This window comes from Arthrobacter sp. 92, from assembly GCF_050260325.1.
Classification (GTDB): Bacteria; Actinomycetota; Actinomycetes; order Actinomycetales; family Micrococcaceae; genus Arthrobacter.
The window spans coordinates 621,396-848,060 of the sequence record NZ_CP189863.1 but is presented as its reverse complement, the minus strand read 5'-3'; the positions used below and the strand labels follow the sequence as shown (position 1 = coordinate 848,060).

Here is a 226,665-nt window from a genome sequence, read left to right as displayed (position 1 = left end):
CCAGGTGCCAGGCGATGACAACCTGGGCGGGGCTGGCGTTGTGCTTGGCTGCGATGTCGGCGATGGTGGCGTGCTCAAGGAGCTCGCCACCCTGGCCCAGCGGGGACCAGGCCTGGGTCAGGATGCCCTTGGACGCATTGAACGCCCGCAGCTCGGCCTGGTTAAAGAACGGGTGCAGTTCCACCTGGTTGATGGCCGGAACAACGCCGGTCTCGTCGATAATCCGCTGCAGGCCTTCCGTGGTGAAGTTGGAGACACCAATGGACCTGACCCGGCCACGCTTCTGCAGCTCGATCAGCGCTTTCCACGTGTCCACATATTTGTCCTGCTTGGGCTGCTGCCAGTGAATCAGGTAGAGGTCCAAGGTCTCGATCCCCAGGCGTTCCATCGACGCCTCGAAGGCCTCAAGCGTGGACTCGTAGCCCTGGTCGGCGTTCCACAACTTGGTGGTAATGAAAATTTCATCGGCGGTGAGGCCGGAGCGCTGGATCGCACGGCCCACGCCTGCCTCGTTGCCATAGATCTTTGCGGTGTCGATGTGGCGGAACCCCGCTTCGAACGCCTGGACCACTACTTTTTCGGCTACATCGTCTTCAACCTGCCACACCCCGTAGCCGAGCTGGGGGATGGTGTTGCCGTCATTGAAAGTCAGTTCCGGAGAAAAAGTCATTGCTTCATCCTGCCAAGAAGCCCGCCTGCCCGCTACTGCAATGGCAGGGCTAAGCTAGGCGCGTAACCGGGAATAGCGCCCGTGCGCCAACCACGCTGCACGAGGCCATCGGGGCGGCGGGACGGGACGGCCGCTATTCCCGGGGCGGCTCAGCGAGGCGCCTTTCGGCGTCGGCCACCTGCTCAAAGACCGACTCGGCGCGGCGGCGCACGGAGGCAGCGCCCACCGGCACGGGTCCGACGGCGAGGCGCAACATCGCTGCAGCTTCGGCCGTTGTCGCGAGAGAGTTCCCGGCCTTGGACAAGGAGCGGTGGACGCCCGCCAGCGCCCCGGGGATGTCGAGGCCGTCGCTGGGCGAACGCCGCTGGGCCTCCACGCAGACGCTCCGGACCCTGGCGGACAGCCCGGCGAGCTCGTTGGCGATGTCCACGAGCTCTGCATAGAGCTGCTCGTCCTCCACGCCCTCCAGCACCTGATGGAAGCGGTCCAGTCCGCGGTGGAAGCGGTCGTGCGCCCGGCGCCACAGGCCTCTTCCGAGTTCAGCGTCGTCTTTTCGCCCTTGCCGGGCTGCTGCAAAAAATGCCACTTATCCCTAGAGGTACTGGCCTGGACCGTGGTCCGCCACGTCGGCCCCCTCGGATTCACCGCCGCGCCTGGGTGCATGGGCCCGCTGGGGCTCGCCGTTCTCCCCGATTACGACGCCGGGAGCGATCACCGTCCCGGGCGGAAGCTGGCGCAGCTGCAGCTGGGCCACCGCGTGGTCCCGCGCCGCGTGTTGGGCCGCAATAGCGGTCTGTATCCCGTGGAAGAGACCTTCAAGCCATCCAACCAGCTGGGCCTGGGCGATGCGTAGTTCCGCGTCCGAAGGCGTGGTGTTGTCCGGGAACGGAAGGCTGAGCCTCTCCAGCTCCGCCACCAGTTCGGGCGCCAGGCCGTCCTCGAGTTCCTTGATGGAACGATCGTGGATGGCAGCCAGACGCCCGCGCGCCGCGTCATCCAAGGGGGCGGTCTTCACTTCGTCCAGCAACTGCTTGATCATGGTGCCGATCCGCATCACCTTGGCCGGCTCGTCCACGAGGTCTTGGAGCTGCCCGCCCTTTGGCCGCGCGCCAGCTTCGGTGGCCTTGCTGGCCTCGGGTGTCGCGAAGGGTGTGTCGGGGCGGAGCGTAGTGCCCTCCATCGGGGTCTCGCCTGCGGGCTGAGTGTCGTTGGGATCGCTCATGGGTTCATACTCTCACGTGCCAGCCGCCGCGGCGCCAGTCCATTAAGGCCCTTGACGCCGAACGGGGGTACGGCGGATTGCTGGACGAGGCCGCCACAAAACCGAAGGCGCCACCGAACGTGTGAAACGTCCCATGGCGCCCTCGGCGATGCGGTCGAGTCAGCAGCACCGGCCCTGCGGGTTGCTGTCCTGCCGGTCTGTCCGGTCGCGCCAGAACTCCCGCTCGGTCATGTGCTCGCCCTGATGGCCGGAGTCCCGGTGGTGCTCCACGTACTTCCGGTAGGCATCAGCCCCCATGACGCCGCTGAGGTACAGGTTCACGTGACGGGCAAACCGGCGGATTCCCAACAGCACGGCGTTCAAGAGCCGCACCGCATTAATGGTGACCGGCCTTCTCGAAGCGCTTGTCAGCCGGAAGCTTGTTCCACTCGGCCAGCAGTTGGCGTTCAGCCTGGGTGGGAAGCAGTCCGGCCGGAGCGAACACACGGGACTCCCGGCGCGGATCCTCGTTGTCCAGGTTCGGAATACCCCGTGACGCGTTTCGGAAGGCCTTCACCGTGGCCACCACCGCAGTGATGATCACGATGATGCTGAGGACCACGAAGATCACCGACAGCCATCCTTGAATCATGGTGTTTCGGACCACGGCCTCCATTGCCGCAACGGTCTTGGCGGTGCCGAAGGAGGTCTTGCCATCGGCGAGGGCCTTGGAGAACGCGGCATTGTTGGCGAAATACCCCACGGCGGGGGTGGCGGAGAAGATCTTCTGGAAGCTGGCCGTGATGGTGACCACGGCGGCGAACACCAGCGGCAACGCAACAATCCAGAGGTATTTGAAGGATGCCCGCTTGGCCGCAATGGCCATGCAGACGGCCAGGGCGATCGCCGCCAGCAGCTGGTTGGCGATGCCGAACAGCGGGAACAAGGTGTTGATGCCACCCAGCGGATCGGTTACGCCCATCAGCAGCACCGCGCCCCAGGCGGCCACCATCACCGCCGTGCAGATCCATGCGCCAGGCCGCCAAGAGGCCTCCTTGAATTTCGGCACGAAGTTGCCGATGGAATCCTGCAGCATAAAGCGCGCGACGCGCGTTCCGGCGTCGACCGCGGTCAGGATGAACAGTGCCTCGAACATGATGGCGAAGTGGTACCAGAACGCCATCATGGCCGTGCCGCCGATGAACTGCTGCATGATGTGTGCCAGGCCCACCGCCAGGGTGGGTGCGCCGCCTGAGCGGGAGATAATGCTCTGCTCCCCCACGTCCTTGGCTGTCTGTGCCAGGTCCCCGGGGGTGATGTTCACGTTGGCCAGGCCCAGGCCGTTGACCCATTGGGCGGCCGTTTCGACAGTTCCGCCGGTGAGGGCAACAGGGGCGTTCATGGCGAAGTAGATGCCGCGGTCGATGGAGATTGCGGCCACCAGCGCCATGATCGCCACGAAGGACTCCATGAGCATGCCCCCGTACCCGATGAAGCGGGTTTGGCGTTCCTTCTCAATGAGCTTGGGGGTGGTGCCGGAAGAAATCAGTGCATGGAACCCCGAGAGGGCGCCGCACGCGATGGTGACGAACAGGAACGGGAAGAGCGCGCCCGAGAAGACCGGGCCGTTGTCCTTGCCGGCGAACTCACTGAATGCCGGGACCGTGATTTCGGGACGGACCACGATGATGGCAAGTGCCAGCATGACAATCACGCCGATCTTCATAAACGTGGAGAGGTAGTCACGCGGGGCCAGCAGCAGCCAGACGGGCAGTATCGCGGCGATGAAGCCGTAGATGATCAGGCCCCACGCGATGGTGACCTTGTCCAGGTGGAAGAACGCCGCGCCCCACTCGGTACCGGCCACAGCCCCGCCGCCGATGATTGCCGCCATCAGCAGCACAAATCCGATGACGGAGACTTCCATAACCTTGCCAGGCCGGAGGAAACGCAGGTAGACACCCATAAACAGCGCGATTGGGATGGTCATACCCACGGAGAACACGCCCCAGGGGCTTTCGCCCAGGGCGTTCACCACCACGAGGGCCAGGATGGCAACGATGATTACCATGATCAGGAGGGTTGCCACCAGCGCTGCCGTTCCGCCAATGACGCCGAGTTCCTCGCGCGCCATTTGACCCAATGAGCGGCCGCCGCGGCGCATGGAGAAGAACATCACCAGATAATCCTGGACAGCTCCGGCAAGGACGACGCCGATGATGATCCAGATAGTGCCGGGAAGGTAACCCATCTGGGCCGCGATGACCGGTCCCACGAGCGGACCAGCCCCGGCGATGGCGGCAAAGTGGTGGCCGAAGAGGACGTTGCGGTCCGTGCGGACGTAGTCCTTGCCGTCGGCCTTGTACTCCGCAGGGGTAGCCCGCCGGTCATCGGGCTTGAGGAGATACCGTTCAATGACCTTGGAGTAGAAGCGGTAGCCGATCAGGTAGGTGCAGACGGAGGCGAAAACGAACCAGATGGCATTGACGGTCTCCCCCCGCACGAGGGCGATCATGAACCACGCGACGCCGCCCAGGACTGCGATGGCAGCCCAGAGGGCGATCCTCGCCGGGGTCCACTTGCGCTCCTCGGCCTCCCGTACGGTTTCGTCCACCGCAGTGGGTGGAAGGGCGGGATCCGTTTCGGACCCTTCTTCCCTTATTCCGGCGCCTGCTGTTCCATCCGGCATTTTGCCCATGTCTCCTCCTCGAGAACCCCAACTGATTGTGAACCACCCCATGGCACCCTACCAATCGAGGGTGCGCAGGGACATGGGTTTGGGACTCGGAGCGCGGGCGCCTCGGCGAGCGGTCGGAGACCAGCGCCGAATGGCGGCGGGGGCGGCTAAGGGCCGGTGTTCGCCAACTGCGCCATCCGCGCTTCGCAAAGATCCAGCCAGCGGACCTCAGCCTCGGTCTGGAAGATCAGCGAGTCGAGCACCAGCAGCCATGCGGTGTCTGCCCTACGCGGGTTGGAGGAGGCGTCACGCCTGGACTTGGTGTAATCCTGAAGGGCTCTCATGGACGCCGCCCGCTGGGCTTGGATAATGGCACCAACATCCACGCCCGGCAGGGTGACAGCCAGGGCGAGCTTGATTGCGAGTTCATTCCTGGGAGGATTGGTGCGCGCCACGGGAACCTCGAACCACCGCTGAACCTCAGCGCGGCCGGCTTCGGTGATGCTGTAAACCACGTGGCCTTCGCCGTCACCGCCGTTATTCCTGATCAGCCCGTCACGTTCGAGCCTGTCGAGGGTGGTGTATACCTGCCCGATGTTCAGCGGCCACGCAGAGCCGGTGCGGTCTTCGAACTCCACCCTGAGCTGGTAGCCATAGCGCGGCTGGTCATGGAGCAGGGCGAGGAGACTATGGCGAATGGACATCTTGCCCCCTGGTGTCGTCAGACGACGGCATACACGCGCCCCCAAGACGCGTGCATACCGCGTATGGAATTACAGTAGCGTGATTTGCTGGAATCGGCAATACTCGGTATCCATCGTGTCCTCGGCCTCATCGGCATCCCGAGTTACATCACCAGCAGGACCTTGCCCACATGGTCGCCCGAGTCGAAGTACTCGTGGGCCGCCTGCACCTGGTCCAGCGGAAAGGACTTTGCGACCAAGGGCCGGATACGCCCGTCTGTCACCAGCGGCCACACGGCCTCCCGCACGGCGTTCATGATCACGCCCTTCTCTGCCACCGGCCTGGGGCGCAGCGCCGTGCCGATGATTGCGGCCCGCTTGCGGAGCAACAGCCCCAGGTCCAGTTCCGCCTTGGTCCCGCCCTGCAGCCCGATCACGATGAGGCGCCCGTAGTCGGCGAGCGCGTCCATGTTCTGCTGCAGGTACTTGGCGCCCACGACGTCGAGGATCACGTCAGCGCCGTGGCCGCCGTTTTGGGCGCGCAGGCTTTCCGGGAAGTCCTCTGCCGTGTAGTTGATGGCGATGTCCGCCCCGAGGAAGGCTTTGGCGGTGCCTACCTTTTCATCCGTTCCCGCGGTGGCGGCAACCGTTGCTCCGAACGCCTTGGCCAGCTGAATGGCCATGGTGCCGATTCCCCCGGTGGCACCATGGATCAGCACCGTTTCGCCCGGTTGCAGTTGGGCTGTCATGATGAGGTTCGAATAGACAGTGGCTGCCACTTCGGGCAAGGAGGCCGCGGTCACCACGTCCACGCCGTCGGGAATCCGCAACACCTGTTCCGCCGGCACGGCCACCTGTTGGGCGTACCCTCCCCCCGCCAGCAGCGCCACAACCTTGTCGCCCACCGTAAAAGGTTTGGAGACCCCGGGACCGAATCCCGCGATCCGGCCGGACACCTCCAGGCCCAGAATGTCCGAGGCTCCGGGTGGCGGCGGGTAGAAGCCCCTCCGCTGCTGGACGTCCGCCCGGTTGAGGCCGGCGGCGACCACGTCGATCAGTACCTCCCCGGGACCGGGAACCGGAGCCGGGACCTCACGGATTTCCAGTGCCTCCGGCCCGCCGGCCTTGTTAACGTAGACGGCCTTCATCGCGAACTCCCGTTTCCTCACTGATTACTGCCTCAAAAAAATAGTGTGCAGCAGCGCATGCCGTCCGCAAACACGGGCCGGTTTTTGTCGCAGCCAACTGCCTATGAAACACTACTCGGTAAGGAAGGTTGTCCGAGCGGCCGAAGGAGCTGGTCTTGAAAACCAGTGTGCGGTAACCCCGTACCAAGAGTTCGAATCTCTTACCTTCCGCGAGAACGCGGAATTTGCGCGGCTTTGAGGCCGGTTGAACCAATGAAAAAGTTGGTTTGGCCGGCCTCACTCGTTTCGCCCGTCTTCAGGTGTGGCCGATCGTCCCACTGGCCCGACCCTCCGGCCCCATCACGCCGCGGGTACTTCGGGTACTGCGTCAACGACGAGTCCGCGGCCAGTGTGTGCTGCGTTGCGGTGAGGGTGCTCTCCAGCGAACCTCCGGGGTGGTGCGGCGAGCACGGAGCACACATATGGGACTCCGCCCCCAATGTTCATGGCGATATTCACCGCGCGGCTCTACAATCGCGTTTGCGCGCCCAGTTCCCGACTTCGATAGACATGGCGCAGGCGGCCCGCGAAGACGAAGATCCAGGCCATGAACGTGACCAGGAGGACGCGCTGCACCAGGCCTTTCCACTCGAACAGCCCGCTCGCGGGCTGCTGGCTGAACTTGAGCAGGCCGATCCCGAGGCTAAGGACCACACCCGCGGCCAACGTCCAGCCAGCCAGAGGCCGCCAGAGCCGGTCAGTGCGGAAGCGCCGGTAGAAGACGAAGCAGCTTAGGGGGGCGAACGTGAAGAAGAGTGCCCCGAAGATGCCATGCACCACACCGTGCAAACTCGTCTGGTCGAACATCGACGACGGATCGGTGGTAAACGGTCCGGATACCATCAGGCTTACCCCCATGCACTGCACAAGGAGCGGTCCGGTCCGGGAAGCCGCGCCGGCATGGAAGTGGAGACGGAGTCCGCGACCGAACACCAGCATCAAGGCTCCGGTCAGCATGAAGTTGAGGATCTGGATCCAGCCGTGGGAGCCAAGTGACAATTCGCTGACGAACATGCCGGTCCAGGAATAGCCGGGGTGCAACCACGTCTGGGCGATGAAGAGGGTCACGAAAAGAACAGCCCCCATCATGCCCGCAACGCCGGCAAGCCCAACGCGCCGACTGCCGGTGCCCTGGTCCGGGACAGAGCTCGAGATCACAAGGTGAAGCCTAGTACGGAACCGCCCCCTGCCCTTCTCAAGAACCCCCTCCCCCCTGCTTCGTGCAGTGGTTCCCGGCGTTGCGCGGCGCCAGGAGTTGAACACGGACTGGATCAGCGGTAGTGGCATTGGTGCGGGCGCCGGCGTCAGAACCCCGCGACCGTGGGCCCATTGAAAACTGTCAGCGCCCGGGCATAGGGTCGGCCTTGTCTTTATTACCCACAGGACCAGCCGGCCCGGAGTCACCATCATGGGGGCGGCACCCAGACCCAGGAGCCAACCATGCCCACTCCCCACATCGCCCCCGGCGCGCCCTGCTGGATCGATTTGATGACCTCGGACCCGGAAAAGGCCAAGACCTTCTATGGGGATCTTTTCGGCTGGACGTTCGAAACCGGCGACCAGGAAAAATATGGCGGATATATCACGGCCTCCAAGAACGGCAAATCGGTGGCGGGGATTATGCAGAAGCAACAGGCTCAGGCAGCGACGCCTGACATGTGGTCCACGTATCTTCGCTCCGATGACGCCGCGGCAACCATCGCCGCCGCCGCGGAGCACGGCGGCCAGGTGTACATGGAACCGATGGACGTTCCCGAACAAGGTCACATGGCCTACATCGCGGATGCGACCGGCGCCGCGGTGGGGATCTGGCAGCCGCGGGAGCACAGGGGCTACGAAATTGTGGCCGAGCCGGGCGCACCGGTGTGGCACGAACTGCACGCCAAGAACTACGGCGCCGCGGTGACGTTCTACCGGGAGGTCTTCGGCTGGGAGACGACCGTCATGAGCGACACGCCGGAATTCAAGTACACCACCCTGGGCGCCGGACACGATGCCAAAGCCGGCATCCTGGATGCCTCCGCATTCCTGCCGGCGGAGGTCCCCTCCAACTGGGTGATCTACTTCGGTGCCGAGAACACCGACGCCGTGGTCGACAAAGCCGTCAAGCTGGGCGCCACAGTGGTCCACCCTGCCGAAGACAGCCCGTTTGGCCGCGTGGCCACCATGGCGGACCCCACGGGAGCAGTCTTCAAGGTGATCCAGGCACCTGGCGCGAACCAGGGCAACGCGGCAGAAGAGGCCTAAGGGCTGCTTACCTAGTCCGCATTTCCCAGCCCACCACCACCGGACATGCCCTCCGCTGGCCGGCACCACCGGACATGCCCTCCCCTGGCTGGCACCAATGGACATACACATCAAGTGTCCACCGCACGGCTCCAAGGTAGGGCATGTCCATTTTTCAGGGGTCCTCGTGGCCGGGCAAGTGACTGGACATGTCCTCCCCCACACTGCAGCAGTGGACATCTACCCAATATGCCCAATGCTCAGCCCGAACGCGGGGCATGTCCACTCGTGGGTGCGTGCAGCCGAAGGGGAGACATGCGCACCCGCACGCCCTGCCAAGGGGCATGCTCACTGCTGGTGCGGCCGCCTATAGGCCCAGGATGCCGCGGGCGATCTCGTCGGCGTCCCGGAGGGTCCGCTGGCCACTGCGATACACCGGGCCGCTCTGTTGGCGCGCTTCGGCGGCAATCGCCGTGCCCCACTGGGCGGCTGACAGCTGCAGCCCCAGGACATACATCCCCTCGGTCACGGATCCGTTGGCGCCCACCGGACGGTAAGGGTGCGGCCGCACATCGAGCCCCGTTGTTTCCACGGGGACGCCCTCCGCGGTCATCATCAGCCGCGCCCTGACCAGTCCATCCGCCAGAAGCTGTTCCAGCAACGGGGACACGTTGACGCCCACCCGGTTGGCCGGGGCCAGCGCCTCGATCATGCTCCGGGCCTGGACGGCTTCCCCTCGGACCCACGGCGATGCGGCGCTGAACAGGCCAGTCTTACGGTCAAGCCAAAACTTCGGGTCGGGCCCCACAAAACTGACCACGCCGGCACGAGCCAAAGCGGCAAGCTGCTCAGCCCGCAGCGCCGGCGGCCCGCTGGCCAGCCCTTCGACGAACGATTCGAACCAGCCGCGGAGCCCGGCCACCCATGATTCATCGGTGATGCCGCCATCGGCCACCACCGACTTCAGCACAGCCCTGCCGTGGTGCAGTGCTCCGATGGCCATCTTTACGGGATCGGATTCGCCCAGCGCGGATCGCCTGGCGTCATCCAAAAGGTAATCGACGACGGCGGCATCGAGGTCCTCACGTGAGGCAAAGGAGCATCCGGCCAAAGGGGCGGCCAGGCCGAGCAGGTCCAGGCGACAGTCCGGCCGGACGTGCGCGGCGATCAGCGTCCTGGCCTCATCTTCCCAGTTGGCGGCACTGTGGGCGTGCGGATGCAGCGCGTCCTGGAGCGACGCCAGGAAGCCGTCCGAGTCGGTGACCGAGCCTGGCTCAGTTCCGGCGAGGGTGGAGTAGTACGCCCAGAGGGTATCCCGGTGCAGCAGCGGCCACAGGTCGTGGTCGAAACCCGGCACGATCCCCGTGGCAGCAAAACGTTCGACGGCGGACTCGGTCAAGTACCGCAGGGTGATGGCCGAGGCGTAGTAGCCGGACAGGTTGGCCTTGGCACGGTACGGGGTGCCCCGCCGTGATGCCGCGATAATCAGCGGCTCGTCGCCGGAGGGCACGTATTCTAGTTCGGACTTGCGTCCGGCGGCCGTGCGGGCGCTTCCCCCGGGCGGAAGGGCAGCGACGGCGGCAGCTGCATCGCGGCCGCCGGTGCCCGCTTCCACGAACTTGCCGCCGCGGCCTTCGGTGAGCTGACCCATGACGTCAAAGAAGTTCAGTCCCATTCCGCGCACCAGAACCGGTTGCCCGGCCGGCACCGCCGACCAGTCGACGTCGGCCGGGGCTGCCGGAGGCAGGTAGAGGAGCTTGAGGCGCCCGGCGCCGGACTGCAGTTCCCGCTGTTCGGCGTTGAGCCTCGACTCAAGGTGACCGAGCGCCAGGACCACGGAATCGACGGTGAGCCTGCCGCCGTCCGCGAGGTCGACGTCGAACGTCCCCTCCCCCGCCGCCCCCTTCCCTGCCCTGCGGGCAGCGGTGGCGGTGGTGCGGTGGAAGTCCACGGTTACGCCATCAGGGCTGGCCGCGAGCAAGTCCTGGAGCGTGGAGCTGAGGTAGCGGCCGTAAAGGGCGCGGCTGGGAAAATCGCGTGACCCGAGGGCGGCCAGTTCCGCCCGCTCATCGGCGGTCAGACCGGCGAGGGGCTGTTCCTGCTGCCGCGTGCGCCAGTGGTCGAAGGTGCGGCCGGCCACCGGCGGTACCAGCTCCGGGTCTTCGGGGATCACGGTCGGGTAGAACGACTGCGTGTTCATCAGGTATAGCCGTGATTGTCCGGGCTGCCATACATGGCCCGGGCCAGGCGGGTAAGGATCGATGACGTGGATGTGGAGCGTGGCCGAAGGGTGGAAACCCGAGGCCGAGCCGCCCTGCGTCTTTAGGCGCGACCAGTGAGCCAGCAGGCGTTCCAGGACACTGGTGCCGCGGGGTCCGGCCCCTATAAGTGCCGTCCGGATGCTTTGCGTTGTGCCCACGTCCTCCAGAGTATCCGCATGTGACTTGCTAGCCGCGCGAAGATGTTGTTTGGATGAGTCATGACCACCACAGCAGCTGATCACCACCCCACCGCGTCCGGCGACGAATCCCGGGACGGGACCGCGCCCGAACCGACCGACGAAAACATCTGGCTTGAGGAAATTCACGGCGAGGAGCAGCTGGCCTGGGTCCGCGAACAGAACGCCCGCACCGAGGACCTGCTCGAAGACGCCGACTATGCCCGGCTGGAGGGACAAATCCTCGAGGTGCTGGACTCCACCGACAAGATCGCCATGGTTAGTAAGCACGGGGACTGGTATTACAACTTCTGGCGGGACCGGGAGAACCCTAAGGGCCTGTGGCGGCGGACGTCCTGGGACAGTTACCGGAGCGGATCCCCCGAGTGGGACGTGCTGCTCGATGTGGACGCGCTGGCCGCGGCCGAGGGCGAGGAATGGGTGTTCCACGGCGCGAACTTCCTCCGGCCGCCAGCGGGCGAGCCCTACCGCCGTGCGCTCGTGGCCCTCTCCCCGGACGGAGGCGACGCCAACCGGTACCGCGAGTTCGACGTCGCAGCCCGTTCTTTTGTGGACCCGGCGGCTGGAGGCTTTGATCTTCCGACGGCGAAAGGCAACACCTCGTGGCTGGATGCGGACACGTTGCTGGTGTCAACCACGGCCGGCGAGCTGCCGCGGACGGCGTCCTCGTATGCCCGCACAGCCGTGAAACTCCCCCGCGGCTTGTCCCTGGCCGAGGCGGAGCGGATTTTCGAAATCCCGGAAGACCACATGATGGCCATGGTGGCCCATGACTCCACACCAGGCTTCGAGCGAACGTTTGCCATGGACTGGATCAGCTTCTTCAACAAGAGCACTTCCGTGCTGCGGGACGGCAGCTGGGCCACCATTGATGTCCCCACCGACGTCAACCTGAGCGTGCACCGCGAATGGCTCCTGTTCAGGCCGCAGGGCGAGTGGACGGTGGGCGGCAGCACGTACGCCGCGGGATCGTTGCTGGCGGCGAAGTTCGAGGACTACATGGGCGGCTCGCGCGAGTTCGCCATCTTGTTCAGCCCGGACGCCCACACCTCGCTTCAGTCGTGGAGCTGGACGCGGAATTTCCTCCTCCTTAACCTGCTCCGGGACGTGTCCTCGGAGATCCGCGTGCTCGATCCGGAGACGCCCGGCACGGATGCCGCCTGGGCCTCCACCCTGCTGGACGCCTGCCCGCCCCTGCACGACGTCACCGCCTATGCCGTCGATGACGAGGACGACATCGCTACTGAGGACACTACTGACGATAAGGATACGGCCGCCGACGGGGTTGTGGACGCGGCCGATGCTGCCGGCGATGACTTTTGGCTGGTAGCCACCGGTTTCACCACCCCCAGCACCCTCACCCGGGGCACCCTGCGGCGCGCTTCGCCCGGAACGGGCGTCGAAAGCACGCACGAGGTGATCCGCTCGTCGCCGTCGTACTTCAATGACTCGGCCTACGAAGTGCAGCAGCATTTTGCCGTTTCCGACGACGGCACCCGGGTCCCGTACTTTCAGGTCGCTTCCAAGGACCTGGTGCTGGACGGACAGAACCCCACCCAGTTGTCCGGTTACGGGGGTTTTGAGGTTTCCCGCACGCCCGCCTACAGCGGCACAATCGGGCGGGCCTGGCTGGAACGCCGCACCGAGGAGTCTCCGGCGTTGGCCGGCGGGCCGGCACACACGCGCGGTGGCGTGTTCGTGGTGGCCAACATCCGCGGCGGCGGCGAGTACGGCCCATCGTGGCACCGGGCCGCGCTGCGGGAGAAGCGCCACCGCGCCTACGAGGACTTCGCCGCCGTGGCCAGGGACCTCATTTCCCGCGGCGTGACGTCCAGGCAGCGGCTCGGCTGCGTGGGCGGATCCAATGGCGGGCTGCTCGTGGGCAACATGCTGACCACGTACCCGGAACTGTTCGGCGCCGTATCCTGCGGCGTGCCCCTGCTGGACATGCGCCGCTACACCAAGCTGTCAGCCGGACACTCATGGATTGGGGAATACGGCGATCCCGATGTCCCCGGGGATTGGGAATTCATCCGGACCTTCTCGCCCTACCACCTGCTCCACGACGGCGTGGACTACCCGGAAACGTTCATCTGGACGGCGACGTCGGATGACCGGGTTGGCCCCGTGCAGGCGCGCAAGATGGCCGCACGCATGCAGGCCATGGGGATTCCCAATGTGTGGTTTCACGAGGCGCTCGAAGGCGGTCATGCCGGAGCCTCCGACAATCGGCAGGCAGCGGCCCTGCAGTCCCGGAGCCAGCATTTCCTCTGGCGCTCCCTGGCCGGAGGGGCCGAGCTGTAACTCGCGGGTGGCCCCGGTTGGCCGCGTTTCACACCGTTTTGCACTGCATGCCCGCTTCTGCGTATCCTTGGTGGGCTAGGAATAGCAATTGGAGACGTGCCAGAGCGGCCGAATGGGCTTCACTGCTAATGAAGTGTGGGGCACAACTCCACCGGGGGTTCAAATCCCCCCGTCTCCGCGTTTGGCCCCGGTTCTCGAACCGGGGCCTTTTGCGTATCCGAACCGCTCCGGCATCTGCCGGTTCTTGTTTGTGCCGCCGCGGGTCCTGCTGGCCACCGCTTAGCTGGTTGCTGACTCACTGGAAGCCGGCCGGGCCCGGCTGACCTCGGCGCCAGCCTGCCGGTGCAACGTGAGGCTGTCCGCGGTGCTGAGCAGCATCAGGACCGCAATCGCCACGAACGCTCCCCGGTAGGGCGCGGTGGGGCCGGCGCCAAAGAGTCCGCTGGCCGAGAATGTCCGCAGGAGCAGTGCGCCGACAGCGATCCCGGCTCCGGCCGCCAGCTGCACCAACGTGGCTGAAATAGCGTTCGCTGAGGGCAACTGCCCCGGGACGACATCCGCGTACTGGATCGATGCATAAGCGGAAAACCCGATGGAGCGGAAAGCCCCGCTGCAGATCAGGAGCCCGAAGATCAGCGGCTCGGGCGTAGCCTGATCGAGCAATGCGCACATGCCGAATGTGGCGGCCGAGGCGAGCGACGCAAAAACGAGTACCGGTTTGAACCCGAATCTGCGGATGAGGGGTGTGGTGGCGGGCTTGATCCCGATGTTACCCACGAACACGGCGGCCACCATGACCCCCGCATGCAGCGGATCCCAGCCGAAGCCGCCTTGGAACATCAGCGGCAGCAGGAAGGGTACGGCGCTGATGGTTAGCCGGTAGATGAAGCCACCCGTAGAGGTGGCCCGGAAGGTGCGGGTGGAAAAAACGTTTAGCTGAAAAAGCGGATTGCTGGTTCGGCGCAGCCACAGCACTGCCCCGCCGATTGCGGCCACCCCTCCGGCGAAGGCAGCCGCGGCCAGGGGCGCGGCTGAGTGGCCGCTCGCCAGTTCCAGGCCCACCACCAGCGCGCCCACCCCGGCGGTGGTCAGGATCAGCCCTACCCAGTCGAGGCGGCGCCCTTGGTCGCCGGCACCTTTCGGCACCAGACGCAGGGCGGCGATGAACGCGGCAACGCCCAGCGGGACGTTGATCAGGAAGATCCAGTGCCACGACAGGAACGTGGTCAGCGCCCCGCCCACCAGTGGGGCAAGCACGGGTGCCAGAAGGCCGGGCCACACGAGGTAGGCGGTTGCCCTCAGCAGGTCTTCCTTGGGGGTCCTGCGGAGCACCACGAGGGTTCCGACGGGCACCATCATCGCGCCGCCCGCTCCTTGCAGGACACGGCTGACAGTCAGCAATGTCAGGTCCTGGCTCAGGGCGCATAGAAGCGAGGCCATGGTGAAAATGGCCACCGCGCTGCAGAACACCCGCCTGGCGCCCAGGCGTTCGGCCAGCCATCCACTGACCGGAATGCCCATGGCGACGGTCATAAGATATGCGGTCATGGTGATGTTGACGTCGGCAGGAGCCACTGAAAAATCGGCGGCAATGCTGGGGATCGCGGTGGTAAGGACCGTGCCGTCCAGGAATTCCATGAAAAAGGTGGCCGCGACCAGCAGCGCCAGCCTGGGTTGCCACTGCTGCAACCCCGCCGTTCCCGCTAGGTTGTTGGATGTTTCGCTCATGGCTCCTGGCCTGTGACTGTGAATTGGGTGGCGTTCGACGGGTGGCGCCGCCCAGACGGCGCCGTTCTGGGCGATCCTATAGGCCCCCTGGACCGGGTGCCAGAATAAGTCGGGCCCTTACGCAACACCCGGCGCCTGGCCGTACTAGCCTGCTTGCCCCAGCACCAAAGGGAGGACGGCGCCGGCCCCGGCCCGCCGCAGAGCCCGACCTGCCACGGTGAGCGTCCAGCGACTGTCGGTGAGATCGTCCACCAGCATGACGCTCTGACCCTGGACACCGGCCATGGCGGCTTCCAGTTCCGGGCCTACCACCAGCCGGTCCCAGACCCCTGCCAGCCGGTAGGCGCTGTTGCCCCCGCGCCCTCCAGTGGGGCCGCCATGCTCCAACTGCAACTGCCCCAGGTAGGGAATGCGGCCGATGTCCGAGATGCCCCGGGCCAGGGAATCCACCAGGGCGGGCTTGCTGCGCGACGGGATGCTGATGATCGCTGCCGGGCGGCCCGCGCCGCTCCAACCAGGGGTACGGCCGTTGCCTGCACCCCAGTCCCGGAGAACCTGGACACAGGCCTGCAGCATCGCCGGGTCCACCTCGCGGTCAGCCGCACCGGCGGCAAAGATTTCCCGCAGGGCGCCACCCCAACCGAGATCGGTGAGCCTGGCCAGAACGCGGCCTTCCCCCAGGCTCTCATCCGGCTTGATCTTCCCCTTGACGGTCACGCCCAGCCGGTCCATGCCGCTGGGCCACTGCAGCCGCGCTTCCAGGGCCACGCCTGCGCGGCTCAGCGTCTGCCCGGCAGCCTGCGTCGCAGTGGCGGAGACATCTACCGGGAACCACCGGCCGGCGCAGTTGTCGCACCTTCCACAGGCGTGCGCTGTTTCGTCGTCGAGGACGGAGGTGATGTACTCCATCCTGCAACCGGCGGTGTCCTGGTAGACAACCATGGAATCCTGCTCGTCCACCCGGGCCTCGGCGATCCGTGTGTAGCGCTCCGCATCGTAGGTCCACGGACGCCCGGTGGAGCGCCATCCTCCGCCGACCCGTTCCACGGCTCCGTCAACTGAAAGCACCTTCAGCAGCAGTTCCAGCGGAGTTCTGCGAAGATCAACACGCGCCTCAAGTGCCACGGTGGAGACCGCCGAGCCTGCCTCGGCCAACGCCGTCAGGACGCCGGCGGCCTTCTCTTCGGAGGGCATCGAGGCGGTGGCGAAGTATTGCCAGATATCGCGGTCCTCAGAACCAGGCAGGAGCAGTACGTCGGCGTTCGCCGCGCCGCGCCCGGCCCGGCCCACCTGTTGGTAATAGGCCACGGGCGAGGACGGGGCCCCGAGGTGGACCACGAAGCCGAGATCGGGCTTATCGAATCCCATGCCCAGGGCCGATGTGGCCACCAGCGCTTTGACCTGGTTGTCCTTGAGTAATTGCTCCGCCCGTTCCCGGTCCGCCGGGTCGGTCCGGCCCGTATAGGCGAGGACCTCATGCCCGGCTTCGGCGAGCAGCCGCGCCGTGTCTTCAGCGGCCGACACGGTGAGCGTATAGATTATGCCGCTCCCCGGCAGGTCTGACAGATGCGTCAGGAGCCAGCCGAGCCGGTCCCGCGAGTCCGGGAGGTTCAGCACCCCGAGCCGCAGCGACTCCCGGCCAAGGGCGCCGCGGATGGTCAGCACTCCGTCACCCAGCTGTTCCTCGATATCGTGAACCACCCGGGAGTTGGCCGTGGCCGTGGTGGCGAGCACCGGAACGCTGTCGGGGAGCTGGTTGATGAGGTCCGCGATACGCCGGTAATCCGGCCGGAAATCATGTCCCCAGTCGGAGATGCAGTGGGCCTCGTCAATGACCAGGAGCCCGGTCCGGCGAATGAGTTCAGGCAATTGGGTTTCCCGGAAGGCCGGATTGGTGAGGCGTTCCGGAGACACGAGCAGAACATCGACCTCGTCCGCCGCCAACTGTTCCCGGACGGTATCCCATTCGAGCTGGTTGGCCGAGTTGATGGCGACGGCACGGACTCCTGCCCGGGCTGCGGCCGCCACCTGGTCTCGCATCAGTGCCAGCAGCGGCGAAACAATCAGCGTGGGACCGGCGCCGCGGCGCCGCAGCAGCAGGGAGGCCACAAAGTAGACAGCAGATTTTCCCCAGCCGGTGCGCTGCACCACCAGGGCGCGGCGTCCGCCGTCGACCAGTGCCTCGATGGCTTCAAACTGGCCATCATGGAAGCTGGCGTCCGGGTGGCCCACCAGCTCGCGCAGCACCTCAAGGGCCTGGCCGCGGGTGTCGGATCCAACGGACGCGCCACCGCTTGTTCCGGCGTTCCCGGCGCCGGGCACAGGTGCGGGCTCGATGGATGCGGGTTCGATGGGTGCGGTGAGGATTGCAGCATTCTGGTTATTGGCCATTGCTTCAGTATCCCAGCCACCTCCGACACCCAGGAAGCTCCGGAGCCTCCGCTGTGGACGGGCGGGTGGACTGCTGTAACGCGGGCAGGTGCCGGGCCGCGTCATCCGGCGGCACGGCACGCCTGACCGAGTCCGATGACTGCTCCTCCACAGGCCCGTGGGGCTTCCCCGTAAGATGGGACGCGTGACTAGCGACCAGACAAAGAATTTTGACCTTTCGGCATCGTTCAAGGCGTACGACGTCCGCGGGATTGTGGGGGAAAGCATAACCGCCGAAATCGTCGAGGCAGTCGGCGCAGCTTTCGTCGACGTCCTTGGCCTTGAAGGGCAGACGGTCCTGGTCGGCGGCGACATGCGCCCGTCCTCCCCCGAATTCAGCAAGGCATTTGCCAATGGAGCGGCCACTCGCGGGGCCAACGTTCAGCTGCTTGACCTGATCTCTACAGATGAGCTCTACTACGCCTGCGGCGCGCTCAACGCTGCCGGTGCCACGTTCACGGCAAGCCACAACCCGGCGGAATACAACGGCATCAAGATGGCCAAGGCCGGCGCCGAGCCGATCTCTTCGGAGTCCGGCCTCAAGGAAATCCAGGCCCGCGCGGAGGAATACCTGAACGCCGGCTCCATCCCCGCCGCTGCCACGCGCGGGCTCATCGGCGTCCACGATGTCCTGAAGGACTATGCCGAGTACCTTCGCAAGCTGGTGGACCTCCGCGGCTCACGCCCGCTCAAGGTGGTTGTCGACGCCGGCAACGGCATGGCCGGTCTCACCACCCCCGCGGTGCTGGGCGATGCCCTGCTGCCCAAGCTTCCCCTCGAGATCGTTGAGCTCTACTTCGAGCTCGACGGGTCGTTCCCGAACCACCCCGCCAACCCGCTGGAGCCGGAGAACCTGCGCGACCTGCAGGCCGCCGTCGTCGAGCACGGGGCGGACATCGGGCTGGCGTTCGACGGCGACGCCGACCGCTGCTTCGTCATCGATGAGAAGGGCGATCCCGTCTCCCCGTCCGCCATCACCGGGATGGTGGCCCGGCGCGAGATCGCGCGCGCCCAGGGCCTCGGCGAGACGAACCCCACCGTCATCCACAACCTCCTGACGTCCCGGGCCGTCCCGGAACTGGTGGAACGCCATGGCGGCAGGGCGGTCCGCACCCGCGTGGGCCACTCCTTCATCAAGGCCGTTATGGCTGCCGAGGGTGCCATCTTCGGCGGCGAGCACTCAGCCCACTTTTACTTCCGGGACTTCTGGAACGCGGACACCGGCATGCTGGCGGCAATGCATGTCCTGGCAGCCCTTGGCGAGCAGGACGGCCCCCTTTCCGAACTCGGCCGCGAATACGAACCCTACGTGTCCTCCGGCGAAATCAACTCGGAAATTGAGGACAAGGCCGCAGCCGTTGAACGCGTCCGCCATGACTTCCACACCGAGGACGTCGAAGTGGACTACCTCGACGGCAGCACCTTCATTGCAACGGACGGCAGCTACTGGTTCAACCTGCGCCCCTCCAACACCGAGCCGTTCCTCCGGCTAAACGCAGAGGCCACGGACGCGGCCACCATGGAACGCATCCGCGACCGGGTTCTCGCACTGGTCCGGGGCTAGGCTGCAGCCATGACTGAAATGCCCCAATCGGAGCCGGCCGCAGCCGACGCGGCAGCGGCCGGCTCCGGGTCGTCCTCGTGGCGCGATTCTGTATCCGAGGCCACGGCCACCGATCTGGAGAACCTGCTCGGCACCGGCGTCGGCGCGGCGCAGGAGCAGCTGGGCCGCAACGGCGGTTTCCTGCCCTTCGCCCTGGTGGTGGAAAACGATGGCGAAGTCCGGCTGGTTGCCGTCACTCCGGCCGACGCCGAACGCGGCTCTGACGGCGACTTTGACGCCGACACGATGATCCGGGATCTTACGGAACTGCTCCGCCAGAACCGGGATGACTTCCGAGCCGCCGCCGTCGTTTGTGACATCACTCTGCTGGAGGAGGACACCGACGCAATCCATGTGGCTGCCGAACACCGCGACGGCTCCGTATTCGCCGCGGTCCTCCCCTATCAACCGAATGCAGCGACCCATGAATGGGAGTTTGGGCAGCTTGCCGCTGATACCAATGAGCCTGCCATCTGGGTGGACTAGACCGGCCGTAAGCTGGTGACATGAAAATCAACGCCTTCGCGGATGTCAGCCTGCGCGCCATGATGGTGCTGGCCGCTGCTCCCGACGGCCTCCTCCTGACGACCCAGAGCATCGCCAACGCGGTCGGCACGCCCTACAACCACGTGAGCAAGGCGATGGCCAGGCTGCGTGAGCTGGGCGTGATCGATGTCGAACGTGGCAGGAACGGCGGATCCCGGCTGAATGAGGCCGGCCGGCGGGCCACCGTGGGCCAGCTCCTGCGGCAGCTCAACACCAGGGTTGACCCCGCCGACTGCCAGTCCCCCAACGGAAATTGCCCGCTCATCAACGAGTGCCGGCTCCGGTATGCGCTGTCTCAGGCCCGCGAGGCCTTCTACCGCGAACTGGATGACATCGTGATCTCCACCCTTCCCAATTCCCGGCAGATGGATCCGGTCTTCAGTGTGATCGGCCTGCGCCCCGGGCTCTGATCCCGAAGGTTACCGCCGCGGGAAGGCCGGATTTGCATCGATTTTCTACGTCATGTAGAACTGAGGCATAAATACTCGTATTTCAAATACAGGTATTGATCGTGGTCCGGACGAAGGCACCGGTCCCCTACCTCAGGAGTTAGCATGCTCTCGGACAAATCCCGCCCCGTCATCGAGGCCACCCTCCCGCTGGTCGGTTCCCGGATCGGCGACATCACCCCCAAGTTCTACGCCCGGCTCTTCGCCGCTCACCCCGAACTGCTGGACGGACTGTTCAGCCGCTCGAACCAGCGCAACGGCAATCAGCAGCAGGCCCTGGCCGGAAGCATTGCAGCCTTCGCCACACACCTGGTCAACAATCCCGGCACCCTGCCCGAGACCGTGCTTTCCCGGATCGCGCACCGCCACGCCTCCCTCGGCATCAGCGAACCCCAATACCAGGTGGTCTACGAGCACCTGTTCGCCGCCATCGCCGAGGACCTGGCCGAGGTCATCACCCCGGAGATCGCCGAGGCCTGGACCGAGGTCTACTGGCTCATGGCGGATGCGCTGATCAAGCTGGAGAAGGGCCTCTACGCCGCCCAGGCCAACGGCAAGATGTGGACCCCGTGGAAGGTCGCCGCCAAGACCCCCGCCGGCACCGGCTCCATGACCTTCACACTGGAACCGGCCGATGAGACCCCCATCACCCCCGCCCTGCCGGGCCAGTACGTCAGCGTCAAGGTCACCCTTCCGGACGGCCTGCGCCAAGTCCGCCAGTACTCGCTCTCCGGCGACGCCGGCACCAGCCGCAGCTTCACCACCAAGCGGGACGACGGCGGCGAGGTCTCCCCCGTGCTGCACAACAACGTGCAGGTGGGCGACATCATCGAGATCTCCAACCCCTACGGCGAAATCACGCTCAAGGAAGGCGACGGCCCGGTGGTTCTGGCCTCGGCCGGCATCGGCTGCACACCCACCGCATCGATCCTGCGCTCCCTCGCGGACTCCGGTTCCGACCGCCAGGTGCTGGTCCTGCACGCGGAAAGCGACCTGGACAGCTGGGCACTGCGCGGACAGATGACGGACGACGTCGAACGGCTGGACGGTGCCGACCTCCAGCTGTGGCTGGAACAGCCGCAGCCAGGCACGAATGCGGGATTCATGTCCTTGCGTGAGGTGGACCTGCCCGCCGACGCGTCGCTGTACCTGTGCGGCCCGCTGCCGTTCATGAAGCACATCCGCAATGAGGCCATCAACGCGGGAATCCCGGCCACAAAGATCCACTACGAGGTCTTCGGCCCGGACATCTGGCTGGCCAGCTGATCCCCTGCCGACGGCGGACTGCGCACGGCGGGCCCACCCTCGACTCCGCAGCAGCGCGAACGGACACTTAAGCCCCGGGGCTTAAGTGTCCGTTCGCGCTTGTCTGACGACGACGGCGGGGCTTAAGTGTCCGTTCGCGCTTGTCTGACGACGACGGCGGCCCCGCACCTTTCGCAAGGTGCGGGGCCGCCGTCTGCTGGTCGGGAGGTGTTACTGCTGGGCCGCCAGGCGGGCCTTCAGGGCTGCCAGCTCCGACTTCAGCGCCTCGGGCAGGGAGTCCCCGAACTTGGCGTACCACTCTTCGATGGATGCCAGTTCAGCGGCCCACTCGTCGGGGTCGACGCGGACGGCGTCTTCGACGTGGGCGTGGGTCAGGTCCAGGCCGGTGAGATCAAGCGAGTCGCCGGTCGGCACAAAACCGATCGGGGTCTCCACAGCGGAAGCCTTGCCTTCGATGCGCTCGATGGCCCATTTGAGGACACGGGCGTTGTCGCCGAAACCGGGCCAGGCGAATCCGCCGTCGGCCGTGCGGCGGAACCAGTTGACCAGGAAGATCTTGGGCAGTCGCTCGGGGTTCGCCTTGGACGAGACGCTGATCCAGTGCTTCAGGTAATCACCCGCGTCGTAGCCGATGAACGGCAGCATGGCCATCGGATCGCGGCGGAGCACGCCCACCTGACCGGCGGCAGCGGCGGTGGTCTCCGAGGAGAGCGTCGAGCCCATGAAGATGCCATTGGTCCAGTCGCGGGCCTGGGTCACGAGGGGCACCGTGGTCTTGCGGCGGCCGCCGAAGAGGATGGCAGAGAGCTCCACGCCGTCGGGGCTGTAGTACTCCTCGGCCAGCATGTCGATCTGGGAGATGGGCGTGCAGAAGCGGGAGTTCGGGTGGGCGGCGGGCTGGTCCGAGTCCGGGGTCCAAGAGTTGCCCTGCCAGTCGGTCAGGTGGGCGGGGACCTCCTCGGTCATGCCCTCCCACCACACCCCGCCGTCGTCCGTGAGGGCGACGTTGGTGAAGATGCTGTGACCCTTGGCGATGGCGCGCATGGCGTTGGGGTTGGTGCCCCAACCGGTTCCCGGAGCGACGCCGAACAGGCCGGCTTCCGGGTTGGTGGCGCGCAGCTCGCCTTCCTTGCCGATCCGCATCCAGGTGATGTCGTCACCGAGGGTTTCGACTTCCCAGCCTTCGATGGTGGGGTCGAGCAGGGCGAGGTTGGTCTTGCCGCAGGCCGACGGGAAGGCCGCGGACATGTAGTAGGACTTCTTCTCGGGCGAGGTCAGCTTGAGGATGAGCATGTGCTCTGCCAGCCAGCCTTCGTCACGGGCCATCACGGATGCAATGCGTAGCGCGTAGCATTTCTTGCCCAGCAGTGCATTGCCGCCGTAACCGGAGCCGAAGGACCAGATGGAGCGCTCCTCCGGGAAGTGCACGATCCACTTGTCGGGGTTGCACGGCCAGGCAACGTCCTGCTGGCCCGGGGCCAGCGGAGCGCCCAGGGAGTGCAGTGCGGGCACGAAGAAGGCGTTGGTCTCCGTGATCCTGTTCAACACCTCAGTGCCGATGTTGGCCATGATCCGCATGGAGGCCACAACGTAGGCGCTGTCGGTGATTTCCACGCCAAACTTGGGATCCTCGGCATCCAGGTGGCCCATAACGAACGGGATCACGTACATGGTGCGGCCGCGCATGGAACCGGCGAACAGACCGCGAAGCTTCTGCTTCATCTCGGCCGGCGCCATCCAGTTGTTGGTGAAGCCTGCGTCACGCTCGTTCTCGGAGCAGATGTAGGTCTGCTCCTCTACCCGGGCCACGTCGGCGGGATCCGAAAACGCTGCGAAGGAGTTGGGGAACAGCTCCGGGTTGAGCCGGGTCAGCGTGCCCGCGGCAACGAGTTCATCAGTGAGCCTGGTGTATTCCGCTTCGGTACCGTCAACCCAGTGGATCCGGTCCGGCTGGGTAAGTTCTGCAACCTCTTCGACCCATGCCAGCAGACCGGCATGTGTGGTGGGTGCTTTCTCAAGCAGCGGCAGTCGTGCGAGATCGCCCATTGCGGTTCCCTTCCTCGGGTTCAGTGGTGTGTCCTAAATGCTAGGGCTCAACGACGATGCGTATTCTGGCCCGGAGATGGGATGTCGGGCGCCGCAAAAAGCAAAAACCCCGGAAATTCAAGGAACTGCATGGTTGACATTCCCGATTTCTGTGACGAAGGTCACGTAGACCGGTCTAGTCGCGCAGATTACAGGCGCCTCGATTTGTAACTGCGCGCCTCCTCGCGTAAAGTAATTCGAGGTTCGGGGAGCGAGAAGTTCCCGAAGAGCCAAGAATGCGCCCATAGCTCAGCTGGATAGAGCGTCTGTCTACGGAACAGAAGGTCAGGGGTTCGAATCCCTTTGGGCGCACAGAGTGAAAGATCCGCACCGGCTTGCCGGTGCGGATCTTTCGTTTAACCACTTTCGTTTAATCACCGGTCCAACAGCGCTTGCGTTACGCCGCGCGACACGAATGACGAACCGCCAGGCGCCGCATGACGAACCGCGTTACCCCGCGTTACGATTCCCAGCTAGTCCACGGCTAATCCGTGACAGTGGCCAGGATCCGGCCGCGGACGTGGTCAAAGTGCCGGCTGATCCGCTCGGCGGCCAGCACCTTGTCCCCCTCAGCAACGGCGGCATAGATGGTGCGGTGCAGCGCCGCCGTCTCGAGCAGATCATCATCCCAGGCGCCGGTCTCCAGATGAATCTGCCGATACACCTTCCAGAACACGTCCAGAAGGCTGATCAGCAGCTCATTGCCAAGGGGTTCGAACAGCCTGCGGTGGAACTCGGCGTCCAGCTCCACGAAGGCTTCGCCAGCCAACGCCGATTCCTCCATGCGTATCACCGATTCCTCGATGGCGGCCAGCTGCCGCGACGTCATGGCGTCCATAGCGCCCCCGATCAGTCCGGATTCCAAGGCCTGCCGCACCTCGACGAGCTGGAGCGCCTCCTGCCCGTGATGGCGAAGCGAGAGCCGGCCCCGGAACGTGAGGCCGTCCGTCAGCGCGTCGAAGTTGTTGGAGGCAACAAACATGCCAAAGCCGTGGCGGATTTCGATGACTCCCAGGGCCTGCAGCACCTTGAGCGATTCACGCAGGGTGTTGCGTCCCACGCCCACGGCGGCAGAGAGCTCATTCTCGGTGGGCAACGGGTCCCCTGCCTCAAGGTCCCGCTCCAGGATCAGCTCCATGATGTCGGACTGCAGAGCCCGGAGCCTGGTTTGCGCACTGAACCGCGCCTGTGGAGCGACACTTGGATTTGGCATGGTTCCCCTAACCGTTGCTGCCCCACACGGGCCGAGTGATTCACACCCTACAATATTGGACGTCCCACCTTCAGATACCCGCGGGCGTAGGCTGTTGCCATGACGGCGCAAGTTGAACGCGAATTTGATGTCATTGTGATCGGCGCGGGGGCGGTGGGCGAAAACGTCGCGGACCGCGTGGTCCAGGGCGGCCTGACCGCCGTGCTGATCGAGGCCGAGCTGGTGGGAGGCGAATGTTCCTACTGGGCGTGCATGCCCTCGAAGGCACTTCTGCGCCCTGGCACCGCGCTCCACGGCGCGCAGACCGTGCCGGGGGCGGCAAACGCGGTGACCCGCACTCTCGATGCGGCGGCGGTGCTCAAACGCCGGGATTACTTCACGTCCAACTGGCAGGACGACAGCCAGGTCAAGTGGGTACGGGACACGGGCATTGAGCTGATCCGCGGCCGGGCCCATCTCACCGGCCAGCGCAAGGTGGAAGTGGCAGGGAGGGACGGCGTCACCTACCTGCTGGCAGCGAGGCAGGCCGTGGTCCTGGCAAGCGGATCCACGCCCACCACGCCACCGGTTGAGGGGCTCTCGGGACTCGGGTTCTGGACCACCCGGGAGGCCACGTCCGCCCGGACAGTTCCGGAGAGCCTTGCCGTCATGGGTGGGGGCGTGGCAGGAACCGAGTTGGCACAGGCCTTCGCGCGCCTCGGGTCTGCAGTGACGGTGGTGGCCCGGGGGAGGTTGCTGAGCAACTATCCGGGCGAGGCATCCGCACTGGTGGCCGCCGGCCTTCGCGCCGACGGCGTGGACCTTCGGCTCAATACCGGAACGGAGCGAGTCAGCCGGAACGCCGATGGGTCCTTCAAGCTCGTCCTCGCCGGCGGCCATGCCGTTACTGCCCAAAGGCTCCTGGTGACGACCGGGCGGCACCCCGCGCTGGAGGGGCTGGGCCTGGAGAGCGTGGGCCTGATCTCAAACGGGAAGGGACTGAAACTGCGCACGGACACCACGGGGCTCGTCACGGACGCCGCGGGCAACGCGGAGGGCACGGAATGGCTCTACGCCGTGGGTGATGCGGCCGGAAAGGTGATGCTGACGCACCAGGGCAAATACGCGGCACGGGCAACCGGAGATGCCATCGCGGCGCGGGCCAAGGGGGAGCTGCACGGAACTCCGCCTCCATGGAGCCGTTATGCACAGACGGCAAACGATCACGCCGTCCCGAACGTGGTATTTACGGACCCGGAGCTTGCCAGCGTGGGCCGTTCCGTGGAGCAGGCCCGTAAGGACGGCTATAACGTCGGCTCGGTGGAGCTTCCCATCAATGTTTCCGGCTCCGCGCTGCACTCGGAGAAATACGAGGGCTGGGCCCAACTGGTTATCGATGAGGACAGGAACGTGCTGCTCGGAGCCACCTTCGCTGGTCCGGACGTAGCCGAACTCCTTCACGCCGCCACCATCGGGGTGGTGGGCGAAGTGCCACTTGACCGGCTGTGGCACGCGGTGCCCTCCTATCCCACGATCAGCGAGGTGTGGCTGCGGTTGCTGGAGGCATACGGCCTCTGAAGCGTCTCGCTCCCGTGGAACTTATTTGAACTGACCGGTCAGTTCAGTTAGCCTTAGTGCAGACAACTTTCTGCGAAAGGCTTCCATGCTCTCGGTTCAACAACTCCATGTGAAAGGCCGGCGCGACGACCTGCTCCCGTCCACGTCGCTTCACGCCGCGCGCGGGGAACTCCTGCTGGTGTGCGGCACGGCCCAGGACCAGCGGACAGCGCTTGCGCTCACCCTCAGCGGACGGATGAAGCCAAGCTCCGGCGAGCTGCGGTGGGACGGCAGGGGCGGCGCCAGGGCTGTGCGCCGCGCCAGCGCCCTGATGGATTCCCCCGGAGTCAACGAACCCGAACAGCATTTGAGCGTCCGGGACCTGGTCACCGAGGACCTGGCCCTCATCCCGCGCCGCTACCGGGGCGCCCTCCTCAGCAAGCCCTGGCTTAAGGTCAACCGCTTCGAGGACATAGCCGGACTGTGGACCGAGCAGCTCAAGCCGGGCCGTCGCACCGAACTCCTCACTGCACTGGCGCTCGCCAACCCGGAGACGGACCTCCTCGTGGTCGACTCCCCCGACCGCCACAGCGCGGACCCCACGGACTGGCTCCCCCGGCTTGAGCGGTTGGCGTACGACGACGGCCGGCCGCTCGCCGTCGTCGTCACCGTTTCCGCGTTCCCCGAGGACTGGACCGGTCCAGCCGCGATGATCGGCAATTCGGTCCATCTCTCCGCCCCGCAAGAATCCCGGATTCTCGAAACAGAGGACGCAAAGTGACTGTGCTGCGACTGGCCCGCTCCGAACTCAAGCGCATGACCGGCGGCCTGCTGCCCAAGCTGACCATCCTTGCCTTGACGATGGTGCCCCTGCTCTACGGCGCCGTGTACCTGTACGCCAACTGGGATCCTTACGGCAACCTGGACCAGATAGACGCCGCACTGGTGGTGGAAGACACCGGCGCCGCCGCCAGCAACGGCTCGCAACTGCATGCCGGCCAAAAAGTGGCGGACGCCCTCGTGGAGGGCCACGTGTTCAACTGGCAGGCGGTTTCCTCGGCAGAGCAGGCGGATCAGGGGGTCAGCAGCGGAAAATATGCGTTCGCGCTCAAGATCCCTCAGGACTTTTCCGCGAATCTGGTGTCGCCGGGCAGTTTCGACGCAGCCAATCAGGCCATGCTGAACGTCACCACCAATGACGCCAACAACGCGCTCCTGAGCACCATCGTGGATAAGCTCACCGCGGCCGTCCACGCCAGTGTTGCCAAGGAAGTGGGCGAGGAAACAGCAAACCAGTTGCTCACCGGCTTCAGCACCATCCACGCGCAGATCGGCAAGGCCGCAGACGGAGCAGGGCAGTTGGCGGACGGCGTGAACCGGCTCCACGAGGGCACGGTCACGCTTCACCAGGGGACATCGCAGCTCAGCACCGGTGCCGCCGGACTCTACGCCGGGCAGCTAAAACTGCGCGACGGCGCCAACCAGCTGAGTGCGGGCGCGGCAGGACTGAGCGGCGGACTCACCCAACTCAAGGATAAGACGGCCAGCCTGCCGGCCGATTCCCGCAGGCTCGCCGATGGGGCCGCCCAAGTGGCTGCCGGAAACGCGGCGTTGAACACCAAGGTCCAGGACGTTGTGGGGCAGCTCAACGCCGCGGACCAAGGGCTGAGGGACCGGGTGATCCAGTCCAACAGCCGCCTGATGTCCGCGGGGATCATCACGCAGGCGCAGGCCGACAGCATCCTGGCGGATTTCGATGCCGCCGCCGTGTCCAGTCCCGTGGCGGACGCAAAAGCCAGGATCCAGACAGACGCGGCCCAGCTACAGCTGCTCGCGGACGGCTCCGCTGCCGTGAGCGCCGGGGCCGGCAAGCTGGCTGCGGCCACTCCGGCCCTGACGGACGCCGTCTCCCAGGCGTCCGGAGGCGCTGACAAGCTCTACGCTGGCGCCTCCACCCTGGCGGCGGGCCAGCAGAACGCTCTGGACGGAGCCGCCCGGCTCTCCGAAGGTGCCCGCAAGCTCGACGAGGGTGCGGCGCAACTAGAGCAGGGCGCTGCAAACGCCGCAGACGGCGCGGGCACACTGGCACGTGAGCTGTCCAAGGGTGCCGGCCAGATCCCCAACCCGAACAGTGCGCAGAAGAGCAGCATCTCAAAGGTGATCGCCGATCCGGTCGCAGTCAGCAACGTCTCCCAGGCGAAGGCCAGTTCCTACGGAGCCGGCCTGGCCCCGTTCTTCCTGACGTTGGCCCTCTGGATCGGTATTTTCATGCTCGTCCAGGCCATGCGGCCCATCACCCAGCGCGCCCTCGCGTCGAACGCGCCCTCATGGAAAATCGCCGTCGGCGGCTGGCTTCCGTTCCTGGCCGTGTCGGTTGTGCAGGCAAGCCTGCTCACGCTGGTGGTGGACGTATCACTGGGGCTCAATCCCGTCCACCCGGTCCTGATGTGGCTGTTTATGCTCGCGGCCGCCATGGCATTCAGCGCCATCATCCAAGGGGTCGTGGCCCTGTTGGGATCGCCGGGCAAGCTGGTGGTCCTCATTCTCCTGGTCCTGCAGCTCGTTTCCTCGGGCGGCACGTTCCCTTGGCAGACCACTCCCCCGCCGCTGCACGCGGTCCATGAGCTCCTGCCCATGGGTTACGTGGTAACCGGAATGCGGCACCTGATTTACGGCGCTGACCTGTCCATGATCCTGCCAACTGTGGCGGGGCTGGTTGGCTACACTGTGCTGGGGGCTGCGCTCTCAACGCTGGCCGTCCACAAGCACAAGTTCTGGACCCTCAAGTCCCTGAAACCGGAGATCGCCGTATGAGTATGCCGGAAAGCGGCGAAAAGAAGCTCCGCCCGGGACGCACCAATGCCACCAGGCAGAAGCTGTTCGAGGCCTCAATGGAGCTGATCGGCGAACGCGGGGCGGCAGGTGTCACCGTGGATGAGATAGCGGCGGCAGCCGGGGTATCCAAGGGAACGGTGTATTACAACTTCGGCAGCAAGTCGGATCTGATTGCGCAGCTGCTGCGCCACGGCGTCGACATCCTTCTGGCCCGGCTCCTGAGTGTGCGGGACGGCTCAGCCGATCCCCTCGCCGCAATGGACGAGATGATCGGCCAGGCCATGGACTTCATGGCCGAATACCCGTCCTTCGCCAGGCTGTGGGTCAGCGAGAACTGGCGCACTCCGAGCGAATGGCAGGACACCTTCACGGAACTCAGGGGTCGCTTGCTGGAGGTGATCCGGGCCGCGATCGAGGCCGTTGCCGCCAAGTATCCCGTGGACGAATCCATCTCACGAGGCAGCCTGGAAACGGCCATCTTTGGCGCCTGCTTCGTGGTGGGCCTGGACCGTCAGACGTACAACCCGGAGCGGACCCGCGAACAAAGTGTTGCCGCCATCATGGCAAGCATGCGTGGCTATGTGGTGAAGTAGGTTTCCGTCAGGGAAGATTAGTCACATGCGCCACATGGGTAACAGCGGGAGGATCGCCGTCGCGGCGGCCTTTGCTGCCGCAGGCCTGCTGGTGCTCACGGCCATAACTCTTGAAGAGACCGTCCTGTTCGCGTGCCTGGGGGTTCTTGCCGCCGTCTACCTGGCCTCGGTCGTCCAAGTGGTGGCCCGTGGACGCAACCTGGCATTGCTGGCCGGTGGCGTGGGGACGAGCCTGTTTATCGGTTTCACCATCGCCTTCCTGCGCATGTGGGGACTCGCGTTCAACCAGGATCCGGCTGCCCTGGGGACGGCCGTGACCAGCCAGGATTCCGACATCTACTTCTATCTGGCTGCTCTCTTCGGAGCTGGGACCATGCTCGTCCTTTTCGCCGGAGCGGTCTGGCCGGCAGGCAAGCGGCTCCGTGCGCAGTCCCGCAGACAGGCCGCTGTCCGCAGCCCCGCACGGGCGGCGTCACGTCCCACAGCGCAGGCCACCTATGGACGGCCCGGCTCGCGGTCCGGTGCCACCCGCGCGCCGTCCGCCAAACCGCGGGTTCCCCCGGCCTCCTCGGCCAAACCCGCCGGCAAGTCAACACCCAGGCCCGCCGCGAAACCTCCGCCGGCGTCACCAGCAAAGGCCGCATCGCGGCGCTGAGCGTACCAGCGGCGCTGACCGGCGGTGGCGCCAAGTCCCACCGGCCCGCGGGAGCCAAACACGGCCGTCGCAACCCCGCCCAGCAGCAGGATTCCGCCGCCAATCTCCGCCGGAGACGGGACTTCGCTCAAGGCGAGCCACGCCGTCGTCATGCCCACCACGGGAACCAGCAAGGTGAAGGGGACAACCGCGGACGACGGATACAGGCCGAGCAGGCGGTTCCAGATCCCGTAGCCCACCAGGGACCCGAAAACTGCGGTATAGACGGCGCTCACGACCGTGACCGGCTGCAGGTCCGCCAACACTCCACCCACGGCGTCGGGACCGTCGACCAGCAGGGACAGTGCCGCCAGCGGAAGCGGAACCACCGCGCCGGACCACACCACCAGCCCGAGCCCCGACGTCGCTTTGGCTTGCCGGGCGACGATGTTTCCGGCGGCCCACGACAACGCGGCCGCCAGCACGATGATGAGGGGAAGGACGGGCGCCACCAAGCTGCGTCCCACTCCCACCACAGCCAGGCCGGCCACACCGAGCACGACGCCGGCCAACTGGGCGCGTTTAGGGCGTTCGCCTAAAAGGCCGGCAGCCAGCAGGACCGTGAGGAGCACCTGGGCCTGCAGGACCAGCGAGGCAAGGCCGGCCGGCATCCCCAGGCCCATGGCGAGATAGAGGAGGCCAAACTGACCGGCACTCATAAAGAGCCCGACGCCGAGGATCGCCCGCCAGCCGACGTCGGGCTTTCGAATGAAAAAAATCCAGGGGAACACCACCAGGACAAAGCGCATGGCCACGAAAAGCAGTGGCGGCACTTCCGTGCCATTAGCATGCAACCCCATGTCTATGGCCACGAAGTTGACGCCCCACAGTACGGCGACAAGCACCGCCAAGGAGGAATGACGCAGGTTCATGCTCCCACTGCGCCACTCCCGCATAGAATGGGCGGCACCTGGCGCGGACCGGCGGTTCTCCCGATGAGAAGCTCTGGCATTGTCCGTTGGCCGCGCGGGGTCACAAGTTCCGGGGGCGTTCTTCGGGGGTCCCGCCCGCATTGCCGCGGCTGCTGGTCCCGCCGCGGTTTACGGAAGTGTCCGCGGCCGTTCCCTCACGCTGCTCGGCAACAGCCTCCTCGTGGGCCGAAACCGCTCCCTCACGCTGCTCGGCAACAGCCTCCTCGTGGGCGGGAACCGCTCCCTCACGCTGCTCGGCAACAGGCGCGTTGGGGGTCTCCTCGGTATCGGACACGTTCCGCTCATGTTCGGCGCCGCGCTGGTCGGCGGTGATCACGTCCGGATCCAACTCGTCGGCCTTGCGCAGCTGCTCCTGCGAGGAGGTGCGCACGTTCGCCGCTTCCTGCTGCTTGTCGCGAGCTTCCCGGCGAAGCCGTTCTGCCTCGACCTCGGCTTGTTTCGCGTCAGCCTCGGCACGGGCCGCCTTCGCCTCGTGCTCCCTGGCGCCCAGCTCAGCGGCCTTGGCTTCCTCACGCATTTCAAATGCGCGGTTGCGGTCCGCCGCCACCTTGCGTTTACGGTTGAGGTAGACCACCGCCGCGATAATAGCCAGCACTACGACGACGCCGATGATAATCCCCACGATTTGCCCCGAATTCACGATCTTCGCCCTTCCCCTGGCCCGTCCCCGTATGCCTCAAGTAAACATCACAAACAATCGCCTGACCATGAGCCTGCGCCGCAGGCGGACGGTGTGAGCGTCCCTAGTGGGCGCGGGGCACTTTGAAATGAGTGAGCCGGGCGTCCTGGCCGTCGAGTTCGGCCCAGGTCTTCTCGGTCTCCAGCACCGTCAGCCCACTGGTGGGGAACCGGGTGGCCACGTCCATGTAGGCGTCGTGGTTGGAATCCCGCGACGCCAGATGCATGGCAAGATCCTGCACGCCGGGCATGTGCGAGATGACCATCAGGGTGGTGACCGTGTCTGGAACATGGTTGATGACGGTCAGCATACGCAGGGCGGAAGCTCCGTACAGGCCGTCCTCAAGCTTGGGCGTCGGCGCCTTGTCCCCCAGGGCGCTGCACACCCACGTGCAGGTCTGCCGGGTGCGAAGCGCGCTTGAGCAAAGGATGAAGTCCGGAACCACACCGTGTTTGAGGAGCCACTTGCCGGCCAAGGGGGCCTCCAGGTGCCCCCGTTCCTCCAGCGGGCGTTCATGGTCCGCGACTCCGCCGGGCCAGTCGGCCTTCGAGTGCCGCATGAGGATCAGCCGTCTCTTGTGATGCTCGCTCTTGTGATGCTGGCCGTCGTGATGGTCGCTTTTGTGATGCCCGCTCATGCACCAATCCTAGTGCGGCAACCAGCCTGAACCCGGAGTGGCTGCCGCCCGGTGCATTCCGACCGAGTCAGTCCTCGAGCACAAACGTCACTTCCAGCACAACGTGCCAGGCCACGATGCCGCCGTCCTTGATCTCGACTTTCTGTTCCTTGACCCAGGCGCCCGTGACGCCCCTCAAGGTCTTGTGGGCACGATCGACGCCTTCCTTGATGGCGGCTTCGAAAGAAGTAGGCGAGTTGGCGCTCAGGGTGGTGATGCGGGCAACAGACATGATTTCCTCCCAATAGTCGGATGAACGGTCCGAGACTACGCCGGGGCACCCTGCGCCAACAGGGTCAAAGGGCCGCACCTCCGCCGCGGACGCACAAACGCCTCTGGCACGGATGCACGAAGGCGGCACTGTGCAAAGTCAGGGCGCTGCTGCGCAGCGGCAGATACCGAAAGCGCCCGCCCCCAGTATGGGAACGGGCGCTTTTCGCGCGTCGCTTGGGTCTAGATGGAGTATTCCGGAGCGGCCCAGACAACAACCTCCGGGTGCTCATAGAAACGGTAGCCCTGGCCGCGGACGGTGCGGACGGTATTGGCAAGGCGGCCCAGCTTGGAGCGCAGCCGACGGATGTGGACGTCGATGGTGCGCTCATTCGGGACTTCCTCGGCGTTGCGCCACAGCCCTTCGAGCAGCTCGTCGCGGCCCACCGTCCGCGTGCCGTTCTCCACGAGGTAGTTCAGAAGCTCGAATTCCTTGAAAGTAAGGTTCAGGGATTCCCCGTCAAGGTGGACTTCGCGGCGGGCGAGGTCGATGAGCACGCCGGATGGGCGCGGATCCTGCGGCTGCTGCAGGCGGGCGGCCTCGGTCCGCTGGCGGGAGTTGACGGTGGGGTCACCAAAGGTGGAACGGACGACGTCGAGCGCCGAACCCGGGGCGCTGGCAGGGGCCACCGCAACAGCGGCGTAGCTTTCAGCGCCTGCCACCAGCGACTGGGCGTAGGCACGGATTTCCTGGGCAAGCTTGGCAATGGAGGTTCCCGCTGCGGCTGCGGTTTCCTCATCGATGCCCATGTAGAGCACAAATCCGCGGGCCACGTTGTCGTTCGCAACGGGACGAACTCCGCTGGCGCCGGCCCCTGAGATCACCGGGGTGGGAGCAGTCTGCGGGGCGGGCTCCGCGGGAGAGACAGCACGGAGCTGGCCGTAGGAGTTCGGGTTGTAGCCCTGCGGTGCGTAGCCGGGGGCGGGGAAGCTGTTGCCGGGGGCTGCCGGCGGGAACGACGGGCGCGCCCCGAAACCCTGGCGAAGGCCAGAGGCCTGGCCGCCCTTGTTGGCGTTACGGACGGAGATGTGGACGTATCCGGATGCAACTGACATGGAATGCTTACCTCAATGTGAATGGCCGTCATCGCGGCTCGAATGCTGGCTTTCCCCGCAATGAGATCTGGGGAGGGGCGCCCGACGCTGGGCTGGGGGCGAATGCCTAAAAACTTCTCGGGGTGGGAAGTTAGGCGTGCATTCGACAACAGCGCTTCTCGACGCCAGCGGGTGGGCTGGACCGGAGTTCTGCGGCTGCAGGTGCTGTTGAGTTCTTGTTCACAATTGAAGTGTGCAACGTAACAATGAAAACTTGCAAGTAACAATGGACATCAAAGTCCGCATAGTGAGACAGGATCCCGCTTTGTGGCCCAAATCACGATTCTGCAAGGCAAATAAAAGCCGGTGATTCTCGGTTGAAATCGAGCAGAATAGGCATTCTAGCGAATATTATTCTCCCTCATCCCAATTCCTGGACTTGATATTCATCGCATGCTCATATGCCCAAATGCTGCCCGCCCTGCTGGCGATGTCCAGGAACCAAGCGGTTCCGGAACCCCTCGGGCTCCGGAACCGGCCGGTTTGGTTCACCGGGCGCGGTCCAGAGTCAGTTGTTCTGCCCGGTCGACCCGGTGGACGCAGTGCTCATGAGCTGCACTGTTTCGGCCGGGAAGCCGGTGGACTCCTTGGCGGCGACGATCCTTACCATGGCACCCGAGACGATATCCGCTACGGTCAGCTGGCTGGTGCTCCCGCCTGCCGCCTGTTGACGCCTCTGTTGCTGGTTGCTCACCACTACGTCGGAACCCAGCGAATATGTCCGGCTGAACCCGTCAGCGCTCTTGACGGTGACCGAATCCGCACTGACCTGACTCACCGTTCCGGTCTGTTCGACCTTTGTGACGTAGGCGTTGTCCTGGAGGACGACGAACTCGGAGTGGACGGCGGCAGACAAACCGCCCATCCCGCTCAACCCGTCCGGGGCAAAGTTTCCGGGACCGCCCTTGCCGGACATTCCCCCGCCTGGAAAGCCTCCTTGAGTGCCGCCGGCCTGTGCGCCCCCAGCTCCGGGCATCCCGCCTTGCAGGGCATTGCCGCCGGCCGCATTGGCTGAAGCGGAACTGGATAATGCGTACACGCCCACGCCGGCACCGCCGGCCAGAACCACCGCGGCTCCGGCCACTGCCAGGCCCCGCTTCAGGGTCCAGGGCTTGCCGCTCCCTGCGACGCCGCCCTTCGGGAATGTGCCTGCCGCGGGCGGAGCTCCCCAGCCTGCGGACTGCTGCGCGGCCCCCCAGCCTGTTTCCGGGCGCGCCTCCGGAGCTGGAGCCCCTGGTGCCGGCGGAGCTGCCCACCCGGGTGCAGGCTGGTCTGCCTGTGGGTGGGTCCGGTACTGCGGAGCAGGCTGAGAAAGCGGCGCCTGCTGCCCGGCTGCGGCGGGATTCCGTTCGGATCCGTGTGTGGCTTCCGGAACAGGTGCGTCGTGCTGACCATTCATGGTGTTCTCCTTCGGGTGCGAACTTTGTCCCTCCCAGAGTGGAAAGGCATCCTGTGCACCGGCTGTGCGGCACAACAGGGTGGCCTGTGACCTTCCCGACCCCTGGCGTGTCCCGACCAGGGGTGAAACGGCACATCAGGGGGACCGGCAGTTTCCAGCTCGCTAGGCTGGGATTCACAGCCGGCGCACAGTATCCCCAAAGCGGCGGCTAACCAGCAGATCGGAGAGTTGTCATATGGCCACTTCGCACTCCACCACCAACAACCTTCCCCAGCTCACCCACCCGGACGGCTCACCCATCCGTGCCCTGGTGGTTGACGACGAGCCCAGCCTGTCCGAACTCATGAGCATGGGTTTGCGGATGGCGGGATGGTCCGTGGCGGTGGCTGGCGACGGGCCGGAGGCCGTGAAGCTGGCCAAGGAGTTCCGCCCGGACGTCCTGGTGCTGGACGTTATGCTGCCAGGTTTCGACGGCGTTGAGCTGCTGAGCAGGATCCGCGCCTTTGCGCCCGAGGTTCCGGCTTTGTTCCTGACCGCGAAAGACGCCGTCCAGGACCGCATCACCGGCCTGGCCGCAGGCGGTGACGACTATGTAACCAAACCGTTCAGCATGGAGGAAGTGCTGTTGCGCCTGCACCGGCTGGTCCAGCGCTCGGGTGTCGCCGCCATGGATACGGCCGAGTTGGTAGTGGGCGATCTTGTCCTCAACGTGGATACCCGGGAGGTGACCCGCGCCGGGCAGGAACTGCAGCTCACCGCTACTCAGTTCGAGCTGCTCCGGTATCTCATGGAGAACCCAAAGCGCGTTGTCAGCAAGGCCCAGATCCTGGATCGGGTGTGGGACTACGACTTCGGCGGCCAAGCTAACATCGTTGAACTCTACATCTCGTACCTGCGCAAGAAGGTGGATGCGATCCACCCGCCCATGATCCACACGGTGCGCGGCGCCGGCTACGTCATCAAACCGGCGGATTGAGCGTGCCCACACTTTCCGGTGAAACCCGCAAGGACGGCCGCAGCTGGCTGAACCCGTCCACGTGGCACCTGCGCACCCGGCTGGTCCTTGTGGCCATGGCCTTGCTGGTGGCCATCTGCGGCGCCGTGGGGCTGTTCAGCTATGCCTCCATGGACTCGTTCCTCACGCAGCAGCTTGACAAGCAGCTGGGCCAGGCGTCCCACCTGTCCAATGAAGCCGGGCGGCCACAGCTGGGCAACCCTTCCGGACGGCCCGATCCACTGGAAGGCAGGGGCCAGGGCGTGGGCACCCTCATCGCGCGGATCTCCAACGGACAGGTCAGCAGCGCAGGCCTCCTGGCCTCCGACGCAACCAGGGATTCCCTGTCGCCGGGAGACGAGAAGGCGTTGGCAGACCTCCGCCACGACGGAAACCCGGTGGACCGCACGCTGTCCACCGGCTCCTACCGGCTTGTGGCTGTCGAGGCGCCCTACGGCGACGTGATCGTCACCGGCCTGCCCCTGGCCGCGAAGCAGAATACGCTCACTTCGCTGGTGTGGACCATGGTGGTTGTCTCGCTGGCAGGACTGGTGCTGATCGGCCTGGCCGGAACCGTCCTGATCCGGCGCACCATGAAGCCGCTGGAGCAGCTCTCCGAAGTGGCCACACAGGTTTCGCGCCTCCCACTGGACGCCGGCGAGGTGGCACTCGCGGTTCGCGTACCGCCGTCGAACGCCCATCCCGGAACCGAAGTGGGCAGCGTTGGTCATGCCCTCAACCTCATGCTGGACAACGTTTCGAAAGCCTTGGAAGCCCGGCAGGAAAGCGAAACAAAGGTACGGCAGTTCGTCGCGGACGCCTCCCATGAGCTGCGCACGCCGCTCACCGCGATCCGCGGCTACACGGAGCTGATGCGGATGACCGAGAATTTCACGCCGGACGGCAGGAAGTCCCTGGCCCGGGTGCAAAGCCAGTCCGAGCGGATGACGACCCTGGTGGAGGACCTCCTGCTGCTTGCCCGTCTGGATGAGGGTCAGCCCCTCAAGCTCGCCGATGTGGACCTCACCCAGCTGGTGGTGGAAACCGTCAGCGACGAAAAGGTGATGGCACCGGACCGCGTCTGGCAGTTGGAACTGCCAGAAGAGCCGGTGGTTGTCCGGGGCGACGCCTCACAGCTGCACCAGGTACTGGCAAACCTGCTCTCCAACGCCCGCAAGCACACGGTGCCCGGCACCAAGGTTGTTACCGCGGTGATGAGGTCAGCCGACGGCAGCGCCGTAGTGACGGTGACGGACAACGGAGCCGGCATCCCGCCGGAATTTGTGGACCGGGTTTTTGCCCGTTTTGCCCGGGCGGATGCCGCCCGCACCAGCCCGGTGGGGTCCGGTTCGAGCGTGGCCGCGGCCGGCGCTGCGGCCACCGAGGGGACAAGCGGCCTGGGTCTGTCGATCGTTCAATCGATCGTGGAAGCCCACGGCGGCAGCGTGGAAGTTACATCACGGCCGGGCCGCACGGAGTTCGCTTTCCGCCTGCCAGCGGGAGGGCCGTCGTCCTAGCGGGAGGGCGGTGATCCCAGCAAACCGGAGGTCTGTGTGTAACGAATCGATGCACACCACAGCGCAAGCCGACCCACCGTCGTCGTGATCTCTGTTACCGAAACGTGACTTAACCGCGATACTCCTGTACCGTTTTTATGGTGCGGCCATCGATCTGGCCGCATATCCGGATGGACGCCAAACTCTGCCGCTTCCCGGATTCCTCATGATCAGGCAGAGGCGGGGGACCCAGGTCTCCGGGCATTCTGCATCAGACGCCCTTGGGGTGAAGCCGACACGTGAATTTCCGTGCGGCCGGATGACCTCATCCGAACCCGACAGCTAACTCCGCCGGCATCGAGAGGCAACCATGACTGAATCCCTGCATAAAACACGCCCCGAGCGCGTTTCGCGCAAGTCCCTGCTGCGTGCCAAGCCCTCGCGTCACCGCGCCGAATCGGCCAAGCCCGCGTCCCCCCTGTCCCGGTTCGCCGCCAGCCTGGAGGGTTCCGGCCGCCGGGCAGCGGTCATCACCACGGCCTGCGCTGTGCTGATTGGAGCCGGAGCGGCGGGCCAGGCCTCCGAGCCCGCCAAGCCCGGAATCACCGCGGCCAGTGCCGGCAGCGCCGCCACAACAGCCGACGCACAGTCCACGCTGGCGTTTGAGAAAATCCTGGTTTCGGCCATGCCCGCGCCGGCATCGGTCAGTCTCGAGCCCCAATCCGCCGGAAGCCCTGCCCCGGAGAAGGCCCCGGAAGCCCCCGCACCGGCAACGGCACCGGCACCAACTGCGGCACCCGCCCCTGCGGCCGCACCGGCGCCGGCGCCCCCGGTCGCGGTTGATGACCCCGCCGCCGCGCAGGCCTACGCGGTTGCGCAGCTCCCCACCTACGGCTGGGCCCCTGACCAGATGCAGTGCCTCATGAAACTGTGGACCAGGGAATCCGACTGGAAAACCACAGCCACGAACTCCAGCAGCGGCGCCTACGGCATCGTCCAGTCGCTGCCCGCGGAAAAGATGGCGAGCGCCGGCGCGGATTACCTGACCAACTTCCGCACGCAGATCAACTGGGGCCTGGGCTACGTCAAAGACCGCTACGGTTCACCCTGCGGCGCGCTGGACTTCCACTACGCCAACAACTGGTACTAAGCCAGGCGCCCGCTCCACAACTAACTCACCGGATCTACCATCGGGCAGCTCAACAGCTCGAGGGTCTTCCGCCACTCAGATCCTCGAGGGCCCCGCATCCACGCGATCCGGGGCCCTCGGCGTGCTCCGCGGCCCTCCGCGGGTACGAACGGTGCGCCGCCCAAGTCCGTCCGCGCCACGCCGGACTTGCACAGGCCCTGCACAGCTTCGCCCTAAAGCCCTCATAAGAGCCGGCGTCACAGTTGATCCATGACGCTCACCGACCAGGCCCCAGGAACCCTGCCGCATCCACCCGCCGGCGCGGCCACCACCGCAGGAACGGGCGGCCTTCCCCCCTTCCTTCCCACGGGACGCACCCGCCGCTCCCCGGTAAATACCGGAACCATGGTTCCCGTCCTGGACGTGACCGTCCCGGTGTACAACGAGGAACGGGATTTGGAGCAGTGCCTGCGGCGGCTCCATGCCTATCTGCACGGCACGTTCCCGCACACCTTCCGCATTACGGTGGCCGACAACGCCAGCACCGATGGCACCCTCAAGACCGCTGAGCGGATTTCCCGGGAACTGCGCGAAGTGACGGTGGTCCATCTTGAGGAGAAGGGCAGGGGCAATGCGCTGCGCAAAGTCTGGCTCGCCTCGCCGTCGCCCGTTCTGGCCTACATGGATGTGGACCTGTCCACGGACCTCGCCGCCTTGGGCCCCCTCCTCGCGCCCCTGATCTCGGGCCATTCGGACCTGGCCATCGGCACCCGGCTGACCCGCAATTCACGGGTCATCCGCGGACCGAAGCGCGAATTCATCTCCCGCAGCTACAACTTCCTGCTGCATTCGCTGATGGGGGCGCATTTCAGCGACGCCCAGTGTGGGTTCAAAGCCATCCGCGCCGACATTGCCCAGCAGCTGCTCCCCCACACCCTGGACAACGCCTGGTTTTTCGATACGGAACTGCTGGTCCTGGCCGAAAAGTGCGGGCTCCGCGTGCATGAGGTCCCGGTGGACTGGACGGACGATCCCGACTCCAGCGTGGACATTGTGCAGACAGCAGTGGCGGATCTGCGCGGAATGGCCCGGCTCAGCAAGGATCTGGTGTCCGGACGCATTCCGGTCCCCGAACTGCGCGCCGCACTGGCGCGCGGCCCGGTTCCCGCGATGTCCCGGGGCCAGGAGCAAAGCCAGGGCGGCAGCCTCTTCGGCCAACTGGTCCGTTTCGGCGCCATCGGCGTGGTTTCCACGTTGGCGTACTTGCTCATCTTCCTCATGTGCCGGGGCGTGATGGACCCGCAGTTGGCCAATTTCCTGGCCCTCCTGGTCACCGCCGTCGCCAACACCGCCGCCAACCGCAGGTTCACCTTTGGGATCCAGGGCAGCGGCTATGCCGCACGCCATCACTTTGAAGGGCTGCTTGTCTTCGGCATCGGGCTCGCCCTCACCTCGGGCGCGCTGGCCCTCGTACACAGTGCGACGACGCCGGAACGCTGGGTCGAGATTCTCACCGTGACGGCCGCGAACCTCGCCGCCACAGCCGTGAAATTCCTGCTGTTCCGGCTGTGGGTCTTCCGCCACCGACGGATGACCGCACCGGCCGCCGTCGGGACGCCAGCCGGCGCTGGGCTCTCCCGCCCGGACCCCTCCCACGCTACCCCTGCCGACGGGAACGCCGTCCCCTCCCAAGCGGATGCCGCCGACATGGATGAATCAATCACCAGACTTCCCAGCACAGAAACGGCCGACTAAATGACCACGACCCTGACCACGCCCGCTCCCGTGCCGGATGGCTTGCCAGATTATTCACCGGCGGCAGCCGGCCGCCGGCCCGCGGACTCCATCCCTGCCGTGTCCCGCCGTGAACGGCTGCTCTTCGGGCGCCAGCCCCGGTGGATCCGGCCCTCCGCCGCGCTGCTGCTGGCAGTGACCGCGGCGCTCTACCTTTGGAATCTCGAAGCCACCGGCTATGCCAACTCGTTCTATGCCGCCGCCATCCAAGCCGGCACCAAGGACTGGACCGCTTTGCTGTTCGGCTCCCTGGATGCGGGCAACGCCATCACCGTGGACAAGCCGCCCGCGGCCCTGTGGATTCCCGCTCTCGCCGGCCGGATCTTCGGCTTCTCGGCACTGAGCATGCTCATTCCTCAGGCGTTGATGGGGGTGGCCGCCGTCGGGCTCCTCTACCTAACGGTGAAACGCGTCTCCGGGCCGGCGGCCGGACTGCTCGCCGGCGGCGCCCTGGCACTGACCCCGGTGGCGGCGCTGATGTTCCGTTTCAATAATCCAGATGCCATGCTCACCCTGTGCCTGGTGCTGGCGGCCTATTTGACCACCCGCGCCATTGAGAAAGCCGGCTGGAAATGGCTGGTAGCGGCGGGTGCAGTGATCGGTCTGGCATTCCTCACCAAGATGCTCCAGGGCTTCCTCATTGTGCCGGGCCTTGCCCTGGCCTATTTCTGGGCTGCACCCACAACCCTGGGCCGGCGCGTGCTTCACCTGCTCGGGGCGGCCGCGGGAATCGCACTGGTGGCGGGCAGCTACATCGCCCTGTTCCAGCTGACCCCGTTCTCCGCCCGGCCCTACATGGCGGGGTCCGCGACCAACAGCTTCCTCGAACTCACCTTCGGCTACAACGGCCTGGGCCGGATCACGGGTTCCGGGGCCGGCATGCCGGGCGGCGGCGCCGGTGGCGGCATGGGCGGCAACGTGGGCTTCGGCGGAACACCTGGCATCACACGGATGTTCGGAACCAGCTTCGGCGGCGAAGTGTCCTGGCTGCTCCCGGCAGCCCTGATCCTGCTGGGCGCCGGGCTCTGGTTTACCCGGCGGGAAGCCCGCACTTCCGGCACCCGCGCCGCCCTGATGCTCTGGGGTGGGTGGCTCCTGGTCACCGCAGGGATCCTTAGCTTCATGGGCGGCACAGTGCATCCGTACTACGCCGTGGCCCTGGCTCCGGCCATCGCCGCGATCGTGGGAATCGGTTCCGTGGAACTCTGGCGCGGACGGGCGTACTGGCCGGCACGGATTGTCTTGGCCGTAACCGTCCTTGACGGCTCAGCCTGGTCCGCCGTGCTTCTGGGCCGGGACGCCTCCTGGCTGCCGTGGGTGCGGATCCTGGTGGTTGCGCTGGGCGTCCTCGCGGCCCTGGCGTTTATCCTGAGGCTCGATAACCTGGCTTCCGTCCCCGCGCAGGTCCGGAAAGCCGCCGCCGCGGGCGTTGTGGTAGTTTCCCTCCTTGCCGGCGGGCTGGGCAGCGCGGCGTGGACCATGGCAACGGTGTCCCAGCCTCATTCCGGATCAATCCCCACCTCCGGCCCCACGGCTTCGGCCATGGGCGGCATGGGCGGCATGGGCGGCGGAATCCGGACAACGGACAGGACCGACGGATCCGGCGCCACTGATGATGGCACCGCTGGCGCACCCGGCGGGGGCGCCCCGGGCGGGGAGGGCACCGCGAGCTCCGAGCTGACCGCCTTGCTGAAGTCTGCCGGAACCAAGTGGTCCGCCATTGTTTCCGGGGCCTCCCAGGCCGCCAGCCTTGAGCTGGCAACCGACACCAATGTGATCGCCCTCGGCGGCTGGAACGGCGGCGACCCGTACCCCACGCTGGCAGAGTTTCAGGCCATGGTGGGCCGCGGCGACATCGGGTACTTCATCTCGGGCGGCGGCATGGGCGGCATGGGCGGCGGCCGCGGAGGCAACTCCGAGGTAGCCACCTGGGTGGCCGCCAACTTCCAGGCTCAGACTGTGGGCAACTCAACCGTGTACAAGCTGAGCAAGTAGGAAACCATGACCGATACCCTCCGACGCCCTGCGGTCTCAGGCCGGCGTCCATCACGCCAGCGTCCTCCCGGAGCGGGTGCGGCTCCGAACCGGAACCGGTTCCTGGGGCGCCGCCTGGAGCTTGCCGCTCTCCTGCTGGCCACCGGGATACTTTATCTTTGGAATCTCGGGGCGTCGGGGTGGGCCAACGCCTTCTATTCGGCGGCTTCCCAAGCCGGCTCCCAGGACTGGACCGCGTGGTTCTTCGGCTCCTCCGACGCCGCGAACTCCATCACCGTGGACAAGCCCCCCGCGGCACTGTGGATCACCGGATTGTCCGTACGCTTGTTCGGGCTCAATTCGTGGAGCATCCTGGTTCCGCAGGCACTGATGGGTGTGGCCACGGTATGGCTGGTCTATCTGGCTGTCCGACGGGCCGCGGCTCCGGCCACGGCGGATGCCGTGTTAGCCCACCGGGCAGGACTCTTTGCCGGAGCTGTAATGGCCCTCACCCCTGTGGCAGTGCTCATGTTCCGTTTCAACAACCCCGATGCTCTCCTGGTTCTGCTCATGACGGCGGCCGCGTACGCTGTGCTGCGTTCCATCCAGGACGCCCGCCTTCGCTGGCTCCTCCTCGCTGGGGTCTTCCTTGGGTTTGGTTTCCTCACCAAGCAACTGCAGGTCTTGCTGGTGGTTCCCGGCTTCGCTGTTGCGTACCTCCTGGCGGCCCCGGCCGGCCTCGGCAAACGTATCCTGCACCTGCTCGGTGCCGGCGCCGCCCTGGCGGTCTCGGCAGGGTGGTGGCTCGCCGCCGTCGAACTCATCCCCCAAGACGCCCGGCCGTACATCGGCGGGTCCCAGTCGAACTCAATCCTTGAACTGACCCTGGGCTACAACGGCCTGGGCCGGCTGAGCGGAGATGAGACCGGTAGCGTGGGCGGCACCAACGGCTGGGGCACGCCCGGACTGTTCCGGCTGTTCAACAGTGAATTCGGCGGTCAGATTGCCTGGCTGCTTCCCTCCGTGCTGGTGCTGGGCGCGGCGTTGCTTTGGCTGGGACGGCGGGCGCCGCGCACCGACGCGGTGCGCGCCTCGGTGGTCTTTTGGGGCAGCTGGGTGCTGGTCACTGGCCTGACCTTCAGCTTTATGGCCGGCATCATCCACCCGTATTACATGGTGGCGCTGGCACCTGGAATCGCTGGCCTCGCCGGGCTGGGGGGTGTGATTCTGTGGCAGCGGCGCGCTCAGCTGATCGCCGCGGTGCCCCTGGCCGCCGCCATCGTGGTGGCCGGTCTCATGGCCTTCGAGCTTCTGGGCCGCTCCGCCAGCTATGTGCCATGGCTCCGTTGGGCCACCCTGTTGGGTGCGCTCGCCTCGGCCGTGGTGGTGTTGTCAGTCGCCGCCGTTCCCGGCTTCCGGTTCTCCGGTCCGCTGCAGCGCACGACGGCGGCGCTCGCCGTGGCCGCCTCCCTCGCGGGGCCGTTGGCCTCCTCGCTCACCACCGCCGCCACAGCCCACACCGGATCGATTGTCAGCGCCGGACCGGCAACGGGCATGGGCCGTTTCGGTGCCGGGGGCGTGGGCATGCTCCGCGGGCAGAACACCGCCAACGGATCTGTTCCACTCCGGCAACAGGGCGCAGGCGGCCCAGGGGGTGCCGGCGGAATGGGCGGAATGGGCGGCCTTCTGGGCGCCACCACGCCGTCGGACGCCTTGGTTAGCGCGCTGAAATCCGGGGCGGACCGCTACACCTGGGCCGCCGCCGTGGTGGGTTCAAACAACGCCGCAGGCTACCAGCTGGCCACCGGTCTGCCGGTCATGCCGGTGGGCGGTTTCAACGGTACCGATCCGTCGCCCACGCTGGCGCAGTTCCAGAAGCTGGTCTCCGAGGGAAAGATCCACTACTTCATCGCAGGAAGCATGATGCAGGGCCAAAGCGGATCGGATGCGGCCGCCCAGATCGCCACCTGGGTGCACGCTAATTTCGAGGCCCAGACCCTCGGCGGCACCACCGTGTACCTGCTGGGGGCCTAGCCGCCGGGCCTCACAACCGGGACGACTTCACAACAGGAAGGATATGGTCCTGACGCCGTCGGCGCTGACGTCCGTGGTTACGGAAACGGCTGAGTAGTCCGGAATGTGGAAGACGCCCTCCGGGAGCAACCCGGTGTTCGGGCCCACGGCGACCGTGCGTATTCCAGCGGCGAGTCCGGCGGCAATACCTGCCGGCGCGTCTTCGAAGACCAGGGCGTCCTCCGGGGCCACCCCGAGCAGCGAGGCGGCCCGGAGGTAGCCTTCCGGGTGCGGCTTGCCCCGGGTCACGTCCTCGGCCGTCACTGAAGCTGCAGGAAGGTCGATGCCCGCAGCGGCCATCCGGACCTCGGCCAGCGAGCGGGACGCGGACGTTACCAGTGCCACCGCGTTCGCGGGTAGTCGCTCCAGAAGCTGCAGCGCACCCGGTATGGGCACGATCCCCCGGGTTTCCGCCAGTTCCATGCGGCCAAGCTCAGAGGTGAGGGCATGGACATCGGCACCGGCGGGAGCAAATCGCCGCACGGTGTCGATGGCCTGGACCCCGTGCGAGGTGCGGAGGATTTCAGCGATGTCGAGGCCAAAGCGGCCTGCGAAATCACCCCAGACCTGTTCCACGATCCGGGTGGAATCAACCAGTGTTCCGTCCATGTCGAACAGTACGGCTCGGGCGGTGACGGTCCGGTTCTGCAGGCTCATCCCTCCATCCTGCCCCAGCGGCCGGTGGCCGGCGACTCGTCGCGCTGGCGCGGCCCGATGTGAAGAGGATGGCCTCAGACGAAATCCTCCGGAATGGGCTGGACTTCGGGAACGTCCGCGTCACGGGGAATGAACTGCACGGTCCAGGTGTTTCCGTCCGGATCCGCGAAGTAAATGAAATGTCCCCAGGGCTGTACGTCGATCTCGCTGACGTCCACCCCATTGGCCTTGAGCTGATCGCGGGCCGCGTGGATGTCGCTCACCACCAACTGCAGGCCCTTCTGGGAGCCGGGTGGCATCTCGGTGATGCCTGTCCCCAGCACCAGCGAACAGGCTGATCCCGGCGGCGTCAGCTGTACGAAACGGAGGTTCTCGTTGACCTGGTGGTCGTGGTCCGCGTGGAAGCCCACCTTGTTTACGTAAAAATCCTTCGCCCGGTCCACATCCGTGACCGGCAGGGGCACCAGCTCAAGTTTCCAGTCCATGCGGCACACAGTAGCCGGGAGGCCGCCGATGCGGAAGGGCCCGCCGCCTGCGGCGGGCCCGCGCGGCGATGCGGGGTTCCTTAACCGGCGATGCCGTAGAGGCGGTCTCCGGCGTCGCCGAGTCCCGGCACGATGTAGGACTTTTCGTTGAGCTTTTCGTCGATGGAGGCCAGAACAATGGTCACGTTGGCGTCGGAGAGCTCCTCCTCCAGCTTGGCCAGCCCTTCAGGCGCGGCAAGGAGGCAGATGCAGGTGACGTCGGATGCGCCGCGCTTGAAGAGGAACTTGATGGCCTCGCGCAGGGTGCCGCCGGTGGCAAGCATGGGGTCCAGGACGAAGATCTGGCGGTCGGTGAGGTTCTCGGGCAGGCGCTCCGCGTAGGTGATGATGTCCAGCGTCTCCTCATCCCGTGCCATTCCCAGGAACCCGACTTCAGCGGTGGGCACCAGCTTGGTCATGCCTTCCAGCATGCCAAGCCCCGCGCGGAGGATGGGAACCACCAGCGGGGTGGGCTTGGTGAACGCGGTGCCGATGGTGGTGCTGACCGGGGTTTCGATAGTGACCGGCTCGGTGCGGACATCGCGGGTGGCCTCATAGGCGAGGAGCGTCACGAGCTCCTCGGTGAGCTGGCGGAAAACCGGGGAGGGAGTGTTCTTGTCCCGCAGAACGGTGAGCTTGTGGGCGACCAGCGGGTGGTCCACTACGAGTGTGCGCATGGGTCAAAACTATCACCCGGACTGGGAGCGCCCTCCCGAGGATTCAGCGGCCCCGGCGTTGTCCGGACCGTGCCCATGATCCAGGATGGGATGGTCGAAGGTAGGTGCGGGACCGGCATGCTTGCGGTGCCGCATCACGTGGAAAAGCCTGTGGGCAAGGATCACGATGCCCAGCCACGCCAGGCCCAGCAGCCACGCGGCGATGACGTCGGTCATCCAGTGGTGACCCAGGAAAACCCTGCTCAGGCCCATGGCCACGATGAACACCGCGCCTGCGGTGATCAAGCCAACACGGGCGATGGTCCTCCGCAGCTCCAGGCATGTCAGGTAGACCACCACACCGATCACAACCGTGGTGTTCAGCGTGTGGCCGCTGGGAAACGACGGCGAGGTCTCATACGGGGGAACCGCATCGGCGTGGTCAGGGCGCGTCCGTCCGAACAGCTTCTTGCCCACCGACGTGGCCGTGATGGAAACTGCTGCCGCTCCGCCCACAAGGATGATGGGCCGCCAGGTCCGGCTGTGGATGGTCAGCCAAGCTGTCAGGATGCTGGCAAGAATCGGCATGCCGATCCCGCCACCGATGTTGGTGAAACCGGTGACAAAGGAGTTAAGGGCCGGAGTCCGCCACCCCTCCACGAGCGCCAGCGCGGGTTTGTCCAGATTAGCCAGGCCGGCATCATCCACCACGTTGTCATAGACTTCTGCCCCCATAAGGGCTAGGGCCACTACGATCACCCCGCCCACGAGCAACGTGATCCAGAGGGCAGCGTAAGGAACCACCCACCGCCCCCAACGGTCAGTCAAGGATTTCATTGTTGCCTCCCGGTTTCCTGCTTACCACGGCTGCCTCCGCTTCGAAACTATCATTGAGCCATGACGTCCCCGGAGCCCCGCCACGCAGAATGGATGGGCCTGGCCCTTACGGAGGCACGGCGAGCCCTGGCCACCGAGGACGTGCCAATCGGCGCCGTCGTTATTGGTCCCGACGGTCAAGTGCTGGGTGCCGGCCGGAACGAACGTGAGGCCCTCGGGGACCCCACAGCGCATGCCGAAATGGTGGCGATCCGCGAAGCCGCCGCCCGGCTGCAGTCCTTGCGGTTGCAGCATGGCGAGCGCAACGACGGCTGGCGGCTGGAGGACTGCACCCTGGTGGTGACCCTCGAGCCGTGCGCCATGTGCGCCGGGGCGGTGGTGCTGGCCCGGATCCCACGGGTGGTCTTCGGCGCATGGGATGAAAAAGCGGGCGCCGCTGGCTCTGTGTTCGACATCCTCCGGGAGCGGCGGCTCAACCACTGGGTGGAGGTCTATGCCGGGGTCCGCGAACAGGAGTGCGCCACGCTACTGAGGGATTTCTTCGCCAGCCACCGCCGGCCGTAGCGGGCGTGCTAGGACAAGGTGTATTAGGACAACTCTGCCGCGTTCAGCGCCTCGATCCGCTCCTGCCGGGACGCGGGCGAGTCGAGGCTGAAGGAGCGGAAGTCACCCAGGTCCTCCCGGATCCAGGCTTCCACCTCGGCGATCCGCTGCTTCACAGCCTGCGTGGGAGCACGGAACAGCCAGCGGGCGATCCTCTCCTTGACCGGATCGTACTGCCACAACCCAATGATCCTTCCCCGGTCCGTGATGATGTGGTCTGTCAGATCGCCCTGCAGCCCCAGGGCGGAACCCAGCACCTTTTTCCCCAGGTCCTCCCCGGCCAGCAGGTCCTGGGGATTGCGGCGCAGCAGCACCAGCGAATCCGTACTCGCCAGCAGCTGGATTTGTTCCTCGGCCGGCACCTCAAAAGACTCGAGGCGTTCGACGTCGTCGGGCAGCATCCACAGCACCTCGCCACTGGCGGTGGTGACCTCAACGGCTCCGACGGCGGCCAGCGCGGCCCTGCTTTGGGCCACGGTGAAGCCGGTGAACCACTGGGACTGCTTAAGCGTCGCTCCGCCGGTCCAGCCCAAATAGCGGTCGACCAAGCGGGCGCGGACTTCGTCGTCGTCCAGGGGGCTGGGCGGCAGGCCCCAGAGCTCGTAGGCGTAGCGTTGTTGGTCCAGACGGCCGTTGGCCGGGATCCGGCGGATCCGGCCGTCCGACTGCAGGAGCCCCAGCGCGGTGGGCAGTGTGGTGCTGACGCCCTTCTTCCTGCCCTCTTCGCCGAGGTTGCGGACAGAATCGCCCAGCTCGTCCTTGAGCTGCCGCGGGTCCAGCGGGCCGGGTGCCTCAGCCAGAATGTGCTGCACCTGTTCCTCCAGCAGCGCGATTTCACTGCGTTCCACACCCAGCCTGCCGAGGATTTTGAACCCGGATTCGGCAGCGTCCCGGCCCAGCTGGAGCGCCCAGTCGAAGTCCTCGCGGCCCAGGACGTAGGTGCAGCCGCGGGCCGCGGGGAGTTCCAGGATCTTCAGTGCCAGCACGTCGGCATCCACCTCGGTCCGGCGGATTCCAGCCCGGGCGAAAAGTGTGAGGTAGGGATTGGCGCCCCCTACGGACCGCGCCCAGCCGGCACGCGCCAAGACCTCCTCCGCGGTGAGCCCGGCAGCGGTGCCGTCCAGTCCCTGCCGGTGCCATGCCCACGCCCGGAGCACCTCTGCGGTTAGGGTTGCTGCCGGCGGTGCGCCGGTGGTGGTGGACTCGGTTGTCATGGGGTCATTGTCCATCAGCTGAACGGCGAGCGGAATCAATTCCGATGATTTCCATAACGGACCGGGCGGTGGTGTCCCAGCCGGAGAGGTGACCCCTTGCGTCAAGGGCCGCCGTCCGCCAGCGCTCACGGCGCTCGGGTTCGGTCAGCCAGCGACGCAGTTCCCCGGCCAATGGGCCCGGATCACTGTCGAGCGCCACGGCCCTTCCCGGGAGCATGCGTCTGCCGGCACCTCCGGCACCGTCCTCATCGCCCAGGTCAGTGAGGGTTTCGCCGGCCGCCAGTGCCTCAACGGCGCCCGTGCCGGCACGGACCACCACTGGTATGGCGCGGGCGAGAGACTCGGTCACCACCATCCCATAGGTCTCGGCCTGCGAAATGAGCAGGCTCAGGTTGGCCTGGCGCCATTGCGCCTCAAGCGCGCTGCCGCTCAGCTCGCCCGGGACGCTTACCCTCCGGCCCAGGCCGAGGCGTTCAACGAGCGACCGGACCTGTGCTGCGTATCCGGGATCCGCGGAGTCCGAGCCCACCAAGGCCGCCGTCCAGGGCAGGTCCGTAATCCGGGCGAGGGCCCGCAGCAGCAGGAGCTGGTTCTTGTTCGGCAGCAGGGCGGCGATGGCCACCAAATGGGGCGGGTCCGACCCCTCGGCCGCCGGGGCCGGGTCCGTACCGGGGAGTGCCACACGGACAGCGTCCATGGAGATTCGATCCATGGCGTGGCGCGTCCGCAGCTGCGCCGCGGCCGACCTACTGGTGCAGATCACGCCGGCGGCGGCCGCGAGGGCGCGCCCTTCGAGGCCCTCGTGGCCAACCAGCGGCATGTGGACCAGAAGCCAGACCGGGCACCCGGCGGCAGCAGCCGCTTCGAGCTCGTCCGGGGCGCCACAGCCCAGGAGCCCGTCCACAATCGTCACGGCGGCGCCAGGAGTAGGGGGTTCCCCGGCACCTGAACCGGCGTCATCGAGCAGCACGCGGGCCAGCCGCCGTCGTTCGTCCGCGGTGCCCACCGGCCAGTCCCCGTCCACAGCGCGGACTTCCACGTCCGCCCCCGATCCTTTGAGCCCGCGGACCAGCGCGGCGTTGTAGACGTTCCCGCCGGAGTTGTGGCGCACGTTGCCGGGGACGATCAGCCGGATGGCCGGGCCGGGCATGCCTGACCGCTACTGGGATTCGAGGTCGAGTGAGTATCCGGCCCAGGCGTCCGGGTTTTCGTGCAGGGTGACGTCCAGCGCCGCCAGCTCGCGGCCGTCTTCCCCGTCGCGGATCTTCGCGGCGACGGCCTCGGCGATGTACTGGGCCAGGGCTTCGGTGGTGCTCAGCTTTCCGGCGAAATCGGGGTGCTCGTCCAGGTTCTTGTAATTCAGCCCGGCCAGGACGTCCTCAATGACGGTCCCGGCCTCGCCGATGTCCAGGACAATCGCGTTGTGGTTGAGCGCCCGACGCCGAAAGGTCACCTCCGCCACGAACGTGGCCCCATGCAGCCCCTGCGCGGGCCCGAAGACCTCCCGGGGAAGGCTGTGGGCGATCATGAAATGGCGGCGGACGGTCAGGCTGAACAATGGTTACCTCTTGTCTCGGGGTTGTTCCGGGTTGGGACGGCCGTGCTGGCTATGTGTTGTTTTGCGGGTATTCGATCACGTGGCAAAGGGCGTCGAGCCGTCCGTCCGCAAGCTGCTGGACGACGTCGGGAAGTTCGGCAAAGGGCGACGTTCCGGTCAGGAACGTATCAAAGACGGGATCCCGAAGAAGGGAGACTGCAAGCTCAAGCCGGTCCGCGCTGGTCCGGCGATGGCGCCGCGCGCGTGCCACCGCGCCCACCTGGCTGGCGCGGATGGAGAGCCGGCGGGCGTGAAAGTCCTCCCCCAGGGGAATGGTGACCTTGCGGTCGGCGTACCAGGACATCTCGATAATGTCCCCTTCATCTCCCACCAGCTGAAGGCTCCGCTCAAGGCCCTCCTGCGAGGCCGAACAGTGGATCACGATGTCGCAGTCCTTCGCGGCGTCGTCGGGATGGCTGAATTCAACGCCGAGCGCTTCGGCGAAAGCGCGCTTCGCCGGATCGACGTCGATCAGCTGCAGGCGCTGCAGCGGAAAGGTCCGCAGGAGTGTGGCCACCATGCCTCCCACCATCCCGGCACCGATGACAGCCACCCGGTCCCCGAGCCTGGGGCCAGCCTCCCAGAGCGCGTTGACGGCCGTCTCCACTGTGCCGGTGAGGACGGCGCGCGCTGCCGGGACATCCCCCGGGACCAGGGTGAGCGAGTCCACGGGCACAATGTAGCGGTCCTGATGGGGGTAGAGGCAGAAAACGGTGCGGCCCTTCCACTCCGCCGGGCCGTCCTCCACTACGCCCACCGAGAGGTAGCCGAACTTCACCGGTGACGGGAAGGACCCCTCCTGATGGGGGGCCGCCATCCGCTCGGCGACGCATTCGGGAACCCGGGCCTTATGGACCACCATTTCGGTGCCCTTGCTGATGCCCGAGAAAAGGGTGCGGACCAGCGCCTCACCGGGTCCCGGCACGGCCAGGTCCACGCTGCGTAATTCGCCCTTTTCCTGGCCAACGGTCCAATATGCGGTCGCTTGGGGATGCTGCTGAAAATTGGTCATCTTGCTGACGAATCTAGTCTCCGCGGAGCCAAGAGGGAAAGACCGGACGCCGGGGCGCGCCGCTGCCCGATGCCCCGGGGGCGGTGTTGGATGCCATCCATGGAGGGTTCGCCGCGCCTTTGGGCTGCCGAGGTTGTCTCTGTCTTGGATGCCGTCCGGATGCCGTTTTGGGGAAGGGCGCCTTGCTCCGGTACCCTATACAGGTTGGTGACGTGTCCGAGCGGCCGAAGGTGCAACACTCGAAATGTTGTTTGGTGTCAAAGCCAACGTGGGTTCAAATCCCACCGTCACCGCCAATGAGAAAGGCCCTGCTTCCCTTGCAAACAAAGGGAAGCAGGGCCTTTTACTTTGCCCCGAAAGGTGCTGCGGTAACGCAGCAGTGACAAATTTCCCGCGGCGCTCTGTGTTCAGCTACGCCGGGGCAACGCGTGGTCTGCGAACCACACGCATCAGGCCGGCCGGATCGCCGTGGCGAAGAAGTTCTGCTGGATGCTGTCATCCCCAGCCGGTGGCATGGAATACAGCGAAAGAATGCCAACAAACCTCGCCGCGCATAACCCCGGCCACACACCGTATTGCGTCAGCAGCTCCGCCGGACCAACGCTCTCTTCTCATTGGTTGCCTCAGCAGCCGCCCATCACCGCTGCCCGGACACAGCGCAAGCTTGAGGACACCGCAATGTCGAGGAGGATGACCGGCTTTATCAGCCCGCGCGCCTGGGACGCCGATCAGGACGCCGGTCAGGGAGATTGCCGGGAAGAGACCCCGGAACACGGCGATGAGGCAACCCACCGCGTGGGAGCTCGCGCCAAGCCCGATCCCGCGGCGTCTTCCCGGATGAGGCATCTTGATCGGCACGGTGGTTGTTTTGAATTGCGGGCTTGCCCACTATGGAATTGTGGGAAGGAAGGGCAGGGAGCACCGGCGTGTGGTTGTCCTGTGCCTGCTGATCGCTTTTGGCGGAACGGCGGGGTGTGCCTATGAATACTCAGAACCCATTCGCACGCCATCAGTGGCAACCGAGCCCGTGAACACGCCAGCCTTTGACCCGACTCCGGTGACGGCATCCCCGCAGGCATACATTGACCCCCTGATCCTGGAGCGCGAGGTTAGAAACTACGCTGAGCTGGACCGGCTCCTTAAGGCAGTGCCGGGGCCTGCCCTCCTTTTCGAAGAGGGGCCACTGGATGGTCCCGTCAGGGGCTTTGGCACGATGGCGGAGGTGCCGGCAGCCGGGCAGTACACCGTCACTGCAGCCTGTGTTGGTGCAACAGGTGCGAAGGTCTCTGTTGGACAGGAGCACCCCGGTGCCCCATTCCAGCCAGTGGAACTCGCCCTAAATTGTGCTGGAGCCACTTCCCAGGACATCACGCTTGAGCAGGGATACATTTTCGCGCATCTAGTGCTGCCCGGCCCGGGCGATACGCCGTGGACAGGGGCAGTGGGCGGAGTACGTGTTACCGAATGAGCACAACCGCGGTCGAGAGCACTCACCGGCTGGCCGCTTGGCGCGTCGTCCTCCCGGAAGACGACGACAAGCGATCAAGGAACGCCGCCAAAGAGAGCCAAAACTCCACAACTCCTGTGGTGGCCCGTGGGAGCCATCCGTTCCCCTGTATTTCGGGGGCGTCTGGAGAGACACGTGCCAATGCCCGGTGTCACCGTTGTGCCGGGCATTGGCACCGCTACCGCCGAGAGCAGTCTCCAAGGAAAGCGACCTCTCACAAATACTTTAGGCCGGATGTCCGGTCCGGTCTCGAGTGTCAGCTACCTGTCTTCCTGCGTGGCTTCCCCACGTAACAGGAGGTTTGTTAGCACCCTTGCGGGCGAAGTGGACAGGACTGTCCGCCGTGAAGCGCCGCGCCCTGATCCCCGCAGAGGGCTACTACGAATGGCAGAAAACCGAAGACAGAAAGGAAGACAGAAAGAAGGTCCCAAACTACCTACACTCCGGGTAGGACGACGTGCTCGCGTTCGCCGGCCTTTACGGGTTCTGGCCAGACCCGTCGCTGCCCGAAGATGATCACCGCCGCTGGCTCCCCAGCTGCACAGTCCTCCCATCGACAGCCCACGACGCCCTCTGCCATGTCCACGACCGTTCGCCGGTCATCATCCCGCCGGTCATGTACGCTAACTGGCTGGACCCCGCAACGATCGACAAGGCCCTGCCGTGGCGACCCGTCGGCTGACCGATCCTTGGTGGACAGGGCGGACCTGCGGGCCTACGGTGTGCAGGTGAGTGAGATTCCAAAAAACGGCCCCCCGGATCCCGACGAGGGCCCTGAGGGAAACGAAGTTCCCGCCGATGCCTTCTCCCCTGTTGTTGACCCGGATCTGGTGCCCGACGCCACGCCGGAGGAGAAAAGGGCACGCAAGGATCCTGAAGAAACAGGCAGCTAAGACGGCCGCACGCCTTCCCTGCAACGCCCCGCCAGCCCAGGGCGCAGGGAGGGCGGGGCCGTGCTCGGCTCCCATCCCGATTCTGAGGTTTTTCATGTTCTGCTCCATTGCCAGTTGTTGGTGCATCCGGAACTGCGGCTGGCCTCCGATCCGGGACAACACTCCCCACGGCAAGCTGGATCTGGCAGGCCATGCTGACGACGCTAAACCCCGGGCCACGGAACCTAACAGCGTGACGGCTACTCGAAAGGGACCCGCGAAAACCGGGTAGCGCCCGCCCCAACACCCGGAGTTACTGCACGGGCCCACTCAGAGGTGTCAAGGACGTTCCGGGCGGCAGTTTGGGCAAGCTGCCGCCCGGAACAGGACCTGTCCTATCTACCCACACCTGAGACCAAGCTGCGGACGCCCGGACGTCTCCGACCGTGCGCGAGGCCAGTATTAACCCCCACGCGGGTCTGAGCGACTCAAGCGCAGGGCTCTTGGCTGCCCCGGAAATGGGTAAATGGAGGCGCCGGAACAACCGTAAGCCCCACCGCGGCACTCAACAATGGCGTTAACGCACCGCGGTCGTCCAAGTCACGCCGTCGTCAGCTCTGAAGGTGGGTCAAGGGCGCTTGCCGGGCATATTGCTGCGTCCGTGTAGTGGCAAGGCTCAGGCGCGGTCGATCAGCCCCTGTTCGCCAGAGCGACGGGCGCAGTTGGCGCAGCAGTAGATGCTTCCCTCGCTTTCAACCCCGTGCCCGAGGATGCGGCAGCCGCAGTGCCTACAGGCGGGAGCCATGGCATGGACCGCGCATTCAAAGCTGTCGAAGGTGCCTGTCTTTCCTTCCCTGGTGACTGTGAAAGTCTTGTCGTAGTCGTTGCCGCAGGTATCGCAGGTTGCCATGAAAATCTCCCATAAGTTAGCCAGGCCCGGCAGTTGAAACTTCCTGCCGCCCCTTCGGGACGGGGATCGTCTCCTGTCGGTGACGTGCACGAATTTTTCCCTCATCTGTCGATAAGTTTGCAGGTGCTGGGTTCCCACTGTTTCTCCCTCTAATAAAGGAAGCCCTGCCTGTTTTTTCTCGAATTTCTTAGACCAGTCCTTCCAGCTGATCTGTTCCAGGTTTCCTGGTGTGTCCCGCCGGGGAGTCGATCCGGAGCGGGGGTTCTGGGAAGAAACTCCGAGACGTGTGGACTCGGGGCTGAGCTACTCCTGGTTGAGGCCAACACCGTTATGAAGGGACGGCGACGACTGGGGGGCGCGCCTCGGTCTCAGAAGGCGCATCGCCGCCGGCCCCGTTCAGACGGTCGCGCTGGCACGGACCGAAACCTGGAGAAATTAACGCCAATGCCCAATATGCATCACTTGCTCCGGGCATTGGCACAGATACCGTCGAGAGTCGTCCCCAAGGAGACAAGCTTTCACAAAGAACCGTATGCCGAAGACCCGTTTGTGGCTTGAGTGTCAGCTACCCGTTTTCCGGCACGAGGGCCTCGAAGTCCCCGTTGGCAGGGTGGCCGGAAGATCCGGCAAGGCCGCACGCCCGATCCCCGGCGGTCCATTGGTTGGCTGCCGAAGGCCCTCCCGCCCAGTGGCTACGGCAAAGGTTGTCACTGGCACGTTGGTATGCAACGGGATGGCCACCGCGGTGGAGCGTCATCCACCGGGGCTGACGACGGTTCAGTTGTCACATGAGCCAGAACGCCGACAACAGCGCATGTGTCCCCCGGACGGGTTCTTACTCGAAATGCACGGCGTTCCACTCCAGGATTCGCGGGTCCGCGAGCCCTTCGGTGGTGAAAGGATCGCCGGCAATGAAGCGCTCGGCATCCTCGCGCGAGGTGAAGATCCCCATCGATCCGGCGCCCGGATCCGGAGTCTGGAACGGGCCAAGAGCGACAAGGCCGCCGCCGGCGGCGCGGAACGCCTCGTAATATTCTTTGTGGCGGGGGTACGTCTGGAGAACACGGGAGCGGTCAACACCCTCGCGCAGGCTGTACAACACGACGAAGTCCATACGGCCGATCCTACCGACCATCGGTGGAAGAGTTCACCAACGCGTACCGTCCCAGGAGGCTCATCCCGGGACCAATCTGAGGACGGGCGCGTTCCGCGCGGGCCGTCCTAGTGCGCCTGGCGGGCATGGCACCACCGGTTGCGCGAGGCTGACATCGCCGGCACGCCCGGCAAGCGGTCCCCCACCGCGGCCTGGCGCCCTTTCCCGCGGCGAAATTAGCTGCTCAGGTTGACGGTGAGCGCCGGGTGCTCTCGCTGTTGCTCGACATCCGATTGCTCGCGCAAGGGCTACCGGGCAGGCATCGCGGAAGAGGCGGCGAGCCCGCGGAGCTTGAGTCCAGAGGCGATCAAAAGCAAACCCACGACGACGGCAAACGTCGCCAGGAGCGCCACCACGCTCAGGAATCCGGCGCCGGGATTAACGAGGACAAACAGCCCAAACAACGTGGTGACAAACCCCGTCACCAACCAGATCCACCACGCCCTGATCGTTGTTCTGGCATCCATGGCCAAGATGATCTGCGAAATCCCCAGGAGCAGGGCCCATGCCCCAATGAGGAAGGCCAGCGCAGCCGCGGTGATGCCCGGCCACGCAACGGCCACCAGGCCAGCCGCTACGGAGATGATGCCGCCAATCATGCTCCAACGGGAGTGACGCGAAGGGTCATAGAAGTAATGCGCCACATCGCTGAGTCCATCGGCGATGGCGTACACACCGAACACATAGACGAGGCCAAATACAGTGGCGACCGGCAACGAAGCGACCACGAAGCCTAAAAGAATGGCCAACGCTCCCCGGAACAGGAGCGCCGTTCCGGAATGTTGAAACAATTTACGTCCCGCGGTGTTGGACATAGCGCCAGTTTAGTGGAACGCGAACCAGTACAACATAAGAACGGCGTGATGATTTGGATTGCAAGTCCTCGCGGTTCTGGCCGCAGTGTCAGGGCCGCCAGTTTCAGTGCACTGCGGCGTTAGTGCTCGGTGCCTGCCGCAGCAGCCTTCTTGGCGCTCTTCTCGGCGTCCTTCTCGGCGCGCAGAGCCTCTGTTTCGTGCTGTTCCTCGGCTTTTTCCTGGTGGATAACCGCTGCAAAGAGCTTCTCCATCTCCTTGGCCACGCCGGCGGCTGAGGCCGGGTTCTGGCCGGTCACCAGCCGGTCGTCAACCACGACCTTCTCCTCAAAGACATCAGCGAAGACATGGGTGGCGCCCTGTTCTTCAAGTCGGTCTGCCAAAAAGAACGGGATGACCTTGTCCTTCCCTGCGGCAACCTCCTCGTCGTTGGTGAAGGCGGCCACCTTCCGGCCCTCGACGAGGCGAAGCCCGTTCTCCAATTCCACGTTCAGCAGGCCGGCCGGTCCGTGGCAGACCGCCCCCACCAAGCCGCCGGCGTTGTAGACGCTGGCCACCAGATTCTGCAAGCCCTCGCTGTCCGGGAAGTCCCACATGGTGCCGTGGCCGCCCACGAGGAAGACGGCGTCGTACTGGTCGGGATCAACGACGTCGACGCGGGCGGTGTTGTAGAGACCGGCGCGCGTGGTCTCGTCCTCCGTGAAGGCGACCTGGATGGGGTCTGCTGTATCCACCTCGTCGCGCGGGGGCTGGCCGCCCTGGATGGACGCAAAGTCGACGAAATGCCCGGAATCCTTGAAGACCTTCCACGGATGTGCAGCTTCGGCCACGTTGTAGCCGGTCTTCTCTCCGGTATCGCCGATCTCGGAAACGCTGGTCAGTACCATGAGGATTTTCTTCATGAAGTGTTCCTTTCGTCTAACTTCCACCCTACGCCCAGCCAAATTCGGGCCCTCCCTTCCCCGCTGGGGCTGCTCGCGGCCGGGCTCTCCAACCGGGCCATCGCAACAGATCTTTATTTCCGAGGCCACCGTAATGACCCGTCTCGTGCACATCTACGGCAAACTCGGTGTGGACAACCGCACGGCAGCCACCAGGGTTACGATTCCTCGGGCCGCTCGCAGGCGGACATCGACGGCGCCCGTTGCCATGGCGAGGGGCCGCGGGCTCTTCACGAAAGAGTCAACCCGCATCAGGCCAAGCTCGCATGCGACGCCGGCGGCCGGCCGATGTCGCCACCCGCGAAGAACGCGGCCATTGGAAATGGTGACCTCATCATGGAAGGCGAACAATTCCGCAATGCGTCAGGACGGGCGTCGTTCTCGCAAATACCGGCCCCCGCATTCCTTTCTTTACAAGGAATGCGGGGGCTCTTTACAAGGAACGCGGGGTCTTTGCTTTGAGCGGACAGCGTGTGGCTGCTGGGGAGCGTCAGTGCTTGGAAGTGGGATGCCAGACGACGTTTTCCTTGTCCACAGCCGTTTCCGGCAACGCTGACCCGTGCACAGTCTCGGCGCTGTGCGCGAATCCGGACAAGCGGTATTCACCGCCCGGGTGAACCTCCGGAAAGTCGATCTCGTCCGCTTGAACTGATTCCTTGTCCTTCGGACCACCCACGTACGTGAATAATTTGCTCATGCCCTCACGGTAGACCAGCGGGTCCTCTTCTGAACAGAAATTTGGACAGCTGGCCTAAGGCGCATCGGGCTTCTGGTCGCCCTTGTGGCCCCGCAAGTTGTCCTGGACCTTCCCGAACAGGTCCTTGATGGTGGACTCGGTGTTCGTCAGGATGTCCGGCTGGACATAAACGTCCTGGGCCGCGGGCAGGCTATAGCTCGATTGCAGTCCGCCGGAGCCTTCCACCCCTTCAAGGGCGATGGTCACGCCTCCTTCCTTGCGGGCGATCGCTCCAATGCGCCCGAACACCACGGTGAACTCGTCCGGCTGGAAGCTGACGGTCTGTCCGATGTGCACGCGGTTGAGGTCGGCTGCCGCGACGGCCTTTTCATTGCCAGTCCCTGAGTAGTCCACGATGTTCTCCCTGAATCGGATGGCCAGATACGCGAGCAGTCTATTGCCGCCTTCCGTGGACGGAAACCCACCCTGGGCTCCTGCACAACCAGCGGGAGCACAGCTGGTCATTCCTCCATTGAACGCGTCGTTCCCTTGGCGGTTAGATGGATCACGTCGGCGCCGACCACCGGTCGCCGTCGGGATTCAAGGAACAGGCGACAAGGAACACCGTGACTTCGCAGAAGCAAAATGCCAGTAGCCCCCCGGGTTGGGACGACGTCCAAGTCGGCGACGCCGTCCAGCTCAGCCGGAACGGCCGGATTGAATATACGGGCAAAGTGGACGACCGCACCGCCGCGGGAGACATTGTGTGGGTCAAAACCAATCTGGGACGCCGCCGCCTCTTTCACGTCGCCGACGGATTCCACCTCTCGTGGAGCGTCAGGTGAAGACACGGACAGCCTTCGACTCCACGGCGATTTCACGGCGGCCCGGCCCCGCTGACGACCGTCCCGGGGCGCGGCTCAAGCCAGAGCGTGACAGTGGCGCCGACGCCTGCCCTGACGACTGCCATTACTGCTCGGGACCGGAGACGGACTAGCGATACCGGCCCGGACTCCGAAATTACAATCCGGGCATCAATCCAGCGCCACCGTCGTGGCTTCGTTGACTAAGGCATTCGCGGGCGTAATGGTTGAGCCATGAGGTCTCACCGAATCAAACATGGACTGGTCATGACGGCGGCAGTTGCTGGGGCAACGCTGCTGCTCACCGCATGCGGAGCCAGTCAGCCGCAATCCCAGGGAACACCGACGGGCTCAACGCCCTCCGCCAGCAGCCAGTCCAGCACCCCGACGCCGTCTGCCACACCAACGGCCAGCCAGCCACCGTCATCGGCGTCCTCGCCTTCATCTCCGGCTGCCGGGCCGGCGCTGTGCAAGGCCGCCAACCTCACCGCCTCCTCGGATTCCACCGGGGGCGGGGCTGCCGGTAGCGTGTACGCGAAGCTTTTGCTCACCAATTCAGGCTCCGAACCGTGCATCCTGAGGGGCTTTGCGGGAGTGTCCCTGACCACGGATGCCAACGGTGCCCCGATCGGGGCGCCGGCGAAACGTGACGAGTCCACCCCCATCACCGACGTGCTCCTGGCGCCGGGCCAGGCGGGAAGCGCCGTTCTGCGGTACACCCAGGCCGGCAACTACCCCGACTGCAACAAGACGCCGGCCGCGGGCTACCGCATCTACCCGCCGGAGGACACGGCCTCGCTTTTCCTCCCCGAGCCGCGGGACGCGTGCAGCAATGCCAATATCGAGCTGCTCACCATCGGGGCATTCCAGGCAAAGTAGGGGTCAGTTGGTCGGCTCGGGTGTCGCCGATTCCCGCACCTGAGCCGGCGCATCCCGCGAAAACGCCACTCCGAGGGCGATCAGGCCCATGCCCAGGGTCAGGTGGAGCCAGTTGTCGGCAATGTTCAGCGGGACGATGTTCACGGGCGAATCCTGCGCCAGGATCAAGCCCGCGACCCACAACATCAGGCACGCAACGCCCGCACCGATGAGGAAATTGCGTGCCGGCAACGGTCGGCGCGCCATCGTCAGCCCTGCGATGCCGAACAGCAGGTGGACGAGGTTATGCAGTACCGAAACCTGGAAGACACCAAAGAGCATGGCCTGCGATTCGTTGCCGGCGAAGTCCAGGGACTGGTATTCCGTTGTGATGCCGGGAATGAAACCCAGGACCCCCACCAGCGCGAAGGCAGCGCCCGCAACAAGGGATGCCCTCTGGACGTTCTTGCGCACACCCGCACGGACGCCGGAGTGGTAAGTCGTTTTCATGATGCCGCTCCTGTTCCCCCGCCATGTGGATCATGACTTACTAAGTCTACTTACCACCTTCGCATTGTCCCAGTGGCTCGTTGCTGACCGGGCAGTCAAAACAGTCGGTGCCGTAAGGCATGATGGAGGAATGCAGGGGCAGGAGTCCGCCGGCGGCCCGCGGCCGGGCGACACACCATCAAGGGGTGCACCAGACAGTGCAGCCCTCAGCGGAGCACTGCCGGCCGGTTCCATGGAAAAGTTCAGCCGGCCCACCCGCGAATGGTTTCTGGGCGCCTTTTCCACGCCCACCCCGGCCCAGAACGGCGCCTGGAATGCCATCTCCTCGGGTTCCCATGCGCTTGTTGTGGCCCCCACCGGGTCCGGTAAGACCCTGGCCGCGTTCCTCTGGGCCCTGGACCGCCTGCTTGCCGCTGCCCCGGCGGAGCCGGAGGCCCTGCCGGGGCAGGACGCCGCTCCCGGCAAACGCCGCAAACCCAAAGCGCCCCAGCGGAAAACCCGCGTCCTGTACATTTCGCCGCTCAAGGCGCTTGGCGTCGACGTCGAACGCAACCTCAGGGCGCCGTTGATCGGCATCACCCAGACGGCTAAGCGCCTCGGGCTGCCCGCCCCTCTGATCACGGTGGGGGTCCGCTCCGGGGACACCACGACGGCGGACCGCCGCTCGCTGCTCAGCCATCCGCCGGACATCCTCATCACCACCCCCGAGTCCCTCTTCCTGATGCTGACGTCCAAGGCGCGGGAGACACTGGCAGAGGTGGACACCATCATCGTGGACGAGGTGCACGCCGTCGCTGGCACAAAGCGCGGCGCCCATCTGGCGGTTTCGCTTGAACGCCTCGACGCGCTCCTGCCCAAGCCGGCCCAGCGGATCGGCCTGTCAGCCACGGTGGAGCCGAAGGAACTCGTGGCGCAGTTCCTTGCGGGCTCGGCGCCGGTGGAAATCGTGGCCCCGCCGTCGCGCAAGAACTGGGACCTGACCGTCTCCGTTCCAGTGGAGGACATGTCCGACCTCCAGGCCGCAGCCGGCGCCTTCGACTCCGGCCCCGCATCCGGGCTCCAGCCGCACGCGTCCATCTGGCCGCATGTGGAGGAGAAGATCGTTGACCTGGTGCTGGCCAACCAATCCACCATCGTGTTCGCCAACTCCCGCCGGCTCGCGGAACGGCTTACGGCCCGCCTCAATGAGATCTACGCCGAACGGCAACTGCTGGTGGTGGGCGGCGGCTGGGAGGACCATGGGGCGATGGAGGGGGCGGTGGCTTCGGCCATGAGTGGGACGAGCCCCGCCTCCACGGCGACACCGGCCCATATGATGGCCCAGGCCGGAAGCACGTCCGGCGCCGACCCCGTGCTCGCCAGGGCGCACCACGGCTCCGTTTCGAAGGACCAGCGCGCACTGATCGAAGACGATCTGAAGTCGGGGCGCCTGCGCTGCGTTGTGGCGACGTCCTCGCTCGAGCTCGGCATTGACATGGGCGCGGTGGACCTTGTGGTGCAGGTGGAGTCGCCGCCCTCCGTGGCCAGCGGACTGCAACGCGTCGGCCGCGCCGGGCACCAGGTGGGCGAGATATCCCAGGGTGTCCTGTTTCCCAAACACCGCGCGGACCTTGTCCACACCGCAATCACCGTGGAGCGGATGCTCGACGGGAAGATCGAGCGGCTGAGCGTGCCCGCAAACCCGCTGGATATCCTGGCCCAGCAGACGGTTGCCGCCACGGCTCTGGGCAGCATCGACGTCGAGGAATGGTTCAGCACCGTCCGGCGGTCCGCGCCCTTCGCCTCGCTCCCGCGTTCCGCCTTCGAAGCCACGCTGGATCTACTGGCAGGCCGCTACCCCTCCGATGAATTCGCCGAGCTGCGGCCCCGGATCATCTGGGACCGCAATGCCGGCACCATCGAAGGGCGTCCCGGCGCGCAGCGACTGGCGGTGACCTCCGGGGGAACCATTCCGGACCGCGGGCTCTTCGGCGTCTACATCATTGGCACAGAAGTGGAAGGAACCGGCTCTGCCGCGGCCGATGGCAAAGCCGCCAGCCCTTCCGCGGCCGCGGCCAAGGGCGGCCGCCGCGTCGGCGAACTCGACGAGGAGATGGTCTACGAATCCCGGGTGGGCGATATCTTCGCCCTCGGGGCCACAAGTTGGAAGATTGAGGACATCACCCACGACCGGGTCCTGGTGTCGCCCGCCTTCGGCCAGCCGGGGAAGCTCCCGTTCTGGAAAGGCGATTCCCTCGGTCGGCCCGTGGATCTGGGCCGGGCCCTGGGTGCATTCGTTCGCGAACTGTCCGCCTCGGATCTTGGTCCCGCCATGGAACGCTGCAAGGCCAGCGGCCTGGATGATTTCGCCGCGAACAACCTGATCCAGTACCTCGCCGAGCAGAAGCTGGCCACCGAGGTGGTCCCCAGCGACACGACCCTGGTGGTGGAGCGCTTCCACGACGAACTTGGCGACTGGCGGGTGGTGCTGCACAGCCCCTTCGGCATGCCGGTGCACGCACCGTGGGCCCTCGCCGTCGGGCAGCGGCTGCACCAGCGCTACGGCATGGACGGCTCCGCGATGGCCGCCGATGACGGGATCGTGCTGCGGGTCCCCATGATGGAGGATGAGCCTCCAGGCGCCGAGCTCTTCCTGTTCGATCCCGAGGAGCTGGAGCAGCTGGTGACGGCGGAAGTGGGCGGCAGCGCCCTCTTCGCCTCCCGTTTCCGCGAGTGCGCCGCCCGGGCGCTGCTGCTGCCCCGGCAAAACCCGGGCAAGCGCCAGCCGCTGTGGCAACAGCGCCAGCGCTCCGCGCAGCTGCTGGACGTCGCCAGGAAATACCCCACGTTCCCCATCGTGCTGGAAACTGTGCGCGAATGCCTGCAGGACGTTTACGATCTCCCCGCGCTGAAGGATATTGCCGCCTCGATTGAGCGCCGCGAACTGCGGATCCTGCAAACCACCACCCAGCAGCCCTCCCCCTTCGCCAAGTCCCTGCTGTTCGGCTACGTGGCCCAGTTCCTCTACGAGGGTGATTCACCGCTGGCTGAGCGCCGGGCGGCCGCCCTTGCCTTGGATTCAACCCTGCTCAACGAACTCCTGGGCCGGGTGGAACTGCGTGAGCTGCTCGATGCCAAGGTCATCGAGGCCACGGAGCGGGAACTTCAGCGCCTCGCACCGGACCGCAAGGTGCGCGGGATGGAGGGTGTTGCGGACCTGCTGCGGCTGCTGGGTCCGCTGACGCCCGGCGAGGTCGCGGCCCGGCTGGTTCCAGTGTCCGAGCCGGGCACGGAGCAGGGCACGGAGCCGGAGCCGGCGGCCACCCTCGACGCCGACGCCGCCACGCACCTCGCCGCCCTTCAACGCGCCAACCGCGCACTCCGGGTCAACATAGGCGGCGTCGAGCGTTTCGCGGCGGTGGAGGATGCGGCGCGTCTGCGCGACGCCATCGGTGTGCCGTTGCCCATGGGAGTTCCGCTGGCGTTCATCGAGCCGGTGACCGATCCGCTGGGCGATCTGGTATCCCGGTACGCCCGAACGCACGGACCGTTCACCGCAGGCGAAGCCGCAGCGCGGCTGGGACTCGGGGTCGCCGTCGTCGGCACGGCACTGAAAAGGCTTGCCGCGGACGGACGCGTGGTGGAAGGGGAGTTCCGTCCCCATGTCACGCAGCAGGAGGCCGTTCCAGCCACCGCGGCGGAACCGGCGGCGGCCACCGTGGTCCCGCCGCTGGCCGGCACCAGCGAATGGTGCGATGCCGAGGTGCTGCGCAAACTGCGCCGGCGTTCGCTCGCCGCATTGCGTGCCGAGGTGGAGCCCGTGGACGCCGCGGCCTACGGGCGGTTCCTTCCGGCATGGCAAAACGTTCGGACGCCCGGAAAGACGCGGGGGCAGTCCGGCCTGCGTGGCTTGGACGGGATCATCACAGCGGTCGACCAACTGTCCGGGGTGCCGGTTCCCGCATCGGCCTGGGAACCCCTGATCCTCGCTGGCAGGGTGGCGGATTACCAGCCTGCCATGCTGGACGAGCTCATGGCGGCCGGGGAAGTCCTGTGGTCCGGCGCCGGTGCCCTGCCCGGCAACGACGGCTGGATCAGCCTGCACCTTGCCGATTCCGCCGAACTGACCCTGAACCCTTCCGTGGACTACCAGCCCGGCGATGCCCAGCAAAGGCTGCTGGATCACCTTCAAAATAATGGGGGCGGCTACTTTTTCCGCCAGCTGACCGACATTGCCGGCGGAATGGACGCCGTGCTGAGCGATCAGGACGTGGTGGCTGCCCTCTGGGACCTGGCGTGGGCGGGCCGTATCACGGGCGACACGTTCGCCCCGGTCCGCGCCCTGATCGCCGGCGGGCACACCGCGCACCGGCAGGTAGCCCGGGCGCCCCGGGCCAGGGCGCCGCGGCTGAGCAGGCTGGGCAGGGCGCACGGGACGGGACTGCTCGGCTCCCCGGGCCTGACCGGCGGCCGCTACGGCTCAGTGACCGGGGCTGCTCCCACTCCCCCTCTGGCGGCGGGGCGCTGGTCGGCCCTGCCCGCTCCTGAACTCGACCCCACCATCCATGCCCGGGCAACCGCGGAACTCCTCCTGGACCGCTATGGGGTGGTCACCCGCGGATCGGTCATGGCGGAGAACATCCTGGGCGGCTTCGGTCTGATGTACAAAGTGCTGGCCCGGCTGGAAGAGGCCGGGCGATGCCGCCGCGGCTACTTCATCGAGCACCTGGGCGCCGCCCAGTTTGCCGTGCCGGCAACGGTGGATCGGCTGCGGTCCTTCACGGAGGATACCCAGTTGGCCAAACAGGATCCGGTGGCCCTGGCCCTCGCCGCCACAGACCCCGCGAATCCCTATGGGGCGGCCCTGCCCTGGCCCGCCCTCAACGTCGAGGCGGGCAGCGGGCACCGGCCGGGCCGGAAGGCCGGAGCCCTGGTGGTCCTGGTTGACGGCGCCCTGGTCCTCTATGTGGAGCGGGGCGGCAAGACCCTGCTGGCCTTCAACGAGGATCCCGAGGTCCTGGCCGCGGCCGGCGCAGCCCTGGTGGGCGTGGTGAAACGCGGCGCCGTGGACAAACTCATCATGGAGAAAGTCAACGGCCACGGCATCCTGGACACTCCGGCCGCGGCTGCCCTGACCCATGCCGGAGCCTACTCCACGCCAAAGGGGCTGAGGATCCGTGCCTGAGGGCGATTCCGTCTGGCGTGCCGCAGCGCAACTGCACGCCGCGCTGGCCGGCCACCAGTTGACCGACACCGACTTCCGCGTACCCAGGTTCGCCACACTCAATCTGGCGGGCTGGAAGGTGAACGAGGTGGTTGCACGCGGAAAGCACCTGCTGATCCGGCTGCAGGGCCCGGCGGAGGAACGGCTCACCATCCACTCCCATCTGAAGATGGAAGGTGCCTGGCAGATCTATCCACCTGGAGGGCGGTGGCGGAAGCCGGGTTTCACCGCACGCTGCGTGCTTCGAACTGCGGCCGCGGACGCTGTCGGCTTCTCGCTGGGGATCCTGGAGGTAGTCCGCACGGCTGACGAGAGCACCGTGGTGGGACATCTCGGGCCCGACCTCCTGGGCCCCGACTGGGACGTGGTCGAAGCCGAGCGCCGGCTGTTGGCCGAGCCGGAGGTCCCCATCGGCGTGGCCCTGCTGGACCAGCGCAAGCTCGCCGGCATAGGCAACATCTACCGTTGCGAGGCGTGCTTCCTCGCCGGCGTCCACCCCGCCTGGCCCGTCTCGGCTGTGGCGGACCTGTCGGCCTTAATGGCGGACGCCAAGCAGCTCCTCGAGGCCAACCTCGGCCCAGGGCGGCGGACCACGGTGCTCAATGCACGCGGCGTTCCCGTGGGCCGTGCTGCCGGCCGCCCTGGATACTGGGTATACCGCCGGGACAAGCAGCCGTGCCTGAAGTGCGGCACCCCCATCCGGCGGGGTGTCTTGGCGAAAGCGGCGGGCACCGAAGAGCGCGATATCTACTTCTGCCCCACGTGCCAGCCGCTCACCCCTCCGGCTTAGGAAACGGCGGCCGGGGCAGCCTGCCGCTTCGCACCCCGCACCTCCGGCACGGTGAACCGCGGCAGCAGGATCTGCACCAGCGGCCCGATTGCGAGCGCATAAATCACGGTTCCCACACCCACCGAGCCACCCAGCAGCCAGCCCGCGCCAAGCACTGCGACTTCAATACCCGTCCGGGACGCCCGCACCGACCACCCCGTGCGGCGGGCCAGCCCCGTCATCAGCCCGTCACGGGCGCCGGGGCCAAAACGCGCCCCGATGTAGCAGGCGGAGGCGATGCCGTTCAGCATCACGGCACCCGCGAGCATGCCGATCTGTCCGCCGAGGTGGGAAAAGGCCGGAATCAGGGCCAGGCCCACATCCGCAAACACTCCTACCAGGATCGCGTTGCACAGGGTGCCGAAACCAGGCCACTGCCGCAGCGGGATCCAGAGCAGCAGCACCAGGAAACTGACGATGACCACCACGGCGCCGATGCTCATGCCAGCCTTGCCGGCCACACCCTGATGAAAGACATCCCACGGATCGAGGCCGAGCCCGGCCCGGATAAACAGGGCGAGGGAGATCCCGTACATGGCCAGGCCGGCGAACAACTGAAGGAGTCTGCGAGTCATCATGCACCCATCCTCGCGAAGAACTGGCCTTGTTTTCCATAGCCAGTCTGAGATACTGGCTACATGTCCGGCTCCCTGAACCCCAGCTCCCTGACCCGGCTCCTCGGGGAATGGAACCGCGGGGGCGCCCCCGCCTACCGCGAGCTGGCCGACGTCGTACGTCTGCTGGTCCTGGACGGCCGGGTGCCCCTGGACATGGCACTGCCCAGTGAGCGCGCCCTCGCCACGACGCTCGGCGTCAGCCGGACCACGGTGACGGCCGCGTACGCGAGCCTGCGTGAGCAAGGATTTCTCAGCAGCGGCCAGGGCAGCCGCGGCAGGACCCGCATCCCCCGCCAGCCGCCCCTGGGGACACCCGGGACGAACGATGCCGGGCGCACCGCCACAAACGTCCCCAGCGGCGCCCCCGGCCTTGCCGCTCCGGAAGGCGTCATCGATCTTGCCTTTGCCTCCCTGCCCGCCTGCGGCGAGGTGGTGCACCGGGCATTCGCCGCCGCACTGACGGAGCTGCCCGCCCTGCTCCCGGGGTTCGGGTACGACGCCGTCGGGGTGAAACCGCTGCGCGAAGCGATAGCCGCCCGCTACACGGCGGCCGGAGTGCCCACCACGGAGGAGCAGATCCTGGTGACGTCGGGCGCCCAGCACGCGCTCAGTATCATCCTGCGCACCTTGGGCGGCAAGCAGGACAAGGTCCTAGTGGACCACCCCAGCTATCCCCACGCGATCGACGCCATTCGCGCGTCGGGCTGCAGACCGATTCCTGTCGCCCTTCCCCACAGGTCCTTTCAGCACGCGGCCGGCTGGGACCTGGACGCGGTGCAGTCCACCATGATGCAGCAACGGCCCACGATGGCTTATGTTGTGCCCGACTTCCACAACCCCACCGGCCGGCTGATGCTGGACCCCCAGCGCCGCCAACTGGTCCGGGCGGCCGCGGCATCGGGAACTGTCCTGGTGGTGGATGAGACACTGCGGGAATTGAACCTCGACGGCGTCAGCACGTCTCCGCTGGCCGCCTTCAGCCCGGCCGTGGTCACCATCGGCTCGCTGAGCAAATCGCATTGGGCCGGACTGCGCACCGGCTGGATCCGCGCCAGCCCGCCGCTCATTCAGCGGTTCGCCGCCGCCAGGACCACGATGGATCTGGGCGGCGCGGTTGTGGAGCAGCTCGCGGCGGCCCATCTGGTCCGGTCCCTCTCGGAACCGCTGCCGGCACGGCTCGAGGCCCTCCGCGGCAACCGGGACACACTCCTGGAGCTGATCCGGACGCATCTGCCGCAGTGGCAAGCGGAGCGCCCCGACGGCGGCCTGAGCATCTGGTGCCGGCTCCCGGCACCGATCAGCACGGCATTGACGGTGATTGCGCCTGATTTCGGCATCCGCCTCGCCGCAGGGCCAAGGTTTGGCGTGGGCGGCGCATTCGAACACTATCTGCGGGTGCCGTTCACCCGGCCCCCGAAACAGCTGGAGACGGCGGTGCTTGCCCTCCGCTCGGCGCAGGAGCGGCTCAACGCCGCCCCGCAACTGCGGCGCAGCCGCCAGCAGAGGCCTGCCGCGGCCATCGCCTGAGCGAAACTCCCGGCCCGACCCGCCTCCGCGCCGTCCGGATGAGCGGGCGCATCCCTCCCCTTCACCACGAACGCATGCGCGCTTTTGAACAACAAATGTTCTTTTTTTGGCTATTGACGTTCGTAGTTGAGCGATTATGATTGGATCCTATGTGAGGTGCCTCACACGGGGTCGGTCTTTTCCAGAGGAGAAACAAATGACAAGTCACAAGGACGTGCTCGGATCCGGTCAAGGCGGATGGGACCGCCGAACCCTGCTCAAGTCGTTCGGTGTGGGCGCCGCCGCCATGGCTGGCGTTCCGCTGCTGGCCGCCTGCACGGGCGGCAGCGCGCCGTCGGGCAGCGCGGGCGCCAAGACCGTAACGTTCGGCTCCGGCTCCTCCGACGAGGTGCCCAAGGCGGCCTATAAGGCCGTCACGGACGCCTTCGAGAAGAAATCCGGCATCAAGATCAGCACCAACGTAGTGCCTCACAACGACTTCCAGAACAAGATCAACACCTATCTTCAGGGCAGCCCGGACGACACCTTCACCTGGTTCGCCGGCTACCGGATGCAGTACTACGCGGGCAAGGGCCTCCTGGCGCCCATCGATGACGTGTGGGAAAAGGTCGGAGCCAACTACTCCGATGCCCTGAAGAAGGCATCCACCGGAGCAGACGGCAAGATGTACCTCATCCCGAACTACAACTACCCCTGGGGATTCTTCTACCGGAAGAGCTTCTGGGCCGAAAAGGGCTACGCCGTCCCCAAGACGTTCGACGAGTTGAAAACCCTGTGCGCCAAGATGAAGGCCGACGGGCTGATCCCGATCGAGTTCGCCGACAAGGACGGCTGGCCCGCGATGGGGACGTTCGACTACCTGAACATGCGCCTGAACGGCTACCAGTTCCACATGGACCTCACCTCGCACAAGGAATCCTGGGACCAGAAGAAGGTCAGTGACGTCTTCGACACCTGGAAGGCCCTGCTGCCCTACCAGAACCCCAACGCCCTGGGCATGACCTGGCAGGACTCGGCCAAATCGCTGGGCGATAAGAAGTCCGGCATGTACCTGCTCGGGTCCTTCCTGACGCAGCAATACACCGACAAGACCGTGCTGAACGACATCGACTTCTTCCCGTTCCCCGAGGTCGCCGTGGAAGGCCAGGACGCTGTCGAGGCACCCATCGACGGCCTGCTGCTCTCCAAGAAGGGCGGCCAGAACCCCGCCGCCAAGGATTTCCTCGCCTATCTCGGTACCCCTGAGGGCCAGGATGTCTATGCCTCGGTGGACTCCTCCAACATCGCCACAGCCAAGGGCGCGGACACCTCAAAGTTCTCACCGCTGAGCAAGAAAATGGCCGAAACCATCAGCAGCGCCAAGAGCATCAGCCAGTTCTTCGACCGCGACGCACTCCCGGCCATGGCCAACAACGTGATGATCCCGGCCCTGCAGTCCTTCATCAAGGACGGCAACATCGACGTCAAGAACCTGGAAGCCCAGGCCAAGTCGCTGTACGCCTCCCAGTAGCTGGAACTGCCGAAGAGCTAGGAATATCAGATGAGCGCGTCAATCCACACGCCGCCGGTCCGGGAGGCGAGCACCGCTCCCGCCCGGAAGGTGCGGCGGCTGTCCACCCGGGACAAGATCGTCCTCAGCATCATGGTGGGCATCCCCACCTTGATTCAGCTGGTCCTGGTCTGGATCCCCACCCTGATGTCAGTTGCCCTGTCCTTCACCCGATGGAACGGCCTGGAACTGACGGACCTCAAGTCCGCGGGCACCGAGAACTATCAATTCGTGTCCCAGGACTACCCGCCCTTCTGGCCGGCGGTCCAGCACAACGTCCTGTGGCTGGCGTTCCTTGCGCTGGTCGCCACCCCCCTTGGGCTGCTCCTGGCAGTCCTGCTGGACCAGAACATCCGCGGCAGCAGAATCTACCAAAGCATTTTCTTCACCCCGGTGATGCTCTCGCTCGCCCTCATCGGTGTTATTTGGCAATTGTTCTACAACCGCGACAGCGGGCTGCTGAACTTCCTGCTGGGCACCGCGGGAACACCCCAGGCCGTGGACTGGTTCGGCGACTCCGGGGTCAACATCTGGGCCGCCCTGATCGCGGCCACCTGGCGGCATGCCGGCTACGTGATGATCCTGTATCTGGCCGGCCTCAAAGGCGTGGACCCCACCCTGCGGGAGGCGGCCCAGATTGACGGCGCCAACGCCGTCCAGACGTTCTTCCGGGTCATCTTTCCCGCCATGCGTCCGGTCAACGTGGTCATCATCGTGATCACGGTCATTGAATCACTCCGCGCCTTCGACATCGTCTACGTGATCAACCGTGGCACCAACGGTCTTGAGCTCATCAGCGCCCTGGTCATCCAGAACCTGGTGGGCGAGGGCCAGGTGATCGGCGTCGGGTCCGCCCTGGCGGTCATCCTGCTGGTGATTTCCCTGGTCCCCATCACCTTCTACCTGTCCCGTGCGTTCGGAAAGGACAAAGAGGCATGAGCATCGCAAATCCCGCAAGTGCCGCGGCGGCCGCACAGGAACCCACTTCCCGCCGTACGGAAATGTCCGGTCCCGCCACGGGTCCCGCCCGGAACAGGAGACCCGGCAAGCGGCATTACGGCACGCACATCTTCCTGAGCGTCGTGGCGGTGATGTGGCTCATTCCGCTGGCATGGACGATCTTCACCGCGCTGCGGCCGAAGGCGGACACCGATAAATACGGGTATTTCAGCTTCGACGGTGCCTTCAACTTCGACAACTTCATCCAGGCCTGGACACAGGGCGGCTTTGCCCAGTACATCTGGAACTCGGTCCTGATCACCGTTCCCTCAGTGATCCTGATCCTCCTTTTCGCCTCCATGATGGCGTTCGCGGTCAGCCGGGTGAACTGGAAATTCAACATCACCCTGCTGATCATGTTCACTGCGGGAAACCTGCTCCCGCCCCAGGTCCTGGCGGCCCCGCTTTTCGAAATGTTCAAGCATCTCGAGCTCCCCTACGCCTTCAGCGATTCCGGGAACCTGCTCAACACCTACATCAGCGTGATCGCCGTCGACACCGCCTTCCAGATCGGCTTTGTGACTTTTGTCCTCTCCAACTATATGAAGGCCCTCTCCTCTGAACTGACCGAAGCGGCCCTCGTGGACGGAGCCGGCATCTGGCGCCAGTACTGGGAAATCATCCTGCCGCTGTGCCGGCCGGCCCTGGCCGCCATGGGCACCCTTGAAGTGATCTTCATTTACAACGACTTCTTCTGGCCGCTGCTCTTCATCCAGAGCGGCGACCGGCTCCCGGTGACCACCGCCATCAACAACCTCCAGGGTCAGTTCCTCTCGAACTACAACCTGATCGCCGCCGGCGCCATGATCACGGCCATTCCGGCGCTGATCATCTACCTGCTCCTGCAGCGCCACTTCGTCGCCGGCTTGACCCTCGGCTCCAGCAAAGGATAAATGTGCACACCAACAACACCGCCGCCATGGACTACATCACGGCACGCCTCGGCTCCGAGGGCTCCCCGATGCTGGCCTTCGGGGGAGACTACAACCCGGAGCAGTGGCCCGAGGAGACGTGGGACGAGGACGTCCGGCTGATGCGCGAGGCCGGGGTCAACCTGGTCAGCGTGGGCATCTTCAGCTGGGCGCTGCTGGAACCGTCCGAGGGAGTCTACGAATTCGGCTGGCTGGACCGGGTGCTGGACCTGCTGCACGCCAACGGCATCCGGGTGGACCTGGCCAACGCCACCGCGTCGCCGCCGCCGTGGTTCAGCCACAAATACCCGCAGTCCCTCCCGGTAACGGCCGACGGCGTGCGGCACAGCTACGGTTCCCGGCAGGCCTTCGCCGCCTCAAGCCCCGAGTACCGCCGGGCCGCAGCAGCCCTGACGGAGCAGATCGCCGGCCGGTACCGTGACCACCCCGCCGTGGTGATGTGGCATGTGCACAACGAGTACGGCTGCCATAACCAGCCCGATTATTCCGACGGCGCGGCAGCCGGCTTCCGCACGTGGCTCGAACGCCGGTACGGCACCCTCGACGGGCTCAACTCGGCCTGGGGCACCGCGTTCTGGTCCCAGCGGTACTCGGCGTGGGAGGAGATCCTGCCCCCACGGACCTCCGGAACCTGGGTCAACCCCACCCAGCAACTGGACTTTGCCCGCTACTCCTCGGATGAACTGCTCGAATGCTACAAGGCCGAAGCCGCAATCATCCGCTCCCACTCCCCGCACCCCGTCACCACCAACTTCATGGGTTTCAACATGGGCCTGCACCAGCCGGTGGATTACTGGCGGTGGGCGGAACATATGGACGTGGTGTCCAACGACCACTACCTGATCGCCGAAGATCCCAGAAACTACCAGGACCTGGCGGCCACCGCGGATCTCACGCGCGGCTGGGCCCAGGGCAAACCCTGGCTGCTGATGGAGCACTCCACCTCGGCCGTCAACTGGCAGCCACGCAATATCGCCAAAGCACCCGGTGAGATGCTGCGCAACGCAATGCAGCATGTGGCCCGCGGCGCGGACGGCACGCTCTTCTTCCAATGGCGGGCATCACGTGCGGGAGCGGAGAAGTTCCACTCCGGCATGCTGCCCCATGCCGGGACGGACACCAAGGTCTGGCGCGAGGTGGTCCAGCTGGGCCAGGCCTTGCGCAACCTGGCGGAGCTCAGCGGCTCGGTGGTCACGGGCGCCTCCGGCGGCGTCGACGTCGCCATCCTCCATGACACCGATGCACGCTGGGGCTCTGAACTGGATTCACACCCGAGTGTGGACGCGTCGAACATCGCGGAAACCCGCCGCTGGCACGATGCCTTCTACCGCGCCGGGACCACCACCGACTTCCGCCAGAGCACAGACGATCTCGCCGGCTACCGGCTGGTGGTGGCGCCCATGCAGTACCTCCTGACCGATGAGGGCGTCAAGAACCTGGACGCGTACGTCCGCTCCGGCGGGCATCTGGTGGTCACGTACTTTTCCGGCATCGCGGACGAGAACGACCACATCAGGCCGGGAAGCTACCCCGGCGCCTTCAGCGAGCTCCTGGGTGTCCATATGGAGGAATTCTTCCCGCTGCGCTCCGGCGAGGAGCTGGAGCTCAGCCGGTTCGGCGGCGGATCGTTCTGGAGCGAACTCGGAAGGCCCACGACGGCGGAGGTCCTCGCCGAAGTGGTCCGCGGACCGGTTGCTGGCTCCCCAGTGGTGACCCGCAACGCGGCCGGGGACGGCCGGGCCTATTACGTGGCCACCAGTCTGGCCTCCGTGGGCATGGCCGAACTGCTCGGAGTTCTCTGCGGGGACGCCGGGGTGGAGCCGCTATTCCGGGATCTTCCGGAAGGCCTCGAAGTGGGCCGGCGCAGCAAGGACGGCACGGACTGGACTTTCTTCATCAACCACGGCTCCGCCGACGTGCAGCTGGCAGTCTCCGGCCTGGAGCTCATCAGCGGCCGGGAAACCGGCGGTGCGCTGGCGTTGGGTGCCGGTGCCGTGGCCGTGGTCCGGTCAAATGGCTCCTCGTCCGCAACTTCCTAAGGACTGAACAGACAGCATGCTTGCCCCCGCCCGCCATTCCGCCATTCTTGCCGAAGTTCAGCGCGAGAGGATTGTGCGCGTCTCGGAGCTGGCGCAGATCCTGGGCGTCTCGCTCATGACTGTCCGCCGGGACATCGACACGCTCGATGATGCGGGGCTGGTGGAAAAAATCCACGGCGGGGCCCGCCTCCCAGGCGGCGTGAGCACCCACGAGCCGGGATTTGAGGTCAAATCCACCCTGATGGAGGCGGAGAAGGCGGCCATCGCCCGCGAGGCCGCCACCCTGGTCCAGCAGGGGATGGCTGTGGGGTTGAGCGCCGGCACCACCACGTGGGCGCTGGCCAAGATCCTCTCCACGGGTCCGCGGATCACCGTGGTGACAAATTCGCTGCGGATTGCCGAGGTGTTCCACGCCGGCAATACGCCGTCCACGGTGATCATTACGGGCGGAGAGCGAACGCCGTCGGATGCCTTGGTGGGACCGTTGGCCACGTCCTCGCTGGAGCGGCTGCATCTGGACATGCTCTTCCTCGGCGTCCACGGTGTTGACGCCGAGGCAGGTTTCTCCACGCCAAACCTGCTGGAGGCCGAAACCGACCGGGCGTTCGTGGCTGCCGCCCGCAAGGTGGTGGTCCTGGCGGACCACACCAAGTGGGGCACGCTGGGCCTGACCACCATCGCCAAACTGGAGGACGCCGACGAACTCATCAGCGACGACCAGTTGGGGCCGGAGGCCCAGCGCATCCTGCGCGAGCACGTGGGCAGGCTCCGTATGGCGGGTACGGCAAAGTAGAATGGACCGGTGATGCAATCCCCCCTCCCCGTGCGCGACGGCGTGAACGCCACCCGCCTCCGCCTCCCGGACGAGGGGCCCTGGAACACCGCCATGGACTACATGATGCACCGCTGGGGACACATCGATCCGCAGGGCATCGAGGACAGGTTCGACGCCGGCGAGATCGTGGGCGAAGGCGGCGCCCCGCTGGACCGGGCCACCCGGCTCGAAGACCACACCTTCATCTGGTACTACCGCACCCTGCCACCGGAATCCCGGATCCCGGTGGAACTGAACATCCTGCACCAGGACGAGCATCTCCTGGTGGTGGACAAGCCGCACTTCCTGCCCACCACCCCCGGCGGGACGTATATCCAGGAATCAGCCCTGGTCCGGCTCAGGAACCAGCTGGAGCTGCCGGACCTTATTCCCATGCACCGGCTGGACCGGATGACGGCCGGGGTCCTGCTCCTCTCCACCAACCCGGAGACCCGCGGCAAATACCAGGTGCTGTTCGAAAAGCGCCAGGTACAAAAAGAATATGAATGTGTGTCCGCCGCCCAGCCGGCGGCCGGGCATCCCGCCGTCGACTTCCCCGTGGTGGTCCGCAACCGGATGACCAAGTCGCGCAGCTACCTGCTGGCGGAAGTGATCGACGGCGAGCCCAATGCGGAAACCCGCATCGACCTGCTGGAAACGTTCGACGCCGGCACCCACCGCCGCGGCCTGTACCGCCTTGAACCCCACTCCGGGAAGACCCATCAGCTGCGCGTCCATATGGCCTCGCTTGGGCTGGGCATCGTGAACGACGCGTTCTACCCGGACCTTCTGGACAAGGCCCCGGACGACTACGCCAGGCCCCTCCAACTGCTGGCCCGTGGCATCCGCTTCGTGGATCCCATCAGCAAGGAGCCTGTGTCATACCGCAGCCGACTGACGTTGAGCGAAGCCCCCGCCGCCCAGCCGTAACGCTGTCCGCTGCAGGCCGGGCCGCGTCATGCCGCCGGAATGCGATACCTTGTGCGCATGGACTTGGCCAATGCGGACAGTTGGGGCGCCGCGATCTATTTCTGGATCATCCCCACAGTCTTTGGCGACGCCCTGTTCCCGCCCATCCCCTCGGAAATGCTCGTCATTACCGGAGGAGCGCTCTCCGCCGACGGCCGCGCCAACGCCTTCCTCATCGGAGTACTGGCCGCGATCGCCTCCTGGCTGGGCGACCTGGTGGTCTTCCAGCTGTTCAAACGCCGGCTCAGCCACGTGCTGGACCGCTGGGGCTGGGGCCGGAAGTTCCACCGCGGCATCCATGCCGCCATCGCCAAGGCCGGCCGCTCCTCAACCTATGGCGGCATCATCGGCATCCGCTTTGTCCCCGGAGGGCGGCTCGCCATGTCCGCGGCAGCGGGCATCGCGAATGTCGCCACGCCTGCGTTCAGCTTCTGCGCGGCGTTGGGCGGCGTTCTCTGGGCCACCTGGCTGGTGGGACTCGGCTATTTCACCGGCTCCGCCACCAAGCTTCCGTTCTGGGCAAGCTCGCTGATCGGCGTTGGCGTCGGCCTGGTGATCGGCGCCGTGCTGGGCATGATTGTCACGCGCCGCCGCGGCAACCGCTCCCCCGTGGTGGAGGACGAGGAACTGGACTACTAGGTGGTGCGGACCGGAGTGGCTAGACGGGCATCCACCGGCCGCGGTTTCGGCGCAGCACTGTGAGTGCACCGGTGACGGCAACGCGTTCGACGGCGTCGCGCATCATTGCCGCGGACTCCAGCGCCTGCTGGTTCTCGCTGCTGTGAGCTGTGGGTTCCACGAGGAAACGCAGATTCAGTTGCGGCACCCCGGCGGCCAGTTCCAGCTGGTTCGCTTCGACGTGGTGCCTTGTTCCCAGCGCCTCAACGGCCGCCGCCATCACGGCTTCAGGCGGGTTCCCCGGCTTTAGCCCGGTGATCTTGAGTCTGGTCTGGAACGAAGGCATCCAATAACCCTAACGGGGTAGAGGGCTGCACGGACAGCGGCCCACCCCGCGGGCGGCCTATCCGGTGTTGCGCAGGCCGGCTGCCACTCCGTTGACCGTGATGAGCATGGCGCGCTGGAGCCGTTCGTCGATCTCAGCACCCGAGATTCCCTCGCCCTCGGCACCTTCGGCCCTGATCCGGCGCAACAGCTCCACCTGCAGGTAGCTGATCGGGTCAAGGTACTGGTCACGCACCTCGAGCGAGCGCTTGAGTGTGGGCTGCGCGTCGAGCAGAACATGCTCGCCGGTGAGGGTCTGGATCTCCCTGACGGTGAGTTCATATTCGGCCCGGATGGTCCGGAACAGGTGGTGCAGCTCCTCCGGGACCAGAGTGGAGACGTAGTAGCCGGCAATGTCCATGTCCGTCTTGGCCAGTGTCATTTCGACGTTGGACAAAACCGACCGGAAGAAGTGCCAGCTGTCCATCATTTCCACCAGCTGGGCAGAGTGTCCGGCTTCGCGGGCAGCTTTGAGCCCGGAGCCCACGCCGAACCAGCCGGGCACGATCTGCCGGGACTGGGTCCAGCCGAACACCCACGGAATGGCGCGCAGCCCGCCGAGCCCCGCTCCGGAGTCGGGCCGCTTGGACGGCCGGGAGCCGATGTTCAGCGACCCGAGCTGTTCCACCGGTGTGGACGCCAGGAAGTAGGCGGGCAGGTCCGGATGGTCAATGAGCGTGCGGTACCGGCCGAACGCGGCGTCGGAGATTGTCTCCATCACGTGGCCGTAGCGTTCGCGCTGGTCATCGGAGGTGCGCGGGGTCCTGTGCAGCGCCGAGCCTTGCATCACCGCTGCCAGCGACAACTCCAGGTTCTCCCTTGCGAGTTCAGGAAGCGAATATTTGTCGGAGATGACCTCGCCCTGTTCGGTGAACTTGATTTCACCCTCGAGCACGCCGTTCGGCTGGGCCATGATGGCGTCGTATGTGGGGCCGCCGCCACGGCCAACGGAGCCGCCGCGGCCGTGGAAGAGCCGGACGCGGACGCCGTGCTTGGCCGCGATGTCCCGCAGTTTCCGCTGGGTCTTGTGGATTTCCCACTGGCTGGTCATCACGCCGGATTCCTTGTTGGAGTCCGAATAGCCCAACATGATTTCCTGCACGTCCCCGCGCAGCCGCACCAGTTCCCGGTAGGACGGATCAGACAGCAGCTGGTCCACGATTTCGGCAGAGGCGCGAAGCTCCTCCACGGTTTCCAGCAGCGGGGCGAAACCGATCTTGGCGTAGGGCGCCTCACCGAAGAGGTTCACCAGGCCGGCCTCGCGCCCCAGCACGGCGGCGGCCAGAACGTCGTCGGCTCCGCGGGTCATGGAGATGATGTAGGTCTCCACCACGTCCGGGCCGTAGGTCTTCAGGGCCCGGCGGATCTCACGGAAGACGTCGTACGTGGCGTCAGCGACGCCGTCGAGCTTTATCGGGTGGCCGGACAGCGGACGGCGGGAGGCCAGTTCCGCGCCGAGCACTTCCAGCCGTTCAGGACGGCTGAGCTCTGCGTACCGGATGCCCGGGCCGCCCAGCCGGTCCATCAACTGGCCGACGGCGTCGTGGTGGTGGTCCGCGTGTTCGCGGATGTCCATGGTGGCGAGGTGCAGTCCGAAGGAGGCGATGGCGCGGCTGACGCGGGCCAGGGAGCCGTCTGCGGCCAGGGCGGCATGGTGGCTGCGCAGCGAGGACTCCAGCAGGCCCAGCTCGGCGATCAGTTCGGCGGTAGCGGTGTAGTCGCGGCCGGGCTCGTGGCCGGCGCCCGCCGCCACGCGCTTGCCGGTGTTGATCAGCTTTGCCTTGATGCAGGTCAGCTTGAGGCGGTAGGGCTCCTGGGCGTTGAGTTCCAGGACCCGGCGGTCCAGTCCGGGCAGGTTCTTGAGGTCGGTGTTGATGGAGTCAAGAAGCTCCTGGTCGACGCCGCTCAGGGCCGTGGAGTTGGAGAGGATGGAGATAAGGCCATCGATCATGGCGATGCTGATGCGGACGGCGTGCTGGTTCTGGATCTGGAGAATCTCCCGGGTGACGGCGGGGGTGACGTTCGGGTTGCCGTCGCGGTCACCGCCAATCCACGAACCGAAGCGGATGGGCGCCGTCTGTGAGGGCAGAGTGACCCCGTGCTCGCCCAGCAGGTCGGACAGGTCCGACAGCATCTCCGGCATCGCGTCGGTGAGGATGCTGTTGAGGTAGTAGATGGCGTTACGGGCCTCGTCCACCGGGGTGGGGCGGACCTGGCGGAGCTCATCCGTCTGCCACATCTGGTCGATCACCTCGGAGAGCTGGCGGTCCTGGCGGCGCCGGGCCGAGCTGCCCTCCTCGGTGGACACGGCCAGCACGTCCGAAAGCCGGCGGATCTTATCCAGCACCGAGCGGCGGGAGGCCTCGGTGGGGTGGGCAGTGAAGATGGGACGGACATCCAGCTCGTCCACCACTTCCTGCAGGACCGAGGTGCCTGCCTTGTCCGCGATCTCGCTGACCGCCTTGGCCAGCCAGCCGTCCTTTTCCTGGCGGGTGCGCAGGGTGCGGACCCGGTGGACCTGCTCGGCGGCGTTGGCCAGGTGGAAATAGAACGCGAAGGCGCGGACCAGGTCCGTGGCCTGCTCGATCGGCAGGGAGCCGAGCAGCTCACGGACCTGGGCAACGACGTCGTACGAACTCCACGGCCCGGTGGAGTTGGCACCGCCGCGGGCAGCTTCCTTCGATTCCTTGGTCAGGAGCCGGACCTGCTCCACAAGGTCAAGGAGCTCGGGGCCGTGCTGGCGGACCAGCGACTCGCCCAGCAGGGTGGAGACCCGCCGGACGTCCGCCCGCAGCTCCGACGCGAGGTCGGTGCTGGCGAGGCCGGTGCCCGCGAGTTCGGTGCCTGCGAGTTCGGTGCCTGGATTCATTGCAGTGTCAGCCATGGAAACTATCTTTCGAGGGTTCGGACTTGGCTCGTACACTGCGCTGGATACTGTGAGCCGGGTTACTTGTTCCTATGGGATGTTACCCGGCTCAGTTGCGGCGTGGGAATTTGTCTCAGATAGTGTCCGGCGGCTCAGCGGGCGATCTTGAAGTTAAAGTTCGCGGTTCCCAGCGCACCCCAAAGCCGCAGCCAGATGGGCAGGAGCATCTCGGACCCGCGTGCCGTGGAAATGTCGCCCAGGTCAATGACGTCCTGGTGGCCCAGGCTCTTGAGGAGGCCGGTCACCTCCCGCTTGGCGTCGGAGTCGTTGCCGGAGACGAACACGGAGTGGTCGCCGCCTGCCGCACGTCCGGGATCGACCATCAGGCTCGCGTTCATGGTGTTCAAGGTCTTGACCACCTTTGCGTCCGGGAATGTCCGCTGGATCTGCTCCCCCAGGCTGTCCGTGTTGACCGGGTTGAGCGTCGGCGGCATGCCGTGCGAGAAGTCGAGTGGATTGGCAATATCCATCAGGATCTTGCCTGCGAGATTTTCCGCACCCGCGGCGGAAAGCGCCGCGATGGAGCCCGCACCGCTCGTGGCGTTGATCACCAGCTCGGCGTCTGTGGCGACGTCGGCGTACCTGGCCAGGTGGACGTGGCCGTGTTCCTCAAGCCACTGTGCGAAGGGAGCGGCACCCATGGCGTCGGGTTCCGTTCGGGCCAGCGTCGCCTCCGGGTCGCGGGTTCCGATGACCACGTCGTGGCCGAGGCCCGCGAGGGCTCCAGCGATGGTCCGGCCAACGGTGCCGGTTCCAAGTACAGCAATCTTCATGGCGTCCTCATTCTTCTGTGATTCGTCAAAGTCAGTGGGTAGACAGGTTCGTCTACTGGTGAGCAAGACGGTATCAGACAGACCTGTCTACGGCAAGGCTCCCGCTGCGGAATCATGGGAACTGCAGTGCGGTCCCAGACAGACTTGTCTGTGTACCATGGACTCATGACGACGCCAGCAGCCTCCGCAGCGCAGGCGGCCCGGGTTCCGGCCGGGCCGGCCAGGGAGAAGATCCTGGCAACTGCCTTCAGGCTGTTCTATGCACAGGGCCTGCGCGCGGCCGGCATTGACACCATCATCGCCGAATCCGGGATCTCCAAGGCCACTTTCTACAAGTACTTTCCGGCGAAGGACGAACTGATCCTCGCCTACCTCGACAGGGTCGATGCCATCTGGACGGGACAGCTCCATGCTGCCGCGGAGGCCGCGGGCCCGGACCCGGCGGCGCAGCTCGTGGGGCTGTTCGATGCCCTCGCCTCCGCTTGCCGCCGCGACGGCTACCGGGGCTGCGCTTTTATTAACGCGGCGGCCGAGTCAGCCTCGGGGACCCGGGTGCATGAGCGGACCGTTGCGCACAAGCAAGCAGTGCTGGCGTGGATGCAGCGGCTCGCCACCGAGGCGGGCGCCGCGCGTCCGGACCGGCTCGCGCGAAGCCTCGCACTGATCCTGGACGGCGGCCTTGCCAGCGGCGTCCTCGACGGGGATCCGGAGGCCGCAACAACAGCCCGGGATGCAGCATCCCAGCTGATAGCTGCAAGCTTAGGCGTTCCGGAGTAGGGTTGCCGCGACGCCGGCGCCCGTTCCGGCGAACAATGAACGAGGATACCGTGAACACTGCCCGTGACGCCCAGCTGGAACGCTGGAACCGCTTCCGTGCCAACCGCAACAAGGCGCTGGCCGGGGAATATGGCTGGTTGACGCTCACGTCGTTCCAGTGGCTGGAAGGCCGGCCCGCCGCCGTCGACCTCGTCCCGGGGCTTTGGTCAACCGACGGCGTGACGGCGTACCTCACCGCCGCCGCCGCTGACGGGCTGACCCTGGTGGAAACGGGCGAAGTCGTGGACGGTACGATTTCGGCCGCGCTGTTGGACGAGGAGTCGCTGATGTGGGTGCAGTTCGGCGGCGGGGACGGCAAACAGGTGCGGGTCGAATTGGCCATGCGCGCCAACAAGTACGCCATCCGCACCCGGGATTCCCGTTCGCCGGTGTTTACGGAGTTCGACGGCGTGCCCACCTTTGATTACCGGCCCGACCTCGTGGTCGAGGCCACGTTCCACCGCTACACCGAGCCTGTGGATGTCCCCATCGGCACCGCGAATCCGCTGGTGGAGGGAGTACACCGCTCCGTGGGCGAGCTGGTGTTTCACTTGCCCGGGAAGGACCATGAGTGCCATTTGCAGGCCGAGGAGGACGAGCTGGGCGCCTTGACCGTCACGTTCCACGACGAGACCAACGGCGATTCCACCGACGAGTGGCGCAAAGTGTCAACAACCCGGCCGCGCCCCGACCAAACGGTGACTCTGGACTTCAACCGGGCCATCAACTATCCCAGCGCCTTTACCCCGTACGGCACCTGCCCCATGCCGGTGAAGAACAACAGCCTGGACTACCGGATCGAGGCCGGCGAGAAGCAGCCCACCCTCGCCGATTAGCGCGAACGGACAGATAAGCCCCGCTCCCCAAGCGCGAACGGACAGATAAGCCCCGCTCCCCAAGCGCGAACGGGCAGATAAGCCCCGCTCCCCAAGCGCGAACGGACAGATAAGCCCCGCTCCCCAAGCGCGAACGGACAGATAAGCCCCGCTCCCCAAGCGCGAACGGGCAGATAAGCCCCGCTCCGGGCGTGCTCAAGTGTCCGTTCGCGCTTCCAAGGGTGCTCAAGTGTCCGTTCGCGCTCTAAGTGCGCGTGGCACAGGGGTTCAGACGATCGCGGATATCCCAGTCACGGCGCGCCCCACGATCAGCGTGTTGACCTCGTAGGAGCCCTCGTAGGTATAAATGGCCTCGGCGTCGGAAAAGATCTTCGCCATCCGGTAGTCCGTGACGATCCCGTTGCCGCCCAGGATCGAGCGGCCCATTGCCACCGTCTCCCGCATCCGGGCGCTGGTGTAGGCCTTGGCCAGAGCCACCTGGGCCATGTCGGCGGCCCCTTCCTGCTGCAGTTGCGCGATTCGGACCATCATGCCCATGCTGGCCACGGCGTTGCCGAGCATGCTCACCAGCTGTTGCTGAATGAGCTGGAACTTCGCCAGCGGGCGGCCGAACTGCTGGCGTTCGACGGCGTATTGCCGGGCGACGTCGAACGCCGCCAACTGCTGCCCCACGGCCTGCCAGGCCACCATGATCCGCGACCCGCGCAGCAACTCGTTGGTGTCTTCAAAACTGCTGATGCCGGCGAAGCGGTCCGCCTCGGCCACCCGGACATCCGCAAACACAATGTCCGCGTTCTGCACGGTGCGCAGGGCGATCTTGTTTTCGATCCGGCTCCGGCTGACCCCCGGCAGGGTTGCGTCCACGATGAAACCGCGGACGGCCCCGTCGGACTCATCCCTGGCCCAGACCAGCATGTAGTCGCAGAACGTCCCGTTGCCGATCCAACGCTTGGCGCCGTTGAGGACCCAGCTGTCTCCGCCGCCGTCCGCTCCCCCGGGAATCCGGCGCGCCCGGGTTTCCATCCCGCCCGCAACGTCTGAACCATGCTCCGGCTCCGTGAGCGCGAAGGCGCCGGTGGTGCGCAGGCTCGCGGCATCCTCGAGCAGCCGCGATTTCTGGTCCTCGGAACCGAAGCCGTACAGAGACTCCACAAAAAGATCGTGATGGACAAGGAAGAAGGTGGCGATGGAGGTGTCCACCCGGGTCATCTCGGCGATCACCAGGCCCGCGAAGAGATGGCTGTAGCCGCGCTGCGCCGGGGCGCTGAGCTCAAGGGAGGCGAGTTTGGGCAGGATATGGGCTGGAAATTCCGCGTTATTCCACCACTCCGTGGCATGGGGGGCGATCTCGGCGGCCAGGAAAGCCCGCAACTGCTCCAGCTTGCGTTGTTCCCGCCCGCTGAGCATGGATTCGAAGCCGAAGAAGTCAGCCACCGGAAGTTCCGCCGGGGGGCCGGAAGCCGCGCTTGAGGCGGGACCGGAGGGCCCGGGGGCCGGTTGCCTCACTTCGGTCCCATCCGGATGGCGCCGTCGAGGCGGATGGTCTCGCCGTTGAGCATGGCGTTGTCCACGATGTGCGCGGCGAGGTTGGCGTACTCGGCGGGGCGCCCCAGGCGGGACGGGTGCGGCACCTGGCGGGCCAGGGAGTCCTGCGCTTCCTGTGGCAGGCCGGACATCATGGGGGTCTCGAAGATGCCGGGGGCAATGGTGACCACGCGGACCAGCGAGCGCGCCAGCTCGCGGGCCAACGGCAGGGTCATGGCGGCAACGGCTCCCTTCGAGGCGGCGTACGCGGGCTGGCCGATCTGGCCGTCGAAAGCGGCAACGGAGGCGGTGTTGATGATAACGCCGCGTTCCGGGCCGCCAAGTTCGGTGCCGACCGGTTCGGTGGCCACCATGGCGGCGGCGGCCAAACGGATCACGTTGAAAGTGCCGACAAGGTTGATCTGGATCACCCGGTTGAACGCTTCCAGCGGCAGCACACCCTCACGGCCCAGCACCTTGCCCGGAGTGCCGATACCCGCGCAGTTCACCACGATCCGCAGCGGGCCGAGGCCTACGGCGGCGTCCACGGCGGCCTGAACCTGCTGTTCGTCGGAGACATCGGCCGCCACGAAGATGGCCCTGTTCGGCGCGTCCGGCCCGGTGAGTTCGTTTAGCTCAGCGGCATAAGCTGCCCCGGAGGATGACGGCAGGTCCAGCAGTACCACGGACGCGCCGGCGCCGAACAGACGCCGCGCTGTTGCTGCCCCCAAACCCGAAGCTCCGCCCGTGATCAGCGCGACAGTACCTTTGATGTCCATACATCCTCCTTGATGTGAACCGGAGCCCGGCGTAAGACTAGTTAATGAATGTTAACTGGATTACGTTCCAAGCGCACCTTTGGGCGGCGGTTGGTTCAGCGGACGCCGCCCGTGCGCCGCGACTAGGCTGGCATCATGACTTCCCCAGCCGCCTCCTCCGGCCCCGAGGATTCACTCCCTGCGGGTCCCGGCCCTGCGAATTCCCCCACGGACCCAACCCCGGAGGACTGGGCGGCCCGCGCCGATGAAGCCGCCCGCTCCGTGACGAGGATGTTCGGGCACCGGCTGTTTTTCCTGCCCGGGACCCACATTGGGGCGATCGTGCGGCCGTCGAGCGGGTGGAAGGATCTGCTCCGGCCGTGGCACTACTGGTGGCAGGCGCACTACGTCGACTGCCTCGTCGATGCCGGCCGCCGGGAGCTGGCCAGCGGCCGGAAGTTCGACGGCGGGACGCGCCCCAGCGCGGGGCGGCTGGCCTCCCGGCTCGTCACCGGCATCCGGTTGCGTAACTTCCTGACCTTCGTCAACAACTACTACGACGACATGGCGTGGCTGGCACTCGCGACGCTGCGGCTGGAGAAACTCGCCGAGGACTCCCGCAGCCGCGGCCGGCGGCGCAATGCCGGAGCGCTGAAGAGCCTGACGCTGCAGTTTGATTCCGCCTCCACGGACGATCTCGGAGGGGGGACCTTCTGGAGCAAAAAACGGGACTTCAAAAACACCCCGGCGACGGCCCCTGTGGCGCTTTACTACGCCCGCACCGGGAATCAAGCCAGGGCGCAGGGCCTCCTGGACTGGTTGCACGCCAAGCTCTACGACCCCGCCCGCGGCATGTACCAGGACGGCCTCAGGATCGGCCGTGACGGCCAGGTGGTGCTCGAAAGCGCCATCTACACCTACAACCAGGGTCCCGTCCTGGCCGCCCTGCTGGAAGTCGGCGGAAGGGACAACCTGGGGCGGGCAGCGGCCCTGGTTGATGCCGTGGCGGCCGGGCTTACCAGGCCGGTCACCCTGGCCGCCGGCGGGACGGCAGCAGCGCTTCGCTGCGATGGAACCGGCGACGGCGGCCTGTTCACGGGAATCCTGGCGAGATACCTTGCGCTGGCCGCAGTCGACGGACGGTTGCCGGCCAGAACCAGGGCTGCCGCAGCCGCCCTCGTCATGGCCACTGCGGAGGGCCTCTGGGAGGGTCGCCGCCGCGTGGCGCAGGAGGATCCCGTGGGCCGCCGCGGCGCGGGGCTGGTCTTCGCGGCACTGCCGGAGACGCCGGCGGTCCGGAGCTACCCGCCCGGGACCGCCGTCGAACTTTCCACCCAGCTGCAGGCATGGATGGTGCTGGAGGCCGCTGCGGTGGTGTCGGCCGGGCGGCCAGGACGGCCAGCCTAGATGTATTGTCCACGGACGTTAGGGACGCCCGGCGTGGATAGGTGACAAAAAGAAGACCTCCGAGTGGAGTGGGGCTTGTCTAGAGTCCGATCCACAAGGAGGTCTTCAATGTCCCATGCTAACGCGCTCCTGACGCCGAAGGGCAGGCTCCGGCTGGCTAGGTGCGTTGTCGAGGACGGGTGGTCCCTGCGCCGTGCTGCTGAGCGGTTCCAGGTGTCGGTGGCAACCGCGGCGAGGTGGGCGGCCCGTTACCGGGAGCACGGTGAGCGCGGGATGGGTGATCGTTCCAGCCGGCCCGTCAGCTCCCCGCAGCGGACGTCCGTGCGGCGGGAGCGGCGGATCATCGCGCTTAGGGTCAACCGCCGGTGGGGTCCGGCACGGATCGGCTTTCTGCTGGGGATCCATCCGTCCACAGTGCACCGGGTTCTGTCGAGGTTCGGGTTGGCGAGGCTGTCGTGGATGGACCGGGCCACAGGCCGGGTGATCCGCCGGTACGAGCACCACAGCCCCGGGGAGCTGGTCCACGTGGACATCAAGAAGCTCGGACGGATCCCGGACGGCGGCGGCCACCGCGTCACCGGCCGGGCCGCGGGTAATAAAAACAAGACCGGCACGACGGCGAACCGGCGACCGGGCTACGCCTTCTTGCACAATGCCGTTGATGACCACTCTCGGCTTGCCTATACCGAGATCCTGGCCGATGAGAAGAAGGACACCGCAGCGGGGTTCTGGGAACGCGCCAACGCCTATTTCGAATCGTGCGGAATCGTAGTCAAAAGGGTGTTGACGGACAACGGCTCCTGCTACCGCGCCCACGCCTTCAAGGACGCGCTGGGCCCGGACATCAGCCACAAACGCACCCGCCCCTACAGGCCCCAAACCAATGGCAAAGTCGAACGCTACAACCGCACCATGCTCGACGAATGGGCCTACGCCAAACCCTATGGATCAGAAACCGAGCGTGCTGCCGCTTTCGCTGACTGGCTCCATCATTACAATCATCACCGAGGCCACACTTCACTCAAAGGTCAGCCACCGGCCAGCCGTGTTACCAACCTCTCAGGTCAATACACCTAGACACAGCCGAATTAGGTCACGTAAGAGTTACGTAATTGATGTGATCCTGATCACTTAAGGCGGTTCCAGCTTGGTGGCTTAGGTTTGGCTAACCTACAGTTTTTCCTAGTGAGCATGCCCTAACTTCCCCGCTCACGGGGGCTAGGGTCCCCTGACCTTTTCCTTGCAGAAAGTAGCCCCATGAAGATCCGCACCAACGCGCTGGCTGGAATCGCACTCGCCGCCACCGCCGCACTTGGCCTGGCCGCCTGCGGCTCCGGAACCTCCACCGGCACGGGCCCCACCGGCTCGGACGGCAAAGTGTCCGGCGAGATCACGGTCTACAACGCCCAGCACGAAAGCCTGACGAAGGAATGGATCGACGCCTTCACCGCCGAGACCGGCGTCAAGGTCACCGTCCGCCAGGGCGACGACACCGAGATGTCCAACCAGATTGTCCAGGAAGGCGCCGCCTCCCCCGCCGACGTGTTCCTGACCGAGAATTCGCCCGCAATGGCGCAGGTGGAAAATGCCGGACTGTTCGCCGACGTGGACAAGGCGACGGTGGACCAGGTGCCCGCCGCGTTCCGCCCCTCCACCAACAAGTGGACCGGTATCGCCGCCCGCTCCACCGTCCTGGTCTATGACAAGTCGAAGCTGAGCGAGGACAAGCTCCCCAAGTCGATGCTGGACCTGGCCAAGCCCGAGTGGAAGGGCAAGTGGGCCGCGTCCCCGTCCGGGGCCGACTTCCAGGCGATCGTCTCGGCGCTGCTTGAGCTCAAGGGCGAAGCGGCCACCGAGGAATGGCTCAAGGGCATGAAGGAGAACTTCAAGGCCTACAAGGGCAACAGCACAGCAATGAAGGCCGTCAACGCCGGAGAAGTGGACGCAGCCCTTATCTACCACTATTACTACTACGGGGATCAGGCGAAGACCGGGGAGAACTCCAAGAACGTCACCCCGTACTACTTCAAGAACCAGGACCCGGGGGCATTCCTGTCCGTCTCCGGCGGCGGTGTGCTGAAGTCCGCGAAGAACGCTGCGGCCGCCCAGGCGTTCCTGAAGTTCATCACCGGCAAGAAGGGACAGGAAGTCCTGCAGAAGGGAACGTCCTTCGAATACGCGGTCGCTTCCGACGTCCCGTCCAACGACAAGCTCGTCCCCGTCAAGGAACTTCAGGCCCCCACCGTGGATCCGGCCAAGCTGAATTCCCAGAAGGTCTCCGAGCTGATGACCAAGGCAGGACTGCTCTAACTCAGTGACTACTGACCTAGCGGCTCCGGAAATTTTCGGAAGCACGACGACGGCGGGCCGGGGCAAGCGTCCCCGCCCGCCTTTCGGCGTTTCCATAGTTGCCATCCTGGCGGTGCTGATCGCGCTGTTCTCCCTGATCCCGCTGGGCTACGTCATCTTCATGACGGGCGCCACGGGTTGGGAGACCGCGACCGGTCTGATCTTCCGGCCGCGGGTGGGTGAGCTGCTGCTGAACACCATCCTCCTGATAGTAATTACCGTGCCGCTGTGCCTGGTGCTGGGTGTGGGGGGCGCCTGGCTGGTGGAACGGACCCAACTCCGCGGCCATAAGTGGTGGGCCGTGGTTCTGGCCGCACCACTGGCCATTCCCGCCTTCGTCAACAGCTACGCCTGGGTCTCCGCCGTGCCGTCACTGGCGGGGCTGTGGTCCGGCGTGCTGATCGCCACGTTGTCCTATTTCCCGCTCGTGTATATCCCGGCGGCGGCCACGCTGAGCCGCCTCGATCCCGCGATCGAGCAGTCCGCCGCCTCATTGGGGCTGGGTGCCTGGCGGACGTTCTTCAGGGTGGTTCTGCCCCAGTTGCGCATTGCGATGACCGGCGGGGGCTTGCTGGTTTCGCTGCACCTGCTGGCCGAATACGGCGCGTTCGCCATGATCCGCTTTGACACTTTCACCACCGCCATCATGGTGCAGTTCCAGTCCACGTTCAACGGCACCGCCGGGAACATGCTGGCCAGCGTTCTGGTGTTCCTCTGCCTGATACTGCTGCTGGTGGAGGTCCGCAGCCGTGGAAGTGCCAGGTACGCCCGGGTGGGGTCCGGCGCCCAGGCCAGGGCGCTCCGGCTGCCGCTTCACGCCTACCAGGTCCCGGCCCAGCTGTCCCTGCTGGCACTTGCCGGGCTGGCCTTCGGCCTCCCTGTCTGGTTCGTCCTGCGCTGGATCATCGCGGGCGGTCCGGGAATCTGGTCCACCGCCGAATTCCTCCCGGCCCTCGTCCAGACCCTCGGCTACGGCATGATCGGAGCCGTGGCCACCACCGTCGTCGCCTTCCCCATGGCGTACCTGGCAGTGCGGCACCCCAGCTGGTTCAGCAAACTGCTGGAACTTTCCAACTACGTCACCAGCTCCATGCCCGGCATCGTGGTGGGCCTGGCGTTTGTCACTGTAAGCATCCGGCTGGTTCCCGGCTTCTACCAGAGCACCGGGCTCCTGGTCGCCGCGTATGTTCTCCTCTTCGTGCCGCGTGCGCTTGTCAACATCCGCGCCGGCCTTGCCCAGGCACCCAAGGAACTGGACGAAGCCGCGCAGGCGCTGGGCACACCGCCCCTGCTGTCCTTCATCCGCGTGACTTTGCGATTGAGCGCGCCGGCCGCGGCCGGCGGCGCCGCGCTGGTCTTCCTGGGCATCGTCAACGAGCTGACGGCAACCCTGCTGCTCTCCCCCAACGGCACGCGCACGCTCGCCACCGAATTCTGGAGCAAGAGCAGCGAGATCGACTACGCCGGGGCCGCACCGTACGCACTCCTGATGATCCTGATCTCCGCCCCCATGACCTATCTCCTCTTCCAGCAGTCCAAGAAAGTGGCAGGACAGTGACCGAACAATCCCCCTCCAGGCTCCCGGAACCACGGATTGCTCCGTCTGTGGCGCCCAGCACCAACAACCACCTGGAGATCGAGGCCGTCACCAAAAACTTCGGCCCCCAGGCTGTGCTCAAGGGCGTCAACCTGTCCGTGTCCAAGGGCGGAACCACGGCCATAGTGGGTCCTTCAGGGTCAGGCAAGACCACCCTCCTGCGGCTGATTGCGGGCTTCGAACACCCCGATACCGGCAGCATCTCGCTTAACGGAACCAAGGTGGCGGGTGACGGGTTCTGGGTGCCCGCCCATAAACGCCACGTGGGCTACGTCGCCCAGGACGGCGCCCTCTTTCCGCACCTCACGGTGGGCCAGAACGTCTCCTTCGGGCTGAGCGCCTCCAGGCTCTCCGGCGGCCGCCGGGCGGTGGCCGAGCGCGTCAGCGAACTGCTGGACATGGTCTCCCTCGATGCCTCCATGGCGAAGCGGCGGCCGCACCAGCTCTCCGGCGGCCAGCAGCAGCGGGTTGCCCTGGCACGCGCATTGGCCCGTGAGCCCGAACTCATGCTGCTGGACGAGCCTTTCTCGGCATTGGACGCGGGCCTGCGCGTTGCCACCCGCCGCGCCGTCGCGAAGGTGCTGAGCGACGCCGGCGTCACAACCATCCTGGTGACTCACGACCAGGCAGAGGCATTGTCCTTCGCAGACCAGGTTGCCGTGATGCGCGGCGGACGGCTGGCCCAGATCGGCAACCCCTTCGTGGTGTACACGCGGCCGGCAGACCGGGCCACGGCCGAATTCCTTGGCGACGCCGTCATCCTGGACGCCTGGATGGAGGGCTCCCTGGCCACCTGCTCCCTCGGCGGCATCCCCGTCCGCAGGCCTCCCGCCCAAGGTCGGGTGCAGCTGATGCTGCGGCCCGAACAGATCCGCATTGCCGAGGATGGCCCCATCCGTGGGGTGGTGGTGGACACCGACTACTTCGGCCCCGAGACCACCGTCCGGCTTAAACTGGCCGTGCCCCCGGAACTGGCTGCCGGCGCGGTGCCGGACCACCGCTTCCCCGGCGGCGGCGAAGTGATCACCATCCGGCACTGGAATGCCTCCATTGCACGGCCCGGCATGGAACTGTGCCTTCGCGTGGTGGGCGAAGCCGTGGCGTTCCCCATGGACGAAGACGTCCAGGCCGTCAGCAACTGACCCTAGTCCGGCGTGCCGGAACCCGCAGGGCGTTTCTTTTGCGGATAGGGAGCTTCCTGCCGCGCCAGCATCTCCACGAACATGGCGATCTTCCGCTCCCGGGTGGCTGCCTGCTTGACGGAGTTCGTGCGGTATATCAAGGCGTAGCGATTAACGGACGTCAAGACCTCGAACATGGCCTGGGCACGCGGGTCGGCGGCAATCGCGGCCGCAAGGTCTTCCGGCACGTCCGCGGAGGCCTGCCCTGAATACGCCGCTTCCCATCGTCCATCAGCCTTTGCCGCATCGACGGCGGCGCGGCCGGCGGCGGTCATCCTCCCAGCGGCCTCCAGCTTCTCCACCCGCTCCACATTCCGGGCGGACCAGACGCTTTTCGGCCCGCGGCGCGTCATCCGCTGGAAGGAACTGTCGTCGTCGCGCCTTCTGCCCTGACCGTCGATCCAGCCGAAGCACAGAGCCTCATTCAGTGCCGCTTCGTAGTCCAGTTCCGTGGTGTTGCCGCCCTTCTTGTGCAACACCAGCCATACGCCTGGACTCGTGCCGTGATGCTGCTCCAGCCATCTGCGCCATTCTTCGGCGTCCTTCACCAGCAGTTCCTCAAGCTCAGCGACCATTTATTCATTCTGTACCCGGCGGCCCAGAAGCGCTGCTTTGGTGGCACGATATTCCTACGAGTCCGAACCTACGCCGAGGAGCAACGATGCTGCGTGTCCGACCGATCCATTTCACCTCCCGCATGGACGAATGGGAGCGGCTTCTCACCGACCTCGGCATGGTCAAGACTGCCGATGAGGCCACGTGGCGGGAGTTCGACGCCGGCTCCGGCCGCCTCGCGCTGCACTTCACCGGCGAGGGATCCGCCGAGGACGGCACCACGTCCTTCGGCGTCGAGGTGGGCGATCCGGCGGAATTCGCCCGCCGGACCAATGAGGACGCAGCCCTCAGCGGGAGCACCCGGGTGGAGCTCATCGAGGCCGACCACGGCAATTCCTGCCGGGTCACCTCCAAAGACGGCTTCAGCTTCCTGGCCGATCCGGCTGTGCGCGCGGCCGACGGGAGTTGGACGAGATCGTCGGAGGCGGATCCGGACCTCACAGTCGTCGGGGTCTGGTTCGCGGAAGATTCAACGGCCGCGGCGGAGACGCTGCGCAATATTGGCGCCCGTCCCCGGCCGGTTCCGGGCACCGGCGAGGCCGGCAGCGGCGTCACGGAGGCGTTCTCGGCGAAGAACGGAGGGGTGCTGATGGTCGGCGCGGGCGCCGGGCCGGGGCAGGCCGGGTTTGGTTTCGAATACGACGGCGACTTGGAGACGCTGCGTGCGCGCCTTGACGAAGCGGGCCACGACGTCGCTGCCCTTGAGGACTCCGCCGTGCCCACCCTTCACGTGGCAAGCCCTGACAACGATGGCACCGCCGTCCACCCGCCGCTCTGGATTTCGGCGACGCCACCTGCAGAGTGAACGTCCGGCACGGGGGTTCGGGCGGGGATGGGGTAGAACTTAAGCATGAACGTGCGCACTCCTGACCCGAACCCTGGCTGGCTCTCCCCCGAAGACCTCTTCGAAGCGCGTGGCCGGCTTCCGATGGTCTACGTGGAGGCTGTACCTGTCCGCCTTGATCCGCTTGGGTACGTCAATGAGGTGGGCACGCTATTGCAGGCCGACGAGGACGGCACGATGGTCCGCTCCCTCGTCTCCGGCCGCGTGCTGTACCGCGAAACGATCCGGGCCGCGCTGTTGCGCCACATGGAGAAGGACCTCGGTCCCCTGGCCTTTCCCCAGCTACCCATCAGTCCGGTGCCCTTCACGGTGGCCGAGTACTTCCCCGCGCCGTCCCAGACGGGTTTTACGGATGAGCGCCAGCATGCCGTGGCCCTGGCGTACATCATCCCTGTGACGGGTGAGTGCGAGCCCCGCCAGGACGCCCTGGAACTGACCTGGATGACCCCGGAGGAAGTCCTCAGTCCGGACGTGCAACTTGAATTCAGCGGCGGACGCGGTGCCTTGGTCCGGCAGGCACTGGCCTTCGCGGGCGTCGGCAACTGATGACCTGTTAACCGTTGGCAGCACGGCCGTGGGGAGCCCCGGTCCAGACCGGGGACGCTTCGAAGATGCCGGGCGTCCCCGACTTCAGGCAGGCTCCTTTGTAGACTGTAGGGCGGACCGCAAGAGAACTTAAGGACTCCCGATGACCCACCCCCCAGCCGCCCAGCACTACAGCGAACTCCAGGCTGGATCTCTGCAGACCGGCCACCATTTGCTGCTCCCCGACGGGGAGAGAACCGCCGAGATCCAGAGCGTGCTGGTCGAAAGCGACGATTTCGGCACACCGGCCGTGGTCCTGGCGACCCTCACCGGTGGAGGCGTGCTCCGCATTGCCGCAGGCTCCACCGTGCGTGCGGCCGGCGATAACGCCCGGCACCTCGTTCTTCCAGAGGATAACCACACCGCAGAGCACGACGCGGCCGCTCCCCTTCAACTGGTTGAGCAGCCCGACGCTTCGGCGGACCCCGCTGCGCCGGCTGGCGCCGTCGTCGTGCCTCCGCTGCCGGCCACAACCCCCGGCGCCGTGTCCGCCGCCGGCTTCGCTGCGGCGGCCGGCCCCAGCGAAGCGGAACTTGCCCTGATCCCCGTGCCCGAGGGCACCCCGGAGTCCGTGGTGGCGGAAGCCGCGGCTGCACACCCGGATGCCGAGGGCGTGCTGCTCCTCAGCGACCGGCTGGCCAAGGGAATCAACACCAAATCCGGCAGTTGCCTGAAGGATCTCAGCGACCTGGCGCATGAGCTCTTCGTCATCCTCAAGGATCCCGAGAACGCCCTGGCGGTGGCGGACCTGCTGAACGTCCTTCCGTTCGACGGCAATCCGGGCCGCTGGTCTTCGGTCGAGGCCGCTCTGGCCTTGTCCAGCTACATCTGCCGCCAGACCGGCCGCGAAGACCGGGCCGACGTTTACGAGAAACTACTCCGCGCACCTGATGCCCAGGAAACGGACCCCTTCAAGGCCCGCATCAATGCCAAGGTCCGCCAGCGCTCCCTGAACGAACCGAATCTGTACGACAAAGAAATCTTCCGCTCCATCGACAACTCCAACCATGACGCAGAGCGTGAATGGCGGCTCCTGCGGCTCGAGGCCCTCCTGTTCCTGCGTGCCCACGGAGGCTCGGAAACCATCGGCATCAAGGAATTGGAGCGCCGCATCGGCAACGAGCTCGAGTCCGTCCGAGCCTAAACCGGCCTCCGCCAAAAGCAAGCCGTAAGCCTCTGTTCGGCCGGGGGAAGGCGTTGTAGATTCGCCCCATGACGAACAAACTGAGCGTTGTGATCAATTCCGATGCGCAGCAGGTTTGGACAATGCTGCGCGAACCGGCCCTGGTGGCCCAGTGGCACGGCTGGGAGGCTGATGACCTCGCCGCCGAAATCAATGAAATCTATTTCAAGGACACGGTGGTGGAAAGCCCCGACCACACCAGTTTGACCGTGGACGGCGGGGACATCATTGCCCTGAAACCAGTTGCAGCAGGAACCGAGGTCAGCATCACCCGCGCGGCCCTGGACCACGACTCGGAGTGGGCTGCGTGGTACGAGGACATCACTCAAAGCTGGCTGACGTTCCTCCAGCAGCTGCGGTTCGCCTTGGAACACCATCCTCATGGCAAGCGCAAAACCATTTACTTCTCCGTTCCCGGCAAGGACCAGTCGGCCATCGAGAAACTCGGACTCAGCAACGTCCCGAAGCCCGGCGAGCCCTATGAATTGACCCTGGCCACCGGGGAGGCAATCTCGGGAAAGGTCTGGTTCCGCACCGATCACCAGGCAGGGCTGACGGTCCATAGCTATGCCGAGCACGGCGACGGACTGCTGATCGTCGCCGACCAGCCGCCAATCGCCGAGGTGCGGCCGGACGGCGGGTCCATGGTGATCGTGTCCACTTACGATCTGGGCGCGCACCGCTTGGAGGAAATCCGTTCGGCTTGGGAGAAGTGGCGGGCTGAGAACTACCCCACATCGGACCCCGTCCACTGAAGGATCCCGTAGCGAAGCTGGCACACTTGAACCGTGCCAGCCAATACTGAACCAGCCGCGGGCGGGGCGGCAGCCCTGCAGTCCGAGTTCTCCTTCCGCGTGGGCAAACGCCTGAGTGAAACATGTCCTCCCACTGCCGAGCAGGTGACCGCCAACGGCGGGGAGTTCCTGGGCCGCACCGGCACCATCACCACCCCCCACGGCGAGATCAAGACCCCGGCGTTCATCGCCGTCGGCACCAAGGCCACGGTGAAATCGGTGCTGCCCGAGGCGATCGCCGAGCTGGGCGCCCAGGCCGTGCTGGCCAACGCGTACCACCTGTACCTGCAGCCCGGCGCCGGGATCCTTGACGAGGCCGGCGGCCTGGGCGCATTTATGAACTGGGCCGGACCCACCTTCACGGACTCCGGCGGATTCCAGGTGATGAGCCTGGGCTCGGGCTTCAAGAAGGTCATCGACATGAAAACTGTGGCGGCTGCGGAACACGCTGGCCCCGATGACGCCGTGGCGCCCGGCAAGGAACGGCTGGCCCATGTGGACGAGGAGGGGGTGTGGTTCAAAAGCCACCTCAACGGCGACCGCCACCGCTTCAGCCCCGAGATCTCCATGAACGTCCAGCACCAGATCGGCGCGGACATCATGTTCGCCTTCGATGAGCTGACAACGCTGTTGAACTCGCGCGGGTACCAGGAGGAGTCGCTGGAGCGCACGCGCCGCTGGGCCGAGCGCTGCATCACCGAGCATGTCAGACTGACCAACGAGCGGGTGGGCAAGCCCTACCAGGCGCTGTTCGGCGTGATCCAGGGCGCCCAGTACGAGGACCTGCGCCGCAAGGCCTGCCGTGACCTTGGTGCCATGAACTTCGACGGCTTCGGGATCGGCGGGGCGCTGGAGAAGGAAAACCTGGGGACGATCGTGCGCTGGTGCAACGAGGAGCTCCCGGAGAACAAACCCCGGCACCTGCTGGGAATTTCCGAGCCCGACGACATCTTCACCGCGATCGAAAACGGCGCCGACACCTTCGACTGTGTCTCTCCCACGCGGGTGGCCCGCAATTCGGCGTTCTACACCCCGACCGGCCGCTACAATCTCTCCGGCGCCAAGTACAAGCGCGACTTTGGCCCCCTGCAGGAAGGCTGCGACTGCTACGCCTGCGCCAACTACTCGCGGGCCTACATCCACCATCTTTTCAAGGCCAAGGAGATGGTCTCGGCCACGCTGATTTCCATCCACAACGAGCGCTTTGTGGTCAAGCTGGTGGACGACGCCCGGCTCGCCATTGACGCGGGCAACTTCTTCGAGTTCAAGGCCGAGACGTTGGGCCGATACTACTCCTAGGCGCCTGGGTGAGCCCCGCCGTCGGGCCGTCCGGTCGAAATCGCCGGAAGCGTGCGGGTTCGCCGGAACGCTACGGCGAACCCGCAGGTTACCCGCGACGTCGCGTTTTCCACATAACGACGGCGAGACCCCCGGAGCCGCCACAGGTAGCGGAGGCTGGACCCATGACTTCATTGCCGCTGAATCTCCCCGCGGAGGGCAACCTCTGGCGCACCGGGCAGCTCCTGGAACTGGGTTACGGTTCCCGGGCCATCAAAGCGCTGGTGGGCTCCGGCGAGCTGGTCCGCTTGCGCCACGGCTGTTACCTCCGAGCAAGCCTGTGGAGCCGGCAGACACCGGCTGTGCGGAGCAGGCAAGTCATCTTTGCGCACGCTCACGGAACACGCACGACGTCGACCGGCAGTTTTGTCTACAGCCACACCTCCGCCGCGCGGATGCACCGTCTCTTTCTCTGGGGTGCGGACGATCTCATCCATGTTCTTCAGCGCGTGCGGCCGTCCAATGAGCGCCACGGCAGGGATGTGCGGTGTCATACGAGGGCCTTCGCTGAGCACGAGGTGGTCACCGTAGACGGACTGAGAACCACATCCTTGGAGCGGACAGCTGCTGACTGCGCCATGCTGCTCAGCTACCGCAAAGCGCTGATCGTGATGGATCAAGCCCTTCGAAATGGAGCCGACCTCGCCGAATTGCGGTCCATGGCAGCGGCACTTGGCGGTCGACGTGGCATCCGAACGTTCCGCAAGACGCTCGAGAACGCGGATCCGCGCTCCGAATCCGCAGGAGAAACCCTTACCCGGGAGCTAATCCTGCGGCTTAAGATCAAGGCGCCCCAGCCGCAACTCGAGGTGGCAAGTAAGGCGGGGCGCCACAGGTTGGACTTTGGCTGGAAGGAAGAACGGGTGGCGCTTGAGTTCGACGGCAAGACCAAGTACTTCGACTTCAAACCCACAGCCGAGGTGCTCTTCCAGGAACGACGCCGCGAAAAAGCCCTCATGGAAGAGGGATGGCGCTTTCTCCGGATCGAGTGGCGGGATCTCTTCCGTGAGCAGATATTCAAGGAGCGCTTACTCCAAGCCTTGGCCCGGGGTCCCTGTCCGTAGCCGCTCTGGGAGACCCGGGATCGCCGCAAGCGTGCGAGTTCGCCGTAAGGTCACGGCGAACTCGCACGCTAACGGCGAGCCGACGGCAGGGGTGGCCGCCGTCCGTCCGATGACGTCCTATCGGCCGGCGTCGACGAGGTCCTCGTTGTCGTCCTTGCGGCCGGTGCCGGCGGTGACTCCGGAGCCTGCCCCGGGGACGGAAGCGGCCGGCTCCCAGGCGTGGCCCTGCTCGTGGTCCAGGTGAGTGGACTTCTTGTTTTTCAGGGCGAAGATGTAGACAAGCAGCGAGATGGCGATGGCCACTGTGACGTAGGTGAAGAACAGCTCCTCCTGGCCGACTTTTTGCAGCGCGGCGCCGATCAGCGGAACAGTGCCCCCGAACAGCGAGTTGGCGATAGCGTAGCCCAGCCCGACGCCCAGTGCGCGGATCGAAGCCGGGAACAATTCGGCCTTCACCAGAGCGTTGATGGAGGTGTAGCCGCCCACGATCAACAGGCCGCCCATCATAAGCAGGAACGCGGTGAACGGATCCTTGGTGCCGGCCAGCATGGAAAGCAGCGGCCAGGTGAAGAGCACACCCGTGATGCCGAACCACAGCAGAAGCGGTTTGCGGCCCACCTTGTCCGAAATGATGCCGTAGACCGGCTGTAGCAGCATAAAGATGAACAGCGCCCAGAAGTTGATCACCGAGGTGTCGGTCTTGGCGATGCCGGAAGTATCGTTCATGAACTTCAGAATGAAGTTGGTGTACGTGTAGAACGCGACCGTGCCGCCGAGGGTGATGCCGATGCAGATCAGCAGCGGCTTCCAGTACTGAGTGAAGAGCAGCTTCATGGTGCCCGGCTGGGCCTGGCCCGCAACAGCGGGAGCCTTGGCGGCCTCGACCTGTTCGGCAGAGACGGTCTCCTCCATCGAACGCCGCAGCCACAGGACCACAAGCGCCGCGACGCCGCCGATCGCGAACGGGATACGCCAGCCCCACTCCCCCAGATCGGCTTTGGGCATGAAATTCTGCAGGATCACCAGGACCAGCAGGGCCAGCATCTGGCCGCCGATCAGCGTGACGTACTGGAAGCTGGAGAAGAAACCCCGGCGTTTCGTGGTGGCGGCCTCGGACATGTAGGTGGCGCTGGTGCCGTATTCACCACCGACGGAGAAGCCCTGCAGGATGCGGACGATCACCAGCAGGATCATGGCCCAGACGCCGATCACATCCTGCGTCGGCAGCACCGCGATAGCGAAAGAACCGGCGGACATCATGGTCACGCTTAATGTCAGCGCGGCCTTGCGCCCCTTGCGGTCGGCGTAACGGCCGAAGAACCAGGCTCCGATGGGGCGCATCAGGAACGACGTCGAGAAGACGGCCATCGCCTCAAGGCCTGCCTGCAGCTCGTCCTTGGAGTTGAAGAAGTGCGACTGGAAATAGGCAGCGAAAACCGTGTAGACGTAGAGGTCGTACCACTCCACGAGGTTGCCGGCGGAGCCTTTGAGGATGTTGCCTACGGCTTTCCTCGTTTGGGCCGCCTCGGTCAGATGGGTGCTCATCAATGAACCTTCCTGGATCCGGCGCCGCCGTCGGCAACCGTTTGGTGCTTGCTTGAGTGCTGTCCGTGCCGTCAGGACCTGGGCTTCCCCCGATGTCAACAGGCCCCCGGCAGCAAAGGACTCCTGCCAAACTATTCGTGATCCATGGCACAACCTAAGGAAGTGGTGATTTCCTAACACTTCCTTAGGTTTCGGGTGCCGGCGGAACAACCGGGGCGCCGGGTCACAGGTACCGCCGGAAGGCCAAAATCCCGTCGAAGGGGTAGTCTTCAAGACGGGCTGCGGACGCCCGACCAGTGAAAAGGAACCCTCCATGGAAGTGCTCATCGTCGAAGACGACGACGCCATGGCCTCCGCCCTTGAGGCGGCCGTGCGCTCTGCCGGCCACCGGGCCACCAGGGTCTCCCGTGGAGCCGACGCCCTCCTGATTCACCGAAGGTTCGAAGTGATCCTGCTGGATCTGGGGCTTCCCGATCTCGACGGCATCGACGTGCTGCGGAAGCTTCGGCAGGTTACCTCCTGCCCCATCCTGATCCTTACCGCCAGGGATGATGAGCGCAGCGTGGTCCTTGGCCTGCGCTCCGGGGCAGACGACTACCTCGTGAAGCCGGTGAAACTTGTCGAACTGCTGGCCAGGATCGAGGCCGTTACCAGACGCACCGTCCGCACCGGCGAGAGCCAGCACCACAGCATTGTCCTGGGGGAGCTCGACGTCGACCTGGACCGGAGGGTGGCGGCTGTCGGACCCAGGGTGCTGTCGTTGACTCCGACCGAGTTCGAGCTGCTCGCGCTGTTGATCCGGCACGCGGGTTCAGTTGTCACGCGGGAACAAATACTGGACGCACTCTGGGGGGACGCCTTCCTTGCGTCCTCGCGGTCCCTTGACGTCCACCTCACGGGGCTGAGGGCCAAACTCCAGCTGCCGGGATTTATCATCAACGTCCGCGGGGTCGGCTACCGGGTCGAGGCTGATCTTGCGTGAGGCTGCGCGTACTGGGCATTCTGAGCCTGCTTTCCCTCCTGATGGTGGTCGCCGTCTCCGGTGTCATCCTGGCGTCCGCGAGCCGGGAGCTCACCCAGGAAGTGCAGATCAACCGCATTGCAGCCCTCAACCGGTTTGCCCAGGTGGCGTACGACGCAGCCCTTGAAGGTGACTCAACCCAGCTCGAACGGGAAATGGATGGGTACTCACGGCTGTATGGCGAGGGAATCCTCATCCGGCTACAACAGGGCACGCTCAGGTCCGGTGGGCTGGACGCGGACAGGCCGGCGGTCAGGGACGCGGTTTCCGGTGCGAGTCTCAATGTCAGCAACACTGTCCTGCCCACCCTTGAGCCGTTTGGAAGCGGCTCGGAGGTCATATCGAGGTCCTTCGGCACCGGAAGCCAGGTGCTCGGCGAAGCCGTTCTCGAAGTCAATCTCGATGCGGCCCGCCAGAAACTACGGGAACGCTGGCTTGTGGTTGGGCTCGCTGCGGCGGCCCTGGAGGGTCTGCTCCTCCTGGCCGCCGCCCGCCTGACCGGATGGGTGCTGCGTCCTGTTCATCGCCTGAACTCGGCCGTGACGGAACTGGAGGAGACAGGCAGGAGCAGCCAGCTTCCAGCAGACGGACCGCCGGAATTGAGGGAGCTGAGCAGGTCGTTCACCGCCATGGCACAAACCGTCAGTGAAGCCATCGACTCCCAGCGGCAGCTGATCGCGGACACGTCCCACGAACTGCGCAACCCCGTGGGAGCCCTGCGGCTGAGGATCGACCTGCTGGAGCTGGAACTGCAAACGGACCGCGAGCGGGCCGCAGCGGCCGGGGTGGTGGCCGAGCTGGAACGCGTGGAAGGGATTTTGGACGGAGTGCTCAAGCTGGCGGCGGCGGAGCACCGGGCGTTCGAGGGCTCTTCCCACAGCGCTGCTGCCCTTGCATCCCACTCGAAGCCGGACGTCATCGACCCCTACCCGGTGCTGCAGGAGGAAGTGGAGCGTGCCGGGCCGGCCGTCCGGCGTGCCGGGGCATCCCTGCTGCTTGACTCACCGCCCGATCCCCCGGTTCAGCTTGCGTGCAACCCCGACGAGTTGGCCCATATGGTGGGTGAAATGCTCGCCAACTCCACCAAGTACGCCCCTGGTGCCCGCATTTCCGTCGCGCTTCGCCAGCGGCCCGGAGGGGTTTCCATCGAGGTGTCCGACGACGGGCCCGGACTCCCCGCCGACCAGCGGGCCGCCTCCACAGGCAGGTTCTGGCGGGCGCCGCAGCACCGGAAGATCCGGGGCAACGGCTTGGGCTTGACCATCGTGGACCGGCTCGCCGAGGCCAACGGTGCCCGGTTCCTGCTCGAACAACGGTCCCCGAACGGACTCATCGCCCGCATCGATTTTTCCCGGCAGCCGTCCGGGCAGGACAGGGAGCGAACGGATGGCTGACCCCGGCATCAGTAGAGCCCGCCTTTCCCCGCGCCTTCCCTCTCGGCGGACCGCGCTTAAGACGGGGCTGGCCATGGGCCTGTCCGCCTTCCTGTTTCCCACGCTCAGTGCCTGCACCACGGAGGACCGTCCACGCACGGCGACGGTGGCCGGCGGTGAGCCGGGGGGCTTCTACCTGGAGTTTTCCACCCTGTTTGCGGAGTCACTGCAGCGTCACGGCGTGGTGGGCACTGCCGTGCCGCAGGTGACCGGTGGCAGCCTCGAGAACATGCAGCGCCTGATCGCCGGAGACGCAACATTCGCGGTCGCACTGGCCGACGCGGCAGCCCAGCAGGCGGGAGTCTCCCCGCCCCAGGCGGGGGCCTCGAAGGCCGCGCAGCCGGGAGCGGGCGGGATTGTCGCGCTGGGAAAGGTCTACGAGAACTACGTCCACTGTCTGGTGCGGAAGGATAGCTCACTCCGGTCCTTTGCGGATCTGGCAGGGAAGACCGCGGCCATCGGGGAGGTGGGATCGGGAACGTCGCTGACCGCGCACCGCGTCATCGCGGCCGCCGGTCTTTCAGCGGCTGGAACCACGCCGCCGCATAATCCGGTCAAGGAGCTGAACCTCGGCTTGAACAGCGGGCTCGCGGCCCTTAAGGAGCGGTCCGTGGATGCCCTGTTCTGGTCCGGCGGCGTGCCGACAGCCGCAATTACTGCCACCAACAAAGAGGTGGGGCTTGCCATGATCGATCTCTCCGCCGTTATCCGGCAGATGCGGGCGGAATACGGCGCCTTCTATGACAGGGTCCTGATCCCGGAGAACAGCTACGAGGGCATTCCCGGGGTGTGGACGGTTGGCGTTGCCAACCTGCTCCTATGCCGCGGGGATCTGGACGACCGCATAGTGAAGCGGACGGTGGAACTACTGGTGGACGAGGCCCAGGAACTCATCCCCCGCTCCAGCCTCGGCGTGCAGTTCCTGAGCCCGGAAACCCTGATCAACACCGCCGGCGTGCCGCTGCACCCCGCCGCTGCCGCCGCCTATCGTGAGTTGCATGGCTAAACCCATCGCAGGGTGCCGGTGCTCGGCATGGCGGGGTGGCCGACTCTCACCGGGGATCGGTCACCGTCCCCATGAAAAGCGGTAATCCCGTTTCCGCGTGCACCACCTGATAGTGGAACGGGCGGTCGAAGCGGATGGTCTGCTCAGGCTGCACGACGCCGGAGACGGCTCCATTGATCTGGGTGACCGCCGCGGCAACGGTGCCCTTCTCCGCGACAGTGATGTTGGCGGCCTGCGCGGCCTGGGTGATGGCCAGCTTCGGCTGGATCGCGTTGAAGTCCTCGGTGGTATTCAGGGTCTTCTGCAGGCCCAAGGCGCCCATGACCTTGCGCAGGTCAAAACTGCATTTGTTCTCCCAACGGGGCAGTTGGATCTGCACCGATTCGTGCGGTGCGGCGTCGAAGGCTTCTGCGATTTCCCGGAGTTTGTCCGCGCCGAGGACGGCCGTCGCGGGACGGGAACCCTCGATGGCGTCGGGCAGAACCAGCCGCATCACAAAGCCCTCGGCATATGGAAGGTCAACGCCTCGCCATCCATGGCCCTCGGCGTATTTCATGACGAACTGATTGTTCATGGCCGGAGCGTTGACTGCACTTCCGTCGGCGGTGGTGAAGGGACGGTCCGAGGTATCGTTCGGATCGAACGGAGCCTCCCAGGCCGCGGCGAAGTAGGCCGCATTGAGCAGACTGAAGGTATTGCTGGGATCGTATGTGGCCGGGGCCTGCTTGACCCGGCCACCCGTGTGCTTGTTCACCCAGGCATCTATGGCGGCCTTGGTGGTGCCCGGGTCACGGAAGTCCACAGGGTAGACGCCCGTTCCGTAGTGCCTGGCCAGGGTGTCCAGATAGGCCTTGCCCGTGGTGACGTCCCGGTCCACAAACAGCCCGTTCGCCACGTGCATGACCGGTGTCCGCGGCGGGTCCTTCTCGTCAACCCTGCCGGGGTCGCCGTCGAACTGATCAAGGGAGGCGAGCACGGCATTCATGGCCTCGTCACGGTGTTCCGTGGGGAGTCCCAGAACCTTGTCCATTTCAGTCGCTGTTTCCCCGGACGCTCCTGCCCGCAACATGGCGAGCGTAATCAGCAGGCTTCCCGGCGAGGAGATGACGTTGCCGTTGCGGCCATCCCCGCCGTCCGCCAGGAGCGCGCCACCGAGCTCCAGCGCGGAATCGCGGAACGCCCTGATTTCGGCGGCGTAGGCTGCGCGGTCCACCACAACCCGCTCCACGCCGTCGGCCCTTAGCATCGCGGGCGGGGCCGGCATGCACGCGGTGAGCACGACGGCACCTGCGGCCACGATTCCTGCCACCGGCCTTGTGGATCGCTTGGTCTTCATCTTTGCCCCTTGGACGAGCCTTCGGGAATGCGGCGGCATCCGCCTGTTCTCCCAGTCAAACAGCGCGCGGCCGGCAATGCGATGCCGGCAGGGTCACGGTTTGCGGTCGGTTTGGTGACGGCGCGGGGAAGGCGGCCCGGGCTCAGCGGCCCCGGCTCAGCCGCCCGGGCTCAGCGGCGCGGGATGTTGCGCAGGTTGCTGCGGGCCATGCTCACGGCCTCGCCGGCACCCCGGTTGAGCACCACCTTGGACATCGCGGTGGCGAATCCCAAAATCTGGGCTCCCTTGATCTTGGGCGGGATGGACAGTGCCTTGGGGTCCGTGATGAGTTCCACCAGCGACGGTCCGGGGTGCGCGAAGGCCTCCCGGTAGGCGTCCTCGATCCTGGCCGGGTCCGTGACGCGGACGGCGTGGAAGCCCAGGGCCCGTGCTACCTCCGCGTAGTTGGCGTCCGGCACGTCCACGCCGAAATCCGGAAGCCCGTCCACCAGCATTTCGAGCTTGACCATTCCCAGGGTGGAATTGTTGAACACCACCACGTTGACCGGGAGGCGGTGCGCCGCGACGGTGATCAGTTCTCCCAACAACATCGACAGGCCGCCGTCGCCGGAGACGGAGACCACCTGGCGCCCGGGATAAGCCAACTGGGCGCCGATGGCATGGGGCAGGGCGTTGGCCATGGAGCCGTGCAGGTACGAACCGATCAGCCGGCGCGTGCCCAGCGGATTGATGTAGCGGGCGGTCCAAACGTTGCACATGCCGGTGTCCGCGGTAAAAATCGCGTCCTCCGCCGCTATCTGGTCCAGGAGCGAGGCCGCGTATTCCGGGTGGATCGGTTGCTTCTTTTCCACGTTGCGGGTGTAGGCCCCCACGGCCTTATTCATCAGCCGGTCGTGCTTCTTAAGCATCGCATCAAGGAACCGGCGGCTCTTTTTTGCCTTCACCAGAGGCATCAAGGCGGCGAGTGTGGGGAGGATGTCACCATGGACGGCGATGTCGACGTCGGTCCTCCTGCCCAGTTTGTGGGCGGCACGGTCCACCTGGGCGGTGCGTGTCTTGGGGAGGAACTGGTCGTAGGGGAAGTCCGTCCCCAGCAGGATGAGCAGGTCCGCGTCCTCAATCCCCTCGGCCGCGGCGCCGTAGCCCAGGAGCCCGGTCATGCCGATGTCATAGGGGTTGTCGTACTGCATGAAGTCTTTGCCGCGCAGCGAGTGGCCAATCGGCGCAGCAATCAGTCCGGCCAGGGCAATAACCTCGTCATGGGCGCCCTCCACCCCGGCCCCGGCAAAGATGGCCACTTTCGCGGCCGCGTTGACCGCATCGGCCAGGTCCTGCACACTGGCCCGGTCCGGCATCAAGGTTGCCGGCCGGAACGTTGCCGGAACCGGACTCTCAGCCGTGGCCTCCAGCCCCGCAATATCACCGGGAAGCGTCACGACGGCGACTCCCCTGAGCCCGAGGGCGTGCTGGATGGCACTGTGCATCACACGGGGAGCCTGTTCCGCCGTGCTGACGAGCTCGGAGTACACCGAGCATTCGTTGAAGAGCCTGTCAGGATGGGTTTCCTGGAAGAAACTGCTGCCGATCTGCTTGCTCGGGATGTGCGAGGCGATGGCCAGCACCGGCGCGCCGGAGCGGTTGGCGTCGTAAAGGCCGTTGATCAAGTGCAGGTTGCCTGGCCCGCAGGACCCGGCGCACACGGCGAGCCGGCCGGTCAGTTGTGCCTCGGCCGCGGCAGCAAAAGCGGCGGCCTCTTCGTGACGGACGTGGATCCAGTCAATTCCGCCGTTCGTGGAGCCACCGGTTTTGCGGACAGCGTCCACGATCGGGTTGAGGCTGTCCCCCACGATTCCGTAGATGCGCTGCACTCCGGCAGCCTGGAGTTGTTCGACGAGCTGAGTTGCAAGTTCCTTAGCCATGGGTGGACGCTCCTGCCATCGGATCAATGAGCTGACAGGGCCAATATAGTCCGAGCACCTACGGCACTTCCCAGCTGTCGCGGCCGCGCTCCCTCGCTTCCCCGATCGGGGAGGGAGCCTCCGGCCGCGAACAGCCCGGTCAGCTACCTGAGTGGGCCTGCAGGAATGAATAGACCTCGGTCTCGTCCACCCCGGGGAAGGCGCCCGGCGGCATGGCCGCGAGCAGGTGCGAATGGGCACGCGCCGACGGCCAGGCATTCCCGGCCCACTCCGAGGCGAGGGACGCCGGCGGACGCTTGCAGCAGCTTTCATCCGGGCATGTGGACTTGGATCTCTCGGTGGTATCGCGGCCCCGGAACCACTTCACCTGGGCATACGGCACCCCGACGGAGAGTGAGAACTCGCCGTTGGCCGATCGCTCCGTCCTGGCCGTGCACCAGTACGTCCCCGCCGGAGTGTCGGTGTACTGGTTGTAGGCGCTGAACTTGTCCGGCACGTCGAACACCACCCGCGAGGTCCAGTTCTTGCACGAGGGCTGGCCCTCGATGGCGCCGGTGTGGTCCTGAGGGAACGTCACGCCGTCGTTCTCGTAGGCCTTGTAGATGATGCCGCTCTTGTGCGTCTTCTGGAAGTGCGTGCGGATATCCAGGTGCTGGGTGGCCAGGTTGGTGAAACGGTGGGCGGCGGTTTCGTAGGACACGGCGAAGGCGTCGCGGATATCCTCCACCGCGATTTCCTTGGCCTGCTTCGCGTTCTGCAGGAATTGCACGGTGGCCTGTTCGGGCAGCAGCAGCGCGGCGGCGAAGTAATTGGTTGCCACGCGTTGCATCAGGAAATCGCCGTAGTTGGTGGGGGTCTGGTGGCCCAGGACGTAGTGGCCCAGGGCCTGCAGGAGGACTGAGCGGGGGTCGTGGTCGCTGCGGACATTCTGCGTGAGATAAATTCGCCGGTTTTTAAGATCCGTCACTGAGCGCGTGGAATGCGGCAGATCGCCCACGTGGTGCAGGCTGAACCCGAGGTGCGCGGCGATGTCCGCGATCACGTGGTGCGACAACGGGCCGCTGGTGTGCCCCACCGAGGCGAGGACCTTCTGGGCCTCCGCTTCGTACTCGGGGAAGTAGTTGTTCCGCTCCCGCATCATCGCTCGAAGCTCACCGTTCGCACGGCGGGCCTCTTCCGGCGTCGCGATCTGCTCGTTCAACCTGCGTTCAAGCTCGTGCTGCAGCCCCACCATGGACTCCAGCACATCCATCGGAAGGCGCGAGCTGATGCGGATTTTAGGCAGGTTCAACGACTCATAGAGAGGGCTGCGCTGATACCGTTCCAGCTCGATCTCCAGCGCCGCGCGCCGGTTGGGCGGCTCCGCCCCCAGCAGCTGATCAATGCTGACGCCCAGGGCGGCAGCCAACTGCTGCAGCAGCCCCAGCTTGGGTTCGCGCTTGCCGTTCTCAATCAGGCTCAGCTGACTCGGCGCGGTTCCGACGGCGGCACTCAGGCCGTCGAGCGTGAGCCCTGCTGCTTTGCGCAGGTGGCGGACGCGGCGGCCCAGGCTGATGACGTCCAGTTCCGGCGCGGCGGGAGACGACGACGGCGTAACTGCTTGGCGGTTCCAGCTGGCGGGATGCATTTCTTGAGAATACGCGAAGAAGTGCATTTCTTTCCAGTCTTTTCATCTAGTAACCCTCTTGAAAGTAAAGAAAAGTAGGTCTTACGGAAAGAAACACCGATCCGGATCCGCCGTCCTGGCACTGCAAAGGCGCAACCCAGGGCGGCACCGGGCCCCATGAAGGAGACAAAGATGACTGCAGCATTTGAGCCCACCCAGCAGACGCCCGAAGAGCAGGCCGCCGCACTGGAGCTCGAGTGGGCCGCCAACCCGCGCTGGGAAGGTGTGACCCGGGACTACAAGGCGACCGATGTTATCCGCCTCCGCGGCCGGGTCTCCGAAGAACACACGCTCGCCCGCCGCGGCTCCGAGAAGCTGTGGAAGCAGCTCACCGAGGAACACGGCACCGGCGGCTACACCAACGCCCTGGGTGCCCTGACCGGGAACCAGGCCGTGCAGCAGGTCAAGGCCGGGCTCCGCGCCATCTACCTCTCCGGCTGGCAGGTCGCCGCCGACGCCAACAATTCCGGCCACACCTACCCGGACCAGTCGCTCTACCCGGCGAACTCGGTGCCCACCGTGGTCCGCCGGATCAACAACGCCCTGCTCCGGGCCGACCAGATCGAGTTCTCCGAGGGCATCCAGACGGTCCAGGACTGGATGGTCCCGATCGTCGCCGATGCCGAGGCCGGCTTCGGCGGACCGCTGAACGCCTACGAGCTGATGAAATCCATGATCCAGGCCGGCGCCGCGGGCGTTCACTGGGAGGACCAGCTCGCCTCGGAGAAGAAGTGCGGCCACCTCGGCGGCAAGGTGCTGATCCCCATGCAGCAGCACGTCCGTACGCTGAACGCGGCACGCCTGGCCGCCGACGTCGCCGGGACCCCGTCCGTCATCATCGCCCGCACCGACGCCGAGGCAGCCACCCTGATCACCTCCGACGTCGATCCGCGCGACCAGGAATTCATCCTCCGCGAAGGCGGAGCGCCGGTCCGGACCCCGGAGGGCTTCTACAAGGTCCGCAACGGGATCGAACCCTGCATCGCCCGCGCCAAGGCCTACGCCCCGTACTCGGACCTGATCTGGATGGAAACCGGCACCCCGGACCTGGAGCTGGCCCGCAAGTTCGCCGAGGCCGTCAAGGCCGAGTTCCCGGACCAGATGCTCTCCTACAACTGCTCGCCGTCGTTCAACTGGCGCAAGCACCTCGACGACGCCACGATCGCGAAGTTCCAGCGCGAACTCGGCGCCATGGGCTTCACGTTCCAGTTCATCACCCTGGCCGGCTTCCACGCCCTGAACTACTCGATGTTCGACCTCGCCCACGGCTACGCCCGGGAAGGCATGAGCGCCTACGTCGAGCTGCAGGAGAAGGAATTCGCCTCCGAGTCCCGCGGCTACACCGCGACCAAGCACCAGCGCGAAGTCGGCACCGGCTACTTCGATGACATCGCAACCGCGCTCAACCCGAACGCGTCAACCCTGGCCCTGGTGGGATCCACCGAAGAAGGCCAGTTCCACTAAGCCCCGCCCCACTTTCCCGCCCGTTGCCCTATCACTTACGGTCCCCATCGAACGCCTGTGGGGACTGGAAGTGATAGGGCAACGGGGGATCTTCAAGGAGCAACTGCCATGAACAGCTTCACTGACAACTTCACCATCAACGGGATCACGTTGACCGCCCAGCCCATTTGCCGCCAGAGCGAGGTGCTGACTCCGGACGCTTTGACCTTCGTCGCCACGCTGCACCGCGCCACGGCCGACCGCCGGCAGGGGCTGCTCGAGGCGCGCCGCGCACGGCGGGCCGAGATCGCCAAGGGCCAGGACCCGCGGTTCCTGCCCGAGACCGAATCCGTCCGGAACGACCCGAACTGGCGCGTCGCTCCCCCGGCACCGGGCCTGGCGGACCGCCGGGTCGAGATCACCGGTCCGGTGGACAAGAAGATGACCATCAACGCGCTGAACTCCGGCGCCAAGGTGTGGCTTGCGGACATGGAGGACTCCTCCACCCCGTCCTGGCGCAACGTCATCCAGGGCCAGCTGAACCTCACGGACGCGCTGGAACGCCGGATCGACTTCACCACGCCCGAGGGCAAGGAATACAGGCTCCGCCCGGCCGGCGAACTGCCCACCATCGTGGTCCGCCCCCGCGGCTGGCACCTGCCCGAAAAGCACATGCTCATTGACGGCACCCCGGTCGCCGGCGGCCTCGTGGACTTCGGCCTGTACTTCTTCCACAACGCCCGGCGCCTGATCGCCCAGGGCAAGGGCCCGTACTTCTACCTGCCCAAGATCGAGAACCACCTCGAGGCCCGGCTGTGGAACGACATCTTCATCCTGGCCCAGGACCTGCTCGGCATCCCGCAGGGCACCATCCGCGCCACCGTGCTGATCGAGACCATCACCGCCTCCTTCGAGATGGAGGAGATCCTCTACGAGCTGCGCGAGCACGCCGCCGGCCTGAATGCCGGGCGCTGGGACTACATCTTCTCCCTGATCAAGAACTTCCGCACCCGCGGCCCGCGCTTCGTCCTGCCGGACCGCGGCCAGGTGACCATGACGGCCCCGTTCATGCGCGCCTATACCGAACAGCTGGTCCGGGCCTGCCACAAGCGCGGCGCCATGGCCATCGGCGGGATGGCGGCGGCCGTGCCCAACCGCAAGGACGAGGCAACGAACGCCATCGCCTTCGAGAAGGTCCGCGCCGACAAGACCCGCGAGGCGGCCGACGGATTCGACGGCTCCTGGGTGGCGCACCCGGACCTGGTTCCGGTTTGCCGCGAGGTGTTCGACGGCGTCCTCGGGGAACGTCCGAACCAGCTGGACCGGCTCCGCGAGGATGTCACCCCGGATGACCGTGCCCTGATCGACATCGCCTCCACCACCGGCACCATCACCGAACAGGGCATCCGGAACAACATCGAAGTGGGCATCCGCTACATCGAGTCCTGGCTGCGCGGCAACGGCGCGGTGGCCATCCACAACCTCATGGAGGACGCCGCCACCGCGGAGATCTCCCGCTCCCAGCTGTGGCAGTGGATCTACTCCCGGGCCATCACCGACCGCGGCGAGATCATCAGCCGCGACTGGGTGGAGGAGATGCTGGACGAGGAGTTCGCCAGGCTCGAACGCTTCGAGGGTGACCGCTTTGCCGACGCCCGGGACATCTTCGAGGAAGTCACCCTCGGCGAGGAGTTCCCGAGTTTCCTGACCCTCCCGGCCTACGCCCGCTTCCTGCACGAGGCCCGGGACGGCACCGACGGCACCATCGAGGACGCGGACCTCGTGGCCGCCTGAGCCTCCCCCAACCCAGGACCGGAGATTCCGCGTGGATCTCCGGTCCTGCCGAGATTTCCGTCCGCTGGGTGGCCACGCCCTTCGCAACAGGCACCCCGAAATCCGGGCGGCGGCCCAGCGGCGGAAGACCGTTTCAGTTAAGCGCGAACGGACACTTGAGGCCCACGATCCGCGGGCCTCAAGTGTCCGTTCGCGCTGTTCGAAGAGGGTCAGTGAGCCTTCGGCACGTGGCGCAGGGACAGCGAGGTCCCAAGGATGAACGCGGCCACGGAGCACAGGATGAGCAGCAAAGGGCCGGTCCAGGCGCCGGATACTCCGTGGACGTACCCCAGCAGGGTTGGGGCGGCGGCCCCGAAACAGTAGCCTGCACCCTGCACGACGGCGGACATCCGGCCCGCGGAAGCCTGGTCACGGGCCAGCCGGATGATGGCGATAAAGATCAGCGTGATGCCGCCGCCCTGGGCGATGCCGCCAAACGAGGACCACAGCCACCACAGTTGGGGGGCCAGCAGCAGGCCCACGGGCACAGTCAGCCACAACAATCCCAGCGTGAGGCCCACCCTGGTTGTATTGGCAAAGCGTGCGGCGAACGGCACCCCCAGTCCGCCCGCAATGGCGAGGATCTGAAAAAGGGAGGACCCTGCTCCGGCAGCGGACGGCGCCATGCCCAGCTCGTCCGCCAGCAGGCTGGGCAGCCACGCCGTCACGCCGTAGTAGGAGAACGCCTGCCCGGCGAACCCGGCTGTCAGCCCCACGGTGATCCAGCGGGACGCCGGTTTGCCCGCCACGCGCTGTGGATCCGCGTCCGGGACGGCCTCGGGTACGAAGGCCCGGCGGCGCACAGCGAGCGCCCATACCGCGGCGGCCGCCAGCGCGAAGACCCCGCACGCGGCGATCGCCGGGCGCCAGCCCAGCAGCTCGGCCAGTGGAGCCGAGACCATGGATGTCACGAAGGAACCGATGTTCAACGCCGCGGTGTAGATCCCCATGGCCGTACCCTGCCGGGCGGGGCTGAAGTCCCGCCGGATAATCAACGGGACCACGATGTTGCCGATGGTAATGGCGATGCCGAGGATCACCGTGCCCAGCATGACCAGGGCACCGCCGTCGGTCGAACGGACCACCACGCCCAGGAGCACCCCGAGCAGGGTCAGCGTGATGGCGAACTCCGGGCCCAGCTTGCGTCCGGTCAGGGAAGCCAGCGGCGCGGCCAGGGCGAAGCACAGCACGGGTATACCGGTCAGGTAGCCCAGTTCCACGGGCGAGAAACCCAGGTCGCGCTGCATCTCCCCCACCACCGGCGCCACGGCCACAAAAGGGCCGCGCATGTTCAGGGCGATGAGTCCGATGGCGGCAAGCAGGATCCAGCCGCGCGGGATCCGTCCATTGGTATACGCCGTCATGCGGCGGGCTGCTGGCTGGCTGGGGTGCTGGAAAAAGCATTCATCAGTTCCATTGCTATCACGCAGCCCGGAACATGACGCGGGTTAACCCGTCGCCTGCAGCGTGGCTTCGATCACCGCGGGCGACAGGACGTGCTGGGTGACCATCTGGCTGGCCCCCAGGATCGCGGCCTGGTCGCCGGTCATCGAGAGCCCTATCCGCAGATGGGTGGTGGCAAGCGGCAGCGAGCGCCGGTACACCACCTCGCGGACACCGGCCATCAAGTGCTCACCGGCCTGGCCCAGGCTTCCGCCGATGACGATGACCGAGGGGTTCAGCAGGTTCACCACCGTGGCCAGGACGTCCCCCACATCCCGGCCGGCCTGCCGCAAGGCCTGGATGGCCTGCAGGTTTCCTTCCGCCACGAGCCGGAGGACGTCGGCGCCGTTGGCGGCCTTGAGTCCTTTCGCACTGAGTTCACGGGCGACTGCCGGGCCCGAGGCGAGGGCCTCGAGGCAACCGTAGTTTCCGCACCGGCACAGGACATCGTCCCCGCGCGGCACGCGGACGTGCCCCAGGTCGCCGGCGGTGCCGTTCGCGCCACGCTGCAGCTCGCCGCTGCTGATGATGCCGGCTCCGATTCCTGTTGCCACTTTGATGAAAAGGAAGTTCTCGACGTCGGGCCAGGCGGCAGTCCGCTCCCCCAACGCCATGATGTTGACGTCGTTGTCCACAAGCACGGGGACGGGCAGGGACTGCTGGACGTAGCGGACCACATCGAAGCCGTCCCAGCCGGGCATGATGGGCGGCTTGATGGGCCTGCCGCTGCTGTGTTCCACGGGGCCGGGCAGCCCGATGCCGATACCGGCCAGGTCCGCGGGAGTGCGGCCGGATTCGGCCAACACGGAAATCGACTCCTCCACCACGCGCCGCAGGACAGCCTCGGGCCCGGCAGCGACGTCCTGGGACAGCCTGCGTTCGGCAAGGATGTTCCCGCCCAGGTCGGTGACGGCGACGATCACATGGGTGGCGCCGACGTCGACCGCCAGCACTGCCCGCGCGGACGGCTTGAAGGCAAAGCGCGACGGCGGCCGCCCGCCGCTGGAGGTGGCCTCGCCGGCGGGGCCCACCAGTCCCGAGGAGATGAGGGCGTCAATCCGGGATGCCACGGTGGATCGTGCAAGCCCGGTGGTAATCGCCAGCTCCGCGCGGGTTCGTGCCCTTCCATCACGGAGCAGTTGAAACAAGTCCCCGGCTCGGGAAAGGCTGCCCGCACCCTCGGGGGCGGCACTGTCTTTGGCCAGCTCCCTGGCTTGACCTGCGGTTGGACTCATGAATCAGTGATAGCACGAACGCTTTTGTATGTCACTCCGCAGAATCTCGTCGAAATGTTCTCGACTTTTGCTTGACGCTCGGCAAAAGTAGTTCTAGCTTTGGTGTGAGCCGCATCACCCAAGAGTCCGGGTACAGCGGGCCGCCCGTTCCAGTGAATACAAAGAGGTATTGCTCGTGTCCAGCCACCCACAGGCAGTGCCGGCGCCCCTCGGCGTCGGGATCCTGGGCGCAGGGCCCGTCACCCAGGCAATCCACCTGCCGTCCCTCGCGAGGCTCCGCGACATCCTTGAAGTACGCCACATCATGGACGTTGATCACGCGGTGGCCGAATCGGTGGCCGGCAGGGTGGGCGCCCGCTTCAGCACCACCGTGGAGGAACTCCTGGCCGACCCGCAGGTGGACATCGTGGCCATCTGCAGCCCCCATCAGTTCCACGCCGCGCAAGTCATCGCCGCGTGCCGGGCAGGCAAGAAGGCGGTCCTCTGCGAGAAGCCCTTCGCCATGAGCGGCCAGGAAGCGGCCGGCATCTCCGCCGTCTCGGCCGAAACCGGCGTCCCGATCATCGTCGGGGCCATGCATACGTTTGACCCGGGCTGGCTTGCTGCCGCGGCGGCCTGGGGAGATCTTCCGCAGCAGGTGCACACCATCAGGTCCTCGATAGTCCTCCCGCCCAACCCCCGCTTTGAGGATTTCGCCACCGAGATCGTGGGCCGCGCCGAGGTACCCCCACGCGACAATGCCGATCCGGACGTCGTCAGGGCCATGCTGACCGGCGGCGTTATGGGCCTGGCAATTCACGACCTGCCCCTCATCCGGCGGTTTGCCCCGGAGTTCCGGGACGTCGAAGTCCTGCACGCCGAAACCGTCCGGCCCTTCGGCTATGTCATCTCCATGCGGGCCGGAGCCGTGGATATTGAACTCCGGGCAGCCATGAACGGCACCTGGGAACCGTCCTGGACCCTGGAGGCGATCGGCGATGACAGCTCCCTGCACCTCGATTTCACACCTTCCTATGTCCACGCGGGTTCGGCAACTGCCCGGATCAACAAGGCAGGCAGCACCACGGTGCTGGGCCCGTTCGCCCACAACGGCTACGAGGGCGAATGGCGGAAACTCGCCGAGCTGGCCCGCGGCACCGGCGCGGCGCCCAGCGCGGACACGCTGATCCACGACCTTGAGTTTGCGCTCTCGATCGCCGACGCCGCTGCCGCCCGCTTCGGTGCCGGGACGTCCGCTTATGAGGAGACGAGAGCATGACGGCGGCACCGCTTTATGTCCAGTCAAGCCCGGAGGCTGAAGCGGCCGGCGCCGTGGCCGCCGTCGTGGCGTCCCTGCCCGTGTCCTTTGCTCCCGCAACAGGCCGCCCCGACGTGGTGGCCGTCGCCGGTCACGCCGCCTGGACGGAACGGGCAGCCGGCGCGGTTCGCAACGGCGCCCGCGGCGTCGTCGTCGCCAATCCTGTGGTGGAGGATCCCGCCCGCCTCGCCGAGGCAGCCGCTGAACACCGGGCAAGCGTGGTCCTTGACCAGCAATGGGCCGGAAACCCGGCCATAGCCGATTCCCGGGACTCAGCCCGAAAGGTCATCACCGAGGCCCTGGCCGACGCCGTCCTGGTGGATTCGGTGGCCTACTCCGCGCCGGGAAACGATCCCAGGGGGCTGCTGACCGACCATCTCGCCGCAGCACTCCAGTGCGGACTGGAGCTTGACGGGCTCAAAGTGGTCCAGCACGGACCCAGTGGCTACACGCTTGTGGGCAGGCTCCCGAACGGCGCGCCCGCGGCACTGCACGGCATCACCACCGCGTCCGTGCCAGCCACCGCCACGATCTCCATTCTGACGTCGATGGGACGGGCGGACATCACCCTCCCGGACGCCTCGGCGGCCTGGCCCGCCGAGGTCCGCGTCGTCACAACGGCAGGGGCCGCCCTGCTTCCCACCCTCTACGAATCAGCTCACCGCCACAGCTGGACACGCCTCCGGGAGTCGCTCGGGTCCGGTCGGCCGGCCGCCGACCTGGAGCGCTTCACCCTCCTCAACGCCCTCGTCAACCAGCTCGCCCTCTGACCATTCAACGCCCACCCGCATCCCGGCCCACCAGTAGTAACCGCACCATCAGCAACAGGTTTCACTGCAACTTAATGTCGAGATGGACCGGCCCGAACGCGTGCCGGATCCTGAAAGGAAACAAATCGTGACGAACAAGTCCTCCGCCTCTTCCTCATCCTTCTCCCGCCGGGGCTTCCTGGGCATTGCCGCCGCCGCGGCGTCCGTGCCGCTCCTCGCCGCTTGCGGCGGCGGTTCAGCCTCGCAGGGCGGTGGCGGAGGAGCCGGGGGCGACATTAAGTTCTGGGACATGCCCTGGGGTACTCCGGCGTACAACGAGGCTGCCAAAAAGCTCGCCGACGCCTACGCTCCAACCTCGGGCCACGGCAAGGCCAACTACCAGATCATCCAGTGGAACAACTTCTACCAAACGTTCTCCTCGGCCATCGCGTCCAAGACGGGCCCCGCGGTATCCACCGGTGGCGGTTTCCAGGCGTTCCAGTTCGAGCAGCAGGGCCAGATCGCGTACGCGGACAAGGTCATCGACGAACTGAAGAAGAACGGCATGTTCAGCGACTTCCTCCCGGGTGTCCTGGACCCGTTCAAGACGGACAAGGGCTACGTGGCAGTGCCGTGGCAGCTGGACATGCGCGTGTTCTGGTACCGCAAGTCGCTCTTCGACCAGGCCGGCGTCGGGCTGCCCTCCGACTGGCCTTCCCTGCTTGAGGCCGGCAAGGCCCTCAAGAAGATCGGTGCCTTCGGCTTCACCACCGGGGCCGGGGCGGGCAACAACTACGGCAACCACTCCATGATCATGATGATGGTCAACAACGGCGGCGGCGTGTTCAACAAGGCCGGCGAGCTGGACGTTATGAACGACCGCAACGTCGAGGCTATCGAATTCGTTCTTGAGCTCGTGTCCAACGGCATCGTAGATCCGGCCGCGGTCAGCTACACCACGGACAACATGTCCGCCCAGTGGAAAGACAAGAAGGCTGGCTTTGGCCTGTTCCAGGTGGGTGTCCCGCAGCGTGTCGGAGACACTTCCGGTGACCTTATGGTGGCGAACCCCCTTACGGGCCCGCACGGAGACAAGGCGACGATTGTTTTCCCGAACAACATCATGATGTACAAGAACACCCCGTCGCAGGAATCCTCCGAGGCATTCCTGGTGTACTACCTGGGCCAGCTGAAGGAACTGTGGCGTCAGAAGCTGATGAACTCGCTTCCGGTCTTCAAGTCCATCACCGAGATGCCCGAGTTCCAGCAGGACGCCAACAACGTCAAGATCGTGAAGGACTGGCAGCCCATCGCCAAGACCTTTGCCTCCCAGGGCAGCACACTCAACGCCAACCTCGCGGCCCTGGACGGCGGCCAGGCCCTCAACCAGTTCAGCCAGACGGTGCTGACGGGCAAGGCCGACGCCAAGACCGCCCTGCAGAACTTCAAGACCGGCCTCGAATCAGTCCTCAAGAAATAGGAAGACCGAGCCATGTCAGCCACCACCACTCAGTCCGGCCTGGCCCGGGCCCGCCGCGGACTCGCTCCCGGCGGGCCCGGGGGCGGGTCCCGCAACGGAGCCGTGAACCGCAAGAGCAAGCTCTCCGCCCAGGCCACCAAGACCTTCTTTTGGCTCCTCCTGCCCTCCGTTGTGCTGCTCGTCCTAATCCACGGCTACCCGCTCGTATACGCCGGCGTCCAGGCAACCCACGACGGCGATCTGCTCCAGACCGGGAACTTCGTCGGCATCGAGAACTTCGGAAAGGTCCTCTCGTCCGGGGCGTTTTGGACCGCGGCCCGGTTTACCCTGATGTTCACCATCGTGGGCGTCTTCGGTTCCTGGCTTGTGGGCCTGGGCCTGGCCCTGCTGCTCCGGACCAAGATTCCCGCCGGCGGCACCTTCAAGGTTCTGCTCCTGCTGCCTTGGGTGGTGCCGATCGTGGTGTCCTCCACCGCCTGGAACTGGCTCGTGGCCACCCCCGGAAGCCTGATCCCCTCGCTGTTCCGCAACCTGGGGCTCGGCACGCCGCTGTTCCTGGCGGACCCGACCCTCGCCGCCATCACCGTCATGGTGTTCAAGGTGTGGGTCAGCTTCCCCTTCATGATGATGATGATCTCGGCGGCGCTTGCCTCCGTGGACACCACCGTGTACGAGGCGGCCAGCATGGATGGGGCCACGCGCTGGCAGCAGTTCAGCCAGATCACCCTCCCACTGATCGCCAGGTCCACCTACATCAGCTGGATCCTCATGACCATCTTCTGCGTCAATGACTTCCCCACGATCTACCTGCTTACCGGCGGCGGTCCCGTAAACGCCACCACCTCCCTGGTGGTCCTGGCCTACCGCAGCGTCTTCCAGGATTTCCAGACCGGACCCGGCGTCGCCATCGCCTTCCTGATGACCATGACCCTGGTGGTCGTCTCCGTTATCCTGTACCGCCAGATCCGAAAGTCGAGCGTCGAATAATGAGCGCAGTCGTTCACGCCCATCCCCAGTCCGGCCCCGCCCTCGGAGTAACCGACGCCGGCAAGCCCCGCCGCGCCCTGTCCGAAGCGGGCCTGCGCGGACGCTGGTGGCGGTTCGTCGCCATCCTGGCCATCACAGCGATTGTGCTGGTCCCCATCATGGTCACGGTGGTCCTGGCCTTCACCCCGGGACCGACCAGCACGGCCACCGGCTTCACCCTGGAAAACTTCGGCTCCGTCTTCTCCAAGACCCTCGCCTCGACCTGGCTGCAGAACAGCCTCATCACCACGCTCAGCACGGTGCTCGTCTCTGTTGCGGTGGCCGCACCCGCCGGGTACGTCCTCTCCCGCGGACGCAGCAAGGCGGTCTCCGGCTACTCCCTGCTCCTGTTCGTCATGCAGTCCCTGCCCATCATCACCTCCGTGGTGCCGCTGTTCATCCTGTTCGCCGGCATGGGCCTGGTGGACAACCTCATGGGCCTGACCATCATCTACGTGGGTTCCACCATGACCGTGGCCACCTGGATGATGGCCGCCTACTTCGATTCCATCCCCATGAGCCTCGAGGAGGCCTCCTGGATCGATGGCTGCTCGGTCTTCGGCTCGTTCACCAAAGTGGTGCTCCGCAACAGCCTCCCCGGCGTTCTCTCCACCGCGATCTTCGCCTTCCTCCTCGCCTGGAACGACTACCTCGTCGCCATCGTGTTCCTGCGCTCCAACGAGATCTTCACCCTGCCCATGGGCGTGCAGTCCTTCTTCCAGCAGAACGCCACCGACTGGACCTCCGTCATGGCGCTCGCCGTGGTCATGATGCTCCCGCCCATCATCGTCTTCGCCACCCTCAACCGATACTTCAGCGTCGGCGGCATCGGCGGTTCCCTCGCCGGCCGCTAAGCTTTCAGCCCAGACGGCGGCTGGCTGACAGCCGGGCCGCCCACCCACTTGAGAACAAACCGACTCCCGTAAAGGAACGCAATGTCGTATTCACTTCAGCTGTACACCCTCCGCAACGCGATGCAGGAGGACCTCCCCGGCACCATCAAGAAAGTTGCCGAGATCGGCTTCACGCAGGTCGAGCCGTACAACTTCGTGGCCACGGCCCCGGAGCTTGGTGCGGCCCTGAAGGAGAACGGCCTTAGCGCCCCCTCGGGCCACGCCCCGCTGCTGAGCCAGGACCAGGACCAGATCTTCGCGGCCGCCAAGGAATTGGGCATCAGCACCGTCATTGATCCCTACCTGCCGGCCGAGCACTGGCAGAAGGCCGAGGACATCCAGGCCACCGCCGCCAAGCTCAACGACGCAGCCAGGAAGGGCGCCGAATACGGCATCCGCGTCGGTTACCACAACCATGCGTGGGAACTGGAGTCCATCATCGACGGCCAGACGGCACTGGAGTACTTCGCCGGCCTGCTCGATCCTGAGCTGGTGCTTGAAGTGGACACCTACTGGGTAGCCGTGGGCGGCCAGGACCCCGTGGACATCCTCACCAAGCTTGGTGACCGGGTGAAGTTCATCCACATCAAGGACGGCCCGCTCACCGCCGACACCAAGGCCCAGCAGCCGGCCGGCCAGGGAAAGATCGCCGTGTGGGACGTCATCAACGCGGCCCGGTCCCTGGAAGTGGGCGTGGTGGAGTTCGACGACTATTCCGGCGACATCTTCGATGGCATCGCCCAGAGCCTGGCCTTCCTGAACACCGAAGCAAGCGAAGGAGCCCGGGCATGAGCGCCGCAGCGAACCAGGCAACAGGTCGCGGCTCGGTGGGCGTCGCCGTCATCGGCGCAGGCAACATCAGCAAGCAGTACCTGGACAACCTGACAACCTTCCCGGACCTCAAGGTCCACGTGATCGCCGACCTCTTCGAGGACGCCGCCGCGGCCCGGGCCAAGGAATACGGCATCGCCGAATGGGGCGGCGTGGACGCGGCGCTGAACCACCCCGACGTCGAGATCATCGTCAACCTCACCATCCCCGCCGCCCACGTTGAGGTGGCCACCGTCGCCGTCAATGCGGGCAAGCACGTCTGGACGGAAAAGCCCTTCTCCCTGGACCGCGAATCCGGGCTGGGGCTGCTCAAGGCCGCAGATGCCGCCGGCATGCGCCTTGGCTGTGCCCCGGACACCTTCCTGGGGGCCGGCCTGCAGACCGCGCGGCGGCTGATTGAGCGCGGCGACATCGGCACACCGCTGACGGCCATGACCACATTCCAGACCCCGGGCCCGGAATCGTGGCACCCCAACCCCGCTTTCCTCTTCCAGCACGGAGCAGGCCCGCTGTTCGACATGGGTCCGTACTACCTCACCGCGCTGGTGCAGACCTTCGGCTCGGTCCGCAAGGTTGCCGCCGTCGGGTCGAAATCCAAGGAAGTCCGTGTCATCGGCTCCGGCCCCAAAGCCGGCGAGGAGTTCACGGTGGAGGTGCCCACGCACGTGTCCGCCATGGCACAGTTCGAAGGCGGCCAGTCATCGCACAGCGTGTTCAGCTTCGAGTCCCCGCGCCAGCGGATGGGGTTCATGGAGATCACCGGAACTGAAGCCACCATCTCCCTGCCGGACCCCAACTACTTCGACGGCGACGTGAAAATCTGGCGCGCCGGCGACGAGAACTGGACCGTCATCCCGGCCACTGGCCCGGCCAACGGCCGCGGCATGGGCGTCCTGGACTTGGCGCGCTCCATCCGGGCAGGAGTGCCGCACCGGGCCACGGGAAACCTCGCCTACCACGTACTGGACACCATGGTCTCGATTTCCGAGTCCGTGGACTCAGGCACCTTCATTGACGTAGAGAGTTCCGCCCCCGCCTCCGCAGCCCTCCCCGAGGACTGGGACCCCACCGCATCCACCCTTTAGGAACCACGCATGAACTCCCAAGATTCCCCGGACGGCAGGCGCCCGCTTGGCGTGGCCATGATCGGCTACGCGTTTATGGGCAAGGCCCACTCGAACGCGTGGCGGAACGTGGCCAGCTACTTTGACGTGCCCGCGTTCGAACAACGCGTCCTGGTGGGCCGGGACAGTGCAGGAGTGGCGGCCGCGGCGGAGAAGTACGGCTGGGCCGAGTCCGCCACGGACTGGCGCGAGGTGATCGCCCGCGATGACGTGGACATCGTGGACATCTGCGCCCCGGGCTGGATGCATGCCGAGATCGCCATCGCGGCCCTGGAAGCAGGCAAGCACGTTCTGGTCGAAAAGCCGCTGGCGAACACCCTGGCGGAGGCCGAGGCCATGGCCGAAGCCGCCCGCGCCGCCCGGGAACACGGCGTGCAGTCCATGGTCGGCTTCAATTACCGCCGCGTCCCGGCCCTGGCCCTCGCCCGGGAACTGATCGCGGAGGGCCGGCTCGGCACCGTCCGGCACGTCCGCGCCGCCTACCTGCAGGACTGGCTCGTGGACCCGGACTCGCCCATGACCTGGCGGCTGAACAAGGACACCGCCGGGTCAGGGGCTCTCGGGGACATCGCCAGCCACGCGATCGACCAGGTGCTGTTCCTCCTCGGCGGCCAGGTCACCGAGGTCTCCGGGCGGACGCACACGTTCACCACGCACCGCCCGGGGGCGCAGGGCCTGGAGGAGGTGACGGTCGACGACGCCGCCTGGGCCACGCTGACCCTCGCCTCCGGGGCCATCGCGTCCGTTGAGGTCTCCCGGGTAGCCGCGGGCCGGAAAAACTCGCTCAAGCTGGAGATCTACGGGGAGAAGGGCTCCATCCTGTTCGACCTGGAGGATTTGAACGAACTCGGCTTCCTGGACGCCACACTCCCCGCGCGGGAGCAGGGGTTCCGCCGGATCCTCGTCAACGAGCCCGAGCACCCGTACCTTGCGGCGTGGTGGCCGCAGGGACACATCATCGGCTGGGAACACACGTTCACGCACGAGATGCGTGATTTCCTGGTGGCGATTGCCGCCGGAACCGAACCCACACCCTCGTTCGAGGACGGACTGACCGTCCAGCGGATCCTGGCCGCGGTGGAGGAAAGCTCAGCCGCGAAAAGCACCCTCATTCAACTTTCCACCCAAGCTGCCGTCCTGGTTCCTGCCACGGCGGCCGAAGGAGCCTGACATGCCCCGCCCCTACACCCTGTTCACCGGCCAGTGGGCCGACCTGCCGTTCGAGGAAGTTGCCCGCCTGGCCTCCGGCTGGGGCTACGACGGCCTGGAAATCGCCGTTTCCGGGGACCATCTCGATGCCTGGCGCTGGGATGAACCCGGCTACGTCGAATCCAAGCTCGCCGTCCTGGAGAAGTACAACCTGAAGGTCTGGGCCATCTCCAACCACCTCAAGGGCCAGGCCGTGTGCGATGACCCGATCGATTTCCGCCACGAGGCCATCGTCGGAGCCAAGGTCTGGGGCGACGGGGACCCCGAGGGCGTCCGCACCCGCGCCGCCGAGGAAATGAAGCACACCGCCCGGCTCGCGCGAGCGTTGGGCGTGGACACCGTAGTCGGGTTCACCGGGTCCTCCATCTGGCAGTACGTGGCGATGTTCCCGCCCGTCCCGGAGAAAGTCATCGAGGCCGGCTACCAGGACTTCGCGGACCGCTGGAACCCCATCCTGGACGTCTTCGACGAATGCGGGGTCCGGTTCGCCCACGAGGTCCACCCCTCCGAGATCGCCTACGACTACTGGACCACCGTCCGGACCCTCGAGGCGATCGGGCACCGCGAGGCCTTCGGCCTGAACTGGGACCCGTCCCACTTCATGTGGCAGGGCATCGATCCGGTTTCCTTCATCTGGGACTTCAAGGACCGGATCTACCACGTGGACTGCAAGGACACCAAGCTGCGCCCCACCGGCCGCAACACCGTGATGGGCTCGCACCTGCCCTGGGGCGACCCGCGCCGGGGCTGGGACTTCGTCTCCGCCGGCCGGGGCGATGTGCCCTGGGAGTCGTCCTTCCGGGCCCTGACCGCGATCGGCTATGACGGCCCCATCTCCGTCGAATGGGAGGACGCCGGCATGGACCGGCTCCACGGCGCCCCCGAAGCCCTCGCCGCGCTGAAGAAGTTCGACTTCCCGGCCTCGAACACCTCCTTCGACGCCGCGTTCAAACAGTAGTTCCCCGAGCCCCCACGTCCTGCCAACCCCGCCAGGGAGTTTCTTCATGCCACAACAGCGGATACCGCCTTCGTGCCCCGCACACTAGCGCCCGGCCAACGCTGCGAAGTATGGGTCGCGTCCGTCCCGACGGGCGGACCTCGCCGGCGGACCGGCGACCCGGATCACCGCGGAGGACGGATGCTTCCACTTACTGCACGGAGTGAGCCCCGACGGGCAGGAGCTCGCCTACGTGGGGATCGACGCCGGTGACTTCACCACACCCGGCCGCCTTCTCACCGTGCGACGGAGCCCGCACAACCCAGGAATGAACCGCCGCCTTCATCGCTCCGGCATGGGACACCCTCGGATTGGCGGTGGCATAGTTGGTTGATGTGAGCCCGACACCCCCAGCCCCCGGTCCGTGACAATGGAGGACATTGCCCGCGAGGCAGGCGTCAGCAGGGCGCCGGTGTCGCTGGTCATGCGCGAATCTCCGAAGGTCTCCCCGGAGCGCCGCCGGGCCGTCCTGGAGAGCGCCGCGGCGCTGGGCTACTCTCCCAACCGGCTTGCCAGCAGGCTCGCCAGCCGGCGGACCCGAACGTTCGGCGTGCTCCTGCTGGACCTGCATAACCCGGTTTTCGCGGACGTTTACGACGGCATCGCGGAGGGAGTTGCCGGGACAGGGAACCAGCTGATGGTGGCCGTCGGCTCGGCCGATCCGGCAGCGGAAACAGAAGCCATCCGTTCCTTCGTGGACCTCCGCGCGGACGCTGTGCTGCTGGCCGGCTACACGGGCACGCCCGAACAGCTGGCCGCGGTATTGCGCGGCACGCCCGCCGTCGTCATTACCCGGGAAGTCCCGGTCGACGGCGTCGATTGCGTCCTGTCCGACGACCTTCGCGGCGGGGAACTCGCCGTCGAGCACCTGCACGAACTGGGCCACCGGCGCATCGCCCATTTGGACAAGCCGGAGTGGCTCCCCTACCCGAGCCGCCGGCAGGGCTACCTCAATGCCATGCGCCGCTTCGGTCTGGAGCCCATCCTGCTGGAGGGCGACATGAGCGAACGGGGCGGTTTCCGTGCGATGAATGAATATCTCGACGCCGGTGCGCCGGTTCCCAGCGCGATCGTGGCCTACAACGATGTCACGGCCCTTGGTGTCCTCGACTCGCTGGTCAGCCGCGGCCTGCGGGTTCCCGATGACGTCTCCGTGATCGGCTATGACAACACCGAACTGGCCGCTTCACCGCTGCTGGGCCTCACGTCGGTGGACCTGCACGCGCGCGAGATCGGAAAAATCGCGGCCGGTGTGGCCCTTGAGCGGCTGGCCGGGGCCACCGGACCGCGCATCATCCGCAGGCTCAAACCCACTCTGGTGCGCCGCAGGACCACCGCGGCGCCGTCCGGGAACTAGAGTCTTGGGCATGACTCACACAATCCGGGAAGCGACCGCGGACGACGCCGGCAGGCTGGCTGATTTGGCGTCCGTCACCTTCCCGCTGGCGTGCCCGCCCGGCTCGTCCCCCGCTGACATCGCGGCGCACCTCGCCAATACCCTCAGTGAGGAGAACTTCCGCGCCTACGTCGCGGACCCGGAAGTGACGGTGCTGGTGATCGACGCCGACGCCGGCCTGCGCGGCTACAGCATGCTCGTGGACCGGGAAACGCGGGATCCTGATGTCGCGGCCGCATTGACGCTGCTGCCCTCCGTCGAGCTCAGCAAATGCTATGTCCATCCGGAGCACCACGGGCTCGGCGCAGCGGCCGAACTGATCCACGCCACGCTCGGATCCGCCGCCGCCACCGGAGCCGGGGGGATCTGGCTGGGGGTCAACAGCCAGAACGCCAAAGCCATCCGCTTCTATGAGAAGTCCGGCTTCCGGAAGGTGGGGACAAAATCCTTCAAGCTGGGCACCACCGTGGAGCACGACTTCGTGATGGAGCGCCCTCTCCCCTAAGCCCGAACGGACACTTAAGCCCACCCCGCTAAGCCCGAACGGACACTTAAGCCCACCCCGCGGCGGGGCCCAAGTGTACGTTCGCGCTTTCTACCGGCTTCGCGCTCAGCCCTGCCGGTGCCAGCCAGTGACCAAGCCGACACCCCGGCGGGGAATGGATGGGCGCACCCCCGAGTTGTTGGCAACATGAGGATTGAGATTTGGTCAGACATCGCGTGCCCGTGGTGCTACATCGGCAAGCGCCGCTTCGAAACAGCCCTGGCGGACTTCGCCCACCGGGACTCCGTTGAGGTGCAGTGGCGCAGTTACCAGCTGGACCCCGGCCTGCCCGAGCACTACGAGGGCACCGAGCTGGACTACCTCAGCACCCGGAAGGGAATGGCCCGGGCCCAGGTCTCGGAAATGTTTGAGCATGTGGCCGAACAGGCACGGGGCGAGGGGCTCGCCTACCGCTTTGACGACGTGGTGGTGGCCAACAGTTTCACCGCGCACAGGCTCATCCACCTGGCCGCGGCGCACGGAAAACAGGACGCCGCGAAGGAGCGCCTCCTCAGCGACCATTTTGAACACGGCAAGGACATCGGCAGCCGGGAGTACCTTACGTCCCTGGCACGTGAGCTGGGGATCGACGCCGACGAAGCGGCCGAACTCTTCACCTCCGACAAGTACGCCGCCGAGGTGCGGCACGACTTCGCCGAGGGCCGGGCACTGGGCGTCAGCGGCGTGCCGTTCTTCGTGATCGACCGCAAGTTCGGGCTCTCCGGGGCCCAGCCCGCCGCCACGTTCGCGCGGGCCCTTGACCAGGCCTGGCAGGAGTCGCACCCGCTTCAGATGGCCGGTGCGGCCACGTCGGGTGATGGACAGGCCTGCGGCCCCGAAGGGTGCAGCGTCTGACATCGCACGCGCCAACGCGAGTTTACTGACAGATAACTGTAAAGTGTCTGTATGCCCAGGATTTCGGCCGCCACGAATGCCGCCCAACGAGCCGAGACCCAACGCCGTATCCTTACTGCCTTCGGGGAACTGCTGTTTACGCACGGACTGCCCGGGCTGACCATGACCGATGTGGCGCGGCATGCCGGGATCGGCCGCACAGCCGTCTACAACTACTACGCGGACATCGAAGAGCTTCTGATCGCGTACGCCCTGGACGAGACCGAACGTTTCCTGGTGGGTCTGCGGGAATCGCTGCAGGCTTTGGAAAATCCGATCGAACGCCTGGCGCTGTACGTGCGCGCCCAGGTGGAGGACCTGAGCCGCCGTCACCTGCCCCCCGGTCCGGCCATGGCAGCCGTGCTCTCGCCTGCGTCCTTTTCCAAGCTCGCGGACCACGTGGGTGAGCTCAGCGTGCTCCTGCAGGATATCCTCCGCGACGCAATGGCCCACGATTACCTTCCCGCCGCGGACATCGTGCAGCTTGCCCAACTCATCCACGGAACGCTCTCATCCAGCGCCGCCCGCGGCGATGGGACCGCGGACGCGGTGGCCCGCACCGTGCGCTTCATCCAATTGGGGGCAGGGGCCCGGTTCGACGAGGATGGCCATCCCGTCCGGCTGAGCCAGGGCTAGCCGGACGTCGCCCGGCGCCTGCCCCAGGCTGCCCGGCGAAGCCTGATTCGGGAGCCTAGCGGGTCTTGGGGACCACAGGTAATTTGGCGTTGTCCACAATGCGCCGGCTCTCACGCGGGCAGCTGAGCTGGCCTGGGGTCTGGTCCACGAGATCCGGACTGGTCAGCGCCTTGAACTCAGAGGTGAGGATGACATCCACGCTGCCGTCAGTACGTCCGTCCTGAAAATAGTCCGACTCAGGTAGGTTCCGCTGGACGCTGAAGGCCGCGGACTGTCCAGCGGCGCCGGAAATCACGGCCGCCACGCCCCGGTAGCCGGACTGGGTGTTATTGACGGTCCCCACCACGAATTTCCGTGCCACGAATTCATCAGCCACAGAGCGGGCAAGGCCGGGACGGTCCGTGGCGTTGTACACGTTGAGGTTAACCTTGTCATTGGGCGTGTAGTCGTAGGTGGCCGTCGGACAAAGGGACACCGCTGCCCTGCTGTGCTCCGCCGTCGGGATCTTGATCTGCCCGTTCATGATGGCCAGTGCGGTCATGATGGCAGCGACGATCAGCCCTATCAGCAACACCAGGACCGCGCCATGGAGCATCCAGCGGCGCAGGCGGACGGGGTCGTCCACGGTTTCGTCCCGTTCGGCAAAGGCGGCCCGCAGTTCTTGGCCCGAGACTACGTGGTGGCCGTGCAGGATTGTGACGTCTTTGGGCTTCCTAGCCATCTATCACCAACACACGGGCGTGGATGGCGGTGCGCTGATGCAAGGCGGTACGGACGGCGCGGTGGAGGCCGTCCTCAAGGTAAAGGGTTCCCCGATACTGCACAACGTGCGGGAAGAGATCACCGAAGAACGTGGAGTCTTCCGCAAGCAACGCTTCAAGGTCGAGCGTGCGTTTGGTGGTCACGAGCTCGTCGAGCCGGACCGGGCGGGGCGGCAGCGCCGCCCACTCCTTTGGCGTGTTGTAACCATGGTCGGGGTACGGGCGGCCCTCGCCCACAGCTTTGAATATCACCCTGCAAGCCTAAGGAAGTTGCCGGGCCATGGGAACGAATGACCCCATGACGGTCAAGGTTGTAGCCAAACAGTGATCATTGGCTGCTCCGGGAACCCCCAAGACGGCGTGTAGGGAATCGTGCGGGAGGCCCTCCGGCTGAGAGAATAGAGGCATGACTTCATCCGAAAACCCGGCCGCCGTTTCGGCGTCGGCTCCCCCGCTGGCCCTCCTGCTCGACGTCGACGGCCCGGTGGCGAGTCCTGTCACCCGCACGGTGAAGCCGGAGATCATCGCGGACCTCGTGGCGCTGGCCGGAGCCGGAATCCCGGTCATCTTCAACACCGGCCGGTCGGATGCCTTCATCCGAGAGCAGGTAATGGAGCCCATGATCGCGGCAGGCATACCGTCCGGGACCATCATCCATGCCATCTGTGAAAAGGGTGCCGTCTGGTTCAGCTACACGGGCGCCGGTCCGGGACCCGTGCACGTGGACCACGAGCTCGCCGTCCCCCAGGCGTATGGCGACGACGTCCGGCGTCTTGTGGCCGAGGACTACGCCGCCCACATGTTCTACGACGAGACCAAGCGGGCCATGGTGTCCGTGGAACAGCACCTCGAGGTGGCCAGCGCCGACTATCTGGAGGAACAGAAGCTCTTCGACGCCGACGCGATGGAACTGATGGCCCGCCATGGCCTTGGCGTGGTGCGCCTGGACCACCACGCACCCGATTCCGATGACCAGATCGACTACCGAGTGGACCCCACCATCATCTCCACCGACATCGAATCCGTGCGGCTCGGCAAGGATCTCGGGGCGAGCAGGGCGGTCGAGCTCCTCGCCGCCCAGGGCATCAGGCCGCAGGCGTGGCGCACCGTGGGTGACTCCCGCACGGACTATGCCATGGCCGACTGGCTCCACCACAACGACCATGAAGTGAAGCACCTGGACGTCCGGCCGGCGGACGGCGTTCCCGTGAAGCCCTACACGGTCCTCACCGCAGCTGATCTGGGGCTGGGTGCCGAGGTGATTCACGACGACGCCGGGGCGGCGTTCCTGCGCAACTGGCGCGACGCGCTGGCCGGCTGAGGGCCGCCCGCCCGCCGTCGCGAGCCCTACGCGGACGGCTCCCCAGCGTGGGAGTCATCCAGTTTTTTTGGCGGGGTTATTATGCAAGTAGAACCCCTTACTACCTAGCAGTTCGGAGAAACACCATTACAGACGCACTCGTCCAGGATGAGATCTACTACGGCAGCCAGGCCTCCGACGACGGCCGGGTCCACGCCGAAGTAACATCGCCGGCCGCTGTGGCGCGACTTAAGCACCGCCCGGATGTGGTGCGCCACCGTGGACGCTATGCACTGATCAACACCAACCGCACCCCGTACCAGGCCATGGTGGAAGACCTGCTGTTCGTGCGCACGGTCCTGGCCAACGCCGGGCTGGATTATCTGCTGGTCCGCGGCAACAATGACCGCCCGGTCATCGCCTTGGACTGGAAGGACCGCAAGAAGCTCCGCGCCGCCCTGGTGGAAGCGTGCCGGGACGAACCGGTGTACTCCATGACGGTGGACGCCAAGAAGAAGACATCGGTGCTGGTTGCGGACGGGGAGCTTTCCATCAACCGCCAGGCGCGGATTTTCCGGCTGTACCGGCCGCGGGTGGAGCCCAATGGCGGTTTCGAATTCGGATCCTCCGCAGGCGTGCAGATCGAACTGTGGAGCTTCGAGGGCGACCAGCTCATCCTGCCGATCGAGAATTCCTTGACCCGCCGGACCATGCTCACCTCCGACGCCGTGCGCGGCACGGTGGAGCGCTACGGACACACGTGGCCCACCATCGAGAACATGTTCGCGGACCACGCAAGCGATATCAGCTTCGACATCGACATGGTGTTCTCGTGGGTGGACGGCAGCTCCCCGGAGTACATTGCCGCCCGCCGCGCACGGATGGCCGGGGTGGTGGTGGGCGAGGGCGATGACCACGAGGCCCGCTTCCGGCAGATCGACGAACTCAAGTATGCGCTGCGCTCGGTGTACATGTTTGCCCCTTGGGTGCGGCGGATCTTCATCGCCACGGACTCCCCCGCGCCGGCGTGGCTGGCCGAGCACCCCACCGTGACCATTGTCCGCAGTGAGGAGTTCTTCGCCGATCCCTCGGTGCTGCCCACGCACAACTCTCAGGCCGTGGAGTGCCAGCTGCACCACATCGAAGGACTTTCGGAGCATTTCCTCTACTCCAACGACGACATGTTCTTCGGCCGCCCGGTGGGACCGGACATGTTCTTCACTCCGGGCGGGATCACCAAATTCATCGAGGCGGAAACCCGCATTGGCCTGGGCGAAAACGACATCCAGCGCAGCGGGTTCGAGAACGCGGCACGCGTGAACCGGAAGCTGCTCTGGGACCGCTTTGGCCGGATCACCACCCGCCACCTCGAGCACACTGCCGCTCCCCTGCGGCGCAGTGTTGTGGAAACCATGGAGCAGGAGTTCCCCGGCGAGTTCGCCAAAACCGCAGCAAGCCGGTTCCGGGCCGCGGACAACATTTCCGTGACCAATTCCTTCTACCACTACTACGCGCTCTTGACCGGCCGAGCGGTGACACAGACCGCGGCGAAGGTGAAGTATGTGGACACCACCGCCCGGGCCGGTCTCAATTACCTGCCCAAGCTGCTGTCCAAGCGCAACATGGACTTCTTCTGCCTCAACGACGGAAGCTTCCCCGAGGTGCCGGCGGAAGAACGCGCGAAGTTGGTCACCGGGTTCCTGGAGAATTACTTCCCCATCAAGGCGCCCTGGGAAAAGTAGGCATGGAACACCCGGGTCACGGGTACTCCTGTTACCGATGCTGCGGATTACTTCCTGGTGATCAGCGGGTCCCGGGGTTTGCCCTTGTGGACCCGCTCCGTCTTGGCCTGGCTGGGAATCCGGATTCCGGCAGCGGCGAGCCGTCGCTGTGTCTCCGCCGCTGAGACGAACTCGCCCACCAGGGGCGCGCCGCCAATGGGCACCACCGAATGCACGATGGTGTGCTCATACACGTGCACCAGGTTGAATGCCTGTCCGCCGTCACGGGGCCGGGTGCCGCCCACAGGAACATTGAGGTCCTGCGTGTAGCAGGTGGCGGACGCCACGGAGACGGGGATGCCGGCGAAGCTGGCCGTGGTGGAGTAGTGCAGGTGCCCGGCCAGGATGGTCCTGACGTCCGAGTTGCGCAGGACGGCTGCCAGCGCGGTCTGGCCGCGCAATTCCACGAGGACGGCGAGGTCCAGCACCGACGGCACCGGAGGATGGTGCAGCGCCAGGATGGTGCCGTCCGGGGCGGGCGTGGACAGTTCCTCGGCGAGCCATTCCAGCTGCGTGTCGCTGAGTTCGCCGTGGTGGAACCCGGGGACCGAGGTGTCCAGGGTGATGACCCGGAGGCCGTTGATAAAGTAGCTGTGATCCACCGGCGAGTCGTCGGCAGGCTGATCCAGCAGCCCGCTGCGGAAATTTCCGCGGTCGTCGTGGTTTCCCATGGCCCAGATGACCTTGGCGCCCATCGCCTCGCAGGCGGGGTCAACAATCGCACGGAGTTTTACGTATGCCTCGGGTTCACCCTGGTCGGCCAGGTCGCCGGTGAAAATCACGGCTTCCGGCCGGGCCCCTGAGGCCTTGACTTCTTCAAAGAGTTGTTTCAGACGGGCTTCGCTGTCCACCGCACCATAGAGTCGGTCCGTGCCTCCCAACAGGTGGGGATCGCTCAGGTGGAGTAGAAAATGCCGCGGCCGGGGGTGTTCGGCCTCGATGAGCTCCATTACTGCCTTCGTGGTTGGTTGGAAGCGGCGCCTCCAGTGTCCCTCTCAGTAGGATCTATCCAACCAGACATTCGGCGAACTTTGTACAAACTTCAGCTGGCATGTTGAAAAAGGATCCACTAACGGGCCTGGAGCCGCAGACGCCCGGGCCTGCTTCTGGCATGCCCGGGCGCCACTCTACCTTTGTGCTGATCTGCGGCTAGCTCAGGTAGCCATTGGGGTTGAGAACGTACTTGGTGGCCGCGCCGGCGTCGAACTCGGCGTAGCCCTTCGGCGCATCCTCCAGCGTGATCGCCTTGGCGTTGACGTTCTTGGCAATATGCACCTTGTCGTGAAGGATCGCCATCATCAGTTGGCGGTTGTACTTCATGACCGGACACTGGCCCGTTGTGAAGCTCAGCGACTTGGCCCAGCCCGTTCCCAGGCTGATAGAGAGTGAACCCTTCTTGGCCGCCTCGTCAATGCCGCCCGGATCGCCCGTGACGTAAAGCCCGGGAATGCCCAGGGCGCCACCCGCCGCCGTGATGTCCATCAGCGAATTGAGCACAGTTGCCGGAGCTTCCTTGGCGTCCTTGCCGTGGCCCCTGGCTTCGAAGCCGACAGCGTCGACGCCGCAGTCGACTTCCGGGACACCCAGGATCTGCTCGATCTGCTCGGCTGGGCCGCCCTGGGTCAGGTCAATGGTTTCGCAGCCAAAGCTGCGCGCCTGCGCCAGCCGTTGTTCGTTCAGGTCGCCCACGATCACAACAGCGGCGCCCAACAGGTGGGCGCTGGTTGCCGCAGCCAGGCCAACGGGACCTGCACCTGCTATGTACACGGTGGACCCGGTTCCAACCCCGGCACTGACTGCGCCATGGTATCCCGTGGGGAAAATGTCCGAAAGCATGGCCAGATCGAGGATTTTCTCCATGGCCCGGTCCTTATCCGGGAACTTCAGCAGGTTCCAGTCCGCGTAGGGTACCAGGACATAGTTGGCCTGGCCGCCGACCCAACCGCCCATGTCCACGTAGCCGTAGGCGCTGCCCGGCCGGTCCGGGTTCACGTTGAGGCAGATGCCGGTCTTGCGTTCCTTACAGTTCCGGCAGCGGCCGCACGCGATATTGAACGGAACGGAACAGAGGTCCCCCACCTTGATGAATTCGACGTCAGGACCTACTTCCACCACCTCGCCGGTGATTTCGTGCCCGAGCACCAGGTCCGAAGGTGCAGTGGTACGGCCTCGGACCATGTGCTGGTCGGATCCGCAGATGTTGGTGGCGACCGTCTTGAGGATTACGCCATGTCGCACAGAACGGCCCACGTTGGCCGGGTTCACCCCTGGTCCGTCCTTAAGTTCGAAGCTGGGATAGTCAATGTCGATCAATTCGACCTTGCCTGGGCCCTTGTAGGCAACGGCTTTGTTCCCTGTCATCTCATTCCTCCTGCTTTCACGGACCCCACGCTGGGTGCCCACTTGTGATTCACGAAGTTCTGATGCGCCCTCTCCTGACTGGCAAGGTTCTGCCATTCCTCCGTGGGGCCGAGGGCAGGCGGCGCTGCAATGCGGCTGCTCGGAAGGTTGGAGGGTCCGGCCAGTCTAGGCTTGCAGGATGTCCGGAAACAGGGACCAAGGTCCCGGTTAGAGTCCCGGGCGTTCTATGCCAGCGCCTGTTCGATCGCGGCTATGATTTCGGGCGAGTCCGGCTCGACGGTGGGCGCAAAACGGGCGACCACTTCGCCGTCCCGGCTGACCAGGAACTTTTCGAAGTTCCACTTCACCAGGCCCGGCAGCAGCCCGGCCTTGAAGCGGGTCAGCTCGGTGTACAGCGGGTGCTGGTCCTTTCCCCTCACATTAGCCTTGGCAGCCAGCGGGAAGGTCACGCCGAAATTGCGCTGGCAGAACTCCGCGATTTCCTCGTCATTGCCGGGTTCCTGGCCGGCGAACTGGTTGCACGGGACACCAAGGATCTCAAAGCCCTGATGACGGAATTTGTTGTACAGCAGTTCAGGTCCGCCATATTGCGGAGTGAATCCACACTGGGAGGCCACGTTGACCACCATCACCACGCTTCCCTTGAAGCGGCCGAAATCCGTTTCAGTGCCGTCGTTGAGGGTTAGCGGAATGGAGTACAGGGAGTTCACGGAGGGCTTCCTTACAAACGGTGTCATGGCTTTTATTCGCTGCCAATGGACAAGCGTATGGGTTTAGGCCTCCCGCATCCCAGAGAGGGACGTTACGGTGTGGGCCTGGCCGTGGGAGTGGGAGCGGCCGCGGGCTCCGTCGACGACGTTGCGGCCGGTGTTGGCGTCGGTGTTGGCGCTGGGGTTGGGGCTGGCGCTGGCGCTGGCGCCTGCGTTGGTATCGGTGTGGCCGACGCTGTGGGAGCGGCCGTTACCACCGCCGTCGGGGTCGGTGTGGCCGACGCCGTGGGGGCGGCCGTTACCACCGCCGTCGGGGTCGGTGTGGGCGTCGCCGTCGGGGTCGGGGTCGGTGTGGCCGACGCCGTGGGGGTCGACGTTCCCGAATGCGAGGAAGTGGTCGACGGCGTCGCCGTGGGCGTAGGCGTGGGGGTCGGCGTCGCAGTTGGCGTAGGCGTGGGGGTCGGCGTCGCAGTTGGCGTAGGCGTGGGGGTCGGCGTCGCAGTTGGCGTAGGCGTGGGGGTCGGCGTCGCCGTGGCGGAGGGCGTGGGGGCGGCCGAACCTGTGGAGGTCGTGGCTGGAACCGGGCCCTCGGATTCCCCTCCCGTCACCGGCTGCGGGATGTTCGCGGTGACCGGGATGGCCCACGTGGGCGAGCCCTCCGGCGCGTTCGGGCCGGGGGCGTAGCTGATCATTTCGATGGTTCCAAGCTCGTCGATCTGCTTGGTGGGCAGGAACGTCCAATCGAGCGGATTGACGTGGGCGCCATTGAGAATTGTCTCGAAATGCAGGTGGCACCCGGTGGACGAGCCAGTGGTTCCCACCTTCGCAATGACTTGTCCCACCTGAACGGAGTCTCCCATCTTGACGGCAATTCCCTCCAGGTGGTTGTACGTGGTGATGAGCCCGTTCCCGTGGTCGATCTCCACCCGGTTGCCTCCTCCCCAGGGGTGCCATCCGACAGCCCGGACCACTCCGGCGTCGACCGCGTAAACACGGGTACCGCAGGCGGCCGCGAAATCCTGGCCCCAGTGGAATTCTCCGACCGTGCCGGTGATCGGACTGGTGCGGAGGCCAAAGGGCGACGTCTCGGTTAGTGTCTCAAGGGGCGCCATAAGGAATCCGGCGGCGGGGCGCCGCAACTCCTCGGAGGCGACGTTGAGTTCGTGCTTCCCGTCCTTGCTCTTCGTCCTCACCTCGGTGTGGTTGAAGGAGACGATTGCCCGGAGGTCTGCGGCGATGTTTGCCGGGGCCGCCGTCGAGGGGCTAGGAGCCGGCGGAACCGGCGCGGCAGCAAGGGAAGGCGCAACAATGGCTGGTCCGGCAATGGCTGACGTGTTCTTCGAAGGTGCAGCGGGAGGCCCTTCAACGCCAAACGCAAACACGGTGAGCGTCGAAACAGCACACACGCCCAAAATCCGCGCAGCAATCAAGCAAGGTCCGCCAGTCCGCTTTTCGGGTCCGTTTCCCAGGTGATTTCCCACGTAGTGACTCCTGCGATAGGCCCGTCAGACCCCAATCTCGACGGACTTACGTTCCTATGGGAACACAGGCGGCCTTAGTCTGTGAACCCCCAACAGTCCCCTGTTTTGGACTTCCGCCGGGGCCTCTGGATGTTCACTGTGGGGTTCCTGTGAAAACAGGGACGGAGGGGGCAGCGCCCCTGGCCTACGGGCTTCCCCTGATCAGGTCAGGGCCTAACCTGCGGGAGAATGGATCATGCGCAATTTCCTCAGGGAATGGCAGGCCGAGCTGAAGCAGACCTTCACCGGGACCCGGGATGAGGTGCCCGCCTGGGTGCTCCGTCTCGCAGAGGGCGACGACGCCGGTTATCACCTCCCGGGATCCGCCGTCTGGGCAGTGCACGGGTCCATGGCCACCATCGTTGCCGGGATCCGCGCGCTGCTTATGCAGGCCCTCCACCCCGGCGCGCTTGCCGGCGTCTACGACCACTCCCGCTTCCGGGAGGACCCACTGGGCCGCCTGGCCCGCACCATCCGCTGGATTTTCACCGTCTCCTACGGGTCCACCGCCGCAGCGCGGGAGGCCACCGATTGGGTCCTCCGACTGCATGAATCGGTCCTCGGCGACTTCGTCGATGCCCATGGTGTTTCCCGGGGCTACGCGGCAAACGATCCCGAACTTCTTCGCTGGGTGCACATCGCATTCACGGACGCGTTCCTGTCCGCCCACAAGATCTGGGGCGGCCCCATCCCGGGTGGTCCGGATGCCTATGTCCGTGAGTGGGCCCATGCCGGCCACTTGATGGGGGTGTCCGCTCCCCCGCTCAGCGAGTCGGAAATGCGGCAGCAGTTGGATGACTGGTACGACGCCGGCGACCTCCGGTGCGATGACAGGGTCCGGGAGACGGTGGAGTTTATCCGCAACCCGCCGCTTCATCCGGCCCTCCGCCCCGGGTACCGCGTGTTGTTTGCGGCCGCTGTTTCCAGTCTGGAACCGAAATACCGCGACATGTTGGGGTTGAGGACCGCACGGCTGGGTCCCCTCCCGCTTCCGGTGAGATCGGCCACCAAGGTAACGCTCGGCGTCGTTCATGTGGCGCTGGGAAAGGTTGGGCCCAGCGAACAGGCCGCACGGCGGCGGCTGAGGCGGCTCGGGCTCAGCGCCTGACCACCCTAGGCAGGCTCGGGGTTCACTGAGGCACGTGACCCGCAGTGGAAGCGGGAACAGTGAATGTGCGCCGGTGGAGGCAGAGGGCACGCAAAAGGCCCCGGTCCGAGGACCGGGGCCAAACGCGGAGAATGGGGGATTTGAACCCCCGAGGGCGTTAACCCAACACGCGTTCCAGGCGTGCGCCATAGGCCGCTAGGCGAATTCTCCAGTAGCTTCTGAATCAAAAGCAGATACTAGACTACCTGAACATTTCGGCATCGCCCAATTGGGTGCGCCACACGCCGCCGTGAATACAGTCACAATACAAGCCGCCATTGCCGCGGGGGCGCGCGCAGGTGGGCCTCACCCGCGTTAACGTCAAAATGGGCGCCCCCAATGCGCCCATCCCTCCGGAACACCGTTGAGCTGCCGGGTCCGGCCATCCCGCCAGGCCCTGCAGCTCACAACCTTGAGATTGCCCCAATCGGTGTACATATCAATCGTCCGCCCTGCGGCGTTGATAAGCAAGCGTTCCATGGGGAACAAGTGCACAACATTGCTGGCACCATAGGAACATGTCGCAATTACATGCTCTGGTGACATACGTTCCTGCGCCGTTTGCCGAGAAGGTGCTGGCCATCATCGGGGACGCCGGTGCCGGGCGCGTGGCCAACTATTCACACTGCGCGTTCACGGTGCCCGGCACGGGCCGTTTCACTCCGCTTCCGGGGGCAAAACCCTTCATCGGAGTGCAGGGCGAAGCAGAACAGGTCCCCGAAATCCGGATCGAATGCGTGGTGGCGGAAGAGCACCTGGACGCCGTGATCGCGGCCTTGCGGTCCGCCCATCCATATGAGGAACCTGCGCTGATGAGCTGGCCCGTAGAGGGCCACCGAAAATAACATCACCCCCGCATCCCGCATCCCGCCCCGGCCCACGGGGCTCCCAGGGCCGATTCGGGACACGGTCAATCGTCAGGTAAACTTGCTGACGGCCCCTCATGTGGCGTCATCCTGTTGAACTCCCCCAGGACCGGAAGGTAGCAAGGGTAAATGGGCTCTGGCGGGTGCATGAGGGGTCTTTTATGTCTGTGCCGATTGGTAGGGTTTATCTGTGACTGTTACTACCGCCCTTTACCGTAGATACCGCCCCGACTCGTTCGCGGACGTCATCGGGCAGGAACACGTAACGGCTCCCCTCATGACTGCGTTGCGGAAGAACCGCGTCAATCACGCGTACCTCTTTTCCGGCCCCAGAGGCTGCGGCAAAACCACCTCCGCCCGCATCCTGGCACGCTGCCTCAACTGCGCCGAAGGGCCCACGGACACCCCCTGCGGCAAATGCCCCAGCTGCATTGAGCTGGCCCGCGGCGGCTCGGGCTCCCTTGACGTGATCGAGATCGACGCCGCCAGCCACGGTGGTGTGGACGACGCCCGCGACCTGCGCGAACGCGCCACCTACGCCCCCGTCCGGGACCGCTACAAGATCTTCATCATCGACGAGGCCCACATGGTCACCTCCGCGGGCTTCAACGCGCTGCTCAAGATCGTCGAGGAGCCGCCGGAGCACATCAAGTTCATCTTCGCCACCACGGAGCCGGACAAGGTGATCGGCACCATTCGTTCCCGCACCCATCACTACCCGTTCAGGTTGGTGCCGCCGGAGCCACTCATGGCCTATCTGGAGCTCCTTTGCAGCCAGGAGAAGGTGCCCGTGGCGCCCGGCGTGCTCTCGCTGGTGATTCGCGCCGGCGGCGGTTCCGTCCGCGACTCCCTCTCCGTGCTGGACCAGCTCATGGCCGGCGCCGGGCCAAACGGCTTGGACTACGAACTCGCGGTGGCCCTGCTGGGCTACACCCATGCCTCCCTGCTGGACGACGTGGTGGAAGCAGTCGCCGCGTCGGACGCCGCAACGGTGTTCCGCGCCGTGGACCGCGTGATCCAGACCGGCCATGATCCCCGCCGTTTCGTGGAAGATCTCCTGGAACGTTTCCGCGACCTCATTATTGTCCAGGCCATGCCCGAGAGCGCCCAGTCAATCCTTCGGGGCATGCCCTCGGACCAGATCGCACGCTTGCAGAACCAAGCACACAATCTTGGGGCAGCCGAGCTTTCACGGGCCGCGGATGTCACCAACACGGCCCTGACCGAGATGACCGGGGCAACGTCTCCGCGGCTTCATCTTGAGCTCCTCTGCGCACGCATCCTGCTGCCCAGTTCCGAACAGACCGAGCGCGGCATCGCAGCCCGGATCGACCGCGTGGAACGGCGGCTGAACTACGCCGGGAACGACGTCGGCTCGCCGGCTTCCCCTGATGCGGCCGTGGAGGCGCCGCGGATTGCCCGGCCGGAGGCGGTTTCCCAGCGTCCGGTGCAGGTGCCCCAGCGCGAGCCCGCACCCGCACCCGCACCCGCACCCGCACCGAGCGTTCCGGAGGCCCGCCAACCGCTCACCGCGCCCCGGGTCAGCACCACGGACTGGCCGGTGGACGAGACCAAGGCAAGCCGGCAACCTGCGCAGCCATCCGCACCGGAGCAAGCGCAGGCTCCCGCCGCTGAGCGGGAAACGGCGCCCGCGGCATCAAACCCCGCGGCATCAAATCCTGCCGTATCAAGCCCTGCGGTATCCGGCCCCCCGGCGCCCGCGCCGCCCGCTTCCCCTCAAGCACAATCCGTGACGGCGCCTGCACCTGCTCCCGCATCTGCGCCTGCCCCCGCGCCACAAGCAGCTGCCGCCGCGCCGGGACATGCCGGCGCAGACGTAGAGGTCCTGCGCCGCGCGTGGCCCGAAGTCCTCCAGACGCTCGCCAAGATCAAGCGCAGCACCTGGGCCCTTGTTGAGCCGAATGCCCAGGTGGGCCAGTTTGACGGCCAGGTCCTTACCCTGGCATTCAGCACCACCGGGCTGGCGGGCGCTTTCGGTCGGGCAGACCACTCCGAGAACCTTCGGCAGGCAATCCACAAGACCGTGGGTATCGACTGCCAGATCAATGCCGTGGCTGGCGGGTCCCGCGCTTCGGCGAGCTCAGTGAGCTCTGAGCCAAACCCAAAAGCACCCGCTAGCCGGGACGTCCCGGCCACGTCGGCGGACGCCGCCTGGGGCCTTGCTCCCGCCGCGGCCGGTCCTGTCACCCCCCCGGCCCCGGTCCCAGCTTCGGGCGCGGCTTCGGCAGGCCGGGGTTCCGGGCCGGACGGAGCATTGCCGGCAAGCCGGTCGGCGTCCGCCGAGCCAGCCGCACCGGAGAAACCGTCAACGGAGTCCCCCGGTATTCCATCAGCCCATTCGCTGGGGCCGGTCGCAACGCCGCCTCCAGTTCCGACCGCGGGCCGGCAGCCCACTCCTGATGCCGTGGCGCCTGCTGGACCGGAGATCCCGGAGCCTCCCGCAGATCCCGAGCCTGCAACGGATCATTCCGGGTCCTACGATTACCCCGACGACGACTGGGGTCCCCCTCGAGACGAGGACGCACCGCCCTTGGACGAGGAGCCGCCGATCGACTGGGCCCCATCGGTCCCGGCTTCAACCCTGCCGGCGCAACGGGTCCCCGCCGCGCCTGTCAGCCAAAAGGCCTCCGCACCGACCGCGCCCGGCGTGGCGGCCCGGGCCGGGCAACCGGGCGCTCCGGTATCCCGGACACCGGGCACCGCGAACGATCCGTGGGCCCGCGCCGTCGAACAGTCCCCGGGGATCTGGACGGTGGGGTCCGACTCGAACGTGGGGCGGCACACTCCGGCGGCAGCGCCGGAACCCGTCGCCGAGCCGGAACCGGTGCAATACGAGCCCGCGGCCGCTCAGATCCCGCAGTATGCCGGCGCCATGGCGTCTGTTTCCTCGGCGCCTGACTCCTCGGCAGCGTGGGGTTCGCCGGCACCGGCCTCCGCAGCGCCCTCGACCAGCCCAGTGACGTCGGCGCCAGTAGCCTCCGCCGCCGACAGCCTAACTGTCGCTGCCGCGGCAATTGCTCCCATCGCGGCGCCGTCGACGCGCGTCGCAGCACCAGCCACTGCGCCGGATTCGGGCGCCGCGGCGAGGCAAAGCCTCTACCAGCGGCTCTCGAACAGCCCGGAGGCAGAGGCCGGCCGCGCCAAGGCCCCTGCCCGCGCCGCCGCTGCCGCCACGTATGTCCAGGACATTCCCAGCGCCGACGACGAAACCATCGAGGAATCCGGCGTGTTCGGACGTGCCGCGGTCGAGCGTATTCTGGGCGGAAAGCTGGTTGAGGAGCGCTCCCTGGACGGAAGCCCGCTCGCGCCGCGCTTCTAGGCGGCTCGCCCCGCCGCCAGCCCAACACCACTGCAAACGAACGAGGACATTGTGTACGAAGGTGCGGTTCAAGAGCTGATCGACGAGCTCGGACGCCTTCCCGGCGTGGGTCCCAAATCGGCCCAGCGGCTGGCGTTCCACATCCTCGAGGCCGATCCCCAGGACATGAAGCGCCTGGTCGATGCGATCACCAACGTGAAGGAACGGGTGAAGTTCTGCACGGTCTGTGGAAACGTCACTGAACAGGACTTGTGCAACATCTGCCGGGACCCGCGCCGGGACCCGTCGGTCATTTGTGTGGTGGAGGAATCCAAGGACGTGCTGGCGGTTGAACGCACCCGGTCCTTCCGCGGCCGGTACCACGTACTGGGTGGCGCCATTAACCCCATCGCCGGTGTCGGGCCGGAACAACTCCGCATCCGCGAACTCCTCACCCGGCTCAACGACGGCGCCATCCAGGAAATCATTATCGCCACCGACCCCAACCTCGAGGGCGAGGCAACGGCCACCTACTTGGCCCGGATGCTCAAGTCGATCGGCATCGCAGTTACCCGGCTCGCCTCCGGACTTCCCGTTGGTGGCGACCTCGAATACGCCGACGAGGTCACACTGGGCCGGGCCTTCGAAGGCCGCCGCAACGCCCTGAGCTGACCACGCGGAGCTGATCGTCCCGAACCATCGGTTGGGACATGTCCGCGGGGCCACGGCCCCACCGGGTCTGCTCCACATCCCGCGCCGGAGGCCAGGTGGCTGTCTGGCATGCGGTCACAATTCAACGCCGGACCGCCGCCGGCGATAAACTGGGCTCATCAGTTACGCCGTCGCGCCTATTTGGTTGCTTGGCCCAGGAAACCCGATTTGATCCAGTGAGGGTGCGCGCATGAGTATGCCCACTACCGAAGTGAAAACCGAAACGCAGGCGCGTGAGCTGCCCGATGCTGCCGTCCGGACCAAACAGCTCATCGTGCAGAAGTTCGGCGGATCCTCGGTGGCGGACGCTGAGGGCATCAAGCGCGTTGCCAAACGCGTGGTGGACGCTCAGAGGGAAGGCAACGAGGTGGTGGTGGTGGTCTCCGCCATGGGAGACACCACCGATGAGCTCCTCGATCTGGCGTCCCAGGTGACAGATTCGGCCCCCGCCCGCGAAATGGACATGCTCCTCTCCGCCGGCGAACGCATCTCCATGGCGCTGGTGGCCATGGCCATCAACAAGCTGGGCGCCTCGGCGCAGTCCTTCACCGGCTCCCAGGCCGGCATGATCACCGACGGCATCCACGGCAAAGCCCGCATCATCGACGTCGATCCCCACCGGATCCGCACCGCCCTGGACAAGGGCCACATCGCCATCGTTGCCGGATTCCAGGGTATGAGCCACACAACCCACGAGATCACCACCCTCGGCCGCGGCGGCTCGGACACCACTGCCGTGGCCCTGGCGGCGGCCTTGGACGCCGATGTGTGCGAGATCTACACCGACGTGGACGGCATCTACACCGCCGACCCGAGGGTTGTGCCGTCAGCCCGCAAGATCGACCGCATCTCCAGCGAGGAGATGCTGGAGCTCGCCGCCTCCGGCGCCAAGATCCTCCACCTTCGCTGCGTGGAGTACGCCCGGCGATTTGGCGTGCCTTTGCACGTGCGTTCCTCATTCAGCCAAAACGAAGGCACCTGGGTCATGCCCGGCGCCCACGACAAGATCAAGACTCAAGAGGGAGTTGCCTTGGAGCAGCCAATCATCTCCGGCGTTGCACACGACCGTTCCGAAGCCAAGGTCACCGTGGTGGGAGTTCCGGATATCCCAGGCAAGGCCGCCGCCATCTTCCAGGTAATCGCCGATGCCCACTCAAATATCGACATGATCGTCCAGAACGTCTCAACCCACGGGACAGGCAAGACGGACATCTCCTTCACCCTGCCCATCGTCGAAGGCGCCGACGCCCTCGAAGCCCTCCGCGCGGCGCAGCCGGAAATCGGCTTCGAGAACATCGAATACAACGAGAAAATCGGCAAGCTCTCGCTGATAGGCGCAGGCATGCGTTCGCACCCGGGCGTTTCCGCCAGGTTCTTCGCCGCGCTCTCGGCCGCAGGGATCAACATCAACATGATCTCGACGTCGGAGATCCGCATCTCGGTGGTAACCCACGCGGACCTGCTGGACGACGCCGTCAGGGCAATCCATAAGGCGTTTGACCTGGACAGCGAAGACGAAGCGACGGTATACGGCGGAACGGGCCGCTAGGCCCGCTCCCTGCCGTTGGAGCGGCTAGGCCCGCTCCTTTGGAAGGTCTTCCTTCCGCACCGCATAGTGGTGGCCTTCGGAGTCAGATTCGACTTCGAATTGGGAGAGGTCCTCTTCGGAAGCGGCCTCGAAGTCGTCATGTGTATGGATGACCGGCGCAGCCACATCGCCACGCGTGGCGGGGCCGAAGAGGAACCGTAGCCTGTCGGTCAGGCTCATAAACCGGGTCACTAAACGTGCCACAATTCCCATCCCCTTTCCCTGGGTGCGGGTCAAGCAGAACTTGGCCAAGGATTACCTGTGCCCATATTTTACGCCAGGAAAGGCCAAAAGGCCCCTCCACGCCCGTCTCCTCGATAGGAAGAGCGCCTGCCCGGGAAGGGGCCTGGAGCCTGCCGGGGAGCTAGCGCAGGGACTGGTCCCCGGGGTTCTTCGGCACCACGTAGGTGCTGCCGTCCGCCCGGCGGATGGTCTCCCACTGCTGGGATTCCGCTTCGCGCTGGGCGAGCAGATTCTTGTTCTCCTGGGTCATCTCATGCCCCAGGGAGCTGCGGTTGGCTGGGCCGAAAATAGCCCTGAGCCTTCCGGTCGCGCGCATGAACTTTTGTGCCGCGTTTTCCTTTTCCACCACAGGCTCCCTCTCGAAACGTCCGATTCACACAGTGTACGCTAATGATTAGTGCACTAACGATCAATGAGGAAGGCCTTCATGAATCGCCCCGGGCCCGTGGCCACCGAACAACCGGCAGCCCCCGAAGAATACGACGAGGATCTCCTGCTGGAGCACCAGCTGTGCTTCGCGCTGACGGTGGCGTCCCGGAGCGTTGTGGGCGCTTACAAACCCGTGTTGGACAAGTTGGGACTGACCCACCCGCAGTACCTCGTGATGCTGTGCCTCTGGGAATCCAGCCCGCGCACTGTTCGGGAGATCAGCGACGCCCTGGCACAGGAGCCGGCCACCATCTCTCCTCTGCTGCGCCGCCTCGAAGCAGCGGGATACATCACCCGTGGCCGCGCGGCCGGCAACGAGCGCGCACTGGCGGTTGAGCTCACACCCAGTGGAGTCGCTTTGCGCCGAAGGGCCACGGCGGTTCCCGGGACGATGATGGAACGCCTGGGTCTGAGCCGGGAGCAGGTGGCCCAACTTCACGGGTCAATGATGGAGCTGATCGCGGCCACGGCTGCCGCCGCAGATCGTGGGGACTAAGGCGCCGTCACTGTAAGGTTCAACTGCGTTGACGGGCCGGTTCCGAACTGGAGGCGGCCAACCCAGTTGCCGGCCGCGAGGCCTGTCCACGTTGCCGTGAGATCACCGCTGGCGCCATTCTCGAGCTCCAGCGGATTGGGACTGACGCTGAGGTTCCCCGCGTCTCCGGCCAGGATCACCGACTCCACCGAGGCAGCGGTGGGCGCATTACCCGGGCTGGCAAAGAGGTTGGTGACCACCGTCCAGTTTCCTGCCACGGGGTCGGGCACTGACACCGATTCGCTTGCCGAGGGCGTGGCTGACGCATAAAGAATGCCTGCGGGCGAGAACACGAACAAGTCGAAGTCTGCGGCCGCGTTCGAGGAGTTGACGGCGAATTTGGCCAGCGAGGCGCCCGCCGGAACCGCCACTGTTTGGACATCGTTCGACGCGTCCTTGACGCCCGTGGAGGGCCCGGGAACCAGGCTGATCTGCTTGGAGTTGGATTTGGCGAGCCCCTGCACGGTCACCTCGATGGGCTCCGGGCTGCCCGAGGTCACGGGAATGGTGACGCTTCCAGCGCCGCCTTTCGACGTGGCGTCCACGGAGGCTGGCGCGACGGCGGTAACGGGGCGGACGGCCACCGGCGAACGCACCGCGCCGGCGTCGGAGGTCCATGTCAGCGATCCCGTGGCGAAAGCGTCCAAGGCCGCACCCGAATTGGTGAACTTCACCGTGAACGTGGCCGTCTCGCCCTTGGCCAGAGTCAGGACGTCCGGAGTCACTTCGGCGCTGATCCCCGGGACGTCAACCTCAGCCCGGTATCTTCCGTCCTGCACCGCGGTCACCGTCCGCTTCACCGTTTGCGTTCCCGTGAGGCTGCCGAGGGCGAAGGACGGCAGGTTGACGTCCTTCGCCGCCACGGGGGCAACACCGAGCTGGTATCCCAGGCCCTGCAGGAACCCGAGCCAGTCGGCGGGCCCTGCGTCGTACACCAGGCCCGGGGTCGCGATCCGTGAGGGATCAATCTGACCGGCGCCCTGGGCGAAGACGTCATGAGTGGCAGCGCCGTTGGCGTCCACCAGATCGTACGCGGTGGTCATCATGGCCGACTTGACGGCGGCCGGAGACCACTTGGGGTTCCTGCCCAGGAGCAGCGCACCGAACCCTGCGATATGGGGCGACGCCATGGACGTTCCGGAGAGGAATCCGAAGTTCTGGCCATGGCCTCCGATCGGCGAAACAGCTGCCAGAACGGCGACGCCGGGCGCCGTGATATCCGGTTTCAGCAGGTCGCTGTTGGCTGCCAGGGTGGGTCCGCGGGAGGAGAACCCGGCGATCTGCGGCACGGGCGGCAGTTCCCCTCCGGTGGTATCCGTGGAGACCAAACTCGCCGTCAGGGCAGGATCGGCTTTCACCACGTCCTTGATGGCCGGGTCCTCAAGGTGAACCGTCGGGACGCTATGCAGGTCCACATCCAGTGAACTGGGGGTGAGGTTGACCAGGACCATGCCCACGCCGCCCGCCTGAGCCACTGTGGCGCTCTTGGCGGTCCGGTCCACAATGCCGCGGTCGCAGACCACGATCTTTCCCGCGGTCTTGGCCGGATCAAGGGTTCCCGGAGCGCACAACGCGGCGTTTGCATCGGTGGCCGTTGCGGCCTTCACGTCCACGGCGAGGGCAATGGGCTTGTCCTTCACCTCCGAGCTCATGATGCTCGCGCCCGCGAATTTGTCCCCGTTGGACAGCTCAACGGTCCCGCGCAGGCTGTTGTTGTGGGTTGACGCGGCAACGCTGGTCACCCAGGGCCCGGCATGGTTGACCGTGCTTGCCTGAGGGCCGGAGTTTCCGGCGGATGCCGCCACAAAAACACCCGCCGCCGCGGCATTCAGGAAAGCCATGGACACCGGGTCCACGGTGGAGTTGTTGTTACCCGAGATGGAGTAATTGAGAACGTCCACGCCGTCCTTGATGGCGTCTTCGATAGCCTGGACCGCGCTGGAACCGAAGCAACCGGTGGTTGCCGGGCTAATGCCCTCCCAGCAGATCTTATACACGGCAAGTTTCGCCGCCGGGGCCACACCTGAGCCCTTACCGAAGTCGCGTCCGCCCACGATCTGGGTGACATTGCTGTTGCCCGCCGCCGTGCTGGCGGTGTGCGATCCGTGACTGTCGACGTCGAGCGGTGAGTAGGATTCCTGCGGCGAGCGCTGCGCGGGCGGAACGGCGGCCTTGAACGCCTCGTCATAGTAACGGGCGCTGATGACCTTGCTGTTGCACTCGTTGCCCGCGAAATGATCGCCGTTCTGACAGGTTCCGGCGAACGTGCTGCCGTCCGCTTTCAGCATGGTGATTTTATTTCCCGGCGCGAGGTAAGGTTCCCCCACCTTGGGTGTCCCGGAGACCGGTTTGACTTTGTCGCCGGCGAAGAACGGATTAGCCGGTGTGTAGCCGGTATCCAACACCCCCACCACCACTCCCTTGCCCGCGTTCGCCTCGCCGCCAAACTGCTCCGCCCACACACCCTTGCTGCCAGGCAGCCCAAGGAAGTCGGTGCTGGAGTAGTCAACTTTGTACAGGGAGTCCTTGACGAGCGAGAGCACGCTGCCGTCCTTGGCCAGTGCCTTGGCCTGGCTTGCCGACAGGTTTGCGCTGAAGCCGTTCACGGCCAGGGTGTAGCTCTCCCCAATGGATACGCCTTCCTCCGCTGCCACCTTGGTTTGCTGGGACTGCAGGTGCGCCGAGTAGCGCCGCGAATTGGCACTGTCGGCGTCGAGCTTCCCGCCGCTGGCCACGGCGGTGGCCGGAATGCCCGCGACGCCGCCGGTATACGCAGCCAACGGCCGGTCCTTCAGCATCACAATGTAGCGCCCGGCGTCCAGCGGCTCGCCGTTTCCGTCCCGCTCAAAGCCGTCGGCGCCGGGCCGCCCGGAGGCGTCTTTCTGGACCGGGACCAGGCTGGCCGGGACCGTCCGGGCCTGGGCTATCCCGGCAGGGGAAGCGACGGGGCCGGACGCGAATGCCGGTACGGCAAAACCCTGGCCAAGAATCGTGGCTAAACCCGCGATCACAGCCAACGTCAGGCGCCTGGTGTGCGAGCCAACATGCGGGTTAGTCATGGCCAACTGCCTCCTAGCTTGCCGGACCGCTGAAGCTGGCGGTCTGGACACCCCGGACGCTTCCCCCTCGGCGCACTTTGGGCGTGACTTGCCGCACATCCAGTGATGGGAGAAACATACCGGAGAGCGGCCACGTAATCGAGAGGTTCGGGTCAGGTTTATTTGTTCCCCGTGCCCGGCGGGTGGAACCGGCTCCGCCGGGACAGAGCAGCCGGGACGAAGCCGCCGGGCCCAGGGCAGTGCCCCGGCGATAGAATGTACGGAAATAAGGAGGACCGCTCATGCGTAGGCTGTGGGTTCATGCGCTCGTTCTGGTGTCCGTCGTGGGCCTCTCCGCCTGTTCACCGGGCGGGGGCCCGTCGCCATCCCCGTCGGCGTCGTCGCCCGGGGCATCGTCACCGGCAAGCAGCGGCCAGCCATCTGGCACGCCCTCTCCGGACACGGAAACAACAGTGCCCGCACCCTCTCCGCCCGAGTCCCCCGCGCCCACCGCTTCCGGGCCCGGATCCGGCAACGCTGAACTGTCCATCATGATCAAGCCGTCCGCGAATGAGGCGGCCATCAACTACACGCTCGTATGCAAGGACGGTGTCCCCGCGAAAGAAAGCAGCCATCCTTCGGCGGCCGCAGCGTGCACAGCCCTTAAAAACAACCCCGCCCTGCTGCACCCGGCGCCGCGCAGCAAGGATCAGGCGTGCACCCAGCAGTACGGCGGCCCACAACAGGCCACAGTCACCGGGATGGTGGACGATTCACCGGTGGATGCCACCTTCGCCCGGCGTGACGGCTGCGAAATCAGCCTCTGGAATGCAGCGAAGGACGTCCTCGGCTCGCCCGGCGGGGCGTTCTAGGCCGATGCACTCCATCAAACCAGGGCAGCTGCAGATCCTGCCGCCGGACACGTGGCTGTCACGCGAGAACCGGCACCATGAGCGGGTGCGGCGCTACGCCGACCCGTATCTGGCGCGGCGGTCCGCCGGACAGAAGCATCCCGTGGAAGACTTCCTCTTCACCTACTACACCCAGAAGCCGGGGCAGCTTCTGCGCTGGCATCCCGGCCACGGCGTTGTGCTCACCGGGCCCGAGGCAGCGGCTCGGGCTGACTGGAAGTACTACCGCATGCTCGACGACGGCGAGCTCACCGCCGCCGGTCTGGCGCCCGGTTCGGCGGCGGTCGCCTTGGACCTGGGCGCCTTCCAGGCCGAGCGGAAGGAGGCCCTTCAGTTCGCCGCCATCATCCTCCGCGGCACTGCCCTGAGGCCGGCACAATTCGGCTGCTTCGGACTGCACGAATGGGCGATGGTGTATCGCCAGGACAAGTTCGAGCTCCGGCACGAGTATCTGCAGCTGCGGCTCGGGGGCTCCGGCACGGACCGCGTGGTGGAGGAGAACCGGATCAGGTGTTCCCACTTTGACGCCTTCCGCTTCTACACCCCCGATGCTGTTGGGCTCAATGAGCTGGCCCCAAGCCGCGAAAACCAGCGCTCCATGGAACAGCCCGGTTGCCTGCACGCAAACATGGACCTGTACAAATGGGCCTACAAGCTGGCGCCCGCGATCCCCAGCGAGCTGGTGATGGACTGCTTCGAGCTGTCGTGGCGCGTGCGGGCCATGGACATGCAAGCCTCCCCCTACGACTTGGAAGCCTGGGGATACCCTGCGATCCCTATCGAAAGCGCGGCGGGCAAGGCGGAGTATGTGGAGCGCCAACGTGCGTTCTCGGCCGAAGCGCAGTCACTTCGGGGACGACTGCTTGATGCTGTGACGCCCATGCTGGACGCAACGCCGTGAGAGCCGAAATGCTGTGAGAGACGCAGTGAACGAGCAGGTTTCCGGCGGGGATGACGCTTCGGAGGTCGACCTGACCATCAGGCTGACGGAATCCCCCGGGGCACCGGAGCACGAGTTCCGGCTGATAGCCCGCAGCGGCGAAACCTCACAGGCCCTCCGGTTCGAGGGGTCGACGGTGCCTGATCCCCGGTCGGCGCTCGCCGCCGTCGAACGCTTTGGCGAAGAGACTTTCTTCGCCCCGAGGCGGAGGGATCTGCTGTGCACCCAGCAATATGGCGGGCCCCAGGTGGCAGTGGTCACGGGCTCCCTCCGCGGGCGGCCTGTCCATAGCCGCTTCAGCCTGACCGACGGTTGCGAAATAGCCCGCTGGCGGGCCATGGCTCCGCTCTTTGGCGGCACGCCGGGGTCTCAAGGCCAAGTCTGAAGTCCGGCCCTGAACCCCGAAGACCTGAACCTTTGACACCAACGCCGGTTAACCCAGCGGGCACGGGAACGCCCCGGGGTTGGCGCTCCGCCCGGGGCGTTCCTCAGTCAGCATTCCGTAGGGCTAACTGCGGGATTATTCAGTTGTGGGCCCCATCTGGCGACTATTCGCCGCAGGCCGGCGCGGCCTAGACCCCGGGGACGGAATCCACGGACGTGAGCGCCGGAGCCCCGGCAGGCGCCGGAGCCGCGGCAGCGCCCACCGTGACATTGACCCAGGTCTTGATGCCGTTCCCGCCCAGGCTGAGGCGCCCAAGGTAGGAGCCCTCGGCGAGTCCGGACCAGTTGGCCGTGGCGGTGGTGGCCGTCCCGTTGGGTGCAACGATCGGGTTCGGGTTGACCGTGAGGTTTCCGGCATCTCCCGTGAATGTGACCGCCTGGATCCGCGCGCTGGCGGGCCCGTTGTCCGGGGTGGCATACAGGTTGGCAATGACGTAGTACGTCCCCGCCCGGGGCGACTCGAGATCGAGGAACTCGCTGGCGGACGATGTTGCCACCTGGGTGGCGACGAGGCCGCCGCTGCCGTTCGGACCGTACACCACCATGTCCCAATCGACGTCGTTCGTTGCAGCCTGGACTCCAAGCCGGACGAACTTCGCGCCGTCCGGCACGTCCACCTTGACCAGTGCGTTGTGCTCGTCATTCGTGGGGGCGTAGGCTCCCGGGGTCTTGGTCACGGCCGTCTCGGACAGGGGTGCAAGCCCCTCAACACCGACCGGAATGGGGGCATCGGAACCCGAAACCAGGTTCATCGTGCCGCTGCCCGTTCCGGTGGCGGAGCTGAAGGAGAAGGACGGAGCAACCTGGGCATCCACCGGCCGCACCGCGATGGGGGAGCTCACGGACCGCGGACCCTTCCACGTCAGCGCACCCGTGGTGAACTTGCCCATCGGCGCATTGACGTTCTTGACGGTGATGGTGACGTCCCGGGTCTCGCCGGACTTGGAGAAGTTCAGCACCTGGGGTTCCACCCGGACGTCGAAGCCTGGCAGGCTGACCTCTGAGTTATACGCCCCCGGCACCAGGGCCGTGAGTTGCCGCTTCACCGAGATCTCGCCAACAAGGCTGCCCAGTGCCACCGAAGGAAGGTTGAGATCCCGGGCGGCGATGGTTCCGGCCTTGGGCGAACCCGTGTCCAGGCCCTGACCGTTGAGGAAAGCCTTCCAGTCCTTGATGCCTGAGTTGTAGACCAGGCCCGGATCCAACACCCGGGTGGCGTCGATCTGGCCCGCACCGCCTTGGAAGGGATCCCTGTTGGGTGTTCCGTCAGCATTGACCAAGGGGTACGCCGTGGTCATCATGGCGGACTTGACCATGGCCGGTGTCCACTGGGGCTGCTTGCCGAGGACCAGTGCGCCGAAGCCCGCAATGTGCGGGGCGGCCATGGACGTGCCGGACATGAAGCCGAACTGCGCGCCGTGGTTGCCGATGGTGGACACCCCCGCCAGGACGTTGACGCCCGGTGCCGAGATGTCCGGCTTTAGGAGGTCGCCGCCCGAGGCGAGGCTGGGGCCGCGGGAAGAGAAGCCCGCAATCTGCGGAGCCGGAGACTGCGGTTCACCTGTGAGGTCGCCCTTGAGGAGGCTGACGGTGAGCCCGGGGTTTGCGGCAAGCTTGGACTTCAGCTCCAGGCTCTTGGGGGCGTTGACGTGGACAGTTGGCACCACGTGATTATCGGCATCTTCGGAACTTGATGTCAGGTTGACGAGGATCATGCCCACGCCGCCCTTGTTCTGGACCTCCAGGCTCTTTGCCGTTCGATCCACCACGCCGCGATCACAAACCACCACCTTGCCGGTGACTTTACCGGCGTCGAGCGTGCCCGGGCCGCAGAGGTTCGGCGCTGACGCCCCGGCCGCCGCGGCGTCAGCGGCAATAACCACGGAGGCGTCTTTGACCTCGGTCTTCATGATCGAGGCGCCGCGGAACAAGCTTCCATCGGAGACCTTCACCGTTCCCAGCAGGTCGCTGGGGAAGGTGGACGCCGCCACGGTGGTCAGCCACGGCGAGGCGTGGTTGACCGTCGAAGCGGCGGGCCCGGAGTTCCCGGCGGAGGCTGAAACGAAGACACCGGCGGCCGCCGCGTTAAGGAAGGCGAGGGCAACAGGGTCCGTGGTGCTGTCAGTGTTGCCGGAGATGGAATAGTTCAGGACATCCACACCGTCCTTGAGTGCGGCGTCCACCGCTTCGACGGCCGCCGAGGAGTAGCAGCCGCCGGTGTTGGGGTTGTTGTCTTCCCAGCAAATCTTGTAGACGGCCACCTTGGCGGCCGGTGCCACACCGGAACTTTTGCCGAAGCTCGCGCCGTCGATGACCTGTTCCACATTTGCGTTACCAGCGGCGGTGGTGGCGGTATGGGTGCCATGGCTGCCCACGTCCACAGGAGAGATAAGTTCCTGGGGCGCGCGGTTTTCCGGCGTCACGTATTGAAGGAAGGAATCGGCGAAGTAACGGGCGCTGATGACCTTGGAGTTGCAGAGGGTCCCGTCAAACGCCGCTCCGGAGTCGACGCCCTTCTGGCATTCCCCCTCGAAGGTGGTGCCGTCGGCCTTGAGCATGGCGATGTTGCCGTCCTTGGCACGGTAGGGAACGCCCATCTCGGCTTGGCCCAGGGCCTTACCACCGCCCTGGTCATTGAGCGGCTTGACGGCCGCGCCCTGAAGGAAGGGGTTGTCCGGGGCGTAGCCGGAGTCGATCACGCCCACGACCACGCCCTTGCCGGCGTTGTCCTGGCCTCCGAACTGCGTGGCCCAGGCGCCGTCCTTACCCGTGAGCTTCAGGAAATCCGTGGCGGTGTAATCCGGTGCGTTCTCAACATCCGGCGACACCGTCAACACTCGGGAGTCCTTGGCCAGCTCCGCGGCCTGCCGGGCGGTCAACCGGGCCGAGAACCCGTTGAGTGCCGCGGTGAACTGCTTGGCAGGGGTGGCTCCCTGTTTGGAAGCGACGTCGCGCTGCACCTGGCGGAGGTGGGCGTCATATGCGGTGAAGTCCGCGCTGCCGGCGTCGAGCTTGCGTCCCTGCTGAGGTTTGGTGCCCGAAAATCCCGCCGTGCCGCCTTCATAGGCGGCCGCGGCTGCTTCTGCCAGAACCACAATGTAGCGGCCGTCCTTGTAATCCGCGGGGTTCACGTTCTTCACCTGCACGGCCCTTGGCGGCGCCAAGGCCGCCGCGGTCGCGGGCCCTGCTGCCGCGGAGGTTAGAAACAACGGTAGAACAACAGCTAGGGCCGCCTTCTTCCGGAGCCCCCAGCCCCGGCCAAGGCATATTCCTTTTGATTTCACGAGTGACTGAGACCTTTCATCAGGTACTTATCCGGCGGGATGGCCGGTGCCGCCAGCTGGGATTGGCATCCGGAATAACAGTTCCCGTCACTCCGGCGAGACCAGCCGATTCAAACAGTACCGACTGATAGCTGGTTATGACATAGGTTTCAAAATTCGATTTAGATTCGTCAAAGGATTGCATTGCAGCCACGCAAAAAAGAGGATGGCTCCCTTAGTGGAAGCCATCCTCTGCTCGTGAATGGGTTCGGTACCTGCCCGCAAGCTGCTGGAGTCGGACCGGTCGATGCCCGCGTGCCGGGCCGGTCACAACGGAAAAGTCCCTACTGCCGGGGTGTCCTAACAACCTCACTGATCCAGGCCCGGGTCTTCTCGTCCAGTGGTCCTGCCACGTTCGTTTCCCTGGCCGCCCTGTCCGCTTTGATCTTCTGGAAGACCATCCTTCCCAGGCCGGCGAACACCGCCGCGGCCATGAACGGAAGCAACACGGATTTAGAGTTCTCAGCCATGCCGCAATCCTACTGAGACTGACCGCGCAGGGCCAGAGCCGGCGTCGTCCCCATGCCCCCGGGCAGTGCTCTGATTCACAGTCAATCCCGCGAATACGGGTTGACGCACTGCGCCCGGTAGAATGGGCAAGCAAGCTCGCGGAGCGCTCTTTCCCGCTGTCTTATGTTTGGAGTCCGCAGGACCCCCGAATGCAACAGCAGATCAGCGTGAGACGGCACCACTCCGCTGCGCCCTTACCCAATGCTCACGCACAGGAGTTGCCGGATGCCCCGGATCGTTGTCGACGTCATGCCCAAGCCCGAGATTCTGGACCCGCAGGGGAAGGCCATCGTGGGTGCTCTCCCCCGGCTGGGCTTCACCAGCTTCAGCGCTGTCCGCCAGGGCAAGCGATTTGAACTGACCGTTGACGGCGAGGTGACCGAGGAAATCCTGGCGCAGGCCCGTAATGCTGCGGAGACCCTCCTGTCCAACCCGGTGATCGAGGACGTCGTCAACGTCGAGGTCGTCGAGGCCTGAGATGACTGAACTTCCCCTGATTGGCGAGGCTGTCGCCGTCGCGGCCAGCCCCCGTTTGGCTGGCGCCCGCATCGGCGTCGTCACCTTCCCCGGCACCTTGGACGACCGCGACGCCGCCCGCGCGGTCCGTCTGGCCGGGGCCACCCCCGTGGCGCTCTGGCACGCGGACACCACGCTCGGTGACGTGGACGCCGTGGTGATCCCGGGCGGGTTTTCCTACGGAGATTACCTGCGCGCCGGTGCGATCGCGCGCTTCGCGCCGCTGATGTCCAAGATTATCGACGCCGCCAATTCGGACGCCAAACTCCCGGTCCTGGGCATCTGCAACGGCTTCCAGATCCTCACCGAGTCGCACCTTCTGCCGGGCTCGATGATCAAGAATGACCACCTGAAGTTCATGTGCCGCGACCAGGTCCTCCGGGTGGAGAACAACACCACCGCCTGGACCCTGGACTACCAGGCAGGCCAGGAAATCACGGTGCCGCTGAAAAACCAGGACGGCCAGTACATCGCCGACGAGAAAACCCTGGACGCGCTCGAGGCCGAGGGCCGCGTGGTGTTCCGTTACGTCGGCTTCAACCCCAATGGCTCGCGCCGGGACATCGCCGGCATCTCCAACGCCGCCGGCAACGTGGTGGGCCTCATGCCGCACCCGGAGCATGCGGTGGAAGTGGGATTCGGCCCGGAGTCCCTGGACGGCATCGGTGGTTCCGACACTGACGGCCTCGGGTTCTTCACCTCCGTTTTGAACAAGATTGTGGGAGGCAAGTAATGACTGAGACCTCGGCAGGCTCCATCACCGAAGCCAAGAAGTTCAACATCGACACCGTCGAGAACGCGGCCAAGACGCCGGACACCGAACTCCCCTGGGCGGAACTCGGCCTGAAGCAGAACGAGTTCGACGAGATCGTGAAGGTTCTGGGCCGACGCCCAACCGGCGCCGAGCTCGCCATGTACTCCGTGATGTGGAGCGAGCACTGTTCCTACAAGTCCTCGAAGAACCACCTGCGCCAGTTCGGCGAAAAGGTGACGGACGAGATGAAGAAGGACATGCTGGTGGGCATCGGCGAAAACGCCGGCGTCACCAACTTGGGCGACGGCTGGGCCGTGACGTTCAAGATCGAGTCCCACAATTCGCCGTCGTTCGTGGAGCCCTACCAAGGGGCTGCCACCGGCATTGGCGGCATTGTCCGTGACATCATCTCGATGGGTGCCCGCCCGGTGGCCGTGATGGATCCGCTGCGGTTCGGCGCGATCGACCACCCGGACACGGCCCGCGTCATGCACGGCGCAGTTGCCGGGATCGGCGGCTACGGCAACTGCCTGGGCCTGCCGAACATCGGCGGCGAAATGGTCTTCGACTCGGTCTACCAGGGGAACCCGCTGGTCAACGCTTTGGCCGTGGGAGTCATGCGCCACGAGGACATCCGGCTCGCCAACGCCTCGGGCAAGGGCAACAAGGTGGTGCTGTTCGGCGCCCGCACCGGCGGCGACGGCATCGGCGGGGCCTCCGTGCTGGCCTCGGAGTCCTTCGATGACACCAAGCCGTCCAAGCGCCCCGCTGTCCAGGTGGGCGACCCCTTCGCCGAGAAGGTCCTCATCGAGTGCTGCCTGGAGCTGTTCAAGGGCTCGCTCGTTGAGGGCATCCAGGACCTCGGCGCCGCAGGCATCTCCTGCGCAACGTCCGAGCTCGCCTCCAACGGCGACGGCGGCATGGAAGTGGAGCTGACCTCCGTCCTGCTCCGCGACCCCACGCTCACCCCCGGGGAAATCCTGATGTCCGAGTCGCAGGAACGCATGATGGCCGTGGTCACCCCGCAGAACATCGCCGCGTTTGAAGCGGTCATGGACAAGTGGGCCGTGGAATACTCCTGGCTGGGCGAGGTCACCGACACCGGCCGCCTCATCATCACGTGGGAAGGCGAAGTCATTGTCGACGTCGACCCGCGCACCGTGGCCCACGACGGCCCGGTCTATGACCGCCCGTACGCCCGCCCCGAATGGCAGGACTCGGTGCAGGCCGACGTGTTCACCGGTTCCGTCCAGGATGCCGGCCGTCCGTCCACGCCCACTGAACTGGCCGCTGCAGTCACCGAGCTCGTGGCCTCCCCGAACATGTGCAGCAAGTCCTGGATCACCAACCAGTACGACCGTTACGTGGGCGGCAACACCGCCATGGCGTTCCCGGACGATGCCGGAGTGGTCCGCGTGGACGAGGAAACGGGTCTGGGCGTGGCTCTGGCCACCGACGCCAACGGCCGCTACACCTACCTCGATCCGTACCATGGCGCACAGCTGGCCCTGGCCGAGGCGTACCGCAATGTGGCCACGGCCGGCGCCGTGCCCATGGCGGTCAGTGACTGCCTGAACTTCGGCTCCCCCGAGGATCCGGACGTGATGTGGCAGCTGGCCGAGGCCATCCGCGGTCTGTCCGACGCCTGCATGGTGCTGGGCATCCCGGTCACCGGCGGCAACGTCTCCTTGTACAACCAGACGGGCTCCACGCCTATCCACCCCTCCCCTGTGGTGGCGGTGTTGGGCAAGCTCGACGACGTCGCCCGGCGCACGCCCTCCGGCTGGCGCGAGGACGGGCAGGCCATCTATCTGCTGGGCACAACGTCCGCGGAACTGGATGGTTCGGAATGGTCCAACCTGCGCGGCCACCTTGGCGGACTGCCGCCGAAAGTTGACCTCGCCGCGGAACGCGCCCTGGGTGAAATCCTGATCAACGCCTCCCGCGACGGCATGGTGGACGCCGCCCACGACCTCTCCGAAGGCGGCCTCGCGGCAGCCCTCGTGGAGTCCTCGCTGCGCTACGGCGTCGGCGCCCGGATCGCCCTGCAGGACGTCCTGGACCGCGACGGCGTGGATCTCTTCACCGCGCTATTCTCCGAGACGCAGGGCCGGGCCATCGTGTCGGTCCCGCGCTCGGAGGAGATCCGCTTCAAGGACATGTGCACTGCCCGCGGCTTTGCCCACATCCGGATCGGTGTGGTGGACGCCGAGGGCGGCACGCTGGAGATCAACGGCGTCGAAACCCTGAGCCTCGATGCCCTCCGCGAAGCCCACGAGGCCACCTTGCCGAAGTACTTCGGCTAGCCCCTCCGCGTCTTCGCCTGAGCGCGTATCGGTTGAGCGCCTGCGCGCCTGCCGGTTGAGCGCGAACGGACACTTGAGCCCCATTTTGAAGGGGATTAAGTGTCCGTTCGCGTTTTCCGGCCCCGTTAGTCGTCGCTGCGCAGTTCGCGCTGTCGGGAGCTCAGGAGCTCCAGCTCAGGGCGTGCGGCCACAAAGCGTTCGACGGCGGTAAGCACCTCCACAAGGTGCGCCCGGTCGGCGGCCACAAGACCCGCCCCGATGATGATGCGGCGGTACTGGTCGTGATAATCGGCCTCCGTCACGGAGACCTCGAAGCGTCGCTTCAGCTCCGCGAGCAGGGGCCGCACGACGGACCGCTTCTCCTTCAGGCTGTGAACATCGCCGAGGAGAACGTCGAATTCAATCCACCCGATCCACATGCACCAATCGTAGCGACCGGGGTCAGCCGATGGTGAGTTCGCCCATCCGGTCCCAGCCATCGCCGTCGAGCTGGCGGCTGATGATCCGGGGCGTCTCGGCGAGTGCCTGCGGCATCTCCGTCATGGCTTTCTGGAAGTGGGCGCTGTTGACGTGGTCGCCGGCGGCGTCGTCCTTGAAGGCCTCGACGAGCACGAACTCGTTGGGGTCCTCCACGCTGCGGGACCAATCGAACCACAAGTTTCCCGGCTCCTGGCGGGTGGCTTCGGTAAAGTCGGATACCAAGCCCAGCCAGCGCTCGGACCAGTCCGATTTGACCTTGAATTTGACCACAATGAAGATCACGGCGTGCCTTTCGTTAGGGGCGGAATGGCTTCCATTCTTGCAAGGCGGCGACGACGGGTCACATCGTCCTGCCGTCAGCAGGCCTTGATGGCTTCCCGGGCCTGCTCCTGCTGCTGCAGGGTGCCGATGCGTTCGGCCCATTGCCCCGCGAGTTGGAACTCCACCATCGCCTCGGCGCAACGGCCGGCGTCGTGCAGTATCCATCCCAGGTTATTGTGCAGCGACACCACCCACCGCTTGGTGCGGTCACTATGCACCGTGGACGCGTATTCCAGGGCGCTGCGGGTCCACGCCTCGGCATGAGCCGAATCCGCGATGGCCAGCATGTGCAACGCATCCACCGCCAGGAACTCCTCGCTGAGGTGGTCCGCGAGCTCGGCGGCCTGTTCGAAGAGCGGGACCGCCATGGCTGCGTGCCCGCTGGAGTTCAGCAACCGGCCCCGTTCGAGGAGGACGCGCACGGAAACCGTGGGTTCATCGGAGTCGATCGCGTCCAGCAGCGCATCCGCCTCTTCGAACCTGCCCTGCAGTCCGATGGCACGGCCGAGCTGCGTTGTGAGCTCGGCTTGTTCGTCGTCGTCGTATTTTCCGCCCGCCAGAGCCGCCCGGAAGCGCCCTTCGGATTGTACGGGGTCGTCGAAATCCCACAATTGGTCAAGGGTTTCCTGCTCCAGCATCCACCTGCTCCTGCTCAGTTTTCACCTGCGGCCAGTTCGTGTGCACTCTCAATGTAGCGGGAAGTGATGAATCTTTGCGCCCGGCGCGTCACGGCTCCTCCAAGGGCATAGAACCAATTCGAGGCGACGCCGAAGGCCGTAATGGCGAGCGTCACCTCACCTTCGGCGTCGATGCGGACCTCAAAAGCCTCTTCCCCGCGGATCGGATGTCCCGGCAGGGTTCCGTAGCCGAACCCGGCACGCTGCGGCCCGCTTCCGGGCTCGGGACGGCGCACCCACACCACCTCGCACGGGGCGTTGATCCGAAGGGGCCCGATGCCGAATCCGCTCACCACCCGCGCACCTGGAACCACCACGGTGGTGTCGGCGAAAACCCGCAGTCCGGACCGGCGCTGAAGCTGCCAGCTCAGGATGCCCTGCGCCACGCGGTGATAGGTCTCCGGGCCCGCACCCAGGCGGACCTGGGAAATCTGGCATGGGACATCGTGCGGCACGGCGCCGTTTTCAGTGGAACCGGCGCCCGGATAGTTCAGACGGCCCTTGGCAATGTGTCCCGGGCCGCCGGAGTGCAGGAGCCGTCCGCGTCGCCCACCGCCTCCCCTTTCAGAGTTCATCGGAATGGTCCTTGGCCAGCCGGGCCCACCCCAGCTGTTCCTGTTGCTTCCGGCTCAGGGTGGCCACCACCAGGTCGTAGGAGTCCTCCACCATGTCCCGGATCATGGAGTCCGGCAAGGAACCGTCCAGTCGCACTCCATTCCAGTGGGTCTTGTTCATATGCCATGCGCCGGTGATTTCCGGGTGGGCGGCCCGCAGCTGCTCGGCCAGGGCCGGCTCGCATTTGAGGCTGACAGACCAGTCCGCCTCATCCATGGTGGACGCAGCGAACATTTTGGCCTGATGCCGCGTGCCCCCGGACACGTCGGCCCGGACCTTGAACACGGAGGTTTCCGGGCCAAAGGGAAAGTCCTCAAAGGCGCCAGGGAAGCCCAGGCAGATATCGCGGAGCGCATCAGGATCCATACACCGAGCCTACTTTCACCAGACGAAAGGCGCCCGGACAAATCAACTGGGAGCACCCTAAATCCGTCAACACATCCGGCTTAAGGCGCCCGGGCCGCGGCCCCGCGGGCACCCGGCGAATTCGAAGGCGGGCTACGAGTGCAAGCGCCAGTCTTCCTGCGCGGGGCAGGCGTTCATCACAACATCGAGGCCTGCCGCCTTGGCTCGGGCGGCCGCGGCTTCGTCGATAACCCCCAGCTGGAGCCAGACGGCCTTAGCTCCCACCGCGATCGCCTGGTCGACGACGGCCCCCACTTTTTGCGAATTGACGAAGCAATCAACCACGTCGATGGGATTCTTCTCTGCGGGGATGTCTGCGAGCCTGGCGTAGCCGGTTTCGCCGTGGACGGGATCCGCCCTGAGGTTCACCGGAATGATCCCCATGCCCAGCCTGTCGCGAATGAACAGCGCCACGTCATAGGCGGAACGCCATTCATTGGTGCTGAGGCCAACGATGGCCCATCTCCCTTTGGTGCGCATTAGCTTTTCAATGACAGCAGGATCGTTGACGTGGGCCATGAGTTCAGCCTACCCGTCGATGGCTACTCCCGGCCTGCCCTCTATGCACCTCTGCAGGGTTAAGGCCGTCCGCACCCGGCAGAGCTGCATAAACCGTGACTCCGCTGTCGGGCTGCGGGGCGAGGGGTGGGGCGGGGCGGGACGGGGGCCGAGCGGAGGGGCGGTGCGAGCGGTTGGCAGGGCGCGGGCGGGACGGGGGCCGAGCGGTGGGGCGGGGCGGGGCTGCGGGGCGCGGGCGGGACGGGGGCCGAGCGGTGGGGCGGGGCGGGCTGCGGGACGGGGGCCGAGCGGAGGGGCGGTGCGAGCGGTTGGCAGGGCGCGGGCGGGACGGGGGCCGAGCGGTGGGGCGGGGCGGGGCTGCGGGGCGCGGGCGGGACGGGGGCCGAGCGGTGGGGCGGGGCGGGGCTGCGGGACGGGGGCCGAGCGGAGGGCCTCCGGGATGGATCCGGGGGTTCAGCTCTCCCAGCCTCTGCTGCGCAGCGCCTCGGAGACGCGGCCCACGATCCAAGCCGCCCCGAGTCTGAGATCGTCTCGGTTGAGGGTTACTTGCAGCCAGCCGGCCTGGGCCGTGGTGTAGTTCCGCTGGGCGTCCAGGGACTGCTGGCGCACTGTCAGGTGGTGGCCTCCGTCGTACTGAATGGACACTCTGAAGCGCTCACAGCCCAGATCCGACCAGACCGTGGGGTTGCCTAAGATGTCCAGGATTGGCTGGTTGGGAACAAACCGCGGTAGGCCTGCCCGGTGCAGCCACAGCCTGATCTTTGTTTCCGGCGGTGAATCCACGCCCACCTCAACCTCGGCGAAAACCTTGCGGGCGGGGGCGATTCCATGGGTCCCGCTTCGGGAATCCAGATAGGCCCGGAGCGCGCCATGGGATAGGAGCGCGTGTTTGTCCGAGATGTAGCCGCGTCTATGCGCGCAAACGATGGAATCGCCGGCAGCAACAGCGTCATCAAATTCCAACACGCGACTCAGGTCGAGGAACGTCCGCGCCGCCGAGGTGACCGGGACGCCGTCGAGCATCACCACGTCCTCAGCGGCGACCTTCAAGAGGTGCCCCCTGACATGGCGCCGACGCGGGGCCGACGTTCCAGTGCGTCTCGCCAAGTGGAGCCTCGTCCAGGCCCCGGCGGTGTCGGGCAGCGAAATGCCGTGGATCATGGCTGCGGTGGCGAAGCAAATACAGGAGTCCGGAGTGAGGCTGGTGTAAGGGCGGCACCGCTCCAGCAACGACTGCCGGCGGCCCCGTGGGACGCGGATGCCGCGGCTCGGTGTCGACAGGTCCGACGCCTGCATTCGGCTCCGTGGGACGTCGGAAGTCCGGGCCTCGAAAACCGTGAAGGATGCTGCCAGCAGCGGCGCCGGAAGTGCATGGCGACGGGTCATATTCCATTACGGCATGGCACGCGGCCGGCGTGGAGGTAATCCACAGTGTGGAGGAGTAGTGCCGCTCTGGATGCCCGGCAACAACCTGCAGCTATGCAGGGTGCGCAGTCTATCCACCCTGCAGAGCCGCATGAATCACTGGCACCCCGGGGCAGGCCTGGCTCAGCGGGCGCCGCACCGCACAGGCGCACAACCGCCACGCTTCGCCGCCCACGCCGCGGCTGCCACGCCGAGCGGCCGCCCGCGCCGGGCGCCCGCCCGCGCCCGCGTCCGCTGCCGACCGTCCGCGACCTCGAAGCGGACCTCACACCCCGCAAGAACAGTGTTGAACTGGACCTCACGGACGGCCGTGGCACAGGTGGAGATGGCCGCGTAATGGCGGACCGCACCTTCGGGTTCCGCAAACGCGCACTCCATGCAGGCGCAGGCGTTCCGGAAGACATGGTCGGGACATCCAGGACATCCAGGACATCCTGCGGGACCCGGACGAGGCCTGGACGTCGCATCGGAGGCGTCAGCCTTGGATGCGCTCTAAGCCGACACCTGCACGATCGGAGCGGACTGATGGCTCTTGACGGGAGAAACCGGACCGGCCGTCCCCTCGGCAGGTCTTGGCCTGACAGCAGCGGCCTGCAAAACAGCGGCCTGCAAGACAGCGGCCCGCAGGCACCTGCCGGGGGTCAGCTGTCAGGGTCAGGGATCAGGGGCGGAAGTTTCCCAACCAGCTGTTGAGCGAATCCACGGCGGACGCGGAAGACCCGCTGACTGTCCGGGTCTTTTCCGTGGCGGGCAAATGCAGTTTTTTGAGCGTCGCGCCGGAACCCAGGATATCTCCGCCGCCGGATTCCCCGGCGGGGTCCAGCCCGACAGGCTTCGAAGATCCGCCTTGGCTGGCGTTGCCGCTCCCGGAATGCTGGCCGTCGCTCGACTTGCCGGCATCGCCCGGGTCGGAGGCGGGACCACGACCGTGCTCTTCCAACGCCGGGGCCGGCTCCGGGGTGACCGGAACCGAGTACTCGCCGCCCTCCAGCTTTGCCGGCGCCGCGGACCCGGAGGCCGGCAGCCCCGGATCGCCAGCATCGGAAGCTGCGCCGGTGGCTGACTCTTGGGGCTCTCCAGCGGTGGGGACCACGGGCACACCGGCGATACTCCAGCCGGGGGTCCAGTCCAGGGTCAGCTGCTGCACCGAACGCAATCCCTGACCCTCCCCGGGGCGAGGACTGGTGGCGGCCACCCCGCTGACGCCGAGCCCCATGCCGGCAAGGACGGCAAGTCCGATCACGGCGGGACGGTGCTTGCGCAACCAGCGCTGACGGGTGAGGTCATTGTGCGGCCCGGCGAGCATGGCCGCGAGTTCCGGTCCGGGCGCCGGGACCGCGAGTTGGCCGAGCGAGGCCAGCGCGGTGAGGGCAGCCCGGAGTTCGACGGCGTCCGAGTGACCGGCGTCGAACAGAAGCTGCTCAATGGTTCCGCCGGAAAAGTCATGTCTGGTTGTCATGGCGCCACGTAATCCTTTACGGCCGAATGTTCACGGAGTCTGTCCAAAGCACGTCGCTGAAGCTGTTTGACTGCTCCGGCGCTTTTCCCCATGATTTCGGCGACTTGCTCTACGGTGAGATCCGCGATAATCCGCAGGGTGAGAACCTCTTTCTGGTCCTCGCCCAAGACGTCCAACAACTGCAGCACTTCCCCGGGAGCAACGAGCAACATTGCTGCCGTCTCCGCTGAGGAGGACTCACGGCGGTCCAGTTCGGGTTCGAAGGACTGCCGGACGGGTGCCCGCCGCTGCCTGCGGTGGTCGTCCACCATCCGCGCGTGCGCCACCGAGAAAACGAACGTCCGCAGCCCGCTGACGCCACCGCTGATGCTGTCTATTCGGGGCAGGACTGCGAGGAAGACATCCTGCATTGTTGCCTCCGGATCCTCGACTCCGCGGGCTGTCAGATACCCCAATACCTGGGATGCGTAACTCCGGTACACCAGACTGAACAACTCGCCCTCGCGGCCCTTGAGGGCCCGCAGGGAGTCATCGGTCAGTGCATGGGTCACGGACGTGGAACCTTCATTCAGGGGAGGGTGGCTACATTAGTGTAGCCATCAGGCGGACGCCGGATGCGTCCCGCCCGCAAGCCTCCCCGGCTATCGGGGCGGAGGGCATTGGCTCGGCCCCGCGCTCCCAGGCCGGCTTCTTGCTGAACCGGCTCCGGACAGAAAAGAGCCGGGTTGGAACATGATGGGGGACACATCCAACCCGGCGCCTTTTGTCTCAGTTAAGCGCCGCAAAGAGCCGGGCTGGAACATGATGGGGGACACATCCAGCCCGGCGCTTTTTGTCGCAGTCAAGCCCCGGGTTCAAATCTGATGGGGGACAAATTCGAACCTGGCGCTTTCATAGTGGTAATCGTCCGGGGGGCCGGTGGGGTTACGCGAAATCCAAAAAACTTAAAATTCTTTTTCGGCCCGGTCAGGGGACCCCGGCGAGAAGGTGGCTGATGACGCCACCGTCCCCTACTCCGGGCCGCCCGTTGCGGGATTCAACGGGATTGATGGGCGGCTAAACAGAGGGAAATACTGTGGAAGGCAAAACGGCGGGCCGCCCTTCCGGGTGACCCGCCATGGTTCGTGCTGCCGTTGGAGCTTCGGTGACGTTTAGTCGTTGATGAGGTCGTTGACCACGATGGTCTGGTCGCGGTCCGGGCCGACGCCGATTGCCGAGAACCGCGTGCCGGAGAGCTTCTCCAGGGCCAGCACGTAGTTCCGGGCGTTTTCCGGCAGGTCGTCCATGGCGCGGGCGCCGGTGATGTCCTCGGTCCAGCCTTCGAAGTACTCGAAGATGGGCTTGGCGTGGTGGAACTCGGTCTGGGTCATCGGCATTTCGTCGTGCCGCACGCCGTCCACGTCGTAGGCCACGCAGACCGGGATCTGCTCGATGCCGGTGAGGACGTCCAGCTTGGTGACGAAGTAGTCCGTGAAGCCGTTGACGCGGGAGGCATGGCGCGCCAGGACGGCGTCGTACCAGCCGCAGCGGCGCGGCCGGCCGGTGTTGACGCCGAACTCCCCGCCGGTCTTCTGCAGGTACATGCCCATCTCGTCGAACAGTTCCGTGGGGAAGGGACCTGCGCCCACGCGGGTGGTGTACGCCTTGATGATGCCGATGGAGCGGGAGATGCGGGTGGGTCCGATGCCGGATCCCACAGAGGCGCCGCCCGCGGTCGGGTTGGATGACGTGACGAAGGGGTAGGTGCCGTGGTCGACGTCGAGGAACGTGGCCTGGCCGCCCTCCATGAGGACCACTTTGCCCTCGTCCAGGGCCGTGTTCAGGACGAAGGTGCTGTCGATGACCAGCGGGCGGAGGCGTTCGGCGAAGGACAGGAAGTACTCCACGATCTCATCCACCTCGATGTCGCGGCGGTTGTAGACCTTGACCAGGAGCTCGTTCTTCTGGCGCAGCGATCCTTCAACCTTCTGGCGCAGGATCGAGGCGTCGAAGACGTCCTGGACGCGGATGCCGAGGCGGGCCACCTTGTCCATATACGCCGGGCCGATGCCGCGACCGGTGGTGCCGATGGCACGGCTGCCCAGGAACCGCTCGGTGACCTTGTCCAGGACCTGGTGGTAGGGCGCCACGAGATGGGCGTTGGCGGAGACGCGCAGCTTAGAGGTGTCGGCGCCGCGGGCTTCGAGGCCGTCGATCTCCTGGAACAGGGCCTCAAGGTTCACCACGCAGCCATTACCGATGATCGGAACCGCGTTGGGGCTCAGGATGCCGGCAGGAAGGAGCTTGAGCTCATACTTCTCACCGCCTACGACGACGGTGTGCCCGGCGTTGTTGCCGCCGTTGGGCTTGACCACGTAGTCGACGCGGTGGCCGAGCAGGTCAGTGGCTTTACCTTTGCCTTCGTCGCCCCATTGGGCTCCGACGATCACGATTGCTGGCATGGGATCCTCCCCCATTCGTTCGGGCCGGACTCCGTGTGATCCACCAGGTGGTCAACGCAGCTCAGCGCCGTTCATGAGAATGCCCCGAATTCCACTGCCATGCCGTGACCGGTCAGCTGACCGGCAGGCACAGCCCAAGAGTTTCGGGGCTCTTACCACCCAAGTTTAGCCGATCCGGCGGCGGGGGCCGCTATGGAGAGCCGACAGGCGGTCCGCGGCGCCGGGCGTTGCTGAGGCCGGCGGCCTGAGGCAGCGGGCCGCCCCGGGCCCGCCGGGACAATCCCCCGACACAATACTGCCCCGATTTGCGGAACCGTCGCCGGATGGAATTAAGTGAGAGTGCCCATCCGGAGCGGCCGAGAGACCTGGATCGTTGACGCCGCAGCAACCTTGTCCCCAAAACGGAACCCTGAAAACGGGACGCCGCGGCCCGGCAAAGGTGCTACAGCCAGGACCGATGGAAAGGAACCATCCGCCATGTCCGTAAACACCGATCACATCCGCGTCACCCACGCAGGTTCGTTGCCGCGCACGCCCGAACTCATCTCCGCCAACGAGGCCAAGGAAGCGGGCGGGCTCACCCCCGAGTTCCGCGAGCTGCTGGAGGCCTCGGTGGTGGACGTTGTCCAGCGCCAGAAGGACCTTGGCATCGATATCCCCAACGACGGCGAATACGGCCACACCATGTCCAGTTCCGTGGACTACGGCGCCTGGTGGAACTACTCCTTCGCCCGCCTTGGAGGCCTCGAGCCCACGGACGTGGACCGTTGGGCCGATGCCAAGGTCAGCCGCTCCACGCCCGGGAACATCGTGCTCACCTCCTTCCCCGACCGCCGGGACCGGCAGAAGTTCAACGACGCCTACAACGATCCGTCGTCGGGCATCCTCGCCCACCGCAAAAGTGTCTCCCAGCCGAAGATCGCCGGTCCGCTCACCTACACGGGGCAGGGCCTCGTGGGCTCGGACATCGCCAACCTCAAGACCGGGCTTGCCTCAGCCGGGCTGGCGGAGGGGTTCGTGGCCTCGCTCTCCCCAGGGTCCTGCGCCCGGGTGGCCAACGAGTACTACACGACCGACGAGGAGCTTCTCTACGCCTGCGCCGACGCCATGCGCGAAGAGTACAAGGCCATCATCGACGCCGGCCTGACAGTGCAGCTGGATGATCCTTCGCTGGCCGAGAGCTGGGACCAGATCAACCCCGAGCCGAGCCTGGCGGACTATCTCAAGTTCATCCAGCTTCGCGTGGAGGCCACCAACTGGGCGCTGCGCGACCTGCCGGCGGAACAGGTCCGGCTGCACGTCTGCTGGGGCTCCTGGCACGGCCCGCACACCACGGACATACCGTTCGCGGACATCATCGGCTCCGTGATGCAGGTCAATGCCGGGGCGTACTCCTTCGAGGCCGCCAACGTCCGGCATGAGCACGAATGGCGGGTCTGGGAGGACACCAAGCTTCCCGAGGGCAAAGTGATCATTCCCGGGGTGGTCTCACACGCCACCAACGTGGTGGAGCATCCGGATCTGGTGGCGGACAGGATCGTCAGGTTTGCCGATCTGGTGGGTCGCGAGAACGTCATTGCGTCCACGGACTGCGGGCTCGGGGGCCGGGTGCACCCGCAGATCGCGTTCGCCAAGCTTGAGGCCCTCGGGGAAGGCGCGCGCCGCGCCACCACGCGCCTTTGGCGGGGATAGCGGCGCCTGCAGGGTCCCCCGGGGCCACATTTCGCGGGGCTTGCTAAACTGGTAGAGACCGGTCAGGCAATCGGTCCACACCACATTTCAAACCACGCCGTACCCGAGCATGCCCACAGCACGCCCCGGTATGGTGCGGCAGCGTCACCGATCCCCGCAGGAGACACAGCAATACATGACAGCACTGGCTACTGAATCTTTCCGCGAGCAGCTTCTAGGCCGCCGCTATGAACCCAACGTCGCAGCTGTCAATGAGCTGTGTGACACTCTCCAAAGTGGCAAGCCCGACACCGTGGTCCCCTACGTGGACCCCATGCACGACGTCGACGAGTGCCGCATCATCAGCCTGTACTCCAACATCGGGACGGTCGACGAGTCCGGTTTCATCACCGCCGGCGACGACGAGGCGGCCACCCGCATGCTGGGGGTTCAGTGGAAGCTGGGCCTCCGCCCGGAATTCGTCATGCCGTGGAACGTCCACCCCTGGCACGTCCCCGGCGAGCCCAATGGCAAGTTCACTCCGGACCAGATCTCGGCCGGACTCAAGCCTCTCCTGAAGTTCCTTGCCCTGGTGCCCCGCGCCTCGGTCATCGTTGCCCACGGCACCGAGGCCAACCGCCTGGCGGGACTGCTCCTGAAGACTGAGGTGCCCCTCCTGTGGCGCCGCGGGCTGAAGACATACAAGGTGCGCTCCCTCAGCGGCCGCGCGTTCGCCGGCACCCCTGCACGGCAGCAGCAGTACCTGGACGAAATGCACGTGGTGTACGCCGACGCCATGGCCCGCACCGGCCTGACGAAGCCGGTCAGCTAGCCCCGGAAAGTGCGACGGCGGGCGGTCACCTTCTCTTGAAGGTGGCCGCCCGCCGTCGTACGTAAAGGCGTACTTACGCCTGCCTAGCCTTGCGCTTCGATGGCTGCCTTGGCTGTCGGATCGGAGTCGTTGAGGAATTTCTCAATGCGCTCCGGTTCCTCGGCCTCGCCGATCGCCGCCGAAGCGCGCCCCAGCGAATACAGCGCGCGCAGGAACCCACGGTTCGGCTCGTGCTCCCAGGGGATGGGGCCAACACCGCGCCAGCCGTTGCGGCGCAGGGAGTCCAGGCCGCGGTGGTAGCCCACGCGGGCATACGCATAGGAATCGATGGTGCGCCCCTCGTTCCACGCCTCCTCGGCCAGGATGGCCCACAGAAGCGAGGACGTGGGGTTCTTGGCCACCAGGTCCATTGCCTCCTGGCCGAGCGCGAGGTGCTGGTACACCTCGGTCTCGGGCGGCAGGAGTGTGGCTTCGGGGCCCATCAGGTTCTTGCGGAACTCGTCGGACATTATTAGAACGTCTTGCCGAGCGAGCCGAGCTGCTTGGCCGCTTCCACCACGCGGGCCGCGAGGCCGGCCTCGGCGGAGGCGCCCCAGACGCGGGGGTCGTAGAGCTTCTTATTGCCAACCTCGCCGTCGACCTTCAGGACGCCGTCGTAGTTCTTGAACATGTGGTCCACCACCGGACGCGTGTAGGCGTACTGGGTGTCGGTGTCGATGTTCATCTTGATCACGCCATAGGAGACGGCATCCGCGATTTCCTGGTCCGAGGAACCGGAGCCGCCGTGGAAGACCAGGTCAAAGGGGTTGTCCTTGCCGATCTTGGCGCCCACCTGGGCCTGGATGTCCTTGAGGATCTCCGGGCGCAGCTTCACGCCACCCGGCTTGTACACACCATGCACGTTGCCGAAGGTCAGGGCGGTGATGTAGCGGCCGTTTTCGCCGGAGCCGAGGGCGTCGATGGTGGCAAGGGCGTCTTCAACGGTGGTGTAGAGCTTCTCGTTGATGGCGTTCTCGACGCCGTCCTCCTCGCCGCCGACCGTGCCGATCTCAACTTCGAGGATCATCTTTGCCGCCGCGGTGCGCTCGAGCAGTTCGCGGGCGATGCGCAGGTTTTCCTGCAGGGTCTCGGCGGAGCCGTCCCACATGTGCGAGTTGAACAGCGGGTTGCGGCCGGCCTTGACCTCAGCCTCGGATGCGGCGAGCAGGGGCAGCACGAAACCGTCGAGCTTGTCCTTGGGGCAGTGGTCAGTGTGCAGGGCCACGTTGACGCCGTAGTTCTTGGCAACCTCGCGGGCAAAGGCGGCGAAGCCCAGGGAACCGGCAACCATGTCCTTCGTGGAGGCGCCGGACCAGTAAGCCGCTCCGCCGGTGGAGACCTGGACGATGCCGTCGGACTCGGCCTCGGCGAAGCCGCGCAGCGCCGCGTTGAGCGTCTGGGAAGAGGTGACGTTTACCGCCGGGAACGCGAAGCCGCCCGTCTTTGCGCGGTCGATCATCTCGGAGTAGATCTCTGGGGTTGCAATGGGCATGCTGACTCCTAAAGTGAATTTCGTCTACGGGTTTTGTTGACCCTGGGAGTGAACCTCGTCGGCTAGCAACCATCCTAGCCATTTCTGGCGCAAGGGCAGTGTTTCGGGTCACTGGACGGGTAATACTTTGCGCTCCACCCGCCGCGTCGGCATGGCACTTCGCGGCAATGCGGAGCGGGCTGCCATCCCGGCGGCGTTTAGACGTGCTGGCTGAAAACGTGCCGGCGGATCCAGGCGTGCATCGCGATCGCGGCGGCCGAGGCGGCGTTGATGGACCGGGTGGAACCAAACTGTTCGATCGACAGGGTGTCCACTGCGGCCTCATGGACCTCGGGCGTGAGGCCCGGACCTTCCTGGCCGAACACGAGGACACATTTCCTGGGGAGCTCGTAGGTTTCCAGCGGCACGGAGTCGGGAAAGATGTCGATGCCGATGATCGCCAGCCCCTCCCCCTGGGCCCACGCCACGAAGTCCTCCACCGTGGGATGGTGGCGGACGTGCTGGTAGCGGTCGGTGACCATGGCCCCGCGGCGGTTCCACCGGCGTCGCCCGATGATGTGGACTTCCTTGGCAAGGAAGGCGTTGGCGGTGCGCACCACCGTGCCGATGTTCATGTCGTGCTGCCAGTTTTCGATCGCGATGTGGAAGTCGTGGCGCTTGGAGTCCAGATCCGCCACAATGGCCTCGTGCTTCCAGTAGCGGTACTTGTCCACCACATTGCGGCGGTCACCGTCCGCCAGGAGATCGGGGTCCCAGTGCGCCCCTTCCGGCCACTCGCCTTCCCAGGGCCCGACGCCGACCTCCGCTTTCGCTTCGGGCCCTTCCTCTGCGGCGGGGCGGGACGCGGCGGGGCCTTCGGGCTGTTCAGTCACCCCTCAACATTAGACTGGGACCCAGTAAGCAGCACATCACCACCGGCGGAGGTCCCCCATGGCAGAGTCAGACCAAGTACGTTCATCGGCGTCGGTGTACCGCAGCGGCCAGGAGATCGAGTGCTGGCTGACGGACATGGACGGTGTGCTGGTCCACGAAAACCAGCCCATCCCCGGCGCCGCGGAACTGATCCAGCGCTGGGTTGACACCTCCCGGCGCTTCCTCGTGCTGACCAACAACTCCATCTTCACCCCCCGCGACCTGGCGGCCCGGCTGCGGTCCTCCGGCCTGGAGATTCCGGAAGAGAACATCTGGACGTCCGCACTGGCCACAGCCCAGTTCCTCAAGGACCAGGTGCGCGGCTCGGAGTCGGGCAACCGCGCCTACACCATCGGAGAAGCAGGATTGACGACGGCGCTGCATGAGGCCGGCTTCATCCTCACCGACCAGAACCCGGACTTCGTGGTGCTGGGCGAGACCCGCACCTACTCGTTTGAAGCCATCACCATGGCCATCCGCTTGATCCTCTCCGGCGCGCGCTTCATTGCCACCAACCCGGACGCCACCGGCCCGTCGAAGGAGGGCCCCATGCCCGCCACCGGCGCCATCGCCGCCCTGATCACCAAGGCGACCGGCCGCGAGCCGTACATCGTGGGCAAGCCGAACCCCATGATGTTCCGTTCGGCCATGAACCAGATCGACGCGCACTCCGAAACCACCGCCATGATCGGGGACCGGATGGACACCGACATTATCGCCGGCATGGAGGCAGGCCTTCATACGGTGCTGGTGCTCAGCGGCATCACCCACCGGGACGACATCGCCGCCTACCCCTTCCGCCCGAACCAGGTCCTGAACTCGGTGGCGGACCTCAAGAACCAGATCTAACCCCTGCCGGGGCAGCGGCGCCGGCGCGGAAGCTGCGGCCCCGGAACGTCAGTTGGCGGTCACCTTGGAGCCGCCGGAGGGCAGCGGGAGGAACTGGTTTTGCAGTTCCTCCACAATGGGCCGGTACACGAAAGGGTTCCATTGCGGGCTGGCGTGCGCCGGCAGGGCGTCGTCGGTGCGCAGGTCCGTGGACACGACGTTTTCAGGGAATGTCTGCGCCCACGACGCGCGGGCAGACTGGTAATTCACTGTTCCATCGCGCGGGTTCCCGATGAAGGCCATCTTTGTTCCGCCGAGCTTGCCGGCGAACCTGGTGGCGTCGAAGTGGTAGATGTACGCGGATTCGGACTGGATCAGCACGCTTGAAGGTGCAATGGGGGACAGTTGCTCCATGCTTTGGTCCAGGACCTGGCGCCAGGTGCGCTCATCCTTGTGCAGCAGGCGCTCCCCCAACTCGTAGCCGCCACGCATCACGGTGGGGACGCGGAATCCGCCCTCATAAAGGACCACCACGCCTTCGAACCAGCTCTGGTCCAGCACGTCGAACTTGCTGTGGGGGCTTGAGTCCAAGAGGATGAAGGCCACTTCCACGCCGTGTAGTTCGCGCAGCCGGGCAGCGACCTGCGTGGCCAGCATGCCGCCGAAGCTGTGACCGTAGAAGAACAGGGTGGTGAGCTGGTGCGCCCGGACATGCTCAATCACGGCAATGACGATCTGGTCGACGTCCAGTCCCTCGTTGGAGTAACCCACCGCGGCCAGCTGCCCCCGCTGGCGCAGTGAGCCGCGCAGGGAGTTGAGGATCCACTGCGCCTCCTCCCAGCTGGTTTTATAGCCGGGGAAGAGGATCCAGCTGGAGTACGGGTAATACCTCTCCGCCACGTCATCGCCGACCATCAGGATCTTGTTCGTCCGCCGCTCCGCCTGCACATAGCGGGTGAAGATCATGTCCACGGCCAGGAGGGATGCCGCGCCGGCACCTACGAGGAAATTTCGCCGGGAAAACGCCTTGAGTTCGGCAGCGTACTTGAGGAGGCGGCCCTCGGCTGACCCAGGACCACCCTCAGAGCGTGGCTCCTCAACATGCGGCACACTACTACCGTAGCCACTTGTGAAGCAGTAAATGAAACCGGATCGGCCCGCTAGCCGAAGGGCCCGCCGGTGACGGCGGGGGCACTTTCCACCAGCGCTTCGACGGGTAACGCGGCGGTGGTCTTCGTCTTGGTTTCCAGGCTTTGCCGGCGCGAAATTTCCCTGCCGATCGCATCGTATTGCGCCAGCAGTTCAGTGCCGGAAAACGCCACAGGCTCATCGAGCAGGCCAAAGACGCAGTCGCTGGCGGCCAGCAGCTCGTCATCCGAGTACTTGGACAGCGGCCGGAAGCCCGTTTCGTCGATGGAGGCCGCAAATTCACCGGTGATCTCAATTGATTTGGACGCCGCGGCTGCCTCACCGGGCAGAGTGTCACGCCGTGCCATGAACTCCAGCGAGACTCCGGATCCCGTGGAGGTACCGGCATCGGTGCCTCCACCGTCGATTGCGTTGAGGTCGTTGCGGAGGCCTACCAGGGCCAGCGATTCAACCAGCGCGGCGCGGGAAAAATCCACCCGGATGTGGGACGTGATGCCCATTCGCCGGATACGGCGGATCACATGCACAAGGGCGGGGCGGGAATTCTGGTTGAGGCTCCCCCGGATATCGATCCGAACCACATCGGCGGTGACATCGAGTCTGACGAGGGCATGCAACTTGTGGTCCATAGGTACTCCAAATAAGGGTGTCTATGGCCGACGGCTCAACCGCGAAAAGCCTATCCTCCACCGCTCGTGAGTACAACCCGCTGGCTTTGCCGCCAGCGGGAACGGCTCACCCTGCCTGGCTCCGGCCCGGGCTCTTGGCCGGTTCCTCGAAGTGGGTCCGGGTGCCGGCTCCGCCCACGGAGTCCACCAAGGACCTGGCGATATCCCGCAGTTTGACGTTGCTGTTACTGGAGGCGTCGGTGAGGATCCGGATGGCGGCTTCCTGGCTGCAGCGGTTCTGCGCCATGACAATTCCCACGGCGATGTCAATGACTGTCCGGGACTCCAAAGTCGCGCGGAGGTTGGTGGCGCTGTCCGCGTGCAGGGAGAACCTGACGGCAAGACGGAGGGCCTGCGAAACCTCGCGCGTGTACCCCCGGGCGCGGTCGGTGGCCTTCTCGTCGAACTTGTTCGGTGCATCGGAGTACAGGTTGAGGGCCGCCTTCGCGTCGCCCTGAAGGTTGAACGGCAGCGAAAGCACGGACCGCAGTCCGTGCGAGGCAACAGCGTTGGCATAATCCGGGCCCCACCGGTTCTCTTGGAACAAGTCAGGAACGTGGACTTCCCGTTCTTCCTCGGCGGCCGTCAGGCAGGGCCCCTGGGAGAGCGAGTACTGGATCTCGTCCACTTCCCGGGCCGAATCACTGCTCCAGCCGATCGTGGCGGCCTTCCGGTCGCGCAACAGGGTGATGCCGCAGAGGGCGTCGTCGCCGTCGCCGGCCATCTGGTGGGCGGAAAACCGCGCCAGTTCGTTGAGGAAGTCCTCGAAGTCGGCACTTTCCAGGATCAGGTTCTGGATTTGCTCAACGGTTGTCAGAGTGGGTTCGGACGGGAGCATGGCGCTTTTCTCCAAGGGCGGATACTGAAGGGGGTATGGGGAAATGATAAGTCACTCCCCATACCCCGTCCACATATGTCCGCAGATGTCCGGCGGCGTCCAAGCGTCCTCCGGATGGAGAAGCGCCTAGCTAAGGCCGAGTTCGTCCTTGCCGAAGGCGAAGAGGTACGGAACACCGGCCTCGGCCTCGATCTTTTCCTTGGCGCCCGTATCGCGGTCCACGATCACCGCGACGGCAACCACATTGCCACCGGCCTTGCGGACACCTTCGACGGCGGTCAGCGCCGAGCCGCCAGTGGTGGAGGTGTCCTCCAGGACCAGCACCTTGCGGCCTTCAACCGGGGGGCCTTCGACCTGGCGGCCCATGCCGTAGGACTTTTGCGCCTTGCGCACCACAAATGCGTCCACCGGCCGGCCGGCATCGACGGCGGCGTGCATCACGGCGGTGCCGACGGGGTCGGCCCCCATGGTGAGGCCGCCGGCGCACTCGAAGTCGATCCCGGCGTCGTCAAGCAGTGACAGCATGACCTGGCCCACCAGTCTGGAGGCCTCGTGGTGCAGGGTGATGCGGCGCAGGTCGATATAGTAATCGGCCTCGGCGCCGCTGGAAAGAATCACCTTGCCGCGGACCACGGCGAGTTCCTTGATCAGGTCCAGCAGGCGGGCACGGGCAGCAGCAGCGTCAACTGCGGAGTCAGTGGTGGAAGTCATGGTTGCCAGTTTAGTGGGTCCTTCATTTGTGACGGTGCCCGCGGCAGGGTCCATGGGACTTTCTACTCTATGCACCATCACCGGCGAGGAGTCCGATTGAACCATGACGGCCGGAACCGAACCATCCACCCGCTGGCCGGCCATCCTCAAGGACGTCAGCAGCTTTCGTGTCCGGCCGAACCTGGTGGACTATGACGCAAGCTGCGCTGACTTCTCCTGGGAGGACGCCCGCCGGTCGCTGTCCGGATTGCCCGACGGCCGGGGCATCAATATTGCCTACGAGGCCGTGGACCGCCACGCCGCAGGACCCCTCGCGGGCCACGAGGCCTTGCGGTTTGTCAGGGCCGATGGCATCACCCGGTCGTTGAGCTACGCCCAGTTGGCCGAGCAGACCAGCCGCTTCGCGGGGGTGCTTCGCAAACTGGGACTCGAACGCGGCGAGCGCGTTTTCTCCCTCACCGGCCGCAGCCCCGAACTGTACGTCGCCGTGCTGGGAACCCTTAAGAATGCCAACGTGTTCTGCCCGCTGTTTTCCGCCTTTGGTCCGGAGCCCGTCCGTCAGCGGCTGCATCTGGGATCCGGGAGGGTCCTGGTGACCACCCGTGCCCTCTACCGGAGGAAGGTGGCGCAAATCCGGGATTCCCTTCCGGAGCTGGAGCACGTCCTGCTCATTGACGCAGAGGGCCGGCCAGAGCCCGGAACACTGGACCTGGCAGAACTGATGGAGGATGCCAGGCCCGCGGAAATCGTCCCAACGCACCGGGAGGAGATGGCGCTGCTGCATTTCACCTCTGGCACCACGGGGACCCCGAAGGGCGCCATCCATGTCCACGACGCCGTCACCGCGCACTACGCCACGGGCTTCTTCGCCCTGGACCTGCACCCCGACGACGTCTATTGGTGCACCGCGGATCCCGGCTGGGTCACCGGCACGTCCTACGGTGTGATCGCGCCGCTCACGCACGGCGTCACCACCATCGTGGACGAGGAGGAAATGGATGCCGACCGGTGGTACCGCATCCTCGCCGAGCAGCACGTCACCGTCTGGTACACCGCGCCCACGGCGCTGCGGATGCTGATGAAGGCCGGTGCCGGGCACGCGGAGGGCCATGACCTTTCCGCGTTGCGTTTTGTGGCCAGCGTCGGCGAACCACTGAACCCCGAGGTAGTGGTGTGGGGCCAGGAGGCCTTTGGCCAGCCGGTGCACGACAACTGGTGGCAGACCGAAACAGGCGGCATCATGATCTCCAACTATGCCGCCACCGAAATCAGGCCAGGCTCGATGGGACGGCCGCTTCCCGGCGTCGAGGCCGCTTTGGTGGTCCGCGACGAGAACGACCAAGCCGTTATCCGCGACGGCGAGGCGGTGCTGGTCACCGAGCCGGATTCGGTGGGTGAACTGGCGCTCCGGCCCGGCTGGCCCTCCATGTTCCGCGGCTACCTGCACGAAGACGAACGTTACCGCCGCTGTTTTGCCGGCGGCTGGTACCTCACCGGAGACCTCGCGAAGAAAGACGCCGACGGGTACTTCTGGTTCGTCGGCAGGGGCGATGACGTGATCAAGTCCTCCGGGCATCTGATCGGCCCGTTCGAGGTGGAGAGCTCGCTGATGGAGCATGAAGCGGTGGCGGAGGCAGGGGTGATTGGCGTGCCGGACCCGGTGGCGGGCGAGGTGGTCAAAGCCTTTGTGGAACTGCGCACCGGGTGGGAGCCTTCCGAGGCGCTGAAGTTGGACATCATCGGCTTCGCCCGTAAGCGGCTGGGAGCGGCGGTGGCGCCCCGGCTGGTGGACTTCACCGGGTCCCTCCCCAAGACCCGAAGCGGCAAAATCCTCCGCCGACTCCTCAAGGCACGCGAGCTGGGCCTGCCCGAAGGCGACACGTCAACCGTGGAGACCACCCCCGAGGTGCCGAAATGAGCGTGCCGAAGGATCATCCGCTGCCCCGCGACCCGGCACGCCCCCATGTGGACCCTGAGCACGCCCGCCATTTGTTGCATCAGATGCTTCGAGTGCGCCGGCTCGAGGAAGAATGCGTGGAGCTGTACAGCGCCGCCAAGATCCGCGGCTTCCTGCACGTCTATATCGGCGAGGAAGCCGTGGCAGCCGGGGTCATGAACACGTTGGGGCCGGAGGACGCCGTGGTGGCCACCTACCGCGAACACGGCCACGCACTGTTGCGGGGAGTGTCCGCCGGAGCCATCCTCGCCGAAATGTACGGCTATGTGCAGGGTTGCTGCCGTGGCCGGGGCGGCTCCATGCACTTGTTCGATGCGGCCACACGCTTTTACGGCGGGAACGCGATTGTGGCCGGAGGCCTTCCCCTGGCGGTGGGCCTGGCCCTCGCCGACAAAATGGCCGGACGGCGCCGGGTGACGGTGTGCTTCTTCGGCGAGGGTGCGGTGGCCGAGGGCGCCTTCCACGAAAGCCTGAACCTCGCCGCGCTGTGGCAACTGCCTGTGCTGTTCTGCTGTGAAAATAACCTCTATGCGATGGGGACCGCTTTGGTCCGCTCCGAATCGCAGACGGACATCGCACTGAAAGCCGCCGGCTATGAGATGGCCGCGTGGTCGGTGGATGGCATGGATGTGCTGGCCGTCGAAGAGACGGCGCGCCGCGCCGTCGATGCGGTCCGTGCCGGCGGCGGGCCCCATTTCATCGAACTGCGGACCTACCGTTTCAGGGCGCACTCCATGTTCGATCCGGAGCGCTACCGGGACAAGGCCGAGGTTGCCCAATGGGTTGAGCGGGACCCCATCAAGACGCTGCGGACCGCTCTGGAAGCGGCCGGGCAGCTCAGCGAGGAACAGTGGCGGGCGATCGGGCAGGACGTGGACGCCGAGGTGAAGGCGGGCGTGGAATTCGCGGAGGGCGGCACGCTGGAGCCTGTTGAGGAACTGACCCGGTTCGTCTACAGCGAGAGGAGCCCGCAATGAAGTCCACGTATCGTGAGGCCATGCGGGCCGCCATCCGGGACGCGCTCCAACGCGACGACCGTGTGTTTCTGATGGGTGAGGATGTGGGCGCCTACGGCGGCTGTTTCGCGGTGAGCCTGGGCCTGTTCGAGGAATTCGGCCCGGAACGGATCCGCGACACGCCCCTGTCCGAGTCCGGTTTTGTGGGTGCGGGCATCGGGGCGGCGCTCGGCGGGATGCGTCCCATCGTGGAGATCATGACGGTCAATTTCAGCCTCCTGGCGCTGGATCAGCTGGTGAACAACGCCGCTACCCTGCTGCACATGTCCGGTGGCCAGTTCAACGTTCCCATTGTCATCCGGATGACCACCGGCGCCGGCCGCCAGCTGGGGGCCCAGCACTCCCACAGCCTGGAGGGATGGTACGCACACATTCCCGGCCTGCGCATCCTTGCTCCGGCCACCCTCGCCGATGCCCGCGGAATGCTGTGGACGGCGCTGGAGGACCCGGACCCCGTGCTGATCTTCGAACACGGCACCCTGTACAACGTGGCCGGGGAGCTCGACGACGCCGCCGGCCCGGTGGACATTGACTCCGCGGCCATCCGGCGCCCGGGCACCGATGTCTCGCTTATCACCTACGGGGGAACGTTGCCCGCCGTGCTCGACGCCGCCGAACAGTTGGCGGCTGAGGGTATCAGCGCCGAGGTGCTGGACCTGCGCGTGCTGCGGCCGCTCGATGACGCCGCGATCCTCGGGACCGTGGCGAAAACACACCGCGCCGTCGTGGTTGACGAGGGGTGGCGCTCGGGCAGTCTCTCCGCGGAGTTGAGCGCCCGGATTACCGAAAACGCCTTCTTCGACCTTGATGCTCCCGTGTCCCGCATCTGCAGCGCGGAAGCGCCGCTGCCTTACGCCAAGCATCTGGAACTGGCCGCGTTGCCCTCCGTGGAGCGAATCGTGGCCGCCGCCAGGGAGGTGGCGGGGGCACGTGGGTGACTTCCGGATGCCCTCGCTCGGCGCTGACATGGAGCACGGCAAGATGGTGGAGTGGCTGGTCAAGCCGGGCGATTATGTGCACCGGGGGGATGTGGTTGCCGTTGTTGATACCGATAAGACCGTTATGGACGTGGAGTCTTTCGAAGAGGGAGTGGTGGCCGAACTGCTCGTGGACGTTGGCACCACCGTTCCCATTGGCACGCCGCTCGCCAGGATCACCCGGACCCCCGATGACGGCACCGGGCAGGGCGCCCCACGGGCCCCGGGCCCCCAGGCCGCCAGGGCAGCAGAGCCCGCCAGAGCTGCGGCGGGTGCCCAAGCTCCGCAGGCTGAACCCGTGGAGGTTACCGAAGTTGCGGGGGTTGCGGCAAAGGTTCCGGGGGTTGTTCCTCCGCCGGTCCGGCACCTTGCCCACCAGCTGGGAGTGGACACCGCGGGAATCCGGGGCACGGGAAAGCATGGCGCCATCACCCGAGCGGATGTGGAGCATGCCGCCGCCCGGCTGCCGGCGCCGGAACCGGCGGCGGCTGTTTCCGCGGCGCCGGGCACCGCACCACCGCTCGCCGTCGCGATGCCGGTCCCGGCCCGGGTCCGTTCCTCCCCGCGTGCCCGGCGGCTGGCGGAAGAACTCGGCGTCGACCTCGCCACGGTGGCAGGAACGGGGCCGGGCGCCGCGGTGACGGAGGCTGATGTCAGGCTTGCGCGAACCCGGGAGAAGGCCCCGGCTCCCCTGGCCCCACGGGAAACGGCACCGCGGGAACGGGCACCCGCCGAAGAGGCGCCAGCGGAAGCAGCGGAAGAGGAAAAAGCTCCCCTGTCAGCGGCCCAACAGCGCATCTCATCCCTCCGCCGCGCCATCGGCGCGCTGATGTCCAGGTCCAAAAAGTCCATTCCGCACTATTACCTGAGCACCACCCTGGACCTGCGCGCGGCTCTGGCGTGGATGCAGCTGGTCAACCAGCAACGGCCGGTGGCCTCCCGCCTGGTTCCTTCCGCCCTGCTGCTGAAGGCGACCGCCTTGGCGGCGCGTGATGTCCCGGAAGTCAACGGGTTCTTCAGCGACGGCGAATTCCGGCCCAGCAGCTCCGTGCACCTCGGCGTGGCCGTGGCGCTGCGGCAGGGGGGCCTGGTGGCCCCGGCCATTCACGACGCCGACACCTTGCCGGTGGACGTGCTGATGCAGCGGCTTCGGGACCTCGTCAGCCGGGCACGGGCCGGCCGGCTCCAGCGGGCTGAAATGGCCGATCCGACCATCACGGTCACGAACCTGGGCGATCTCGGCGTGGAGAGCGTCTATGGCGTCATTTATCCGCCGCAGGTCGCCATGGTCGGCCTGGGCCGGGTGTTCGAGCAGCCGTGGGCGTTGAACGGAATGCTGGCCGTGCGCCCCGCCGTCATCGCCACCTTATCCGCGGATCACCGCGTCAGTGACGGGCTGCGGGGCGGACGCTTCCTGACCCGTATCGAGGAGCTGCTGCAAACACCGGAGGAACTATGAATGAGCAGGAAGCGCGCGAGGCCGTGCATGCAGCGATCGGCAAGGTGGCCCCGGATGTTGACCTCGACGGGCTCGATGAGGGCTTGAGGCTGCGGCAGGACCTGGAATTGGATTCGCTGGACTTCCTGCGGCTGGTGGAGACCATCGATGAGGCCACCGGTGTGGACATCCCCGAGAGCGATTACCCCGCGGTATCCACGGTGAAGGCCCTTATCTCCTACCTGGCCGCCCGCGGCTGACTCCGCCGCGCGAAAGCAGGGGCATGCTCAGGCCTCGGCCCGAAGGCGATGAGCCGCGGCATGACCCGTTTGACCACTGGCACGTGCCGGGCAAGGAAGAGCACTATCGGAGGCGCCCCTGTCCGCTTCCCGGTGAAGAGGGGCATGAACACCGCCCGGTGCATGATCCGCTGCGCGCCCTGGACCACCAGGGTGGGCATCCGGCGTCGCCGTTCCACCGCTGCCAGATCCTTCACCGTCACGTGGCCGCGCAGGAGGGCCGGGGCAAGCCTGGCTGCCGCCGCCACGGCGTCCTGGATGGCCAGGTTGATGCCAACGCCGCCCGCTGGCGACATGGCATGCGCGGCATCGCCGATGCACAACAGCCCGTCCACATACCAGCGCCGGAGCCTGTCGAGGCGGACATCGAGCCAATGCAGCTGGTCCAGCGACTGAATCACGTCCACCCGGTCAGCCAGGTCCGGACGCAAGGCGGCCACGCGCTGGCGGAAACGCTCCACCCCTTCGCTGCGGATGCGGGCCGCAGCGCTTTTCGGCGCGAGATAGCCCATCTGGTAGTAGTCGTTCCGGAAGAGCGCCACCATCGCCTCGCCCTCGCGGAAGGCGGGCACAATGCCCGCGACCTCTCCTTTTTCGGAGGGGTAGCGCGGGAGCTTGAACCACCAGGTGTCGAACGGCACCGGATATTCCTTGGGCTTCAGCCCGGCCTCGCGGCGCAGCACCGAGTGCCGGCCGTCCGTGGCGATCACAACATCGGCCCGGAAGGCGCCCTCGGCTCCCGAGCGGGTGCGGTAGCGGACGCCGGTGACGCGGCCGCCGTCGAACACCAACGATGTGGCCTCATGCTCCATCAGCAGCGTGAAAGTGGGTTCCCGGGCCGCGGCCCGGGCCAGGAAGTTCAGGAAATCCCACTGCGGCATCATGGCGATGTAGTCATATGGCGGCCGAAGGGAGGAAAAATCGCCCAGCGTCACCAGGCCTGCGCCCGGAACCGGGAAGGCAACATTGCGGAGCCGGCTTTGGGGAAGCTGGCGGAACTCGTCCCCCAGGCCGAGTTCGTCAATGAGCCGGATGGTGGAGGCATGCACGGTGTCGCCGCGGAAGTCACGGAGGAAGTCGCCGTGCTTTTCCAGCACCGTGACCTCCACGCCGGCCCGCGCCAGCAACAGGCCAAGCATCATGCCGGCCGGACCTCCGCCCACCACCACACATCCGGTTCGCTCCATGACCCCACGCTACGCCGGGGCCGAATCCGCCGCACGGGGTTTTGGTCCCGAGTTTGGCCTGCGGAAGCCACAGGGACACGCAAATGGTCATGGGACGCGGGAATGTCCTGGCGACCCGGCTATTCCCGCGTCCCCCGGCTATTCCCGTGTCGCCCGGCCATTTGAGCGTCGCCCGGCTATTTGAGCGTCGCCCGGCCGGCCGCGGGGCTAGAGGCGGGTGTCAAAGGAATCGCAGAACACGTTCTCGTTGAACGTGCCCTGGAATTCCGATTTGCCCTGGATCTTCTCGATGGTTGCCCGGATCGCTTCCCGGGTGCCCGCGTGGGCATGAATGGCCGTCTTGACCATGGGCACGTCAATCAGGTGGTTGGGTTGGTTGAGCGAGACGAACACGGTGGGGACCTCGGTGACGTACCAGGGGATCTCCGCGGCCATCGGTGAGGACCATTTGATCCGGATGGCCGCCTCCTGCGCGAAACCCAGTACGCAAGCGAACACGAACGCGGCATCGTACTTGTCCGCGTAATCGCCGGTGGCTTCCTCAGAGATGACCGACATGAAGTTCACGCCGGTCTCCCCCGCGGCTTCGCGCTGTTCCGCCGTCTTGAACAGGTGCACCTCGAAGCCTGCCCGTTCCAGCTCCTCCTTGACGGTGTCCAGGTAGGCCAGCGGGTCCGCCCCGGTGAAGTCAGAGCCGCCGGAGATGCCGTACAAGCGGATGCGTTTATGCGTTTCCGGAGTGATAGGCAGGTTATGGGCAGTGTCCTTGATCAGGGTGACGGTCTTGTCCGCAGTGTCCGCCGCGACGTTCCGGTGGGCGTCGCTGCCGATCACACCGAGGGCTTCCGCCGGCGGAACGAGCTCCGCGACCGGCCTCCGGTGCAGGCCCAGGCTTGCCTTGAGCGCCAGGATCCGGCGCAGCGCATCATGCAGGCGCTGCTCCGTGATAATGCCGGACTTGTAGCCGTCCATCATGTATCCGAAGTCCTCCGCGGGGTTGCGGAAGAAGAGGAACATGTCGCAGCCGGCAGCGATCGTGGCGGGAACCAGGTCCTTGCGCCTCATGGCCTGGGTCAGGCCGATCATCAGGGAGGCATCGGTGAGGATCAGCCCATTGAAGCCGAGCTCGCCGCGAAGCAGGTCCTGGAGCAGTTCCGGCGCCAGCGTGGCGGGAAGAATGTCATGGTCCGCCAGGCCCGGGCGGAAGTGCCGGGACAGCTCCGGGGCCCCGATATGCCCGATCATGATGGACTGCACGCCGTGGCCGATCATCTCCCGGTACACGTGCCCGTAGGTCATGTTCCAGTCCTCGTAGCCGAGCGTGTTGTAGGACGTCACCACGTGCTGGTCGCGTTCGTCCACGCCGTCGCCCGGGAAGTGCTTCATGGCACAGACCGTGGGCGACTCAGAGATGCCGTCAAAGTACTCCTTGGCCCGCTCCACCACAATTTCCGGGGTGTTTCCGAAGGAGCGGGTGGAGATGACCGTGTTCCGCCAGTTGTAGTGGATGTCCACAATCGGCGCGAATGCCCAGTTGCAGCCCAGCGCCGCGGTCTCCACCCCGGCCACCTGCCCCATCTTCCGGGCGATCGACTTGTCCGGGTGTGAGCCGGCCTGAAGGTGAGTCGAAACAAAGGTCCCGTCGTCACAGCTTCCGGCTCCGCCCATTTCCGGGTTGGAGGCAACCAACAGCGGGATTCGGGTCTTGGACTGGGCGTAGCGGATGTGTTCCTGCACGGCTGCGGAGGGACCGGGCCGGTAGCGCATCCCGCCCACGTGGTAGTTCTCCAGCACCCCGTCGAGATACTCCGGTGAGTAATCGTTGTTGTGGTTGATGAAGAGCTGTCCGATCTTCTCTTCGAGGCTCATTGCATCGATGGTGGAGTTCACCCACTGGACCGCCGCGGCGCCGAGGTTGAACGGCGCGGCCTGGAGGTCGACGTCGAACTGGCGCGCTTGGGTGCCCGCGGCACCGGCATGAGGCGCTTCCGGAGCCGTGAAACCGGCGGGGGCGCCGGCGGCATTCACGACGCCGGCCATCCCGGCCAGCGCCGCGGTCACCACCTGCTTGACCCTGGCGGCGATGTCCACCACAAGCCCGGCTTCGTCGGCTTCGAGCGGTTCGAGCGTTGCCAGCTGGGATTCGAGCAAAGCGGGCGGCATGAAGTGGCCGGTACGCCCTTCAGTCCTCGCCCTCAGCACCTCTTTGCTGCCGTGCAGGTGCAGGAAAACGGTGTCCGGCGCCTGGGCCCGGATGGCGTCGCGGTAGCTGCGCCTGAGCGCCGAGCAGGCCAGCACCAGGCCCCCACTCCCGGCGGCTGCGAGTTCGGAGCCCACCGTGGCCAGCCAGGGCCAGCGGTCCTCATCCGTCAGCGGCGTGCCGGCTGCCATCTTGGCGACGTTCTCCACGGGGTGGAGCGAATCGCCGTCGAGGAACGGAATGCCGAGTTCGCGGGCCACGAGGTCGCCGATGGTGGTCTTGCCGCAACCGGACACTCCCATCACAACGACGCGGCGCGCGGCGGGGGCGGGGGCGGGGGCGGGGGCGGGGGCGGGGGCGGGGGCGGGGGCGGGGGCGGGGGCGGATGGATTATGTGTCACCTGGGCTGCCTTACCAGTCATGGACGGTGCCGTCGACGAGCCGGTTGTAGGGCAGGTAGGCCTGCTGGTACGGGTACGCCGCGGCGGCTTCCTCGTTGAATTCAACCCCGATCCCGGGATTGTCCCCCGGGTGCAGGTAGCCGTCGGTGAACGTCATGGACTGCTCGAACACCGTGTTGGTGGCCTCCGAGTGCTGCATGTACTCCTGGATCCCGTAGTTATGGATCGCCAGGCCCACGTGCAGCTGCGCGGCGAAGCCCACCGGGGAAATGTCCGTGGGCCCGTGGAAACCGGACTTGATCTGGTACTGCGCGGCGAAATCCATCACCTTCTTCAACGGCGAAATCCCGCCGAAGTGCGTGGACGCGGCCCGGACGTAATCGATCAGCTGCTCCTTGATCAGGCTCTGGTAGTCGTACACGGTGTTGAAGACCTCCCCGATGGCCAGCGGGGTGGTGGTGTGCGCCCGGACCAGGCGCAGCGCCTCCTGGTTCTCCGCCGGAGTGCAGTCCTCCAGCCAGAACAGGTCATACGGCTCCAAGGCCTTGCCCAGCTTCGCGGCCTGGATCGGGGTCATCCGGTGATGCCCGTCATGCAGCAACGGCAGCTCCGGACCGAACTCGTTCCGCACCGCCTCAAACACGGTGGGCAAATGCCGCAGATACGCCCGGGTGTCCCAGTCCTCCTCCACCGGGAACGCGCCCCGGCCCGCGGGCTCGTAGTCATACCGCTCCCCCGAGGCCTGCGCCTGCGCCGCGACCCCGTACACCGCCCTGATCCCCGGAACCGCGGTCTGGATCCGGACCGACTTATACCCCAGCTCCAGGTGCTCCCGGACCGAATCGAACAGCGACGGAATATCCGCCCCCGAGGCATGCCCGTACGCGCGCAGCCCGTTCCGGGACGCACCCCCCAGAAGCTGGTACACCGGCATCCCGGCCACCTTGCCCTTGATGTCCCACAACGCCATATCCACCGCGGCGATCGCGGCCATCGTCACCGGACCCCGGCGCCAGTACGAGGACCGGTACAGGAACTGCCAGGTATCCTCGATCCGGTGCGGATCCTTCCCGATCAGCAACTGCGCAACATGCTCCTTCAGATACGCCGCCACCGCGAGCTCACGCCCGTTCAGGGTCGCATCCCCGATCCCGGTCACCCCATCCTCAGTAGTGATCCGAAGAGTCACAAAGTTACGCGACGGGCTTGTCACGAAAACTTCCGCGGCAATGATTTTCATGGGGTCAGTGTCCTTCCGGAATTGGCTGGCAAGAGTTATCCCGCTGCGGGCAGCGGATTGGTTTCGAAGGCACCACGGAGGGCGTGCACCATGGCCACAATCTCAGGGTCCTCGGCAAGCTCGGGGCTGACCAGGGCCAGCAGTGCGGCGGTGCGGCGGTCGGCGTCGAACGCCTGGGCCGATGCGATCCCGGTGGTGAGCGGGTCCTGGACCTCCGCGGCCGTATCAAGGTAGGCCGTCCAGGCCGCAAGCAGGCGGGCACTGCCTTCGCCGGACCTGCCCGCGGCCCGCTCCGCCCGCAGCACGGGCAGGGCGCGCATGCGCAGCTTGGTGGTTCCGTCCATGGCGATCTGGGTCAGATGGTGGGCGATCCGGCTGTTGCCGAACCTGTCCAGCAGCGCCCGGCGGTACTCCGGCACGTGGAGGCCTTCCCCATCCAGATGGGCGGACGCTTCGTCCCAGAAGGACTCCACGGCATCGAGGCACACCTGGTCCGCCAGCGCCTCGGCCACCGTGGAGTGTCCCCTGACCAGGCCCGCGTAGGCAAGCAGCGAATGGGCGCCGTTCAGGAGCCACAGTTTCCGGTTCTCGTAGGGTTCAATGTCTGCCACGAAGACGGCACCGGCGTCCTCCCAATGCGGCCGGCCCGCAGGAAAGTCCCCACACAGCACCCAGTCGCGGAAAGGTTCAGCCACCACCGGCGAACTGTCCCGGTATCCGCAGGACTCCAGCACTTCCGCCGTATCGGCCGGGGTTGTCCTCGGCGTGATCCGGTCCACGGACGTGCTGACAAAGCTCACATTGCGGCCAATCCACTCGGCAACGCCCGCGTCCCACGCCTCCGCCATCCCCAGGAGTGCCTGGCGGGCCACGGAACCGTTCTCGGCAAGATTGTCGCAGCTGACGACGGCGATGGCCCCCGAACCCGCACGCCGGCGTTCGGCGAGGGCGAAGACCAGCCGGCCCAGCGGCGTCGTCGGCGTTCCCTCGGCTGAGGACAGCACGGCGAGGTCCGCGGCAATGTCCCCGGCGGAGATGTCCAAGCGGCCGTCGGCCCCCAGACGGTAGGCCGCTTCGGTGATGGTGAGGGTGACCACCGAGGTCCGCGGCGCGGCAACCAGTTCCACAAGCCGTCCGACGTCGGCGCCGTCCACCGCTTCGACGATGCTGCCGATGACTTCGAAGGAGTCTCCATCGCTGGAGCGTTCGATCAGCGTGTACAGCCCGTCCTGGGCGGCGAGGACGGTGGCGGCATCGGGGCGGCGACCCGTGAACGCCGCAATCCCCCAGTCGACGGCATCGGAGGCGTGTTGGGTGTACCACGCCTGGTGTGAACGGTGGAATGCGCCCAGACCAAGGTGCACGATGCGCACCGGCGCCTTGGGAAGATTCAGCTGTGCCCGGTCGAGCGCCGGGACGTGGGCCGCAGTCACAGCTTGAAGACCCGTCGTGGCGAGGAATCAACGACGTCGACAATTACCTCGTGGGCGCGGTCTTCGCTGATGCGGTGCTCGGCCACAAGACGGGCCAGGAAGGCGGATTCGATCCGCCGCGAGGTGTCGTGGCGGGCGGGAATGGAACAGAAGGCCCGCGTGTCATCGATGAACCCTGAGGTCCGGGAGAACCCGGCCGTCTCGGTCACGGCCGCGCGGAACCGCAGCATTGCATCCGGTGCATCCAGGAACCACCATGGCGCCCCGATGTACACGGAGGGGTAGAAACCGGCGAGGGGCGCCAGTTCCCTTGAAAAGACGGTCTCGTCGAGGGTGAACAGGACCAGGTGGAAGTCTTTGGCTGTGCCAAAGTCCTGCAAGAGCGGCCGGATGGCCTCCGTGTAGTTCACTGCGACGGGGATGTCATGCCCGCTGTCCGCACCAAAGGCCTCGAACGTGGGAGCGTGGTGGTTGCGGAACGAACCCGGATGGATGGTCATGACCAGGCCGTCCTCCACGGACATTCTCGCCATCTGGTACAGCATGTGTGCTTCGAAGACGTCGCGGTCCTCTGCCGAGGCTGTTCCTGCCCGTGCCCGCTCGAAGAGCCGCGCAGCGTCCGCTTCGTCCAGCCTGACCGTGGCCGGCGTCCGGACGCCGTGGTCCGCGGAGACCGCCCCATGATCGAGAAAGTGATGCCGGCGCTCCTGGAGCGCCGCGATGTACCCCTTGTAGCCGGGCGTTCCGGACCGCGTCGAACCAAGCAAACGCTCCACATTGGACTGCCACTGTGGATGGCCGATGTTCAGGTAGGCGTCGGGGCGGAACGTGGGAACCACCCTGCTCGCGAAGGCGGGATCCGCGGCGAGCGCGGCGTGACTTTCGAGGCTGTCGAGGGGATCGTCCGTTGTTGCCAGGACCTCGATATTGAATTCCTTGAACAGCTCACGCGGACGGAACCCGGGCTCCGCCAACTTGGCCGAGACGGCGTCGAAGATCCGGTCAGCCGTGTCCTGGCCGGGTTCTTCCCGGACGCCGAATACGTGCTCGAACTCCTGGCGGATCCAATACCCGGACGCCGTTCCTTCGAACAACGGCCAGGCTGCGCAGAACTCCCGCCAAATCTGTCGCGAGTCCGCCGGTGAGCCGCCCATCCCGAGGCGGTCCAGGGACACCCCGGCCGCGTGCATGACACGCGTGACGTAGTGGTCCGGGGTTACCAGCAGCGCTGCGGGGTCGGGGAACGGAACGTTCTTCTCGATCACGGCCGCGTCCACATGGCCGTGCGGCGAAAGAATGGGCAGGGACTCGACCCGGGAGTACAGGGACCGGGCAATCTTCCGCACTCCCGGGTCCGCGGGAAAAAGCCGGTCCGGATGGGCTGCTATCGACTGTGACATGGCTCAAATCTTTCGCGAGAACGGCAACGGTGGTCTGTTGCCGGATGGGTGGATCAGCGGACTGCGGCGCCGGTGGCGAGGCCGGCGAGGGCGGCCGCGCGGTGCAGGTATGCCAGGTTGCCGGCAGTGCGGTCCTCGAGGGGAAGCGCAGTTGAGAAGTCCTCCACGGTGACCCAGCCGTCATAGCCGTAGGCGGCCAGTGCTTTGAAGTACGCCAGGACGCTGCCCTGCCCGGACTGCAGCGGGGCCCACTCGTTCACCCACACGGCGGCGCCGGATTCGTCGGTCTCATCCCGGCGCACCCATATGGCGTTCTTCACGTGGATGTGGGCCAGGTAGTCGCCCAGCAGTTCAAAGGCGGGCAGGTAGTCTTCATGCCCCTCAATGAGCAGGTTTCCAAGGTCGTGGATGACGCCCACGTGCTGAGGATCAAGGCCCTCCAGCAGGCGGCGGGCGGACGACGCCGAAGCCGTGATGGTGCGGTGATGCAGCTCCACCAGGGCCTTGACCCCGTGGTGCGCGGCCCGTTCGGCCACCCATGCGAAGTCCCGCCGGGCGTTCTCGAACAGGACCGGATAGGGCGTGCCGCTCGGTTCTTCCGCGCCCCACGCCGCGGTGCCCAACGGGGGGACGGTGACGCGCACCTGTCGTGCGCCGAGGGCGGCCGTGGCGGCAAGCATCCGCTCGACGTCGGCGTGGTTGTCGCAGCGGGCGTAGCCGCCGATCCCGGAGAATTCCAGACCGGCCGCACGCGTGATGCGCCCGATCCGTTCCACGTTCTCTTCCAGCCCGGTGAGCGGCACGTTGGCTTTGTTCCCGGCCCAGAAACCGGCTGGTGTGGCATCGGCCTGGTCCGTGACCCGCCACTCGATGCCGTCCCACCCTTGAGCGGACAGGGCCGTGACGGCCTCCTCAGGGGTCCAGTCCGGAGTGGATGCGGTGAAAACTGAAAACTTCATCGGTTCAGACGCTTTCTGTTGCTGTGTTGCCGGTCCGGACTTCGAGATCGTTGTACTTGCCCGCAAGCACGTCCTCGAACATCACCGGCTGGTTCAGGGTGGCCGAAACGTAGACGGCACGTACCGCGGCGAGGGCGTTGACGGCATCGCTGACGGTGACTCCCGGGGCCCGGCGCTGTGCGATCGCCTCCAGGATGTCCCGGTACTGGCGCACATGCCCGGCCGGGTAGGTGGTGGGGTCCTTGGCCTCGTAGTCCTCCGCCGGGTATTTGGCTAGTTCCTGCCCGGCCTGGTTTCCGCCGCCTTGCAGGCCCATGTTGGACCTTTCGCTGCTGGCGTCCGAGGCGTGGAAGTATTCCAGCCTGTCGTTATCGACGACGGCTGAGCCTTCCGATCCCATGACCTGCACGCGCACGGTCAGCCCCGGGTAGGCGGCGGTGGTGGCGTGAAGCACCGCGAGGCCTCCGTTTTCGAAAGTAACCGTGGCCACCGCCGTGTCCTCGACTTCGATGCGGTCGTGGGCGAGCCTGGCGGTGCGCGCGTTGATCTCCACGGGCCGGCCCATGAACCACAGCAACAGGTCCACGGTGTGCACCCCCTGGTTCATCAGGGCTCCGCCGCCGTCCATGGACCACGTGCCGCGCCAGTCACCGGAGTCGTAATAGTCCTGGCTGCGCCACCAGGCGACGGAGGCGATAGCCGAGGTAAGCCTGCCCAACCGGCCGGCGGCCAGGGCTTCGGACACGGCGAGGCTGGACTGGTCGAAGCGGTGCTGGCTGATGACGGAGGCCACAACGCCGTTGCGCGCGGCGGCCTGCGCGGCGGCCTCGATCTCCTGGGCACGCTTGAGATCCACATCGAGGGGTTTTTCAATGACCACGTGCTTGCCGGCCGCGAGGACCTCCAGGCCCTGCTCGATGTGCAGTCCGCTGGGAGTCGCCAGGGCAACCAGATCGATGTCCGCGCCGGCGAGCGCGGCACTGATGGTGGTGAATACCGCGGGTCGGGGCCGTCCGGTCTGCTCGATGTAGTCCGCGAGACTTTGGGCGGCGTCTGGAATGGCATCTACCAGGGCGACGATCCGCGTCTGGGGAAACTCCTGGAGTGCGGCCGCGTGGGTCCTCCCGATCACTCCGCAGCCGGTGATGGCAACGTTCAATATCTCATTCATGCTGTCTGGACTCCTGCTTCTGCGGTGACTTTTGCGAAGGCCCTGGCGGCAATGCCGAAGGCTGTGGGCCCGGAGAATCCGCCCAGCCCGTGGGCTCCGGCCAGATGCGGTTCCAGAGAGGCAAAACCCGTGTAACCGTCTGACTTGAGGGCTTCAACGGTCCTCAGCAGGTCGCCGTCGCCCTCTCCGGCCGGCGTTACGTGGCCATTGGAGAACAGGGCGTCCTTCACCTGGAGGTATTCGAGGTGCGGCCTGAGTTTCTGGTAGGCCTCGTCGAACGGTTTGACTCCCACCTGGACGAAGTTGGCCGCGTCCCAAGCCACCTTCAGGGCCGGGGAATTGACCGTTTCGATGATGTCCAGGACCCGGTCGGGAACGTCCCCAAAAATGTCCTTCTCGTTCTCGTGCAGCAGCACCACCCCGCCTTCCTCGGCCACGTCGGCCAAGGCGCGCATGCGTTCCATGACGTCGTCGCGGATGCTCTCCACCGGCACCGACTCGCCGTAGTAGAAGGAGAAGATGCGGATGTATCTCGCGCCGAGGACTTTGGCAGCGTTGACGGCGCGGCGCAGTCGCTCCACTTCGTGCTCAACAGGAAGGCCGACATCAACCTTTCCGATGGGCGAGGCGATGGCCGAAACCTGCATGTCCTTCTCTGCCAGCAACTCCTTCAGCTTGCCGAGTTGCTCATCGGAAAGATCCACGATGTTGGTTCCCCAGGCGCTACGTACCTCGATATGGTTAGCCCCGAGTGCCTGCAGCACCGCAATCTGGACTGCGGGATCGTCGTCGATCTCGTCCCCGAAACCAGAGAGCAGCCAGGGGGTCTGAGTGTCCGAAACCATGGTTATTTAACTCCTCCGGCGGTCAGCCCGCCCACTAGATAGCGTTGGAAAATCAAGTACAGGACCACCACGGGGGCGGCGCACACGAGTGCGGCAGCCATCATCTGGCCGTAGTAGGGAATCGCGCCGCCTTCCTGGGAAGCACCGAAGATTTGCAGGGCCACTGCGGCCGTCTGGCTTTCCGGGCGGGTCATGACCGAGGCAAAGAGCACATCGTTCCAGCCGAGGAGGAAAGCAAAGATGCCTGACACCACGATCCCGGGCCAGCTCAGCGGCAGGACGATCCTGAAAAGGACGCCGAGGTTGCTGGCTCCGTCAATGCGGGCCGCTTCTTCCAGTTCCCGGGGCAAGCCGCGCAGATACGTGACCATCACCCAGGTGGAGAATGGCATCGCGAACGTCAGATAGGTGATGAAGAGCCCCCATTGCGTTCCGATGACCTGGATCCCGAGGTAGCTGGCGGCCGACGAGAAGAGCACAAACACCGGGAGCACCATCAGGGTTCCGGGTACGGACTGAAGTGCCAGCAGGCCCCTCAGGATGGTCAGCCTCCCGCGGAAGGTGTACCGGACCAGGACGAAGGCCGTTGAGATGGACAGCGCAGCTGAGACCACGGCCGTGCTTCCGGCAACGAGGACGCTGTTGGCCAGGCCGGTGGCCAGCCCCACGCTGGTCCAGATTTTCGAATAGTTCTCGAACGTGACGCTGGAGGGCCAGAATTCCCCGTTGGCGACTCCGATGTCCGAGTTGACCGAGGCCAGGAAGATGTACAGCACCGGGGTGAGCACCAGGACGCAGAGGAACACCAGGATGACGGCAAGGAGCGGGCGCGGCAGCAGCCGGGTTACTTCATGCTGCCGGGCGGAACCGGGCCGCACTACCTCCTGCGCTGCGGAGCGGCGTGCGGTTTGGGCGGAGGCGCTCATTTCTTTCCTCCCGGGGTCTCGGCGTCGTCGAGTTTGACGGCGCGAAGGTAGACGAACAACGGAATGGCAATCAGCACCAGCGAAATGAAGGCCATGGCTGCGCTGAGGCCGAAGCGGAAGCTCTGGAAACTCGTCACGTAGGTGAGAATGGGCAGGACTTCGACGTCGGACGGCGCAGGGACGCCGAACAAGACGAATGGAAGGGTGAAGTTATTGATGTGGTGGAGCATGCCGATGAGGAACGCGAGCGAGAGCGGACCCTTCAGGTACGGGAAGATCACATAACGGAGCTTGTTCCACCACAGCGCGCCATCAAGTGCGGACGCTTCGTGGACCTCGTGATCCACGGCCTGCAACCCCGAGAGAGCGAGCAGGTAGATGAACGGCCAGGAGGCCCAGATCTGTACCAGGACCAGGGTCCAGAAGGTTTGCGGGCCGTTGAGCCAAAGCCCCGTGTCGATCCCCACGGCGCCCAGCACCTTGTCCACAATGCCGTTCGGCTGGAACATGGTGCGCCATACAGTGGCCACCACGAATGCGGGAAGAACGTAGGGAATCAGGAAGATGGACCGGACAACGGCGCGGCCCTTGAAGGCGTTCTGGGTGGCGACCGCCGCAGCGATGCCCAGTGGCAGGGTTACCACCATGGCGATCAGGGAGTAACTGACGCTCAGCCAGACCGAGTGCAGCAGCGGCGACGTGCCCACGGCTTCAACGAAGTTTTCCACCCCGATAAACGGCGAGCTGATCCATTTGCGGAGGGTGTACTGGTCCAGGTTGAGCGTAGACATGTAGATGCCCAGCAGCAGTGGAACGACGATGATGATGATCATCAGCGCGCCGCCGGGAATGAGCATCCAGAGCGGGCGGTTTCGCTCGCTCAGGCCCTTGCGGCGTCCGCTGGGTGAGAGAGGTTCCCGGGGCTCTTCGGCAGGTGGCGGGCCGGCCTCCGCGGCGGCGGTCCGGGAGGCCCGGCTTGCGGCGGTCTCCGCCACAAGCCGGACTTCGTTGGAAGCGTCAGTAGACATTACTGGTTATCCTTTGGATGCGCGGTCCAGGGACGCCTGGCCCTTGGTCTGGGCATCCTTGATCCTTGTTTCGAGCGCGGACTCATCGATGCTGCCCTTGGACAGGTCCGGGATCGACTGGACGGTCACGTTGAGCAGGCCGAGTTGGATGTCGCCCCAGGCACCGGTGAAGGGGGTCGCCTTGGACTTGGCCGCGGCATCGGCAATGGGCTTGAGCTTCGCGTCGGTCAGGCTGGCCAGCGCCTCGGCATTGGCAGGCAGGTCACCGAACGTCTTCTGGTAGTTGAGCTGTTCGTCCTTGGACGTGATGAGCTTGATGTAGGCGAAAGCCAGGTCTTTCTGCTTCGAGTAGTCCGCCACCACAAGGTTGTCCCCGGAGAGGATGCTGGCCGCATTGGCTCCGTCGCCCTTCGGGCTGGTTTCGCCCGGAGCCGCCGTGGGCATCAGCGCGTACTGGTACTTGCCGGCCACTGCGGATTTATCCAGCGTCGGAATGGAGCTCGACGTCGTCATCATCAGGTAGCCGGCTTTGCCACTGGCGAAGGCGGCAACGGCGTTGCTGTTGCTCCAGCCCACGGAGGCGGGGTCCACCACCTTGTCCTTGGTGAGCCAGCCAAAGTAGGTCTCGTAAGCCTTCTTGACCGTGGGGTCATCCATCTTGAGGTTTTTGCCGTCCACCAGCGGGTTGCCGCCCTGCACTGACATGGCCCAGATGAACTTCCAGGGATCGTAATTGTCCTTGTAGCCGGTGGCGATGCCGAAGGTGCCGTCCTTGGTCATCTTCTTGGCCTGGGCTTCGAGTTCGTCCCATGTGGTGGCCGGCTTATCGATGCCGGCGGCCGTTAGCAGGTCCTTGTTGTAGGCCATCACGAACGGGCGGCTGACGAACGGGATGCCAGCCAAGTGGTCCTTGTCAGGGCCTGAAATGCCCAGGGCCGCCTGGTTGAAGCGGTCCTTGCCGCCCACTTTCTTCCAGTCATCCTCGGACAGGGTGACGAAGGCTTTGGTGGCGAAGGCAGTGGGGGTGAACGTGGTGCCGAGGCCGTAGACATCCGGCCCCTGCCCCGAGACCACCGAGGTCTGGATGCGCGTCAGCTCGTCGTTGGCGGAGGCGAAGGTTTCGAACTTCACGTCGGCACCGGTTTGAGCCTTGAACTTCGCGGCGATATCACTCTGCCACTGCTTCTGCTGCTCCGGGTACTGGCTGAGGACGCCGGTAAGGACGCTCAGGGTCTTGCCCTTCCCGTCGACTGCCCCACCGGAGCTGTCGGAGCTTCCGGACGCGGATCCGGAACCGCAACCGGTCAAGGCAAGTGCCGCGGCCGTAATGATCGCCGCAAGCCCGGTAGACGATGCAAACTTCATTGTTTCCTCCTCTAGACGCCCGAAAGGCCACTTCATGTGGCGCACCTCACTGCGGGCGATTCCCGCTCAGTCTAGGAAGTGGCAAACCTCATGGCAAGCGATTGCCAAAAATTGCCATATGTGCTGAACTTTCACTGTCGGCGACCGGTTATCGGCCGGGGCCGAACCGGGGACAGCCCTGGTTCCCGCTAAGAAAGGGCATCCATGCCTCCCGCAAATCCGCGGCCCGCGGATCCAACTCCGGCCCGGCAGTCCCGCGGCGCCGCGCAGTTGCGGCAACCGCCTGAGAAGGTCCCTACCATCCGGGACGTCGCCGAGGCGGCGGGCGTTGCCACGTCAACCGTCTCCCGGGCCCTGTCCAACCCCGACCGGGTGAACCCGAGGACACGGGAGCGCATCGAGGAGGTTGCCGCACAGCTGAACTACGTGCCCAGTTCCCAGGCGCGGGGCCTCAGCTCCGGCCGTACCAACGCTGTGGCCGTCCTGGTCCCCGATATCACCAACCCGTTCTATTTCGACATCATCCGCGGGACACAGAACCAGCTGAAGGCCGCCGGTTACACGCAGTTGCTCGTGGACACCGAAGAGTCGGCAGAGATGGAACTGGACGCTCTCCAGAAGATGCGCAAATCCGCCGACGGCTTCATTCTTGCCGCCTCCCGCCTGAGCGACGAACAGCTGGATAACGTCTCCGGCAGCCAACCCCTCGTCACCATCAACCGCGCCTCGGCCAACGCCCCCACCGTTGTCATCGATACGCCGTCAGCCATGATTCAGGCGCTGGAACATCTGGTTTCCCTTGGCCATCACAGCGTCTGCTACGTCAGCGGACCGCCGAAGTCGTGGTCGAATTCGATGCGATGGAAGATCTTTGAGGACGATTCCCGCCAGCGCGGCCTGGAGACCCACCGGATCGGACCGTTCGTCCCCAAGACCACTTCGGGCGCCGCAGCCGCAGATGCCGCGGTACGAACAGGCGCCACGGCGTGCATCGTGTTCAACGACCTCCTGGCCATCGGCATGCTTCAGCGTTTCAGGGAACGGGGCATCAGGGTGCCGGAGGACATCAGCATCGTGGGCTGCGACGACATCTTCGGCGCGGATTTCTGCCATCCCCCGCTGACCACGATTGCCAGCCCCATCGAGCAGGCCGGCCGCGTGGCGGTGTCCATGCTCCTTTCCCAGCTCAATCCGATCTACAGCGGATCGAGCCGGAAGCTGGCGGTCATGCCCACCCACCTCACAGTCCGCGGCTCCACCGGCCCGGCCCCCGACCGGAAATCCGGCTAGCACGCACAAGCGGCGGGCCTTATTCGTCCACACAGTTGAGCATGGTTGACACGGCTGACTAGTGTGGAACACATGCGCGAACTCCAGGCCAGGATCATTGAAGAAATGGGCGTCCAGCCCCGGATCGACCCCGCGGGGGAGGTGCGCAAACGCGTCACGTTCCTCAAGGAATACCTCAAAGCCACACAGACCAAGGGCTTCGTCCTGGGCATCTCGGGCGGCCTCGATTCATCCCTGGCCGGCCGGCTGGCCCAGCTTGCGGTTGAGGAGCTGGAGGCCGAGGGGGTGGAGGCCAATTTCGTCGCCGTCCGCCTGCCCTATGGCGTGCAGCACGACGAGCACGACGCCCAGGCGGCGCTGGACTTTATCGGTGCGAAGACCGAGTGGGTCTTCAATATCTCGGCTGCCGTGGACGCCTTCGAGGAGGAGTTCGAAAAGACCGTGGGCAACGGGATCTCCGACTTCCATAAGGGCAACACCAAGGCCCGCACCCGCATGACCGCCCAGTACGCCCTCGCCGGGGAACACAATTACCTGGTCATCGGCACGGACCATGGCGCCGAGTCCGTGACCGGATTCTTCACTAAATACGGCGACGGCGGCGCGGACATCCTCCCGCTGTTCGGGCTCAACAAGCGCCAGAACCGCGCCCTGCTTGCCGAACTCGGCGCCCCGGCCCGGGTCTGGGAGAAGGTTCCCACCGCCGACCTCCTCGACGGGACGCCCGGACGCACCGACGAGGACGAGTTGGGCCTCAAGTACGACCAAATCGACGACTACCTCGAGGGCCGCGACGTTCCGGATGCCGTGGCTGAGCTGATTGAGCAGAAGTACCTGCGCACCCGGCACAAGCGCACGGTGCCGGTGACGATCTTCGACACATGGTGGAAGCACCAGGGTCCCGAGGAGCCCAGGGTGGGCCTCTGACGTAGACAGATCCCAAAGGCCAGAGCCGGAACGGGGCACTTTGAGCCCGGGCTACGCCGGTACCGCCCCAACCGCCGGCGTGTCCGTGTCAATGTGCCCCGCTTGGGCTGGTCCCGGACGGCTGCCGGGCATCAAAAGTGCCTGGCTACCAGGGAGCAGCTACGGGATCAGCACGATCTTGCCCCGGACGTGGCCCCCGCGGCTGATCCCCAGCGCCCGGGCGGCTCCGGTGAGGGGGATCCGGTCGTGGATGTGGAAGCGGAGCCTCCCCTCGGCAGCCAGCCGGGCCGCTTGCGCCACGCGACCGTCCAACTGCCGGACCGGGGCAACTCCCGCGGCGTTGGATTCCTCCGCGGGCACGGTGGTCACCGCGGTGCCGTGGCCGCCCAGCAATGCGACGGTAGCCGCCGTCGACTCCTGCCCGCCAACGGTGTCCACCACTGCGGTGACGCTGCCCAGGGAGCGGACGCGCTCCGCGAGCCCGTCGCCGTAGGCCACAGGCTCGGCTCCGAGACCGCGCAGATACTCGTGGTTCGGCTCCGAAGCCGTGCCAATGACCCGGGCGCCGAGGTTCCGCGCGATCTGCACCGATGCCGAGCCCACCCCGCCCGCCGCGCCATGGATCAGGACCGTGTCCCCCGCGCCGACCCCCAGCTGGACCAGGGCGGAATACGCTGTACCGCCCGCTATCGCCACGCAGGCCGCCTGCTCAAAATCAAGTCCCGCCGGCTTCGACGTCAGCTGACCGGCCGGGAAGTTGGCCACGGAGCGGTAACCGCCGGCGAGGCCGTTCCAAATGACGTCGTCGCCCACTCCGAAGGCGGAAACGCCGCTGCCGACGGCGGTCACGGTCCCTGCCGCTTCACAACCGGGGACAGCAGGCAGAGGCAGCGGGAAGAACGACTCCAGATAGCCGGCCACGAGCTTCCAGTCCAGCGGATTGACGGCGATGGCGCGAACCTTTACCTGCACCTCGGCGTCACCCGGCGCCGGCAGGTCCTCTTCGCCAGCGACGAGGACGTCCGGCCCGCCGAAGTGGTCAAAGGACATGCTGATGCTTTTCATGAGCTGCGCTCCTTGGTTTCAACACGTTTCGGCCCGCATGCTGACAGCATCTGGCACAACCCGTGAGTGCGCAAGGGCCTTTGCCTGGTCACCAACTTCCACGCCTGACGGACGTATCCTGAGCCAAACGGGGCACTTTGAAACCCGGCCGGGCGCCTTCGGCCACAGCTGCCGGCGTGTCCGTGTCAATGTGCCCCTCGAGAGCCCGGACTCCCAGGGGCTACCCCGGCAAGCGGGTCAGGCGCCCCCGGGGGCCCGGTTCAGGAGCGTCGAGATCCGGTGCGCTTCGTCCATCAGCAGACGCCCCAGAAATTCGCGGCGGTCCTCCCGAAAACGGGGTTCAATTCCGGTCAGGGAAAGCGCCCAGGCCGGCCTGCCGCGCTGGTCAAAAACCGCCGCGCCCATCCCCCAGCTGCCTTCCAGCACCAGGCCAGGATTGACGGAATAGCCTGCCTGCCGGGTGGCTTCCAGATTCGCCCGGACCAGCTCCTCCGTATGTGCGGCGGCAAAGTTGCCCGCGTGCGAGGTCCAGCCGGCCAGTAGTTCCTCCTGCTCGTCCTCGGGCAGGAAAGCCATAATGGCGGTCCCGGCCGAGGCAACGCCCAGGGGAAAGCGGACGCCCTCGTGAAGGACGAAGGAGCGCACCGGGAAGCTGCCCTCCTCCCGAAGCAGGCACACCGTTTCGGCGCCCCGGCGGATGGAGAAGAACGCGCTTTCGCCGGTCTCCTCGGCGAGCCGGCGGAGGCTGGGCCTCGCGATGTCCTCGAGCGGGAAGCGGGCCGAGGCCACGGAGCCCATCAGCAGGATTTCCGGGCCCAGCACCCAATTGCCGCTGTGCGGGTCCTGGTCCAGCAGGCCCTCGGCGGCCAGCGAGGAAAGCAGCCGGTGCACGGTGGGGCGGGTAAGCCCGGACTCCCTGACGAGTTCCACGAGCGGGGACCCTTCCGGCTTCCGTCCGACAATGCGCAGCAGGGAGGCGACGCGGCTGACGACCTGTGCGCCCTGGACCGGTAGTGACGACATTTTCTTCCTCGGACTTTGCGTTCGATCCGGCTAAATCATCCATATTGTGGACACTGATCAGCTTACCGTCCACACTGTAAAAACCGCACCTTGCATACCAAAAACGCTCATTGACAGCCGCTATTTCGGCACCGTAGGCTCCAACACCAGAGGAACAGTCCACAAAGTGGATTGCGTCAAGAGCTCAATGAGGAGATGCGATGACAAAGCTGAAATCCGGAGCGGCGGCCGCGCTGCACGACGTGTTGCGGGACGGCATGACGCTCGCCGTCGGAGGCTTTGGCCTCAGCGGCATTCCGGCCGACCTGATCGAGGCGGTGCGGGATTCCGGGGTCAGCGACCTCACCGTGGTGTCCAACAACATGGGCGTGGACGGCAAGGGCCTTGGCATTCTCATCGAGGCAGGGCAGGTCCGCAAGGTCATCGCCTCCTATGTGGGCGAGAACAAGCTCTTCGCCGAGCAGTACCTGGCCGGCAAGCTGGAGGTGGAGTTCACCCCGCAGGGCACCCTCGCCGAGCGCCTCCGCGCCGGCGGCGCCGGCATCCCGGCGTTCTACACCAAAACCGGCGTCGGGACCCTTGTCGCCGAAGGCAAGCCGCTGGCCGAGTTCGACGGCGAGACTTTCGTCCAGGAGCGCGCCATCAAAGCCGACGTCGCCCTGGTGCACGCCCACACCGCCGATACCGACGGCAACCTGATCTACCGTTACACCGCCCAGAACTTCAACCCCGTCGTGGCAACGGCCGGCGCCGTGACGGTGGCCGAAGCCGAAGTGATCGTGGAGCCCGGCCGGCTGGACCCGCACCACATCGTCACACCCGGCGTCTTCGTCCAGCGCCTCGTGCAGGCCAGCGCCCGGGTCAAGGACATCGAGCAGCGGACGGTCCGCCCCCGCGCCGAATCCCTCTCCGCTTAAGCCCCGCCACCGGCGCGAACGAACACTTAAGCCCCGCCAACTTTTAACCCCCAAGGAGAAACCCATGGCTTGGACCAGGGATGAAATGGCCGCCATCGCGGCCGAAGAACTCAACGACGGCGACTATGTCAACCTTGGCATCGGCATCCCCACACTGGTCGCCAACAACCTGCGCGACGGCGTCCGCGTTGTGCTGCAGAGCGAGAACGGCCTGCTCGGCATGGGGCCGTTCCCCTACGAGGGCGAGGAGGACGCCGACCTCATCAACGCCGGCAAGCAGACCGTCACGGTCCTCCCCGGCGGCAGCATCTTCGACTCCGCCGCCTCCTTCGGCATGATCCGCGGCGGACACGTGAAGGTTGCCATTCTCGGCGCCATGCAGGTCTCCGGGAACGGTGACCTCGCCAACTGGACCATCCCCGGCAAAATGGTCAAGGGCATGGGCGGCGCCATGGACCTCGTCGCCGGCACCCCTCGCGTCGTGGTCCTCACCGAACACAACGCCAAGGACGGCACCCCCAAGATCGTCACGGAATGCACCCTGCCACTCACCGGCCTGAGCTGCGTTGACCGGATCATCAGCGACCTCGCTGTGTTTGACCTGGTCAAGCATGATCAAGAATCAGGCGGCGGCCGGCAGCTCACACTGACCCGCCTCGCCCCGGGCGTCACTGTGGAGGAACTCCGCGGGAAAACCGAAGCCCGCTTCGACCTCGCCCCCTCCCTCGACGCACCCACGAGCATTGAAGCCAGCACCACCCTTGAAGGAGTAACCGCATGAGCCTGCGCGAACAGTTCGGCAAAGACGTCCTGCTGACCGGCTGGGGCCACAGCCGCTTCGGCAAACTCACCGACGAGACCCTGGAGTCACTGATCGTCCAGGTCGCCACGGAGGCGATCGGCAACGCCGGGATCGAACCAGGCCAGATCGACGAGATCTACCTCGGCCAGTTCAACTCCGGCATGATGCCGCTGGCGTTCCCGTCCTCACTGGCACTGCAGGTCTCGGAGCAGTTGGCCAACGTCCCGTCCACCCGGGTGGAGAACGCGTGCGCCTCTGGCTCGGCCGCGTTCCAGCAGGGCACCAAGTCCCTGCTGGCCGGCACCGCAAAGACGGTCCTGGTGATCGGCGCCGAGAAGATGACCCATGCCGGTGCCGACGTTGTGGGTGCTGCCCTGCTCGGCGCGGACTACGACATGGCCGGCAAGGCCTCCAGCACCGGCTTCACCGGGCTGTTTGCCGAGGTGGCCAAGCACTACGAGAAGCGCTACGGCGCCGCCGTCGGCAATCTCGGCGACGTGCTGGGCACCATCGCAGCGAAGAACCACCGCAACGGCGTCGACAACCCCTATGCCCAGCTGCGCAAGGACCTCGGCGAGGAGTTCTGCCGAACCGTCTCGGACAAGAACCCGATGGTGGCCGACCCGCTGCGCCGCACCGACTGCTCCCCCGTGTCCGACGGCGCCGCCGCCGTCGTGCTTTCCGTCGCCCCAACCGGGGGCGCCACCGCGCCCGTCCGGCTCGCCGGTTTCGGCCAGGCCAACGACTTCTTCCCCGCCGCGCGCCGCGACCCCACCGCCTTCACCGCGACGCGGGCCTCCTGGCAGCGCGCGCTGGGGATGGCCGGCGTCGGGCTCGATGAGCTGGACTTCGCCGAGGTGCACGACTGCTTCACGATCGCCGAACTGTTGATGTACGAGGCCATGGGCCTGACCGAACCGGGGCAGGGGTCACGTGCTGTCCAGGAAGGCTGGGTCTTCAAGGACGGCAAGCTGCCCATCAACGTTTCCGGCGGGCTCAAGGCCAAGGGCCACCCTGTGGGGGCCACCGGCGTCTCGCAGCATGTCATTGCGGCCATGCAGCTCACCGGCACCGCCGGCGCCATGCAACTGGCCAACCCGCGCCGGGCCGCCGTGCAGAACATGGGCGGCGTGGGGATCGCCAACTACGTCAGCGTCCTCGAAGCCGTCTAGGCAAACCCGGCAGCGCGGGGTCGGGGACACAAGTGTGGTGTGAGGTGGGAATTGTCCGGGTCCAGCATTGAAGCCGTCGCGGATCTGTTGTTCCGTGACCTGCAGTACCTGAAGGCGAGCAGCGTTCGTCGGTGCCTCGACGAGGTGCCCGGATACCGCGGCGTGGCCGAAACGGACATCAGCTCCTCCGTTGAACAGAATCTTCGCATCGCCATCCAGGCGGTGAAGTCCGGTGTGGTGCCCGCGTCGTCGGAACTGGCGCCGGAAGCCCGGGTGGCCCAGGTCCGCTTCCACCAGGGCCTGCGCATCGAAGACATCATGCGCGGCTATCGCCTCTCCATGGCGGTGATCCAGGACCGCTTCCTTGACATCGCCCACGAACTGGAGCTCGGCGACCGCGAAATCCTCGCGGCACACCGGGTCCTCTGGGGCGTCAGCGACTCCTATACAGCAGCACTCGTCCATTCCTACCGCGAAAGCAGCGTCCAGCAGGCGGTGCGGGACCATGAGCTGCGCCAGGACTATTTGCGCGCGGTGCTGGCGGGGTCGCTCGCTGACAGCGAGCTGCGCACACGTTCTTCGGACTTCGGGATCGATCCGCAGCGCGCCTTCCATGCCCTGCATGCCCGGGCACGGCCCGGGGCTTCGCCCGATGAGCTGCTGCGCGTCCTGACCGGGCGTCTGGTGACCGGCGACGGCGTGCTGACGCTGCGTGCGGGCGACGTCGTGGGGTTTGTGGCCCTGCGGCCTGAGCTGTCCGGGGACACCGCCACCATCGCGCTGGGTCCTGCCCTTCCGCTCGCAGAACTGCCCCGGTCCAAGACCGCAGCCGACCGGGTCTTCGACGCCGCCTGGAAACGGCCCTCCGGCGGCGTCTTCTCCCTGGAGGACCTGACGTGGCGGACCGCCGCCGGCGACACGGATGTCACGGCAGTGCTGCGCCAGCGCTACCTGGCCCCGTTTGCCGCCGACGCCGAATTCGGCCGCATCGTGTTGGATTCCGTCCGGGGCTACCTGGATCACGATCGCAGGATTTCCGCCGCCGCCAAGGCCCTGTCCGTGCACGAAAACACTCTTCGGTACCGCCTGCAGAAGTTCGAGCAGGCCACGGGCGCGCGCCTGGACGCCACGGACACCATAGTCGAGCTCTGCTGGGCCTTCGAGGCATGCCAGGAAGCGCCCCCGGAGCCGTTGTAGGAATCCACAACGGCCGCCGAAGTCCCTTTGAGCTGGCTCCATAGTCCGGGGCGCCGGCTCCTCCGTAACGTGGTTTGCATCACAGCCGGATGATCTGCTGACCCGGGACCTGACGGTCCGGACGACGCACCCTTGATCGTCCGGGACCATCGGATCTGGGAGCAGCCGGATGAGCGTCATCACCGCCGCACCACCTGTCAGCAGGGCACGCCAACTGGCGGCCGCCACCGTCGGAAACATCGTTGAATGGTTCGACTGGTACGTCTACTCCATGCTGGCTTTGTACTTTTCCACCCAGTTCTTCCCGAAAACCGGCGACCCCATTGTCCCGCTGCTCAGCGCCATGGCGATCTTCGCCGTCGGCTTCTTTATGCGTCCACTGGGTGGTTTCCTCGGCGGCATCGTGGCCGACCGTTTTGGCCGGAAGAAGGCACTCACCACGACCGTGATGCTCATGGGCGTCGGCAGCCTCCTCGTGGCCATCGCCCCCACCTACGAGCAGGTCGGGGTGCTTTCGCCCATCGTCCTGGTGGTCGCCCGTCTGCTGCAGGGGCTTTCCACCGGCGGCGAATTTGCCGCCTCCTCCACATTCCTGGTGGAATCCGCACCCGAGGGCCGCCGTGGCTTCTTCTCCAGCTTCCTCTACATCGGTGCGACCCTGGGCAATCTCGCCGCAATCGGCTCGGTGGCCTTGCTCGTGGCGGGCCTGCCGGACGAGGCCATGCGCGAGTGGGGCTGGCGCGTGCCGTTCGCCATCGGAACCCTCGGCGCGGCGGCCGGCCTGTTCATCCGCCGGTTCGCCGAGGAAACGCTGGTGGCCGGGGACGCAGAACCCGGCTCCGGGCCGGGCGCAGCGCCCGCGAGGAAGCCCTCCGTCTTCGAGTTCATGCGCACGCACCCGAAAGAATGCCTCCTCGTCTTTGCGATCAACGCCGCCCCCACCCTGTTCTTCTACGTATTCACGTCCTACCTGCCGACGTATGCGCACATCACGGTGGGCTTCGACATGAAGAACGGCCTCCTGGTCGGGCTGATCTCGTTGTCCTACTTCGCGGTCCTACAGCCGGTCATGGGCATCCTCTCGGACCGGATCGGCCGCAAACCCCTCCTGCTGACCTTCGGCCTTGGATTCACCCTGCTGACCCTCCCCCTGCTGAACTCCCTGCAAAACAGCTTCGTGAGCCTGCTGGTGGTCCAGATGGCGGCCCTGACACTGCTGGCCTGCTACACGTCCATCACATCCGCCGTGATGTGCGAGCTCTTCCCGGCCAGGATCCGGGCCGCCGGAATCGGACTGCCCTACGCGCTCGGTGTGGCACTGGTCGGCGGGACCGGACCCTATGTAGCCACCTGGCTGGCCGACGCCAAGATGATCGACGTTTTCGGCTGGTACCTGACCATCCTCGCGGCGATCACCACGGCCGTCTTCCTGCGGCTGAAGGAAAGCTACAAAACGGGACTGCCGCAGTGAGCATCATCGGATTCTTTGACCGGGGCTGGCAGTCCAACCCCAACGGCATCGCCTACGTCCAGGGCGCCACCTCCTACACCTTCACCGAGGCCGGCGAGCTCTCCTGCCGGATCGCCAACGCGCTGCTCGCCTCCGGATTCTCCTCCGGGGCGAAGATCGCGGTTCTCGCCCCCAATGATCCCCTGGCCTGGATCTGCGTCCTGGGCATCTGGCGGGCCGGCCTCACCTGGATTCCGGCCAACCCGGCGAGCCCGGGCGGGGAAACCGCCCAGCTGCTCGAATCGTTCGACGCCGAACTGGTGATCTTCCATTCCAGCCTGGCCGAGGACGCCCGCCACCTCCGGGACCGCCTCCCCGCGGTCAGCCAGTGGGTCCAGTTCGGACCCGACGACGCCGGGCCCGCGGACACCTCTTTCGCCCAGTGGATCGCCCCGCACCCGGCCACCAAGCCGGCCGTCAACGCCGCCCCGGACGACGTGGTTTCGCTGGCCCCGACCGGGGGCACCACGGGGCTACCGAAGGGGGTGATGAACACCAACAGAAGCCTGTCGGCCTTCGCGACGCACCTGATGATGGCCGCGCACTACGGCTCCGAGGACACGATCGTGAACCTGGCCGCCGCCCCCATGACGCACACCGCCGGGCTGCTCAGCCTGGCCGCAACCGCTCGCGGCGGCACCGTCGTGGTGCTCCCGAAGGCGAATCCGGCCGCCGTGCTGGATGCCATCGAAACGTATGCGGTGACCGACCTGTTCCTGCCTCCCACAGTCATCTACCGGCTGCTGGAAGTGCTGCAGGAAACGCCGCGAAACCTGTCCTCGCTGCGGTACCTGATCTACGGTGCCGCGCCGATGTCCGTCGAGAAACTGAGGCAGGCGCTCACCGCCATCGGTCCGGTGATGATGGAGCTCTACGGACAGATGGAGGCTCCTGCGTCCGTAACGTTCCTCCGCCCGGACGAGCACTTCGCCGACGGCGCCATCGCTCCCGACTCGCGGTTGTCCTCCTGCGGGCGGCCCTACCCCTTGGTCGAGGTCGAGGTGCGCGACGACGACGGGCTGGCACTTCCGCCCGGAACCCCCGGCGAGATATGCGTCCGGGGCGATCTGGTCATGAAGGGCTACTACAAGAATCCCGAGCAAACCCGGGCAGCAATCCGGGACGGCTGGCTGCACACCGGCGACATCGGGCTTTTCGACGACGAAGGCTACCTGCACCTCACGGACCGGAGGCGTGACCTCATCATTTCCGGCGGTTTCAACGTCTACCCCAGCGAAGTGGAGCAGGTGATCTGGGGACACCCGGCGGTCCGCGACTGCGCAGTGATCGGGTCACCGCACCCTGACTGGGGCGAGGCGGTGACCGCCGTCGTCGAGCTCAACGAAAACTGCTCCGTCACGGAGCAGGAGATCATCGCCCTCTGCAAACAGGAGCTGGGCAGTATCCGGGCGCCCAAAGCCGTCCACCTGGTCCCGGCCCTGCCCCGCAGCGTCAACGGGAAAGTCCTCAAGAAGACCATTCGCGAATCCTTTTGGCGCGAGCAAAAAACCAAGATCTAGGAGAACCTCACATGTCGAAGAGACTAGAAGGAAAAATCGCGCTCGTCGTGGGCGCCGGGTCCAGCGCGCCCGGAATGGGCAACGGTAAGGCCACAGCCATCGCCTTTGCCCGCGAAGGCGCCACGGTGGTGTGCACCGACGTCAACGCGGCAGCCGCAAAGGAGACCGAGCGGCTGATCCTGGACGAAGGCGGCCGCGCACGGCACCTCGCCTTCGATGTCACCGACTCCGCCGCCGTGGGGCGTGCCGTCGCCGGCGTCATCGAGGAATTCGGCCGGATCGATGTCCTCGACAACAACGTCGGCATCGCCAAAGTGGGCGGCGTCGTGGAACTCGATGAATCCGAGTGGGACCGGGTCCACGCCATCAACCTCAAGGGCCCCTTCCTGACCATGAAGCACGTCATCCCGCACATGGTCGCCCAAGGCGGCGGCTCCATCATCAACATCTCCTCACTGGCAAGCATCCGCTGGACCGGGGTCCCGTACTCCACCTACTACTCCTCCAAGGCGGCCCTCAACCACCTGAGCCGGACGACCGCGGCCGAATACGCCTCGAAGCACGTCCGGGTCAACGCCATCCTTCCCGGCCTGATGGAAACGCCCATGGTGACGGAATCCGCGGAGCTCGCCGGAGCCTACGCGGACGGCCAGCGCGAGCAAATGCTCAGGAAGCGGCACGCCCAGGTCCCCATGGGCCACATGGGTACGGCCTGGGACGTGGCCAACGCCGCCGTCTTCCTGGCCAGCGACGAGTCCGCGTACATCACGGGCGTCGAGCTGCGGGTGGACGGCGGGATTTCACTGGGGTTCTGAACCCGTCTCAGTCACGGGCGTGTGTCCGGCGCGATGCGGGGTCAGGAGTAGTCGTTGTAGAAGCCGCGGCCGCTCTTGACCCCCAGCCAGCCCTTGGCGATGTACGCCTGCAGCATGGCGGCCGATTTGTTCTCAATGCCGGCCACCTCGCAATAGTGGTTCTCGATGTCGAGGACCACGTCCAGGCCCACCTCGTCCATGAAGCGGAAGGGGGTGGTTTCTGCTTTGAAGACCTCGGCGAACAAGGCGTCCACGTCTTGTGGCTCCGCCACGCCCTCGGCGACGACCAGCAGCGATTCTCGCTTGATCGCCGCCCAGATCCTGTTGAAGATGAAGCCGGTACTCTGCTTGCGCACCAGGTGCGGCTTTAGCGCGTACTTCGGCAACTCCCCCATGAGCAGTTCCAGAATCCCGGGATCGGTGTGGCCACTGGACATCAGCTCCACCGAACGTACTTCCGGCGGCATGTAGAAGTGCATGTTCAGGACACGTTCCGGGCTGCTCAGGCCGCCGACGAATTCTGCGGAGGAAAACGAGGACGAGTTGCTGGCCAGAACGGCGTCCGGGGCCGCCAGTTGATCAAGGTCGGCGAAGATCGCCTGCTTGAGGCCAAGTTTCTCCGGGACCGCCTCGACCACGAGCCACGAATCCCGGAGGGCCTCGACAAGGTTGTCCTTAGCCGCCAGCCGGACCGCCGGGCTGCCCCCAAGCTCTTCCACCGCGCGGTGGCGGTGCGTGGCAATGTATTCGACGGCGGCCCTGGCAACGGCGAGGCTTGTGTCGTAAACGCGCACCTCGGCGCCTTGGAGCGAAAGCATCAAGGCGATGCGCCGGCCCAGGGTGCCGCCGCCGATGATGGTTATGGGTCGGTCCGCGGTGTTGACCGGGAGCGCGTAGGTCATGTCAGTTCCCTTCAGGAGGCTAAACGGGGCTATCGGCGGGCGCCGGCTGCGCCTCCCGCCCCTGGCCCCTGGGCTTGGGGCCAGGCCGCCGGGCAGCCACCTTGCGGGCTTCGTCATGAACTTTCGCTTCGTCCCCGCCCGCGGAGCGGTATCCAAGGGCTGCGCTGGCCCTTTTTGCCGCTGCGGCGACGATGGGACCCAGCCGCTCGACGTCGTCTGGGCTGACCCGCTGGATCGGGAAACCAAGTCCCAGGACCGCCGCGAGCTGGCCGTCGTATCTGAAGACGGGTGCGCTGATCGAGCCGACGTCGCTGTTCCGTTCGCCGAAAGCGGCAAAGTAACCCTGCGTGCGGGCCAGTTCCGCCTGCTCGTCCAGCTGCGCCCAGCTCTGCGGCGTTGAGGGAGTGTAGCGGGTGAGTTCCGTTCCGTGCAGCGCCTCCCGGGCACCTGGGTCGAAGGCAAGGAAGACCTTGCCCGGAGCGCCGGCGTGGATGGGCATGACCTGTCCCACCAGGAAAGGCCGCATGACCACGTGGCGGGTCTCCGCGACGGCCACTACCGTCCGGTATGCGCCGTCACGCATATACAGGCAAGCCGTTTCGCCGGTTTCGTCGCGAAGCTCCTGAACAATGGGGCGGACCAGTCTGACCACATCGAGGCCGAGGGTTCCCGGGGCTGCCCACTGGACCAGCCGCAAGCCGATGCGGTAGCGATCGCCGTCACGGTCCAGGAATCCTTCCCGGACCATGTTCTGGACGAGCCGCTGACACGTGCTCGGGGGCAGTCCGGTGGTGCGCGCGATCTGCTGGAGTGTGGGCTCGGGCGATTCGATGGAGAAGCAATTGAGGATCTCGCTCACCTTCCCCAGCACAAGAATTGGCGTTGCGCCCGGATTCTGTTCTTTTGCCACCGCGTTACCGCCCGCCACCTGCCGCCTGCTTTCTACCCTGTCCGCCCATCCTAGCCAGCCCGCTGACTGCCTTGGATTGTGACTCTGGACTATGACCGTTGACACTTTCAGGATAAACCCGCAATATGGGTTTTGAAACCACGATGTGGGTTTTGCTGCAGATGCGGCAGACCCGGGAGGAGCTGAACTATGACGGACAGGACACCGGGGTACCAGGATGGAGGGCCATCCTGGGGAAGTGACGCAGGTACGTCAAAGATCGGACTGATCGTTCCGAGTTCGAACACAACAATGGAAACGGAACTGCCTGAGCTCTTCCGGCGGCAGTCGCAGGTGACAGGGCATTCCTACACTTTCCACTCCGCCCGTGCCGCGCTGAAGAACGTGACCCCCGAGGAGCTCGCGGCCATGGTGGCAAAGGCCGGAGAGTGTGCCGCCGCCGTCTCCGACGCCGACGTCGACGTCATTGCGTATGCCTGCCTCGTGGCGGTGATGGCCCAAGGGCCCGGAGCCCATACCGGATCCGAGGACGTCATTGCGGGGGCGGCTGCAGCAAACGGGCATCCGGCACCGGTCACCAGCAGCGCCGGGGCGCTTGTCAGGACGCTGCAGTCGATGGGTGCCCGCAAGGTTGCCATGGTGACGCCGTACGTTCCCGCTCTTACCAAAATGGTGGCCGACTACATCGAGGGCGCGGGCATCATGGTGCAGGATGTGATCGGGCTTGAAGTGGCGGACAACCTGGAAGTCGGCCGGCTGGACCCCCACGGGCTCCCGGCCATAGCCGCGCGCCTGAACAGCACCGGCGTTGACGCTTTGGTCCTCTCAGCCTGCGTCCAAATGCCCTCCCTCGCCGCCGTCCAGCGCGTGGAAGACGAGCTCGGCATACCGGTGATCACCGCCGCCACGGCCACCACCTACGAAATCCTTAGGGCCCTTGGCCACACGCCCTCCATCGCAGGCGCCGGGCAGCTACTCGCCGGCGAATCGGGCCGCACGTCCAGAGCCCCCGCGCCGAGCACAGCCACAGCCAACTAAGTCAATCTGGGCGGTACGCCCAACTCGTCAGAACAACGGAGTGATGATGAAAGTTCAGGAAGTAACCCGGGCGCAGGCCGTACGGCGCGCCACGGTGGCAAGCGTGGTCGGAACCACCATCGAGTGGTACGACTTTTTCCTCTACGGCACGGCGGCGGCATTGGTATTCCCGCAACTGTTCTTTCCAGGCCAAAATGCTTTTGCCGGCGTTCTGGCAGCCTTCGGCACCCAGTTCGTGGGATTTGTGGCCCGACCCGTCGGGGCGGCCATTTTCGGGCACTTTGGCGACCGGATCGGCCGCAAGACGACCCTGATGGCGACGCTGTTCCTGATGGCGTTCGGCACCGTGCTCATCGGGCTGCTGCCCACCTACCAAAGCATCGGCATCGCGGCGCCAATCCTGCTGGTGATCCTCCGCATCATCCAGGGGGTGGGCGTCGGCGGCGAGTGGGGCGGCTCGGTCCTGCTCAGCATGGAGTGGGGCCAACAGCACCGGCGCGGCCTCTCCGCCAGCTGGCCCCAGATGGGCGTCCCCCTCGGGCTGGTGCTGTCCACCGGCGTCGTGCGCATCACCTCAGGCATCACGGGTACGGACGGCTTTGCAGCTTATGGCTGGCGGATTCCCTTTATCCTCAGCATCCTGCTGATCGGCGTGGGCCTCTTCGTCCGGCTGCGGGTGGTTGAAAGCCCGGAATTCGAAGCAGTCCGAAGTGCAAACAAGGTGGTCAAGAACCCCTTGTTCGAGGTCTTCAAGCGTCAGCCCAAGCAGGTCCTCCTGACGGCACTGGTGCGCACCTCGGAGCAGGCGCCGTTCTACCTGTTCATCACCTTTGTTCTTACCTACACCGTCAAGCAACTCAAGCTCAACAGCAACATGATCCTCGACGACACCCTCATTGCAGCCGCACTCGGGCTGATCAGCATCCCCGTTTTCGGGCGGCTCTCAGACAAGTTTGGGCGGCGCCGGGTGTACGGAATCGGCATCGTCCTGACGGCAATCTTTGCCTTCCCCTACTTTGGACTGCTCAACACGGGTAACTCGTTGCTGGTCGGGATTGCCATCGTGCTCAGCCTCCTCCTCCACGACATCCAGTACGGTCCACAGGCTGCCCTGATTGCTGAAAACTTCGACGCGGATATCCGCTACACGGGTGCAGGCATGGGGTACCAGCTGGCAAGCGTCGTGGCTGGCGGGCCCGCACCCCTGATCGCGGCCGCACTGTTGCAAGCCACCAGCGACTCAACGTCCATTTCCATTTACATCATCATCTGCTGCGCCATCAGCATGCTGGCCCTTGTGCTGCTCAAAGTCACCCACACACCGGCAGCATTCCCTGCCAAAACAATTCCGGGGAGGGTATGACGTTGCCCCGCTCCGAATCCAGCATCAGCGAAACCATCACCGACCCATCCTCCGCTTCCCGCGACGGGACCGCCCTGGGCGACCTGCTGGTCCTGGACCTGACCCGCATCTTGTCCGGTCCCTTCGCCACCATGACCCTGGCCGATCTTGGGGCGGACGTCATCAAGATTGAACAGCCGGGAACCGGCGACGACACCAGGCAGTGGGGTCCGCCGTTCCAGGGCGACGAGGCCGCATATTTCCTCTCGGTCAACCGGAACAAGCGCAGCCTCGCCGTGGATCTCAAGTCGCCTGAAGGACTCGCGGCGGTGCGGCAACTGGCTCTCAAGGCCGACGTCCTGGTGGAGAACTTCAGGCCTGGCACCGCCGCCCGTTTAGGCCTGGGCTATGAAGAGCTTTCCCGGGACAACCCCGGGCTGGTCTATGCCTCGATCAGCGGCTATGGCCAGACTGGCCCGGATGCGCATCGCGCTGGCTACGACGCCATCGCCCAGGCGCGCAGCGGCATCATGAGCGTCACAGGGGAAGCCGACGGCCCCCCCGTCCGGGTCGGGGTAAGCAGCGCCGATCTGGTGGCCGGAATGTGGGCCACCATCGGCATCCTTGCCGCCCTGCACGAGAAGCAGCGCACCGGAACCGGACAGTGGGTGGATATCAGCCTGCTGGACGGCTCCGTCTCCTGGCTGACCTATGTATCCAGCGGATACTTTGCCAGCGGGAACATCCCCCAGCGCTACGGCTCCGCCCACCCCACCATCGCCCCGTACCAGGCCTTCGCCACATCGGATGGCTTCGTGATGGTCGCGGTGGGCAACGACGGACTCTGGCGGAAATTCGCCAACGCCATTGGCCGAACAGATCTGGCGGAGGACCCGAAGTTCGCCACCAATCCGTCCCGCGTCGCACACCGGAGAACACTCATCCCGCTCCTGGAGGACATCATGCGAATCCGGACAGCCGGTGAGTGGGTGGCAATGCTGGACAGCGCGGGAGTACCGGTGGGGCCGATCCAGACCGTGGACCAGGCTTTGCAGGACCCTCAGGTCCTGGCCCGCGGAATGGTGGCCGAACTGGTGCACCCGACCGCCGGGCCGATGAAAGTGGTGGGCTGCCCGGTGCGGCTGACCAGGACCCCGCCGTCAGTGCGGACGGCCCCGCCGGTCCTGGGACAGGACACAGGTGATGTCCTTTCAGGGCTGGGATTCAGCCCTGAAAGGATCCGTTTACTCCGGATGAGCGGGGCAGTGCAGTGACGGCCGTTGGCGCCAAGGAAAGCGATATGGCGCACAGCACCGGCGACGACGGCGTGGCCATACTCACCGTGGGTGACGGGGAACGCTTCAACGCACTCAGTTCCCGCCAGTGGCGTGCGCTCGAAGATTCGGCGAGGAGCCTGGCCGAAAATTCCGCCATACGGGCCGTCGTGGTCCGCGGCACCGGGTCCACCTTCTGTTCGGGTTCCGACCTGAGGGAATGGCAGGATGCCGGCAGCGCCGATGTCAACGGCTCCTTCGCGGTCATCGAGGCCGCACTCCAAGCCATTGAGGCCATCCCCGTTCCCACAGTGGCCCTGGTTCAGGGGGTTGCCACGGGGGCTGGCTGCCAACTGGCACTCGCATGCGATCTGCAGGTGCTTGAATCGTCCGCGCGGATCGGCATGCCCATCGCCCGGCTGGGCCTGCTCATACCGCCGTCGTTCGCCAACCGGATGTCCCTGCGGATCGGACCGTCGCGGGCGAAGGACCTCCTGTATGGCGGAAGGCTGCTGACTGCCGCCGAGGCACTCGCGATGGGTCTCGTTACCACGGTGGTGCCCGCGGGATTGGGTGCCAAGGAAGTGGCGCAATTGACAGAAACGTGGCGTCCACTTTCGCAAGCCTCGTTGCGCGCATCCAAGGCTGCGGTAAACCTTGGACTGGCGCCCGTGGAGGTCGCCGGCCGGACCTTACCCCAGGGTGCAGCCGCCGATCCGGAGGAATTTTCCCACCGCGTCAGGCACTTCCTTCGCCGTAAACATCCCTGACCGGCCACGGTGCGGTCCCATGGGCAACAATTCCCACGGGGCCGGGCAGGGCTGGCGCCGGCAGCCGCCAGGGGCCCGGGGCCGGGCAGGGCTGGCGCCGGCAGCCCGCCAGGGGCCGGGGGCCGGGGACTAGACTCTGTTCAAGCCCTGCACCCATCCTCCAAGGAGTCCCCATGCGCGCCACCATCATCCACGGCCCCGGCGACATCCGTGTCGAAGACAGGGACTATCCCACCATCAAGCTGCCCACGGACGTCGTGGTCAAAGTGACCGCCTCCTGCGTTTGCGGCTCGGATCTCTGGCCTTACCGTGGGGTGCGGCCCACACACAAGCCATCCGCGATCGGCCACGAGTTCATCGGCGTGGTGGAGAGCGTGGGCGCCGACGTCACCACCCTGGCCGAGGGCGACTTCGTCATCGCCCCGTTTGTGGCCAGCTGCGGCAAGTGCCCGCAGTGCCTCAACGGGGTCACGGTCGCCTGCGACCACCTCGCCGGCTGGGGCGGCAAGGATGATCAGGGCCACGCGGTCGACGGCGGCCAGGGCCAGGCGGTGCGGGTTCCGCTGGCGGACGGCACTTTGGTCAAAGTTCCGGACGTCACGGACCCGGACGATGGCCTGCGCGCCAGCCTCCTGACCCTTTCCGATGTCATGGCAACAGGCCACCACGCCGCGCTGGCTGCAAAGGTTGGACCCGGCAGGACCGTGGTTGTGGTGGGCGACGGCGCCGTGGGCCTGTGCGGTGTGCTGGCAGCCAAGCGCCTCGGGGCCGGGCGCATTATCGCGATGTCCCGTCACGCGGACCGCCAGGCAGTTGCCCGGGAGTTCGGCGCCACGGACATTGTGGAGGAACGTGGAGACGACGGCGTGGTCAAGGTCCGCGAACTGCTGGGGGGCGTGCTTGCCGACTCCGTACTGGAGTGCGTAGGCACCAAAGAATCGATGGAACAGGCACTCCACAGTGTCCGGCCGGGCGGCGCCCTGGGTTTTGTGGGAGTACCCACGGGCGGAGCCGAGGTGCCCCTGCGGTATCTCTTCGATACGAACATCTCGATTGCGGGCGGGATGGCGCCGGCCCGGACCTATATCCCCGAGCTGTTGGCGGATGTGCTCGCCGGTACCATCAACCCGGGCAGGGTGTTCGACGTCGTGATGTCCTTGGAAGAAGCACCGGAGGCCTATAAGGCGATGGACGAACGCCGCGCCATCAAGGTGCTGCTCACCCCCTAGCTCCGTCTGGATACCGGTGGCGGGGGGACAGTGGTGGCGCGGGTCGAACCGTCCTGCCCTTGAGGCGGATCCGGTGCGATACTGGTCTGCGAATGACCTGCGACAGGGGGGCACGGGAAATGAACCTAGACACAGCAACCCTCCGGGTGGCCTTTGCCCTGGTTGCCTTCGTCCTGGCCCTCCTGTTCTACTTCGCGGCCTACCGCAGCACGCGTTCGGCCTATAGCGCCTGGTGGTGCGTTGCCTTGACGCTGTTCCTCGCCGGATCAGCGGCCTACCTCCTCAATGGAACGGCCCACCAGCTGTGGGCAAATCCTCTCGGCAACTTCCTGCTGGTGGCCGGTGCGGCCGCGGTGTGGGCCGGGGCCCGGTCCCTGGGGAGGGCCCGGCCACGGACATGGCAGCTTGCCGCCGGCCCGCTTGCCACCCTGGTGGTGTCCGCCGCGGACGATCCAGGGGCTAACACGTGGGCGGGCGGCCCGGTGTTCCTGGCCATGATGGGCCTCATGATCGCCCTCGCCTCGCGCGAACTGTGGCAGCTGGAGCCGGGCTATTCCAAGGTCCGGATCCCCATGGCCCTCGCCGCCGCAGGCGTGGCAGGCTACTACTTCCTACGACTGGCCGTGTTCCTCACGGAGGGCCCGGACGGGCCGGTGTTTCGAACCTATTTCGGCTCGGGCGTCACCACCCTCGTCACGATGGTGCTCCTGGTGGTGGTTTCATTCAGCATGGCGGCGCTCAGCAGCGAACAGCAGACGCGGGCCCTCCGAACAGTAGCAACCCGGGACAGTCTCACCGGCCTGCTCAACAGGGCGGCCTTCCTCGAACTGGCTTCCGACGAACTTCAACGGCTGCGCCGGACCCGGGCTCTTGGCTCGTTGATTCTCGCAGACCTCGACCATTTCAAGGAGGTCAACGATACCCACGGCCATGCCGCGGGGGACGTTGCCTTGCAGTCGTTCGCTTCGGCCTGCTCGTCCACGGTCCGTTCCACAGACCTGGTGGGGCGCTACGGCGGCGAGGAGTTCATCTTCTTCCTGCCCGGTGCGGATGCGGAGCGGGCAGAGGCCATCGCCGCCGAAATCAGCGGGCAACTTGCACGGGCCCCGGCCGTGGGCGCCCTGCGGATGCCCACCGTCAGCTATGGAATAGCGGCGGTGGGCCATGGCGCCGCTGATCTTAAGGAACTGATCGCCTCCGCCGACACCGCCCTCTACCGGGCCAAGTCGCTGGGCCGCAACCGCTCCGTCCGCGGAGTCCACACCCCATAAGTCCCGCCCGGACAGTAGCCGGCCAGCAGCCAGAAAGCCCCGGCTCCCTGACGGCCTCCGGCCTATTGTGCGGCTACGCCGGTGGGTCTAACCTGATCCGCATCAGCATCCACCGCCGTTGAGGAGTCGTCATGGCCGGGTTTGTGCAGATTGTCGAATTCCAGACCTCGCGCATCGAGGAGATTGAAGCGCTGGGCCGTCCGGCCAGGACCGAGGGCAGCACGGCCCCGACGTTCCGCCGGATCATTGCCACTGCGGACCGTGACCGGCCCGGCACGTATCTAACCATTGTCGAATTTGATTCGTATGAGTCGGCGATGGAAAACTCTAACCGCCCTGAGACCTCGGATTTCGCCGCGAAGATGGCCGCCCTGTGCGACGCTCCTCCGGTTTTCCGCAACCTGGACGTCCAGTGGGAGGACCTGGGCGAGGAGGAAACGGCACCGCGGGACGCCGGTTCAGCGAGCGCTAAGAACACAGCGCAGCCTTAAATCCCCCGAATCCCCAAACACGGCACAATCCCGGAGGGCTCCGCGACAGTCCGGAGGAACAGAAATGCGCTCTGCAGACCGCACCGCTCAGGCCGGACTGGCAGTGGACCTGGCCCAGCTTGGTTCCCTCCCTCTCTCCCTCGCAGGGGGCAAAGCCCTGAACCTGGGCAAACTCACAGCGGCCGGCTTTCCCGTTCCGGGCGGATTCTGCCTGACGACGGCGGCCTACAGGATGGCGGCACCGGAACAGTTGGCAGTGATCGCGGCTGAGCTCGAAATGGACGGCGTCGCCGGCGCGGAGCGTGACGGGCTGGCCCGGCAAGCCAGGGAACTGATCGCGGCCACGCCGGTCCCGGCGGATGTCGAATCCGCCATCCGCACTGCCTATGCAGCCCTGGGCGGCAGCCCCGCCGTCGCGGTCCGCTCATCGGCCACGGCGGAGGACCTGCCGTTCGCCAGCTTCGCCGGCCTGCAGGATTCCTTCCTTAACATTGTCGGCGCCGACGCCGTCGTCGACGCCGTCCGGCTGTGCTGGGCGTCCCTCTGGACCGACCGGGCCGTGGCGTACCGGTCCGCGAACGGGATCGGCCACGGCGAGGTGGGCCTCGCCGTCGTCGTCCAAGCCCTTGTGCCTGCCACGGCCGCCGGTGTGCTGTTCACCGCCAACCCGGTCACCGGGACCCGCACCGAAACGGTGATCGATTCCAGCCTCGGACCGGGCCAGGCGGTGGTCTCCGGCGCCGTTAATCCCGACCACTTTGTGATTGACACGGCCACGGGCCGGGTCGTGTTCCGCGCGCCCGGCGGCCACCAGCCCGGATCGCCAAGTCTTAGCGACGCCCGGCTCCTGGAGCTCACGGCGCTGGGAGGCCGCGTCCAGCACCTGTTCGACGAACCCCAGGACGTGGAGTGGGTCATCGATGCCCGGGGGAAGGCCTGGGTGACGCAATCCCGTCCGATCACCACCCTGTACCCACTACCGGACCCCGCTTCGACCGAGGCTGCGGGCCTGGGGACGGAGACGGAGACCGAGCCGGCGTCCGGACCCCGCGTGTACATGTGCGCCACGCTGCTGCAGGGTTTAACCCGTCCAATCACGCCCATAGGTCTCGCGGCCCTGGGCGTCATGAGGAACCGCAAAGGACCATGGCGCGTTGTGAACCCGGGACTGCGGATGTTTGTGGACCTGACGCCCGTGGTGCGGAACAAATACGGTCGCCGCTACTTGGAGCGGGTCCTCCCGCTGGCTGACGGGAGATCCGCTGCTGTCTTTCCTGCGCTGCTGGCCGATCCGAGATTTGCCGTTGTCCACCGACCGCTACGGGAGAGCCTCGCCAAACGGGCGGACAGGCGCCGCCAGGCCCGCGGCAGCGAGGAACGCGTGCGCGGGGAGGGGGCAGCAAGCCTTGGCATGCTTGGCGCAATGATCCCGGCAATCATTCGGGCGGCCTTGCGGCCCAATGCGGAGCTGAGGAGAACGGAGAAGTACGGAAGGCGCCTGGCGGCACAGTTTGTCCTGGCAGAACCGGCCAGTGCCCTGCAACGCCTCGACCACGCCGAGCACCTCCTGGACCGCACGGTTGACGAACTGATCCAGGTCACCCTGCCGGGGCCTTCGGCAGGGTACATCATGCTGGCGCTGGCCCGGAGGCTGCTCCGCGGCATCGCGGCGCCCCGGGAACTGGAGGCAGTGCTGCGCGGGCTCCCCCACAACGTGACCACCGAAATGGATCTTGAGCTGTGGCAGCTTGCCGTCACCATTGGCCGGGACCCTGCCGCCCGCGAGGCTTTTATGGACAACGCGCCTCCAGAGCTGGCGTTCCGCTACGGCGCCGGCACACTCCCGGCCGTGGCGCAGTCCGGAGTCCGGACATTCCTCGAACATTACGGCCACCGGGCAGTGGCGGAGATTGACCTCGGCATGCCGCGGTGGTCGGAGAAACCCGACCATATTCTCGGCATGATCTCCAACTACCTGCGCGTGGAGGATCCCGAACAGGCACCGGACCGACAGTTTGGGCGGGCGGTGGAACACGCGGAGGAAAGGATCCGGAGCCTGGTGGAACGGGCCGGGGCCAGGAGCCGGCTGCGCGCCCGGCTGCTGGAGCTGTGCCTGCGCCGGGCGCGGCAGCTGTCGGGCTTGCGTGAACTGCCGAAGTTCCACATCGTGCTGGCGCTCGCCGAGATGCACCGGCAGCTCAAGTCGCTGGGCGGCGAGCTGGTCCGGACCGGCAGCATCGCCACCGCGGATGACATTTTCTTCCTGTATTTCGACGAAATCCGCGTCGGCCTACGGGGTGCCGAACTGAAGGGGCTGGTCGCGGACCGCCGTCGGCTCTACGACCGGGAGCTGCGCAGACGGCACATTCCGCGTCTCCTGCTGTCCGACGGGACGGACGTGGAGGCCGCAATGATGGCGAAAGCGCCGTCGTCGGACGGGCTGGCCGGAACCCCGGCGTCGGCCGGCACCGCCACCGGAACTGTCAGGGTCATCCTGGATCCGGTGGGCGCCCATCTTGAACCCGGCGAAATCCTGGTGGCACCCTCCACTGATCCCGGCTGGACCCCACTGTTCCTGACGGCGGGCGCCCTGGTCATGGAGATGGGTGGGGTAATCTCGCATGGGGCGGTGGTGGCCAGGGAGTACGGCATTCCCGCAGTGGTTGGCGTCCCGGACGCCACCACCCGTCTCCGCACCGGCCAAACCGTCACCGTGGACGGCGCCGCCGGGACCGTCAGGCTGGCTGTAGCCTAGCCGTGTGCCGCCCGGCCGCGACGTCGCTGCTGTTCATGTCCGAGGCGGAGGTTGTTCCTGAACCAGGACCTGATGCTGACCCGCAGGAGTTTCCCTGGCTGCGGGTGAAGCCGCCGGGGGCTGAGGAAATTATCATAGAGCCATGACCGCCGCGGTCCCCGGACGCCCCGGGATCCAGCCACCGTCCCAGTCACCGCCAGGCTGGACCTTTCCGCTGACGCGGCGGCTGCGCCGTGCCCTGCAGCGCGTCCCGGTCTGGTCGTGGCGGCTTCTGATGAGTGCCGTGGGTCCCGGCGAGGTGCGGCGCTTCAACGCCGATCCCATCACCGGGGTGTGCTACCACCACGACATTGATTTCGTGGGCGACGGAATCCCCGCGCACCGTCTCGACGTTATGGCCCCGCTGGGCCGTGACAAGGATGCGGCGGCCCTCCCGGTCTACGTCTACTTCCACGGCGGCGGGTGGACGTCCGGGGATAAAGCCGCGCTCACCAAATACTGCGCCAGCCAGGCCGCGGGGGGCATGGTGGTGGTCAATGTCAATTACCGCAAAGCGCCCCGGTTCCATATGGGGCACCTGCTCGATGACGCCAACCGGTCGCTGGCTTGGATCCGGCAGAACATTAGCGGATTCGGCGGCGACGCCGGGAGGATTGTCCTTGGCGGCGACTCTGCGGGCGGCCAGCTGGCGGCCCTGCTCACTGCGGCCACGCTGCGCCCGGAACTGGCTCACCACTACGCCTTGGAAGCTGCGGTCTCCCCTGCGGATCTCAAAGGTCTGGTGCAGCACTGCAGCGTGGTGGACTTCTCCGTGTTTTTCGAAAAAGGGTTCGTGATGAGCCTGAACTTCATCCGCATGCTGTTGCCGGGCCGCGACAACGTCCCCCCTCCCGGCACGGGCCTGGGCCACGGTTTGCGCGTCGGCCCAGGAAGGCTCGATGCCCTGCAGCGCGCGGCAGGTTTCCTGTCTCCCATTGAATGGCTGGACCAGCGGCACCCGCCAGTGTTCATCACCACCTCGGAGCGGGACCACTTTTACAACGCAAACCTCAATTTCATTCAGCGCCTGCGGTCGCATGCCGTGCCGGTGGATGCCTTGATCTACGACTGGGCCAGCGCCAACACCGAACATACGTGGCAACAGGACTGCCGCTACCCCGAATCCCAAGAGGTCTACCGGCGCCTGCAGGAATTTGTTCGGCGGGTGGCGTGACCGGGACTTCCGCGTTCGGCAGTTCGGCTGGCTCCGGGGGCTATCGTTGATCCATGGTGTCCCCTGACCCCAACTCCCCACGCGCTGCCTGTCCGGAGCCCAGCGAAGTCGACGAAGCCGCGCGCCGTGACGCCGAGGTATACGACTGGGACTGGGCCGTCCTGCCGGAAGGCTCCGTCAGCTCCCGTTTCCCCGCGCCAAGCGGAAACCTTGCGATGGTGACCATGGGCAAGCCGGAGAACCCCAGGGTGGTACTCGTGCCCGGGGCAACCGGTTCCAAGGAGGATTTCGCGCTCATGATGCCGGAAATCGCCGAAGCGGGCTACTTCGTGCTGAGCTACGACATTGCCGGCCAGTACGAATCCGCCGGCGCCGGACCCGAAAACCTTGTGCCGCCCCGTCCGCATTACGACTACGGACTGTTCGTGGACGATTTCGTGGCGGTCCTGGACGCGGGCAACGGGCCTGCCCACGTGGTGGGCTACTCGTTCGCCGCGATACTGGCCCAAATCGCCTACTCGAAGCGGCCGGAGCTTTTCCGGAGCCTGACCCTCTTGAGCTGCCCGCCCGAGCCGGGGCTTAGCTTCCAGGGTGTCAGCTGGATCGGGCGGTTCAGCCGGTACGCGAACGGCCGCCTCGGCGCCGCCCTCATGATCTGGGGCATCCGACGTAATCTCAACCGTGTCTCTCCGAACCGGCTGCGTTTCGTGCGGAACCGGTTCCGGTTTACCCGCAGGCAGTCCGTCCGTGACATCTTCGAACTGATGAAAGACGTGCCGGACCTCAGGCAAACGATATCCGAGGCCACAGTTCCCAAGCTCGTCGCAGTAGGAGAGCACGACCTCTGGCCGCTCCGGTTGCACCGGCAGTTCGCACAGTCCATCGGCGCCCGGCTCTCGGTTTACGGGGGCGGCCACAGCCCGTCCGAAACCTCACCCCATCAGTTCGCCCGCGATCTCCTGGCCCTTTACGGAAAACCCGGGTAATCTACCGGCGGCGCTCCACGACGCCCTGCAGCCGTTCCCGGCGGCGTCTGAGTGGCGGTTCTTCGGCGAACTCCACCCGCAGCGTGGTCACGCCCATGGCGAGCCGTCGGCCCAGGGAGTGCCAGCTTTCGAACGGACGTGCCGAGACGCCCACCCGCAGTGCCGGTTCGTAATATACAGCCATGTCCGGCCGCAGATGATACGAGATGTCGAAGTCGTCGTGGACGCAGGGGTTGTTGCGGATGACGGCGTCGCGGAGCCGTTCCCAGACGTCGGCGCTCAGGGCGAAGTTAGAGCCGAACAGGGGCGGATGACCCATGAGGAGGCCAACCGCCCGGAAGTATCCGCCCAGATAGAGGTGGCGGCCCAGCCAACAGACCAGCCGGCTGCTGCCATAGAAATCGCCCGGACCAGTAACGGCAGAAAGGGGTCCGGATTTGTCCAGGATGGCTTCAATCCGCTGAAGCCAGTCAGCCGGAGGCCTTGAGTCCGTGTCCAGACGGGCGATTATTTCGGAACGGGCCGCGTCAAAGCCTGCAGCTGTTGACGCCGCGATTCCGGGCAGGTCCACGGAAATCCGCCGGACCTGCGCGGCCTCGCACACGGCGGCCGTGTTGTCCGTGCTGGAGTTGTCGATCACGATGATTTCGTCAGCGCGACGGCTCTGCCGTGCCAGCGCGGCGAGGCACGAGGCCAGCATCTGCGCATCGTTTCGTGACGGGATAACGACCGAGATAGTTGACATGATGCCCAGACTATAGCGCGGCAGGGCACTTGTACCCTTGCATGGTGGACGCCCGCCCCGTACGTTTAGGCACAGCGGGGGACGTTCTCCGCGCCGCTGGCCCCGTGTCCGCGGAGAGAATCAGAGTCACATGAAGGAATGCAGCCATGGCAACAGGCACAGTTAAATGGTTCAACGCCGAAAAGGGTTTTGGCTTCATTGCCCCGGACGACGGGTCAGCCGACGTTTTCGCCCACTATTCGGCAATCGCCACGAGCGGCTACCGCTCGCTGGAGGAGAACCAGAAGGTCGAATTCGATGTGACCCAGGGCCCCAAGGGGCCGCAGGCAGAGAACATCCGCCCTCTCTAAAGGCTTAGGGTAAACGCCCCGGCGCACAGCCGGAGCCGCCCGTGCACAAAACACAACGGCTCCCTCGAAACGGTTGTTCGAGGGAGCCGTTGTGTTCCAGAAGCGCCCGTCAGGTCCGAATTTGGGATAATGGAACCATGACCGAGCAGGACCAGGACCGCGACCCCTGGGAAGAATTCGACCGGCTCAAACCGGCCGCGCCCGACCGCGTCGCCGGGCAACCCGGCGGGGAGCCCCAGGGTTTCGGCTTCCGCACGGGAGTGCGCAGCGCCCGGGTTGCTTTTGGATTTGCCGTCTACGCCCTTGCACTGGGAACTACTTTGGTGGTCACAGGGGCAGTCGTCTTCATCGGGCAAGGCCAGTGGGTGCTGTTCGGACTCATGGTGCTGATTGAGGCAGTCTTCATCCTGGCGTTCAAGCGGCTTGTGGCCCTGGCACGGAACCGCGCCTCCCAGTGACGCGCTGTCACCAGTCAGACCTCGAAGTGCCGCCTGACCAGATCGATGACGGTACCCTGGCGGCGTCCACCGGACGGGATTGCGAGCCACACAGGACGCCGGCCGACGGCCCGTGTGGCTGGTCCTTCACCTGGATCCGTTGTATTCCTCGTCGCTGACGTGTTCGCCCCACTCGGACTCGGCCCCGTCGGCGGGGGCCTCCCACATTGCAAGGTGGGTCATGAAATGATCCGGTGCGGCACCATGCCAGTGCCACTCTCCCGGCGGGGTGTAAATGGTGTCACCGGCGCGAATGGCGACGACGTCGCCTCCGCGGGCCTGGCTGGTCGCGGTGGTGGTGGCGTTGAAGCAGCCGCCTCAGGCCAGGGTCGAGGTGTCGATCACGAAGCGGTACCGCACGTCCGAGGCGAGGACCCGCTCGTAGGCGTCGTTGATCTTTGCGGCCGGAATGACCTCGATCTCCGCGCCCAGGCCGTGCTCGGCACAGAAGTTCAGCATTTCCTGGGTCTCGCGGATCCCGCCGATCATCGAACCGGCGAAGGACCGGCGGCCACCAATGAGCGCGAACGCATTCACCGGGAGCGGTTCCGCAGGGGCGCCCACGTTGACCAGGGCACCATCGAGGGCCAGCAGCTGAAGGTAGGAGCTGATCTCAAGCTTGGCGCTGACCGTGTTGATGATCAGGTCAAAGGTCCCGGCCAGCTCGGTGAAGGTGTTTTGGTCGCTTGTGGCGTAGTAGTGGTCGGCGCCGAGCCGCAGCCCGTCTTCCTGCTTCTTCAGCGACTGGGACAGGACCGTAACCTCGGCTCCCATGGCGTGAGCGATCTTGACGGCCATGTGGCCCAGCCCGCCGAGGCCCACGATCGCGACCTTCTTGCCGGGGCCTGCGCCCCAGTGATTCAGCGGCGAGTAGGTGGTGATGCCCGCGCACAGCAGCGGTGCGGCGACGTCGAGCTCAATGCCGTCCGGAATGGTGACCACAAAGTTCTCGGTCACCACAACGTGAGTGGAGTAGCCGCCCTGGGTGATCGTTCCGTCACGGTCGACGGCGCCGTAGGTGCCGGTGTTGCCAGCCAGGCAGTACTGCTCCTCCCCGGACTGGCAGTTGACGCACTCTCCGCAGGAATTGACCATGCAGCCAACTCCCACGCGGTCACCGACGGCATGTTTGGTGACGGCCGGGCCGACCTCGGTGACAATCCCGGCGATTTCGTGGCCCGGGACCAGCGGGTAGGACTGGGGGCCCCAGTCACCACGGACAGTGTGGATGTCGGAATGGCAGATGCCCGCGTACTTGATCTCGATCAGGACGTCGTGCGGGCCCACGTCGCGGCGCTCGACGGTGGTCGGGACGAGAGGCTCGGTCGCGGAAGGTGATGCGTAGGCGCTGACAGTAAGCAATGAATCTCCTGCTTTTTGATCGTTGGGGGTTGTTCAACGGAACACCATCCATCAAACCCGTCGCGCCCCCATTGAGGGAGTCCCTGCTGATAGGGGTACTGGCAGGGTCTCCCTTGGTGGCCAGCAGGGCCTAACGTTGGTGGCATGGATAATCGAGACGCGATCCGCGAGTTCCTTGCCTCGCGCCGGGCTAAGATCACGCCCGAGCAGTCGGGGCTGCCGGTCTACGGCGCAAAGCGCCGGGTGCCCGGCCTGCGCCGCGGCGAAGTGGCCATGCTGGCCGGCGTCAGCGTCGAGTACTACACTCGGATGGAGCGCGGCTCACTGGCAGGGGTGTCGGAGAGCGTCCTGGAAGCGGTCGCCAGGGCATTGCAGCTCGACGACGCCGAGCAGGCCCACCTGCACGACCTCGCCAGGGCATCAAGCCCGGGCAGCCGGCCGCGGCGTCGTGCCCGTCCCGCGCAGTCCGTCCGCCAGAGCGTGCAGCTCACCCTTAATGCCATCACCAATGCCCCGGCGTTCGTGCGGAACGGGCGCCTGGACATCCTCGCCGCCAACCCGCTCGGCTATGCCCTCTACTCCGACATGTACGCGGGCCCTGCCCGTCCGGCGAACCACGGCCGGTTCATCTTCCTGGACGACCGTTCCCGCAGTTTTTACCCCGACTGGGACCGCGCCGCGAATGACACCGTGGCGATCCTGCGCACCGAGGCAGGGCGCGACCCCTATGACCGCGGACTCACCGACCTGGTGGGGGAATTGTCCACCCGCAGCGAGGAATTCCGCACCCGCTGGGCAGCGCACAACGTGCGCCAGCACTACACCGGGCGCAAACACTTACACCATCCCGTGGTCGGGGACCTTGACCTGATGTACGAGGCCATGGACGTCTCGGCAGATGCCGGGCTGTCGCTGCTGGTTTATACGGCTGAGGCCGGCTCCGCCACCGAGGACGCGCTGCGGCTGCTGGCCGGCTGGGCCACAACCAGCCTGCAGGTCAAGGAGGCCGAGGCGGCAGCCAGCCTGAAAAACGGGTGAGCGCCGACGCCTCGCTGCCGGTGGTGGCGCTCCAGCTCGCAAGCAGCTTGAGTGATTCCTCAGCGGCGGACCCCGGCTCGGCGCTGTAGACGATGAGCGAGAGGCCCGGGTCCGCGGGGAGGTCCATCGCCTCGAAGGCCAGCTGGATATCGCCGACCACGGGGTGATGGATCGCCTTGGGGCCGCTGTTGTGGTGGCGGGAAGGAGTTCCGGACGATCAGGACCATGATCTGCATGCTCAGGCCCTCTTGGCATCCCTTAGTGTGCGTGGTCCCCGCGGCTGTATTCGAAAACCCAGCCAAGCAGCGCCACCAGGGCGAAGCCGGCGCTGATGAAGAGGATCCAGAATCCGACGGCCAGGCCAAGGAACCCTCCTGCTGCGGACAGGCCAAGGGCCACCGGCCACCAGCTCCACGGGCTGAACTGGCCCTGCTCGCCGGCACCCTCGTGGATCTCGGCATCGTGCCGGTCCTCGGGGCGCATCCCCACCCGGCGCCCCGTGTAGCCGAGGTAGAGCCCAATCATCCCGGCGAGGCCGCCCACCAGCCACAAGGCAAGGAACCCCACGGGCTCGATCCAATGGGTGAGAAACCCGTACACCACACCGATGGGGACAAAGAACATGGACAGGCCTCCGAATATCCAGGATTCGATCCTCATGGCTCCTCTTTCCGGGCTGGTTGACGGCGTGCGTGACGACGCCCATGGCCCAAGTGTGGCCCCAGGCGGCATGGGGCGAAAGGGACTTAGGACCTGTCCGGAGTTAGAGTCGCGTAATGAGCCCACAGACCACCACAGTGATCGGCGAAGTCCAGGCGAGGGTGCTTCAGCCCTCGGATGCGGAGCCGCTGACGACCGCCCACAGGCTGAACCGGGAGCACCTCGCGCCGTGGGAACCCGAGAGGCCCGAAGCGTTCTTCACGACCGAGGGCCAGCAGGGGAACATCGCGGCCAGGCTGGCCCTGCACAAGGCGGGCTCCGAAATTCCCTGGGTGCTCCTGACTGGCCAACGCGTCATCGGAACCATCACCCTCACCGGAATCGTGCGCGGGCCGTTCCTCAGCGCCCATCTGGGGTACTGGATCGACAAGGAGATGAACGGGCGGGGAATCGCCTCCGCAGCGGTGCGCTTTGCCATCAAGACCGCCACAACCGAGCTCGGACTGCACCGGCTTCAGGCCGCGACCCTCAGGCATAACGCGGGATCGCGGAAGGTGCTCGCCCGGGCCGGGTTCGACGTGATAGGGCTGGCACCTTCGTACCTCAATATCGCCGGCTCCTGGCAGGACCACCTTCTGTTCCAGCGCATCCTGCATTGAGGCCCCGGAGATTCCGCAGGCGATGCAGCCCAACTACGCCGGAGGCCTTACACGAAGGCTGATTTCCCGGTGACCGCCCGCGCCACGATCATCGAGTTGATCTCATAGCTGCCCTCGTAGGTGTACAGGATTTCCGCGTCCCCGAAGAGCTTGCCCATCTCGTAGTCGCTGCTGATGCCGTTGCCACCCATCAGCGATCGCCCCATCGCCACCGAGGCACGCGCCAGCCGGGTGGTGGTGGACTTGGCCATGGCCGCCTGCACCATCTCCAGCTTGCCGTCCTGCTGGATCCGGGCCAGCTGGGCCATCAGGGCCAGTGAAGCGCTGGCATTGCCCAGAATTTCGGCGAGCTGCTGCTGGATGAGCTGGAAGCTGGCCAGCTTCTTCCCGAACTGCTTGCGCGCCAGGGAATACGAACGGGCGACGTCGAACGCCGCCAGCTGGATTCCGGCACCCTGCCAGCCAACCCACGCGC

General features: G+C 65.9%; 202 protein-coding genes, 5 tRNA genes, 1 other RNA gene, 4 pseudogenes and 2 riboswitches (2 of these 214 running past the window's edge). Of the genes and pseudogenes, 114 read left to right on the top strand and 98 right to left on the bottom strand.

The window, feature by feature from the left end; translation table 11 throughout:
- The 7 genes from ACP4XC_RS03960 to ACP4XC_RS03930 form a co-directional block, all read right to left on the bottom strand.
- Positions 1 to 670 carry the 5' portion of an aldo/keto reductase gene (locus ACP4XC_RS03960; RefSeq protein WP_427173579.1) on the bottom strand. It extends 176 nt beyond the left edge of the window, so only the first 670 of its 846 coding nucleotides appear in the window; the start codon lies at positions 668 to 670; the stop codon falls past the left edge of the window.
- A 133-nt stretch (positions 671 to 803) separates the two neighbouring features.
- Positions 804 to 1,256, bottom strand: coding sequence for a hypothetical protein (locus tag ACP4XC_RS03955; protein ID WP_427173578.1), 453 nt, complete (start codon positions 1,254 to 1,256; stop codon positions 804 to 806).
- A gap of 6 nt (positions 1,257 to 1,262) precedes the next feature.
- Positions 1,263 to 1,892, bottom strand: coding sequence for a bacterial proteasome activator family protein (locus ACP4XC_RS03950; RefSeq protein ID WP_427173577.1), 630 nt, complete (start codon positions 1,890 to 1,892; stop codon positions 1,263 to 1,265).
- A gap of 159 nt (positions 1,893 to 2,051) precedes the next feature.
- Positions 2,052 to 2,255, bottom strand: coding sequence for a YbdD/YjiX family protein (locus tag ACP4XC_RS03945; RefSeq protein ID WP_427175003.1), 204 nt, complete (start codon positions 2,253 to 2,255; stop codon positions 2,052 to 2,054).
- Between the two features lie 13 nt (positions 2,256 to 2,268).
- Complete coding sequence (locus ACP4XC_RS03940; protein WP_427173576.1) at positions 2,269 to 4,569, bottom strand: carbon starvation CstA family protein; 2,301 nt, start codon at positions 4,567 to 4,569, stop codon at positions 2,269 to 2,271.
- 146 nt (positions 4,570 to 4,715) lie between these two features.
- Positions 4,716 to 5,252: a PadR family transcriptional regulator gene (locus ACP4XC_RS03935; RefSeq protein WP_427173575.1), complete on the bottom strand. Its 537-nt coding sequence runs from the start codon at positions 5,250 to 5,252 to the stop codon at positions 4,716 to 4,718.
- 143 nt (positions 5,253 to 5,395) lie between these two features.
- The gene (locus ACP4XC_RS03930; RefSeq protein WP_427175002.1) at positions 5,396 to 6,379 is read right to left on the bottom strand and encodes an NAD(P)H-quinone oxidoreductase; all 984 of its coding nucleotides are present in this window, start codon (positions 6,377 to 6,379) and stop codon (positions 5,396 to 5,398) included.
- A 122-nt stretch (positions 6,380 to 6,501) separates the two neighbouring features.
- Here ACP4XC_RS03930 and ACP4XC_RS03925 point away from each other — a divergent pair.
- Positions 6,502 to 6,589: transfer RNA gene (locus tag ACP4XC_RS03925), tRNA-Ser, on the top strand.
- Positions 6,590 to 6,886: 297 nt separating this feature from the next.
- Here ACP4XC_RS03925 and ACP4XC_RS03920 read toward each other — a convergent pair.
- Positions 6,887 to 7,504 carry a DUF998 domain-containing protein gene (locus ACP4XC_RS03920; protein WP_427175001.1) on the bottom strand — a complete coding sequence of 206 codons (618 nt, stop codon included), beginning with the start codon at positions 7,502 to 7,504 and terminating at the stop codon, positions 6,887 to 6,889.
- A 354-nt stretch (positions 7,505 to 7,858) separates the two neighbouring features.
- On the opposite strand from ACP4XC_RS03920, the gene ACP4XC_RS03915 reads away from it, so the two are divergent.
- Positions 7,859 to 8,665, top strand: a complete 807-nt coding sequence (locus tag ACP4XC_RS03915; protein ID WP_427173574.1) for a VOC family protein — start codon at positions 7,859 to 7,861, stop codon at positions 8,663 to 8,665.
- A 346-nt stretch (positions 8,666 to 9,011) separates the two neighbouring features.
- Here the strand turns inward: ACP4XC_RS03915 and ACP4XC_RS03910 are convergent, their stop codons facing one another.
- Positions 9,012 to 11,063, bottom strand: a complete 2,052-nt coding sequence (locus tag ACP4XC_RS03910) for an FAD/NAD(P)-binding protein (protein ID WP_427173573.1) — start codon at positions 11,061 to 11,063, stop codon at positions 9,012 to 9,014.
- A 60-nt stretch (positions 11,064 to 11,123) separates the two neighbouring features.
- Here ACP4XC_RS03910 and ACP4XC_RS03905 point away from each other — a divergent pair, with 60 nt between their 5' ends.
- Together ACP4XC_RS03905 and ACP4XC_RS03900 are read left to right on the top strand one after the other, a co-directional pair.
- On the top strand, positions 11,124 to 13,406 hold the full coding sequence (locus ACP4XC_RS03905) for a prolyl oligopeptidase family serine peptidase (RefSeq protein WP_427173572.1): 2,283 nt from the start codon (positions 11,124 to 11,126) through the stop codon (positions 13,404 to 13,406).
- A 90-nt stretch (positions 13,407 to 13,496) separates the two neighbouring features.
- A tRNA-Ser gene (locus tag ACP4XC_RS03900) sits at positions 13,497 to 13,584 on the top strand.
- 101 nt (positions 13,585 to 13,685) lie between these two features.
- Here ACP4XC_RS03900 and ACP4XC_RS03895 read toward each other — a convergent pair.
- Both ACP4XC_RS03895 and ACP4XC_RS03890 read right to left on the bottom strand, forming a co-directional pair.
- Positions 13,686 to 15,134: an MFS transporter gene (locus ACP4XC_RS03895; RefSeq protein ID WP_427173571.1), complete on the bottom strand. Its 1,449-nt coding sequence runs from the start codon at positions 15,132 to 15,134 to the stop codon at positions 13,686 to 13,688.
- A gap of 144 nt (positions 15,135 to 15,278) precedes the next feature.
- Positions 15,279 to 17,525, bottom strand: coding sequence for a RecQ family ATP-dependent DNA helicase (locus ACP4XC_RS03890; RefSeq protein WP_427173570.1), 2,247 nt, complete (start codon positions 17,523 to 17,525; stop codon positions 15,279 to 15,281).
- A gap of 184 nt (positions 17,526 to 17,709) precedes the next feature.
- Here ACP4XC_RS03890 and ACP4XC_RS03885 point away from each other — a divergent pair, with 184 nt between their 5' ends.
- The 4 genes from ACP4XC_RS03885 (at position 17,710) to ACP4XC_RS03870 (ending at position 21,428) form a co-directional block, all read left to right on the top strand.
- A complete protein-coding gene (locus tag ACP4XC_RS03885) occupies positions 17,710 to 19,128 on the top strand; it encodes a phosphomannomutase/phosphoglucomutase (protein ID WP_427173569.1) in 1,419 nt (472 codons plus the stop codon).
- Between the two features lie 18 nt (positions 19,129 to 19,146).
- Positions 19,147 to 19,653 (top strand): hypothetical protein, encoded by a 507-nt coding sequence (locus ACP4XC_RS03880; RefSeq protein WP_427175000.1) that lies wholly within the window; start codon positions 19,147 to 19,149, stop codon positions 19,651 to 19,653.
- A gap of 20 nt (positions 19,654 to 19,673) precedes the next feature.
- Positions 19,674 to 20,123: an RrF2 family transcriptional regulator gene (locus ACP4XC_RS03875; protein WP_427173568.1), complete on the top strand. Its 450-nt coding sequence runs from the start codon at positions 19,674 to 19,676 to the stop codon at positions 20,121 to 20,123.
- A 144-nt stretch (positions 20,124 to 20,267) separates the two neighbouring features.
- Complete coding sequence (locus tag ACP4XC_RS03870) at positions 20,268 to 21,428, top strand: globin domain-containing protein (RefSeq protein WP_427173567.1); 1,161 nt, start codon at positions 20,268 to 20,270, stop codon at positions 21,426 to 21,428.
- Positions 21,429 to 21,638: 210 nt separating this feature from the next.
- Here the strand turns inward: ACP4XC_RS03870 and ACP4XC_RS03865 are convergent, their stop codons facing one another.
- Positions 21,639 to 23,474: a phosphoenolpyruvate carboxykinase (GTP) gene (locus ACP4XC_RS03865; protein ID WP_427173566.1), complete on the bottom strand. Its 1,836-nt coding sequence runs from the start codon at positions 23,472 to 23,474 to the stop codon at positions 21,639 to 21,641.
- Between the two features lie 277 nt (positions 23,475 to 23,751).
- Here ACP4XC_RS03865 and ACP4XC_RS03860 point away from each other — a divergent pair.
- Positions 23,752 to 23,825: transfer RNA gene (locus tag ACP4XC_RS03860), tRNA-Arg, on the top strand.
- Positions 23,826 to 23,997: 172 nt separating this feature from the next.
- Here ACP4XC_RS03860 and ACP4XC_RS03855 read toward each other — a convergent pair.
- Positions 23,998 to 24,726, bottom strand: coding sequence for a FadR/GntR family transcriptional regulator (locus ACP4XC_RS03855; protein ID WP_427173565.1), 729 nt, complete (start codon positions 24,724 to 24,726; stop codon positions 23,998 to 24,000).
- 99 nt (positions 24,727 to 24,825) lie between these two features.
- Between ACP4XC_RS03855 and ACP4XC_RS03850 the strand changes: the two genes are divergently transcribed.
- The 4 genes from ACP4XC_RS03850 (at position 24,826) to ACP4XC_RS03835 (ending at position 29,690) form a co-directional block, all read left to right on the top strand.
- Positions 24,826 to 26,283, top strand: coding sequence for a dihydrolipoyl dehydrogenase family protein (locus ACP4XC_RS03850; protein WP_427173564.1), 1,458 nt, complete (start codon positions 24,826 to 24,828; stop codon positions 26,281 to 26,283).
- A gap of 85 nt (positions 26,284 to 26,368) precedes the next feature.
- Positions 26,369 to 27,043, top strand: coding sequence for an ABC transporter ATP-binding protein (locus ACP4XC_RS03845; RefSeq protein ID WP_427173563.1), 675 nt, complete (start codon positions 26,369 to 26,371; stop codon positions 27,041 to 27,043).
- Positions 27,040 to 29,076, top strand: coding sequence for a YhgE/Pip family protein (locus ACP4XC_RS03840; RefSeq protein WP_427173562.1), 2,037 nt, complete (start codon positions 27,040 to 27,042; stop codon positions 29,074 to 29,076). Before ACP4XC_RS03845 ends, ACP4XC_RS03840 begins: the two co-directional genes overlap by 4 nt.
- Entirely contained in the window at positions 29,073 to 29,690 is a 618-nt protein-coding gene (locus ACP4XC_RS03835; RefSeq protein WP_427173561.1) for a TetR/AcrR family transcriptional regulator, read from the top strand. Before ACP4XC_RS03840 ends, ACP4XC_RS03835 begins: the two co-directional genes overlap by 4 nt.
- A gap of 495 nt (positions 29,691 to 30,185) precedes the next feature.
- Here ACP4XC_RS03835 and ACP4XC_RS03830 read toward each other — a convergent pair whose 3' ends face one another.
- The 6 genes from ACP4XC_RS03830 to ACP4XC_RS03805 form a co-directional block, all read right to left on the bottom strand.
- A complete protein-coding gene (locus ACP4XC_RS03830; protein ID WP_427173560.1) occupies positions 30,186 to 31,256 on the bottom strand; it encodes an EamA family transporter in 1,071 nt (356 codons plus the stop codon).
- 100 nt (positions 31,257 to 31,356) lie between these two features.
- On the bottom strand, positions 31,357 to 31,956 hold the full coding sequence (locus tag ACP4XC_RS03825) for a hypothetical protein (RefSeq protein ID WP_427173559.1): 600 nt from the start codon (positions 31,954 to 31,956) through the stop codon (positions 31,357 to 31,359).
- A gap of 103 nt (positions 31,957 to 32,059) precedes the next feature.
- A complete protein-coding gene (locus ACP4XC_RS03820; RefSeq protein WP_427173558.1) occupies positions 32,060 to 32,632 on the bottom strand; it encodes a SixA phosphatase family protein in 573 nt (190 codons plus the stop codon).
- A gap of 67 nt (positions 32,633 to 32,699) precedes the next feature.
- Complete coding sequence (locus ACP4XC_RS03815) at positions 32,700 to 32,903, bottom strand: dodecin family protein (protein WP_427173557.1); 204 nt, start codon at positions 32,901 to 32,903, stop codon at positions 32,700 to 32,702.
- Between the two features lie 221 nt (positions 32,904 to 33,124).
- Positions 33,125 to 33,997 (bottom strand): winged helix-turn-helix domain-containing protein, encoded by an 873-nt coding sequence (locus tag ACP4XC_RS03810; RefSeq protein ID WP_427173556.1) that lies wholly within the window; start codon positions 33,995 to 33,997, stop codon positions 33,125 to 33,127.
- A gap of 547 nt (positions 33,998 to 34,544) precedes the next feature.
- Positions 34,545 to 35,435: a hypothetical protein gene (locus ACP4XC_RS03805; RefSeq protein WP_427173555.1), complete on the bottom strand. Its 891-nt coding sequence runs from the start codon at positions 35,433 to 35,435 to the stop codon at positions 34,545 to 34,547.
- Positions 35,436 to 35,670: 235 nt separating this feature from the next.
- Between ACP4XC_RS03805 and ACP4XC_RS03800 the strand changes: the two genes are divergently transcribed.
- From ACP4XC_RS03800 to ACP4XC_RS03775, 6 genes are all read left to right on the top strand, one after another.
- Complete coding sequence (locus ACP4XC_RS03800; protein WP_427173554.1) at positions 35,671 to 36,411, top strand: response regulator transcription factor; 741 nt, start codon at positions 35,671 to 35,673, stop codon at positions 36,409 to 36,411.
- A gap of 2 nt (positions 36,412 to 36,413) precedes the next feature.
- A complete protein-coding gene (locus ACP4XC_RS03795; RefSeq protein WP_427173553.1) occupies positions 36,414 to 37,946 on the top strand; it encodes a HAMP domain-containing sensor histidine kinase in 1,533 nt (510 codons plus the stop codon).
- Positions 37,947 to 38,128: 182 nt separating this feature from the next.
- Positions 38,129 to 38,296: riboswitch (cyclic di-AMP (ydaO/yuaA leader) on the top strand.
- Entirely contained in the window at positions 38,296 to 39,075 is a 780-nt protein-coding gene (locus ACP4XC_RS03790) for a hypothetical protein (protein ID WP_427173552.1), read from the top strand. Its footprint overlaps the riboswitch before it by 1 nt.
- Positions 39,076 to 39,324: 249 nt before the next feature.
- Entirely contained in the window at positions 39,325 to 40,809 is a 1,485-nt protein-coding gene (locus ACP4XC_RS03785) for a glycosyltransferase (RefSeq protein ID WP_427173551.1), read from the top strand.
- Positions 40,810 to 42,843: a glycosyltransferase family 39 protein gene (locus ACP4XC_RS03780; RefSeq protein ID WP_427173550.1), complete on the top strand. Its 2,034-nt coding sequence runs from the start codon at positions 40,810 to 40,812 to the stop codon at positions 42,841 to 42,843.
- A gap of 6 nt (positions 42,844 to 42,849) precedes the next feature.
- Positions 42,850 to 44,856 carry an ArnT family glycosyltransferase gene (locus tag ACP4XC_RS03775; protein WP_427173549.1) on the top strand — a complete coding sequence of 669 codons (2,007 nt, stop codon included), beginning with the start codon at positions 42,850 to 42,852 and terminating at the stop codon, positions 44,854 to 44,856.
- 27 nt (positions 44,857 to 44,883) lie between these two features.
- On the opposite strand, the gene ACP4XC_RS03770 is transcribed toward ACP4XC_RS03775, so the two are convergent.
- The 4 genes from ACP4XC_RS03770 to ACP4XC_RS03755 all read right to left on the bottom strand — a co-directional run bounded on the left by ACP4XC_RS03770 (position 44,884) and on the right by ACP4XC_RS03755 (position 47,569).
- A complete protein-coding gene (locus tag ACP4XC_RS03770; protein ID WP_427173548.1) occupies positions 44,884 to 45,552 on the bottom strand; it encodes an HAD-IA family hydrolase in 669 nt (222 codons plus the stop codon).
- A gap of 74 nt (positions 45,553 to 45,626) precedes the next feature.
- Positions 45,627 to 46,037 carry a glyoxalase superfamily protein gene (locus ACP4XC_RS03765; RefSeq protein ID WP_427173547.1) on the bottom strand — a complete coding sequence of 137 codons (411 nt, stop codon included), beginning with the start codon at positions 46,035 to 46,037 and terminating at the stop codon, positions 45,627 to 45,629.
- Positions 46,038 to 46,117: 80 nt separating this feature from the next.
- A complete protein-coding gene (gene upp, locus ACP4XC_RS03760) occupies positions 46,118 to 46,753 on the bottom strand; it encodes a uracil phosphoribosyltransferase (RefSeq protein WP_011690514.1) in 636 nt (211 codons plus the stop codon).
- Positions 46,754 to 46,765: 12 nt separating this feature from the next.
- The gene (locus tag ACP4XC_RS03755) at positions 46,766 to 47,569 is read right to left on the bottom strand and encodes a phosphatase PAP2 family protein (protein ID WP_427173546.1); all 804 of its coding nucleotides are present in this window, start codon (positions 47,567 to 47,569) and stop codon (positions 46,766 to 46,768) included.
- A gap of 60 nt (positions 47,570 to 47,629) precedes the next feature.
- Here ACP4XC_RS03755 and tadA point away from each other — a divergent pair, with 60 nt between their 5' ends.
- Entirely contained in the window at positions 47,630 to 48,133 is a 504-nt protein-coding gene (tadA, locus tag ACP4XC_RS03750) for a tRNA adenosine(34) deaminase TadA (protein ID WP_427173545.1), read from the top strand.
- A 23-nt stretch (positions 48,134 to 48,156) separates the two neighbouring features.
- Here tadA and ACP4XC_RS03745 read toward each other — a convergent pair whose 3' ends face one another.
- The 4 genes from ACP4XC_RS03745 to ACP4XC_RS03730 are packed head-to-tail and all read right to left on the bottom strand — an operon-like array spanning position 48,157 to position 51,995.
- Entirely contained in the window at positions 48,157 to 49,386 is a 1,230-nt protein-coding gene (locus ACP4XC_RS03745; protein WP_427173544.1) for a DNA glycosylase AlkZ-like family protein, read from the bottom strand.
- Positions 49,387 to 49,390: 4 nt separating this feature from the next.
- Positions 49,391 to 50,536 (bottom strand): glycosyltransferase, encoded by a 1,146-nt coding sequence (locus ACP4XC_RS03740; protein WP_427173543.1) that lies wholly within the window; start codon positions 50,534 to 50,536, stop codon positions 49,391 to 49,393.
- Positions 50,537 to 50,545: 9 nt separating this feature from the next.
- Positions 50,546 to 50,944, bottom strand: a complete 399-nt coding sequence (locus ACP4XC_RS03735; protein WP_427173542.1) for a 6-pyruvoyl trahydropterin synthase family protein — start codon at positions 50,942 to 50,944, stop codon at positions 50,546 to 50,548.
- A 49-nt stretch (positions 50,945 to 50,993) separates the two neighbouring features.
- On the bottom strand, positions 50,994 to 51,995 hold the full coding sequence (locus ACP4XC_RS03730; protein ID WP_427173541.1) for a zinc-dependent alcohol dehydrogenase: 1,002 nt from the start codon (positions 51,993 to 51,995) through the stop codon (positions 50,994 to 50,996).
- A 206-nt stretch (positions 51,996 to 52,201) separates the two neighbouring features.
- On the opposite strand from ACP4XC_RS03730, the gene ACP4XC_RS03725 reads away from it, so the two are divergent.
- The 4 genes and pseudogenes from ACP4XC_RS03725 to ACP4XC_RS03710 all read left to right on the top strand — a co-directional run bounded on the left by ACP4XC_RS03725 (position 52,202) and on the right by ACP4XC_RS03710 (position 54,395).
- Positions 52,202 to 52,291: transfer RNA gene (locus ACP4XC_RS03725), tRNA-Ser, on the top strand.
- A 716-nt stretch (positions 52,292 to 53,007) separates the two neighbouring features.
- On the top strand, positions 53,008 to 53,463 hold the full coding sequence (locus tag ACP4XC_RS03720; RefSeq protein WP_427173540.1) for a hypothetical protein: 456 nt from the start codon (positions 53,008 to 53,010) through the stop codon (positions 53,461 to 53,463).
- A 292-nt stretch (positions 53,464 to 53,755) separates the two neighbouring features.
- Positions 53,756 to 54,184 (top strand): annotated as a pseudogene (locus tag ACP4XC_RS03715) (SOS response-associated peptidase family protein).
- Positions 54,185 to 54,230: 46 nt separating this feature from the next.
- On the top strand, positions 54,231 to 54,395 hold the full coding sequence (locus ACP4XC_RS03710; protein WP_427173539.1) for a hypothetical protein: 165 nt from the start codon (positions 54,231 to 54,233) through the stop codon (positions 54,393 to 54,395).
- 655 nt (positions 54,396 to 55,050) lie between these two features.
- On the opposite strand, the gene ACP4XC_RS03705 is transcribed toward ACP4XC_RS03710, so the two are convergent.
- The 4 genes from ACP4XC_RS03705 to ACP4XC_RS03690 all read right to left on the bottom strand — a co-directional run bounded on the left by ACP4XC_RS03705 (position 55,051) and on the right by ACP4XC_RS03690 (position 58,151).
- Complete coding sequence (locus tag ACP4XC_RS03705) at positions 55,051 to 55,284, bottom strand: hypothetical protein (protein ID WP_427173538.1); 234 nt, start codon at positions 55,282 to 55,284, stop codon at positions 55,051 to 55,053.
- Between the two features lie 835 nt (positions 55,285 to 56,119).
- On the bottom strand, positions 56,120 to 56,398 hold the full coding sequence (locus tag ACP4XC_RS03700) for a YciI family protein (protein WP_427173537.1): 279 nt from the start codon (positions 56,396 to 56,398) through the stop codon (positions 56,120 to 56,122).
- A gap of 287 nt (positions 56,399 to 56,685) precedes the next feature.
- Positions 56,686 to 57,252 (bottom strand): HdeD family acid-resistance protein, encoded by a 567-nt coding sequence (locus tag ACP4XC_RS03695; protein WP_427173536.1) that lies wholly within the window; start codon positions 57,250 to 57,252, stop codon positions 56,686 to 56,688.
- 119 nt (positions 57,253 to 57,371) lie between these two features.
- Positions 57,372 to 58,151 (bottom strand): type 1 glutamine amidotransferase domain-containing protein, encoded by a 780-nt coding sequence (locus tag ACP4XC_RS03690; RefSeq protein WP_427173535.1) that lies wholly within the window; start codon positions 58,149 to 58,151, stop codon positions 57,372 to 57,374.
- Between the two features lie 63 nt (positions 58,152 to 58,214).
- On the opposite strand from ACP4XC_RS03690, the pseudogene ACP4XC_RS03685 reads away from it, so the two are divergent.
- Positions 58,215 to 58,377, top strand: a pseudogene (locus ACP4XC_RS03685) (response regulator transcription factor); the annotation flags it as partial.
- A gap of 303 nt (positions 58,378 to 58,680) precedes the next feature.
- Here ACP4XC_RS03685 and ACP4XC_RS03680 read toward each other — a convergent pair.
- Both ACP4XC_RS03680 and ACP4XC_RS03675 read right to left on the bottom strand, forming a co-directional pair.
- On the bottom strand, positions 58,681 to 58,887 hold the full coding sequence (locus ACP4XC_RS03680; protein ID WP_427175203.1) for a hypothetical protein: 207 nt from the start codon (positions 58,885 to 58,887) through the stop codon (positions 58,681 to 58,683).
- A gap of 54 nt (positions 58,888 to 58,941) precedes the next feature.
- The gene (locus ACP4XC_RS03675; protein WP_427173534.1) at positions 58,942 to 59,280 is read right to left on the bottom strand and encodes a hypothetical protein; all 339 of its coding nucleotides are present in this window, start codon (positions 59,278 to 59,280) and stop codon (positions 58,942 to 58,944) included.
- Between the two features lie 212 nt (positions 59,281 to 59,492).
- Between ACP4XC_RS03675 and ACP4XC_RS03670 the strand changes: the two genes are divergently transcribed.
- Entirely contained in the window at positions 59,493 to 59,711 is a 219-nt protein-coding gene (locus tag ACP4XC_RS03670) for a hypothetical protein (protein ID WP_427173533.1), read from the top strand.
- Positions 59,712 to 60,049: 338 nt separating this feature from the next.
- Here the strand turns inward: ACP4XC_RS03670 and ACP4XC_RS03665 are convergent, their stop codons facing one another.
- The gene (locus tag ACP4XC_RS03665; RefSeq protein ID WP_427173532.1) at positions 60,050 to 60,280 is read right to left on the bottom strand and encodes a hypothetical protein; all 231 of its coding nucleotides are present in this window, start codon (positions 60,278 to 60,280) and stop codon (positions 60,050 to 60,052) included.
- Between ACP4XC_RS03665 and ACP4XC_RS03660 the strand changes: the two genes are divergently transcribed.
- Entirely contained in the window at positions 60,258 to 60,608 is a 351-nt protein-coding gene (locus ACP4XC_RS03660; protein ID WP_427173531.1) for a DUF4232 domain-containing protein, read from the top strand. The two genes, ACP4XC_RS03665 and ACP4XC_RS03660, sit on opposite strands and share 23 nt — an antisense overlap.
- A 3-nt stretch (positions 60,609 to 60,611) precedes the next feature.
- Here the strand turns inward: ACP4XC_RS03660 and ACP4XC_RS03655 are convergent, their stop codons facing one another.
- The gene (locus ACP4XC_RS03655) at positions 60,612 to 61,097 is read right to left on the bottom strand and encodes a DUF4383 domain-containing protein (protein ID WP_427173530.1); all 486 of its coding nucleotides are present in this window, start codon (positions 61,095 to 61,097) and stop codon (positions 60,612 to 60,614) included.
- A 232-nt stretch (positions 61,098 to 61,329) separates the two neighbouring features.
- Between ACP4XC_RS03655 and ACP4XC_RS03650 the strand changes: the two genes are divergently transcribed.
- Together ACP4XC_RS03650 and ACP4XC_RS03645 are read left to right on the top strand one after the other, a co-directional pair.
- Entirely contained in the window at positions 61,330 to 66,261 is a 4,932-nt protein-coding gene (locus tag ACP4XC_RS03650; protein WP_427174999.1) for an ATP-dependent helicase, read from the top strand.
- Entirely contained in the window at positions 66,254 to 67,090 is an 837-nt protein-coding gene (locus ACP4XC_RS03645; protein WP_427173529.1) for a DNA-formamidopyrimidine glycosylase family protein, read from the top strand. Before ACP4XC_RS03650 ends, ACP4XC_RS03645 begins: the two co-directional genes overlap by 8 nt.
- Here the strand turns inward: ACP4XC_RS03645 and ACP4XC_RS03640 are convergent.
- Positions 67,087 to 67,707 carry a YczE/YyaS/YitT family protein gene (locus ACP4XC_RS03640; protein ID WP_427173528.1) on the bottom strand — a complete coding sequence of 207 codons (621 nt, stop codon included), beginning with the start codon at positions 67,705 to 67,707 and terminating at the stop codon, positions 67,087 to 67,089. The genes ACP4XC_RS03645 and ACP4XC_RS03640 overlap by 4 nt on opposite strands.
- Before the next feature lie 60 nt (positions 67,708 to 67,767).
- On the opposite strand from ACP4XC_RS03640, the gene ACP4XC_RS03635 reads away from it, so the two are divergent.
- The 8 genes from ACP4XC_RS03635 (at position 67,768) to ACP4XC_RS03600 (ending at position 77,214) form a co-directional block, all read left to right on the top strand.
- Positions 67,768 to 69,273, top strand: coding sequence for a PLP-dependent aminotransferase family protein (locus ACP4XC_RS03635; protein WP_427173527.1), 1,506 nt, complete (start codon positions 67,768 to 67,770; stop codon positions 69,271 to 69,273).
- 196 nt (positions 69,274 to 69,469) lie between these two features.
- Positions 69,470 to 70,783, top strand: coding sequence for an ABC transporter substrate-binding protein (locus ACP4XC_RS03630; RefSeq protein ID WP_427173526.1), 1,314 nt, complete (start codon positions 69,470 to 69,472; stop codon positions 70,781 to 70,783).
- A gap of 30 nt (positions 70,784 to 70,813) precedes the next feature.
- Entirely contained in the window at positions 70,814 to 71,761 is a 948-nt protein-coding gene (locus tag ACP4XC_RS03625) for a carbohydrate ABC transporter permease (RefSeq protein WP_427173525.1), read from the top strand.
- Positions 71,758 to 72,714: a carbohydrate ABC transporter permease gene (locus tag ACP4XC_RS03620; RefSeq protein WP_427173524.1), complete on the top strand. Its 957-nt coding sequence runs from the start codon at positions 71,758 to 71,760 to the stop codon at positions 72,712 to 72,714. Before ACP4XC_RS03625 ends, ACP4XC_RS03620 begins: the two co-directional genes overlap by 4 nt.
- A 2-nt stretch (positions 72,715 to 72,716) precedes the next feature.
- Positions 72,717 to 74,792, top strand: coding sequence for a beta-galactosidase (locus tag ACP4XC_RS03615; protein WP_427173523.1), 2,076 nt, complete (start codon positions 72,717 to 72,719; stop codon positions 74,790 to 74,792).
- A 16-nt stretch (positions 74,793 to 74,808) separates the two neighbouring features.
- Complete coding sequence (locus tag ACP4XC_RS03610) at positions 74,809 to 75,585, top strand: DeoR/GlpR family DNA-binding transcription regulator (protein WP_427173522.1); 777 nt, start codon at positions 74,809 to 74,811, stop codon at positions 75,583 to 75,585.
- A 12-nt stretch (positions 75,586 to 75,597) separates the two neighbouring features.
- A complete protein-coding gene (locus ACP4XC_RS03605) occupies positions 75,598 to 76,536 on the top strand; it encodes an RluA family pseudouridine synthase (RefSeq protein ID WP_427174998.1) in 939 nt (312 codons plus the stop codon).
- Between the two features lie 57 nt (positions 76,537 to 76,593).
- Positions 76,594 to 77,214 carry a DedA family protein gene (locus tag ACP4XC_RS03600; protein ID WP_427173521.1) on the top strand — a complete coding sequence of 207 codons (621 nt, stop codon included), beginning with the start codon at positions 76,594 to 76,596 and terminating at the stop codon, positions 77,212 to 77,214.
- A 19-nt stretch (positions 77,215 to 77,233) separates the two neighbouring features.
- On the opposite strand, the gene ACP4XC_RS03595 is transcribed toward ACP4XC_RS03600, so the two are convergent.
- The 3 genes from ACP4XC_RS03595 to ACP4XC_RS03585 all read right to left on the bottom strand — a co-directional run bounded on the left by ACP4XC_RS03595 (position 77,234) and on the right by ACP4XC_RS03585 (position 81,276).
- A complete protein-coding gene (locus ACP4XC_RS03595; protein WP_427173520.1) occupies positions 77,234 to 77,539 on the bottom strand; it encodes a hypothetical protein in 306 nt (101 codons plus the stop codon).
- Between the two features lie 57 nt (positions 77,540 to 77,596).
- Positions 77,597 to 80,461 (bottom strand): phosphoenolpyruvate carboxylase, encoded by a 2,865-nt coding sequence (gene ppc / locus ACP4XC_RS03590; RefSeq protein WP_427173519.1) that lies wholly within the window; start codon positions 80,459 to 80,461, stop codon positions 77,597 to 77,599.
- A gap of 134 nt (positions 80,462 to 80,595) precedes the next feature.
- The gene (locus tag ACP4XC_RS03585; RefSeq protein WP_427173518.1) at positions 80,596 to 81,276 is read right to left on the bottom strand and encodes an NADPH-dependent F420 reductase; all 681 of its coding nucleotides are present in this window, start codon (positions 81,274 to 81,276) and stop codon (positions 80,596 to 80,598) included.
- A gap of 165 nt (positions 81,277 to 81,441) precedes the next feature.
- Here ACP4XC_RS03585 and ACP4XC_RS03580 point away from each other — a divergent pair, with 165 nt between their 5' ends.
- Positions 81,442 to 82,053 carry a TetR/AcrR family transcriptional regulator gene (locus tag ACP4XC_RS03580; RefSeq protein WP_427173517.1) on the top strand — a complete coding sequence of 204 codons (612 nt, stop codon included), beginning with the start codon at positions 81,442 to 81,444 and terminating at the stop codon, positions 82,051 to 82,053.
- A 50-nt stretch (positions 82,054 to 82,103) separates the two neighbouring features.
- The gene (locus ACP4XC_RS03575; RefSeq protein WP_427173516.1) at positions 82,104 to 82,928 is read left to right on the top strand and encodes a DUF1684 domain-containing protein; all 825 of its coding nucleotides are present in this window, start codon (positions 82,104 to 82,106) and stop codon (positions 82,926 to 82,928) included.
- A gap of 267 nt (positions 82,929 to 83,195) precedes the next feature.
- On the opposite strand, the gene ACP4XC_RS03570 is transcribed toward ACP4XC_RS03575, so the two are convergent.
- Positions 83,196 to 84,335, bottom strand: coding sequence for an acyl-CoA dehydrogenase family protein (locus ACP4XC_RS03570; protein WP_427174997.1), 1,140 nt, complete (start codon positions 84,333 to 84,335; stop codon positions 83,196 to 83,198).
- A 95-nt stretch (positions 84,336 to 84,430) separates the two neighbouring features.
- Positions 84,431 to 85,231: an SDR family NAD(P)-dependent oxidoreductase gene (locus tag ACP4XC_RS03565; RefSeq protein ID WP_427173515.1), complete on the bottom strand. Its 801-nt coding sequence runs from the start codon at positions 85,229 to 85,231 to the stop codon at positions 84,431 to 84,433.
- A gap of 135 nt (positions 85,232 to 85,366) precedes the next feature.
- On the opposite strand from ACP4XC_RS03565, the gene ACP4XC_RS03560 reads away from it, so the two are divergent.
- The 5 genes from ACP4XC_RS03560 (at position 85,367) to ACP4XC_RS03540 (ending at position 91,705) form a co-directional block, all read left to right on the top strand.
- Complete coding sequence (locus ACP4XC_RS03560) at positions 85,367 to 86,617, top strand: glycoside hydrolase family 76 protein (RefSeq protein ID WP_427173514.1); 1,251 nt, start codon at positions 85,367 to 85,369, stop codon at positions 86,615 to 86,617.
- Positions 86,618 to 86,725: 108 nt separating this feature from the next.
- Positions 86,726 to 87,694, top strand: coding sequence for an IS481 family transposase (locus ACP4XC_RS03555; RefSeq protein WP_427171285.1), 969 nt, complete (start codon positions 86,726 to 86,728; stop codon positions 87,692 to 87,694).
- A 180-nt stretch (positions 87,695 to 87,874) separates the two neighbouring features.
- Entirely contained in the window at positions 87,875 to 88,927 is a 1,053-nt protein-coding gene (locus ACP4XC_RS03550; RefSeq protein WP_427173513.1) for an iron ABC transporter substrate-binding protein, read from the top strand.
- Between the two features lie 4 nt (positions 88,928 to 88,931).
- On the top strand, positions 88,932 to 90,524 hold the full coding sequence (locus ACP4XC_RS03545) for an ABC transporter permease (RefSeq protein WP_427173512.1): 1,593 nt from the start codon (positions 88,932 to 88,934) through the stop codon (positions 90,522 to 90,524).
- Entirely contained in the window at positions 90,521 to 91,705 is a 1,185-nt protein-coding gene (locus tag ACP4XC_RS03540) for an ABC transporter ATP-binding protein (protein WP_427173511.1), read from the top strand. The genes ACP4XC_RS03545 and ACP4XC_RS03540 overlap by 4 nt, the downstream gene beginning before the upstream one ends.
- Before the next feature lie 2 nt (positions 91,706 to 91,707).
- Here ACP4XC_RS03540 and ACP4XC_RS03535 read toward each other — a convergent pair whose 3' ends face one another.
- Positions 91,708 to 92,319: a YdeI/OmpD-associated family protein gene (locus ACP4XC_RS03535; RefSeq protein ID WP_427173510.1), complete on the bottom strand. Its 612-nt coding sequence runs from the start codon at positions 92,317 to 92,319 to the stop codon at positions 91,708 to 91,710.
- Between the two features lie 86 nt (positions 92,320 to 92,405).
- Between ACP4XC_RS03535 and ACP4XC_RS03530 the strand changes: the two genes are divergently transcribed.
- From ACP4XC_RS03530 to ACP4XC_RS03505, 6 genes are all read left to right on the top strand, one after another.
- Positions 92,406 to 93,164, top strand: coding sequence for a VOC family protein (locus ACP4XC_RS03530; protein ID WP_427173509.1), 759 nt, complete (start codon positions 92,406 to 92,408; stop codon positions 93,162 to 93,164).
- A 45-nt stretch (positions 93,165 to 93,209) separates the two neighbouring features.
- Positions 93,210 to 93,749: an NUDIX hydrolase family protein gene (locus ACP4XC_RS03525; protein ID WP_427173508.1), complete on the top strand. Its 540-nt coding sequence runs from the start codon at positions 93,210 to 93,212 to the stop codon at positions 93,747 to 93,749.
- A gap of 142 nt (positions 93,750 to 93,891) precedes the next feature.
- Positions 93,892 to 94,932 (top strand): DUF6707 family protein, encoded by a 1,041-nt coding sequence (locus tag ACP4XC_RS03520; protein ID WP_427173507.1) that lies wholly within the window; start codon positions 93,892 to 93,894, stop codon positions 94,930 to 94,932.
- A gap of 68 nt (positions 94,933 to 95,000) precedes the next feature.
- Positions 95,001 to 95,726 carry an SRPBCC domain-containing protein gene (locus tag ACP4XC_RS03515; RefSeq protein ID WP_427173506.1) on the top strand — a complete coding sequence of 242 codons (726 nt, stop codon included), beginning with the start codon at positions 95,001 to 95,003 and terminating at the stop codon, positions 95,724 to 95,726.
- A 33-nt stretch (positions 95,727 to 95,759) separates the two neighbouring features.
- Positions 95,760 to 97,064 (top strand): tRNA guanosine(34) transglycosylase Tgt, encoded by a 1,305-nt coding sequence (gene tgt / locus ACP4XC_RS03510; protein WP_427173505.1) that lies wholly within the window; start codon positions 95,760 to 95,762, stop codon positions 97,062 to 97,064.
- A gap of 164 nt (positions 97,065 to 97,228) precedes the next feature.
- Positions 97,229 to 98,167, top strand: coding sequence for a type IV toxin-antitoxin system AbiEi family antitoxin domain-containing protein (locus ACP4XC_RS03505; protein WP_427173504.1), 939 nt, complete (start codon positions 97,229 to 97,231; stop codon positions 98,165 to 98,167).
- Between the two features lie 117 nt (positions 98,168 to 98,284).
- On the opposite strand, the gene ACP4XC_RS03500 is transcribed toward ACP4XC_RS03505, so the two are convergent.
- On the bottom strand, positions 98,285 to 99,712 hold the full coding sequence (locus ACP4XC_RS03500) for an MFS transporter (protein ID WP_427173503.1): 1,428 nt from the start codon (positions 99,710 to 99,712) through the stop codon (positions 98,285 to 98,287).
- A 313-nt stretch (positions 99,713 to 100,025) separates the two neighbouring features.
- Between ACP4XC_RS03500 and ACP4XC_RS03495 the strand changes: the two genes are divergently transcribed.
- From ACP4XC_RS03495 to ACP4XC_RS03485, 3 genes are read left to right on the top strand one after another with little or no spacing between them, the layout of a single operon-like run.
- A complete protein-coding gene (locus ACP4XC_RS03495) occupies positions 100,026 to 100,694 on the top strand; it encodes a response regulator transcription factor (protein WP_427173502.1) in 669 nt (222 codons plus the stop codon).
- Entirely contained in the window at positions 100,691 to 102,127 is a 1,437-nt protein-coding gene (locus ACP4XC_RS03490; protein ID WP_427173501.1) for a HAMP domain-containing sensor histidine kinase, read from the top strand. Before ACP4XC_RS03495 ends, ACP4XC_RS03490 begins: the two co-directional genes overlap by 4 nt.
- The gene (locus ACP4XC_RS03485; protein ID WP_427173500.1) at positions 102,120 to 103,172 is read left to right on the top strand and encodes a TAXI family TRAP transporter solute-binding subunit; all 1,053 of its coding nucleotides are present in this window, start codon (positions 102,120 to 102,122) and stop codon (positions 103,170 to 103,172) included. The genes ACP4XC_RS03490 and ACP4XC_RS03485 overlap by 8 nt, the downstream gene beginning before the upstream one ends.
- A gap of 46 nt (positions 103,173 to 103,218) precedes the next feature.
- Here the strand turns inward: ACP4XC_RS03485 and ACP4XC_RS03480 are convergent, their stop codons facing one another.
- From ACP4XC_RS03480 to ACP4XC_RS03470, 3 genes are all read right to left on the bottom strand, one after another.
- Positions 103,219 to 104,508, bottom strand: a complete 1,290-nt coding sequence (locus ACP4XC_RS03480) for a serpin family protein (protein ID WP_427173499.1) — start codon at positions 104,506 to 104,508, stop codon at positions 103,219 to 103,221.
- 170 nt (positions 104,509 to 104,678) lie between these two features.
- Positions 104,679 to 106,427: a pyruvate dehydrogenase gene (locus tag ACP4XC_RS03475; RefSeq protein WP_427173498.1), complete on the bottom strand. Its 1,749-nt coding sequence runs from the start codon at positions 106,425 to 106,427 to the stop codon at positions 104,679 to 104,681.
- 139 nt (positions 106,428 to 106,566) lie between these two features.
- Entirely contained in the window at positions 106,567 to 108,081 is a 1,515-nt protein-coding gene (locus tag ACP4XC_RS03470; RefSeq protein WP_427173497.1) for a helix-turn-helix domain-containing protein, read from the bottom strand.
- Between the two features lie 144 nt (positions 108,082 to 108,225).
- On the opposite strand from ACP4XC_RS03470, the gene aceA reads away from it, so the two are divergent.
- Entirely contained in the window at positions 108,226 to 109,557 is a 1,332-nt protein-coding gene (gene aceA, locus ACP4XC_RS03465) for an isocitrate lyase (protein ID WP_427173496.1), read from the top strand.
- Between the two features lie 108 nt (positions 109,558 to 109,665).
- Positions 109,666 to 111,330 carry a malate synthase A gene (gene aceB / locus ACP4XC_RS03460; protein WP_427173495.1) on the top strand — a complete coding sequence of 555 codons (1,665 nt, stop codon included), beginning with the start codon at positions 109,666 to 109,668 and terminating at the stop codon, positions 111,328 to 111,330.
- A 209-nt stretch (positions 111,331 to 111,539) separates the two neighbouring features.
- On the opposite strand, the gene ACP4XC_RS03455 is transcribed toward aceB, so the two are convergent.
- Positions 111,540 to 112,733 (bottom strand): CynX/NimT family MFS transporter, encoded by a 1,194-nt coding sequence (locus ACP4XC_RS03455; RefSeq protein ID WP_427173494.1) that lies wholly within the window; start codon positions 112,731 to 112,733, stop codon positions 111,540 to 111,542.
- Between the two features lie 84 nt (positions 112,734 to 112,817).
- Positions 112,818 to 114,047, bottom strand: coding sequence for an ROK family protein (locus ACP4XC_RS03450; RefSeq protein ID WP_427173493.1), 1,230 nt, complete (start codon positions 114,045 to 114,047; stop codon positions 112,818 to 112,820).
- A gap of 175 nt (positions 114,048 to 114,222) precedes the next feature.
- Between ACP4XC_RS03450 and ACP4XC_RS03445 the strand changes: the two genes are divergently transcribed.
- From ACP4XC_RS03445 to ACP4XC_RS03385, 13 genes are all read left to right on the top strand, one after another.
- Positions 114,223 to 115,305 (top strand): Gfo/Idh/MocA family protein, encoded by a 1,083-nt coding sequence (locus tag ACP4XC_RS03445; RefSeq protein WP_427173492.1) that lies wholly within the window; start codon positions 114,223 to 114,225, stop codon positions 115,303 to 115,305.
- Positions 115,302 to 116,114: a hypothetical protein gene (locus ACP4XC_RS03440; protein WP_427173491.1), complete on the top strand. Its 813-nt coding sequence runs from the start codon at positions 115,302 to 115,304 to the stop codon at positions 116,112 to 116,114. The genes ACP4XC_RS03445 and ACP4XC_RS03440 overlap by 4 nt, the downstream gene beginning before the upstream one ends.
- Before the next feature lie 127 nt (positions 116,115 to 116,241).
- The gene (locus ACP4XC_RS03435; protein WP_427173490.1) at positions 116,242 to 117,573 is read left to right on the top strand and encodes an ABC transporter substrate-binding protein; all 1,332 of its coding nucleotides are present in this window, start codon (positions 116,242 to 116,244) and stop codon (positions 117,571 to 117,573) included.
- Positions 117,574 to 117,585: 12 nt separating this feature from the next.
- On the top strand, positions 117,586 to 118,560 hold the full coding sequence (locus ACP4XC_RS03430) for a carbohydrate ABC transporter permease (protein WP_427173489.1): 975 nt from the start codon (positions 117,586 to 117,588) through the stop codon (positions 118,558 to 118,560).
- Positions 118,560 to 119,453, top strand: a complete 894-nt coding sequence (locus tag ACP4XC_RS03425; RefSeq protein ID WP_427173488.1) for a carbohydrate ABC transporter permease — start codon at positions 118,560 to 118,562, stop codon at positions 119,451 to 119,453. The genes ACP4XC_RS03430 and ACP4XC_RS03425 overlap by 1 nt, the downstream gene beginning before the upstream one ends.
- 81 nt (positions 119,454 to 119,534) lie before the next feature.
- Positions 119,535 to 120,284: a sugar phosphate isomerase/epimerase family protein gene (locus tag ACP4XC_RS03420; protein WP_427173487.1), complete on the top strand. Its 750-nt coding sequence runs from the start codon at positions 119,535 to 119,537 to the stop codon at positions 120,282 to 120,284.
- Positions 120,281 to 121,408 carry a Gfo/Idh/MocA family protein gene (locus ACP4XC_RS03415; RefSeq protein ID WP_427173486.1) on the top strand — a complete coding sequence of 376 codons (1,128 nt, stop codon included), beginning with the start codon at positions 120,281 to 120,283 and terminating at the stop codon, positions 121,406 to 121,408. Before ACP4XC_RS03420 ends, ACP4XC_RS03415 begins: the two co-directional genes overlap by 4 nt.
- Positions 121,409 to 121,417: 9 nt before the next feature.
- The gene (locus ACP4XC_RS03410) at positions 121,418 to 122,617 is read left to right on the top strand and encodes a Gfo/Idh/MocA family protein (protein ID WP_427173485.1); all 1,200 of its coding nucleotides are present in this window, start codon (positions 121,418 to 121,420) and stop codon (positions 122,615 to 122,617) included.
- A gap of 1 nt (position 122,618) precedes the next feature.
- Entirely contained in the window at positions 122,619 to 123,614 is a 996-nt protein-coding gene (locus ACP4XC_RS03405; RefSeq protein WP_427173484.1) for a sugar phosphate isomerase/epimerase family protein, read from the top strand.
- Positions 123,615 to 124,023: 409 nt separating this feature from the next.
- A complete protein-coding gene (locus tag ACP4XC_RS03400) occupies positions 124,024 to 125,010 on the top strand; it encodes a LacI family DNA-binding transcriptional regulator (protein ID WP_427174996.1) in 987 nt (328 codons plus the stop codon).
- Positions 125,011 to 125,020: 10 nt separating this feature from the next.
- Positions 125,021 to 125,554 carry an N-acetyltransferase family protein gene (locus ACP4XC_RS03395; RefSeq protein WP_427173483.1) on the top strand — a complete coding sequence of 178 codons (534 nt, stop codon included), beginning with the start codon at positions 125,021 to 125,023 and terminating at the stop codon, positions 125,552 to 125,554.
- 186 nt (positions 125,555 to 125,740) lie between these two features.
- Positions 125,741 to 126,448: a DsbA family oxidoreductase gene (locus tag ACP4XC_RS03390; RefSeq protein WP_427173482.1), complete on the top strand. Its 708-nt coding sequence runs from the start codon at positions 125,741 to 125,743 to the stop codon at positions 126,446 to 126,448.
- A 51-nt stretch (positions 126,449 to 126,499) separates the two neighbouring features.
- Positions 126,500 to 127,123: a TetR/AcrR family transcriptional regulator gene (locus ACP4XC_RS03385; protein ID WP_427173481.1), complete on the top strand. Its 624-nt coding sequence runs from the start codon at positions 126,500 to 126,502 to the stop codon at positions 127,121 to 127,123.
- A 55-nt stretch (positions 127,124 to 127,178) separates the two neighbouring features.
- Here the strand turns inward: ACP4XC_RS03385 and ACP4XC_RS03380 are convergent, their stop codons facing one another.
- Positions 127,179 to 127,844, bottom strand: a complete 666-nt coding sequence (locus ACP4XC_RS03380) for a LytR C-terminal domain-containing protein (protein ID WP_427173480.1) — start codon at positions 127,842 to 127,844, stop codon at positions 127,179 to 127,181.
- On the bottom strand, positions 127,837 to 128,136 hold the full coding sequence (locus tag ACP4XC_RS03375; protein WP_028272925.1) for a type II toxin-antitoxin system VapB family antitoxin: 300 nt from the start codon (positions 128,134 to 128,136) through the stop codon (positions 127,837 to 127,839). The genes ACP4XC_RS03380 and ACP4XC_RS03375 overlap by 8 nt, the downstream gene beginning before the upstream one ends.
- 154 nt (positions 128,137 to 128,290) lie before the next feature.
- Here ACP4XC_RS03375 and ACP4XC_RS03370 point away from each other — a divergent pair, with 154 nt between their 5' ends.
- A complete protein-coding gene (locus ACP4XC_RS03370; protein ID WP_427173479.1) occupies positions 128,291 to 129,205 on the top strand; it encodes a hypothetical protein in 915 nt (304 codons plus the stop codon).
- A 305-nt stretch (positions 129,206 to 129,510) separates the two neighbouring features.
- A complete protein-coding gene (locus tag ACP4XC_RS03365; protein ID WP_427174995.1) occupies positions 129,511 to 130,926 on the top strand; it encodes a stealth family protein in 1,416 nt (471 codons plus the stop codon).
- Between the two features lie 47 nt (positions 130,927 to 130,973).
- Here the strand turns inward: ACP4XC_RS03365 and ACP4XC_RS03360 are convergent, their stop codons facing one another.
- The 5 genes and pseudogenes from ACP4XC_RS03360 to ACP4XC_RS03340 form a co-directional block, all read right to left on the bottom strand.
- Positions 130,974 to 131,915, bottom strand: coding sequence for a phosphodiesterase (locus tag ACP4XC_RS03360; protein ID WP_427173478.1), 942 nt, complete (start codon positions 131,913 to 131,915; stop codon positions 130,974 to 130,976).
- 199 nt (positions 131,916 to 132,114) lie between these two features.
- On the bottom strand, positions 132,115 to 133,326 hold the full coding sequence (gene fdhA / locus ACP4XC_RS03355) for a formaldehyde dehydrogenase, glutathione-independent (protein ID WP_427173477.1): 1,212 nt from the start codon (positions 133,324 to 133,326) through the stop codon (positions 132,115 to 132,117).
- A 224-nt stretch (positions 133,327 to 133,550) separates the two neighbouring features.
- A complete protein-coding gene (locus ACP4XC_RS03350) occupies positions 133,551 to 134,036 on the bottom strand; it encodes a glutathione peroxidase (RefSeq protein ID WP_427173476.1) in 486 nt (161 codons plus the stop codon).
- Positions 134,037 to 134,099: 63 nt separating this feature from the next.
- A complete protein-coding gene (locus tag ACP4XC_RS03345) occupies positions 134,100 to 134,831 on the bottom strand; it encodes a hypothetical protein (protein ID WP_427175202.1) in 732 nt (243 codons plus the stop codon).
- A gap of 11 nt (positions 134,832 to 134,842) precedes the next feature.
- Positions 134,843 to 135,148 (bottom strand): annotated as a pseudogene (locus tag ACP4XC_RS03340) (M23 family metallopeptidase); the annotation flags it as partial.
- A gap of 604 nt (positions 135,149 to 135,752) precedes the next feature.
- Here ACP4XC_RS03340 and ACP4XC_RS03335 point away from each other — a divergent pair.
- Positions 135,753 to 136,664: an oxygenase MpaB family protein gene (locus ACP4XC_RS03335; protein WP_427173475.1), complete on the top strand. Its 912-nt coding sequence runs from the start codon at positions 135,753 to 135,755 to the stop codon at positions 136,662 to 136,664.
- Positions 136,665 to 136,789: 125 nt separating this feature from the next.
- Here ACP4XC_RS03335 and ACP4XC_RS03330 read toward each other — a convergent pair.
- A tRNA-Ser gene (locus ACP4XC_RS03330) sits at positions 136,790 to 136,874 on the bottom strand.
- A gap of 347 nt (positions 136,875 to 137,221) precedes the next feature.
- Here ACP4XC_RS03330 and cutA point away from each other — a divergent pair.
- From cutA to ACP4XC_RS03305, 5 genes are all read left to right on the top strand, one after another.
- Entirely contained in the window at positions 137,222 to 137,548 is a 327-nt protein-coding gene (cutA, locus tag ACP4XC_RS03325; RefSeq protein WP_427173474.1) for a divalent cation tolerance protein CutA, read from the top strand.
- Positions 137,549 to 137,635: 87 nt separating this feature from the next.
- An RNA gene (gene ffs, locus ACP4XC_RS03320) (signal recognition particle sRNA small type) lies at positions 137,636 to 137,732 on the top strand.
- Positions 137,733 to 137,759: 27 nt separating this feature from the next.
- Positions 137,760 to 140,909 carry a DNA polymerase III subunit gamma and tau gene (locus tag ACP4XC_RS03315; protein WP_427173473.1) on the top strand — a complete coding sequence of 1,050 codons (3,150 nt, stop codon included), beginning with the start codon at positions 137,760 to 137,762 and terminating at the stop codon, positions 140,907 to 140,909.
- A 51-nt stretch (positions 140,910 to 140,960) separates the two neighbouring features.
- Positions 140,961 to 141,560, top strand: coding sequence for a recombination mediator RecR (gene recR / locus ACP4XC_RS03310; RefSeq protein WP_427173472.1), 600 nt, complete (start codon positions 140,961 to 140,963; stop codon positions 141,558 to 141,560).
- A gap of 229 nt (positions 141,561 to 141,789) precedes the next feature.
- Positions 141,790 to 143,148 (top strand): aspartate kinase, encoded by a 1,359-nt coding sequence (locus ACP4XC_RS03305; protein ID WP_427173471.1) that lies wholly within the window; start codon positions 141,790 to 141,792, stop codon positions 143,146 to 143,148.
- A 24-nt stretch (positions 143,149 to 143,172) separates the two neighbouring features.
- On the opposite strand, the gene ACP4XC_RS03300 is transcribed toward ACP4XC_RS03305, so the two are convergent.
- Together ACP4XC_RS03300 and ACP4XC_RS03295 are read right to left on the bottom strand one after the other, a co-directional pair.
- Positions 143,173 to 143,400, bottom strand: coding sequence for a hypothetical protein (locus ACP4XC_RS03300; RefSeq protein ID WP_427173470.1), 228 nt, complete (start codon positions 143,398 to 143,400; stop codon positions 143,173 to 143,175).
- A 151-nt stretch (positions 143,401 to 143,551) separates the two neighbouring features.
- On the bottom strand, positions 143,552 to 143,746 hold the full coding sequence (locus tag ACP4XC_RS03295) for a hypothetical protein (protein ID WP_427174994.1): 195 nt from the start codon (positions 143,744 to 143,746) through the stop codon (positions 143,552 to 143,554).
- Positions 143,747 to 143,857: 111 nt separating this feature from the next.
- Between ACP4XC_RS03295 and ACP4XC_RS03290 the strand changes: the two genes are divergently transcribed.
- The gene (locus ACP4XC_RS03290) at positions 143,858 to 144,355 is read left to right on the top strand and encodes a MarR family winged helix-turn-helix transcriptional regulator (protein ID WP_427173469.1); all 498 of its coding nucleotides are present in this window, start codon (positions 143,858 to 143,860) and stop codon (positions 144,353 to 144,355) included.
- Here the strand turns inward: ACP4XC_RS03290 and ACP4XC_RS03285 are convergent.
- The gene (locus ACP4XC_RS03285) at positions 144,352 to 147,453 is read right to left on the bottom strand and encodes a S8 family serine peptidase (protein ID WP_427173468.1); all 3,102 of its coding nucleotides are present in this window, start codon (positions 147,451 to 147,453) and stop codon (positions 144,352 to 144,354) included. The genes ACP4XC_RS03290 and ACP4XC_RS03285 overlap by 4 nt on opposite strands.
- A gap of 452 nt (positions 147,454 to 147,905) precedes the next feature.
- Between ACP4XC_RS03285 and ACP4XC_RS03280 the strand changes: the two genes are divergently transcribed.
- The 3 genes from ACP4XC_RS03280 to ACP4XC_RS03270 are packed head-to-tail and all read left to right on the top strand — an operon-like array spanning position 147,906 to position 149,668.
- Entirely contained in the window at positions 147,906 to 148,304 is a 399-nt protein-coding gene (locus ACP4XC_RS03280) for a serine protease inhibitor (protein WP_427173467.1), read from the top strand.
- Positions 148,305 to 148,308: 4 nt separating this feature from the next.
- Entirely contained in the window at positions 148,309 to 149,244 is a 936-nt protein-coding gene (locus ACP4XC_RS03275; protein WP_427173466.1) for a 3-methyladenine DNA glycosylase, read from the top strand.
- A 25-nt stretch (positions 149,245 to 149,269) separates the two neighbouring features.
- Positions 149,270 to 149,668 carry a serine protease inhibitor gene (locus ACP4XC_RS03270; RefSeq protein ID WP_427173465.1) on the top strand — a complete coding sequence of 133 codons (399 nt, stop codon included), beginning with the start codon at positions 149,270 to 149,272 and terminating at the stop codon, positions 149,666 to 149,668.
- A 187-nt stretch (positions 149,669 to 149,855) separates the two neighbouring features.
- On the opposite strand, the gene ACP4XC_RS03265 is transcribed toward ACP4XC_RS03270, so the two are convergent.
- Positions 149,856 to 153,011 (bottom strand): S8 family serine peptidase, encoded by a 3,156-nt coding sequence (locus tag ACP4XC_RS03265; RefSeq protein ID WP_427173464.1) that lies wholly within the window; start codon positions 153,009 to 153,011, stop codon positions 149,856 to 149,858.
- A 323-nt stretch (positions 153,012 to 153,334) separates the two neighbouring features.
- Positions 153,335 to 153,520, bottom strand: coding sequence for a hypothetical protein (locus ACP4XC_RS03260; RefSeq protein WP_427173463.1), 186 nt, complete (start codon positions 153,518 to 153,520; stop codon positions 153,335 to 153,337).
- A gap of 265 nt (positions 153,521 to 153,785) precedes the next feature.
- On the opposite strand from ACP4XC_RS03260, the gene purS reads away from it, so the two are divergent.
- From purS to purL, 3 genes are read left to right on the top strand one after another with little or no spacing between them, the layout of a single operon-like run.
- Positions 153,786 to 154,037: a phosphoribosylformylglycinamidine synthase subunit PurS gene (gene purS / locus ACP4XC_RS03255; RefSeq protein WP_157239345.1), complete on the top strand. Its 252-nt coding sequence runs from the start codon at positions 153,786 to 153,788 to the stop codon at positions 154,035 to 154,037.
- Position 154,038: 1 nt separating this feature from the next.
- Entirely contained in the window at positions 154,039 to 154,809 is a 771-nt protein-coding gene (gene purQ / locus ACP4XC_RS03250) for a phosphoribosylformylglycinamidine synthase subunit PurQ (RefSeq protein WP_427173462.1), read from the top strand.
- On the top strand, positions 154,809 to 157,136 hold the full coding sequence (purL, locus tag ACP4XC_RS03245; protein WP_427173461.1) for a phosphoribosylformylglycinamidine synthase subunit PurL: 2,328 nt from the start codon (positions 154,809 to 154,811) through the stop codon (positions 157,134 to 157,136). Before purQ ends, purL begins: the two co-directional genes overlap by 1 nt.
- 125 nt (positions 157,137 to 157,261) lie before the next feature.
- On the opposite strand, the gene ACP4XC_RS03240 is transcribed toward purL, so the two are convergent.
- From ACP4XC_RS03240 to ACP4XC_RS03195, 10 genes are all read right to left on the bottom strand, one after another.
- On the bottom strand, positions 157,262 to 157,555 hold the full coding sequence (locus ACP4XC_RS03240; protein WP_427173460.1) for a DUF503 domain-containing protein: 294 nt from the start codon (positions 157,553 to 157,555) through the stop codon (positions 157,262 to 157,264).
- Positions 157,556 to 157,577: 22 nt separating this feature from the next.
- Entirely contained in the window at positions 157,578 to 157,898 is a 321-nt protein-coding gene (locus ACP4XC_RS03235) for a putative quinol monooxygenase (RefSeq protein ID WP_427173459.1), read from the bottom strand.
- A gap of 74 nt (positions 157,899 to 157,972) precedes the next feature.
- Positions 157,973 to 158,575, bottom strand: coding sequence for a hypothetical protein (locus tag ACP4XC_RS03230; RefSeq protein WP_427173458.1), 603 nt, complete (start codon positions 158,573 to 158,575; stop codon positions 157,973 to 157,975).
- 14 nt (positions 158,576 to 158,589) lie between these two features.
- A complete protein-coding gene (locus ACP4XC_RS03225) occupies positions 158,590 to 159,189 on the bottom strand; it encodes a DUF1990 family protein (protein WP_427173457.1) in 600 nt (199 codons plus the stop codon).
- Complete coding sequence (locus tag ACP4XC_RS03220; RefSeq protein WP_427173456.1) at positions 159,179 to 159,595, bottom strand: MmcQ/YjbR family DNA-binding protein; 417 nt, start codon at positions 159,593 to 159,595, stop codon at positions 159,179 to 159,181. The genes ACP4XC_RS03225 and ACP4XC_RS03220 overlap by 11 nt, the downstream gene beginning before the upstream one ends.
- Positions 159,596 to 159,727: 132 nt before the next feature.
- Positions 159,728 to 160,153 carry a CoA-binding protein gene (locus tag ACP4XC_RS03215; protein WP_427173455.1) on the bottom strand — a complete coding sequence of 142 codons (426 nt, stop codon included), beginning with the start codon at positions 160,151 to 160,153 and terminating at the stop codon, positions 159,728 to 159,730.
- A gap of 453 nt (positions 160,154 to 160,606) precedes the next feature.
- Positions 160,607 to 161,539: a hypothetical protein gene (locus ACP4XC_RS03210; RefSeq protein ID WP_427173454.1), complete on the bottom strand. Its 933-nt coding sequence runs from the start codon at positions 161,537 to 161,539 to the stop codon at positions 160,607 to 160,609.
- Positions 161,540 to 162,239: 700 nt separating this feature from the next.
- Entirely contained in the window at positions 162,240 to 163,037 is a 798-nt protein-coding gene (locus ACP4XC_RS03205; protein ID WP_427173453.1) for a hypothetical protein, read from the bottom strand.
- Positions 163,034 to 163,588, bottom strand: coding sequence for an RNA polymerase sigma factor (locus ACP4XC_RS03200; protein ID WP_427173452.1), 555 nt, complete (start codon positions 163,586 to 163,588; stop codon positions 163,034 to 163,036). Before ACP4XC_RS03200 ends, ACP4XC_RS03205 begins: the two co-directional genes overlap by 4 nt.
- 600 nt (positions 163,589 to 164,188) lie before the next feature.
- Complete coding sequence (locus ACP4XC_RS03195; protein ID WP_427173451.1) at positions 164,189 to 165,478, bottom strand: adenylosuccinate synthase; 1,290 nt, start codon at positions 165,476 to 165,478, stop codon at positions 164,189 to 164,191.
- A 340-nt stretch (positions 165,479 to 165,818) separates the two neighbouring features.
- Positions 165,819 to 165,942, top strand: a riboswitch (SAM riboswitch).
- Between the two features lie 13 nt (positions 165,943 to 165,955).
- Between ACP4XC_RS03195 and ACP4XC_RS03190 the strand changes: the two genes are divergently transcribed.
- Complete coding sequence (locus ACP4XC_RS03190) at positions 165,956 to 167,170, top strand: cobalamin-independent methionine synthase II family protein (protein WP_427173450.1); 1,215 nt, start codon at positions 165,956 to 165,958, stop codon at positions 167,168 to 167,170.
- 175 nt (positions 167,171 to 167,345) lie between these two features.
- On the top strand, positions 167,346 to 167,981 hold the full coding sequence (locus ACP4XC_RS03185; RefSeq protein ID WP_427173449.1) for a uracil-DNA glycosylase: 636 nt from the start codon (positions 167,346 to 167,348) through the stop codon (positions 167,979 to 167,981).
- An 83-nt stretch (positions 167,982 to 168,064) separates the two neighbouring features.
- On the opposite strand, the gene ACP4XC_RS03180 is transcribed toward ACP4XC_RS03185, so the two are convergent.
- The 3 genes from ACP4XC_RS03180 to ACP4XC_RS03170 all read right to left on the bottom strand — a co-directional run bounded on the left by ACP4XC_RS03180 (position 168,065) and on the right by ACP4XC_RS03170 (position 170,384).
- A complete protein-coding gene (locus ACP4XC_RS03180; protein WP_427173448.1) occupies positions 168,065 to 168,490 on the bottom strand; it encodes a DUF3151 domain-containing protein in 426 nt (141 codons plus the stop codon).
- Between the two features lie 2 nt (positions 168,491 to 168,492).
- Positions 168,493 to 169,512 carry a class II fructose-bisphosphate aldolase gene (fbaA, locus tag ACP4XC_RS03175; protein ID WP_427173447.1) on the bottom strand — a complete coding sequence of 340 codons (1,020 nt, stop codon included), beginning with the start codon at positions 169,510 to 169,512 and terminating at the stop codon, positions 168,493 to 168,495.
- A gap of 197 nt (positions 169,513 to 169,709) precedes the next feature.
- Positions 169,710 to 170,384, bottom strand: a complete 675-nt coding sequence (locus tag ACP4XC_RS03170; protein ID WP_427173446.1) for a TrmH family RNA methyltransferase — start codon at positions 170,382 to 170,384, stop codon at positions 169,710 to 169,712.
- 58 nt (positions 170,385 to 170,442) lie between these two features.
- Here ACP4XC_RS03170 and ACP4XC_RS03165 point away from each other — a divergent pair, with 58 nt between their 5' ends.
- Positions 170,443 to 171,273, top strand: a complete 831-nt coding sequence (locus tag ACP4XC_RS03165; RefSeq protein ID WP_427173445.1) for an HAD-IIA family hydrolase — start codon at positions 170,443 to 170,445, stop codon at positions 171,271 to 171,273.
- A gap of 48 nt (positions 171,274 to 171,321) precedes the next feature.
- Here the strand turns inward: ACP4XC_RS03165 and ACP4XC_RS03160 are convergent, their stop codons facing one another.
- The 4 genes from ACP4XC_RS03160 to pyrE form a co-directional block, all read right to left on the bottom strand.
- A complete protein-coding gene (locus ACP4XC_RS03160; RefSeq protein ID WP_427173444.1) occupies positions 171,322 to 172,362 on the bottom strand; it encodes a thioesterase domain-containing protein in 1,041 nt (346 codons plus the stop codon).
- Between the two features lie 50 nt (positions 172,363 to 172,412).
- Positions 172,413 to 173,030: a hypothetical protein gene (locus ACP4XC_RS03155; RefSeq protein ID WP_427173443.1), complete on the bottom strand. Its 618-nt coding sequence runs from the start codon at positions 173,028 to 173,030 to the stop codon at positions 172,413 to 172,415.
- A 106-nt stretch (positions 173,031 to 173,136) separates the two neighbouring features.
- On the bottom strand, positions 173,137 to 173,907 hold the full coding sequence (locus ACP4XC_RS03150; RefSeq protein WP_427173442.1) for a GAF and ANTAR domain-containing protein: 771 nt from the start codon (positions 173,905 to 173,907) through the stop codon (positions 173,137 to 173,139).
- A gap of 126 nt (positions 173,908 to 174,033) precedes the next feature.
- A complete protein-coding gene (pyrE, locus tag ACP4XC_RS03145) occupies positions 174,034 to 174,618 on the bottom strand; it encodes an orotate phosphoribosyltransferase (RefSeq protein ID WP_427173441.1) in 585 nt (194 codons plus the stop codon).
- 103 nt (positions 174,619 to 174,721) lie between these two features.
- Between pyrE and acsA the strand changes: the two genes are divergently transcribed.
- The 5 genes from acsA to ACP4XC_RS03120 are packed head-to-tail and all read left to right on the top strand — an operon-like array spanning position 174,722 to position 180,266.
- Positions 174,722 to 176,536, top strand: a complete 1,815-nt coding sequence (gene acsA, locus ACP4XC_RS03140; protein ID WP_427173440.1) for an acetate--CoA ligase — start codon at positions 174,722 to 174,724, stop codon at positions 176,534 to 176,536.
- Entirely contained in the window at positions 176,533 to 177,552 is a 1,020-nt protein-coding gene (gene pdhA / locus ACP4XC_RS03135) for a pyruvate dehydrogenase (acetyl-transferring) E1 component subunit alpha (protein ID WP_427173439.1), read from the top strand. The genes acsA and pdhA overlap by 4 nt, the downstream gene beginning before the upstream one ends.
- Positions 177,549 to 178,529, top strand: coding sequence for an alpha-ketoacid dehydrogenase subunit beta (locus tag ACP4XC_RS03130; RefSeq protein WP_427173438.1), 981 nt, complete (start codon positions 177,549 to 177,551; stop codon positions 178,527 to 178,529). Before pdhA ends, ACP4XC_RS03130 begins: the two co-directional genes overlap by 4 nt.
- Positions 178,522 to 180,027, top strand: coding sequence for a 2-oxo acid dehydrogenase subunit E2 (locus ACP4XC_RS03125; RefSeq protein ID WP_427173437.1), 1,506 nt, complete (start codon positions 178,522 to 178,524; stop codon positions 180,025 to 180,027). The genes ACP4XC_RS03130 and ACP4XC_RS03125 overlap by 8 nt, the downstream gene beginning before the upstream one ends.
- Entirely contained in the window at positions 180,024 to 180,266 is a 243-nt protein-coding gene (locus tag ACP4XC_RS03120; protein ID WP_427173436.1) for an acyl carrier protein, read from the top strand. The genes ACP4XC_RS03125 and ACP4XC_RS03120 overlap by 4 nt, the downstream gene beginning before the upstream one ends.
- On the opposite strand, the gene ACP4XC_RS03115 is transcribed toward ACP4XC_RS03120, so the two are convergent.
- The 11 genes from ACP4XC_RS03115 to ACP4XC_RS03065 all read right to left on the bottom strand — a co-directional run bounded on the left by ACP4XC_RS03115 (position 180,245) and on the right by ACP4XC_RS03065 (position 194,460).
- Positions 180,245 to 181,492, bottom strand: coding sequence for an FAD-dependent oxidoreductase (locus tag ACP4XC_RS03115; protein ID WP_427173435.1), 1,248 nt, complete (start codon positions 181,490 to 181,492; stop codon positions 180,245 to 180,247). The two genes, ACP4XC_RS03120 and ACP4XC_RS03115, sit on opposite strands and share 22 nt — an antisense overlap.
- Before the next feature lie 207 nt (positions 181,493 to 181,699).
- Positions 181,700 to 183,994, bottom strand: coding sequence for a gluconokinase, GntK/IdnK-type (locus ACP4XC_RS03110; protein ID WP_427174993.1), 2,295 nt, complete (start codon positions 183,992 to 183,994; stop codon positions 181,700 to 181,702).
- 109 nt (positions 183,995 to 184,103) lie between these two features.
- Entirely contained in the window at positions 184,104 to 185,333 is a 1,230-nt protein-coding gene (manD, locus tag ACP4XC_RS03105) for a D-mannonate dehydratase ManD (RefSeq protein WP_427172492.1), read from the bottom strand.
- Between the two features lie 35 nt (positions 185,334 to 185,368).
- On the bottom strand, positions 185,369 to 186,766 hold the full coding sequence (locus ACP4XC_RS03100) for a mannitol dehydrogenase family protein (RefSeq protein ID WP_427173434.1): 1,398 nt from the start codon (positions 186,764 to 186,766) through the stop codon (positions 185,369 to 185,371).
- On the bottom strand, positions 186,763 to 188,166 hold the full coding sequence (gene uxaC, locus ACP4XC_RS03095) for a glucuronate isomerase (protein WP_427173433.1): 1,404 nt from the start codon (positions 188,164 to 188,166) through the stop codon (positions 186,763 to 186,765). The genes ACP4XC_RS03100 and uxaC overlap by 4 nt, the downstream gene beginning before the upstream one ends.
- Positions 188,167 to 188,219: 53 nt before the next feature.
- Positions 188,220 to 189,125: a sugar phosphate isomerase/epimerase family protein gene (locus tag ACP4XC_RS03090; RefSeq protein WP_427173432.1), complete on the bottom strand. Its 906-nt coding sequence runs from the start codon at positions 189,123 to 189,125 to the stop codon at positions 188,220 to 188,222.
- Positions 189,126 to 189,129: 4 nt separating this feature from the next.
- On the bottom strand, positions 189,130 to 190,296 hold the full coding sequence (locus tag ACP4XC_RS03085) for a Gfo/Idh/MocA family protein (RefSeq protein WP_427173431.1): 1,167 nt from the start codon (positions 190,294 to 190,296) through the stop codon (positions 189,130 to 189,132).
- Complete coding sequence (locus ACP4XC_RS03080) at positions 190,293 to 191,141, bottom strand: sugar phosphate isomerase/epimerase family protein (protein ID WP_427173430.1); 849 nt, start codon at positions 191,139 to 191,141, stop codon at positions 190,293 to 190,295. Before ACP4XC_RS03080 ends, ACP4XC_RS03085 begins: the two co-directional genes overlap by 4 nt.
- A gap of 2 nt (positions 191,142 to 191,143) precedes the next feature.
- Positions 191,144 to 192,067: a carbohydrate ABC transporter permease gene (locus ACP4XC_RS03075; protein WP_427173429.1), complete on the bottom strand. Its 924-nt coding sequence runs from the start codon at positions 192,065 to 192,067 to the stop codon at positions 191,144 to 191,146.
- Positions 192,064 to 193,095, bottom strand: a complete 1,032-nt coding sequence (locus tag ACP4XC_RS03070; protein ID WP_427173428.1) for a carbohydrate ABC transporter permease — start codon at positions 193,093 to 193,095, stop codon at positions 192,064 to 192,066. The genes ACP4XC_RS03075 and ACP4XC_RS03070 overlap by 4 nt, the downstream gene beginning before the upstream one ends.
- Before the next feature lie 6 nt (positions 193,096 to 193,101).
- Positions 193,102 to 194,460, bottom strand: a complete 1,359-nt coding sequence (locus ACP4XC_RS03065) for an ABC transporter substrate-binding protein (RefSeq protein WP_427173427.1) — start codon at positions 194,458 to 194,460, stop codon at positions 193,102 to 193,104.
- Between the two features lie 204 nt (positions 194,461 to 194,664).
- Between ACP4XC_RS03065 and ACP4XC_RS03060 the strand changes: the two genes are divergently transcribed.
- Positions 194,665 to 195,750, top strand: a complete 1,086-nt coding sequence (locus ACP4XC_RS03060) for a LacI family DNA-binding transcriptional regulator (RefSeq protein WP_427173426.1) — start codon at positions 194,665 to 194,667, stop codon at positions 195,748 to 195,750.
- 72 nt (positions 195,751 to 195,822) lie between these two features.
- A complete protein-coding gene (nadE, locus tag ACP4XC_RS03055) occupies positions 195,823 to 196,677 on the top strand; it encodes an ammonia-dependent NAD(+) synthetase (RefSeq protein ID WP_427173425.1) in 855 nt (284 codons plus the stop codon).
- Between the two features lie 159 nt (positions 196,678 to 196,836).
- On the opposite strand, the gene ACP4XC_RS03050 is transcribed toward nadE, so the two are convergent.
- Complete coding sequence (locus ACP4XC_RS03050) at positions 196,837 to 197,742, bottom strand: NADP-dependent oxidoreductase (RefSeq protein ID WP_427173424.1); 906 nt, start codon at positions 197,740 to 197,742, stop codon at positions 196,837 to 196,839.
- Positions 197,743 to 197,979: 237 nt separating this feature from the next.
- On the bottom strand, positions 197,980 to 198,765 hold the full coding sequence (locus ACP4XC_RS03045; protein WP_427173423.1) for an IclR family transcriptional regulator: 786 nt from the start codon (positions 198,763 to 198,765) through the stop codon (positions 197,980 to 197,982).
- Between the two features lie 200 nt (positions 198,766 to 198,965).
- Here ACP4XC_RS03045 and ACP4XC_RS03040 point away from each other — a divergent pair, with 200 nt between their 5' ends.
- The 7 genes from ACP4XC_RS03040 to ACP4XC_RS03010 all read left to right on the top strand — a co-directional run bounded on the left by ACP4XC_RS03040 (position 198,966) and on the right by ACP4XC_RS03010 (position 206,698).
- A complete protein-coding gene (locus ACP4XC_RS03040) occupies positions 198,966 to 199,682 on the top strand; it encodes a CoA transferase subunit A (RefSeq protein ID WP_427173422.1) in 717 nt (238 codons plus the stop codon).
- Positions 199,683 to 199,746: 64 nt separating this feature from the next.
- Positions 199,747 to 200,463 (top strand): CoA transferase subunit B, encoded by a 717-nt coding sequence (locus tag ACP4XC_RS03035; protein ID WP_427173421.1) that lies wholly within the window; start codon positions 199,747 to 199,749, stop codon positions 200,461 to 200,463.
- Positions 200,460 to 201,656, top strand: coding sequence for an acetyl-CoA acetyltransferase (locus tag ACP4XC_RS03030; protein ID WP_427173420.1), 1,197 nt, complete (start codon positions 200,460 to 200,462; stop codon positions 201,654 to 201,656). Before ACP4XC_RS03035 ends, ACP4XC_RS03030 begins: the two co-directional genes overlap by 4 nt.
- Positions 201,657 to 201,695: 39 nt before the next feature.
- Positions 201,696 to 202,853, top strand: a complete 1,158-nt coding sequence (locus tag ACP4XC_RS03025) for a PucR family transcriptional regulator (protein ID WP_427173419.1) — start codon at positions 201,696 to 201,698, stop codon at positions 202,851 to 202,853.
- Positions 202,854 to 203,022: 169 nt separating this feature from the next.
- Complete coding sequence (locus ACP4XC_RS03020; protein WP_427173418.1) at positions 203,023 to 204,324, top strand: MFS transporter; 1,302 nt, start codon at positions 203,023 to 203,025, stop codon at positions 204,322 to 204,324.
- Positions 204,321 to 205,883 carry a class I adenylate-forming enzyme family protein gene (locus ACP4XC_RS03015; protein ID WP_427173417.1) on the top strand — a complete coding sequence of 521 codons (1,563 nt, stop codon included), beginning with the start codon at positions 204,321 to 204,323 and terminating at the stop codon, positions 205,881 to 205,883. The genes ACP4XC_RS03020 and ACP4XC_RS03015 overlap by 4 nt, the downstream gene beginning before the upstream one ends.
- Positions 205,884 to 205,894: 11 nt before the next feature.
- A complete protein-coding gene (locus ACP4XC_RS03010) occupies positions 205,895 to 206,698 on the top strand; it encodes an SDR family NAD(P)-dependent oxidoreductase (protein ID WP_427173416.1) in 804 nt (267 codons plus the stop codon).
- 41 nt (positions 206,699 to 206,739) lie between these two features.
- Here the strand turns inward: ACP4XC_RS03010 and ACP4XC_RS03005 are convergent, their stop codons facing one another.
- A complete protein-coding gene (locus ACP4XC_RS03005) occupies positions 206,740 to 207,600 on the bottom strand; it encodes a 3-hydroxyacyl-CoA dehydrogenase family protein (RefSeq protein ID WP_427173415.1) in 861 nt (286 codons plus the stop codon).
- A gap of 19 nt (positions 207,601 to 207,619) precedes the next feature.
- Complete coding sequence (locus ACP4XC_RS03000) at positions 207,620 to 208,459, bottom strand: IclR family transcriptional regulator (RefSeq protein WP_427173414.1); 840 nt, start codon at positions 208,457 to 208,459, stop codon at positions 207,620 to 207,622.
- A gap of 240 nt (positions 208,460 to 208,699) precedes the next feature.
- Between ACP4XC_RS03000 and ACP4XC_RS02995 the strand changes: the two genes are divergently transcribed.
- The 10 genes from ACP4XC_RS02995 (at position 208,700) to ACP4XC_RS02950 (ending at position 220,879) form a co-directional block, all read left to right on the top strand.
- Positions 208,700 to 209,548: a maleate cis-trans isomerase family protein gene (locus ACP4XC_RS02995; protein WP_427173413.1), complete on the top strand. Its 849-nt coding sequence runs from the start codon at positions 208,700 to 208,702 to the stop codon at positions 209,546 to 209,548.
- 43 nt (positions 209,549 to 209,591) lie between these two features.
- Entirely contained in the window at positions 209,592 to 210,911 is a 1,320-nt protein-coding gene (locus tag ACP4XC_RS02990; RefSeq protein WP_427173412.1) for an MFS transporter, read from the top strand.
- The gene (locus tag ACP4XC_RS02985) at positions 210,908 to 212,164 is read left to right on the top strand and encodes a CaiB/BaiF CoA transferase family protein (protein ID WP_427173411.1); all 1,257 of its coding nucleotides are present in this window, start codon (positions 210,908 to 210,910) and stop codon (positions 212,162 to 212,164) included. The genes ACP4XC_RS02990 and ACP4XC_RS02985 overlap by 4 nt, the downstream gene beginning before the upstream one ends.
- 26 nt (positions 212,165 to 212,190) lie before the next feature.
- A complete protein-coding gene (locus tag ACP4XC_RS02980; protein WP_427173410.1) occupies positions 212,191 to 212,934 on the top strand; it encodes an enoyl-CoA hydratase/isomerase family protein in 744 nt (247 codons plus the stop codon).
- A gap of 173 nt (positions 212,935 to 213,107) precedes the next feature.
- The gene (locus ACP4XC_RS02975) at positions 213,108 to 214,163 is read left to right on the top strand and encodes a zinc-dependent alcohol dehydrogenase family protein (protein WP_427173409.1); all 1,056 of its coding nucleotides are present in this window, start codon (positions 213,108 to 213,110) and stop codon (positions 214,161 to 214,163) included.
- Between the two features lie 119 nt (positions 214,164 to 214,282).
- Positions 214,283 to 215,434, top strand: a complete 1,152-nt coding sequence (locus ACP4XC_RS02970) for a diguanylate cyclase (protein ID WP_427173408.1) — start codon at positions 214,283 to 214,285, stop codon at positions 215,432 to 215,434.
- Positions 215,435 to 215,565: 131 nt separating this feature from the next.
- Positions 215,566 to 215,925, top strand: coding sequence for a hypothetical protein (locus ACP4XC_RS02965; protein ID WP_427173407.1), 360 nt, complete (start codon positions 215,566 to 215,568; stop codon positions 215,923 to 215,925).
- 64 nt (positions 215,926 to 215,989) lie between these two features.
- The gene (locus ACP4XC_RS02960) at positions 215,990 to 218,680 is read left to right on the top strand and encodes a PEP/pyruvate-binding domain-containing protein (RefSeq protein WP_427173406.1); all 2,691 of its coding nucleotides are present in this window, start codon (positions 215,990 to 215,992) and stop codon (positions 218,678 to 218,680) included.
- A 142-nt stretch (positions 218,681 to 218,822) separates the two neighbouring features.
- A complete protein-coding gene (locus ACP4XC_RS02955) occupies positions 218,823 to 219,893 on the top strand; it encodes an alpha/beta hydrolase (protein ID WP_427173405.1) in 1,071 nt (356 codons plus the stop codon).
- A gap of 53 nt (positions 219,894 to 219,946) precedes the next feature.
- A complete protein-coding gene (locus ACP4XC_RS02950; RefSeq protein WP_427173403.1) occupies positions 219,947 to 220,879 on the top strand; it encodes an alpha/beta fold hydrolase in 933 nt (310 codons plus the stop codon).
- 1 nt (position 220,880) lies between these two features.
- Here ACP4XC_RS02950 and ACP4XC_RS02945 read toward each other — a convergent pair whose 3' ends face one another.
- Complete coding sequence (locus ACP4XC_RS02945) at positions 220,881 to 221,624, bottom strand: glycosyltransferase family A protein (RefSeq protein WP_427173402.1); 744 nt, start codon at positions 221,622 to 221,624, stop codon at positions 220,881 to 220,883.
- 146 nt (positions 221,625 to 221,770) lie between these two features.
- Here ACP4XC_RS02945 and ACP4XC_RS02940 point away from each other — a divergent pair, with 146 nt between their 5' ends.
- Together ACP4XC_RS02940 and ACP4XC_RS02935 are read left to right on the top strand one after the other, a co-directional pair.
- Positions 221,771 to 221,974: a cold-shock protein gene (locus ACP4XC_RS02940; RefSeq protein WP_427173401.1), complete on the top strand. Its 204-nt coding sequence runs from the start codon at positions 221,771 to 221,773 to the stop codon at positions 221,972 to 221,974.
- Positions 221,975 to 222,111: 137 nt separating this feature from the next.
- Positions 222,112 to 222,432 carry a hypothetical protein gene (locus tag ACP4XC_RS02935; protein ID WP_427173400.1) on the top strand — a complete coding sequence of 107 codons (321 nt, stop codon included), beginning with the start codon at positions 222,112 to 222,114 and terminating at the stop codon, positions 222,430 to 222,432.
- Between the two features lie 357 nt (positions 222,433 to 222,789).
- Here ACP4XC_RS02935 and ACP4XC_RS02930 read toward each other — a convergent pair whose 3' ends face one another.
- On the bottom strand, positions 222,790 to 223,833 hold the full coding sequence (locus ACP4XC_RS02930) for an NAD(P)-dependent alcohol dehydrogenase (RefSeq protein ID WP_427173399.1): 1,044 nt from the start codon (positions 223,831 to 223,833) through the stop codon (positions 222,790 to 222,792).
- Between the two features lie 144 nt (positions 223,834 to 223,977).
- On the opposite strand from ACP4XC_RS02930, the gene ACP4XC_RS02925 reads away from it, so the two are divergent.
- Positions 223,978 to 224,871: a helix-turn-helix transcriptional regulator gene (locus ACP4XC_RS02925; RefSeq protein WP_427173398.1), complete on the top strand. Its 894-nt coding sequence runs from the start codon at positions 223,978 to 223,980 to the stop codon at positions 224,869 to 224,871.
- Here the strand turns inward: ACP4XC_RS02925 and ACP4XC_RS02920 are convergent.
- Both ACP4XC_RS02920 and ACP4XC_RS02915 read right to left on the bottom strand, forming a co-directional pair.
- Positions 224,831 to 225,061, bottom strand: a pseudogene (locus ACP4XC_RS02920) (hypothetical protein); the annotation flags it as partial. The gene ACP4XC_RS02925 and the pseudogene ACP4XC_RS02920 overlap by 41 nt on opposite strands.
- Before the next feature lie 68 nt (positions 225,062 to 225,129).
- Positions 225,130 to 225,531 (bottom strand): cytochrome c oxidase subunit 4, encoded by a 402-nt coding sequence (locus tag ACP4XC_RS02915; protein WP_427173397.1) that lies wholly within the window; start codon positions 225,529 to 225,531, stop codon positions 225,130 to 225,132.
- 116 nt (positions 225,532 to 225,647) lie between these two features.
- Between ACP4XC_RS02915 and ACP4XC_RS02910 the strand changes: the two genes are divergently transcribed.
- Positions 225,648 to 226,190, top strand: a complete 543-nt coding sequence (locus ACP4XC_RS02910) for a GNAT family N-acetyltransferase (protein WP_427173396.1) — start codon at positions 225,648 to 225,650, stop codon at positions 226,188 to 226,190.
- A 47-nt stretch (positions 226,191 to 226,237) separates the two neighbouring features.
- On the opposite strand, the gene ACP4XC_RS02905 is transcribed toward ACP4XC_RS02910, so the two are convergent.
- A protein-coding gene (locus ACP4XC_RS02905; protein ID WP_427174992.1) for an acyl-CoA dehydrogenase family protein crosses the window boundary here: on the bottom strand, positions 226,238 to 226,665 show its end. Its footprint extends 706 nt past the window's final position; 428 of the gene's 1,134 nt are visible here — the last part of the coding sequence; the start codon falls outside the window, past its right edge; it ends in the stop codon at positions 226,238 to 226,240.

What these genes read in the sequence shown, in the direction of transcription:
- ACP4XC_RS03875 (WP_427173568.1), top strand. Translation starts at nt 19,674, where the DNA reads ATGAAAATCAACGCCTTCGCGGATGTCAGCCTGCGCGCCATGATGGTG.
- ACP4XC_RS03305 (WP_427173471.1), top strand. Translation starts at nt 141,790, where the DNA reads ATGAGTATGCCCACTACCGAAGTGAAAACCGAAACGCAGGCGCGTGAG.
- ACP4XC_RS03730 (WP_427173541.1), bottom strand. Translation starts at nt 51,995, where the DNA reads ATGACCAATTTTCAGCAGCATCCCCAAGCGACCGCATATTGGACCGTT.
- ACP4XC_RS03680 (WP_427175203.1), bottom strand. Translation starts at nt 58,887, where the DNA reads ATGAGCAAATTATTCACGTACGTGGGTGGTCCGAAGGACAAGGAATCA.
- ACP4XC_RS03405 (WP_427173484.1), top strand. Translation starts at nt 122,619, where the DNA reads ATGCCCCGCCCCTACACCCTGTTCACCGGCCAGTGGGCCGACCTGCCG.
- ACP4XC_RS03165 (WP_427173445.1), top strand. Translation starts at nt 170,443, where the DNA reads ATGGCAGAGTCAGACCAAGTACGTTCATCGGCGTCGGTGTACCGCAGC.
- ACP4XC_RS03115 (WP_427173435.1), bottom strand. Translation starts at nt 181,492, where the DNA reads ATGGAGCGAACCGGATGTGTGGTGGTGGGCGGAGGTCCGGCCGGCATG.
- ACP4XC_RS03080 (WP_427173430.1), bottom strand. Translation starts at nt 191,141, where the DNA reads ATGGTTTCGGACACTCAGACCCCCTGGCTGCTCTCTGGTTTCGGGGAC.
- pdhA (WP_427173439.1), top strand. Translation starts at nt 176,533, where the DNA reads ATGAGCGTGCCGAAGGATCATCCGCTGCCCCGCGACCCGGCACGCCCC.
- pyrE (WP_427173441.1), bottom strand. Translation starts at nt 174,618, where the DNA reads ATGACTTCCACCACTGACTCCGCAGTTGACGCTGCTGCTGCCCGTGCC.
- ACP4XC_RS03360 (WP_427173478.1), bottom strand. Translation starts at nt 131,915, where the DNA reads ATGGAGCTCATCGAGGCCGAACACCCCCGGCCGCGGCATTTTCTACTC.
- ACP4XC_RS03070 (WP_427173428.1), bottom strand. Translation starts at nt 193,095, where the DNA reads ATGTCTACTGACGCTTCCAACGAAGTCCGGCTTGTGGCGGAGACCGCC.
- fbaA (WP_427173447.1), bottom strand. Translation starts at nt 169,512, where the DNA reads ATGCCCATTGCAACCCCAGAGATCTACTCCGAGATGATCGACCGCGCA.
- ACP4XC_RS03690 (WP_427173535.1), bottom strand. Translation starts at nt 58,151, where the DNA reads ATGAAGAAAATCCTCATGGTACTGACCAGCGTTTCCGAGATCGGCGAT.
- ACP4XC_RS03835 (WP_427173561.1), top strand. Translation starts at nt 29,073, where the DNA reads ATGAGTATGCCGGAAAGCGGCGAAAAGAAGCTCCGCCCGGGACGCACC.
- ACP4XC_RS03845 (WP_427173563.1), top strand. Translation starts at nt 26,369, where the DNA reads ATGCTCTCGGTTCAACAACTCCATGTGAAAGGCCGGCGCGACGACCTG.
- ACP4XC_RS03705 (WP_427173538.1), bottom strand. Translation starts at nt 55,284, where the DNA reads ATGGCAACCTGCGATACCTGCGGCAACGACTACGACAAGACTTTCACA.
- ACP4XC_RS03300 (WP_427173470.1), bottom strand. Translation starts at nt 143,400, where the DNA reads ATGGGAATTGTGGCACGTTTAGTGACCCGGTTTATGAGCCTGACCGAC.
- ACP4XC_RS03040 (WP_427173422.1), top strand. Translation starts at nt 198,966, where the DNA reads ATGACAAAGCTGAAATCCGGAGCGGCGGCCGCGCTGCACGACGTGTTG.
- purS (WP_157239345.1), top strand. Translation starts at nt 153,786, where the DNA reads ATGCCCCGGATCGTTGTCGACGTCATGCCCAAGCCCGAGATTCTGGAC.
- ACP4XC_RS03600 (WP_427173521.1), top strand. Translation starts at nt 76,594, where the DNA reads ATGGACTTGGCCAATGCGGACAGTTGGGGCGCCGCGATCTATTTCTGG.
- ACP4XC_RS03560 (WP_427173514.1), top strand. Translation starts at nt 85,367, where the DNA reads ATGACTTCCCCAGCCGCCTCCTCCGGCCCCGAGGATTCACTCCCTGCG.
- ACP4XC_RS03625 (WP_427173525.1), top strand. Translation starts at nt 70,814, where the DNA reads ATGAGCGCGTCAATCCACACGCCGCCGGTCCGGGAGGCGAGCACCGCT.
- ACP4XC_RS03905 (WP_427173572.1), top strand. Translation starts at nt 11,124, where the DNA reads ATGACCACCACAGCAGCTGATCACCACCCCACCGCGTCCGGCGACGAA.
- ACP4XC_RS03930 (WP_427175002.1), bottom strand. Translation starts at nt 6,379, where the DNA reads ATGAAGGCCGTCTACGTTAACAAGGCCGGCGGGCCGGAGGCACTGGAA.
- ACP4XC_RS03700 (WP_427173537.1), bottom strand. Translation starts at nt 56,398, where the DNA reads ATGGACTTCGTCGTGTTGTACAGCCTGCGCGAGGGTGTTGACCGCTCC.
- nadE (WP_427173425.1), top strand. Translation starts at nt 195,823, where the DNA reads ATGCGCGAACTCCAGGCCAGGATCATTGAAGAAATGGGCGTCCAGCCC.
- ACP4XC_RS03850 (WP_427173564.1), top strand. Translation starts at nt 24,826, where the DNA reads ATGACGGCGCAAGTTGAACGCGAATTTGATGTCATTGTGATCGGCGCG.
- ACP4XC_RS03820 (WP_427173558.1), bottom strand. Translation starts at nt 32,632, where the DNA reads ATGAGCGGGCATCACAAAAGCGACCATCACGACGGCCAGCATCACAAG.
- ACP4XC_RS03020 (WP_427173418.1), top strand. Translation starts at nt 203,023, where the DNA reads ATGAGCGTCATCACCGCCGCACCACCTGTCAGCAGGGCACGCCAACTG.
- tadA (WP_427173545.1), top strand. Translation starts at nt 47,630, where the DNA reads ATGACGTCCCCGGAGCCCCGCCACGCAGAATGGATGGGCCTGGCCCTT.
- ACP4XC_RS03920 (WP_427175001.1), bottom strand. Translation starts at nt 7,504, where the DNA reads ATGGGGGCTGTTCTTTTCGTGACCCTCTTCATCGCCCAGACGTGGTTG.
- ACP4XC_RS03565 (WP_427173515.1), bottom strand. Translation starts at nt 85,231, where the DNA reads ATGGACATCAAAGGTACTGTCGCGCTGATCACGGGCGGAGCTTCGGGT.
- ACP4XC_RS03290 (WP_427173469.1), top strand. Translation starts at nt 143,858, where the DNA reads ATGAATCGCCCCGGGCCCGTGGCCACCGAACAACCGGCAGCCCCCGAA.
- ACP4XC_RS03780 (WP_427173550.1), top strand. Translation starts at nt 40,810, where the DNA reads ATGACCACGACCCTGACCACGCCCGCTCCCGTGCCGGATGGCTTGCCA.
- ACP4XC_RS03890 (WP_427173570.1), bottom strand. Translation starts at nt 17,525, where the DNA reads ATGGCCAATAACCAGAATGCTGCAATCCTCACCGCACCCATCGAACCC.
- ACP4XC_RS03940 (WP_427173576.1), bottom strand. Translation starts at nt 4,569, where the DNA reads ATGGGCAAAATGCCGGATGGAACAGCAGGCGCCGGAATAAGGGAAGAA.
- ACP4XC_RS03400 (WP_427174996.1), top strand. Translation starts at nt 124,024, where the DNA reads ATGGAGGACATTGCCCGCGAGGCAGGCGTCAGCAGGGCGCCGGTGTCG.
- ACP4XC_RS03655 (WP_427173530.1), bottom strand. Translation starts at nt 61,097, where the DNA reads ATGAAAACGACTTACCACTCCGGCGTCCGTGCGGGTGTGCGCAAGAAC.
- ACP4XC_RS03755 (WP_427173546.1), bottom strand. Translation starts at nt 47,569, where the DNA reads ATGAAATCCTTGACTGACCGTTGGGGGCGGTGGGTGGTTCCTTACGCT.
- ACP4XC_RS03455 (WP_427173494.1), bottom strand. Translation starts at nt 112,733, where the DNA reads ATGACGGCGTATACCAATGGACGGATCCCGCGCGGCTGGATCCTGCTT.
- ACP4XC_RS02935 (WP_427173400.1), top strand. Translation starts at nt 222,112, where the DNA reads ATGACCGAGCAGGACCAGGACCGCGACCCCTGGGAAGAATTCGACCGG.
- ACP4XC_RS03855 (WP_427173565.1), bottom strand. Translation starts at nt 24,726, where the DNA reads ATGCCAAATCCAAGTGTCGCTCCACAGGCGCGGTTCAGTGCGCAAACC.
- ACP4XC_RS03425 (WP_427173488.1), top strand. Translation starts at nt 118,560, where the DNA reads ATGAGCGCAGTCGTTCACGCCCATCCCCAGTCCGGCCCCGCCCTCGGA.
- ACP4XC_RS02945 (WP_427173402.1), bottom strand. Translation starts at nt 221,624, where the DNA reads ATGTCAACTATCTCGGTCGTTATCCCGTCACGAAACGATGCGCAGATG.
- ACP4XC_RS03830 (WP_427173560.1), bottom strand. Translation starts at nt 31,256, where the DNA reads ATGAACCTGCGTCATTCCTCCTTGGCGGTGCTTGTCGCCGTACTGTGG.
- ACP4XC_RS03210 (WP_427173454.1), bottom strand. Translation starts at nt 161,539, where the DNA reads ATGACCCGTCGCCATGCACTTCCGGCGCCGCTGCTGGCAGCATCCTTC.
- acsA (WP_427173440.1), top strand. Translation starts at nt 174,722, where the DNA reads ATGACGGCCGGAACCGAACCATCCACCCGCTGGCCGGCCATCCTCAAG.
- ACP4XC_RS03060 (WP_427173426.1), top strand. Translation starts at nt 194,665, where the DNA reads ATGCCTCCCGCAAATCCGCGGCCCGCGGATCCAACTCCGGCCCGGCAG.
- ppc (WP_427173519.1), bottom strand. Translation starts at nt 80,461, where the DNA reads ATGGCTGACACTGCAATGAATCCAGGCACCGAACTCGCAGGCACCGAA.
- ACP4XC_RS03230 (WP_427173458.1), bottom strand. Translation starts at nt 158,575, where the DNA reads ATGCTGGAGCAGGAAACCCTTGACCAATTGTGGGATTTCGACGACCCC.
- ACP4XC_RS03650 (WP_427174999.1), top strand. Translation starts at nt 61,330, where the DNA reads ATGGAAAAGTTCAGCCGGCCCACCCGCGAATGGTTTCTGGGCGCCTTT.
- ACP4XC_RS02995 (WP_427173413.1), top strand. Translation starts at nt 208,700, where the DNA reads ATGACGGACAGGACACCGGGGTACCAGGATGGAGGGCCATCCTGGGGA.
- ACP4XC_RS02970 (WP_427173408.1), top strand. Translation starts at nt 214,283, where the DNA reads ATGAACCTAGACACAGCAACCCTCCGGGTGGCCTTTGCCCTGGTTGCC.
- ACP4XC_RS03260 (WP_427173463.1), bottom strand. Translation starts at nt 153,520, where the DNA reads ATGGCTGAGAACTCTAAATCCGTGTTGCTTCCGTTCATGGCCGCGGCG.
- ACP4XC_RS03530 (WP_427173509.1), top strand. Translation starts at nt 92,406, where the DNA reads ATGCTGCGTGTCCGACCGATCCATTTCACCTCCCGCATGGACGAATGG.
- ACP4XC_RS03605 (WP_427174998.1), top strand. Translation starts at nt 75,598, where the DNA reads ATGCAATCCCCCCTCCCCGTGCGCGACGGCGTGAACGCCACCCGCCTC.
- ACP4XC_RS03005 (WP_427173415.1), bottom strand. Translation starts at nt 207,600, where the DNA reads ATGACCTACGCGCTCCCGGTCAACACCGCGGACCGACCCATAACCATC.
- ACP4XC_RS02980 (WP_427173410.1), top strand. Translation starts at nt 212,191, where the DNA reads ATGGCGCACAGCACCGGCGACGACGGCGTGGCCATACTCACCGTGGGT.
- ACP4XC_RS03390 (WP_427173482.1), top strand. Translation starts at nt 125,741, where the DNA reads ATGAGGATTGAGATTTGGTCAGACATCGCGTGCCCGTGGTGCTACATC.
- ACP4XC_RS03440 (WP_427173491.1), top strand. Translation starts at nt 115,302, where the DNA reads ATGACGGCGGCACCGCTTTATGTCCAGTCAAGCCCGGAGGCTGAAGCG.
- ACP4XC_RS03480 (WP_427173499.1), bottom strand. Translation starts at nt 104,508, where the DNA reads ATGAAGACCAAGCGATCCACAAGGCCGGTGGCAGGAATCGTGGCCGCA.
- ACP4XC_RS02955 (WP_427173405.1), top strand. Translation starts at nt 218,823, where the DNA reads ATGACCGCCGCGGTCCCCGGACGCCCCGGGATCCAGCCACCGTCCCAG.
- ACP4XC_RS03790 (WP_427173552.1), top strand. Translation starts at nt 38,296, where the DNA reads ATGACTGAATCCCTGCATAAAACACGCCCCGAGCGCGTTTCGCGCAAG.
- upp (WP_011690514.1), bottom strand. Translation starts at nt 46,753, where the DNA reads ATGCGCACACTCGTAGTGGACCACCCGCTGGTCGCCCACAAGCTCACC.
- ACP4XC_RS03240 (WP_427173460.1), bottom strand. Translation starts at nt 157,555, where the DNA reads ATGTGGATCGGGTGGATTGAATTCGACGTTCTCCTCGGCGATGTTCAC.
- ACP4XC_RS02965 (WP_427173407.1), top strand. Translation starts at nt 215,566, where the DNA reads ATGGCCGGGTTTGTGCAGATTGTCGAATTCCAGACCTCGCGCATCGAG.
- ACP4XC_RS03805 (WP_427173555.1), bottom strand. Translation starts at nt 35,435, where the DNA reads ATGAATGGTCAGCACGACGCACCTGTTCCGGAAGCCACACACGGATCC.
- purQ (WP_427173462.1), top strand. Translation starts at nt 154,039, where the DNA reads ATGACTGAACTTCCCCTGATTGGCGAGGCTGTCGCCGTCGCGGCCAGC.
- ACP4XC_RS02950 (WP_427173403.1), top strand. Translation starts at nt 219,947, where the DNA reads ATGGTGTCCCCTGACCCCAACTCCCCACGCGCTGCCTGTCCGGAGCCC.
- ACP4XC_RS03285 (WP_427173468.1), bottom strand. Translation starts at nt 147,453, where the DNA reads ATGACTAACCCGCATGTTGGCTCGCACACCAGGCGCCTGACGTTGGCT.
- ACP4XC_RS03220 (WP_427173456.1), bottom strand. Translation starts at nt 159,595, where the DNA reads ATGGATCCTGATGCGCTCCGCGATATCTGCCTGGGCTTCCCTGGCGCC.
- aceA (WP_427173496.1), top strand. Translation starts at nt 108,226, where the DNA reads ATGACTGCAGCATTTGAGCCCACCCAGCAGACGCCCGAAGAGCAGGCC.
- ACP4XC_RS03895 (WP_427173571.1), bottom strand. Translation starts at nt 15,134, where the DNA reads ATGAGCGAAACATCCAACAACCTAGCGGGAACGGCGGGGTTGCAGCAG.
- ACP4XC_RS03130 (WP_427173438.1), top strand. Translation starts at nt 177,549, where the DNA reads ATGAAGTCCACGTATCGTGAGGCCATGCGGGCCGCCATCCGGGACGCG.
- ACP4XC_RS03180 (WP_427173448.1), bottom strand. Translation starts at nt 168,490, where the DNA reads ATGTCCGACGAGTTCCGCAAGAACCTGATGGGCCCCGAAGCCACACTC.
- ACP4XC_RS03500 (WP_427173503.1), bottom strand. Translation starts at nt 99,712, where the DNA reads ATGAGCACCCATCTGACCGAGGCGGCCCAAACGAGGAAAGCCGTAGGC.
- ACP4XC_RS03865 (WP_427173566.1), bottom strand. Translation starts at nt 23,474, where the DNA reads ATGGGCGATCTCGCACGACTGCCGCTGCTTGAGAAAGCACCCACCACA.
- ACP4XC_RS02940 (WP_427173401.1), top strand. Translation starts at nt 221,771, where the DNA reads ATGGCAACAGGCACAGTTAAATGGTTCAACGCCGAAAAGGGTTTTGGC.
- ACP4XC_RS03410 (WP_427173485.1), top strand. Translation starts at nt 121,418, where the DNA reads ATGAACTCCCAAGATTCCCCGGACGGCAGGCGCCCGCTTGGCGTGGCC.
- ACP4XC_RS03075 (WP_427173429.1), bottom strand. Translation starts at nt 192,067, where the DNA reads ATGAGCGCCTCCGCCCAAACCGCACGCCGCTCCGCAGCGCAGGAGGTA.
- ACP4XC_RS03370 (WP_427173479.1), top strand. Translation starts at nt 128,291, where the DNA reads ATGACTTCATCCGAAAACCCGGCCGCCGTTTCGGCGTCGGCTCCCCCG.
- ACP4XC_RS03915 (WP_427173574.1), top strand. Translation starts at nt 7,859, where the DNA reads ATGCCCACTCCCCACATCGCCCCCGGCGCGCCCTGCTGGATCGATTTG.
- ACP4XC_RS02915 (WP_427173397.1), bottom strand. Translation starts at nt 225,531, where the DNA reads ATGAGGATCGAATCCTGGATATTCGGAGGCCTGTCCATGTTCTTTGTC.
- ACP4XC_RS02990 (WP_427173412.1), top strand. Translation starts at nt 209,592, where the DNA reads ATGATGAAAGTTCAGGAAGTAACCCGGGCGCAGGCCGTACGGCGCGCC.
- fdhA (WP_427173477.1), bottom strand. Translation starts at nt 133,326, where the DNA reads ATGACAGGGAACAAAGCCGTTGCCTACAAGGGCCCAGGCAAGGTCGAA.
- ACP4XC_RS03640 (WP_427173528.1), bottom strand. Translation starts at nt 67,707, where the DNA reads ATGATGACTCGCAGACTCCTTCAGTTGTTCGCCGGCCTGGCCATGTAC.
- ACP4XC_RS03470 (WP_427173497.1), bottom strand. Translation starts at nt 108,081, where the DNA reads ATGCACTTCTTCGCGTATTCTCAAGAAATGCATCCCGCCAGCTGGAAC.
- ACP4XC_RS03870 (WP_427173567.1), top strand. Translation starts at nt 20,268, where the DNA reads ATGCTCTCGGACAAATCCCGCCCCGTCATCGAGGCCACCCTCCCGCTG.
- ACP4XC_RS03085 (WP_427173431.1), bottom strand. Translation starts at nt 190,296, where the DNA reads ATGAATGAGATATTGAACGTTGCCATCACCGGCTGCGGAGTGATCGGG.
- cutA (WP_427173474.1), top strand. Translation starts at nt 137,222, where the DNA reads ATGTCGCAATTACATGCTCTGGTGACATACGTTCCTGCGCCGTTTGCC.
- ACP4XC_RS03385 (WP_427173481.1), top strand. Translation starts at nt 126,500, where the DNA reads ATGCCCAGGATTTCGGCCGCCACGAATGCCGCCCAACGAGCCGAGACC.
- ACP4XC_RS03555 (WP_427171285.1), top strand. Translation starts at nt 86,726, where the DNA reads ATGTCCCATGCTAACGCGCTCCTGACGCCGAAGGGCAGGCTCCGGCTG.
- ACP4XC_RS03740 (WP_427173543.1), bottom strand. Translation starts at nt 50,536, where the DNA reads ATGCCCGGCCCGGCCATCCGGCTGATCGTCCCCGGCAACGTGCGCCAC.
- ACP4XC_RS03585 (WP_427173518.1), bottom strand. Translation starts at nt 81,276, where the DNA reads ATGAAGATTGCTGTACTTGGAACCGGCACCGTTGGCCGGACCATCGCT.
- ACP4XC_RS03150 (WP_427173442.1), bottom strand. Translation starts at nt 173,907, where the DNA reads ATGCTCCCGTCCGAACCCACTCTGACAACCGTTGAGCAAATCCAGAAC.
- aceB (WP_427173495.1), top strand. Translation starts at nt 109,666, where the DNA reads ATGAACAGCTTCACTGACAACTTCACCATCAACGGGATCACGTTGACC.
- ACP4XC_RS03045 (WP_427173423.1), bottom strand. Translation starts at nt 198,765, where the DNA reads ATGTCGTCACTACCGGTCCAGGGCGCACAGGTCGTCAGCCGCGTCGCC.
- ACP4XC_RS03495 (WP_427173502.1), top strand. Translation starts at nt 100,026, where the DNA reads ATGGAAGTGCTCATCGTCGAAGACGACGACGCCATGGCCTCCGCCCTT.
- ACP4XC_RS03120 (WP_427173436.1), top strand. Translation starts at nt 180,024, where the DNA reads ATGAATGAGCAGGAAGCGCGCGAGGCCGTGCATGCAGCGATCGGCAAG.
- ACP4XC_RS03800 (WP_427173554.1), top strand. Translation starts at nt 35,671, where the DNA reads ATGGCCACTTCGCACTCCACCACCAACAACCTTCCCCAGCTCACCCAC.
- ACP4XC_RS03215 (WP_427173455.1), bottom strand. Translation starts at nt 160,153, where the DNA reads ATGGCCCACGTCAACGATCCTGCTGTCATTGAAAAGCTAATGCGCACC.
- ACP4XC_RS03610 (WP_427173522.1), top strand. Translation starts at nt 74,809, where the DNA reads ATGCTTGCCCCCGCCCGCCATTCCGCCATTCTTGCCGAAGTTCAGCGC.
- ACP4XC_RS03505 (WP_427173504.1), top strand. Translation starts at nt 97,229, where the DNA reads ATGACTTCATTGCCGCTGAATCTCCCCGCGGAGGGCAACCTCTGGCGC.
- purL (WP_427173461.1), top strand. Translation starts at nt 154,809, where the DNA reads ATGACTGAGACCTCGGCAGGCTCCATCACCGAAGCCAAGAAGTTCAAC.
- ACP4XC_RS03630 (WP_427173526.1), top strand. Translation starts at nt 69,470, where the DNA reads ATGACAAGTCACAAGGACGTGCTCGGATCCGGTCAAGGCGGATGGGAC.
- ACP4XC_RS03380 (WP_427173480.1), bottom strand. Translation starts at nt 127,844, where the DNA reads ATGGCTAGGAAGCCCAAAGACGTCACAATCCTGCACGGCCACCACGTA.
- ACP4XC_RS03395 (WP_427173483.1), top strand. Translation starts at nt 125,021, where the DNA reads ATGACTCACACAATCCGGGAAGCGACCGCGGACGACGCCGGCAGGCTG.
- ACP4XC_RS03195 (WP_427173451.1), bottom strand. Translation starts at nt 165,478, where the DNA reads ATGCCAGCAATCGTGATCGTCGGAGCCCAATGGGGCGACGAAGGCAAA.
- ACP4XC_RS03450 (WP_427173493.1), bottom strand. Translation starts at nt 114,047, where the DNA reads ATGAGTCCAACCGCAGGTCAAGCCAGGGAGCTGGCCAAAGACAGTGCC.
- ACP4XC_RS03485 (WP_427173500.1), top strand. Translation starts at nt 102,120, where the DNA reads ATGGCTGACCCCGGCATCAGTAGAGCCCGCCTTTCCCCGCGCCTTCCC.
- ACP4XC_RS03815 (WP_427173557.1), bottom strand. Translation starts at nt 32,903, where the DNA reads ATGTCTGTTGCCCGCATCACCACCCTGAGCGCCAACTCGCCTACTTCT.
- ACP4XC_RS03030 (WP_427173420.1), top strand. Translation starts at nt 200,460, where the DNA reads ATGAGCCTGCGCGAACAGTTCGGCAAAGACGTCCTGCTGACCGGCTGG.
- ACP4XC_RS03770 (WP_427173548.1), bottom strand. Translation starts at nt 45,552, where the DNA reads ATGAGCCTGCAGAACCGGACCGTCACCGCCCGAGCCGTACTGTTCGAC.
- ACP4XC_RS02985 (WP_427173411.1), top strand. Translation starts at nt 210,908, where the DNA reads ATGACGTTGCCCCGCTCCGAATCCAGCATCAGCGAAACCATCACCGAC.
- ACP4XC_RS03745 (WP_427173544.1), bottom strand. Translation starts at nt 49,386, where the DNA reads ATGACAACCGAGTCCACCACCACCGGCGCACCGCCGGCAGCAACCCTA.
- ACP4XC_RS03205 (WP_427173453.1), bottom strand. Translation starts at nt 163,037, where the DNA reads ATGACAACCAGACATGACTTTTCCGGCGGAACCATTGAGCAGCTTCTG.
- ACP4XC_RS03185 (WP_427173449.1), top strand. Translation starts at nt 167,346, where the DNA reads ATGACAGCACTGGCTACTGAATCTTTCCGCGAGCAGCTTCTAGGCCGC.
- ACP4XC_RS02975 (WP_427173409.1), top strand. Translation starts at nt 213,108, where the DNA reads ATGCGCGCCACCATCATCCACGGCCCCGGCGACATCCGTGTCGAAGAC.
- ACP4XC_RS03415 (WP_427173486.1), top strand. Translation starts at nt 120,281, where the DNA reads ATGAGCGCCGCAGCGAACCAGGCAACAGGTCGCGGCTCGGTGGGCGTC.
- ACP4XC_RS03110 (WP_427174993.1), bottom strand. Translation starts at nt 183,994, where the DNA reads ATGGGAGTGTCCGGTTGCGGCAAGACCACCATCGGCGACCTCGTGGCC.
- ACP4XC_RS03950 (WP_427173577.1), bottom strand. Translation starts at nt 1,892, where the DNA reads ATGAGCGATCCCAACGACACTCAGCCCGCAGGCGAGACCCCGATGGAG.
- manD (WP_427172492.1), bottom strand. Translation starts at nt 185,333, where the DNA reads ATGAAAATCATTGCCGCGGAAGTTTTCGTGACAAGCCCGTCGCGTAAC.
- ACP4XC_RS03525 (WP_427173508.1), top strand. Translation starts at nt 93,210, where the DNA reads ATGAACGTGCGCACTCCTGACCCGAACCCTGGCTGGCTCTCCCCCGAA.
- ACP4XC_RS03275 (WP_427173466.1), top strand. Translation starts at nt 148,309, where the DNA reads ATGCACTCCATCAAACCAGGGCAGCTGCAGATCCTGCCGCCGGACACG.
- ACP4XC_RS03365 (WP_427174995.1), top strand. Translation starts at nt 129,511, where the DNA reads ATGGTGGAAGACCTGCTGTTCGTGCGCACGGTCCTGGCCAACGCCGGG.
- ACP4XC_RS03190 (WP_427173450.1), top strand. Translation starts at nt 165,956, where the DNA reads ATGTCCGTAAACACCGATCACATCCGCGTCACCCACGCAGGTTCGTTG.
- ACP4XC_RS03550 (WP_427173513.1), top strand. Translation starts at nt 87,875, where the DNA reads ATGAAGATCCGCACCAACGCGCTGGCTGGAATCGCACTCGCCGCCACC.
- ACP4XC_RS03010 (WP_427173416.1), top strand. Translation starts at nt 205,895, where the DNA reads ATGTCGAAGAGACTAGAAGGAAAAATCGCGCTCGTCGTGGGCGCCGGG.
- ACP4XC_RS03580 (WP_427173517.1), top strand. Translation starts at nt 81,442, where the DNA reads ATGACGACGCCAGCAGCCTCCGCAGCGCAGGCGGCCCGGGTTCCGGCC.
- ACP4XC_RS03050 (WP_427173424.1), bottom strand. Translation starts at nt 197,742, where the DNA reads ATGAAAAGCATCAGCATGTCCTTTGACCACTTCGGCGGGCCGGACGTC.
- ACP4XC_RS02910 (WP_427173396.1), top strand. Translation starts at nt 225,648, where the DNA reads ATGAGCCCACAGACCACCACAGTGATCGGCGAAGTCCAGGCGAGGGTG.
- ACP4XC_RS03595 (WP_427173520.1), bottom strand. Translation starts at nt 77,539, where the DNA reads ATGCCTTCGTTCCAGACCAGACTCAAGATCACCGGGCTAAAGCCGGGG.
- ACP4XC_RS03765 (WP_427173547.1), bottom strand. Translation starts at nt 46,037, where the DNA reads ATGGACTGGAAACTTGAGCTGGTGCCCCTGCCGGTCACGGATGTGGAC.
- ACP4XC_RS03155 (WP_427173443.1), bottom strand. Translation starts at nt 173,030, where the DNA reads ATGGACCACAAGTTGCATGCCCTCGTCAGACTCGATGTCACCGCCGAT.
- ACP4XC_RS03810 (WP_427173556.1), bottom strand. Translation starts at nt 33,997, where the DNA reads ATGTCAGTTGCATCCGGATACGTCCACATCTCCGTCCGTAACGCCAAC.
- ACP4XC_RS03570 (WP_427174997.1), bottom strand. Translation starts at nt 84,335, where the DNA reads ATGCTCAGCGGGCGGGAACAACGCAAGCTGGAGCAGTTGCGGGCTTTC.
- ACP4XC_RS02925 (WP_427173398.1), top strand. Translation starts at nt 223,978, where the DNA reads ATGGATAATCGAGACGCGATCCGCGAGTTCCTTGCCTCGCGCCGGGCT.
- ACP4XC_RS03335 (WP_427173475.1), top strand. Translation starts at nt 135,753, where the DNA reads ATGCGCAATTTCCTCAGGGAATGGCAGGCCGAGCTGAAGCAGACCTTC.
- ACP4XC_RS03635 (WP_427173527.1), top strand. Translation starts at nt 67,768, where the DNA reads ATGTCCGGCTCCCTGAACCCCAGCTCCCTGACCCGGCTCCTCGGGGAA.
- ACP4XC_RS03880 (WP_427175000.1), top strand. Translation starts at nt 19,147, where the DNA reads ATGCCCCAATCGGAGCCGGCCGCAGCCGACGCGGCAGCGGCCGGCTCC.
- ACP4XC_RS03035 (WP_427173421.1), top strand. Translation starts at nt 199,747, where the DNA reads ATGGCTTGGACCAGGGATGAAATGGCCGCCATCGCGGCCGAAGAACTC.
- ACP4XC_RS03515 (WP_427173506.1), top strand. Translation starts at nt 95,001, where the DNA reads ATGACGAACAAACTGAGCGTTGTGATCAATTCCGATGCGCAGCAGGTT.
- ACP4XC_RS03775 (WP_427173549.1), top strand. Translation starts at nt 42,850, where the DNA reads ATGACCGATACCCTCCGACGCCCTGCGGTCTCAGGCCGGCGTCCATCA.
- ACP4XC_RS03225 (WP_427173457.1), bottom strand. Translation starts at nt 159,189, where the DNA reads ATGAACTCTGAAAGGGGAGGCGGTGGGCGACGCGGACGGCTCCTGCAC.
- ACP4XC_RS03475 (WP_427173498.1), bottom strand. Translation starts at nt 106,427, where the DNA reads ATGGCTAAGGAACTTGCAACTCAGCTCGTCGAACAACTCCAGGCTGCC.
- ACP4XC_RS03420 (WP_427173487.1), top strand. Translation starts at nt 119,535, where the DNA reads ATGTCGTATTCACTTCAGCTGTACACCCTCCGCAACGCGATGCAGGAG.
- ACP4XC_RS03785 (WP_427173551.1), top strand. Translation starts at nt 39,325, where the DNA reads ATGACGCTCACCGACCAGGCCCCAGGAACCCTGCCGCATCCACCCGCC.
- ACP4XC_RS03535 (WP_427173510.1), bottom strand. Translation starts at nt 92,319, where the DNA reads ATGGTCGCTGAGCTTGAGGAACTGCTGGTGAAGGACGCCGAAGAATGG.
- ACP4XC_RS03295 (WP_427174994.1), bottom strand. Translation starts at nt 143,746, where the DNA reads ATGCGCGCGACCGGAAGGCTCAGGGCTATTTTCGGCCCAGCCAACCGC.
- uxaC (WP_427173433.1), bottom strand. Translation starts at nt 188,166, where the DNA reads ATGTCACAGTCGATAGCAGCCCATCCGGACCGGCTTTTTCCCGCGGAC.
- ACP4XC_RS03520 (WP_427173507.1), top strand. Translation starts at nt 93,892, where the DNA reads ATGACCCACCCCCCAGCCGCCCAGCACTACAGCGAACTCCAGGCTGGA.
- ACP4XC_RS03430 (WP_427173489.1), top strand. Translation starts at nt 117,586, where the DNA reads ATGTCAGCCACCACCACTCAGTCCGGCCTGGCCCGGGCCCGCCGCGGA.
- ACP4XC_RS03090 (WP_427173432.1), bottom strand. Translation starts at nt 189,125, where the DNA reads ATGAAGTTTTCAGTTTTCACCGCATCCACTCCGGACTGGACCCCTGAG.
- ACP4XC_RS02960 (WP_427173406.1), top strand. Translation starts at nt 215,990, where the DNA reads ATGCGCTCTGCAGACCGCACCGCTCAGGCCGGACTGGCAGTGGACCTG.
- ACP4XC_RS03065 (WP_427173427.1), bottom strand. Translation starts at nt 194,460, where the DNA reads ATGAAGTTTGCATCGTCTACCGGGCTTGCGGCGATCATTACGGCCGCG.
- ACP4XC_RS03935 (WP_427173575.1), bottom strand. Translation starts at nt 5,252, where the DNA reads ATGTCCATTCGCCATAGTCTCCTCGCCCTGCTCCATGACCAGCCGCGC.
- ACP4XC_RS03695 (WP_427173536.1), bottom strand. Translation starts at nt 57,252, where the DNA reads ATGTCCAACACCGCGGGACGTAAATTGTTTCAACATTCCGGAACGGCG.
- ACP4XC_RS03620 (WP_427173524.1), top strand. Translation starts at nt 71,758, where the DNA reads ATGAGCATCGCAAATCCCGCAAGTGCCGCGGCGGCCGCACAGGAACCC.